At 41.5% G+C, this 230,686-nt stretch carries 202 protein-coding genes and 2 tRNA genes (2 of these 204 running past the window's edge); 83 read left to right on the top strand and 121 right to left on the bottom strand.

Going from position 1 to position 230,686, the window contains the following annotated elements:
- The 4 genes in view from tsaB to rpmH are tightly spaced (at most 49 nt apart) and all read right to left on the bottom strand, a layout consistent with a single transcriptional unit that may run on beyond the window.
- On the bottom strand, positions 1 to 79 hold the 5' end (the start) of the coding sequence (gene tsaB / locus DFQ04_RS11430; protein ID WP_133555901.1) for a tRNA (adenosine(37)-N6)-threonylcarbamoyltransferase complex dimerization subunit type 1 TsaB. Its footprint begins 611 nt before the window's first position; only the first 79 of its 690 coding nucleotides appear in the window; its start codon is at positions 77 to 79; the stop codon falls past the left edge of the window.
- A 1-nt stretch (position 80) separates the two neighbouring features.
- A complete protein-coding gene (locus DFQ04_RS11425) occupies positions 81 to 1,742 on the bottom strand; it encodes a S41 family peptidase (protein ID WP_133555899.1) in 1,662 nt (553 codons plus the stop codon).
- On the bottom strand, positions 1,739 to 2,119 hold the full coding sequence (gene rnpA / locus DFQ04_RS11420; RefSeq protein WP_133555897.1) for a ribonuclease P protein component: 381 nt from the start codon (positions 2,117 to 2,119) through the stop codon (positions 1,739 to 1,741). Before rnpA ends, DFQ04_RS11425 begins: the two co-directional genes overlap by 4 nt.
- Before the next feature lie 49 nt (positions 2,120 to 2,168).
- Complete coding sequence (gene rpmH / locus DFQ04_RS11415; RefSeq protein WP_082792274.1) at positions 2,169 to 2,327, bottom strand: 50S ribosomal protein L34; 159 nt, start codon at positions 2,325 to 2,327, stop codon at positions 2,169 to 2,171.
- Between the two features lie 137 nt (positions 2,328 to 2,464).
- On the opposite strand from rpmH, the gene DFQ04_RS11410 reads away from it, so the two are divergent.
- Positions 2,465 to 4,108 (top strand): M61 family metallopeptidase, encoded by a 1,644-nt coding sequence (locus DFQ04_RS11410; protein WP_133555895.1) that lies wholly within the window; start codon positions 2,465 to 2,467, stop codon positions 4,106 to 4,108.
- Positions 4,109 to 4,145: 37 nt separating this feature from the next.
- On the opposite strand, the gene DFQ04_RS11405 is transcribed toward DFQ04_RS11410, so the two are convergent.
- From DFQ04_RS11405 to rimO, 11 genes are all read right to left on the bottom strand, one after another.
- The gene (locus tag DFQ04_RS11405) at positions 4,146 to 4,874 is read right to left on the bottom strand and encodes a peptidase, M16 family protein (protein ID WP_243739669.1); all 729 of its coding nucleotides are present in this window, start codon (positions 4,872 to 4,874) and stop codon (positions 4,146 to 4,148) included.
- Between the two features lie 61 nt (positions 4,875 to 4,935).
- The gene (locus DFQ04_RS11400) at positions 4,936 to 6,981 is read right to left on the bottom strand and encodes a M16 family metallopeptidase (RefSeq protein ID WP_133555893.1); all 2,046 of its coding nucleotides are present in this window, start codon (positions 6,979 to 6,981) and stop codon (positions 4,936 to 4,938) included.
- A gap of 27 nt (positions 6,982 to 7,008) precedes the next feature.
- Positions 7,009 to 8,340: a M16 family metallopeptidase gene (locus tag DFQ04_RS11395; RefSeq protein ID WP_133555891.1), complete on the bottom strand. Its 1,332-nt coding sequence runs from the start codon at positions 8,338 to 8,340 to the stop codon at positions 7,009 to 7,011.
- A 196-nt stretch (positions 8,341 to 8,536) separates the two neighbouring features.
- Entirely contained in the window at positions 8,537 to 9,532 is a 996-nt protein-coding gene (locus DFQ04_RS11390; protein ID WP_133555890.1) for an adenosine kinase, read from the bottom strand.
- 188 nt (positions 9,533 to 9,720) lie between these two features.
- Positions 9,721 to 10,884: a hypothetical protein gene (locus tag DFQ04_RS11385; RefSeq protein ID WP_133555888.1), complete on the bottom strand. Its 1,164-nt coding sequence runs from the start codon at positions 10,882 to 10,884 to the stop codon at positions 9,721 to 9,723.
- Between the two features lie 120 nt (positions 10,885 to 11,004).
- Positions 11,005 to 12,207 (bottom strand): toxin-antitoxin system YwqK family antitoxin, encoded by a 1,203-nt coding sequence (locus DFQ04_RS11380; protein ID WP_133555886.1) that lies wholly within the window; start codon positions 12,205 to 12,207, stop codon positions 11,005 to 11,007.
- Positions 12,208 to 12,311: 104 nt separating this feature from the next.
- A complete protein-coding gene (locus DFQ04_RS11375; RefSeq protein WP_133555884.1) occupies positions 12,312 to 13,562 on the bottom strand; it encodes a toxin-antitoxin system YwqK family antitoxin in 1,251 nt (416 codons plus the stop codon).
- A gap of 140 nt (positions 13,563 to 13,702) precedes the next feature.
- Positions 13,703 to 13,918: a hypothetical protein gene (locus tag DFQ04_RS11370; RefSeq protein ID WP_133555882.1), complete on the bottom strand. Its 216-nt coding sequence runs from the start codon at positions 13,916 to 13,918 to the stop codon at positions 13,703 to 13,705.
- Entirely contained in the window at positions 13,911 to 14,165 is a 255-nt protein-coding gene (locus DFQ04_RS11365; RefSeq protein ID WP_208110525.1) for a type II toxin-antitoxin system RelE family toxin, read from the bottom strand. Before DFQ04_RS11365 ends, DFQ04_RS11370 begins: the two co-directional genes overlap by 8 nt.
- On the bottom strand, positions 14,165 to 14,374 hold the full coding sequence (locus tag DFQ04_RS11360) for a hypothetical protein (protein ID WP_133555878.1): 210 nt from the start codon (positions 14,372 to 14,374) through the stop codon (positions 14,165 to 14,167). The genes DFQ04_RS11365 and DFQ04_RS11360 overlap by 1 nt, the downstream gene beginning before the upstream one ends.
- 95 nt (positions 14,375 to 14,469) lie before the next feature.
- Positions 14,470 to 15,783, bottom strand: coding sequence for a 30S ribosomal protein S12 methylthiotransferase RimO (gene rimO / locus DFQ04_RS11355; RefSeq protein ID WP_133555876.1), 1,314 nt, complete (start codon positions 15,781 to 15,783; stop codon positions 14,470 to 14,472).
- 395 nt (positions 15,784 to 16,178) lie between these two features.
- On the opposite strand from rimO, the gene DFQ04_RS11350 reads away from it, so the two are divergent.
- From DFQ04_RS11350 to DFQ04_RS11340, 3 genes are all read left to right on the top strand, one after another.
- A complete protein-coding gene (locus tag DFQ04_RS11350) occupies positions 16,179 to 18,182 on the top strand; it encodes an alpha-ketoacid dehydrogenase subunit alpha/beta (RefSeq protein WP_133555873.1) in 2,004 nt (667 codons plus the stop codon).
- A 67-nt stretch (positions 18,183 to 18,249) separates the two neighbouring features.
- The gene (locus DFQ04_RS11345) at positions 18,250 to 19,611 is read left to right on the top strand and encodes a DUF5723 family protein (protein ID WP_133555871.1); all 1,362 of its coding nucleotides are present in this window, start codon (positions 18,250 to 18,252) and stop codon (positions 19,609 to 19,611) included.
- The gene (locus tag DFQ04_RS11340) at positions 19,608 to 20,105 is read left to right on the top strand and encodes a GNAT family N-acetyltransferase (protein ID WP_133555869.1); all 498 of its coding nucleotides are present in this window, start codon (positions 19,608 to 19,610) and stop codon (positions 20,103 to 20,105) included. The genes DFQ04_RS11345 and DFQ04_RS11340 overlap by 4 nt, the downstream gene beginning before the upstream one ends.
- Before the next feature lie 15 nt (positions 20,106 to 20,120).
- On the opposite strand, the gene DFQ04_RS11335 is transcribed toward DFQ04_RS11340, so the two are convergent.
- Entirely contained in the window at positions 20,121 to 20,945 is an 825-nt protein-coding gene (locus DFQ04_RS11335) for a tRNA pseudouridine synthase A (RefSeq protein ID WP_133555867.1), read from the bottom strand.
- Positions 20,946 to 20,985: 40 nt separating this feature from the next.
- On the opposite strand from DFQ04_RS11335, the gene DFQ04_RS11330 reads away from it, so the two are divergent.
- Positions 20,986 to 21,558 carry a hypothetical protein gene (locus DFQ04_RS11330; protein WP_133555865.1) on the top strand — a complete coding sequence of 191 codons (573 nt, stop codon included), beginning with the start codon at positions 20,986 to 20,988 and terminating at the stop codon, positions 21,556 to 21,558.
- Positions 21,559 to 21,633: 75 nt separating this feature from the next.
- The gene (locus DFQ04_RS11325) at positions 21,634 to 22,161 is read left to right on the top strand and encodes a hypothetical protein (protein WP_133555863.1); all 528 of its coding nucleotides are present in this window, start codon (positions 21,634 to 21,636) and stop codon (positions 22,159 to 22,161) included.
- Positions 22,162 to 22,273: 112 nt separating this feature from the next.
- On the opposite strand, the gene leuB is transcribed toward DFQ04_RS11325, so the two are convergent.
- The 9 genes from leuB to ilvD form a co-directional block, all read right to left on the bottom strand.
- Positions 22,274 to 23,341 carry a 3-isopropylmalate dehydrogenase gene (leuB, locus tag DFQ04_RS11320; protein WP_133555861.1) on the bottom strand — a complete coding sequence of 356 codons (1,068 nt, stop codon included), beginning with the start codon at positions 23,339 to 23,341 and terminating at the stop codon, positions 22,274 to 22,276.
- Positions 23,310 to 24,896 carry an alpha-isopropylmalate synthase regulatory domain-containing protein gene (locus DFQ04_RS11315; RefSeq protein WP_133555859.1) on the bottom strand — a complete coding sequence of 529 codons (1,587 nt, stop codon included), beginning with the start codon at positions 24,894 to 24,896 and terminating at the stop codon, positions 23,310 to 23,312. Before DFQ04_RS11315 ends, leuB begins: the two co-directional genes overlap by 32 nt.
- Before the next feature lie 9 nt (positions 24,897 to 24,905).
- Positions 24,906 to 25,496 (bottom strand): 3-isopropylmalate dehydratase small subunit, encoded by a 591-nt coding sequence (gene leuD / locus DFQ04_RS11310; protein WP_133555857.1) that lies wholly within the window; start codon positions 25,494 to 25,496, stop codon positions 24,906 to 24,908.
- A 34-nt stretch (positions 25,497 to 25,530) separates the two neighbouring features.
- A complete protein-coding gene (leuC, locus tag DFQ04_RS11305) occupies positions 25,531 to 26,937 on the bottom strand; it encodes a 3-isopropylmalate dehydratase large subunit (protein ID WP_133555855.1) in 1,407 nt (468 codons plus the stop codon).
- Between the two features lie 2 nt (positions 26,938 to 26,939).
- Entirely contained in the window at positions 26,940 to 28,448 is a 1,509-nt protein-coding gene (locus tag DFQ04_RS11300; RefSeq protein ID WP_133555853.1) for a 2-isopropylmalate synthase, read from the bottom strand.
- A 19-nt stretch (positions 28,449 to 28,467) separates the two neighbouring features.
- Positions 28,468 to 29,511, bottom strand: coding sequence for a ketol-acid reductoisomerase (gene ilvC, locus DFQ04_RS11295; RefSeq protein ID WP_133555851.1), 1,044 nt, complete (start codon positions 29,509 to 29,511; stop codon positions 28,468 to 28,470).
- Between the two features lie 135 nt (positions 29,512 to 29,646).
- Complete coding sequence (gene ilvN, locus DFQ04_RS11290) at positions 29,647 to 30,147, bottom strand: acetolactate synthase small subunit (protein ID WP_133555849.1); 501 nt, start codon at positions 30,145 to 30,147, stop codon at positions 29,647 to 29,649.
- A 10-nt stretch (positions 30,148 to 30,157) separates the two neighbouring features.
- A complete protein-coding gene (gene ilvB / locus DFQ04_RS11285) occupies positions 30,158 to 31,840 on the bottom strand; it encodes a biosynthetic-type acetolactate synthase large subunit (RefSeq protein WP_133555951.1) in 1,683 nt (560 codons plus the stop codon).
- 13 nt (positions 31,841 to 31,853) lie between these two features.
- The gene (gene ilvD / locus DFQ04_RS11280; protein ID WP_133555847.1) at positions 31,854 to 33,542 is read right to left on the bottom strand and encodes a dihydroxy-acid dehydratase; all 1,689 of its coding nucleotides are present in this window, start codon (positions 33,540 to 33,542) and stop codon (positions 31,854 to 31,856) included.
- Positions 33,543 to 34,067: 525 nt separating this feature from the next.
- Here ilvD and ispE point away from each other — a divergent pair.
- Positions 34,068 to 34,874 carry a 4-(cytidine 5'-diphospho)-2-C-methyl-D-erythritol kinase gene (ispE, locus tag DFQ04_RS11275; protein WP_133555845.1) on the top strand — a complete coding sequence of 269 codons (807 nt, stop codon included), beginning with the start codon at positions 34,068 to 34,070 and terminating at the stop codon, positions 34,872 to 34,874.
- A 1-nt stretch (position 34,875) separates the two neighbouring features.
- Here the strand turns inward: ispE and DFQ04_RS11270 are convergent, their stop codons facing one another.
- Genes DFQ04_RS11270 through tgt form a run of 3 tightly spaced genes read right to left on the bottom strand, consistent with a single transcriptional unit; the run spans position 34,876 to position 37,997 of the window.
- A complete protein-coding gene (locus DFQ04_RS11270; protein WP_133555843.1) occupies positions 34,876 to 35,790 on the bottom strand; it encodes a DMT family transporter in 915 nt (304 codons plus the stop codon).
- A complete protein-coding gene (locus DFQ04_RS11265) occupies positions 35,791 to 36,864 on the bottom strand; it encodes an LptF/LptG family permease (protein WP_133555841.1) in 1,074 nt (357 codons plus the stop codon).
- Positions 36,865 to 36,866: 2 nt separating this feature from the next.
- On the bottom strand, positions 36,867 to 37,997 hold the full coding sequence (tgt, locus tag DFQ04_RS11260) for a tRNA guanosine(34) transglycosylase Tgt (RefSeq protein WP_133555839.1): 1,131 nt from the start codon (positions 37,995 to 37,997) through the stop codon (positions 36,867 to 36,869).
- 120 nt (positions 37,998 to 38,117) lie between these two features.
- On the opposite strand from tgt, the gene DFQ04_RS11255 reads away from it, so the two are divergent.
- From DFQ04_RS11255 to selD, 10 genes are all read left to right on the top strand, one after another.
- Positions 38,118 to 39,257, top strand: a complete 1,140-nt coding sequence (locus DFQ04_RS11255) for a glycosyltransferase (RefSeq protein WP_133555837.1) — start codon at positions 38,118 to 38,120, stop codon at positions 39,255 to 39,257.
- Positions 39,248 to 39,859: an RNA polymerase sigma factor gene (locus tag DFQ04_RS11250; protein WP_133555835.1), complete on the top strand. Its 612-nt coding sequence runs from the start codon at positions 39,248 to 39,250 to the stop codon at positions 39,857 to 39,859. Before DFQ04_RS11255 ends, DFQ04_RS11250 begins: the two co-directional genes overlap by 10 nt.
- Positions 39,859 to 40,503, top strand: a complete 645-nt coding sequence (rsmG, locus tag DFQ04_RS11245; RefSeq protein ID WP_133555832.1) for a 16S rRNA (guanine(527)-N(7))-methyltransferase RsmG — start codon at positions 39,859 to 39,861, stop codon at positions 40,501 to 40,503. The genes DFQ04_RS11250 and rsmG overlap by 1 nt, the downstream gene beginning before the upstream one ends.
- A gap of 552 nt (positions 40,504 to 41,055) precedes the next feature.
- On the top strand, positions 41,056 to 43,872 hold the full coding sequence (locus DFQ04_RS11240; protein ID WP_133555830.1) for a TonB-dependent receptor: 2,817 nt from the start codon (positions 41,056 to 41,058) through the stop codon (positions 43,870 to 43,872).
- A gap of 28 nt (positions 43,873 to 43,900) precedes the next feature.
- A complete protein-coding gene (locus DFQ04_RS11235; RefSeq protein ID WP_133555829.1) occupies positions 43,901 to 44,641 on the top strand; it encodes a GLPGLI family protein in 741 nt (246 codons plus the stop codon).
- Positions 44,642 to 44,867: 226 nt separating this feature from the next.
- On the top strand, positions 44,868 to 46,034 hold the full coding sequence (locus DFQ04_RS11230; RefSeq protein ID WP_133555827.1) for an ATP-binding protein: 1,167 nt from the start codon (positions 44,868 to 44,870) through the stop codon (positions 46,032 to 46,034).
- Positions 46,035 to 46,238: 204 nt separating this feature from the next.
- A complete protein-coding gene (gene dnaE, locus DFQ04_RS11225; protein ID WP_133555825.1) occupies positions 46,239 to 50,528 on the top strand; it encodes a DNA polymerase III subunit alpha in 4,290 nt (1,429 codons plus the stop codon).
- 125 nt (positions 50,529 to 50,653) lie between these two features.
- Positions 50,654 to 50,974, top strand: coding sequence for a thioredoxin (trxA, locus tag DFQ04_RS11220; RefSeq protein WP_133555823.1), 321 nt, complete (start codon positions 50,654 to 50,656; stop codon positions 50,972 to 50,974).
- Positions 50,975 to 51,044: 70 nt separating this feature from the next.
- Positions 51,045 to 52,082: a tRNA 2-selenouridine(34) synthase MnmH gene (gene mnmH, locus DFQ04_RS11215; RefSeq protein WP_133555821.1), complete on the top strand. Its 1,038-nt coding sequence runs from the start codon at positions 51,045 to 51,047 to the stop codon at positions 52,080 to 52,082.
- On the top strand, positions 52,072 to 53,112 hold the full coding sequence (gene selD, locus DFQ04_RS11210) for a selenide, water dikinase SelD (RefSeq protein WP_133555819.1): 1,041 nt from the start codon (positions 52,072 to 52,074) through the stop codon (positions 53,110 to 53,112). Before mnmH ends, selD begins: the two co-directional genes overlap by 11 nt.
- Here selD and DFQ04_RS11205 read toward each other — a convergent pair.
- From DFQ04_RS11205 to cmk, 9 genes are all read right to left on the bottom strand, one after another.
- Positions 53,109 to 53,666 carry a DUF502 domain-containing protein gene (locus tag DFQ04_RS11205; RefSeq protein WP_133555817.1) on the bottom strand — a complete coding sequence of 186 codons (558 nt, stop codon included), beginning with the start codon at positions 53,664 to 53,666 and terminating at the stop codon, positions 53,109 to 53,111. The two genes, selD and DFQ04_RS11205, sit on opposite strands and share 4 nt — an antisense overlap.
- Positions 53,667 to 53,733: 67 nt before the next feature.
- Entirely contained in the window at positions 53,734 to 54,360 is a 627-nt protein-coding gene (locus DFQ04_RS11200; protein WP_133555815.1) for a 3-keto-disaccharide hydrolase, read from the bottom strand.
- A 123-nt stretch (positions 54,361 to 54,483) separates the two neighbouring features.
- Complete coding sequence (gene nqrE, locus DFQ04_RS11195) at positions 54,484 to 55,095, bottom strand: NADH:ubiquinone reductase (Na(+)-transporting) subunit E (RefSeq protein WP_133555813.1); 612 nt, start codon at positions 55,093 to 55,095, stop codon at positions 54,484 to 54,486.
- A 12-nt stretch (positions 55,096 to 55,107) separates the two neighbouring features.
- Positions 55,108 to 55,788 (bottom strand): NADH:ubiquinone reductase (Na(+)-transporting) subunit D, encoded by a 681-nt coding sequence (locus DFQ04_RS11190; RefSeq protein WP_133555811.1) that lies wholly within the window; start codon positions 55,786 to 55,788, stop codon positions 55,108 to 55,110.
- 29 nt (positions 55,789 to 55,817) lie between these two features.
- On the bottom strand, positions 55,818 to 56,567 hold the full coding sequence (gene nqrC / locus DFQ04_RS11185) for an NADH:ubiquinone reductase (Na(+)-transporting) subunit C (RefSeq protein ID WP_133555809.1): 750 nt from the start codon (positions 56,565 to 56,567) through the stop codon (positions 55,818 to 55,820).
- A complete protein-coding gene (locus DFQ04_RS11180) occupies positions 56,554 to 57,753 on the bottom strand; it encodes an NADH:ubiquinone reductase (Na(+)-transporting) subunit B (protein ID WP_133555807.1) in 1,200 nt (399 codons plus the stop codon). Before DFQ04_RS11180 ends, nqrC begins: the two co-directional genes overlap by 14 nt.
- 3 nt (positions 57,754 to 57,756) lie before the next feature.
- Positions 57,757 to 59,106 carry a Na(+)-translocating NADH-quinone reductase subunit A gene (locus tag DFQ04_RS11175; protein ID WP_133555805.1) on the bottom strand — a complete coding sequence of 450 codons (1,350 nt, stop codon included), beginning with the start codon at positions 59,104 to 59,106 and terminating at the stop codon, positions 57,757 to 57,759.
- Positions 59,107 to 59,239: 133 nt separating this feature from the next.
- Complete coding sequence (locus DFQ04_RS11170) at positions 59,240 to 60,136, bottom strand: 4-hydroxy-3-methylbut-2-enyl diphosphate reductase (protein WP_133555949.1); 897 nt, start codon at positions 60,134 to 60,136, stop codon at positions 59,240 to 59,242.
- Entirely contained in the window at positions 60,120 to 60,824 is a 705-nt protein-coding gene (gene cmk, locus DFQ04_RS11165) for a (d)CMP kinase (RefSeq protein ID WP_133555803.1), read from the bottom strand. Before cmk ends, DFQ04_RS11170 begins: the two co-directional genes overlap by 17 nt.
- 132 nt (positions 60,825 to 60,956) lie before the next feature.
- Here cmk and ade point away from each other — a divergent pair, with 132 nt between their 5' ends.
- Positions 60,957 to 62,579, top strand: coding sequence for an adenine deaminase (gene ade / locus DFQ04_RS11160; RefSeq protein WP_133555801.1), 1,623 nt, complete (start codon positions 60,957 to 60,959; stop codon positions 62,577 to 62,579).
- A 42-nt stretch (positions 62,580 to 62,621) separates the two neighbouring features.
- On the opposite strand, the gene DFQ04_RS11155 is transcribed toward ade, so the two are convergent.
- From DFQ04_RS11155 to DFQ04_RS11105, 11 genes are all read right to left on the bottom strand, one after another.
- Positions 62,622 to 64,202 carry a peptide chain release factor 3 gene (locus tag DFQ04_RS11155; RefSeq protein ID WP_133555799.1) on the bottom strand — a complete coding sequence of 527 codons (1,581 nt, stop codon included), beginning with the start codon at positions 64,200 to 64,202 and terminating at the stop codon, positions 62,622 to 62,624.
- Between the two features lie 171 nt (positions 64,203 to 64,373).
- Entirely contained in the window at positions 64,374 to 65,609 is a 1,236-nt protein-coding gene (locus tag DFQ04_RS11150) for a sensor histidine kinase (protein ID WP_133555797.1), read from the bottom strand.
- Positions 65,610 to 65,827: 218 nt separating this feature from the next.
- Entirely contained in the window at positions 65,828 to 67,138 is a 1,311-nt protein-coding gene (locus DFQ04_RS11145) for an ABC transporter permease (RefSeq protein ID WP_133555795.1), read from the bottom strand.
- Complete coding sequence (locus tag DFQ04_RS11140; protein ID WP_133555793.1) at positions 67,131 to 68,024, bottom strand: ABC transporter ATP-binding protein; 894 nt, start codon at positions 68,022 to 68,024, stop codon at positions 67,131 to 67,133. Before DFQ04_RS11140 ends, DFQ04_RS11145 begins: the two co-directional genes overlap by 8 nt.
- A gap of 6 nt (positions 68,025 to 68,030) precedes the next feature.
- Positions 68,031 to 68,915 (bottom strand): hypothetical protein, encoded by an 885-nt coding sequence (locus tag DFQ04_RS11135; protein ID WP_243739668.1) that lies wholly within the window; start codon positions 68,913 to 68,915, stop codon positions 68,031 to 68,033.
- A gap of 78 nt (positions 68,916 to 68,993) precedes the next feature.
- Complete coding sequence (gene dnaJ / locus DFQ04_RS11130; protein WP_133555791.1) at positions 68,994 to 70,097, bottom strand: molecular chaperone DnaJ; 1,104 nt, start codon at positions 70,095 to 70,097, stop codon at positions 68,994 to 68,996.
- Positions 70,098 to 70,104: 7 nt separating this feature from the next.
- Positions 70,105 to 70,671: a nucleotide exchange factor GrpE gene (locus DFQ04_RS11125; protein ID WP_133555944.1), complete on the bottom strand. Its 567-nt coding sequence runs from the start codon at positions 70,669 to 70,671 to the stop codon at positions 70,105 to 70,107.
- A gap of 77 nt (positions 70,672 to 70,748) precedes the next feature.
- Positions 70,749 to 71,741: a GTPase ObgE gene (gene obgE, locus DFQ04_RS11120; RefSeq protein WP_133555789.1), complete on the bottom strand. Its 993-nt coding sequence runs from the start codon at positions 71,739 to 71,741 to the stop codon at positions 70,749 to 70,751.
- 76 nt (positions 71,742 to 71,817) lie between these two features.
- Positions 71,818 to 72,390, bottom strand: coding sequence for an adenylate kinase (locus DFQ04_RS11115; protein ID WP_133555787.1), 573 nt, complete (start codon positions 72,388 to 72,390; stop codon positions 71,818 to 71,820).
- Positions 72,391 to 72,406: 16 nt separating this feature from the next.
- Positions 72,407 to 72,946, bottom strand: coding sequence for a hypoxanthine phosphoribosyltransferase (gene hpt / locus DFQ04_RS11110; protein ID WP_133555785.1), 540 nt, complete (start codon positions 72,944 to 72,946; stop codon positions 72,407 to 72,409).
- Between the two features lie 2 nt (positions 72,947 to 72,948).
- Complete coding sequence (locus DFQ04_RS11105) at positions 72,949 to 73,839, bottom strand: M20/M25/M40 family metallo-hydrolase (RefSeq protein WP_243739667.1); 891 nt, start codon at positions 73,837 to 73,839, stop codon at positions 72,949 to 72,951.
- A gap of 198 nt (positions 73,840 to 74,037) precedes the next feature.
- Between DFQ04_RS11105 and DFQ04_RS11100 the strand changes: the two genes are divergently transcribed.
- The 5 genes from DFQ04_RS11100 to DFQ04_RS11080 all read left to right on the top strand — a co-directional run bounded on the left by DFQ04_RS11100 (position 74,038) and on the right by DFQ04_RS11080 (position 78,806).
- Positions 74,038 to 75,315 carry an OmpA family protein gene (locus DFQ04_RS11100; RefSeq protein ID WP_133555781.1) on the top strand — a complete coding sequence of 426 codons (1,278 nt, stop codon included), beginning with the start codon at positions 74,038 to 74,040 and terminating at the stop codon, positions 75,313 to 75,315.
- Between the two features lie 112 nt (positions 75,316 to 75,427).
- Positions 75,428 to 76,717, top strand: a complete 1,290-nt coding sequence (locus tag DFQ04_RS11095) for an OmpA family protein (RefSeq protein ID WP_133555779.1) — start codon at positions 75,428 to 75,430, stop codon at positions 76,715 to 76,717.
- Between the two features lie 50 nt (positions 76,718 to 76,767).
- Positions 76,768 to 77,406 (top strand): uracil phosphoribosyltransferase, encoded by a 639-nt coding sequence (gene upp / locus DFQ04_RS11090; RefSeq protein WP_133555777.1) that lies wholly within the window; start codon positions 76,768 to 76,770, stop codon positions 77,404 to 77,406.
- Between the two features lie 3 nt (positions 77,407 to 77,409).
- A complete protein-coding gene (locus tag DFQ04_RS11085; RefSeq protein ID WP_133555775.1) occupies positions 77,410 to 78,351 on the top strand; it encodes a calcium/sodium antiporter in 942 nt (313 codons plus the stop codon).
- Positions 78,348 to 78,806 carry a hypothetical protein gene (locus tag DFQ04_RS11080; RefSeq protein WP_133555773.1) on the top strand — a complete coding sequence of 153 codons (459 nt, stop codon included), beginning with the start codon at positions 78,348 to 78,350 and terminating at the stop codon, positions 78,804 to 78,806. Before DFQ04_RS11085 ends, DFQ04_RS11080 begins: the two co-directional genes overlap by 4 nt.
- Here the strand turns inward: DFQ04_RS11080 and sdaAA are convergent.
- Entirely contained in the window at positions 78,795 to 79,703 is a 909-nt protein-coding gene (gene sdaAA / locus DFQ04_RS11075; RefSeq protein ID WP_133555771.1) for an L-serine ammonia-lyase, iron-sulfur-dependent, subunit alpha, read from the bottom strand. The two genes, DFQ04_RS11080 and sdaAA, sit on opposite strands and share 12 nt — an antisense overlap.
- A 44-nt stretch (positions 79,704 to 79,747) precedes the next feature.
- Positions 79,748 to 80,152, bottom strand: a complete 405-nt coding sequence (locus DFQ04_RS11070; protein ID WP_133555768.1) for an OsmC family protein — start codon at positions 80,150 to 80,152, stop codon at positions 79,748 to 79,750.
- 70 nt (positions 80,153 to 80,222) lie between these two features.
- Here DFQ04_RS11070 and DFQ04_RS11065 point away from each other — a divergent pair, with 70 nt between their 5' ends.
- Together DFQ04_RS11065 and lipA are read left to right on the top strand one after the other, a co-directional pair.
- Positions 80,223 to 80,951 carry a hypothetical protein gene (locus tag DFQ04_RS11065; protein ID WP_133555766.1) on the top strand — a complete coding sequence of 243 codons (729 nt, stop codon included), beginning with the start codon at positions 80,223 to 80,225 and terminating at the stop codon, positions 80,949 to 80,951.
- A 54-nt stretch (positions 80,952 to 81,005) separates the two neighbouring features.
- Entirely contained in the window at positions 81,006 to 81,884 is an 879-nt protein-coding gene (gene lipA / locus DFQ04_RS11060) for a lipoyl synthase (protein WP_133555764.1), read from the top strand.
- 73 nt (positions 81,885 to 81,957) lie between these two features.
- On the opposite strand, the gene gcvP is transcribed toward lipA, so the two are convergent.
- Positions 81,958 to 84,852: an aminomethyl-transferring glycine dehydrogenase gene (gene gcvP, locus DFQ04_RS11055; RefSeq protein WP_133555762.1), complete on the bottom strand. Its 2,895-nt coding sequence runs from the start codon at positions 84,850 to 84,852 to the stop codon at positions 81,958 to 81,960.
- A gap of 192 nt (positions 84,853 to 85,044) precedes the next feature.
- Between gcvP and DFQ04_RS11050 the strand changes: the two genes are divergently transcribed.
- Positions 85,045 to 86,541, top strand: a complete 1,497-nt coding sequence (locus DFQ04_RS11050) for a M28 family metallopeptidase (RefSeq protein WP_133555760.1) — start codon at positions 85,045 to 85,047, stop codon at positions 86,539 to 86,541.
- Positions 86,542 to 86,573: 32 nt separating this feature from the next.
- Here DFQ04_RS11050 and DFQ04_RS11045 read toward each other — a convergent pair whose 3' ends face one another.
- Positions 86,574 to 87,932, bottom strand: coding sequence for a DEAD/DEAH box helicase (locus DFQ04_RS11045; RefSeq protein WP_133555758.1), 1,359 nt, complete (start codon positions 87,930 to 87,932; stop codon positions 86,574 to 86,576).
- Positions 87,933 to 87,979: 47 nt separating this feature from the next.
- Here DFQ04_RS11045 and DFQ04_RS11040 point away from each other — a divergent pair, with 47 nt between their 5' ends.
- The 6 genes from DFQ04_RS11040 (at position 87,980) to DFQ04_RS11020 (ending at position 94,240) form a co-directional block, all read left to right on the top strand.
- Positions 87,980 to 89,323 (top strand): dihydroorotase, encoded by a 1,344-nt coding sequence (locus DFQ04_RS11040; protein ID WP_133555756.1) that lies wholly within the window; start codon positions 87,980 to 87,982, stop codon positions 89,321 to 89,323.
- A 78-nt stretch (positions 89,324 to 89,401) separates the two neighbouring features.
- A tRNA-His gene (locus DFQ04_RS11035) sits at positions 89,402 to 89,477 on the top strand.
- A gap of 91 nt (positions 89,478 to 89,568) precedes the next feature.
- Positions 89,569 to 89,709 (top strand): hypothetical protein, encoded by a 141-nt coding sequence (locus DFQ04_RS18350; RefSeq protein WP_166637304.1) that lies wholly within the window; start codon positions 89,569 to 89,571, stop codon positions 89,707 to 89,709.
- 106 nt (positions 89,710 to 89,815) lie between these two features.
- On the top strand, positions 89,816 to 91,732 hold the full coding sequence (locus DFQ04_RS11030; RefSeq protein ID WP_133555754.1) for an amylo-alpha-1,6-glucosidase: 1,917 nt from the start codon (positions 89,816 to 89,818) through the stop codon (positions 91,730 to 91,732).
- Between the two features lie 10 nt (positions 91,733 to 91,742).
- Positions 91,743 to 93,032: a glycosyltransferase family 4 protein gene (locus DFQ04_RS11025; protein ID WP_133555752.1), complete on the top strand. Its 1,290-nt coding sequence runs from the start codon at positions 91,743 to 91,745 to the stop codon at positions 93,030 to 93,032.
- Positions 93,029 to 94,240, top strand: a complete 1,212-nt coding sequence (locus tag DFQ04_RS11020; RefSeq protein WP_133555750.1) for a glycoside hydrolase family 57 protein — start codon at positions 93,029 to 93,031, stop codon at positions 94,238 to 94,240. Before DFQ04_RS11025 ends, DFQ04_RS11020 begins: the two co-directional genes overlap by 4 nt.
- 48 nt (positions 94,241 to 94,288) lie before the next feature.
- Here DFQ04_RS11020 and DFQ04_RS11015 read toward each other — a convergent pair whose 3' ends face one another.
- The 5 genes from DFQ04_RS11015 to DFQ04_RS10995 all read right to left on the bottom strand — a co-directional run bounded on the left by DFQ04_RS11015 (position 94,289) and on the right by DFQ04_RS10995 (position 99,843).
- On the bottom strand, positions 94,289 to 96,181 hold the full coding sequence (locus DFQ04_RS11015; protein WP_133555748.1) for an outer membrane protein assembly factor BamB family protein: 1,893 nt from the start codon (positions 96,179 to 96,181) through the stop codon (positions 94,289 to 94,291).
- Positions 96,182 to 96,305: 124 nt separating this feature from the next.
- The gene (panB, locus tag DFQ04_RS11010; protein ID WP_133555745.1) at positions 96,306 to 97,127 is read right to left on the bottom strand and encodes a 3-methyl-2-oxobutanoate hydroxymethyltransferase; all 822 of its coding nucleotides are present in this window, start codon (positions 97,125 to 97,127) and stop codon (positions 96,306 to 96,308) included.
- 1 nt (position 97,128) lies between these two features.
- A complete protein-coding gene (locus DFQ04_RS11005) occupies positions 97,129 to 97,620 on the bottom strand; it encodes a phosphoribosyltransferase family protein (RefSeq protein WP_133555743.1) in 492 nt (163 codons plus the stop codon).
- Between the two features lie 55 nt (positions 97,621 to 97,675).
- Positions 97,676 to 98,599 carry a ribosome small subunit-dependent GTPase A gene (gene rsgA, locus DFQ04_RS11000; RefSeq protein WP_133555741.1) on the bottom strand — a complete coding sequence of 308 codons (924 nt, stop codon included), beginning with the start codon at positions 98,597 to 98,599 and terminating at the stop codon, positions 97,676 to 97,678.
- Positions 98,596 to 99,843: a 3-deoxy-D-manno-octulosonic acid transferase gene (locus DFQ04_RS10995; protein ID WP_133555739.1), complete on the bottom strand. Its 1,248-nt coding sequence runs from the start codon at positions 99,841 to 99,843 to the stop codon at positions 98,596 to 98,598. The genes rsgA and DFQ04_RS10995 overlap by 4 nt, the downstream gene beginning before the upstream one ends.
- A 179-nt stretch (positions 99,844 to 100,022) precedes the next feature.
- Between DFQ04_RS10995 and DFQ04_RS10990 the strand changes: the two genes are divergently transcribed.
- From DFQ04_RS10990 to DFQ04_RS10980, 3 genes are read left to right on the top strand one after another with little or no spacing between them, the layout of a single operon-like run.
- On the top strand, positions 100,023 to 100,508 hold the full coding sequence (locus DFQ04_RS10990; RefSeq protein ID WP_133555737.1) for a low molecular weight protein-tyrosine-phosphatase: 486 nt from the start codon (positions 100,023 to 100,025) through the stop codon (positions 100,506 to 100,508).
- A complete protein-coding gene (locus DFQ04_RS10985; RefSeq protein WP_133555735.1) occupies positions 100,501 to 101,373 on the top strand; it encodes a fructosamine kinase family protein in 873 nt (290 codons plus the stop codon). The genes DFQ04_RS10990 and DFQ04_RS10985 overlap by 8 nt, the downstream gene beginning before the upstream one ends.
- Positions 101,345 to 101,890 carry a GNAT family N-acetyltransferase gene (locus tag DFQ04_RS10980; protein WP_208110524.1) on the top strand — a complete coding sequence of 182 codons (546 nt, stop codon included), beginning with the start codon at positions 101,345 to 101,347 and terminating at the stop codon, positions 101,888 to 101,890. Before DFQ04_RS10985 ends, DFQ04_RS10980 begins: the two co-directional genes overlap by 29 nt.
- Here DFQ04_RS10980 and DFQ04_RS10975 read toward each other — a convergent pair.
- Both DFQ04_RS10975 and DFQ04_RS10970 read right to left on the bottom strand, forming a co-directional pair.
- Positions 101,887 to 102,990 carry a Gfo/Idh/MocA family protein gene (locus DFQ04_RS10975; RefSeq protein WP_133555733.1) on the bottom strand — a complete coding sequence of 368 codons (1,104 nt, stop codon included), beginning with the start codon at positions 102,988 to 102,990 and terminating at the stop codon, positions 101,887 to 101,889. The genes DFQ04_RS10980 and DFQ04_RS10975 overlap by 4 nt on opposite strands.
- 65 nt (positions 102,991 to 103,055) lie before the next feature.
- Positions 103,056 to 104,324 carry an aspartate kinase gene (locus DFQ04_RS10970; protein ID WP_133555731.1) on the bottom strand — a complete coding sequence of 423 codons (1,269 nt, stop codon included), beginning with the start codon at positions 104,322 to 104,324 and terminating at the stop codon, positions 103,056 to 103,058.
- A gap of 56 nt (positions 104,325 to 104,380) precedes the next feature.
- On the opposite strand from DFQ04_RS10970, the gene fbp reads away from it, so the two are divergent.
- The 3 genes from fbp (at position 104,381) to DFQ04_RS10955 (ending at position 107,945) form a co-directional block, all read left to right on the top strand.
- The gene (fbp, locus tag DFQ04_RS10965) at positions 104,381 to 105,427 is read left to right on the top strand and encodes a class 1 fructose-bisphosphatase (RefSeq protein WP_133555729.1); all 1,047 of its coding nucleotides are present in this window, start codon (positions 104,381 to 104,383) and stop codon (positions 105,425 to 105,427) included.
- A 62-nt stretch (positions 105,428 to 105,489) separates the two neighbouring features.
- Positions 105,490 to 106,650 (top strand): PQQ-dependent sugar dehydrogenase, encoded by a 1,161-nt coding sequence (locus tag DFQ04_RS10960; protein ID WP_133555727.1) that lies wholly within the window; start codon positions 105,490 to 105,492, stop codon positions 106,648 to 106,650.
- Positions 106,651 to 106,781: 131 nt separating this feature from the next.
- A complete protein-coding gene (locus tag DFQ04_RS10955; protein ID WP_133555725.1) occupies positions 106,782 to 107,945 on the top strand; it encodes a PQQ-dependent sugar dehydrogenase in 1,164 nt (387 codons plus the stop codon).
- Between the two features lie 21 nt (positions 107,946 to 107,966).
- On the opposite strand, the gene DFQ04_RS10950 is transcribed toward DFQ04_RS10955, so the two are convergent.
- The 3 genes from DFQ04_RS10950 to DFQ04_RS10940 all read right to left on the bottom strand — a co-directional run bounded on the left by DFQ04_RS10950 (position 107,967) and on the right by DFQ04_RS10940 (position 111,259).
- Positions 107,967 to 109,025 carry an NAD(P)H-dependent glycerol-3-phosphate dehydrogenase gene (locus DFQ04_RS10950; RefSeq protein WP_133555723.1) on the bottom strand — a complete coding sequence of 353 codons (1,059 nt, stop codon included), beginning with the start codon at positions 109,023 to 109,025 and terminating at the stop codon, positions 107,967 to 107,969.
- Entirely contained in the window at positions 109,003 to 110,700 is a 1,698-nt protein-coding gene (locus DFQ04_RS10945; protein ID WP_133555721.1) for a 1-acyl-sn-glycerol-3-phosphate acyltransferase, read from the bottom strand. Before DFQ04_RS10945 ends, DFQ04_RS10950 begins: the two co-directional genes overlap by 23 nt.
- Positions 110,701 to 110,779: 79 nt before the next feature.
- Positions 110,780 to 111,259, bottom strand: coding sequence for a DUF4199 domain-containing protein (locus DFQ04_RS10940; RefSeq protein ID WP_133555719.1), 480 nt, complete (start codon positions 111,257 to 111,259; stop codon positions 110,780 to 110,782).
- 150 nt (positions 111,260 to 111,409) lie between these two features.
- On the opposite strand from DFQ04_RS10940, the gene DFQ04_RS10935 reads away from it, so the two are divergent.
- Positions 111,410 to 112,384 carry a polyprenyl synthetase family protein gene (locus tag DFQ04_RS10935; RefSeq protein ID WP_133555717.1) on the top strand — a complete coding sequence of 325 codons (975 nt, stop codon included), beginning with the start codon at positions 111,410 to 111,412 and terminating at the stop codon, positions 112,382 to 112,384.
- An 84-nt stretch (positions 112,385 to 112,468) separates the two neighbouring features.
- Here the strand turns inward: DFQ04_RS10935 and DFQ04_RS10930 are convergent, their stop codons facing one another.
- Complete coding sequence (locus tag DFQ04_RS10930) at positions 112,469 to 113,548, bottom strand: glycoside hydrolase family 43 protein (RefSeq protein WP_133555714.1); 1,080 nt, start codon at positions 113,546 to 113,548, stop codon at positions 112,469 to 112,471.
- Between the two features lie 137 nt (positions 113,549 to 113,685).
- Between DFQ04_RS10930 and DFQ04_RS10925 the strand changes: the two genes are divergently transcribed.
- The gene (locus DFQ04_RS10925) at positions 113,686 to 114,639 is read left to right on the top strand and encodes a Fic family protein (RefSeq protein ID WP_133555712.1); all 954 of its coding nucleotides are present in this window, start codon (positions 113,686 to 113,688) and stop codon (positions 114,637 to 114,639) included.
- Positions 114,640 to 115,055: 416 nt separating this feature from the next.
- Positions 115,056 to 116,036, top strand: coding sequence for a hypothetical protein (locus tag DFQ04_RS10920; protein ID WP_133555710.1), 981 nt, complete (start codon positions 115,056 to 115,058; stop codon positions 116,034 to 116,036).
- On the opposite strand, the gene thrC is transcribed toward DFQ04_RS10920, so the two are convergent.
- The 3 genes from thrC to thrA are packed head-to-tail and all read right to left on the bottom strand — an operon-like array spanning position 116,002 to position 120,695.
- Complete coding sequence (gene thrC, locus DFQ04_RS10915) at positions 116,002 to 117,306, bottom strand: threonine synthase (RefSeq protein ID WP_133555708.1); 1,305 nt, start codon at positions 117,304 to 117,306, stop codon at positions 116,002 to 116,004. The genes DFQ04_RS10920 and thrC overlap by 35 nt on opposite strands.
- Positions 117,307 to 117,309: 3 nt before the next feature.
- Positions 117,310 to 118,245, bottom strand: coding sequence for a homoserine kinase (locus tag DFQ04_RS10910; RefSeq protein ID WP_133555706.1), 936 nt, complete (start codon positions 118,243 to 118,245; stop codon positions 117,310 to 117,312).
- Positions 118,245 to 120,695, bottom strand: coding sequence for a bifunctional aspartate kinase/homoserine dehydrogenase I (gene thrA, locus DFQ04_RS10905; protein ID WP_133555704.1), 2,451 nt, complete (start codon positions 120,693 to 120,695; stop codon positions 118,245 to 118,247). The genes DFQ04_RS10910 and thrA overlap by 1 nt, the downstream gene beginning before the upstream one ends.
- Before the next feature lie 410 nt (positions 120,696 to 121,105).
- On the opposite strand from thrA, the gene DFQ04_RS10900 reads away from it, so the two are divergent.
- Complete coding sequence (locus DFQ04_RS10900; protein WP_133555702.1) at positions 121,106 to 121,528, top strand: META domain-containing protein; 423 nt, start codon at positions 121,106 to 121,108, stop codon at positions 121,526 to 121,528.
- 6 nt (positions 121,529 to 121,534) lie between these two features.
- Here DFQ04_RS10900 and DFQ04_RS10895 read toward each other — a convergent pair whose 3' ends face one another.
- The 3 genes from DFQ04_RS10895 to DFQ04_RS10885 are packed head-to-tail and all read right to left on the bottom strand — an operon-like array spanning position 121,535 to position 123,137.
- A complete protein-coding gene (locus DFQ04_RS10895; protein WP_133555700.1) occupies positions 121,535 to 121,990 on the bottom strand; it encodes a hypothetical protein in 456 nt (151 codons plus the stop codon).
- Positions 121,991 to 121,998: 8 nt separating this feature from the next.
- Positions 121,999 to 122,457 carry a nuclear transport factor 2 family protein gene (locus tag DFQ04_RS10890; protein ID WP_133555698.1) on the bottom strand — a complete coding sequence of 153 codons (459 nt, stop codon included), beginning with the start codon at positions 122,455 to 122,457 and terminating at the stop codon, positions 121,999 to 122,001.
- Between the two features lie 2 nt (positions 122,458 to 122,459).
- Positions 122,460 to 123,137, bottom strand: a complete 678-nt coding sequence (locus DFQ04_RS10885) for an SDR family NAD(P)-dependent oxidoreductase (protein ID WP_133555696.1) — start codon at positions 123,135 to 123,137, stop codon at positions 122,460 to 122,462.
- 56 nt (positions 123,138 to 123,193) lie between these two features.
- Here DFQ04_RS10885 and DFQ04_RS10880 point away from each other — a divergent pair, with 56 nt between their 5' ends.
- Entirely contained in the window at positions 123,194 to 124,087 is an 894-nt protein-coding gene (locus DFQ04_RS10880; RefSeq protein WP_133555694.1) for a mechanosensitive ion channel family protein, read from the top strand.
- The gene (locus DFQ04_RS10875; protein ID WP_133555692.1) at positions 124,068 to 124,406 is read left to right on the top strand and encodes an MGMT family protein; all 339 of its coding nucleotides are present in this window, start codon (positions 124,068 to 124,070) and stop codon (positions 124,404 to 124,406) included. The genes DFQ04_RS10880 and DFQ04_RS10875 overlap by 20 nt, the downstream gene beginning before the upstream one ends.
- Here the strand turns inward: DFQ04_RS10875 and DFQ04_RS10870 are convergent.
- Positions 124,403 to 125,848: a sodium:solute symporter gene (locus DFQ04_RS10870; protein ID WP_133555690.1), complete on the bottom strand. Its 1,446-nt coding sequence runs from the start codon at positions 125,846 to 125,848 to the stop codon at positions 124,403 to 124,405. The two genes, DFQ04_RS10875 and DFQ04_RS10870, sit on opposite strands and share 4 nt — an antisense overlap.
- 52 nt (positions 125,849 to 125,900) lie before the next feature.
- On the opposite strand from DFQ04_RS10870, the gene DFQ04_RS10865 reads away from it, so the two are divergent.
- From DFQ04_RS10865 to DFQ04_RS10855, 3 genes are all read left to right on the top strand, one after another.
- Positions 125,901 to 126,194 (top strand): ATP-dependent Clp protease adaptor ClpS, encoded by a 294-nt coding sequence (locus DFQ04_RS10865; RefSeq protein WP_133555688.1) that lies wholly within the window; start codon positions 125,901 to 125,903, stop codon positions 126,192 to 126,194.
- An 11-nt stretch (positions 126,195 to 126,205) separates the two neighbouring features.
- Positions 126,206 to 126,814 carry a recombination mediator RecR gene (gene recR, locus DFQ04_RS10860; protein WP_133555686.1) on the top strand — a complete coding sequence of 203 codons (609 nt, stop codon included), beginning with the start codon at positions 126,206 to 126,208 and terminating at the stop codon, positions 126,812 to 126,814.
- Between the two features lie 106 nt (positions 126,815 to 126,920).
- Positions 126,921 to 126,997, top strand: a tRNA-Ala gene (locus DFQ04_RS10855).
- Positions 126,998 to 127,179: 182 nt separating this feature from the next.
- Here the strand turns inward: DFQ04_RS10855 and DFQ04_RS10850 are convergent.
- Positions 127,180 to 127,842: a YbjQ family protein gene (locus DFQ04_RS10850; protein WP_133555683.1), complete on the bottom strand. Its 663-nt coding sequence runs from the start codon at positions 127,840 to 127,842 to the stop codon at positions 127,180 to 127,182.
- A gap of 194 nt (positions 127,843 to 128,036) precedes the next feature.
- Between DFQ04_RS10850 and DFQ04_RS10845 the strand changes: the two genes are divergently transcribed.
- Entirely contained in the window at positions 128,037 to 128,450 is a 414-nt protein-coding gene (locus DFQ04_RS10845) for a hypothetical protein (protein ID WP_133555681.1), read from the top strand.
- Here the strand turns inward: DFQ04_RS10845 and DFQ04_RS10840 are convergent.
- Together DFQ04_RS10840 and DFQ04_RS10835 are read right to left on the bottom strand one after the other, a co-directional pair.
- Positions 128,445 to 129,122 carry a DUF2461 domain-containing protein gene (locus DFQ04_RS10840; protein ID WP_133555679.1) on the bottom strand — a complete coding sequence of 226 codons (678 nt, stop codon included), beginning with the start codon at positions 129,120 to 129,122 and terminating at the stop codon, positions 128,445 to 128,447. The genes DFQ04_RS10845 and DFQ04_RS10840 overlap by 6 nt on opposite strands.
- Positions 129,123 to 129,209: 87 nt before the next feature.
- A complete protein-coding gene (locus DFQ04_RS10835) occupies positions 129,210 to 130,505 on the bottom strand; it encodes a UDP-N-acetylmuramoyl-tripeptide--D-alanyl-D-alanine ligase (RefSeq protein WP_133555677.1) in 1,296 nt (431 codons plus the stop codon).
- 93 nt (positions 130,506 to 130,598) lie between these two features.
- Here DFQ04_RS10835 and DFQ04_RS10830 point away from each other — a divergent pair, with 93 nt between their 5' ends.
- A complete protein-coding gene (locus DFQ04_RS10830) occupies positions 130,599 to 132,683 on the top strand; it encodes a T9SS type A sorting domain-containing protein (RefSeq protein WP_133555675.1) in 2,085 nt (694 codons plus the stop codon).
- A gap of 25 nt (positions 132,684 to 132,708) precedes the next feature.
- Here the strand turns inward: DFQ04_RS10830 and DFQ04_RS10825 are convergent, their stop codons facing one another.
- Together DFQ04_RS10825 and DFQ04_RS10820 are read right to left on the bottom strand one after the other, a co-directional pair.
- Positions 132,709 to 133,008, bottom strand: coding sequence for a type II toxin-antitoxin system RelE/ParE family toxin (locus DFQ04_RS10825; protein WP_133555673.1), 300 nt, complete (start codon positions 133,006 to 133,008; stop codon positions 132,709 to 132,711).
- Positions 133,001 to 133,249 (bottom strand): type II toxin-antitoxin system ParD family antitoxin, encoded by a 249-nt coding sequence (locus tag DFQ04_RS10820; protein WP_133555671.1) that lies wholly within the window; start codon positions 133,247 to 133,249, stop codon positions 133,001 to 133,003. The genes DFQ04_RS10825 and DFQ04_RS10820 overlap by 8 nt, the downstream gene beginning before the upstream one ends.
- Positions 133,250 to 133,390: 141 nt before the next feature.
- Here DFQ04_RS10820 and DFQ04_RS10815 point away from each other — a divergent pair, with 141 nt between their 5' ends.
- Together DFQ04_RS10815 and DFQ04_RS10810 are read left to right on the top strand one after the other, a co-directional pair.
- Entirely contained in the window at positions 133,391 to 135,097 is a 1,707-nt protein-coding gene (locus tag DFQ04_RS10815) for an amidohydrolase (RefSeq protein ID WP_133555669.1), read from the top strand.
- A 203-nt stretch (positions 135,098 to 135,300) separates the two neighbouring features.
- Positions 135,301 to 136,158 carry a hypothetical protein gene (locus DFQ04_RS10810; RefSeq protein ID WP_133555668.1) on the top strand — a complete coding sequence of 286 codons (858 nt, stop codon included), beginning with the start codon at positions 135,301 to 135,303 and terminating at the stop codon, positions 136,156 to 136,158.
- A 95-nt stretch (positions 136,159 to 136,253) separates the two neighbouring features.
- Here DFQ04_RS10810 and DFQ04_RS10805 read toward each other — a convergent pair whose 3' ends face one another.
- Positions 136,254 to 137,255 (bottom strand): PD40 domain-containing protein, encoded by a 1,002-nt coding sequence (locus tag DFQ04_RS10805; RefSeq protein ID WP_133555666.1) that lies wholly within the window; start codon positions 137,253 to 137,255, stop codon positions 136,254 to 136,256.
- Between the two features lie 143 nt (positions 137,256 to 137,398).
- Here DFQ04_RS10805 and DFQ04_RS10800 point away from each other — a divergent pair, with 143 nt between their 5' ends.
- Positions 137,399 to 140,323, top strand: a complete 2,925-nt coding sequence (locus DFQ04_RS10800; RefSeq protein WP_133555664.1) for an alpha/beta hydrolase family protein — start codon at positions 137,399 to 137,401, stop codon at positions 140,321 to 140,323.
- A 153-nt stretch (positions 140,324 to 140,476) separates the two neighbouring features.
- Complete coding sequence (locus DFQ04_RS10795) at positions 140,477 to 142,627, top strand: cation:proton antiporter (RefSeq protein ID WP_133555662.1); 2,151 nt, start codon at positions 140,477 to 140,479, stop codon at positions 142,625 to 142,627.
- Between the two features lie 3 nt (positions 142,628 to 142,630).
- Here DFQ04_RS10795 and DFQ04_RS10790 read toward each other — a convergent pair whose 3' ends face one another.
- Positions 142,631 to 143,206, bottom strand: a complete 576-nt coding sequence (locus DFQ04_RS10790; protein WP_133555660.1) for a DsrE family protein — start codon at positions 143,204 to 143,206, stop codon at positions 142,631 to 142,633.
- A gap of 176 nt (positions 143,207 to 143,382) precedes the next feature.
- Here DFQ04_RS10790 and DFQ04_RS10785 point away from each other — a divergent pair, with 176 nt between their 5' ends.
- The 5 genes from DFQ04_RS10785 (at position 143,383) to DFQ04_RS10765 (ending at position 150,602) form a co-directional block, all read left to right on the top strand.
- Positions 143,383 to 144,339 carry a calcium/sodium antiporter gene (locus DFQ04_RS10785; RefSeq protein ID WP_133555658.1) on the top strand — a complete coding sequence of 319 codons (957 nt, stop codon included), beginning with the start codon at positions 143,383 to 143,385 and terminating at the stop codon, positions 144,337 to 144,339.
- A 64-nt stretch (positions 144,340 to 144,403) separates the two neighbouring features.
- Positions 144,404 to 145,051, top strand: coding sequence for a hypothetical protein (locus DFQ04_RS10780; protein ID WP_133555656.1), 648 nt, complete (start codon positions 144,404 to 144,406; stop codon positions 145,049 to 145,051).
- A gap of 145 nt (positions 145,052 to 145,196) precedes the next feature.
- Positions 145,197 to 147,581, top strand: a complete 2,385-nt coding sequence (locus DFQ04_RS10775) for an outer membrane beta-barrel family protein (protein WP_133555654.1) — start codon at positions 145,197 to 145,199, stop codon at positions 147,579 to 147,581.
- 45 nt (positions 147,582 to 147,626) lie between these two features.
- The gene (locus DFQ04_RS10770; RefSeq protein ID WP_133555652.1) at positions 147,627 to 149,807 is read left to right on the top strand and encodes a DUF5916 domain-containing protein; all 2,181 of its coding nucleotides are present in this window, start codon (positions 147,627 to 147,629) and stop codon (positions 149,805 to 149,807) included.
- Between the two features lie 72 nt (positions 149,808 to 149,879).
- Entirely contained in the window at positions 149,880 to 150,602 is a 723-nt protein-coding gene (locus tag DFQ04_RS10765) for a carboxypeptidase-like regulatory domain-containing protein (protein ID WP_133555650.1), read from the top strand.
- Here the strand turns inward: DFQ04_RS10765 and DFQ04_RS10760 are convergent, their stop codons facing one another.
- From DFQ04_RS10760 to DFQ04_RS10750, 3 genes are all read right to left on the bottom strand, one after another.
- Positions 150,603 to 151,175 (bottom strand): pyridoxamine 5'-phosphate oxidase family protein, encoded by a 573-nt coding sequence (locus DFQ04_RS10760; RefSeq protein WP_133555648.1) that lies wholly within the window; start codon positions 151,173 to 151,175, stop codon positions 150,603 to 150,605. It abuts the gene before it with no gap.
- A gap of 104 nt (positions 151,176 to 151,279) precedes the next feature.
- Complete coding sequence (gene clpB / locus DFQ04_RS10755; protein ID WP_133555646.1) at positions 151,280 to 153,898, bottom strand: ATP-dependent chaperone ClpB; 2,619 nt, start codon at positions 153,896 to 153,898, stop codon at positions 151,280 to 151,282.
- Between the two features lie 189 nt (positions 153,899 to 154,087).
- Positions 154,088 to 155,536, bottom strand: coding sequence for a c-type cytochrome domain-containing protein (locus DFQ04_RS10750; RefSeq protein ID WP_133555644.1), 1,449 nt, complete (start codon positions 155,534 to 155,536; stop codon positions 154,088 to 154,090).
- 140 nt (positions 155,537 to 155,676) lie between these two features.
- On the opposite strand from DFQ04_RS10750, the gene DFQ04_RS10745 reads away from it, so the two are divergent.
- On the top strand, positions 155,677 to 157,197 hold the full coding sequence (locus DFQ04_RS10745; protein WP_166637303.1) for an FG-GAP repeat domain-containing protein: 1,521 nt from the start codon (positions 155,677 to 155,679) through the stop codon (positions 157,195 to 157,197).
- Between the two features lie 5 nt (positions 157,198 to 157,202).
- On the opposite strand, the gene DFQ04_RS10740 is transcribed toward DFQ04_RS10745, so the two are convergent.
- The 4 genes from DFQ04_RS10740 to DFQ04_RS10725 all read right to left on the bottom strand — a co-directional run bounded on the left by DFQ04_RS10740 (position 157,203) and on the right by DFQ04_RS10725 (position 164,005).
- Positions 157,203 to 158,615, bottom strand: a complete 1,413-nt coding sequence (locus DFQ04_RS10740; RefSeq protein WP_133555640.1) for a DUF1501 domain-containing protein — start codon at positions 158,613 to 158,615, stop codon at positions 157,203 to 157,205.
- A gap of 2 nt (positions 158,616 to 158,617) precedes the next feature.
- Positions 158,618 to 161,959, bottom strand: coding sequence for a DUF1553 domain-containing protein (locus DFQ04_RS10735; protein ID WP_243739666.1), 3,342 nt, complete (start codon positions 161,957 to 161,959; stop codon positions 158,618 to 158,620).
- Positions 161,960 to 162,204: 245 nt separating this feature from the next.
- Positions 162,205 to 162,708 (bottom strand): hypothetical protein, encoded by a 504-nt coding sequence (locus DFQ04_RS10730; protein ID WP_133555638.1) that lies wholly within the window; start codon positions 162,706 to 162,708, stop codon positions 162,205 to 162,207.
- A gap of 46 nt (positions 162,709 to 162,754) precedes the next feature.
- Positions 162,755 to 164,005, bottom strand: coding sequence for a dipeptidase (locus DFQ04_RS10725; protein WP_133555636.1), 1,251 nt, complete (start codon positions 164,003 to 164,005; stop codon positions 162,755 to 162,757).
- 166 nt (positions 164,006 to 164,171) lie between these two features.
- On the opposite strand from DFQ04_RS10725, the gene DFQ04_RS10720 reads away from it, so the two are divergent.
- From DFQ04_RS10720 to DFQ04_RS10695, 6 genes are all read left to right on the top strand, one after another.
- Complete coding sequence (locus tag DFQ04_RS10720; protein ID WP_243739665.1) at positions 164,172 to 165,896, top strand: hypothetical protein; 1,725 nt, start codon at positions 164,172 to 164,174, stop codon at positions 165,894 to 165,896.
- Positions 165,897 to 165,904: 8 nt separating this feature from the next.
- Positions 165,905 to 166,783: an SMP-30/gluconolactonase/LRE family protein gene (locus DFQ04_RS10715; RefSeq protein ID WP_133555634.1), complete on the top strand. Its 879-nt coding sequence runs from the start codon at positions 165,905 to 165,907 to the stop codon at positions 166,781 to 166,783.
- A 187-nt stretch (positions 166,784 to 166,970) separates the two neighbouring features.
- The gene (locus DFQ04_RS10710) at positions 166,971 to 167,969 is read left to right on the top strand and encodes an acyl-ACP desaturase (protein ID WP_133555632.1); all 999 of its coding nucleotides are present in this window, start codon (positions 166,971 to 166,973) and stop codon (positions 167,967 to 167,969) included.
- 67 nt (positions 167,970 to 168,036) lie between these two features.
- Positions 168,037 to 169,332, top strand: a complete 1,296-nt coding sequence (locus DFQ04_RS10705; protein WP_133555630.1) for a Zn-dependent hydrolase — start codon at positions 168,037 to 168,039, stop codon at positions 169,330 to 169,332.
- 24 nt (positions 169,333 to 169,356) lie between these two features.
- Positions 169,357 to 170,886, top strand: coding sequence for a carbon-nitrogen hydrolase family protein (locus tag DFQ04_RS10700; protein ID WP_133555628.1), 1,530 nt, complete (start codon positions 169,357 to 169,359; stop codon positions 170,884 to 170,886).
- A 14-nt stretch (positions 170,887 to 170,900) separates the two neighbouring features.
- Entirely contained in the window at positions 170,901 to 171,755 is an 855-nt protein-coding gene (locus DFQ04_RS10695) for a pirin family protein (protein WP_133555625.1), read from the top strand.
- On the opposite strand, the gene DFQ04_RS10690 is transcribed toward DFQ04_RS10695, so the two are convergent.
- The 15 genes from DFQ04_RS10690 to bshC all read right to left on the bottom strand — a co-directional run bounded on the left by DFQ04_RS10690 (position 171,756) and on the right by bshC (position 190,921).
- Positions 171,756 to 172,073 (bottom strand): TFIIB-type zinc ribbon-containing protein, encoded by a 318-nt coding sequence (locus DFQ04_RS10690; protein ID WP_133555623.1) that lies wholly within the window; start codon positions 172,071 to 172,073, stop codon positions 171,756 to 171,758.
- On the bottom strand, positions 172,074 to 172,607 hold the full coding sequence (locus DFQ04_RS10685) for a DUF2589 domain-containing protein (RefSeq protein WP_133555621.1): 534 nt from the start codon (positions 172,605 to 172,607) through the stop codon (positions 172,074 to 172,076).
- A gap of 11 nt (positions 172,608 to 172,618) precedes the next feature.
- The gene (locus tag DFQ04_RS10680; protein WP_133555619.1) at positions 172,619 to 173,779 is read right to left on the bottom strand and encodes a hypothetical protein; all 1,161 of its coding nucleotides are present in this window, start codon (positions 173,777 to 173,779) and stop codon (positions 172,619 to 172,621) included.
- A gap of 37 nt (positions 173,780 to 173,816) precedes the next feature.
- Positions 173,817 to 174,461: a DUF2589 domain-containing protein gene (locus tag DFQ04_RS10675; RefSeq protein ID WP_133555617.1), complete on the bottom strand. Its 645-nt coding sequence runs from the start codon at positions 174,459 to 174,461 to the stop codon at positions 173,817 to 173,819.
- 178 nt (positions 174,462 to 174,639) lie between these two features.
- Entirely contained in the window at positions 174,640 to 175,413 is a 774-nt protein-coding gene (locus DFQ04_RS10670) for a Rossmann-like and DUF2520 domain-containing protein (RefSeq protein ID WP_133555615.1), read from the bottom strand.
- Between the two features lie 86 nt (positions 175,414 to 175,499).
- Entirely contained in the window at positions 175,500 to 176,897 is a 1,398-nt protein-coding gene (gene lpdA, locus DFQ04_RS10665; RefSeq protein ID WP_133555614.1) for a dihydrolipoyl dehydrogenase, read from the bottom strand.
- Between the two features lie 51 nt (positions 176,898 to 176,948).
- A complete protein-coding gene (locus DFQ04_RS10660; RefSeq protein ID WP_394345581.1) occupies positions 176,949 to 177,257 on the bottom strand; it encodes a four helix bundle protein in 309 nt (102 codons plus the stop codon).
- 152 nt (positions 177,258 to 177,409) lie between these two features.
- The gene (odhB, locus tag DFQ04_RS10655; protein ID WP_133555613.1) at positions 177,410 to 178,924 is read right to left on the bottom strand and encodes a 2-oxoglutarate dehydrogenase complex dihydrolipoyllysine-residue succinyltransferase; all 1,515 of its coding nucleotides are present in this window, start codon (positions 178,922 to 178,924) and stop codon (positions 177,410 to 177,412) included.
- Positions 178,925 to 179,018: 94 nt separating this feature from the next.
- On the bottom strand, positions 179,019 to 181,811 hold the full coding sequence (locus DFQ04_RS10650) for a 2-oxoglutarate dehydrogenase E1 component (RefSeq protein ID WP_133555612.1): 2,793 nt from the start codon (positions 181,809 to 181,811) through the stop codon (positions 179,019 to 179,021).
- A 141-nt stretch (positions 181,812 to 181,952) separates the two neighbouring features.
- A complete protein-coding gene (locus DFQ04_RS10645) occupies positions 181,953 to 182,882 on the bottom strand; it encodes a hypothetical protein (protein ID WP_133555610.1) in 930 nt (309 codons plus the stop codon).
- A 19-nt stretch (positions 182,883 to 182,901) separates the two neighbouring features.
- Complete coding sequence (locus DFQ04_RS10640) at positions 182,902 to 184,557, bottom strand: SusD/RagB family nutrient-binding outer membrane lipoprotein (protein WP_133555608.1); 1,656 nt, start codon at positions 184,555 to 184,557, stop codon at positions 182,902 to 182,904.
- Between the two features lie 19 nt (positions 184,558 to 184,576).
- Positions 184,577 to 187,816, bottom strand: a complete 3,240-nt coding sequence (locus DFQ04_RS10635; RefSeq protein WP_133555606.1) for a SusC/RagA family TonB-linked outer membrane protein — start codon at positions 187,814 to 187,816, stop codon at positions 184,577 to 184,579.
- Positions 187,817 to 188,262: 446 nt separating this feature from the next.
- Entirely contained in the window at positions 188,263 to 188,769 is a 507-nt protein-coding gene (locus tag DFQ04_RS10630) for a hypothetical protein (protein WP_133555604.1), read from the bottom strand.
- Positions 188,766 to 189,362 (bottom strand): 5-formyltetrahydrofolate cyclo-ligase, encoded by a 597-nt coding sequence (locus DFQ04_RS10625; RefSeq protein WP_133555602.1) that lies wholly within the window; start codon positions 189,360 to 189,362, stop codon positions 188,766 to 188,768. Before DFQ04_RS10625 ends, DFQ04_RS10630 begins: the two co-directional genes overlap by 4 nt.
- Positions 189,359 to 190,921 (bottom strand): bacillithiol biosynthesis cysteine-adding enzyme BshC, encoded by a 1,563-nt coding sequence (gene bshC, locus DFQ04_RS10620; RefSeq protein WP_133555600.1) that lies wholly within the window; start codon positions 190,919 to 190,921, stop codon positions 189,359 to 189,361. The genes DFQ04_RS10625 and bshC overlap by 4 nt, the downstream gene beginning before the upstream one ends.
- A 192-nt stretch (positions 190,922 to 191,113) precedes the next feature.
- On the opposite strand from bshC, the gene DFQ04_RS10615 reads away from it, so the two are divergent.
- From DFQ04_RS10615 to DFQ04_RS10600, 4 genes are all read left to right on the top strand, one after another.
- Complete coding sequence (locus tag DFQ04_RS10615; protein WP_133555598.1) at positions 191,114 to 192,355, top strand: M16 family metallopeptidase; 1,242 nt, start codon at positions 191,114 to 191,116, stop codon at positions 192,353 to 192,355.
- Positions 192,352 to 192,834, top strand: coding sequence for a 2-C-methyl-D-erythritol 2,4-cyclodiphosphate synthase (ispF, locus tag DFQ04_RS10610; RefSeq protein WP_133555596.1), 483 nt, complete (start codon positions 192,352 to 192,354; stop codon positions 192,832 to 192,834). Before DFQ04_RS10615 ends, ispF begins: the two co-directional genes overlap by 4 nt.
- The gene (gene mnmD, locus DFQ04_RS10605; RefSeq protein ID WP_133555594.1) at positions 192,831 to 193,523 is read left to right on the top strand and encodes a tRNA (5-methylaminomethyl-2-thiouridine)(34)-methyltransferase MnmD; all 693 of its coding nucleotides are present in this window, start codon (positions 192,831 to 192,833) and stop codon (positions 193,521 to 193,523) included. Before ispF ends, mnmD begins: the two co-directional genes overlap by 4 nt.
- Positions 193,524 to 193,589: 66 nt before the next feature.
- Positions 193,590 to 194,054, top strand: a complete 465-nt coding sequence (locus tag DFQ04_RS10600) for a Clp protease ClpB (RefSeq protein WP_243739664.1) — start codon at positions 193,590 to 193,592, stop codon at positions 194,052 to 194,054.
- A 36-nt stretch (positions 194,055 to 194,090) separates the two neighbouring features.
- Here DFQ04_RS10600 and DFQ04_RS10595 read toward each other — a convergent pair whose 3' ends face one another.
- From DFQ04_RS10595 to DFQ04_RS10575, 5 genes are all read right to left on the bottom strand, one after another.
- A complete protein-coding gene (locus DFQ04_RS10595; protein ID WP_133555592.1) occupies positions 194,091 to 194,750 on the bottom strand; it encodes a phosphatidylserine decarboxylase family protein in 660 nt (219 codons plus the stop codon).
- A gap of 75 nt (positions 194,751 to 194,825) precedes the next feature.
- The gene (locus DFQ04_RS10590) at positions 194,826 to 196,103 is read right to left on the bottom strand and encodes a Glu/Leu/Phe/Val family dehydrogenase (RefSeq protein ID WP_133555590.1); all 1,278 of its coding nucleotides are present in this window, start codon (positions 196,101 to 196,103) and stop codon (positions 194,826 to 194,828) included.
- A 70-nt stretch (positions 196,104 to 196,173) separates the two neighbouring features.
- Positions 196,174 to 197,013 carry a phosphatidate cytidylyltransferase gene (locus DFQ04_RS10585; RefSeq protein ID WP_133555588.1) on the bottom strand — a complete coding sequence of 280 codons (840 nt, stop codon included), beginning with the start codon at positions 197,011 to 197,013 and terminating at the stop codon, positions 196,174 to 196,176.
- Complete coding sequence (locus tag DFQ04_RS10580; RefSeq protein ID WP_133555586.1) at positions 196,997 to 197,203, bottom strand: putative signal transducing protein; 207 nt, start codon at positions 197,201 to 197,203, stop codon at positions 196,997 to 196,999. Before DFQ04_RS10580 ends, DFQ04_RS10585 begins: the two co-directional genes overlap by 17 nt.
- Positions 197,178 to 198,131, bottom strand: a complete 954-nt coding sequence (locus DFQ04_RS10575; protein WP_133555584.1) for a CPBP family intramembrane glutamic endopeptidase — start codon at positions 198,129 to 198,131, stop codon at positions 197,178 to 197,180. Before DFQ04_RS10575 ends, DFQ04_RS10580 begins: the two co-directional genes overlap by 26 nt.
- 38 nt (positions 198,132 to 198,169) lie before the next feature.
- Between DFQ04_RS10575 and dusB the strand changes: the two genes are divergently transcribed.
- Together dusB and DFQ04_RS10565 are read left to right on the top strand one after the other, a co-directional pair.
- Positions 198,170 to 199,168 (top strand): tRNA dihydrouridine synthase DusB, encoded by a 999-nt coding sequence (gene dusB / locus DFQ04_RS10570; protein ID WP_133555582.1) that lies wholly within the window; start codon positions 198,170 to 198,172, stop codon positions 199,166 to 199,168.
- 96 nt (positions 199,169 to 199,264) lie between these two features.
- The gene (locus DFQ04_RS10565) at positions 199,265 to 200,161 is read left to right on the top strand and encodes a DMT family transporter (RefSeq protein WP_133555580.1); all 897 of its coding nucleotides are present in this window, start codon (positions 199,265 to 199,267) and stop codon (positions 200,159 to 200,161) included.
- A 13-nt stretch (positions 200,162 to 200,174) separates the two neighbouring features.
- Here DFQ04_RS10565 and DFQ04_RS10560 read toward each other — a convergent pair whose 3' ends face one another.
- The 7 genes from DFQ04_RS10560 to DFQ04_RS10530 all read right to left on the bottom strand — a co-directional run bounded on the left by DFQ04_RS10560 (position 200,175) and on the right by DFQ04_RS10530 (position 205,992).
- Positions 200,175 to 201,071 (bottom strand): M23 family metallopeptidase, encoded by an 897-nt coding sequence (locus DFQ04_RS10560; RefSeq protein WP_133555578.1) that lies wholly within the window; start codon positions 201,069 to 201,071, stop codon positions 200,175 to 200,177.
- Between the two features lie 57 nt (positions 201,072 to 201,128).
- Positions 201,129 to 202,205: a DUF3810 domain-containing protein gene (locus DFQ04_RS10555; protein ID WP_133555576.1), complete on the bottom strand. Its 1,077-nt coding sequence runs from the start codon at positions 202,203 to 202,205 to the stop codon at positions 201,129 to 201,131.
- A 6-nt stretch (positions 202,206 to 202,211) separates the two neighbouring features.
- Positions 202,212 to 202,793, bottom strand: coding sequence for a NifU family protein (locus DFQ04_RS10550; protein ID WP_133555574.1), 582 nt, complete (start codon positions 202,791 to 202,793; stop codon positions 202,212 to 202,214).
- A 96-nt stretch (positions 202,794 to 202,889) separates the two neighbouring features.
- Positions 202,890 to 203,633 carry a ThuA domain-containing protein gene (locus DFQ04_RS10545; protein ID WP_133555572.1) on the bottom strand — a complete coding sequence of 248 codons (744 nt, stop codon included), beginning with the start codon at positions 203,631 to 203,633 and terminating at the stop codon, positions 202,890 to 202,892.
- A gap of 50 nt (positions 203,634 to 203,683) precedes the next feature.
- Positions 203,684 to 204,430 carry a M15 family metallopeptidase gene (locus DFQ04_RS10540; protein ID WP_133555570.1) on the bottom strand — a complete coding sequence of 249 codons (747 nt, stop codon included), beginning with the start codon at positions 204,428 to 204,430 and terminating at the stop codon, positions 203,684 to 203,686.
- Positions 204,427 to 205,191: an SDR family NAD(P)-dependent oxidoreductase gene (locus DFQ04_RS10535; protein WP_133555568.1), complete on the bottom strand. Its 765-nt coding sequence runs from the start codon at positions 205,189 to 205,191 to the stop codon at positions 204,427 to 204,429. Before DFQ04_RS10535 ends, DFQ04_RS10540 begins: the two co-directional genes overlap by 4 nt.
- A 135-nt stretch (positions 205,192 to 205,326) precedes the next feature.
- Positions 205,327 to 205,992 (bottom strand): heme exporter protein CcmB, encoded by a 666-nt coding sequence (locus tag DFQ04_RS10530; RefSeq protein ID WP_133555566.1) that lies wholly within the window; start codon positions 205,990 to 205,992, stop codon positions 205,327 to 205,329.
- A 363-nt stretch (positions 205,993 to 206,355) separates the two neighbouring features.
- Here DFQ04_RS10530 and DFQ04_RS10525 point away from each other — a divergent pair, with 363 nt between their 5' ends.
- From DFQ04_RS10525 to DFQ04_RS10515, 3 genes are read left to right on the top strand one after another with little or no spacing between them, the layout of a single operon-like run.
- Positions 206,356 to 207,147, top strand: coding sequence for a sterol desaturase family protein (locus tag DFQ04_RS10525; protein ID WP_243739663.1), 792 nt, complete (start codon positions 206,356 to 206,358; stop codon positions 207,145 to 207,147).
- A gap of 28 nt (positions 207,148 to 207,175) precedes the next feature.
- Complete coding sequence (locus DFQ04_RS10520; protein WP_133555564.1) at positions 207,176 to 209,296, top strand: outer membrane protein assembly factor BamB family protein; 2,121 nt, start codon at positions 207,176 to 207,178, stop codon at positions 209,294 to 209,296.
- 24 nt (positions 209,297 to 209,320) lie between these two features.
- Positions 209,321 to 210,370: an SMP-30/gluconolactonase/LRE family protein gene (locus tag DFQ04_RS10515; RefSeq protein ID WP_133555561.1), complete on the top strand. Its 1,050-nt coding sequence runs from the start codon at positions 209,321 to 209,323 to the stop codon at positions 210,368 to 210,370.
- On the opposite strand, the gene DFQ04_RS10510 is transcribed toward DFQ04_RS10515, so the two are convergent.
- Positions 210,367 to 211,227 (bottom strand): AraC family transcriptional regulator, encoded by an 861-nt coding sequence (locus DFQ04_RS10510; RefSeq protein WP_133555559.1) that lies wholly within the window; start codon positions 211,225 to 211,227, stop codon positions 210,367 to 210,369. The genes DFQ04_RS10515 and DFQ04_RS10510 overlap by 4 nt on opposite strands.
- 176 nt (positions 211,228 to 211,403) lie before the next feature.
- On the opposite strand from DFQ04_RS10510, the gene DFQ04_RS10505 reads away from it, so the two are divergent.
- The 4 genes from DFQ04_RS10505 to DFQ04_RS10490 all read left to right on the top strand — a co-directional run bounded on the left by DFQ04_RS10505 (position 211,404) and on the right by DFQ04_RS10490 (position 216,355).
- The gene (locus DFQ04_RS10505; RefSeq protein WP_133555557.1) at positions 211,404 to 212,294 is read left to right on the top strand and encodes a dihydrodipicolinate synthase family protein; all 891 of its coding nucleotides are present in this window, start codon (positions 211,404 to 211,406) and stop codon (positions 212,292 to 212,294) included.
- Between the two features lie 129 nt (positions 212,295 to 212,423).
- Positions 212,424 to 213,869 (top strand): aldehyde dehydrogenase (NADP(+)), encoded by a 1,446-nt coding sequence (locus DFQ04_RS10500; RefSeq protein WP_133555555.1) that lies wholly within the window; start codon positions 212,424 to 212,426, stop codon positions 213,867 to 213,869.
- Positions 213,870 to 214,014: 145 nt separating this feature from the next.
- Positions 214,015 to 215,019, top strand: a complete 1,005-nt coding sequence (locus DFQ04_RS10495) for a 4-hydroxyproline epimerase (protein WP_133555553.1) — start codon at positions 214,015 to 214,017, stop codon at positions 215,017 to 215,019.
- Between the two features lie 88 nt (positions 215,020 to 215,107).
- Positions 215,108 to 216,355: an NAD(P)/FAD-dependent oxidoreductase gene (locus tag DFQ04_RS10490; protein ID WP_133555551.1), complete on the top strand. Its 1,248-nt coding sequence runs from the start codon at positions 215,108 to 215,110 to the stop codon at positions 216,353 to 216,355.
- A gap of 73 nt (positions 216,356 to 216,428) precedes the next feature.
- Here DFQ04_RS10490 and DFQ04_RS10485 read toward each other — a convergent pair whose 3' ends face one another.
- Complete coding sequence (locus tag DFQ04_RS10485) at positions 216,429 to 216,959, bottom strand: DinB family protein (protein WP_133555549.1); 531 nt, start codon at positions 216,957 to 216,959, stop codon at positions 216,429 to 216,431.
- Positions 216,960 to 217,036: 77 nt separating this feature from the next.
- Here DFQ04_RS10485 and gldD point away from each other — a divergent pair, with 77 nt between their 5' ends.
- Positions 217,037 to 217,612 carry a gliding motility lipoprotein GldD gene (gene gldD / locus DFQ04_RS10480; RefSeq protein WP_133555547.1) on the top strand — a complete coding sequence of 192 codons (576 nt, stop codon included), beginning with the start codon at positions 217,037 to 217,039 and terminating at the stop codon, positions 217,610 to 217,612.
- Between the two features lie 96 nt (positions 217,613 to 217,708).
- On the opposite strand, the gene DFQ04_RS10475 is transcribed toward gldD, so the two are convergent.
- Positions 217,709 to 219,484: a sodium:solute symporter family protein gene (locus DFQ04_RS10475; protein WP_133555545.1), complete on the bottom strand. Its 1,776-nt coding sequence runs from the start codon at positions 219,482 to 219,484 to the stop codon at positions 217,709 to 217,711.
- Between the two features lie 160 nt (positions 219,485 to 219,644).
- On the opposite strand from DFQ04_RS10475, the gene DFQ04_RS10470 reads away from it, so the two are divergent.
- Both DFQ04_RS10470 and recG read left to right on the top strand, forming a co-directional pair.
- The gene (locus DFQ04_RS10470) at positions 219,645 to 220,712 is read left to right on the top strand and encodes a phosphotransferase enzyme family protein (protein WP_133555543.1); all 1,068 of its coding nucleotides are present in this window, start codon (positions 219,645 to 219,647) and stop codon (positions 220,710 to 220,712) included.
- 81 nt (positions 220,713 to 220,793) lie between these two features.
- Complete coding sequence (gene recG / locus DFQ04_RS10465; RefSeq protein ID WP_133555541.1) at positions 220,794 to 222,887, top strand: ATP-dependent DNA helicase RecG; 2,094 nt, start codon at positions 220,794 to 220,796, stop codon at positions 222,885 to 222,887.
- Positions 222,888 to 223,035: 148 nt separating this feature from the next.
- On the opposite strand, the gene DFQ04_RS10460 is transcribed toward recG, so the two are convergent.
- From DFQ04_RS10460 to pdhA, 5 genes are all read right to left on the bottom strand, one after another.
- A complete protein-coding gene (locus DFQ04_RS10460; RefSeq protein WP_133555539.1) occupies positions 223,036 to 223,368 on the bottom strand; it encodes a DUF6787 family protein in 333 nt (110 codons plus the stop codon).
- A gap of 83 nt (positions 223,369 to 223,451) precedes the next feature.
- Entirely contained in the window at positions 223,452 to 224,771 is a 1,320-nt protein-coding gene (locus tag DFQ04_RS10455) for an aspartate kinase (protein WP_133555537.1), read from the bottom strand.
- Positions 224,772 to 224,798: 27 nt separating this feature from the next.
- Positions 224,799 to 225,275, bottom strand: coding sequence for a 6,7-dimethyl-8-ribityllumazine synthase (ribH, locus tag DFQ04_RS10450; RefSeq protein WP_133555535.1), 477 nt, complete (start codon positions 225,273 to 225,275; stop codon positions 224,799 to 224,801).
- Positions 225,276 to 225,361: 86 nt separating this feature from the next.
- Positions 225,362 to 226,066: a tetratricopeptide repeat protein gene (locus DFQ04_RS10445; RefSeq protein ID WP_133555533.1), complete on the bottom strand. Its 705-nt coding sequence runs from the start codon at positions 226,064 to 226,066 to the stop codon at positions 225,362 to 225,364.
- Positions 226,067 to 226,177: 111 nt separating this feature from the next.
- Positions 226,178 to 227,197: a pyruvate dehydrogenase (acetyl-transferring) E1 component subunit alpha gene (gene pdhA, locus DFQ04_RS10440; protein ID WP_133555531.1), complete on the bottom strand. Its 1,020-nt coding sequence runs from the start codon at positions 227,195 to 227,197 to the stop codon at positions 226,178 to 226,180.
- A 90-nt stretch (positions 227,198 to 227,287) separates the two neighbouring features.
- On the opposite strand from pdhA, the gene recF reads away from it, so the two are divergent.
- Positions 227,288 to 228,388, top strand: coding sequence for a DNA replication/repair protein RecF (recF, locus tag DFQ04_RS10435; protein ID WP_133555529.1), 1,101 nt, complete (start codon positions 227,288 to 227,290; stop codon positions 228,386 to 228,388).
- A gap of 25 nt (positions 228,389 to 228,413) precedes the next feature.
- On the opposite strand, the gene DFQ04_RS10430 is transcribed toward recF, so the two are convergent.
- Together DFQ04_RS10430 and DFQ04_RS10425 are read right to left on the bottom strand one after the other, a co-directional pair.
- Positions 228,414 to 228,992: a hypothetical protein gene (locus DFQ04_RS10430; protein WP_133555527.1), complete on the bottom strand. Its 579-nt coding sequence runs from the start codon at positions 228,990 to 228,992 to the stop codon at positions 228,414 to 228,416.
- Positions 228,993 to 229,168: 176 nt separating this feature from the next.
- Positions 229,169 to 230,074 (bottom strand): nucleotidyltransferase family protein, encoded by a 906-nt coding sequence (locus DFQ04_RS10425; protein ID WP_133555525.1) that lies wholly within the window; start codon positions 230,072 to 230,074, stop codon positions 229,169 to 229,171.
- Positions 230,075 to 230,348: 274 nt separating this feature from the next.
- Here DFQ04_RS10425 and DFQ04_RS10420 point away from each other — a divergent pair, with 274 nt between their 5' ends.
- Positions 230,349 to 230,686, top strand: the 5' portion of a protein-coding gene (locus DFQ04_RS10420; RefSeq protein WP_133555523.1) for a P-II family nitrogen regulator. It continues 1 nt past the right edge of the window; the window shows 338 of its 339 coding nt (coding positions 1-338); its start codon is at positions 230,349 to 230,351; its stop codon straddles the right edge of the window (only 2 of its three bases are visible, at positions 230,685 to 230,686).

Genomic DNA, 230,686 nt, shown 5'->3' with positions numbered 1-230,686 from the left:
GCGCAATTAACTCCCCTGAATTATGGATTGCTACCGAACAAACAGAAGTAGAGGTCTCTATGGAAAGAATTATGGCCATATTATTTCACAGAGGCTGTCAAAGTCTGTGTGATTTTGGATGGATTATTTAGATAACTTTTGGCCAACTCAACAGCAGGATCTTCATCTAATCCAGCTTCAATCATTCCCTCTTGAAAATAATACCGAGAAACAATTTCCTCGCTTAGGATTTTTTTGATCTCAGGTTTGTAGGTTTCCAAATCCGATTCCTTGCTATGATTAACCTTGGTTTTTATTGCTTCCAACTGGGATTTGATCTCTTCGAAATACGGCTCCTTTTCTACATACTTTTCCAAATCCTTCACAGATTTTTCAGTGTAGGTAGTATAGTCATAGTCTTTTCCAACCAGAAACTTTTTAAAATCCTCATAATCCTGATCCGATATCGCAAAAGTCATAGGATTGGAAATTGCGGGATGCTTATAGAAATATTGAGTAGCAAAATCAAAAACATGATTGCCTGCCACTAAAGTATAGGAAATAGGAGCATAGGTAACCTCTTCCACTTTTTCATCAGGCTCGATTCCAGCGCCATCTAAAACAGTCCTTCCATTGGCAGTCTTAAATGCCTTTCTCAATGAATCCGGAACTGTGGTCACAGCTCCATTCTCTCGGGTTTGCGCATAATCAATAGCCTGAATACATCTTCCGCTTGGGATGTAATATTTAGCTGTAGTTATTTTCGCCTGTGCATTATAGGTCAAAGGAATGGTTGTTTGAACCAAACCTTTTCCAAATGACTTTCTTCCCACCAAAACAGCTCGATCATAATCCTGCAAAGCACCAGCAACAATTTCAGCTGCTGAAGCACTTCTTTCGTTAATCAAAACAACCAAAGGAATTTCCTTATCCACAGGAGTTTTGGTAGTCTTATAAGTATAATTGACATTTTGAAGCTTACCTATAGTCTTTACTACTTCTTTCCCTTTAGGGATAAAAAGGTTGACAATTTCCACCGCCTCATTAAGCAATCCTCCTGGATTGTCTCTCAGGTCCAAAATCAAACTTTCCGCTCCTTGGGATTTCAAGGCAAGCAAAGCATTTCTTACCTCCACAGAAGCATTGGTCGTGAAATCACTTAATTTAATGTATCCCGTTTTCTCGTCGATTTTTCCATAAAAAGGAACATTCTTCAAAGTGATTTTCTTCCGGATCAAGGAAAAAGATAAGGTGTCCTGATCTCTCTTCACGACAACTTTCAAAGGAGTATTAGCGGGACCTTTGAGTAATTCTGAAACTTCAGAGGTGGGCTTACCTACCACATCCACTGAATCAATTTTTAAAATATAGTCTGCAATCTTTAGCCCTGAAGATTGAGCAGGGAAACCAGTGTAAGGCATCAAAATCATATTCCCTTCACCTCGGTTTCCGATAAGTGCCCCAATACCGGCGTATTCTCCTGTAGTCAAAACCCTAAAATCATCCGATTCCTCCTCAGGGATGTATTCAGTGTAAGGATCCAATTCCTCCAGCATCGCATTGATCCCGATGGTAACCAACTGGTCTGGATCAATCTCGTCCACATAATAGGAATCCAATTCCCGAATGAGGGTGGCGAATATGTCAATATTCTTTGCGAGAGCGAAAAGCTTGTCGTTTTTAACTTGAAATGCCAGCCCCCCAAGCATCAGCAAAAGTGCCAAAGGAATAAAAACAATAGGTTTTTTGATTTTTTGAATCATGGTTTAGTGATTTTTTCAGGATGATCCTGAGCGATTTTTGAGAGAATCTGAATCATTTTAGGCTCGATATCTCCAAATGACATTTCTGGTTTACCAACAAATATAAAGCCGATCAACATCCCATCTGAATCCAGTATTTGCTTGTGAATTCTGTAAGCTTCTCTCACCCTTCTTTTGATGTAATTTCTCCCAGCCGCTTTTTTTATTTTCTTTTTGGAAACGGAAATCAATACCTGATTGGTTTGTCCCGCAAGCTCAATTTTTCTTAATAGAAGAACTTTGAATGGGTACAAAAAAAAAGAGGAACCTTCGTTAAAAAGTTCCTTGATTAGTTTGTCGGCGTGAAGCCGTTCAGATTTTGTAAGCCGATAATTCATCGCAAGGACTGTACTCGTATGTGAACATACGAAAATCAGTGCAAAAGAATTACTTCTTCAATGTCTTTTCGTCAGACACAGTTAGCTTATGTCTGCCTTTTGCTCTTCTGGCTCTCAATACTCTTCTACCATTTGCAGTAGCCATTCTTTCTCTGAAGCCATGCTTATTTTTTCTTTTTCTGCGAGAAGGCTGGAATGTTCTTTTCATGATCGAATATCTTTATCTATTTGCTCCCTTGACTGTCCAGATTGAGTTTCACCCCAAAAAGGACTGCAAAGATATGGACCATTTTCTTAAATACAAATCTGACTTCTACATTTGTTTAGCAATCTAGGCTTAAAATCATGATTCATTACCACATTACCTGCCCAAACCCTGAATCTCAATTCATTCATATTCAATTGGAATTGGAAAACCAGGAGCTAGATCCTTTAAAGCTCCAACTTCCCTCATGGAGAGCCGGCAGGTATCAATTGGCAAATTATGCCCAAAATATCAGAGGATTCAAGGTTTTTGACACAGCTGGAAACCTTATTCCCTTTCAGAAAAAAAGTAAAGACCTCTGGCAGATTATTGGTTCTGGAAAACTTCTCGTGAATTATGAGTATTGGGCAGGAAAAATGGATGCAGGTAGCGCTTGGGTTGATGATGAGCAAGTGTACTTTAATTTAGTCAACTGCTGTTTCGAAGTTTTAGGCCAAAGCTCCGAGGAAATCTTGGTGACTCTGGAGCTCCCGGAATTTCCAGATCAGATAAGCACATTAATTCCTGTTTCCAAAAGTTCCTGGAAAGCTGCCGATTTCCAAATGCTTGCTGATTCCACCATTTTGGCTTCAAAAAAACTTATCCATTGGAATTACAGGGCTGGTGATTCTGATTTTCACATTTGGATCCAAGGAGAAGTTCATTTTGAAAAAGGGAAATTTATTAGCGCTTTCGAAGCTTTCTCGAAAAAATTAATCCAAGACTTCGGAGAATTCCCAGAACCTGAATATCATTTTATTTTCCAACTCCTCCCTTACCCACATTATCATGGAGTTGAGCATAGAAGAGGGACAGTGATCACTTTTGGCCCGGCTGAAAAACTAGCTGAACCAGAGGAAATGGAGGAGCTTTTGGGAGTGAGCTGCCACGAGCTATACCATGCTTGGAATGTCTGTAGAATCCGTCCCAAAGAACTTTTGCCCTATGATTTTTCCAAAGAAACCTATACTGAAGCTGGCCTAATTCTCGAGGGAGTAACGACATATTTGGGTGATATGTATCTCTTGAAGTCTGGGGTTTATAAGTTAGAAACCTACCTCAAGCACCTGGCGAAAGTCATCCAGCGAGAAGCAGATAATTTCGGATGGAAAAATTATTCTATCCTTGAATCCTCTTTTGACCTTTGGCTGGATGGATATGTACCTGGCATACCGGATAGAAAAGTGAATATCTACACTAGGGGAGCCATTCTTGCCATGGGGTTAGATGCAATCCTCATCAATTCAAGGAGTTCTCTTCGTGTAGTTATGAGAAGAATGTGGGAACGATTTGGAAAGCCCAATTTGGGATATACCTTTTCGGATTTTCAAGAAATCATTGCTGAAGAGGCAGGAAGTCGGAAATTGATTGAAGACTTTTTCGAAAGGTTCGTGTCAGGGCATAAGGATTATTTTGGTGAATTCAAAAGGCTCCTTAATTCATTGGGAATTCAATGGAATGAAGATTTTGATCAAAACCCTCTTCTTCATGAATTTGGAGTAAGGATTAATGAGCTAAAACAAATTACCCAAATCCATCCTGAATCTGACGCCTATAAAAAGCTGATGAAAGGGGATGTGATTTTGGAAGAAAATATTGAAGAAGAAAAAAAGGCAGCACTAAAAATCAACCGAATGGGACGAGTCATTTCAGTAAACCTTGATTCTTCAAAAGGACTTTTCTTTCCGAAGATCTCCCTTTCTTGTCCACAAATTTTGGAATCCACAAAAAACTGGATGAGCTAAAAAAACCTCCAAGAAATCTTGGAGGCCGGACTCTTTTTTATTGAAAATCCGAGTCAGTCAAGGATTGATTGAATTTTAAGGAAGTGATCTTAGCTTCCAAAGCCACTGGCAGCATAGGGTTTTTAATACTAAGCATCATTGGAAATAAAATCCCGTCCTGCTCTTGATAGTCAGAATAGGTAATCTCACCCGTGGCATCGCTACTCGTCTTGTGTTTGAGACCTGTCGATTTGGAGTAATATTCCTTGGTGATCATTCCATTTGGCAGGGTGATTTGTAGCCCAACTACTTCCTGGCCGTCCATGACAGATTCTCCCAATGAGCTCAATTGATACCCTAATTCAGAATAATGCGCTTCTGGGAAAACATAAGTTTGTGCTTTGAGCATAGCCACCATTTCCTCCGGAAGCTCCTGAACTTGACCCATAGCCACTACCTGCGCTTTTCCATTGACCAGTAAAGTCTTCTGCATGACATTTCCAGAAACCGCAGTAGACTGCATCATTCGCTGATTTTCTGCATCAGAAATTGACTTGATCTCAATGGATTGACCTTGGAAATTAGCCAAAGCCGTCATGGATACATTTTTGATTTTAGCTAGTTTTTCCTCTCCTCCAATTGCTTGAAGGTATTTTGCCAAGATCTCTTCGGGGTCATTTTCATCTACTACTTGCTCATAAGTAGGCTTAGAATTTGGCAAGAAAGCAGTCTCTGGTAAAGAACCGACTGCCAAAGAAGAGGCTAGAATTAATGTTGTGATTTTCATAGGATTGTTTTTTAAAAAAAGAAAAATCCCACAAGCAAGCTTGTGGGATTAGGTTTATAAATTATTTCACATCTGCATCTGCAACCGGAACATTAAGCTCCATTGAAGTCACTTTAGCTTCCAAAGGAACCGGAATCATGGGAGATTTGATGGTCCAAGTCATTGGTAAAAGAACTCCATTTTTTTCCTGATAATCCGAATAGAAAGTATCGCCGGAAGCTGGATTCTCATACTTGATTTTCAAACCAGATTCCTGAGCATAATAGTTGGTCAATTTTGCTCCGCTAGGTGCAGCAATGATCACCTTGTATGCCGGAGTTCCGTCCACATCTTTCAATCCATCCAAAGTCAGGGTATACCCATTTGCCTCATATACAGCTTCAGGGAACAAATGAGAGTTCAATTTAGCTTCAGCAAGTTGTGCCTCGTTCATTTCGATAGTTTGACCTTGAGCGCTTACAGATCCCTTTCCATCAGCCAAGGTTGTTTTCTGCATCACATTTCCAGCTACAGAAGTTTTCTGACCATAGCGACCATTCTCAGCATCATAGACGAAAGCGATATTCAGAGCTGTCCCCATTACATTGGCATCCATGGAAATCTTGGCAGTTTTGATAGCTGCAACTTTTTCTTTTCCTCCCAATGCCTTTAGGTAATTTTCGATTACCATTTCAGCAGTCATATCTGCATCGGCTTCCAACTGCTTTGCTGGAGAACCCATGTTATCGTATTCGATCACCTCTCCAAACTGGGCTAATTTCTCCTTGATTTCGGCGCCGTTACCAACAGTGGTAATCACGAATTTGTCAGGTTCGATCAATCTCTTGGCTGTGGCATTGATGTCTGCAACAGTAAGTGCATTTAGCTTTTGAAGATAACTAGCGTAGTAATCTTTAGGCAGTTTATATCGCTCAGTATTCAAAGCGAAGTTGGCAACTGTTGAAGGCTGCTCCAGAGATCTACCAAAGCTTCCTGACAATTCGGCTTTTGCCTTCGCCAATTCCTCCTCAGTCACTCCATTTTCTACCAAATTTTGGATCTCGTAGATGAATTCATAAACAGCTGAATCAGTCACCTCGGTACGTACAGAAGCATTGGCAGAAATAGTAGCTACCAACTTATCTGATCCAATAGAAGAATAGGCACCATAAGTGTATCCTTTATCCTCACGAAGATTCATAAATAGTCTGGAAGCTGATCCTCCACCCAAAATCTGGTTCAATACACGGCTGGAGATATAATCCTGATCACCGATTTTCATTTGAACCGGTTGAGTTACGTTGATTACAGACTGAACAGAAGAACTTCTATCCACCAAGGCAATTGCTCTCTTGGAAGCACGCTGAGGAACTGGATAGGTAAACTTTGGAACTTCACCAGTTTTCCAGTTGCCAAAATATTGGTTGACCACCTTCTCAGCTTCTGCCTTAGTCATGTCACCGACGATTGCCAAATAAGCAATATTTGGTTTGAAGTAGGTTTGGTAGTATTTCTTTACGTCATCGACGGTGATATTATTGATAGTCTTTTCGCTTTCAATCTCACCGTAAGGATGATTTTTTCCGAAAACTACAGAGGCAGAAAGTCTACTGGAAATCGCATTTGGATTGTCCTTGCTTTGAGCAAGTCCAGTCAAGGACTGCTTCTTGAGTTTATCCAATTCCTCCTGTGGGAAAACAGGATTATACAGCACATCCGCCATTAGTTCCAGGATTTTGTCCTGGTGCTTTTTCAGAGAAGAAGCAAACATTGAAGTTGAGGAAGCACTCAAGCTACCACCGATGAAGTCAATTTCTTGATCCAATTGATCTTTGCTACGGTTGGCAGTTCCCCCCATCATCATTTCTCCCACGAAATTTGTCATCCCTGCTTTATCCCCTTCGAGAATTGGATCTCTTTCCAAAACAAGAGTAAAAGAGACTCTGGGAAGTTTGGTGTTGTTTACCACAAACACTTTCAACCCATTGGGAAGTGTGAAGGTCTCCGCTTCCTTGATTTTGATTTCAGGAGCTGGACCAGATGCTGGCAATTTGCTTCGATCTACCTGAGCCATCAAGTCCAAAGCGACGAAAAGCGTCAATACAAAAGATATTGCTAATTTTTTCATTTCAATTCAATTGATAAGGTGAAACAATTATTCAGTAGCTGGTTGAGCGGATTTAGGAAGGTAATAAAGAACCACTCTTCCATTAAGGTTGAGATATTCTTTTGCTACTCGCTGCAAATCTGCTTTGGTTACCTTGGAATAATTATCCATTACCTGATTGATGTAATTGGTATCTCCAAAAATCACGTGAGCTTCCGCCAAATTTTCTGCGATTCCTGCCACGGTTGAGTTTCCGCTCACAATAGCATTTTCCATTTGGTTTTTCAGCTTGGTAAATTCCTCATCAGTGATGCCCTGATCCTGAACTTGCTTAATCAATTTGTCCACCTCGGATTCCAAATCTTTTGGCTCCACACCCATATTGGTGATTCCATACATGATGAAAATCCCACCATCCTCAAGCTCCAAAGGAATAGCCGCAATCACCAATGCCTTCTGCTGCTTGTCTACCAATTCCTTAGTCATCAGAGAAGAATTACCACCTGTCAAATAGGTAGAAAGCATAGATAATGCGTAGCTATCCGGATGATTTCTTGGAGGCAAGTTATAAGCTTGGATCACTGCAGGGATTTGGATATTGTCATAAATCACATCACGAACCTCAGCAGTTTTCTTAGGTTCGGTGATATTGGGACGATAGATTTCCTTCTTTCCCATCGGGATTTCAGAGAAATACTTTCGAACCATCGCCTCAGTTCCCGCATAGTCAATATCCCCAGCAATGGTCAAAGTGGCATTGTTAGGAACATAGAAATCCTTGTAAAATTGAGCGAATTCATCAATTGTCGCAGCATTTAGGTGATCCATTGAGCCGATTGGTGCCCATCTGTATGGATGCTCAGAGTACGCCCTTACCAAAGTCTCTGGAAGAATTGTTCCATATGGTTGGTTTTCGTAGCGCTGTCTTCTTTCTTCTTTTACCACTTCCCGCTGAGTTTCTACCCCAGTTAGATCCACTTTGGAATGAAGCATTCGCTCACTTTCCATGTAAAGCGCCAACTCCAATTCGTTAGAAGGAAGCAGTTCGTAGTAATAAGTGATATCGTTAGAGGTGTAAGCATTTAGTGTTCCTCCACGACTTTGGATGATATTCATGTATTGGCCACGGTCAATATTTTCCGAGCCTTCAAACATCAAGTGTTCAAAAAAATGGGCAAAGCCCGTACGCTCCGGGTTTTCATTTTTTGAACCTACATGGTACAATACCGAGGTTACCACGATTGGGGTGGTATTATCCTGGTGCAAGATCACATGCAATCCATTATCCAAGGTGAATTCCTTGAATTCAATTTTGTTTTGAGCTGAGGCGGTCAAGGTGAGCATCCCTAGCGCCAGGCCCATCAGGGTAGTTTTTTTCATAATAAAAAGATTGGATATAACTTCTCGTTGGAATATTACTGATTTAATTAATTTTTTGTTTTGCGAAATAAACATTATCACCGGAAAAGGAAGACAAAAATCTAAGTTTTTAGGGAATTTTCACTTGAAAATCCACCATTGCAGAAAAATCAGGACAAACGAAGAGGCTGCCCCAAAAGGACAGCCTCAAAATTCTTTAGGGATTTAATCTAGCCAAAATTTCTTTGGCTTCATGCCATTTTAATCTAGGTCCAAACTGACTTACAATTTTTGAACTCGCCATGGAGGCAAGCTTCCCACTTGATGCATAAGAATGCCCATTGGTGATTCCATATAAAAATGCACCTGCGAACATATCCCCAGCTCCATTGCTATCAATTGCTGTGGTTTTGTAGGGTTCGATATCAATAAAGGTATCACCATCAAAAATCATTGCTCCGTTTTTACCCATAGTAATCACGAAGTGCTTCGCCACTTTTTTCATCTCTTCACGGGCCTCAGCTAGTGTACTTTTCCCGGTAAATAGCATGGCCTCTTCTTCATTCGCGAATAATAAATCCACGCTAGCACCTATCACTTCATCAAATGGTTCCCGGAAATATTTTACCATTGCCGGATCAGAAAAGGTCAAAGCTACTTTTACATCATTTTCCTCAGCCAACTTCTTCGCATGCTTCATGGCAGCTTTTCCATTTTCGGAAGTAATCAAATAGCCCTCAATAAACAAGTATTTAGAATCTTTGATAGCAGAATCGTGGATGTCTTTGATAGAGAAATTTTGGGTGATGCCTAGATAGGTGTTCATGGTTCGCTCAGAATCTTCAGTCACCATCACCAGGCACTTTCCTGTCACTCCATTTTCCAAACTGTCGGCAGTCAGGGCAATATCCACCCCGGAATCATTTAAATCCTTCATATAAAACTGACCTAGTTCGTCATTGGCAACTCGAAAACAATAGAAAGACTTTCCGCCGAACTGACTTACTGCCACGACTGAATTCGCTGCAGATCCCCCAGCTTGCTTTTTAGCTTCTTTGTGATTGATCGCACCCATCAAGTGGTTTTGACGATCTTCATCTACTAGGGTCATCAATCCCTTTTCCACTCCATTATCAGTAAAAAACTGATCCGTTACCTTAAACTCAATATCTACCAAGGCATTACCAATGCCAGTCACGTCGTATTTTTTCATTTTTTATTTTGTATTGGAAAATTTTAAAATTGAAATATTGGAAAATTAGAAGATTGGGTTGGAGAAAACTTTTTACTTCATCATTCCATATTCGGCGTTGGATATTCGATTTTAAACCTCTATAAATCAATTATTTAATTCAATGTTCGAAGTTCAAAAAGGCCTCGTAAATCGTAAATCTAAATTCGTCAATCGAAAATCGGATGTCTCTGGAAAGGCTTTTCTCTATCGAATAAGTACCGATAAGTATGATGTGTTTTATAAATAGTGGCCAGAAGCTGTTCACAAACCCGCATCATCTTTGGATTAAAATCTCCAATCCAGTTCATTTCGATGGTTTTGTAAGGAAAATCTGGCTTACCGCTCATCTTGTCATAACTGATAATCATTGCGCTTTCCACTCCTTTTCCTTGATGCTCAGGAACTACTCCAAAGACTAGCCCAAGCATTTTATTTGGTGGAAAAAAGGTCTTATACCAAAGGAATTTCAGTTTTCCGATCAAATCCATTTTCCCATTGACATGCTTGAAAATTTGATTGATCTCAGGAATCTGTATGAAAAATCCCACGGGCTCTCCTTTATAAAAGGCAAAGTAAATCAGCCTAGGATCGATGATAGGTTTCATTTTCCCAAACATAAGCTGAGCTTCTTTTAAGGCAATTGATTTCCCCATGTGGCGAGCCCAAGCCTTATTGTAAACTGTCATAAAGTACTCGGGAGCTTTTTCCTGAAGCTCTTTTCCCTTGATGTATCGGAAGGAATAATCAGGATTGGCCATGATGACATTAGCTCGCTGGATCATTTTTTCATCGAAACCCAACTCCTGCACCGGGCGCATATACGTGTATTGCTTGAAATACAGTTGGAAGCCATATTCCTCAAAGAATTTCTGGTAATACCCAAAATTCCAGGGCATGTTGTAGTTAGGCTCAGAAAATCCATCCACCAAAAGCCCCCACCACTTGTCTCGCTCCCCAAAATTGATCGGACCATCCATGGCTTCCATGCCTTCACTTTGAAGCCATTCCTTTGCCACATCAAATAATTTGAAAGCCGCCTCTTGGTTATTGATACATTCAAAAAATCCCACTCCTCCTGTGGGTTGCTTTTCCTTCATCTTGGGGTTGATAAAGGCAGCAATCCTTCCAATAGTTTGCCCCTTTTCATCCTGAAGTAACCATCGCTTGGCTTTCGCTCCATTTCGAAAAAGTTTATTCGTTTCAGGGTGAAAAAGCCCTTCAATATCCGCATCCAGCGGACGAATCCAGTTCTTTTCGTTTTTATACAGACGAACTGCCATCTCGATAAATTCTTTTTGATGGGCAGGCGTGGTGACTTCGATTAGCTTCATTCGGCGGGATTTAGATCGGCTAAATTAGTCCAAGTCGCTTAAAGCGCAAAAAATGCAATCTACCTTCCTCAATTCCTTTAAGGCAGGAATCAATCTCTGGGGTTCATTTGATTAGGATTGTCAATATCCCCTATTTTGAAAGGTGTATATATTCCAACCTTGACCGAAGATTCCTGTTCCTTGCTCACCATTTGAAATTGTTCCAAAAATTTCATTACTATTTCTTTTTCTTTTTGGTCTAGCTGGTCCGGAAGAAATAGCTATGGGAGAGGATTCCTTGTAATATACTTGTTGATCAAGCAGGTCACCCTCGTAGCTATAAAAACTCCAACTACCCACTCGGTCTGTTCCTTCTAAATTCCCAGAGGCAGAAACTCGATCTGATTCAGGAAAATAGAAATACCAAAGCCCATCGGCTATTCCCTTGGAGATCTTTCCTCTTGCTAGAATATTTCCTTGTTTATCATAAAAATAGCGTTGCCCATTTCCATTTTTGACTTTGCTTTTATCTTCAATTGAATCAGGAATTTGAAACTTCCCAACCGAAACCAACCTTCCTTCTTCATAAAATTCACCTTGCAAAAATTCTCCCTCTAAGTCGGTCAATTGCCACTCGCCTTCTCTTAAACCGTTTTGATAGGTACCCTTGTGATAAAAGCCGGGTAAAATTTCCAATTTCTCCACCCATTCCCCAACTGGAATTCCATCTACATATTGCCCCTGTGTTTTTAAAATTGAGTCAGGCAAATAAAAGGCAAAAGGCCCATCTAATTCTCCTTTTTTGAAGTTCCCTTCCCATTGCAAATCTCCGTCAGAATAAAAACCAAACCCTTTCCCTTCAATTAATCCATCACTGTAGGTCAGCGTGGAAATAATTTGCCCTGACTCAGAGTACTCCAGCCATTCTCCTTCTTTTTTTCCTTCCAAAACCTTCCCCTTCAAATGCAATTCCCCTCCCGGATAAAACTCTCCAAAATCCCCATCCAGAACTCCCTCTTTAAGGCTGGCAACTACTTTTGGTTTCCCATTTGGATAATTTTCAAGAAATGGGCCATTGGGGATACCTTTTTCAAATTGTATAATAAACAGAGGAAATTCCTGATTAAAGTTCTTTTTAAAATCCAGTGGGTCGGCTGGCTCTAAACTAGCGATTGGATTAGGGTCGGCTGTGGATTTGGAATAAACTTTCCACTCCCCAGTTTTCTCTCCTTCTGAAAGTATTCCAACTCCAACAACATTCGTATTTCCAAAATAAAAGTAGGAAAGCTGTTCTGCACCCGGAGACTGAAAGAAAAGTAATACTCCCAAAATAATATTTACCATGGCCTCATTTTTAAAAACTTACATTTCCCAATTAGACTATAAATTAAAAAATAACCTGAAAATGAACTAACCAGACTCTTAAGCACTCCTATCCGATTTACAACTTAACGTAAGAACTGCCCCATACTACTAATATTCCCCTGCATGGATTCAAACCTATTAAACATTTGGGAGGAATTCAGATGGGTAGTCCGATAGTTATTGGATGTATTATTTCCTTTGGTCATATAAGTATCTTGTTTGGGGAAATATTGGATTTGCTCTTTCACATCCCCATTGTAGGTGTAAAAATTCCAGTTTCCAATACGATCTGAGCCTTGCAATCTTCCGGCTGCAGAGACCCGATCTGATTCAGGGAAATAGAAATACCAAAGCCCATTTTTCTTTCCTTTTACGATCTTTCCCCTGGCTAGTATATTTCCTTTTTCATCATAGAAATACCGTTGTCCTTTCCCGTTTTTGACTTTACTTTTATCTTCAATTGGATTTGGAGTTTGAAACTCCCCAACCGAAAGCAACTTTCCTTCTTGATAATATTCAGTTTGTAAATATTCCCCCTCTGAATTGGTCAATTGCCATTCTCCCTCTTTAAAACCATTCTTATAGGTTCCTTTTCTATAAAACCCAGGTAATATTTCCAGTTTTTCTATCCATTCACCCACAGGAATTCCATTGGCATATTGCCCTTTTGTTTTTAAGGTAGAATCAGGTAACAAATAGATATAGGTTCCGTCTAATTCGCCATTTTTGAAATTTCCCTCCCATTCCAAATTTCCATCATCATAGTAGCCAATTCCTTTTCCTTCTGCTGATCCTTTTCTATAGGTCATGGAGGAAATTATTTTCCCGGACTCCGTAAACTCTTGCCACTCCCCTTCTTTTTTTCCATCCAAGACTTTCCCTCTTAGGCGCAATTCTCCTCCCTCATAAAATTCCCCAAATTCTCCCTCAAATACTCCATCCTTTAGATTGGCAATGACTTTTGGCTTACCATTTGGGTAGTTTTCCAAAAAAGGGCCATTAGGGATCCCCTTTTCGAAGTGAAGGATAAACGAGGGGAATTCCTGGTTAAATTTTTTGTAAAATTCTTCAGGATCGGCCTGCTCCAAACTGTTTTTGGGATATGGATCAGGGTTAGTTTTGGAGTAAACTTTCCACTCCCCAGTTTTCGTACCATCCGAAATTAATCCTAATCCAATGACATTGGTGTTGCCAAAATAGAAGTAAGCGGAATCCAAAGCTTGAGTAGGAGAAAACACTGAAAGCAGTATGAAAACAAGGGTAAACATCAGAAAAATTGTTTGGTTGGCCACAAAATACAAAAGCCTGGGTAGAATTAAAACCCAGGCTTTCATCAGTTTATCGTTTTTTCATCAGTCTTCGACAGTCGCATACAAATCAAACTCCGCCGCACCGGTGATTCTATAACTGTCCTGGTTCTCCAGAAGCAGGATCATATTCTAATATTAATACTCTTTTCGGAACAGCAGAAAATCTAAAACCAAATCCAAATGATTAATTCCCTTCCCACCATAATCACTCCCCAAACCATCAATGCATAGATAAATGCATTTCTTTTAAATTTCCATTTAAAATTAAACTTGTGAAATCCCACCTTATCAGGTATTATGACGCGTCGATAATCATAATATCCCCATCCAAAAAGAGTCAATCCTATTAGGATTTTAAAAAATACAGAAAGATCATTCATATATTTCTCTTCTATGCCCAATTGCAATAACCTCAATGGATAAAATGCTATCCTCTATTTCATAAATAATTCGGTAATCCGATACTCGAATTCGATAGGCGTCTCTGCCTTTCAACTTTTTATATCCTATGGGTCTGGGATTTTCTACCAAATTATAAATAGCCTCTTTCAAGCTTGAAAAATAGGGTTCAGGAATCTTAGCTAGAGATTTAATTGCAGATTTTTTAATGGCAATTTGATAAGCCATTATTTTTCTTTTCGGAGAGTTTCAATCAAGTCAAAAGCCTCATCAATTGGTAAAGATGTTTCGTCAGATTTCTTTACCTGATCATAAAGCTTTACATCCTCCAATTCTTCGATCTTTCCAACCAAATCTTCAAACTCTTTGACAGAAATCACCACGGATATCTTATTCCCTGCTTGGTCTGTGATGTATTTTGGATTGATTGTCAGCATGATGAAAGATAGTGATATTGTCAGACAAATTTAAAAACGATTCTCCCAACTTTGAGTTTCGCTCTCTACCACAACCATAATCTGGACCATTATTCTTACCCGGCTACATCTCCATACAAATCAAACTCCGTTGCATCGGTGATTTTTGCCTGGACGAAATCCCCTACTCGGCAATAATACTTGGATGCATCAATAAGCACTTCATTGTCTACTTCTACTGAGTCGAATTCGGTTCGGCCCACAAAATGCCCTCCTTCTTTTTTATCAATCAGCACTTTATAAGTCTTGCCAATTTTCTCCTGATTGAGGTCGTAGCTGATTTGCTCCTGCACTTCCATCAGGTGATTGGCTCGATCCTGCTTTTCTTCCTGAGAAAGTTTGTCTTCCATGGAGAATGCATGGGTGTTTTCCTCATGGGAATAGGTAAACACGCCCAATCGCTCAAATTTCATTCGCTCCACAAAATCCACCATCTCCTGAAATTCTTTTTCTCCCTCACCTGGATGTCCCGCGATCAGCGTGGTACGAATCGCAATCTCTGGAATCATATCCCGAATGCTATGGATTAGCTCCTCTTGCTTCTCCCGGGTAGTTCCTCTTCGCATGGCCTTCAGCACATCCGTGGAACCATGCTGCAAAGGAATATCCAAGTATTTACAAATATTCGGACGATCTTTCATCACTTGGATCACGTCCATCGGAAAGCCAGTCGGATAGGCATAATGTAAGCGAATCCAATCGATCCCTTCCACATCCGCCAATCGATCCATCAATTCTGCCAGATTTCTCTTTTTGTATAAATCCAACCCATAATAAGTCGAATCCTGAGCAATCAACAACAGTTCCTTGGTGCCATTTGCAGCCTTATGCTGAGCTTCTTTGACCAATTCTTCAATCGGTCTTGAAATATGCCCTCCACGCATCAAAGGAATGGCACAAAAAGAACAAGGTCGGTCGCAACCCTCGGAAATCTTCATGTAGGCATAGTGCGCCGAGTGCGTTAGCAGTCGCTCTCCCACCAGCTCATGCTTGTAGTCTGCCTTGAATTTTTTCAATATCGCAGGCAAATCCCTAGTTCCAAAAAATGCATCAACTTGGGGAATTTCCTTTTCCAAATCGTCCTTGTAACGCTGAGAAAGACAACCAGTCACATATACTTTATCCACCAAGCCTTGCTCTTTGGCATCCACATATTGGAGAATAGTATCAATCGACTCCTGCTTAGCATTGTCGATGAATCCGCAGGTATTGATGATGATAATATTGTTGTCATCTGAGTTGGACTCGTGGCTGGCGTTGATTCCATTTCCTTTCAATTGGGTCAAAAGGACTTCCGAATCCACCAGGTTTTTAGAGCAACCCATGGTGATGATATTGACTTTGTCTTTCTTTAATGTTCTCGCTTTCACAGAATTCGCTTCAATTTGGGAGGGCAAAGGTAGGTAAAAAACCGCTTCACGGTTTTTTTATTGAAAAATTGGAAGATTAGAAGATTGAAAAATTGCTTGTTCCCCAACCCTTTCTTTTAAAATTGAACAATTGACTTCGCCTAATTTTCAAATATTCCAATTTTCAAATTTTTCAATTTCTCCCACTTAACACATTGGTAAAACAACCTTAACGCTGTGCTTCGTATTGGGGAAAATCCTTTACCTAATTTCGTGCCGTACAGCAAATACTTTTTAACTCCTTGCATTTACTTTTTGCCCCGATGTGAATCGGGGCGCTATGCAAGGGAGGCCTTTTGAAATATTCTTGGTCGATTTCATTCCTTAACTTACCTTAGTTTCGAAATTCGACCTACATGGAAATCACATCCCAAAACGCCCAAAAATTAACTTTTGATAGAAAAAATTACTCGGACAAGACACTTTTAGCACTTTACAAATCCCTGATTACACCGCGAAGGATAGAGGAGAAAATGCTGATCTTATTGCGGCAAGGAAGAATCAGCAAATGGTTTAGTGGATGGGGACAAGAGGCAATTTCGATTGGAGCGGTAAATGCCTTGGCTAAGGATGAGTTTATCCTTCCCATGCACCGGAATTTGGGAATCTTTACGGGTAGAAATATGCCTTTGGAACGACTATTTGCCCAGTTCCAGGGAAAAGCCTCTGGCTTCACTAAAGGAAGAGATCGATCTTTTCATTTTGGCTCCATAGAGCATCACATCGTTGGAATGATTTCCCACCTCGGCCCTCAATTAGCTATAGCTGATGGGATCGCTCTGGCACATAAACTTTCGAAGGAAGAAAAAGTAACCTTGGTTTTCTCAGGCGATGGAGCCAGCTCCGAAGGAGATTTTCACGAGGGTCTAAATGTAGCGGCAGTTTGGAAGCTACCGGTAATTTTCGTGGTGGAGCATAATGGATATGGGCTTTCGACCCCAAGCGAAGAACAGTTTGCATTCAAATATTTCACAGAAAAAGGGCCAGGCTACGGCATGGAGGCTTTTCGGGTTCAGGGAAATAATGTCTTGGATGTGTATGACACTATCCTAAAATTAGCCGAGGATATTCGGAAAAACCCAAGGCCTGTTTTAGTCGAGGCAATCACTTTCAGAATGAGGGGACACGAGGAAGCCTCCGGTACCAAGTATGTTCCAAAAGAACTTATGGAAGAATGGAGCAAACTTGATCCTGTGGAGACCTACGAATCCTATTTGGAGTCTATCGACGTGTTGAATGAAAAGACAAAAGAATCGCTCAACAAAGAAGTTAAAAAGGCCATCAATGACGCTTTGGAGATTGCCTTTGCTGAAGAGCCTATCCAAGCTAATCTAGAGAAAGAGCTCGCTGACGTATATGCTCCTTTTTCTCAGGAAGTCATCGAGCCCAAAGGTCCTTCCACCGAAAAACGTTTTATAGACGCCATCAGTGACGGACTCCGGGAGTCCATGGAAAAATATCCGAATCTTATTCTGATGGGCCAGGATATCGGGGAATATGGTGGGGTATTTAAAATCACGGATGGATTCAAAGCAAAATTTGGAGGCGATCGAGTGAGAAATACTCCTCTCTGCGAAAGTGCCATCATCGGGGCTGGACTCGGGCTCTCTATCAAGGGTTACAAAGCCATGGTGGAAATGCAATTCGCAGACTTTGTCAGTGTTGGATTCAACCAAATTGTAAACAATCTGGCTAAAATCCATTACCGCTGGGGACAAAATGCCGACGTGGTAGTTCGCATGCCAACCGGCGCAGGTACTGCTGCCGGCCCGTTCCATTCCCAGTCCAATGAGGCTTGGTTTTTCCATACACCTGGACTAAAGATTGTTTATCCCTCCAATCCCCACGATGCGAAAGGCTTACTAAATGCCGCCTTGGAAGACCCTAACCCATACCTCTATTTCGAGCACAAACTGCTCTATCGATCCATTTCGGGGCCAGTTCCAGACAGCTACTATACCGTGGAAATTGGGAAAGCTGCTTTAGCTAAAGAAGGAACCCAAGTCTCGATCATCACCTATGGGGTGGGCGTTCATTGGGCTATTAAGGCTGTGGAAGAATTAGGGATTTCTGCTGATATTTTGGACTTAAGAACTCTTTTGCCTTGGGATCAGGAAGCAGTTGCTGCGTCCGTGAAAAAGACAGGAAAAGTAATTTTCCTGCATGAGGATACGCTTACCGGTGGAATTGGCGCTGAAATCTGCGCCTGGATTTCAGAGCATTGCTTCAGATGGCTAGATGCCCCGGTGATGCGAGAAGGAAGTTTGGATACCCCAGTTCCATTTGCACCTAATTTGGAAAAGCAGTTTTTGCCGGAGGTGAGATTTAAGTCGAAATTGAAAGAACTGATAGATTTCTGAGGAAAGAAATACAAATATCTCTATGAAAAATGGGAGACAAGTTGGAAATTGATGGAAAGGCGTTTTTATGAACTTGTCAAAACATCTCATTCTTTTCTGTGCATTTCTAATGTGTTTGAATCCACTACGAAATGCATATTCACAAACTATTATAGGCGGGCAAATTGATAATCGTGCCGGAATAAAAGGACTTACACTAAACCCTGCCAACGTCATCAATCCTAGGCTGAAGGCAGAATTCAACCTAATTACCACAAGTGCTTATATCGGTAATGATTACATCGCCCTTAGCTTGAAAGATCTGGACAAAATAGTTGACTTTTCCAGTCTTCAAAAAAATGTAGGAATCAACCCAAAACCGGACAACAACTTTGTCGGAAACCTGGATATCCTTGGCCCAGGATTTCAAATCAATCTTGACTCCAGAAACAGTTTAGCTGTTACAACCCGTGTTAGAACTTTTTTCAATTTGAATAACATAGGTGGGGAATTCTTCCAAACCATAATCGGAGAAGAAGATACAGAAAGCTATACCTTAGTTATGGAGGATGTTTCTGGGGTTGCTCAGGTATGGGGAGAACTTGGACTCACTTATGGAAGGGTTCTAATGGAAAAGAACAATTTATCCCTCCGTAGCGGAGTTACTTTAAAATATCTTGCCGGTGCAGGGGGCATGGTAGGTTCAAGTGATTTATTGGGAGGTGTCTATCTGGAAACCCCAAATACCCTAACCACAAGAGGAGATCTTAACTTTGGCTATTCAAGTGAATTTCGGTCAGGCGGTTCTGCTTTTGAAAAAATAAGACCGGGGTTTGGAATGGATTTGGGGTTAATTTTTGAATTGCAAAATCAGTCCAAAAATGAATATACCGATGGATATAAATTTAAAGCGGGAATTTCAGTACTTGATATCGGCAGTATAAAGTACACTGATTTCGAAAATTGGAACTATGACATGGACAACAGTGTCGATTTAGACTCGGTGGACCCAAATAATATAGGCGATTTTTTAGAAGAGAATTATTCAGGAGAAAAACTGGATCCCAACACCACCCTAGCCATGCCTACCTCTCTTCAAATCTTTGCTGATTATTCAATAAGCAATCGATTCTATCTTTCTGCTTTAGGGTCATTTTCTTTGCGAGAAATGGGAAAAATCCCTGCGAGTCAAGTAATAAACAGTATCGTAATTACTCCAAGAATTGAAACTGGATGGCTAAGCGTTTATAGCCCCATAAGCTACCGCCAATATGAGAAGTCAATTTCTTGGGGTGTTGGTTTAAGGATTGGACCTGCTACGATAGGATCGGCGTCCATCCTTTCCAGTCTCTTATCCAAAAATTCTAGAAGTGCTGACGCTTATTTTGGAATTCAGATTCCTATTTACCACAAAGGAGTTAAAAGAAACCGAGTAGATTCCTCGCAATGATACAACTCAAAACCGCCGTTCTTGAAGATCTAGTCAAGGTCCAGTCCATCGCCCACCGAACTTGGCCTTCTACCTTTGCAAATATTCTAAGTCCAGAACAGATTAAATACATGCTCGATTGGATGTATAATTTGAAAATGCTGGAATCTCAGTTTGAAAAAGGACATATATTTTTACTGGCTGAGGAAGACGGAAATGAACTGGGTTTCGCAGGATTTGAATTGAATTATGCTGAGAGACCTAAGGCCAAACTGCATAAAATTTATCTATTGCCGGAAGCTCAGGGTAAAGGCGTAGGAAAAGCCCTGATCTTAGAACTTGCTGAACGGAGCAGAAATTCCGGACAAAAAAGTCTCTTGCTAAACGTCAACAAATACAACCAGAAAGCCATTGAATTTTACCAAAGATTAGGATTCAAAGAAATCTACAAGGAGGTCATTGACATTGGCAATGGGTACGTGATGGATGATGTGGTTATGGAACTTACCCTTTGAATCCACTTTCCCAAACTATATTTCCTCCAAAACGGTCTCCCAAAGAACCAGTCCATTTGCTGAAGCTGTGGGAATAGGATCCCAAGAAGCATAGGGATTTTCGAGCCTTTCTTCAATCTGATTAGGAGAAAAATACCAAACAGCATGAACCATCTTTCTCACCTGATGGTACAAAAAACCTGTTCCGGTTACCTCAAAACAATATCTCTTTTCTGGAGAAAATTCAGAAGGGAACAATTCCGATTCATAAACTTTTGCGGAAAGAACCTCTCTTTCAAAATCTGTCTTGTTTCCTGAAACCTTGCAAAAGGCCTTGAAATCATGCTTCCCTTCAAAAAGAGAGGCATTCTCATTCATTTTTTCAAGGGAATTAATCTGATGGACCGAAGTGAAATAAGACGAGGCAAAGGGGTGGAACACCTCAGAATCGGAGAAAAAATAGCGATAAGTCTTCTGTCTTACTGATTGAATCAAATTAAACTCTCTGGAAATCTCTTGGACGCAATTTAGCCTGATTTCTCCTCCCAAATTCAAGTTCAAAGCAGACAAAAGAGCTTCGAAATCCACCTTTTCCTTTAGAAAAACCTGAAGAAAACCAGCCCGACAACTCACCCCGGAGTCTGTCCGACTAGAACCCAAAAGTCGAAAATCCTCATGCCCCAAAACAAAACGAAATACACGTTCCAGTTTCCCTTCGATGGTTGGCTGGCCTTGTTGCTTTGCCCAGCCTTTAAATCTGGCGCCGAAATAACTGATCGAGAATAGGTAAGAATATGGTCGGGTGAGCAAGGCTTTAAAATCTCTATTGGCTCCCAAAGAGCAGTCTCCTTGGTAGGCCAAGTTTATTTACGTAAATTGAAGAAACCCAAAATTACTCACTATGAAATCATTTCTTAGCTTTTTACTGGTTTTGGTAGGTTTTTCTGCCTCTGCCCAAACTCAACCTTCCAAGGATATTCAACTCAAAATGGCCGTTTTGGCAGCTCCAGAGGATCAAAGAGCAGGTGCGACAGTCTATGCTTTTGACGGAACTCTTCTTCGCAAAGGAAGCAATCAAACCATTTGTCTTGGAGATGATCCGAGTCGGGAAGGCTTGAGCGTATCTTGCTACCACAGTAGCGCGCAACCATTCATGGCTAGAGGCTGGGTCTTGAGAAAAGAAGGGAAAAATGCCCAAGAGATTTTTGACATCCGAGAATCCGAAGCTAAGTCAGGCAAATTGAAACTTCCGGATCAGGGGAGTTTGCTGAATGCCTTGGTCGCTGACGAGAAGGATGTCAATTGGTCAACTGGAGAAGTGAAAAGCTCTTACACCAGATCTGTGGTTTACATCCCTTGGGCGACTGCTGAAAGTACAGGCCTTCCACTTAAGCCCGCAGCTCCAGGACTTCCTTGGATTATGGATCCCGGAACCCACCGTGCACATATCATGATCAATCCAACGAGGAATTAATAATAGAACTCCCACTTTTCTAATTACTTTAATTCTTATCATTCAATACACCTCAAATTGTCTCTGTGGAATTTTATGAAAAGACATATTCTTCTATCATTCTTTTTACTTGCTTCAACCATATCATTTGCTTCCGATTGCCTAAGGATAAGGAACTTAAAAAAGGCCCAAAAAGAAGAATTTCTTGACAGCGATCTGATTTTTATTGGTAAAACAATCTCTATTAATCTCGATGGCTCTTATGAACTTGAGGTAATTGAAATTCTAAAAGGAACCTTAGCTGCTTCTACGGTACTTGGAGGTATTCATGATAAACTATTCGGAATGACACCTTTTGAAATTGGAGAAACCTGGCTGGTTTATACAATTAAAAATCAAGACGGAACAGTAACAATTCCAAATTGCGGTCTTTCAAGAAGTACAAGGTTTCCGTTTTATTATGGTTCACCTTATTTACCACCACCTCCCCCACCTTTAGAGTTTTCTCTTCCAATTTTTGAATTAGAAATAATCTGGCTTAAAAATCAAAAAAGAGCCTTGAAGGAATTGCAACGAGAAGTTGAAAGAATAAGAAAATGGGTAAAAAGGGACAAAGAAGTTTAAGATGTTCGTTTTTGAATTATAAAAATGGAAATCCTTAAACCTGAAGCATTCCTCTAAACTAAAAAAACCACCCCATTGCTGAGGTGGTCTCTGGATATATCTAAAGGAAATTTTATCCCAAAATTTTCGCAGCCAACCAATCTCCAACTTCGGAGGTTTTGTAGGCTTTTCCTCCATCTGCAATATCTTCAGTCACATATCCTTCAGCAAGCGAAAGATTTACTACATCCGAAATCGCCTGGGCTTCTTCCTTCAAACCGAATGCATAATCAAACATCATGGCAGCTGATAGCACGGTAGCCAAAGGATTTGCAATGTCTTTTCCCGCGGCCTGAGGATAAGATCCGTGAATCGGTTCGAAAAGCTTCACTTTTGAACCCAAAGAAGCTGAAGGCATTAAGCCCATGGAACCGGAAATTACGGAAGCCTCATCTGTCAAGATATCTCCGAAAAGGTTTTCAGTGATCAAGACGTCATAAGCTTTTGGCCATTGGATCAGTCGCATGGCAACAGCATCCACGAATTCGTATTCTACTTTCACATCTGGGTATTCAGGAGCCAATTCCTGTACGGTTTCTCTCCACAGTCTGGAGGTAGCCATGACGTTAGCCTTGTCTACACAGGTGAGCAATTTTCTTCTACCCTGGGCTGCTTCAAAGCCCATTCTAGCCAAGCGGACAATTTCTTCTTTGCTATACACATTGGTATCAAAGGCTTTGGTGCCTTGCTCATTTCTCCCCCGCGGCTCTCCAAAATAAATCCCTCCTGTCAGCTCCCGGAAGAATACAAAATCAACTCCATCCACTCGGTCCAATTTCAAAGGAGACTTATGTACCAAAGAAGGGAATGTAAATGTCGGTCTCACGTTGGCAAACAAGCCCAACTTCTGGCGCATTCTCAATAAACCTTGCTCAGGACGAACTTTAGCTTTGGGATCATTATCGTATTTTGGATCTCCAATTGCACCAAAAAGGACCGCATCAGAAGCAGCACAGATTTCATGAGTAGCATCTGGATAAGGATCGCCAGTTGCATCAATCGCACAGGCGCCTACAAGACCTTCTTTGTATGAAATTTTATGACCAAACTTTTTGCCTATAGCATTGACAACTTTTACAGCTTGTGCTACGACTTCGGGACCGATGCCATCACCCGGCAACAGTGCGATATTGATTTCCATAGTAGGTGGATTCTTCTTTTTCGGGGTTATACTTAATCGTTTCGATGATATTCAACATTTTTTCGGTAGCCATCATCGCAGAAACCGTTTGGTCTGGATCGAGACCTTTGGTTTTGAAAATTTTACCATAATCCCAAGTAATGACCGTCTCTACAAATGCGTCGGTCTTTCCTCCGGGAGGGATGGATACATGATAATCTGTCAGTTTGGGAAGTTCCCTTCCCATGGTTTTATAGATTTTTTTTAGGGCTCTCATAAATGAATCGTACTGACCGTCTCCGGTGGCACTTTCATCATAGAATTTCCCATGGATTCTCATTCTCAACTGGACCGTTGGTTTGAGGCCTTTGGAATGAGTCATGTGATAGCCTTCAATACTGATATTCTTGGAAATTGAGTTGTTTTGAAGGACATCAGAAATAATGTAAGGTAAGTCTTCTGTAGTTACACGCTCCTTTTTATCTCCCAATTCGATGATTCTTTGGGTGACTTTGGCGAGTTCTTCCTTTTCCAGAGAAATCCCAAGTTCCTCCAAATTCTTCAGGATATTGGCTTTTCCGGAAGTCTTTCCTAGAGCATATTTCCGCTGACGCCCAAATCGCTCGGGCATCAAATCATTGAAATACAAATTCTTTTTATTGTCTCCGTCTGCGTGGATTCCCGCAGTTTGGGTAAATACATTTTCCCCGACAACAGGTTTGTTGGCAGGAATATGCTGACCTGAAAACTGCTCCACTAACTTTGAAACCCGGAAGATCTTTTGCTCTTGCACGCTTATTTCAAGATCTGTAAAGTCCTTGATGATTGCCACAACAGATTCCAATGGCGCATTTCCTGCTCTTTCTCCCAAACCATTGACTGTGGTATGAACACCTGAAGCCCCATGAAGTAATGCTTCCATCACGTTTGCTACAGAAAGATCGTAATCATTATGGGCATGAAAGTCAAAATGAATATTTGGGAAGCGAGCTACAATGACATCGAAAAACTGGCTCACCTCATCTGGAGATAAAAGGCCCAAGGTATCCGGGAGCATAATCCTTTTGACCGGCTGAGTGGTAAGAAAGGCTATCAAGCTCATGGTATACTCGAAGGAATTTCTCATTCCGTTGGACCAGTCTTCGAGGTAGACATTCACATCCACCCCTTTTTCTTGGGCATATGCAATACTCTCTTGAATAGCCTTGAAGTGCTGTTCCGGAGTTTTCTTAAGCTGATGGGTTAAGTGGTTGAGAGAACCTTTGGTTAAGAGGTTCATTACTTTGGCGCCTGCTTCTAAGATCCAATCCACTGAAACAGGAGTATCAACAAACCCTAAAACCTCAACCCGATCCAAGTAATCCTTCTGAGCTGCCCACTGGGTGATCTTTTGAACTCCATCAAGTTCCCCTTCAGAAACTCTTGCCGAGGCCACTTCAATACGATCTACCTTGAGTTCTTCCAGAAGAAGTTTGGCAATCTGTAATTTTTCAGAAGGCAAAAAAGAAACACCTGAGGTCTGTTCTCCATCCCTCAATGTGGTGTCCATGATTTCTATTTTCCTATTTGCCTTCATTTTCTCTTTTTATCTGGAAGCCGCAAATACATCAATTTCACTCGACATACTCAATAGGTAATCGATGTCGTCAAAGCCATTTTGCATATTGCTTTTCTTGTATTCGTTGATATCGAAAGACTCAGACTCTCCAGTCGAAAGCAAGGTGATTTTTTGCTCAGGTAGATTTATTTCGATTTCAGTTTTCGGATCAGCAGTAATTGCAGCAAATAATTTATCCGCGAATTCAGGAGAAACAGTTACTGGAAGCACACCAATATTGAGGCAGTTATTTTTGAAGATATCTGCGAAAAAGCTGGAAACTACACAGCGAAAGCCATAATCATAGATCGCCCAAACTGCATGCTCCCGGCTGGAACCTGAACCAAAGTTTTTGCCAGCAACCAAGATTTTTCCTGAGTAGGTGGAATCATTCAGGACAAATTCTTTTTTAGGATTGCCTTCGACATCATATCTCCAATCACGGAAAAGATTATCCCCAAATCCCTCTCTTTCAGTCGCCTTTAAGAAACGGGCAGGTATGATTTGATCAGTATCTACGTTTTCGGTAGGTAAGGGAACTGCCGTATCAATCAGAACGGTAAATTTATCGTAAGCCATTTTTTTCGAATTGTAAAATTGAAAGATTGAAAAATTAATTTTCGAATACTTCCCTAGGGTCGGTAATTCTTCCTGTAACAGCAACTGCTGCCACCGTCAATGGAGAAGCAAGCATGGTTCTAGCTCCCGGACCTTGACGGCCTTCGAAGTTTCTATTGGAAGTAGAAACAGCATATTTCCCCGCAGGAATCTTATCGTCATTCATAGCAAGACAAGCAGAACAGCCTGGCTGTCGAAGTTCAAAACCTGCTTCTTCAAGGATTTTTACCAATCCTTCTTCGTGAGCCATTTTCTCAACCTCTCTTGATCCAGGAACAATCCAGGCAGTTATGTTATCCGCCTTTTTCTTTCCCTTTACAAATTCAGCTACAGCACGGATATCCTCTATTCTTCCGTTGGTACAAGAACCTACGAAGACATAATCCACTAGCTTTCCTTTAACTGGCTCGCCTGGCTGAAATCCCATGTAGTCCAAAGACTTCAGGTAAGTGGTCTTATTGGATCCTTCCATCCCTTCTGTAGTTGGGATTCTGTCCTTGACCTTGATTCCCATACCTGGATTGGTACCATAAGTGATCATCGGCTCAATATCCGCTGCGTCAAATTGATACTCCTTATCAAAGGTCGCTCCCTCGTCGGTTTTAAGAGTTTTCCAGTAGGCAACTGCTTTTTCCCAATCCTCACCTTTTGGTGTGTACTGTCGTCCTTTTAGGTAATTGAAAGTGGTTTCATCAGGAGCGATCAAGCCGCCACGAGCTCCCATTTCAATAGACATATTGCAAATGGTCATTCTAGCTTCCATAGAAAGATTTCTAATGGCAGATCCTGCATATTCCACAAAGTAACCAGTTGCACCAGCTGCTGAAATTTTAGAAATAATGTAGAGAATGATGTCTTTGGAAGTGACTCCTTTGCCGAGCTCTCCCTCCACAGAAATCCTCATTTTCTTTGGTTTGGACTGCATAATGCACTGGGTCGCCAAAACCATTTCTACCTCGGAAGTACCGATTCCAAAGGCAATTGCCCCGAAGGCTCCGTGGGTAGAGGTATGTGAATCTCCACATACAATGGTCATTCCAGGCTGAGTTACGCCAAGTTCCGGACCAATTACGTGAACAATTCCATGATGGGCAGAACCCAAGTCATGCAATTCGATCCCGTACTTTTTGCAGTTTTCCCGAAGTTTTTCAACCTGCATTCTGCTCAGCTTATCCTTGATTGTTTGATCTTGGTCTACTGTAGGTACGTTGTGATCAGGAGTTGCAATGGTTCGGTAAGGATATTTCACTGAGATTCCACGCTTTTCCAGGTTCAAGAAAGCTACTGGAGAAGTTACCTCATGGATAAAATGCTTATCGATGAAGAATACATCCGGGCCTGCAGGGACGTGGCGTACCACGTGAGAATCCCAGATTTTATCAAATAATGTTGTCTTTTCCATAATTAGGCAGTCACGTATTCTTTGACTGGTATTTTGTTTAATGCGTCCACAAAGGCTTGAGCGGATGCAAGTACGATATCTTTATTGGAGGCAAATCCATAATAAGGCTTGTCAGATTTGATCAGTCTCATATGAACCTTAGCCACATCATCACTTCCGTGGGTGATTGCCTGAATTAGAAATTCTTCTAAATCCACCTGAGGTTTTACTATTTTTTCTATGGCTTTCAAGACTGCATCTACAGGACCTACTCCTGATGAAGAAGCTTCATGAATATCATTTCCGATTTTTAGCTTCACGTAGCCATTCACAGATCCATTGGAAGAGTAACTGATATTTTCAAGCTCGATGAAATTGGATTCATCCATGTACTTTCCAACCAGCTCAAGCAAATCCTTTCTTCCGATATCTCTTTTAGAATCTGCCAAAACCAAGAAGGCTTCGTAAACTTCCCGTAATTCTTCCCCTTCTAGTTCAACGCCCAAAGCATCCAAATGGTGCTTCAAGGCTGCTCTTCCAGAACGGGCAGTCAAAACGATTGATGATTCCTCTACTCCTACTTCTTTTGGATCAATGATCTCGTAGTTTTCTCTATGCTTCAAAACCCCATCCTGATGGATTCCTGAAGAATGCGCGAAAGCATTTCTTCCCACGATAGCCTTATTCGGCTGAACAGGCATGTTCATCAGTTTGGAAACCAAACGGCTGGTTTGATAGATTCTCTGAGTAACAATATCCGTATGAACAGGAATGGATTTATGGCATTTGATAGCCATCACCACCTCTTCCATTGATGTGTTACCTGCTCTTTCTCCAATTCCGTTGATAGTAACTTCTACTTGTCTGGCTCCATTCTGAACACCTGCGATGGTATTTGCAGTAGCCATTCCTAGATCATTGTGACAATGGGTAGCAATAATCGCCTTGTCAATGTTTGGTACATTGTTTTTTAAACTGGCGATAATCGCTCCGTATTGTTCTGGCAAAGTATATCCAGTAGTATCCGGAATATTGACTACAGTTGCCCCAGCTTTTATGACCTCCTCGATGATCTTACATAGGAAATCTGGCTCTGATCGACCAGCATCTTCCGCATAGAATTCCACGTCATCAACAAACCGCTTTGCAAACTTCACCGCAGCAACACCCCGACGGATAATGTCCTCCGGAGTGCTCCGAAGTTTATATTGAATATGGTAAGGAGAAACCCCAATTCCGGTATGAATTCGGCCCTTTTTCGCATACTTGAGTGCAGCAGCAGCTACTTCTATATCTTTTTCAACAGCACGAGAAAGCGCACAAATGATAGGATTTGAAACAGCCTTGGAAATTTCCTGAACGGAATTGAAATCCCCTGGACTGGAGATTGGAAAACCAGCTTCAATAATATCCACACCAAGGGCTTCTAAGGCCTGAGCTACGATGATCTTTTCCTGGGTATTTAGCTGACACCCGGGCACTTGTTCCCCATCACGCAGGGTTGTATCGAAAATCCACAGCTTGTCACTCATAATCTTTGGGGTTTGGGTTTTAATTATTCTCTGGTCTCAACTGACGGACGACCGCACCGGCCTGCCACATTTCAGACTCTCTTAATTCTTTCAATTCAGCCTCAAGCTTTTCTCTGTAATCTGGCTTGGAGTTGGAATCAATTGATTTTTGAGCCTCTTTTCCAGATTTAACAGATTCATAAAGCGCTTCAAAAACTGGCTTGGTAGCATCACGGAAAGGCTTCCACCAATCCAAAGCTCCTCTTTGTGCAGTGGTGGAACAGTTAGCATACATCCAATCCATACCGTTTTCAGCTACCAATGGCATCAACGATTGAGTCAATTCCTCCACAGTTTCATTGAATGCTTCAGATGGTGTATGACCGTTGGATCTCAATACTTCATATTGAGCAGCAAAGATTCCTTGGATAGCTCCCATCAAAGTCCCTCTTTCACCTGTCAAATCGGAAGTAACTTCTCTATAAAAATCTGTTTCAAACAGGTATCCTGAACCTACACCAATTCCCAAAGCAACCACTCGGTCCTTAGCTTTTCCAGTTGCATCTTGGTAGATGGCATAAGATGAATTCAATCCTCGTCCTTCAACAAACATTCTTCTCAAAGAAGTACCTGAACCTTTTGGAGCAACCAAGATCACATCCACATCTGCTGGAGGAATAATTCCGGTTTTATCCTTGTATGTCACCCCAAATCCATGAGAGAAATACAATGCTTTTCCTGGGGTAAGGTGCTTCTTAACTGTTGGCCAAAGACTGATTTGTCCAGCGTCAGAAAGCAAAAATTGAATGATTGTACCTTTTTGACAGGCTTCTTCAATTTCAAACAGGGTCTCTCCTGGAACCCAACCATCTGCAATGGCCTTGTCCCAAGTTTTGGAGCCACTTCTCTGGCCCACGATCACGTTGAACCCATTGTCCTTCAGGTTTAATGCCTGACCTGGACCTTGCACGCCGTAGCCAATGACAGCAATTACTTCGTCTTTTAGAACTTCTCTTGCTTTTTCCAAAGGAAATTCTTCCCTGGTAACTACGTTTTCTTCAACGTTTCCAAATTTCAATTTCATAAGTCTATAGTTTGATTTTTAAAGGCCTTATGGAATCTCGCCATAATTGCGGTCAGCCTAAACGCTGAAACACTCCGACCGGCTCGATTTCATAGTATTGGATAATTTAACAGTTTGATTTTTAATAGGTTGAGATTATTTCACAAAAGAGTCAATGGTCAGCATTCGCTTTGCCACTGCGACTCTTCCGGATCTGGCAAATTCCAATAGGCCATAGCCTTTAAGAATTTCCAAAAGCTCTTGGGTCTTTTCTTTGTGTCCTGTCAGTTCCAGAACAATAAAATCCGGCTCTGCTGCAATGATTTTGGCATTGTGCTCACGGATGATCTTCTCCAATCCTGAATCCAAACGGGAAACAGGAATCTTATATAAAGCCAATTCCTGGTAAACCACGGCAGTATCTTCATGATAGAATGCCTTGATCACATCGATGATTTTTTCGATCTGGTTTACCAACTGAATGACTGTGTCCTCATTTACGGTGACTTCAATGGTAATCCGATGAATGCCTTGTAGGCGGCTTTCAGAGGCGGTAAGCGCATCGATATTGATACCTCTTCGGGTAAAAATGATCGTAATGCGATTGAGAATTCCGATGAAATTCTCAGTGATAACGAATATGGTATATCGCTTCATAGGTTGGAGATTAGCTTAGTCTTACCTCTTCTACCGAACATCCGGTAGCAATCATTGGAAATACATTGTCCTCTTTTTCGACCACGACCTCTAAGAAGAATGGGCCATCATGAATCAGCATATCCTCGACTGCCTCCTTGAGGTCAGCGCGGTCGGAAACTTTTTGGGCTTTGATTCCATAGGCGTCTGCTAGCTTGACAAAGTCTGGGTTATCCAGCTCGGTAAAAGAATAGCGCTTGTCAAAGAACATCTGCTGCCACTGTCTCACCATTCCCAAGTAATTGTTGTTTAGAAGGACAATTTTTACCGGGGCTTTAGTTTGCATAATGGTACCCAATTCCTGAATGGTCATTTGGATTCCACCATCCCCAACTACACAGATTACCTGTCTGGAATAGTCATACAATTGTGCTCCAAGTGCAGCCGGAAGGGCAAAACCCATAGTCCCCAATCCACCTGAAGTGATCTGGGTTCTTGGTTTTTTATAGTTGAAATATCTCCAAGCTATCATCTGATGCTGTCCCACATCGGTGACCAAAACTGCATCATCCGCCTTGTACTGATTGATTTGGTGAATCACCTCACCCATAGTCAAGCCAGTTTTAGTTGGTGTGATGTCATGTTGCACCACGGAGGATCTTTCAAGTTCCTCTAGCTCTCTGAATTTTGCCATCCATTCCGGATGGGATTTTGCCTGAATGGCTTCAGTAATCATGGATAAACTCTCTCTACAATCTCCCTGCACTGCCACATGGGCCCTTACATTTTTATTGATTTCTGCTGGGTCAAGTTCCAAATGGATTACTTTGGCCTGCTTGGCGTAACGTTTTAAATCACCTGTTACCCGGTCATCAAATCTCATCCCAACAGCTATCAATACATCGCATTGATTCGTCAATAAATTGGGAGCATAGTTCCCGTGCATACCAAGCTTTCCCACATAATTAGGGTGCTCTTGAGGTAATGCTCCTGATCCTAAAAGCGTAGATGCTGCCGGAATTCCTGATTTGTCCAAGAAAAATTTCAGCTCAGATTCGGCTTTCCCCAAAACAACTCCTTGCCCAAATAAGAGATAAGGTCTTTCGGCCTTATTTATCAATTCAGCAGCTTCCTGGATTATTGTTTTCTCAATGGGGTGGTGGGTTTTATAGGATCTAAAACCAAGACAAGGAGAGTAATTGAATTCACCAAAATCAACTTGGGCATTTTTGGTAATATCAATCAAAACTGGTCCCGGTCTGCCGGATCGTGCTATGTAAAATCCTTTTGCAATGGCAGGAGCTATTTCCTCCACAGTTCGGACTTGAATGTTCCATTTGGTTCCAGGCATGGAAATACCCACCACATCTGTTTCTTGAAACGCATCGGTTCCCAACAAATGCGCAGCAACCTGACCTGTAATACAAACCAATGGAGTACTGTCTATCTGGGCATCTGCCAAACCTGTGATCAAGTTAGTGGCACCAGGACCTGAGGTAGCCAGACAAACACCAACTCTTCCAGAAACTCTGGCATAGCCTTGGGCGGCATGAATAGCACCCTGCTCGTGCCGGGTCAGCACATGCTTGATCTGCTCATGATAGTCATAAAGCGCATCATAAACCGGCATGATTGCTCCTCCGGGGTACCCGAAGATCAGATCGGCCTGTTCAGCGATCAGTGAGCGTACGACAATGTCGGCTCCTCTCATCATGTCCTTCATAGGCTTAGAATTTATCAGTTACGCAACCTTCAGAAGCGGTTGCCACAAGTTTATTGTATTTTTTTAGCGTGCCTTGAAGGCCCTCGATAGACTTTGGAGACCATGACTTCTTTCGATTTGCAAATTCTTCCTCATCTACCTCCACACTCAAATGTTGCTTATCGGTATCAATGGTGATCATATCCCCATTTTTGATAAGTCCAATTGGACCACCACACCAAGCCTCGGGAGTTACGTGACCCACAACGAATCCATGGGTGCCTCCAGAAAATCTGCCATCCGTGATCAAGGCCACATCAGCGCCTAAACCAGCACCAATAATCATAGAAGTTGGCTTCAGCATTTCCGGCATTCCTGGCGCACCTTTAGGCCCCACATTTCGGATGACTACTACGTCCCCGGCTTTGACTTGATGGTCACGAATCGCATCATTTGCTTCCTTTTCAGAATCAAAAACCACCGCTGGTCCAGTGAATAAACGACCTTCTTTACCGGTGATTTTAGCTACTGCTCCTTCTGGAGCCAGATTTCCGGAGAGGATACACAGGTGTCCTGTTTCTTTTATCGGGGATTCAATTGGGTGAATCACATTCACTTTTGAAGGAACAATTGCCTGCACATTTTCGAGATTTTCAGCGACTGTCTTTCCGGTTACTGTCATACAGTCACCGTGGAGATAGCCTTTTTCAAGAAAATATTTCATGAAAGCAGGCAATCCTCCTTGCTCATGAAGATCCTCCATCAGGAATTTTCCTGAAGGTTTGAAATCCCCAATCATTGGAGTTTTGCTGTTGAGTTCCTTAAAATCCTGAAGGGTAAAATCTACTCCAGCCGTACGGGCAATCGCCAAAATATGAAGAACCGCATTGGTACTTCCTCCAAGTGCAATGGCGACTCTTACCGCATTTTCGATACTCTTTCGGGTTACGATATCCTTTGGTTTCAAATCTTTTTCCAAAAGAATCTTGATGTATTGATTTACCTCCTTGCATTCTTGACGCTTTTCAGGGGAATTTGCAGGATAGGAAGCTGAGTAAGGTAAAGACATCCCCATCGCTTCAATAGCTGAGGACATGGTATTTGCAGTATACATTCCTCCGCAGGCACCGGCACCAGGACAGGCATTTCGGATTACTCCGTCATAATCTTCTTCAGAGATAGTGCCTTGGATCTTTTTACCAAAAGCCTCAAATGCAGAAACTATATTTAGCTTCTCTCCTTTGTAATGACCTGAAGCAATCGTACCTCCATAGACCATAATTGAAGGTCTATTGATCCGCAGCATTCCGATAATTGCTCCAGGCATATTTTTATCGCAACCCGCAACGGCGACGCAAGCATCAAAAGAGTGACCCAAAATGAAAGATTCAATGGAGTCAGCAATGATCTCTCTGGAAACCAAGGAATAACGCATCCCTAAAGTCCCCATGGATGTTCCATCAGAAATCCCAATGGTATTAAAAATCAAACCGGTCAGATCTTGGTCCTGAGAAGACGCTTTGATCAAACCGGCAAAGTCATTGAGGTGCATATTGCAGGGATTACTTTCATAGCCACAACTCGCTATCCCTACAAAAGGCTGTTTCATTTTTTTATCTGACATTCCTGTCGCATACAGCATAGCCATACCGGCAGGATGCTCGGGATTATCACTTATTTCCCAACTGTACTTCTTTAGCTTATTCAGGGTCATAGGTTTGAAATAAAAAAGTGCCTCATGTGGGTGAGGCACTTTAGATTTTATATGCTGATTTATAATGGTCTAGTGCCTCACTTCGTAAATCCGATGAGAATAATAAAGCTTAGCAAGATGACCAGTGGATACATATCGTTTGTTGAGATTTGATGCTAGGTTGTCGAATCACATGACAATATTAAAACCCAAAACCGAGACTTACAATATTTAATTTGTCCCATACAGTTAAGGGCAAACTTTAATGATTGAAATAATTAATTTATGTAAAATATCCTATTGATTTCACGACATTTTCAGAATCAATTATTCGAAAATCTGCTGTTTTGAGATTGCTTCCGAAATTTTGTACTGAATTCAAGGGAATTCAAAATTTTTGAAAAAAAATTCTCTTTTATTTAAGGAAAAAATCCTTATGCTATCAAAAAATTAAAAAATACCCGATTCAATAGCGATTTAGCAAATGAATCTTTGGCAATTTTTCTGCATTAAAATTCAGTTATTTTTGCCCAAACCCAAAAAACGATGATCTGCTTTCCCAACGCCAAAATCAATCTGGGACTTCATATTACTTCCAAAAGAAAAGATGGATATCATGAAATCGAAACATGCATGGTCCCCATTCCTTTATATGATGCCTTGGAGATGATGGTTGATAAAAAATCAACTTGGACTTCTTCGGGTTTTGCGATTCCTGGTGAGCCCAAGGACAATCTAATTTTAAAGGCGGAGAAACTTCTTCGAAAAGATTTTTCAGGCCTACCCAACCTGTCTATCCATTTGCATAAAAATATCCCCATGGGAGCAGGATTGGGCGGAGGATCGGCTGATGGGGCTTTTGCGCTTACCTTAATGAATAATCTTTTTGACCTTCACTTAGATAATTTCTTCTTAGAGGAATATGCTGCAGAATTGGGAAGTGATTGCGCTTTCTTCATTGAAAATACCCCAAAAATTGCAAGAGGAAGAGGAGAAGTATTGAGTCCGATTGATCTTGATTTAAAAGGTGTTCATTTAGTCCTGATCAATCCCGGAATTCATATTGGGACAAAAGAAGCTTACGCAGGTGTGACACCAGCTTTGCCGAAAGTTGATTTGGAAGAAGTATTGCTTGATAGAAGCAGATGGAAAACCGAACTGGTCAATGATTTTGAAGCCAGTATTTTCAAAAATCATCCTGAGATCAAAAACATCAAAGATCAACTGTATGATTCAGGGGCTTTTTATGCGGCTATGTCAGGATCAGGTTCTAGTGTATTTGGTCTATTCCCTGAGAAAGCAGTGCCTTTTACTTGGAATGAACAATACTTCGTCTTCGAAGCTGAGCTATAAGCTAGTTGATTCCATGAAAAACTTTTTTCCTTCTGTTCCAGTAGTTTAAAGCAGGATAAATCAAAACGGAAATTAAAATGATCAAAGTCCCCAAATAAAACTGGGGAGTCATTTTCTCTTTTTCCCCAAAAACAATAACTGCTAAGACGATACCATAAACTGGTTCTAGGTTAATTGTCAAATTAATTGAGAAAACGGGTAATCGCTTCATTAATTCCACCGAGGCTGAAAAAGCATAAACAGTACATACCCCGCTCAAAATCAAAATCCAAACCCAGTCCATTCCCTTCCAAGCCCATTGGATGGGTTCACCATCTGTCAAAAAATGAGAAGATATCGGCATGAAAATTAAGGCAAATAAGGCAGCCGCTGCCATTTCATAAAATGTGATCTGATAGGGAGAATGCTTTAAGGTTAATCTTCCATTAAGAACCGAAAATAACGCGGCTAAAAACGCCGCCGCCAATGCCATACTTAATCCCAGCCAATACCCTGTTTCGAATTGGAAAATCACCAATAGTCCCGAAATCACCAATAGCCCCAGGGCGACTTCATACCATTTGATTTTTGATCTGTTTACCAAAGGTTCTAAGAAGGCAGTCCAAAGGGAAGTCGTTGCCATTCCAGCCAAACAAACGGAGGCAGTCGAAACCCTTGCCGACCAAAAAAACAAAATCCAGTGAAGAGAAATCAAAACTCCGACGGAAGCAATTTTTAATAGTTCTCGTGGGGTTACTGAAAGGGTTTGCTTTCGAAAATAAACTATGAGACCAACCCCAAATGCCGCAATCAGGGTTCGATAAAACACCAGCTCCAGTGAAGGTAAACTAATCAGAAGACCCAAGATTGCGGTGATTCCCCAGATCATGACAATGAAGTGAAGATGGAGGTAATCTTTTAAGTCGGTGGACCTCATTTATCTGGGGACAGTTTTGTACAACACAAGGCCTGTTGCTGCAAAAATGATATTTGGCAGCCAAACCGCTAAAATTGGGTAAGAAGAACCCGCTTCTGCAAAAGTCCTCGAAAGAATAAACAAAAGGATATATACAAAGGCCAATAGAAATCCCATTGCGATCTGAAATCCAGAACCGCCTCTGGTTTTTCTTGCTGACATGATAACTCCAATAAATGTCAAAATCACCGCTGCAAAGGGTGACATAAATCGCACATACCTCTCAATTTTGTAGTAACTGACATTGTCAGCTCCCCTACTTTCCAAAATCTTGATTTGCCGGCTTAATTCTGGAAGCTTGAGCGTTTCATGATGATTTTCTGGAAGGTCAAAATCATTGGGTGTAATGGATAAAACCGTATCTAGTTCTGTTCCTACGGAAAAATCTTCTCCGTCCTCCCTTAAAACGCGTAATCTCCAATTTTCTAGCCTCCATGCATTTTTTGTGGTATCCCAAAGAATTCTATCAGCCGAAAGTTTGGAGATAAGCTGTCCGTCTCGGATTTCCTCCAAAGTAAACTGATAGCCTGTGCTCGCGGTCCTGTAAAACCTGCTCAGATAGGCTAGCGTATTCGGCGCAACTTGAATATGAATATTGGGATCTGTAGCAGATCTGCCCGTTTCAAGATATTTGATTTTAAATTCCGTAACTCCGGCGGTAGCCCCAGGCAAAATCCAACCATTCATGAGGAAGCTAACTCCTCCAATCATGGCAGCGGCAAATAAAAAGGGTCTTAAAAGTCGAACGAAACTCACCCCCGAACTCAAAATCGCGATGATTTCAGTTCTTCCAGCCATTTTGGAAGTAATGAAAATGACCGCAATAAAAACGGTTATGGGAGTTAGGAGATTATTCAGGTACAATCCATAATTCCCCATGTAACGGATAATATCCAAAGTGGGCACCTGATTTCGGATGTAGGTGTCGTTTTTCTCGGTGAAGTCCAATACCAATACAATAAGGATCAGCATGACCACCACAAAAAAGTAGGTTTTCAGAAATTCCTTAATGATCAGCTTGTCGAGAATCTTCATTCTTACAGTCTAGTACTTACTTTTTTAACCATCTGATCTTTCCAAACGCCAAAATCACCCAGAAGGATATGCTCTCTAGCCTGGCCAACAAGCCAAAGGTAAAATGCAAGGTTATGAATACTGGCAATTTGAGCTGCCAAGATCTCCTTAGAAATGGTCAAATGTCTCAAATAGGCTTTGGAATAAAAGGAACTGGCATAATTGCCAATTGCAGGATCAATAGGAGAAAAATCCTCCTTCCATTTTTCATTTCTGATATTGATGATTCCTTCAGAAGTAAAAAGCATTCCATTTCTGGCATTTCGGGTAGGCATGACGCAATCAAACATATCTACGCCCAAAGCAATGCATTCCAAAATATTCGCAGGAGTGCCGACTCCCATCAAGTACCTTGGTTTTTCTGTAGGTAAAATATCTGTAACCAACTCTGTCATCTCATACATCATTTCAGCTGGTTCCCCGACAGAAAGTCCCCCGATCGCATTTCCTTCTCGATTTCTGGAAGCAATAAATTCCGCACTCTGAACCCTCAAATCCTTGTAGACTGAGCCCTGAACAATTGGAAATAAGGTCTGCCGATACCCGTATTTTCCTTCCGTAGAATCAAAACGATCAATGCATCTATCCAGCCAGCGATGAGTCATTTCCATGGACTTTCTTGCGTAGCCATATTCACAAGGGTATGGCGTGCACTCGTCAAAAGCCATAATGATATCCGCTCCTATTGTTCGCTGAATATCCATTACTCCTTCCGGAGAAAAAATATGCTTTGATCCGTCAATATGAGATTTGAAGGTTACCCCCTCCTCATTGATTTTTCGGGTGCCCGCTAAAGAAAACACTTGATAGCCTCCAGAATCTGTCAGGATTGGACGATCCCAACCATTAAATTGATGCAATCCACCAGCCTTTTCCAAGACATCCAGTCCTGGCCTTAAATAAAGATGGTAGGTGTTTCCCAAAATAATCTGGGCTTTGATATCCTCTTTTAGTTCACGTTGATGAACTGCCTTTACGGTACCGGCAGTGCCCACTGGCATAAAAATCGGAGTTTGGATGGTACCGTGGTCCGTTTCTACTCTTCCAACCCGGGCTTTGGTCTGTAAATCTTTTTTCTCTAGAGTAAACTTCATGACTTTCAAGCGTCCCAGGGGGACATCCTGCATATTGACTGGTTCAGCCTGCAAAAATATCCACTTATTCCTAAATGACTTGCTCAAATTGATTTTATATTTGCCCAGCAAAATCGACCTATGGGCCTATTTTTACTTTGGTTATTATTCGGCATCGGCATTGTCATTCAGGGGGTTTACCTTTTGGTGATTTTTGGGCGAACAGCTTGGTTTAAATCTTCCTCTAAATCCCATTCTTCGGAAAATTCTCCCGAAGGGGTTACTGTTTTGGTGGCTGCCCACAATGAATTTCAAAACCTTAAAACTCTCATTCCCAAACTTTTCGAGCAGGATTATCCGAAATATGACGTGATGATCGTCAACGACAGGAGTACTGACCGAACGAAAAGATTGCTGGAAGAGATGATGGAAAAATATCCCCGTCTGAGGTCAGTAACTGTCAAATATACCCCGAATCATGTCACGGCGAAAAAATTTGCTTTGACACTTGGTATCAAAGTGGCCAAAAATGACGTCATCCTTTTAACTGATGCAGACTGTATTCCTTCTTCTGATCAGTGGATCAGAAAAATGACGGCTCCAGTCAGGGAAGAAGGAAAAACATTCTCCATCGGCTTTTCCGGATATCAGGAGAAATCTGGAATTCTAAATCGATGGATTCAATTTGAAACTTTATTGACGGCCTTATTTTACCTTTCTTTTGGATTATGGAAAGCTCCTTTTATGGGAGTTGGTAGAAATCTTTGCTATCGAAAAAGCTTCTTCATGGAAGCTAAAGCATTTAAAGGTTTCTGGCATTTGGAAGGTGGGGATGATGATTTGTTTGTGAACACCTATGCCACAGGAAAGAACACAGGAATGGTTATCGATCCTGAAGCAACCACGACTTCCATCCCAAAGGAAACTTGGAAGGAGTATCTAGTCCAAAAAAAGAGGCATCTTCATGCCGGAAAATATTACAGAGGAGAGGACAAACAGAAAATCGGTTTGTATTCACTTTCCCATGCTTTGTTTTGGATCGGAGGAATTGGACTCCTGTTTTATTTCGGCTTTGGCAAGCAATGGGAACATTTTCTGGCTGTTTGCGGTATTATTGTTCTAAGGTCTTTACTGATTTGGAGCATTTTCCGATCTGCATCAGTGAAAACTCAAGGCAATGCAGTCTCGTCCAATGCACCGGTTAATGATTTCTTTTACCTCGTGTATTTTTGGGTTTTGGGCACTGTGTCTCATCAGGCAAAAGACATCAAATGGAAATAAACAACAGAGGTTTTTCAAATAAGGCGCTAGAGGATTTTGACCTTATTGACCAGGCTGTTCTTGAAAAAGATCAGTCGGCCTATGCTACCCTGATGAAGCGGTACAAAAAGGCGGTTTATTTCATGATTTTGAAGATGATCCGGGATGCAGATGATGCAGAGGATCTCACGATGGAAGCTTTTGCTAAGGCGTTCCGTAATCTTCACAGATTCAAAAAAGACTACACCTTCTCTACTTGGCTTTTCAGAATTGCCACAAATAATACCATCGATTTTATCCGAAAGAAAAAACTCAAGACCATGAGTTTGAATAATACGCTTTCGGATGATAGCGGAAATTCTGTCAATATCGATGTAGAAGACGATGACAACAATCCTCAGGATGAATTCATCAGGTCTCAACGGATCGAAATGGTCAGGGTCTTCGTGGACAAGCTTCCGCCTAAATACAGAAAACTGGTTCAGCTTCGCTATTTTGATGAGCTTTCTTATGAGGAAATTGCCCAAGAACTGGATAAACCACTAGGCACAGTAAAGGCGCAATTGCACCGTTCTCGGGAGCTTTTGTATGAAATTGCCTCAGGAAAAGAAAAACATATCTGATGAATTCCGGCACCCAGTTGATTTTAACCTATTTCCCCAATCTGACGGAAAAGCAAATCCAACAATTTGACCGTTTGCAGGAGCTTTATGAAGATTGGAATTCCAAAATCAATGTGATCAGCCGTAAGGATATGGAACATTTCTATGTACACCATGTCCTTCATTCCTTGGGAATAGCCAAAGTAATGGGATTCCAACCTGGCACTAAAGTTCTGGATATCGGGACTGGTGGAGGATTTCCGGGGATTCCTTTAGCAATACTTTTCCCGGATACCCATTTTCATTTGGTGGATTCCATCGGCAAAAAAATTACCGTAGTCAAAGAAGTTGCCAAAGCCCTAAAGCTTAGCAATGTAGAAGCTCAGCAAGCCCGAGCGGAAACCTTGGTGAGGAAATATGACTTCGTGATCAGCCGGGCAGTGACCCGAATGATCAATTTTTATCCTTGGGTGAAAGGAAAAATCAAACGGGAAGATTTTAACGAATTCCAAAACGGAATTCTTTATCTCAAAGGTGGAGATGTGGATGAGGAGATGGAAGAATTGGATAAGTCTTATGTAACCTACCACCTGAGTGACTATTTCAAGGAAGACTTTTTCGAGACCAAAAAGGTCGTTTATATGCCTTGGGAGGACAAGCGATAAAAAAAATTCAATCTGATGTTCCTCAATTAAACAATCAGCCTAATTACCATTGATTTTTTGTTCCAAGAAAGAAAACCGAAGCTCACTTCCATTGAACCTCAGTTTATCTTTTATGCCGATTATCCTTTTCAAAAAGCGAGCATTCATTTAATGATAAAATAATAATTCCACCTTCCGACAGTTCATTTTTACAGGTCAATATTGAAATTAATTTCACTGTTAAAACAAAATTTTAGTCATTAAACTTTTTTTAACAATTAGTCAATCTATTTTTATTAAATAATTACTATACTAGCAGTTGTAAAATGCTATTCAGTTCCCCAATTAGGTGATGCTTATTTTTTAGTAAAAAGCAAAACCAGGACGAATAGAATTTAGGTCAACCAAGGGTTGAAAAAGTAAAGAGCACGCATTTTAAACTTAACTGTTTTCATAAAACGTCCATTTAATCCTGGGCAAATCATCTTGCAAAGATGAGTTGGTTCCGATTTTAACATGGAGTCTCGTTTTAGTGATTGATTTTATTGTTGAAAATTATACCACTTAGAAAAAATGAAGTTTCTCCTTTCCTTCCTCCTTCTGCTTGCCTTCACTTTTACATTGCAAGCCCAATCAAAACTTACTATTCGGGGAACCGTCAAAGACACCACCGATGTCCCTCTCGACTACACCTCCGTACTTCTTCTCAGTCCAAAAGACTCTGCTTTAGTCGCTTATACTTTGACTAATAAAAACGGAGAGTACATTTTCAAAAACGTAGATCGCCAACCCCTGCTTATCAAAGCCACCTACATGGGCTACATACCCTTCCAAAAAGAACTGATATTCAAAGAAACAGATGAATTGGAAGTGGAAGAAATTCGCTTAACTCCCATCCTACAGGAACTTTACGAAGTAGTGGTGAAAGCCGCTAAAGCGCCTTTAATGATGAGAGGAGACACGCTCGAGTATGATGCCAGCAAATTTAAAGTGCCGCCCGGAGCGACCTTGGAAGATCTACTTCGAAAGCTGCCGGGGATACAAATCGATGCGGATGGAAATATTGTAGCCCAAGGCCAACAAGTTCAGAAAGTAACTGTCGATGGGAGAAGATTTTTTGGAGGAAATACAAAAATGGCTACCCAAAATCTGAATGCAGAGTCAATAAGCAAGCTTCAGCTATACGACGATAAGTCTGAACAGGCCAAGCTCACGGGTGTAGAGGATGGAGTGAAAGAAAAAACCCTGAACGTTGAGCTAAAGGAGGAGGCCAAAAAAGGAGGTTTCGGAAAGATTTCAGCGGCCGGAGGGACAGACGAGAGATGGGCATCCAATGCGTCTTACAACAAGTTTGACAAAACGGACCAATTTTCAATCATCGGCTATGGCAATAATGTCAACCAAACAGGTTTGAGCTGGGATGATTTGGAGGAGTTTAGAGGGAGCAGTGCATTCCAATTTGGGGATACTGGAGATTTCGGTTTTAATGGAAGTGGAGGAGTAACATTCATTTCTTTTTCAGGAGGCGATAGTGAGGATTCCTTCGAAATCCCTTTCAACAACCTAAGCTCAGGTTTTTCCAATAACCAAGCTTTCGGGGTCAATTTTAACCACCTTAAGGACAAAAAGGATTTCAGCGGCAATTACTTCTATAGCCGAAGTGACCAAATCATAGAGAGCTTCAATAGCAGAACCACCTTTCTTGAGGACAATTCATCCTTCACCTCCACCGACCAAAGTAGGCAAAACAACGTGGCAGGTCACCATCGGGCAAATCTTCGCTTTCAAAACGAGCTTGACAGCGCCAACACGCTAACCATCAATGCCAAGGGTAGACTAAGTTCACTTACTACCTCATTGGTGAGTTTTCAAGAGCTGATTCGTAGTAGTACCGAACAAAGCCAAATGGTGCGAAATAACCAATCAAATAAATGGTCTGGCGCCTTCCAAGGAACTGCAATCTTTAGACATAAATTCGAAAAGAGCGGAAGAAACTTTGCTGCCAGTATCAGTAATACTTACACCAATGCGGACCAAGATGGTATACAAAAAGCCGTTGCGGATCTCACTACTTCTACCGACCCCAATTCCTTTTTCAGAGATTTGGACCAGGTGAATCAGGCATTGAACACATCCAACCTGATCAAATCGAGCTTGCTTTTTGTCGAACCTATCAAAAAAATCTTTTTTTGGGAAACGTTTTACAATTTTAGCCAATCAAGGAGCGAAACGGATCGAAAAGTTTTCGATGTGGAATCAAGTGACACCCAAGAATTGAATCCTGATCTTAGCCGATTCTTTGACAACATAATTACCTACAATAGGATAGGCTCAAGTATCCGGTATGCCAACAAAGGTTCTAACCTAAGTGTGGGCATAGCAGCCTCCAACTACAAATTGAACGGTCAGTTTTCAGTGGTAGAGGGAAGTGAAATTCTAGGCACGGTGGACAAAAATTACCTCAATTTCACTCCTAATGTATCCTTCTGGAAAACTATGAAGGGCAACAAACGCATCAATGCAAGCTATTCCATGGGCGTCACCCCACCGAATATTACCGATTTACAACCCTACAAGGACATTTCTAACCCATTATATATTCGAGAAGGAAACCCCGATCTACAACCTGAAGTAACCCATACTCTAAATGCCGGGTACAACATGTACGATCCTGCTACTTTTATAAATTTCTATTTTTCATTGAATTCAACTTTCTATCAGAGCCAGGTGGTTCAAAATCAAACGATTGACCCCGAAACCTTTGTCACTACCTATAAGGCAGGAAATGTGTCAGGTGGACAGCGTTATTTTACCTATATAGGTTTTGGATTTCCTATTGTGAAGACCAAGATTAACGCATACCTAACTGCAAATCCATCTTATACCAAGAGCCTCGCCCTGATCAATTCCATCGAAACAGAGACCAATACCTTTAGCCATAACCTTGGGTTAAATTTGGACTTGAACCCGACGGAATGGCTCAACCTATACGCCGGTACATCATTCCGTCTGAGCAAAACCAAGTATGAACAAAATCCCTCTCAGAACCAGGACATTGTAAATTTGAGTGCTTATACGAATATGAATATCAAGCTTCCCAAAAACTTCTACTTTGATATGAAATTCAACTATAATCGATTTGAAAACGAAAGTTTTGGATTTAATCAAGAGGTGCCTATCCTAAATGCATTTATCTATAAACTTCTCGGCGAGGCTAAAAAATGGGAAGTCAGGCTCTCTGCGTATGACATCTTCAAACAAAATCAAACGATCAGTCAGTTTGCAGGTCAAAACTTCGTTTCGACAGGACGAATTGAAACCTTGTCAAGATATTTCTTACTCGGAGTGACCTACAATATGCGGGGAGTTGAAGTAAAGAGAAACAGATAATTTAAACTAGCAGCCAACTTTTACAACCATGAAATCAATTCTCAAGACCATTGCGCTTTTACTGATTACCACAGGACTAAAAGCCCAAAATGTGGTGGGCGAGGTAGAATACCGCTACAAAATTTTTTATGACAAAATCTATTCAAGCCTCCCCTACCTTACCGAGCAGGAAAGAGACAGAATTCTACTCACGTGGGGAAATCCGGAAGGCTACAGCACCCGAATGAAGCTCCAGTTTTGGCCGGAAAAAAGTCTCTACACCTACGGTGAACCTTATGAAGTACGTAGCTACTCCTGGCAGGTAGAAGACTATTTTATTGAAAACAATCTTCAAGATCAGACTTACCTGAAATACATGGATCAAATGGGAAAAACCTATTTAGTCCGTGACAGCCTAAATTCTCCTAAATGGAGAATCATGAACGAAATACGAGATATTCTCGGGCATATGTGCATGAAAGCAGTGAGTGAAGACACCATCAGAGGACAAAAGGTCACAGCTTGGTTCGCCTCCGACATTCCAGTTCCGATTGGTCCCGAGGAATTATTCGGACTTCCGGGTTTAATTTTAGCCTATGACATTAACGACGGAATGCTTATCGTAGAGGCGGAGAAAATTATTTTTGGAGAACCGGCAGAAGTCATCACACTGCCAAAAAAAATGAAAGGCAGAGAGGTATCAGGTACTGAATATCAAGACTTAGTCAAGAAGTTTATCCAGACTTCAATCGAAAGTAAGCAAGCTTGGATGTGGGATTTAAGGTATTGAGAAAGTATGAAGTATGCACATTATTGTGCATTCAGTGACTTCTATAATAGCCCGATTGAAACCTATTTCGGGTTTATACATTTGAATTAGCTGATTCTTTGATTTTTTACCATAGAATTTCAAGACCTACTTCCTTATTCAAAACCTGTACAATTTCAAAATAAACTCTGTACAATTTCAAAATAACTCTTGTACAATTTCAAAATAGAGTGTTTATTTGTAGCCGATGAATGTAATTAATCGACACATTTACAAGGCAATACGGGAATATCAAAGTAAATACCCGATACTAGCGGTAACCGGACCAAGGCAGTCAGGAAAGACTACCTTGCTTAAGACACTTTTTCCTGATTACCGATACATCAGTTTGGAAAATCCAGATGCCCGTGACTTTGCGCTCAGAGACCCGAATGGCTTCTTAGCAGAGTACAACGATCAGATGATCTTTGATGAAGTGCAGCAGGCCCCCGCACTATTTTCTTACCTCCAAACTTTGGTGGACAGCCGGCCAGACCGAATGGGTAGCTTTATCCTTTCAGGCTCTCAAAACTTCCACTTGATGAAGCGAATCACCCAAAGTTTGGCAGGTCGGGTAGCGCTGTTCAAACTTTTTCCATTGGACCTTCAAGAATTGAAAGACGCCAATCTACTGTCCGAAGACCCTTTGGAGCAGCTAATCCATGGATTTTACCCGGCTCTCTATGACCGGAAGATCGCTCCATCGGTATTTTACTCCAACTATGTGCAAACCTATGTGAATCGGGATGTCACTGAGCTCCTGACGGTGAAGAATTTGAGACAGTTTCAGAATTTTCTGAGCCTGTGTGCATCACATGCGGGCCAGCTTCTGAACCTGACTGCATTGGCCAATGAAACCGGAATCAGCCAGCCGACTGCAAAATCTTGGCTTTCTGCGCTCGAGTCCAGCTACATAACATTTCAGCTTTACCCTTTTCATAAGAATTTCAGTAAGCGGGTAGTCAAAACTCCCAAGCTGTACTTTTATGACACGGGGTTATTAGCTTTTCTCCTAAAAATCAAAAGCAGGGAGGCCCTCCTTACCCATCCGATAAAAGGGGCCTTGTTTGAAAACATGATCATCGCTGAATTTCACAAACAGATGCATCATCAGTATCGAGACGAAAGCCCTTGGTTTTGGAGAGATAATCATGGAGACGAAGTAGACTTGCTTATAGATCAGGGGTTAAGCTTGGATGTGTATGAGATCAAAGCGACTGAGACGATCCTCACGGAGCATTTCAAGGGTTTGGAAAAGTTTAGGCATATCTCAGATATTCCTTTGACTGCAAAAGGCTTAATCTACGCTGGAGACCTCAACCAAAAACGATCTCACGGAAAGGTGATTTGTTGGAAGGATTTTCCTGAATTTTAAATAAGAAACACATTAAATAAGCTGGGTCATCACACCTAAAAGAAATTACCAACTAAAATCAGGTTAGATTAAAGTGATACCTGTTCAAATTTCTTTAAAGATTTAATTACCAAAGTCTTTGTTTTTACTCTTTGACAATTCCCGCCAATCGGTTTTTTGGTAGGTCTGAATGTCCTATTTTGAAACCTCATTTGCTGAAGAAGTATGTATATCATTTTTGATACCGAGACTACAGGTTTACCCAGAGATTACAATGCCCCTATGTCCGATGTGGACAACTGGCCCAGGCTGGTTCAGATCGCCTGGCAACTCCATGACGCTAAGGGTAAACTGATTTCCAATCACAATTACATCATCCGTCCGGAAGGGTTCACTATTCCTTACAACGCGGAAAAAGTCCACGGCATTTCTACCAAAAGAGCTTTGTCCGAAGGACATGACCTGAAAGAAATCCTACAGATTTTCCGGGAGGATGTGGTTCAGGCTAAATTTCTGGTTGGCCACAATATCGGTTTTGATATCAATGTAGTAGGTTCGGAATATTTGAGATCGGAATTAGTCATGCCAATGGAAGGTATGGCCGAGTTGGATACCAAAGATATTTCCACAGATTTTTGTGCGATTCCCGGGGGAAAAGGAGGAAAATTCAAATGGCCTACACTTACCGAATTGCATCAAAAACTTTTTGGAGTAGGCTTTGAAGATGCACACGATGCAGCTTATGACGTGGATGCTACGGCACGATGCTTTTTTGGCTTGATCACCCAGAGAGTTTTAAAACCCGAACCTGGAGTTTTACTTGAGGAAGTGATTTATGAGGCGCCCAAATTGGCGGAGGCAAATTTTGCCCAAGCCAAGGACACTCAAAAAGCTGCTGCAAAAGACATCCTCAAGCAAGCCGGAAAAGCTGATATTTCTGATTTAGCAGATGTACCTTTTACTCACTTGCACGTCCACACGCAGTATTCAGTACTTCAAGCTACATCTGAAATCCCAACCCTAGTTGCTCGAGCCAAGGCGCTTGGAATGTCTGCCATTTCCTTGACCGATCATGGCAATATGATGGGGGCTTTTCATTTTGTGAAAGAAGCCATGGCAAAAGAACTCAAACCTATTTTAGGCTGCGAGTTTAACCTTTGTCGGGATCGAAGAAATAAGGCAAACAAGGACGATGGCTTTCAGACTGTTTTGTTGGCGAAAAATAAGGCAGGCTATCACAATCTGGCCAAACTTGCCTCCTATGCCAATATTGAGGGCTTTTACTATGTCCCTAGAATTGACAAGGAAGTATTGGTTCAATACAAGGAAAATCTAATCGCAACTACGGGAGGACTTTGGGGGGAGATTCCCTACTTAATTCTAAACGTGGGAGAGACACAAGCCGAGGAGGCTTTCCTCTGGTGGAAAGAGCAATTTGGAGAGGACTTTTATGTAGAACTTAATCGCCACGGAATCCCTGAGGAGGAGAAGGTGAATGAAGTCCTTTTGGAATTTGCCCGGAAGTATGATGTGAAATACTTCGCTGCGAATAACACCTATTACAATGACAAAGGTGACGCCAATGCCCACGATATTTTGCTTTGTGTGAAAGATGGGGAATTGGTAGAAAAGCCTAAAAAATACATAGGCAAAAGAGGAAGAGAGTTCCGCTATGGTTTTCCAAATGAGGAGTTTTATCTCAAGAGTCAGGATGAAATGAAAAAGCTGTTCGCGGACCTCCCTGAAGCCATTATTTGTACCCAAGAGATAGTCGATAAAATCGAAGCCTATAAGTTGGCAAGAGAGGTTCTTTTGCCAAAGTTTGATATCCCAGAAGAATTCAAGCATCCAGAAGATGATACAGATGGAGGAAAACGAGGAGAAAATGCCTACCTGAGGTTCCTGACCTATGAGGGAGCAAAAAAGCGGTACAAAGAAATCACGCCTGAAATTCAGGAGCGCTTGGATTTTGAGTTGACCACCATTGAAAAAACAGGATATCCGGGTTATTTCTTGATCGTTCAAGATTTTACCCGAGCAGCTAGAGACATGGGCGTTTCAGTGGGGCCTGGAAGAGGGTCTGCTGCTGGATCTGCAGTGGCATATTGTATCGGTATCACCAATGTAGACCCCATTGAATATGACCTCCTATTTGAGAGATTCTTGAATCCTGACCGGGTGTCCTTACCCGATATTGATATTGATTTTGATGATGAGGGAAGGCAGAATGTCATCGATTATGTGATCAAGAAATACGGTTCAAACCAAGTCGCTCAAATCATTACTTATGGCACCATGGCTGCAAAATCTGCCATTCGGGATACAGCCAGAGTCTTGAATTTACCCTTAGCTGACGCAGGTCGATTGGCGAATTTGGTTCCAGACATTAAACTCAAAACACTTTTTGATTTGGCTAAAAATCGTCCTGCACTTCAGGATAAACTGAAGGGTCAAGGCGAATTGATTCAAAAGGCAGAGGAGCTTTTACGAATTGCCCAAGGGCATGATGAATTGGCCAAAACGGTAAATCAAGCCGCTGTATTGGAAGGGTCTGTACGAAATACCGGGATCCATGCCTGTGGGGTAATCATTACTCCTGACGACATTACCAATTTTGTACCGGTGGCATTAGCGAAGGATTCGGACATGGTATGCACTCAGTTTGACAACTCCGTGGTGGAATCAGCCGGCTTGTTGAAAATGGACTTTTTGGGGCTTAAAACCCTAACCTTGATTAAAGACGCCATCAAAATCGTCAAAGAAAGACATGGAATTCAGTTGGATGCAGATGTCTTTCCCATTGATGATGAAAAAACTTACGAGCTATTCCAAAGGGGCGAGACTGTCGGGATATTCCAGTACGAAAGCCCCGGAATGCAGAAATACATGCGTGACCTCAAGCCGACTGTTTTTGCGGATTTGATTGCGATGAATGCGCTTTATCGACCTGGTCCTTTAGCTTACATTCCTTCTTTTATCAAACGAAAGCATGGGCAAGAACCCATCACGTATGACTTGGAGGACATGAAGGACTATCTGGAGGAGACCTATGGAATCACTGTCTACCAGGAACAGGTAATGCTTTTGTCCCAAAAACTTGCCGGCTTTACCAAAGGTGAAGCTGACGTGTTGCGTAAGGCTATGGGGAAAAAGCAAAAGGACGTTTTGGACAAAATGAAGCCAAAATTTGTGGAGCAGGCTTCAGCCAAAGGCCACGATCCGAAGAAATTGGAGAAGATTTGGACGGACTGGGAAGCTTTTGCGTCCTACGCTTTTAACAAATCCCACTCTACCTGTTATGCCTGGATCGCTTACCAAACAGCCTATTTAAAAGCGCATTATCCTGCCGAATACATGGCTTCAGTTTTGAGCAACAACATGAATGACATCACTCAGGTGACCTTTTTCATGGAAGAATGTAAGCGGATGGGAATCCCGGTTTTAGGTCCGGATGTCAATGAATCCAAAGGTGGATTTACCGTAAATGCTGCTGGAGAAATTCGTTTTGGTATGGCTGCCATCAAAGGAGCCGGAGCAGCAGCTGTGGAAGAAATAATTTTGGAACGAGATAAAAACGGTCCTTATAAAAACATCTTTGAATTTGCGAAGCGAGTCAATTCCAGGGCTTTGAATAAAAAAACCATGGAAGCCTTAGCCATGGCAGGTAGCTTTGATTGCTTTAAGGAGCATCACCGGAGACAATATTTGGAAGCTCCTGAAGGAGATATTTCACTTATCGAAAAGGCTACTAAATATGCCCAAAGAGTGCAGCAAGAAGAAGAAAGTGCTCAGGTTAGCCTTTTTGGAGGGGGAGGAAATGTTGATATCCCTTATCCTTCTGTGCCTCCAATGGAGCCATTTTCCCAGATCCAACAATTGAATATTGAAAAAGAGGTGGTGGGACTTTTCATCTCCGGCCATCCTTTGGATCAATACAAACTTGAAATTGATTCCTTCACCAATACACCTTTGACAGCCCTCTCCGATCTGGATAGTTTGAAAGGAAAAAATGAGTTGAAAATGGCTGGATCAGTTTCTTCTTTTGCCCACAGAACCACCAAAACAGGAAAGCCTTTTGGAACCTTATCTTTGGAAGACTACCACGGCTCGTATACTTTTTTCCTTTTTGGAGAAGACTATATCAAGTTCAAACAGTACTTCATGACAGGCTGGTTTTTATTCCTTACCGGAAGGGTGGAACAGAAAAAATGGGGGAATGAGAACGAAGTCGAATTGAAGATCTCTTCTATCAGCCTTCTCAGTGAAATAAGAGGTAAGCTCGTCAAAGGGCTTCGGGTAAGCATTGATTTGGACGACCTTTCTTTGGAATTGATGGAAAAGTTGGAGAAAATGACCGATAAATATAAAGGTGACGCCAAGCTCTACATTCACGTGATTGATAAGAAGGAGAACATTTCCCTGGAATTATTTTCCAAAAAGTTCTCCATAGATCCCTGCACAGAAATGATCGTTGAGCTGAATGCGATACCTGAAGTAATCTATAAAGTTGTGTAAATGGAAGGATATAGTTCTTTTCTATGCCTGATTGATAATTATTTAATCTCCTCAGGAACTTATTACCCTACAAACCACTTTTGCTGATATATTTGAAATTCTGAATCTAATAACACGACAATACAATGGGAAAAGCAATTGAAATAACTGATGCCAACTTTGAAGAGATCATCTCTGGAGATAAGCCTGTTTTGGTAGACTTTTGGGCAGAATGGTGTGGACCATGTAAAATGATCGGTCCAGTAGTAGAACAAATGGCATCTGAATATGACGGAAAAGCTATCATCGGTAAAGTAGATGTAGACTCTAATCCATCTGTGGCACAAGCCTTCGGAATCCGTTCTATTCCAACACTATTATTCTTCAAAGGAGGACAAATCGTAGATAAGCAAGTAGGAGCTGTTCCTAAAGCTGTCCTTTCACAGAAACTTGACGCACAACTTTAATTCTTAATTACAATTGAAGTAGATAGCCGTAAAGAAAGTCTTTACGGCTTTTTTTATCTTCATGCTGAAAATGGCAGAGCAACTCATCACATTAGAATCTTTTTGGACTTTACGGGAAAAAATGCCCCTAATCGACGCTAGAAGCGAAGGAGAGTTTACTCAAAGTCACATCCCAGGAGCATTTAATCTCCCGATACTAAACAATCAGGAACGAGTCCTTGTCGGCACGCTGTATAAAGAAAAGGGATCAGAGCAAGCTACCTTGAAAGGTTTTGAATTAGTGGGTCCAAGGTTTCATCAAATCCAAAAGCAAGCAATACAGAGCTTTCCGGACAGGAAGGTGATTTTGTATTGCTGGAGAGGAGGCATGCGAAGTCAAATTTTATCCTGGCTTTTGTCTATGGTGGGTTTTGAAGTTCTCCGATTAAAGGGAGGTTATAAAACTTATCGAACCTTTACTTTTGAAGAAGTTAGAAAAGAGCTAAGTCTTTTGGTTTTGGGAGGAAAGACAGGTTCTGCCAAAACGCTTTTATTGAATAAACTCAAGGAAAAAGGAGAGCAAGTAGTCGATTTGGAGGGCCTAGCCAATCATCGAGGCTCCTCATTTGGATCGATTGGACTTCCGGAACAACCAAGTGTTGAGCAGTTTGAAAATCTACTTGCAGAAGAAATTCGACTCCTAGATCCCAAAAAACCGCTTTGGGTAGAAAATGAAAGTAGAAAGATTGGCCGGGTAATTCTTCCGGACCGCTTTTTTGAACAAATGATTTCGAGTCCCCTAATTGATATCCAAAAATCCGATGAGGAAAGAATCCAACATATCGAAAGCGAATATGGGATTTTGCCAAAAGAGGATTTGATCAAAGCAGTGAAGCGTCTGCAAAAAAAATTAGGAGGCTTGAGAACTCAAGAAGCTATCGAAGATATTGAAGCTGGAAATCACGCTTCATGGATCAGGAACCTTTTGCTTTATTATGACAAAACCTATGATTTTGATTTGCATAGGCATGATTCCTCAAAAACTCAAACTTTAGACCTTACAGGTCAAAACCTAGATTCCCAAATTCAGCTTTTATTACAAGCCAAAAACCAATTCTATGGAAACTAACCCAATCAAGTTGACAGAATGGAGCGAAGGATCCGGTTGCGGATGCAAAATTGCACCAGCTATTTTGGATCAGATACTTTCTTCAAGTGGCTCTTTTTCACAGATTGACCCAAACCTGCTTGTAGGCAATTCTCAAAAAGATGACGCAGCAGTTTACCAGGTTTCTGAAGATTTGGCAGTAATCAATACCGTAGATTTCTTCACACCGATTGTGGATGATCCCTTTGATTTTGGACGAATTTCCGCAGCAAACGCCATTTCGGATATTTATGCAATGGGAGGAAAACCCATTTTTGCGAATGCTATCCTGAGCTGGCCGGTGGAAAAAATCTCCCCTGAGTTAGCCGCCAAGGTCTTGGAAGGGGCAAAACATATCTGCAAACAGGCAGGAATAGAACTCGCCGGAGGACATTCTATAGCAGCCAAGGATCCGATTTTTGGACTTTCGGTAAACGGGGTCATCCATCCCAGAAAAATCAAAACCAACAAAGGCGCAAAAGTTGGAGATCATATTTTTCTCACCAAACCACTTGGAATCGGGGTTTTGGCAACCGCATTAAAGCGACAAAAAATCCAAGACAAGAACTATCTGAATTTGCTTGATACTTCCCTCAAATTGAATTCAATTGGGAGTATCCTTGGAAATCACGAGGAAGTGCATGCCATGACCGACGTGACGGGATTTGGACTTTTAGGACATTTGATAGAAATAGCGGAGGGATCTGGACTATCAGCAGAAATTGAAATTGAAAAGCTCCCATTAATTGAAGGTATCCAGGACTACATCAATCAGTTTATTTTCCCGGATAATACCTACCGCAACTGGAATGCATTCAACACCAAAACCAAAGGAGTGGTAGGCATGGATCTGGTGAAGCTTTGTGATCCCCAGACTAGCGGAGGGTTATTAATAGCTGTAGCTCCTGAAAATCAAGCTTGGTTTGAATCAACCATGAAAAGCGAAAAACAGGTTTTTTGGGAAATCGGGAAATTCGTTCCAAAAAAAGAGCACGTAGTAGCAGTGGTTTAATGCTCCAGAGGAGAGACACCGCCAGAAACCATAAACTTCATCACATCTGAACTTTTTATGCCTTTCAGCGGCCTTACCTTTTCCTTCTTTACCAAAAAGACATTTCCTGAGACATTGTAGCTATGGGGAAAATACACCGCAACTAAGTTTTCTTCCCCAATGATGCTCAAATCTTCCTGGGTGATGAATCCCAATCGGGACATAGAATCAGAAATCTCTACAATAACCGGGGAACTGAATTTTTTCTTTTCCCCCACAAAAGCTCCCATCAAATCCTTGATGGAGGTATAAAGAAGGTTTACCAGTGGGATTTTGAAAACTCCACGTTCGAACCACTCGAAAAATGGTTTGGTAAAGAATAAGCTCGCCAAATAGCCAATGAAGGTAATCAATCCCAAAACCATCAGGATTCCAATTCCAGGGAAAGGGACAGGAATTAGATTATCCAGAAAAATAAAGATGGCATAGATGACATAAATAGTGACGGATAAGGGAGTCAGGAAAAGTAGTCCTCTAAAGAAATAAGAAATTATTCTACGGTAGGTAAAAGCCATAATTCAACCTTGGCAAAAAAAATGCCCAATCGTCAGAAAGGGCATTTTATTGTAGTATCCTGAATTTTTAATTCAAAATTTTCACTTTGACACTTTTGTAGTAGATCACACTTTCAGGATCATGCGCTTGCAAGGCAATTGTTCCATGACTCAATTTTTTCACTCCTAAATCTCCCCCACGCTTTTCGTCCTTCGATTCATCATATTCATTGATGGTCTTTCCATTCACCTTTACAGTGATTTTACTTCCCTCCACGATCACATGCTCAGTATACCATTCTCCATCTTGAACATAAACTTCTCTGACATCCTGGAAAGAATACACACTTCCGGTTTTTCTCCAATCACCATGACTTTGATTCACCTGGATTTCATATCCTACATTTGGCCAACCTGTATCCTGATATTCGGTATGTATAAAAATACCAGAATTGGCTTTGGGCATAGTTTTAAGCTCAACCATCAATTCAAAGTTTTTGAAATCATGATTTCCAACTGGCCCCATGTAGAAGGCATGTCCTCTTGGACCAGCCACCTTGATCACTCCGTCCTCCACACTAAATGATCCGGGATTTTCTGAAACCTTCCAGCCGTCAAGATTTTTACCATTGAACAGCTCTATCCATTCCCCAGTTTGGGAATATCCTGAGAAACAAATTAGGAGTAACAAAAACAGGGTGCAGGTCTTTTTCATAGCAGTGGAAATTGATAAGTAATGAATCAAGATAAAGACAAAAGAGGAAATCGAAAATACCGCTAAAAACAAAAAAGCTCTGAAGACGAACTCCAGAGCTTTAATTTATAAGTGAGTTACTTTTTACAAGTCAATACCCATGAAAGACATGAAGGCAATTCCCATAAGTCCTGTCAAAAGCATGGTAATACCCAAACCTTTCAACCCATTTGGAACTGCTGAATATTTCAATTTTTCTCTGATGGCTGCCAAAGCAACAATCGCTAGCATAAATCCTGTTCCGGAACCAAAGCCGTAAACTGCAGATTCAGCAAACGTATAATCTCTTTGAGCCATGAATAGAGAGCCCCCCAAAATTGCACAGTTTACAGCGATCAATGGAAGGAAAATACCCAACTGACCATAAAGAGCAGGAGCAAATTTCTCAACAACCATTTCCACCAATTGTACCATTGCAGCGATAATCGCAATGAACATGATGAATCTCAAGAAAGATAGATCGATGGTAGCAAGATCAGCGCTAGCCCAAGTCAAAGCACCTTCTTTTAGTACAAATTCATTAAGCAACCAGTTTACCGGAGTAGTCACAGAAAGTACGAATACTACTGCTGCTCCAAGTCCAAGGGCTGTACTTACTTTTTTGGAAACCGCCAAAAAGGAACACATTCCAAGGAAGTAAGCGAAAATCATATTGTCGATAAAGATCGACCGAATACCTAAGCTAATTAATTCCATTTCTATTCCTTTTTAGTGTTCTACGTAACCAGTTTTAGTGCGCTGCACCCAAATAATCAAACCTAAGATGATGAAAGCTCCTACAGGAGTAACCATCAAACCGTTGGTAGCAAGCTTGAAGTCTGGGCCAAAAAGACCAGAGATGGTATCGAATACTGGGATTCCAAATACTGAACCTGAACCCCATAGCTCTCTGAAGAAAGCCACAGTAAGGATGATCCAAGAATATCCTAGAGCAGAACCCAAACCATCCAATACAGAATCGTAAGGTTTATTTCCCAAAGCAAATGCTTCCAATCTACCCATTACGATACAGTTGGTAATGATCAATCCGATGAATACGGAAAGCTCTTTATACATATCGTAAGCGAATGCTTTCAATACTTCACTCACCAAGGTTACCAAGGTCGCAACGACAGCAAGCTGTACGATGATACGAACTCGAGTAGGGATCGTGTTTCTCATCAAAGAAATCACGAAGTTGGACATGGCCACAACGAAGATTACCGAGATGGCCATAACCAAAGTAGGCTTCATCTGGGTAGTTACCGCAAGTGCAGAACAAATCCCCAATACTTGGATAGTGATTGGGTTATCATCAACCAAAGGATCAGTAACCAGTTTTTTTCTACGCTTAGAGAATAGAGCCTCTGCTGGCTTTTTCTCTATCGCTTTTGCTGTTTCAGTACTCATGTTTTATTAATTCTTGAGTTGAAGATTTGTTAAAGTCCGGCAACTGCCTGGCTTGAAGATTTAGCTTTAATGTAAGCTTCGTAGTGACCTAGGTAGGCTTTCAACATATTGTTGACACCTGTACCTGTGATGGTAGCACCAGACATTCCATCTACTTTATGCTCGTCTGAGGAATAATCTTTGCCTTCACCTTTTTGCATTTGAACAGCTACTAGTTCACCGGATTCATCGAAAATTTTCTTTCCAATATATCTTTCCTGAACTCCGCCTTCGGTAATTCTAGCTCCCAATCCTGGAGTTTCGCCAGCGTGAGCAAGTGTAATACCTCCGATGGTATTCATATCTGTTTCAATGGCGATATAGCCCCAGATCGCATCCCAAAGTCCAGCCCCATAAAGAGGGAAAATATAGGATTCAACAGCATCAGGATTTCCTTCAGCATGGAACATAAAAACCGGATATTGTCTCTGATCAGCTGGTCTTTTGTAATCCTTTGCGATTTCGACTTTTTCAGCTTCCACCCCAGAGATTTCTTTTCCAGTAATATCAACTACTGTAGAAGAAATTCTTTTTCCGTAAAATTCATTTACCTGCTCAGGTGACATCGCATCGATCTCTTCTGCGCTGATCACAGCTCCAAGGATTTGCTTCTTTTTATCCAAAGCAATAGCCTCTTGCTGCATTGGACCCAATACTTGGGCCGTACCTGAAAGCAGTAGACCAAGAATAATGGTCAATACTGCAGAGAAAACGATAATGTATGTATTAGACTGTTGCACGTTGTAACCTCCTTGTTTTATTCGCTTTTACTACATAATAGTCAATCAATGGAGCCATGACGTTCATGAAAAGAACAGCTAGCATAATCCCTTCCGGGTAAGCTGGATTGGTAACACGGATCACAACCGTGAAGACACCAATCATGATACCATATATCCATTTCCCTAGTTCAGTTTGAGCGGCAGATACCGGGTCTGTTGCCATAAATACCACCCCAAATGCTAGACCACCCATCACCAAATGATAATGTGCAGGCATAGCCATGTATTCGTTGACAGCAAGGGCATTCATTACTAGACCCATTACGTAAGCTCCGCCAAATCCTCCAACGATAATCTTCCAGCTAGCCACTCCAGTAGCCACTAGGATTACCGCACCGACTAAAGCCATCAATGTAGATGTTTCGCCGATTGAACCTGGGATCCATCCCATGAACATATTCATAAAGCTGAAATCAGCTCCAAATGCTGAGTTATGAGAAGCTAATGCTTCGACGGCTGGCTTGCCTTCTACGCCTGCATTGTAAGCAACTGCCAATGCAGTAGCTCCTGAGAATCCATCTACAGCAGTCTTATCTCCAAGGTAAGTCCAAACCTGATCACCAGAAATTTGAGCTGGATAAGCGAAATACAAGAATGCTCTAGCAGTCATGGCTACGTTGAGGATATTCATTCCTGTACCACCGAATACTTCTTTACCAATTACCACTGCGAAGATGGTTGCCAAAGCGACCTGCCATAATGGAATGTATGGAGGCATAACCAAGGCAATCAACATTCCGGTTACCAAGTATCCTTCTGAAATTGGGTGATTACGAATCACACAGAATGTGAATTCAGTCAACAAACCCACTGCATAGGATACAATCAGAATAGGAAGCACAGAAATGGCTCCGAAAATAGCTTTATCAACAAATCCGGCTTCTTCACCAGTGGCCAAGAAATGCTGATGTCCAATATTCAAAATACCAAACAACAAAGCTGGAATCATAGCGATCACTACAGTGATCATAACTCGCTTCAAGTCTGTAGCATCCTTGATCTGGGCTCCTTTCGCCTTTGTGGTCAAGTCTGGTGCGAAAGCAATTGTTCTATGCCCTTCGTAAAGTGTATGGAACTTCTCCCATTTGCCTCCCTTTTCAAAGTTTGGCTTTATTGAATCGAAAAGATTTTGTAATGCCTTCATATCTTAACTGTACATTAATAATTCAATCCCGTGTCTTACCAACTCCTGTAGTTCATTTTTAGAAGGATCCACAAATTCGCAAAGAGCGACATCCTCTTCGACAAGCTCATAAAGACCCAAAGCTTCCATCTCATCAAAGTCCTCTGCATGAATAGCCTTGAACAAATATGTTGGAAGAATATCCATTGGAAGTACTTTCTCAAATACTCCAGAAACTACGAAAGGTCTTTCTTCACCGTGTGTATTGGTATCTACTTTAAATTCTCCTTTGTTCAAGAAAGAAAGCATACCAATCGCTTTATGGAAGCTCAACTTAGAACTACTTGGCTTCAACCAACCCAAAAATTCTTCATAATCACCCTCAGGGATTACAGTGATTTGGTTGGGGTAAAAACCTAAATAACCATCAAGGTTAATTTTTTCTCCTGTAAGAACATTTCCTGAAATCACTCGGACATTGCCAGAATTAAGATTTCCTTTTACAAAAGTGGAAACGTTAGCTCCTACATAAGTCTTCACATATCCAGTTTTGGTCAATTCGGAACCTGTTAAGGCAATCAGCTTAGAAGCGTCATAAACACCTTCCAAAACAGCCTTACCAATCTGAACAATCCCAAAAGGACTTACTGTCCAAGCGAGATCTCCTTTATTGATTGGATCCAGATGATGAATTTGAACTCCGACGTTTCCAGCAGGGTGAGGACCAGAAAACTGGTTTACCTGAGCATTTTTTACTCCAGAGTAAACTGCAGGAACTGGCTTAGAACCATCCACATTCAGATGAACTTTACCAGAAGTCAATTTGGCTAAAGCATCAATCCCAGCCTGGAAGTATTTTTCTTCTCCTTGAAGAGTAAATCCATAATCAGGAGCCAGCGGGTTGGTATCAAATCCAGATACGAAAATAGCCTTTGGAGTATCCTGCGGATTGGCTACGATACCATAAGGTCTTTGGATAATATTTGGCCAAACTCCAGTAGATGCCAATTTCGCAGCAATCTCTTCTCTGGACTGGTTCAGGTCAATTTTACCAAAATTTTCATGGGATACTGTAGAATCAGCTAAAATCTTGATCTCAAGAAGCTTTCTTTTCTCGCCTCTCTTGACTTCGACAATTTCACCGGATACCGGAGCTGCGTAGATTACCTGATCTAAGGCTTTGTCGATCAGGATGGGAGTACCGGCTTTGACGGTATCTCCTTCGTTCACAAGGACTTTGGGACGTTGAATTCCCGGAAAGTCCGTTGGCTTAATGGCGAAGGTCTGAGCTCCAGCGAAATTGGCAAGCTCCAAAGGAGCCTTTCCAACTAGCTTCAGGTCGAATCCCTTCCTAAGCTTCACTATTTTAGACATATCTGTTTTTGAACTAGGTGCGTTTTGAAAAACGCCCCAAATCTAAAGAAAAACCTTTTGAAATGGAGCCAAAGTCACATTAATTGTTCGAACTTTTGATTAAGCGTACAGGCGGCGAAAATCGGAAATAAACTTAAGCTTCCAATATATTTTCTTCTAAAGCCTCCACATGGGACTTTACCTGCTCCATTAACCACATAGGGGTAGATGTAGCTCCGCAAATTCCCACTTTATCACTAGGAGTAAACCAGTCAGGATTTACTTCTGTTTCGTTTTCTATGAAATAACTTCTAGGATTTTCTGAAAGACAAACCTGATAAAGAGCTTTCCCATTTGAGCTTTTTTTGCCAGACACAAACAGAATTACATCATTTTCTTGGGCAAAGCGCATTAGCTGAGGCTCTCTGTTAGAGACCTGACGGCAAATAGAATCATTTGCATTGAAATCAATTTCCTCGATTTCTCCCTTTGCGGCTTTAATTTTTGACTCTATTTTTTCAGAAAGCTCATAAAAGCCCTTGGTACTTTTGGTAGTTTGGCTAAATAAAGTCACCGGGCGTCGGTAATCTATCTTTTCCAAATCAGCCTCTTCCATTACCACGATTGCTTTTTCTAAGGTTTGTCCAGTCAGACCAATTACTTCCGCATGACCTTTTTTACCATAAATGACAATTTGGCCATTTTCTCTCTCCATCTTGTCAAAGGCAGTTTTTACTCTATGCTGCAACTTTAAAACCACAGGGCAGGAAGCATCAATCAGCTCGATATTATTTTCGATAGCCATTTTATAGGTCTCAGGTGGCTCTCCATGAGCTCTGATCAAAACCTTACAGTTACTTAACTCCTGGAGTTTTTCCCGATCAATCACCACAAGACCTTTATCCCTTAGGCGTTTCACTTCCATATCGTTATGCACGATGTCACCTAGGCAATACAATTGATCACTGTTTTCCATCTCGTCCTCTGCCATCTTGATGGCAAATTCAACTCCAAAGCAGTATCCTGAATTTTTATCAATGGTTACCTGCATAATCTTTTTCTTTTTCAATGATTTCTTTAGCCAGATCCACAATCTGCTGCACTTGCTCTTCAAAGGTCAGGTTGCTGGTATCAATTTCTACTGCATCAGGCATTTTGGTCAAAGGGCTTTCAGCTCGGGAAGAATCAATTCTATCTCTTTCAGAAAGGTTGGTTTTGATCTCTTCCATGTCTATCATATCCCCTTTTTCCAATAACTCTTGTTGTCTCCTGGCAGCTCGAGTTTCTAGGTCAGCAGTCATAAAAACCTTCAATTCAGCATCTGGAAAAACTACTGAACCAATGTCTCTTCCATCCATGACTACTCCTTTTTTCTTACCTAAACGCTGCTGCTGAGACACCAATTCTTTCCGAATTTCCTTTACAGTAGCGATCTCGCTTACCTTCTCAGAAACTCTCATAGTCCGGATTTCATCTTCAACGTTCAAGCCATTGAGGTAAGTCTCTTGTTTTTGAGAATCAGGATTTATTTGGAAAGAGATTTCTAAGGTTTTAAGGCCCTTTTCCACATCATGAGGAACGGAAGGAGAAAGGTAATGATTCAAAAAATGAAGGGTAGCCGCCCGATACATTGCCCCAGAATCGATGTAGGTAAATCCCAAAGCCTTGGCAACTGCTTTCGCTGTCGAACTTTTCCCGCAACCTGAATATCCATCTATGGCGATGACGATTTTGCCCATTAAAAAAACCTGTCTTGGTTTAGCTATTAATTTTGGGCAAATATAGTAGTTTTAATCCAAACCTATCCCCGAAATGGAAAAGGCTTTGCTCTTATTCAAGGCTGAAAACCATTGATTTTTGAATTAAAAACCATGAAAATCCAAGGAAATCTAGTAGACATCCCTGCTAGAGAAATTTATACCGCAGAGATTGAAGTCCTAGAAGGTAAAATCAAAGAAATCCAAAGAATTAAGGAAAATCCAAACCTACCTTTTCTCTTGCCTGGTTTCATTGATGCCCATGTACATGTAGAATCTTCCATGCTTGTTCCCTCCGAATTTGCAAGATTGGCCGTAGTCCATGGAACCGTGGCAACTATTTCCGACCCTCACGAAATCGCGAATGTTTGCGGGATGGAAGGTGTGGAATACATGATTGCAAATGGAAAGCAGGTTCCCTTCCATTTTTTCTTCGGAGCCCCATCCTGTGTACCTGCCACGCCTTTTGAAACAGCAGGAGCAGAGCTTGATGCAGATAACATTGAGAATCTTATGAGCCGTCCTGAAATCCATTACCTCGCCGAAATGATGAATTGGCCAGGTACCGTAAATCGGGATCCTTTGGTCATGGAAAAAATCAGGATTTCCCAAAAGTATGGCAAACCCATAGACGGACATGCTCCTGGTCTAAAGGGAGAACTAGCTGAAAAATATGTCAGTGCTGGGCCAAGTACGGATCATGAGTGTTTTACTTATGAGGAGGCATTTGGCAAAATCAAACTAGGGATGAAGATTTCCATTCGGGAAGGTTCTGCCGCTAAAAACTTTGAAGCTTTAATCGACCTGATCGATGATTATCCGGAGATGATTATGTTTTGTTCAGATGATAAGCATCCAGACAATTTGGCCATTGGGCATATCAATGAATTGGTGGCGAGGGCTATAACCAAAGGCAAAGATTTATTCGATGTATTGCGGGCTGCCTGTCTAAATCCAATTTCCCATTATTCTTTGCCTGTCGGGAAACTTCAAAAGGATGATTCGGCTGATTTTATTTTAGTCAAGGACTTGAAAAAGTTTGAAGTCATCGCCACTTATATTAAAGGACAAAAAGTAGCTGAAACCGGAAAGACACTGATTACTCGAATCAAAAATGAGGTCATCAATAATTTCCACACCTCACTCAAAAAACCCGAAGACTTTCAAGTCAAAGCAAAAGGAACCAAGGTAAGGGTGATTGAAGCGCTAGACGGTCAATTGATTACTCCGGGAATTGAAGGTGATATTTTAATCAAAAATGGATTTGCAGAATCCAATCCTGAAAAGGACATCCTGAAAATCACTGTAGTCAACCGGTACCAGGAAGCACCTCCTGCAGTGGCCTTTATCAAAAACTTCGGGCTGAAAACTGGAGCGATTGCCTCCTCAGTAGGTCACGACTCACACAATATCATTGCCGTGGGCGTAGACGATGAGTCTATCTGCAGAGCTGTTAATTTGATTATTGAAGCAAAAGGCGGGGTGTCGGCGGTCTCGGGAGATAAAGAACAAATCCTACCTCTTCCAGTAGGAGGAATCATGTCTGATGAGGATGGATATAAAGTTGCCGAAGCCTATACCCGAATTGACCGAATGGCCAAGGAAATGGGATCCAAGTTGAACTCTCCATTTATGACTCTGAGTTTTATGGCCCTATTGGTAATTCCTGATTTAAAGCTAAGTGACAAGGGCTTGTTTAATGGGCAAAAGTTTGAGTTTTGTGATGTATTTATCTAAAAAGAAAAACCCTCCAAATTTTATTAACTGGAGGGTTTTTGCTTAAAACTCAGATGTAAAATAAAATTCAATCTCTGGGTAATTATCCTGGACCATTTGCAGCCAGGATTTTGACTCTGCCATAAAGACCAGTTTGTCATCCTTGTCTCTGGCGATATACCTGCTTTTTGAGCGGACAAACTCATCTAATTGCTTTTTATCCTTGCTGCTAATCCAGCAAGCTTTATACAAGTTCATCGGATGAAACTCCACCGTCGCATTGTATTCATTTTTTAGGCGGAATTGAATTACCTCAAATTGAAGTTGCCCCACTGTACCCACAACCTTCCTAGATCCCATATCGAAAGTGAACAACTGAGCGACCCCTTCTTCCATCAACTGCTTGAGTCCTTTTTCAAGCTGTTTGGTTTTCATGGCGTCCTTATTGATTACCTCTCGGAAAATCTCAGGTGAAAAACTTGGAATACCAGTGAAAATCATGTTTTCTCCTTCAGTCAAGGTATCACCGATTTTCAAATTTCCTGTATCGTAAAGGCCGACAATATCTCCTGGGAAAGCCTCATCTATGATTTCTTTGTCTTGAGCCATAAACTGAGTCACATTGGAAAAGCGAAGTGGCTTCGGTCCACGGACATGGTTGTAAGGCTTGTTCCGCTCAAATTTACCTGAGCAGATTCGTAAAAAGGCAATCCGGTTCCGGTGATTAGGATCCATGTTAGCATGGATCTTAAAGACGAAACCAGAAAATTTAGACTCATCAGGTTTTACCTCACGGGTATCAGTTTCTCTGCTTTTTGGAGCTGGTGCGATCTTAATAAACGTGTCCAGCATCTCATTTACCCCAAAATTATTCACCGCTGACCCAAAAAACACTGGAGCTACCTTCCCTTCCAAATAGTCTTTGATATCAAAATCCGGATATACTCCTTCTATCAATTCTACATCTTCCCGAAGTTGGTTGGCATTTGTTGTCCCAATTAATTTCTCCAATTCAGGGTCTTCTAAATTTTCAAAAACCTGACGATCATCGCTCAGTTTTCTCTGGGATGGTGTGAAAAGATTTAGCTTCTGGTCGTAAAGGTTGTAAACCCCTTTAAAGCCCTTTCCCATCCCGATGGGCCAGGAAAGCGGACGAACTTTGATATTTAACTTTTCTTCCACCTCGTCCAACAAATCATAAGGATCTCTACCCTCACGGTCAAGTTTATTGATAAAGCAGATTACTGGTGTATTTCTCATCCGGCAGACTTCCATCAACTTTTCTGTCTGGATCTCAACCCCCTTCACGCAGTCAATTACCATAATTACTGAATCGACAGCGGTTAGAGTCCTATAGGTATCTTCCGCAAAATCCTGGTGACCAGGGGTATCCAAAAGGTTGATTTTGGTGTCCTTGTATTCAAAACCCATTACAGAGGTAGCAACAGAGATACCTCTTTGCTTTTCGATTTCCATCCAGTCGGATTTGGTGGCCGTATCGATTTTGTTGGATTTGACAGCTCCGGCTGTTTGGATTGCCCCTCCAAAAAGGAGTAATTTTTCAGTCAAAGTCGTCTTTCCAGCATCTGGGTGGGCAATGATGGCAAAGGTCCTTCTCTTTTTGATCTCTTCGGTCAAACTCATGGGTAGTAAAATTCAGGGGGCAAAGGTAAGGAAAATGGATTTACGATGTTCGAATTAAGACTTACGACATTTTGAAGAACCTCACCCCAATTTTTAAAGGTCCAAACTTGAGGGCAAAAAGTTGAAGTCCGGATTTATGTCGTAAATCGTCTATCTGAACTCGTAAATCTATTAATATTCCAAAATCCCCTCAGTAATAAACTGAGAAGCGTCTTCCAGATTTCCCAAAAGCATAATTCGGAATGTAGTCCCTTTTCCTACTTCGGAACTTTTCACAAAAATCTTCCCTCCATGATACCCTTCTACAATCCGTTTGGCTAAAGTAAGTCCTAAGCCCCAGCCTCTTTGACGAGTTGAAAATCCCGGGTTAAATACCTTTTTGAAGTTTCTTTTTTCAATCCCTTTTCCTGTATCGCTGATATCAACGATTACATATTTATCACTGTCCTGAATGATTTCGATAGTGATTTTTCCAATGCCTTTCATTGCATCCACTGCATTCTTGCAGATATTTTCCACCACCCACTCAAACAAGGGTTTATTCATCATGGCGTCCAAATCTTTGGAATCGGCATTGATAGACATCTCCACTTTAGTAGAAATTCTTGGGCGCAGGTAATTGATGGTCTCCTCGATCACTTCGTAAAGATTTTCGGCCTGGATGACGGGCTTGCTTCCAATGCTGCTAAATCGCTCAGTAACCATCCTCAGCTTGACCACATCCTTATCCATTTCTGTAATGATCTCTTTGTTTTCCTCCCACACCGGAGAATTTCTCAAATAATCAATCCAGGCCATCAAAGAAGCGATCGGGGTCCCTAGTTGATGCGCAGTTTCTTTGGTCAAACCCGCCCAAACCCGATTTTGCTCGGCAATTTTACTTTGGTTGAAAAGCGCGTAGGCCAAAACTCCAAAAAGAATAATAACTGCGAGCTGGATGTAGGGATAGTACCTCAGATTGGTCAACAACTCCGAGTTTCGATAAAAAACCCGGATATCTGCTTCCCGGAGATAAATAGGCTCATATTCCTCTTCCATCTCCAAAAGCTCTTTTTCCAAAGTCTTGGTAGAATCAGGCTGGTTAGCATTTTTTTTGAATTTGATATTCCTGAATTCGATAGGAGTTCCTTCCGAATCCACCATGATGATGGGAATGGAATAATTCTGCTGAATGATTTCCTGATTGATAAAGGTCAGATTTTCGGAGGTAGTGGCAGCATATTCCAAAGCACTGGAAAGCAATTCAATTTGCCTCTGCTCCCGCTCTTTCAATTCCTCAACCAATAGATTGGTGTACCAAATCGATCCCGAACCAATTAAAATGGAGACCAAAAAAACCAGCCATTTGACCTGTTTTTTGTTTTGGTAAAAATCAATCGAAGTAAGATCCTGAAATCGGTTTTTCATTGGGGACTATAAGCGTATTAGAATTATAAACTCCCAAGAGCTGAAGAAAGTATTTCCAAGTTAGGAGAATTACTTTTTCACAATTAGAGTCCATATCCAGGTATTGCTGATTGAAAAATTAACCAGATTTCTGAGAAATACCCATGAGCCCAAGGAATTTCTCCTTTTTGCCACAAGTAAGTTGAAAATATTGGGCTTAATCTAATCTCCCGAGTAGCCTATTGACTGGCCTTAACCCATTTCCAAAGGATTTTGTAAGTCGGCTTAGTTCCATGCATAAGAATCCCGATCCGGTAAATTTTACCTGCTAACCAAGTGGTAAACAAAAATCCAGCAATCAGAAGTCCCATAGATAAAGCCAATTCCCAAAAAGGAACTCCATAACTTATCCTGCCCATCATGGCGATCGGAGAAGTCAATGGAATGACAGAAAGCCAAAAAGAAGTGGTGCTATTGGGGTCTTGCAACACAAATACAAAAAGCCCCATGTACGAAACAATCAAGGGAATGGTAATAGGAAACATAAACTGCTGTGCATCAGAAGGAGCATCAACCGCCGATCCAATGGCTGCGAATAAAGAACCATAAAGCAAATACCCACCAAGAAAATAGAAAATGAAGCTAGTGACTAATGCAAAAAAGTCAATCCCATCAATGACCATTAAGATCCTGGACAATTCTCCCGCATCTGGGGCAGCTTGTGCAAATTCAGGATTGGCCATTTCCATGGCTTGTTGCTGTGGCATTTGCATTCCCAAAACACCGATCACAATGGAAGAGAGAGAGCCTATGAGAAATACCCAAATCAAAAACTGAGTCAAGCCTACAGCACCGATTCCCACAATTTTTCCCATCATCAGTTGGAAAGGACGCAAAGAAGAAACCAAGATCTCTACGATTCGACTTGATTTTTCCTCGATTACTCCCTGCATGATCTGGTTGCCATAGATGAAAATGAAAAGGTAAATGAGAATCCCAGAAACAAAACCCAATGCATAGTTCACCGTGGCGTCATTAACTTTCTCCTCTCCTTCATCTCCCAAAGTCACCGATTGGATATCGATAGAAGTACGAATATCCTTTAAAACCTGAGGGTCAATTCCCTTTTCGTAAAGTCGCTGATCCTCTATTTTCCGCTTCAAAGCTCCCTCTAAGTACCCCATCAGATTCATGTTGGGATTATCTATGGAGTAAAATTGGATGCCTTTGGGATTGGTCAAGTCCATTTTTGGGATGTAAAGGAAGCCATAACGTTCCCCTTCCTGAACCATCTTTTTTGCTTCCTCAGCATCTTTTATCGAAGAAGTAAAAGCATATTGTTCGGAGCTCTCCATGAAAAAAAGATTGGTCTCATCAATTACCTCAATGATCCGAAGGGATTGATTTTCCTTTTCTTGAACTGCAATCCACACAAAAATCCCCATAATGGCTGGGAAAATCAGCGGTGTCAAAAGGGTGGCAATCAAAAACGACTTCTTTTTAACCCGAGCCAAATACTCCCGCTGAATTACTAATAAGATCTTATGCATTTGCGGTTGCTTTTACTTGCTGAATAAAAATTTCCTCCATAGTAGGGATTCTTTCTCTGAAAGAGACCACTTCCCCATACTCCATCATTTCTGAAAGCAATTGATTAGGTGATTTCCCCGCCAAAGGCAAAGAAATTTCATAGAAGTCGCCTTCTTGCTTTGGGGTCCATTCCTGAGGCAATGGATTATTGATAGAGGTCAAAGTAATCTCAAAAACCTCTGGTCTGAATTGGGATTTAATCTCTCGAATAGTACCATCAAGAATTTTTCGAGATCGGTTGATCATTGCCACCTGGTCGCAAAGCAATTCGACTGACTCCATCCTGTGCGTACTCAGAATCACCGTGGTACCATTGGATTTTAATTCCAGAATTTCATTTTTTATGATTTCCGCATTGACTGGATCAAAACCGGAAAATGGCTCATCTAAAATTAAAATTGAAGGCTGATGGATTACTGTGGAAATGAACTGTACTTTTTGAGCCATTCCTTTGGATAGATCTTCGATCTTTTTGTCTCGCCAAGAATAAATATCCAGTTTATCCAACCAGGCTTTTACCTTGGATTTGGCTTCATTTTGATCAAGACCTTTTAATCTGGCGAAATAAATGAGCTGGTCCCATACTTTCATCTTTTTATAAAGTCCCCTCTCCTCTGGCAAGTATCCAATCTTTCGAATATCATCTGCTGAAAGGACTTTTCCAGCGATTTTTACAGTTCCGCTATCTTGCTCGATAATCTGGTTAATGATTCGGATTAGGGTTGTTTTCCCTGCACCATTAGGACCTAACAGGCCAAAAATAATTCCTGTTGGAACAAAAAGACTGACATCGGTTAGCGCCCGGTGATTTTCGTATGATTTATTTAAATTCTCTATTTCCAGCATAAAAGCTTATTCAACGGTGACCGAGCCTACCCCTACATCTATTATCAAATCCAGCAATTTGGGGTTAGAAGATCGGTAGCCCTTACTCACATAAACTCCCTTTTCTGTTGACTTCAAATATTTTGGCATTGAAGTCCGGCACATGGGAGTAGTTCTCATCTTGATTCGGACAGGGACGTCTTCAGGAGGCAAGACCAAATGGACACTACCCACACTTACAGCAGAAATTACCTGACAAGCTTGCGGCAATCCATCAGAGAAATTTAGATCAATTTTCCCATAATCCACCTCAAAAATCATCTGCTTGGCATTGGTAAAATTGGCTCTGTCTATTTCCAAAGTACCCATGCTTAAGGTAACTAAAAGGGTGTCCATAGCTACAGAATTCGGAGAATTTTGACTGTAAAAAATACTGACATCAGAACTGGCACTTCGGACGATTAATTTGGAAACCGGGATTTGGCTTAGGTCCATTTCCGACTTTCCCATTCCCAAAGAAAAATTCAGCGCATACAAATAATTCGAGCTGAGACCTACATCCCAAGTGTGGTCGTATCCATCTCCTGAGAAAAAAAGCTTGGAGGTTATACTTTTCCCGAGATTATCGGATTCAATGTTTTTATGCACCAAAGAAGCAGATAAAACTCCTTTAGATACAGATTGGCTGAACTCGGGAAGAATATTGGATTGCGCTAGATGGCCATGGATATAAATGGGATCCTGGACCACATTCCTTTTTAAATTGACATAGCTTTTGTAGGAAGAGAAATCAAGATTGACCATCTCGAAGCCCTTCTTTTCTGTGACTTTGTATTCTTTTACAAATTGCGCCTGACTAGAATTAAGCCCCAGAAGGATCCAAGTGAAAAGCAGACACAGTTTTTTCAGCATAGGGATAGGGTACGAGGCACTTTGGAAAAGGTTTTAAAAATATAAAAAAAGCCAGATTTGCATCTGGCTTCAACATTTTTAGAAAAATTCTTTCATTTTATCGAAGAAAGTCTTTTCCTGACGTCCTGGGTTAGGTTTGAAGTTTTCTGAATCCTTCATTCCTTCCAAAGCAATTCTTTCTTCTCTGGAAAGCTGGGTTGGAGTCCATACATTGACCATGATCAATTGGTCTCCCCTGCTATATCCATTGATATCCTTAATCCCCTTACCCTTTAAGCGAAGCATTTTTCCGCTTTGAGTTCCTGGATCTATTTTGATTTTTACTTTTCCATCTATAGTTGGAACTTCTACAGAATCACCAAGGGCTGCCTGAATGAAAGAAACATACAGATCATAGATCACATTATTTCCCTCTCTTTGGAAGACATTTTCTTCTGCTTCCTCTATCACAATCAGCAAATCACCGGGAATACCCCCGGGAATTTCATTTCCTTTTCCAGACATGCTTAGCTGCATACCGTCTGCAACTCCACCTGGGATATTGATTGTAATTACTTCTTCTTTGATGATAAGTCCTCGGGAATCTGCCTCAGCTGGCTTTTTATCCACTATCTGACCAGATCCACCACAAACGGCACAAGTAGAAGCCGAGACCATTTGGCCCAGCATGGTATTTACCACCTTTTTGATCTGTCCGGTTCCTTGGCAAGTAGAACAAGACTTAAAGCTAACCCCAGGAGCTACCACATGACGCTTCACTTTGATTTTCTTCTCAACTCCATTGGCAATTTCCTGGAGATTTAACTTGAGTTTTACTCTAAGATTTGTACCCTTTTTTGTTCGTCGGCCACCGCCTCCTCCAAAGAAAGACCCAAATCCTCCACCTCCGAAAATATCACCGAACTGGGAGAAAATATCTTCCATATTCATCCCAGCTCCGCCATATCCGCCATTTCCACCCAATCCCTGATGGCCAAATTGGTCATAGCGGGCTTTTTTATCCGGATTGCTAAGAACTTCATAAGCCTCTGCGGCCTCCTTGAATTTTTCTTCAGCTTCAGGATTGTCAGGATTTTTATCTGGGTGGTACTGAATCGCTAATTTTCGATAAGCCTTTTTGATCTCATCTGCGCTAGCGGATTTGGATACCCCTAATACCTCGTAATAGTCTCTTTTTGCCATAATTTTATTAAGCTCCGGTTACCACCTTAGCATATCTCACCACTTTGTCACCCAAGGTGTAGCCCTTTTCGACTACATCGATTACTGCACCTTTCATTTCTTCACTTGGGGCAGGAATCTGGGTGATTGCCTCTTGGGTATCCGCATCGAAAGGCTTTCCTACCAAATCATCCATGGCTTTCAGGCCTTTGGACTCTAAAATTCTTACCAGCTTGTGAAATATCAATTGGCTGCCTTCTTTGATTTTGGCAACTTCAGTTTCATTTTCTGCGGCCTTGAAAGCTCTTTCAAAGTCATCTACAACAGGAATAAGATCCTTCAAAACCTCTTCAGAAGCTGTCTTGATCAGGTCAATTCTTTCCTTGGCAGTTCTTTTTCTAAAATTTTCAAAATCGGAGTACAACCTTAGGTACTTATCTTTTAAATCTGCCACTTCAGCTTCCAATTTTGAATCTTGATTTTCTGCCTGAGACTCATTGGTTTCAGAGTTTGCTTCTTTTTGTGCATTTTCTTCAACCATTTGTCCTTCAGCTTTTTGATTGATTTCCTGTTCTACTTGTTCTTTATTTTCCATAAATAGTTGAGCAATAGTCGGTCTTTGGGTGGCTACAATGACTTTGCCAGAGAATGAATCCTGCCAAAGTGACACTTTTAGGCATGAAGTGCCTGCCAGATCAAATCTTTTAATTTATCAAGATTATACTGACTCACTGAGGAAATGAAGACATAAGGAATTCCTTTTGGTATTTCCAGCTCCATTTCTTTCATGAGTTCCTCATCAAGCATGTCTGCCTTTGAGATCGCCAGAATTCTTTTTTTATCCAGAAGCTCAGGATTGTATTTCTCCAATTCCCCGAGAAGAATTTTGTATTGTTTTTTGATGTCAGGAGCATCGGCAGGAATCAAAAAAAGCAGAATCGAATTCCTCTCAATATGCCTCAAAAATCGAATTCCAAGCCCTCTACCTTCGGCAGCCCCTTCAATAATTCCGGGAATATCAGCCATGACAAAAGACCTGTCATCCCGATAGCTCACTACTCCGAGATTGGGAACTAAAGTAGTAAATGGGTAGTCTCCGATTTCAGGTCTAGCAGCAGAAATAGAGGATAATAAAGTGGATTTCCCTGCATTTGGGAATCCAACCAAACCAACATCTGCCAGTAGCTTAAGCTCCAAAATAATCCACTCTTCAATTCCGTCTTCCCCTGGTTGAGCATAATGAGGAGCCTGGTTAGTGGCAGTTTTAAAATGATCGTTTCCTAATCCTCCGCGACCACCTCGGGTAAGAATTACTTCTTGCCCATCTTCGGTGATTTCAAATCGCTTTTCTCCAGTCTCTGCATCTTTGGCTACTGTTCCCAAAGGAACTTCAAGGATTACATCTTTTCCATCGGCACCTGTTCTTCGTCCTCCTTCGCCTCCTTTTCCTGCCTCTGCAATTACATGTTTTTTATATTTCAAATGAAGTAAAGTCCAAACTTGGGTTGTCCCTCTCAGAATAATGTGACCTCCTCTTCCTCCGTCTCCACCGTCAGGCCCACCCTTTGGGACGTGCTTTTCTCGTCGAAAATGAACCGAACCGGCACCACCTGCACCTGATCTGGAACAAAACTTTACGTAATCAATGAAATTGGAATCTGCCATAAGCGTAGAAAGAAAAAGGCTAAGCCCGAGAGCCTAGCCAAGTCTTGGAATTGCAAAATTAAGGAATCGCTGGGAATCAGTAGCTATCCACTACATTGGAGATCAAGGAAAAAATCTCTTCGATCTCACCTACTCCGTTAATTTTCTGAAGTTTACCCTGCTTTTCATAATATTCCGCCACAGGGAATGTTTCTGCTAGGTAAACTTTAATTCTTGTATTTATTTTTTCTTCATCTTGGTCATCTACCCGACCTGAAGTTTTTCCTCTTTCCTTGATTCTTTCTTTCAAAACCAACTCAGGAACATCCAAGGCTATCATACCGGAGATTTTCATTCCGTTTTTTTCCAGCATGGTATCCAAAGCTTCAGCTTGGGCTGTTGTTCTCGGAAATCCATCGAAAATAAAACCTTTGCTACTGATTGTAGAATTGATTTTATCCTCAACCATCCCGATAACCACTTCATCAGGTACTAAGTGGCCTTCATTCATATACTTCTTGGCAAGATTTCCAAGGTCAGTACCTTCTCCAAGATGTTTTCTAAACAAATCTCCAGTTGACAAATGCGTCAAACCGTATTTGGAGATTAATTTTTCACTCTGCGTGCCTTTCCCTGCTCCTGGAGGGCCAAAAAGAACAATATTCAGCATTTTCGAATTCTGGAATTTAAGTAATACTTAGCTGATAGATATCCTTGAGATTTCTTCCCAATCCATCATAATCAAGGCCGTAACCGACGACAAATTTATTCGGAATTTCAAAACCCACATAATCTAGAGGATAATTAAAGCGGAAAGCTTCCTTTTTAAAGAGCAAAGTGGCGATGGCGATTTTCTTTGGTTTTTGCTTTTCCAGCTCCTCAACCAAATATTTCATGCTAATTCCAGTATCTACAATGTCCTCCACAATAATTACTGAGCAATCCTTCAAATCTATGTTTAATCCCAAAATCGATTTGACTTTTCCTGTAGTCTCTATTCCCGAATAAGAGGAAATTCTTAAAAATTCACAGGTTACATGAAGATCAATTTCTCTGGCAAGGTCCGCCATCACGATAAAAGAACCATTTAAGACTCCAAGCAAAATGACTTTTTCACCTACAAAGTCATTGGAAATTTCCTTTCCTAATTCTGCTATTCTTGCTCTTATCCGATCAGCCGTCAAGTATGGTTCAAATACTTTATCGTGGATTTTTATTTTTTGCATGTTTAAAGCTCTTTCATTAAATATTGATACATCTGGATCATTGAGTCCAAATCTTTTAAAGAGACCTTTTCATCAGGAGTGTGCACATTATCTTCAGGCGCACCAATAAAGCACCAGTCAATTGCATAAGGAGAAAATTGGACCTCTCTCCCATCACTTCCTCCATGGGCTTCTACCTCTAATTGAAAGGGAATTCCCGATTTTTGAGCAAGATTAATAATCCGGTCGAGAAATTTTTTCCTTGGGATAAACTTATCACGAATTGAGATCACCACACCTTCATGATGGTGAACCCCGTCTGTGATCCAGGTAATATCTGAAATCAGTGCATTTTTAACTGGACCGGTTTCTTGGATAAATTTTAAAAGAAAAGGCATGCTTCCACCACCATGCTCTTCATACGTGGAAAAAACCACCCAACAATTTTCTAAAGTTTCACAAAGTTCTAAGGCAGTAAATATCCCGAGTCGATTGTCCAGATAGGCCGCTTGGATAAATTCTGAATCCATTCGAATATTTTGTTCGAAAGAAAGTCTTGTTCCTCTTTCAATTCCTCTTGGGAAATCATGAAATATTCCTTCCTCATCCCCAAGTAATGAACAGCGTATTTCTCCAAATTTATCTCTTCCAGTTAACTTAACATCTGGAATTATCTCTGGGCCTCCAATTGGAATTAGCTGATTGTCATACCTTACCATAAATCCAATGGTATCCATATGAGCAAAAACTGCTGTTGTAGGATTACCAAATTTTAAAAGAATACAATCGTGAAATTTTTCTCCAGAATAAATTTCTGGTGTAACAATCCAGTTCTTCTTCCGTTGATTGATGGATTCTAATATGAATTTACTAACAGATTCTTCATCTCCAGATACGCTCTGAATTTTAAGCATATCAAACAAAAAATTCCAATTTGGCATTAATTATGTGTATTAAATTAAACTTATATTCAAAAAAACACTTATTTATTTGGGATTCTCAATTGGTAATAAAATTATTCATCTAAATTTGCAGTAAGTTAAAAGTTTATAAATTTGCTTTCTCATCCATCAATCACTAAATAAAATAAACTGGAACAAAAATTTTTTCTCATGAAAAAACTAATACTATCTACTATTATGGCTGGAGCTTTGGCAGTAGCTGCCAACGCCCAAGACTTCAACAAGTGGTCCATTGAATTTGGCGGAGGTTTTAACAAGCCAATGGCACCATTGACCGGAGGTTATCTTTCTCCAACACTCAACTTGGGTCATGTTGAGTTCGGCGCTCGTTACATGTTTAACGAGAAGTTCGGTTTAAAACTTGATTATGGATTTGGAACTGTAAAAGAAGTTAAAGACGAAAGTCCTGAATTCAGAACTAAGTACAATCGATTAAACCTTCAGGGTGTTGCTAACATCGGCAGAATCATGAACTTCGAATCATTCACTAGAAGATTTGGATTATTGCTTCATGGTGGTGCTGGTATTGGAGTGGTAAATCCAGAAGAAAACAGATTCAATGATTTTACTGACAATGTATATACCTTAATCTTTGGTATTACGCCTCAATTCAAAATCAGCGAAAAAGTTGCTTTAGTAGGTGACATTTCAACTGTGTTGAATGGTCGTCAAACTGTTACTTGGGATGGAGCCACCTTTATCTATCCTGATATTAACAACGGTTTCTATGGTGCTAACGGCACTTGGTGGTCTGGAACCTTAGGATTGAATATTTACCTAGGTAAAGCAGAACAACATGCTGATTGGTACATTGCTGCTGACAAGTATGCTACTAAAGAAGAGTTGGCTACTCAAATCAACGGTATCAAAGATATGTTGAAGGATTCTGACGGTGATGGAGTTCCAGATTATTTGGATAAAGAACCAAATACACCTGCTGGAGCAAGAGTTAATGCTGCTGGTACTACTCTTGATTCTGATGGTGACGGCACCCCAGACCATCTTGATAAGTGTCCATTCCTTCCTGGTCCTGCATCTACAAATGGATGCCCAGTTGAAGAGGTTAGAGAAGAGGTTGACTTCTTGAAAAAAGCTATCAATGACGGATATGTGAACGTTTATTATGCATTCGATAGCGATAAGCCACTAGGGTATTCTGTAAGTGCTGCTCAATACGTATCTAATTTCCTTAAGAGAAATCCTGGAGTTAAAGTTGAAGTAAAAGGATATGCTGATGAACTAGGTCCAGAAGACTATAACATCAAATTGTCTGAGAGAAGAGCTCAAGCTGTATATGATCTTTTGGTTGCCTCAGGAATTGATGCTTCCAGACTTTCTTACAAAGGATATGGAGAAGATACTAGCGTAGACAAATCATCTGCTGATGCTCGCCAAATGGCAAGAAGAGCTAGCTTCGAAATTAAATAATCAGATATTATTCTGATCAAAGCCCGATCATATGATCGGGCTTTTTTCGTTTATAGGTTAACATTTCAAAGAATTGCTAACTTTGACCTGTCATCCTTAATCATCTTTATAAATGAAACAGTTAATTCTTTTAATACTCCTTCAAGGGGTAACGGTTGGTCTATTTGCTCAAAAAGAATTTAATCAATGGTCAATTGAATTAAATGGAGGATTTAATAAATCCATGGGTCCTTTAACTGGGAACTACTATTCCCCAACTCTCAATATTGGACATTTTGATATCGCTGGTCGTTATATGTTCAATGAATATTTTGGAATAAAAGGAGATGCTGGACTAGGTAGCTTTCGAGAAACAAAAGGGAAAAGCCCAGAATTCACAACAAACTATTTAAGAGCGGATCTTCAGATGGTTTGGAATTTGGGTAGAGTAATGAATTTTGAAAACCTAAATCGTCGTATAGGACTTCTTGGACACTTTGGTGCAGGTTTTGGAAGAATGAGTTTCGAACAAACCGTTTTTAATCAAGAGTCAGACTACGTATATAATATTATAACAGGAATTACTGGTCAATACAAGATCAGTTCAAGGGTGGCTCTTGCAGGGGACATCACCTATATTCACAACGGAAGACAAACTTATACTTTTGATGGGAATAGCTTTAATGCTCCAATACAGCCCAACCCACCAGCAAATCCATTTGTACATGCCCCTGGAGGATGGTGGACAGGAACTCTTGGGTTACATTTCTATCTAGGAAAGCAAGAAGAACACGCTGATTGGTATATAGCAGCTGATAAATATGCTACTAAAGAAGAATTAGCAAGCGAAATCAATAGCATCAAAGACCTTCTGAAGGATTCAGATGGGGATGGTGTTTCTGACTATCTGGATAAAGAACCTAATACTCCGGCTGGAGCCCACGTCTCTTTTAATGGCACCACATTAGACTCTGATAATGATGGTTTAGCAGACCATCTTGACAAATGTCCTTTCCTTCCTGGTCCAAGCGCAAATGGCGGATGTCCAATTGAAGAAATCACTGAACAAGCAGATTACTTAAAAAAGGCAATCCAAGATGGCTATGTAAATGCCTACTTTGCATTCGACAGCGCAAGTCCTCAAAGCTATTCAATGAATTCAATTTCTTATGTGGCTAATTTCTTAAAGAAAAATCCAGGAATAGACCTTGAAATTAAAGGCTACGCAGACGAGCTTGGAGAGGAAAATTATAACATCAAACTCTCTGAAAAACGAGCAAAATCAGTTTACGATATTTTGATTGCCTCTGGAATTGATTCTTCCCGACTTAGTTATAAAGGATATGGAGAAGACACAAGCGTAGATAAAAAATCTGCAGATGCCCGTCAAATGGCTAGAAGAGTCAGCTTTGAAATCAAATAACTTAAAAAATGCCCGGCTAACACACCGGGCATTTTTTATATCTTAGCTCCATGTTTGTATTAACCGAAAATCCAAGCGTTGCTAATAAATTCCTAGCTGAATTAAGAGATGTTCAAATTCAAAAGGATTCACTTAGGTTTAGAAAAAACTTAGAAAGGTTAGGCGAAATTATGGCCTATGAAGTTTCGAAATCCTTCGAATTTTCTCCTAAAGATGTAAAGACTCCTTTGGAAACTACCAAAGTATTATTACCTAAAGAAAAGCCTGTAATTTTTGTAATCTTAAGAGCTTCACTTCCTTTCTACCAAGGATTTTTAAATTTTTTCGACAATGCTGAAAGTGGATTTATAGGTGCATTTCGTGAAGAGGGAGAAACCATTAAAATCAATTTAGGATATCACGCATCTCCATCACTGGAAGGTAAAATCGTAATCTTGGCAGACCCCATGCTTGCCACTGGCAAATCTTTCATGGAATCTATCACAACCCTTTTACAACATGGAACACCAAAAATCATCCACATTGCCTGTGTAATTGCTGCCCCTGAAGGGATTCAATACATTCAAGAGCATTTGAAAATCCCCTATCAACTATGGATAGGAGCAATTGATGAAAAACTAAATGCCGATTCCTATATAGTTCCCGGATTAGGAGATGCTGGGGATTTGGCTTTCGGACAAAAACTTTGAGTAATGACCCCTTATTTATTTCTATTTGTTGGATTAGCAATCCTTCTTCTCGGTGGTAAGTTTTTGGTTGATGGAGCCTCATCTATTGCCTTGAAATTGGGAATGAGCTCAGGATTAATTGGATTAACTGTTGTCGCTTTCGGAACGTCGGCCCCTGAATTACTGGTGAGCTTAAATGCTGCCTTGAAGGGAAATAGCGACATTTCTATAGGAAATGTTGTTGGGTCAAACATCGCCAATATTGCTCTGGTATTGGGTATTTCTGGGCTTTTTTACCCAATCTTAATTAGAAGGGAACATTTACGATTTGATTATTCCCTGATGGTGATTGTCACCATCGCATTTTATCTACTTAGCTTGAATAATGAAATCGGATTGTGGAAAGGAATTTTATTATTTGGAGGATTCATTGTTTTTAATGCCTATCTATTCAGAAATCTAGGTCAGGGGATCAAGGAAGAAAAAGAAGTAGTTTTGGAAGACTTGGAAGAGGTTAAGGATTACTCTTGGCTCGTCTCAATTGCCTTATTTTTTGGAGGGATTGTAGGCCTTTATTTTGGTTCCGAACTCCTGGTAGAAAATGCCGTCTTAATTTCCAGAGAATTTGGGGTCTCCGAACGGGTAATTGGAATTACTATCATCGCGATAGGAACGAGCTTACCCGAATTGATAACTTCCATTTTGGCAGCATTATCTAAAAGAACTGACTTGGCTTTAGGAAATATTCTTGGTAGCAATATCATGAATATCTTATCCATAATTGGGCTGACGGCAATCGTGAAACCAATCAGCGTTTCGGATGAATTTTTGCAATCGGACTACCTCTGGATGATTGGATTTTCACTGATCCTATTCCCTCTGATGCGAACAAAAATGAAAATCTCCTTTTTTGAGGGATCCATTCTTTTGGCGGGATATGCGGCCTATCTATTCTTTCTCTTATGAGTGAGTCGCTGATTACCTTTTTTGGAATCTATTTTCTCAGCCTTTTCAAATTTATTGCAGGACCTGTTTTTGGTTATGCCGCTGGTTTTCCTGTTTGGAAAATGGTTTTAGTAACCGTTTCAGGAATGATGACCAGCGTCTTACTTTTCACTTTGATTGGAACAGAAATAAAAAAATTGGTTGAAAGAAAATGGTTGAAAAACCGACCAGTATTTACCAAACGCTCAAGGAACATTGTCAAAATCTGGCATAAATACGGAGAAATTGGAATTGCTTTTTTGACTCCTTTAGTACTTACCCCAATTGGAGGCACATTAGTTTTAGTCTCTTTTGGGACAAAAAAGAGAAGGATTTACTTTCACATGCTTTGGAGCGGCCTATTTTGGGCTTTTGTCTTTAGCCTGACCATCGACAAAATTCTTTCCATCCCCTTCTTTGAAAAATTAATCGGGTAGTGTTTCGTCAGGCAAAATTTCAATATCCTGAATCAAAACTTTTTTAGAAATCTCCTGTCCGGTCAAAGTAGCAGCTAATCCACCCATGGCAGTTTCCTTATATCGGCTTTCCATGGATGCTCCAATTTCACCCATAGCTTCCACGCATTCATCGACCGGGATGACTGCACTTACATTGGCCAATGCAATTTGCGCTGAACTGAATGCAATCGCTGCGGCACTGGCATTTCTGACCACACAAGGAACTTCTACCAAGCCAGCAACCGGATCACAAACTAAGCCGAGCATACATTGAATCGTGATAGCTACGGCATTAAAAACCTGATCAATTGTACCTCCTAGGCAATATACGATAGCTCCAGCAGCCATGGCCGCAGCCGAGCCCGTCTCGGCTTGGCATCCACCAACAGCACCGGCTAAACTTGCCTTTTCTTCAATAATCAAGGCAATGCCAGCTCCAACCAAAAGTCCCTCAACAATCTTTTCATCAGACAACTGATGAATTTCCTGAAGCGTAACCATAGTTCCCGGCAAAATTCCAGAAGCTCCAGCTGTCGGAGCTGCAACCACCCTTCCCATGCAGGAATTGACTTCCTTTGCGGACAATGCCCGAGAAATAAGTTTTTGAAATTCGGGAGAAAGAACCGAAAGCGGATGATTGAAAACTTTTTTTGCCCCGTTGTTGATCATTCCAGAACGGGAAGTCATGTCCTCCTTCAATCCTGTGATGACAGCATCTTTCATCACCCCATATGCCTGAAGCAAGCCTGAATAAATCAATTCTCGTGAAGAATTCTTTTGCTCGATTTCGTACTGAATCACTGTCTCGGGCAAGGACTGATTCTTCTCCTCACAGTATTTTTTCCAGCCTTTAAAGCTCTCGAATAGGAAGCACATGGGTATTTGGGTTTAGACTCTTTAGTTCTGCAAAGATACTCTTTTCAAAAATTGAAATTGATAGTTTGCGTAATAGCAGGATCAAGACTTAGGGCCACAGGACAAGTTCTAGCGGCATTTTTTAGCTTTTGAATCATCACAGGATCGGAAACTGGATTTGCCCAATGGAAATCAATGATAATTTCTTGAATCTTTCTTGGACCGGATTGCATGACCTTAGTTACTTCCCAAGTCAGCCCACCCAAATCTACCCCATCACGGGCAGCTACAATTCCCATAATAGTAACCATACAGCTACCTAAAGCTGATGCGACCAAATCGGTAGGCGAAAACATTTCCCCTTTACCGTTATTATCCACAGGAGCATCTGTCAATAACTGGGTACCTGATTGAATGTGCTCTGATTGGGTTCTTAAATTCCCTAAATACGAACTTTTTATAGTGGGCATAAACTCTTACTTTTAAAATTCAGTTAAATACTTTGAACCAAAAATAGGGCAATATTTTCGACCAATTCGAATGGGCAAGCTGAAATTACTTCTACCGCTTTTCTTACTTTTTATAGTTTCTCCATCTTTTGCTCAGCGAGATGATGTAGGAAACTATGAATACGACAAGGAATATCTCTTTGGCCTGAATAAAAACACTAATGGAGGACTTATAGGTGGAATCGTATTCAAAGCAGGTACCAGAATTACTGACGAACAGTTTGCATTTTGGGGAATAGAGCTTTCGAACGTAAAAAATCCAAAGGAAGCCCGATATAATACGGTTTTAGGAAATAGCTACATTTTCGGAAAATCCAATTACCTCTACGCCATCAGACCTCAATATGGTAGAGAAGTTGTCCTTTTCAAAAAAGCTCCAAACCAAGGAGTTCAGGTTTCTGCTTTAGCTGCTTTTGGACCATCACTTGGTTTGATTGCCCCCTATTATATTGAGTATGCCGTCAATAGACTTGAAACAGTAACCGAGCAATACGATCCTGAAATCCATCAAAGCCGATTTAACATCCTCGGAACAGGACGTCTTTTTCAAGGATTGGGACAATCGGAGCTGGCCATAGGAGCTCATGTCAAAGCTGCCATGATGTTTGAATTCGGTGTTTTTCGCAGCAGTGCCACCGGGTTGGAACTTGGCTATATGCTCGAGGGTTATAACAAAGAAATCCCGCTAATGCCTACCACTGAAAACAAGCAATTGTTTCAGTCTGTCTACTTTACCTTTTTCTACGGATTTAGAAAGTAGAGTTAATTGGGTTTTTAAGATGACCTGAATACCTTTGTACCAAATCTTACCGTGATGATTGAATTACCTGTAATTTCCGAGGAGGCTACTAAAAGAAAAAAGCCTGATTGGCTTAGAGTAAAGCTTCCTGTAGGAAAGGAATATGCCAAAGTAAGAAAATTAGTAGATCAGCATAAGCTGCATACCATCTGCGAAAGTGGCAATTGCCCCAATATGGGAGAATGCTGGGGTGCAGGTACAGCGACTTTTATGATCTTGGGAAATGTATGTACCAGATCTTGTTCTTTTTGCGCAGTAGCTACTGGACGCCCTAATGAGTACGATGCAGACGAGCCAAGACGAGTAGCTGAAGCGATCAAGTTAATGGGTGTAAAGCATGCCGTGATCACTTCTGTCAACCGGGATGAACTTAAGGATAGAGGAGCCGAAATTTGGTATCAAACTGTAGTTCAGACCAAGGAACTTTCTCCTGAAACAACCATTGAAACTCTGATTCCAGATGTGAAAGCAAATTGGGATGCACTTTATAGAATGATTGAGGGAGGACAGGAAGTGGTTTCACATAACATGGAAACAGTGGGAAGACTTTATAGAATGGTCAGACCTCAAGCCAAATATGACCGCTCATTAGAGCAGATCCGTTTGACAAAGGAATACGGCAAGAGAACCAAGACAGGAATCATGCTTGGTCTTGGAGAAACCAAAGAAGAAGTTTACAAAGCAATGGATGACTTGGCAGCTAATGGTTGCGATATCCTGACTTTGGGACAATACCTTCAGCCTACCAAAATGCACATCGAAGTCGCTGAATTTATCCATCCTGATCTTTTTGCACACTACAAAGAAGAAGGGTTGAGAAGAGGATTGAAATATGTGGAATCAGGTCCTTTGGTAAGGTCATCTTACCATGCCGAACGCCATGTTCATGTTTAAAATTCAATTTTAAAAAAGATATAAAACAAAAGAGGCTCCTTTTCAGGAGCCTCTTTTGTTAAGGATCAAATTCTTACGCCAATTCTTCTTTGGCATATTCCTCTACTGGAATACAGCTACAAACTAGATTTCTGTCTCCATAAGCAGAATCAATTCTTCTGACACTTGGCCAAAACTTATTCTCTTTCACATAGCTCAATGGGAATACCGCTTTTTCTCTAGAATAAGGCATATTCCATTCTCCAGTCAAAACCAGAGCGGCGGTATGTGGAGCATTTTTCAATACGTTATTTTCCTTGTCAGACTTTCCTTCTTCAATTTCCTGAATTTCTTCTCGGATTGAAATCAAAGCATCACAGAATTTATCCAATTCAGATTTTGTCTCAGACTCGGTTGGCTCAATCATCAGCGTACCAGCAACTGGGAAAGAAACTGTAGGAGCATGGAATCCATAATCCATCAATCGCTTTGCAATATCCTCTACTTCTACACCCACCTCTTTGAAGGCTCTACAATCCACAATCATCTCGTGAGCTGCACGACCTTTTGAACCTGTGTAAAGAATTGGATAATAACCAGTCAGTCTTTCCTTGATGTAATTGGCATTAAGAATAGCCATTTTGGTTGCGTTGGTAAGACCATCTCCGCCCATCATAGCGATGTATGCATAGGAGATAGGCAAAATACTCGCTGATCCGTAAGGAGCAGAAGAAATAGAAGAAACTGCTTGCTCTCCTCCTGTTTTCACAATTGGATTACCAGGAAGAAAAGGAGCCAAATGACTAGCTACACAGATTGGGCCCATTCCAGGACCTCCACCACCGTGAGGGATACAGAAAGTCTTGTGCAAATTCAGGTGACAAACGTCCGCGCCAATTAGACCAGGAGAGGTTAATCCCACCTGAGCATTCATATTTGCGCCATCCATATATACTTGACCTCCATACTGATGGATAATCGCACAGATTTCTTTGATACCTTCTTCAAATACTCCGTGAGTAGATGGATAGGTTACCATCAAACAAGAAAGATCATTAGCATGCTCTTCAGCTCGCAACTTTAGATCTTCAATGTCGATATTTCCCTTTTCATCACACTTCACCAAAACCACTTTCATTCCAGCCATAACAGCAGAAGCTGGGTTAGTTCCGTGAGCAGAAGTTGGAATCAAAGCCACATTTCTATGTGCTTCTCCTCTACTCATGTGATAAGCACGGATCACCATCAAACCTGCATATTCTCCTTGAGCTCCTGAATTTGGCTGAAGGGATGTATCTGCAAAACCGGTGATTTCAGTTAACCATGTTCTCAGATTGGTGAAAAGCTCTTGGTATCCCAAAGTCTGATCCATAGGAGCAAATGGGTGTAATTGTCCAAATTCTGGCCAAGTCACAGGAATCATTTCTGCAGTGGCATTCAGCTTCATGGTACAAGACCCCAAAGAGATCATGGAGTGCACCAAGGAAAGGTCTTTGCTTTCCAATCGCTTGATGTAGCGAAGCATTTCATGCTCTGAATGGTAGCTATTGAAAACTGGATGAGTCAAGTAGTCGGACTTTCTCTTTAATCCTTCTGGTAGTTCTAATTCCAAATTTTGAACTAGGCTGTCAAGATCTGCAGACATATGCTTGCCCTCTTCAGTAGCGAAAAGATTTACAATAGTCTTGACTTCTTCCAAGGTTTTTGTCTCATCGAAAGAGATATAAATCGAGTCTGACTCATATCTAAAGTTCATCTCAGCGGCCAGAGCCAATCCTTTTACTCGTTCTCTTGATACTTCATTCATTTTGATTTGAATGGTGTCGAAGAAAGTTTGATCTACCACATTGAGACCTACTTTTTTCAAAGCCTGAGCGGTAAGTTTTGCCAAGCCATGAGTTCTTAAAGCAATATTCTTAAGGCCTTGAGGACCGTGATAAACTGCGTAGAAACTTGACATTACTGCCAAAAGAACCTGAGCAGTACAAATATTTGAAGTCGCTTTTTCTCTCTTGATATGCTGCTCTCTGGTTTGCAGAGCCATTCGATAAGCTTTGTTTCCGGCTCTATCTACAGAAACACCAATAATTCTTCCAGGAATCTGTCTTTTGAATTCCTCTTTAGTTGCAAAAAATCCTGCATGAGGTCCTCCATAACCCATAGGAACGCCAAATCTTTGTGCAGAACCTACAACAACATCTGCTCCCATTTCTCCCGGAGAAGTTAATAGCGTCAAAGCAAGAAGATCTGAGGCAAAAGCTGTATGAACTTTATTCTCCTTCGCCGCAGCAACTAGAGCTGAATAATCAGAAACAGCTCCATCTGAATTAGGATATTGGATAAAAACCCCGTAAAGCTCAGGATCAGTCAGGTCCAAGGCAGAAAGAGAATCAAACACCAATTCGATTCCGATTGGCTCGGCCCGGGTGATCAAAAGGCTTTTGGTTTGAGGGAAAATTTTCTCGTCTACGAAAAACTTATTAGCGTTCTTTTTTTCTCTTGGCTTTACCGCATGTAGCATGGCCATAGCCTCTGCCGCAGCTGTTCCTTCGTCAAGAAGGGAAGCGTTTGCGAGTTCCATGCCTGTCAATTCCATCACCACAGTTTGGAAATTGATCAAAGCTTCTAATCTACCCTGAGCGATTTCAGCCTGGTATGGAGTGTAAGCAGTATACCATCCTGGATTCTCCAAAACGTTTCTCAAAACCACGCCTGGAACGATGGTATCGTAATACCCCATACCAATGAAGGACTTGAAAACCTTGTTTTTCGAAGCCAACTTTTTAAAATCAGCCAAAAACTCTGATTCAAGTTTCGCCTTTGGGAGATCCAAAGGTCTGGTGTTTTGGATGGATTCTGGAACGGTCTGGTTGATTAATTCCTCAAGGGAAGAGGCACCGATTTTCTCCAACATTTCTGCGATTTCCGCCTCAGTCGGGCCATTGTGTCTGCTCTCAAACTTGACAGCATTGGAAAGATTGATCTTCATAAAGAACGCTTAGAAATATTCTATTTGGGTTTGGAAACTTCCTGATTTTATGGGCGCAAAGGTACAATTTCTAGAGGGAAAAAGCCCCCCACATTTTGGAAATATTTAGGGTATAACTCTCAGAAGTGATAAGCGGTTTTTTTGGAGCTCATTTTTTTATCTAGTTTAGGGCACTTAAAACCGTATAACTTTATGAGAAAAGGATTAATACTGAGCGGCGCGCTTGCTTTGGGATTGGCTTTTCCCTCTTTGGCCCAAAACCCAATGCAGGTAAAATACGCCAATACCATCACCGCTGATGATTTAAAAGAATACCTTACCTACTTGGCTTCTGACGAAATGAGGGGTAGAGATACCGGCTCGGAAGAAGGAAAAATAGCTGCTAACTACTTGGCTGATTTTTACAAAGGGCTAGGATTTACAGGACCAGTGGATGGTAGTTATTTTCAATCCGTTCCTTTGGTCAGTGTACAATTTTCCAAGGTTACTCTTCAAGTTGGAAAAAATAAATTGGTAGAAAACCAGGACTTTGTTTTTACCGGAGACGGAGACATGGCTAAAGCTGCCAAAACTGACCTGGTTTTCTTAGGCCTAGTGACTGACGAAAACTTGGCCAAAGTGGATGTTAAAGGCAAATTGGTTGGACTATGGGCTGTAGGACAGCGAAGCAACGATCTGATCACTAAAGTGATGGATGCTGGAGCTGCCGGGATCGTGCTTGTGAGCATGGAAGGTCAAGCTAATTTTGATCGAATTGCCAACAGATATAAATCTTTGGCAGGAAGAGGAAGGATTGGTTTTGATCAGGAAACCAAGCAAAGACCAGTTTTTACTGTCAGCTCTGATAAAATGGCAGCGCTTTTCGGAACTCCTGTAGAAACCCTTAAAGAAGCAGCTAAGTCTTCCCCAGAAACTATTGCTTCCCAAAAAGCAAATTTTCAGGTTGTGAAATCAAAGACTCCTGTTGAGGCATTCAACGTAATGGGTTTCTTGGAAGGAACCGACAAGAAAGAGGAAGTTTTGGTAATTTCTTCTCATTACGATCACGTGGGAGTGAGTTCCACTGGAGAAGTATTCAATGGAGCAGATGACGATGGCTCTGGAACAGTTTCCGTAATGGAAATTGCTCAGGCTTTTGCAACTGCTGCCAAAGAAGGTAACAGACCAAGAAGAAGCGTTTTGTTCCTAAATGTAACAGGTGAAGAAAAAGGCCTTTTGGGTTCACAATACTATTCTGAACACCCCATCTTCCCAATCGCAAATACCGTCACCAATATCAACATTGACATGGTAGGTCGGGTAGACTACGAATACCAAAATGCTGAAAACAAGGATTATGTCTATGTAATTGGTTCAGAAATGCTTTCTTCTCACTTGAAGAAAATCAATGAATACAACAACATTACCTATACGAATCTGATCTTGGATTACCGCTACGATGCAGAAGACGATCCGAACAGATTCTACTACAGATCAGATCATTACAACTTTGCAAAATTCAACATTCCTGTAATTTTCTTCTTCAATGGTGTTCATGACGATTATCACCAAGTGACAGACACTGTGGACAAAATCGAATTCCCATTGATGCAAAAAAGAGCGCAGTTGATTTTCCATACTGCTTGGGATTTGGCAAACAGAGAGCAAAGAACTCCTGTTGACGGCACAAACACCCGAGGCGAACGATAAAATGAGAGAGGCTCCAAATTGGAGCCTCTTTTTTATTTCCCTTTATTTTTCTGATTCTTAGTCTTGAGCTGATTTCTGTTCGGTTTTTTGCCGTGTTTTTTGGCTCTGACTTTTTCTCCTTTACCGATATTCTGCTTTGGCTTTTCTCTTTTCTCATGAAAAGCACCCTTGTAATCTGGATTGTCTCTTTGCTTGAGTCTATCTAATTCTCTGGCATAACCTTGCTTTTCCTCAAAAGGTGTGACTGGAACATCCACTGAATCTGGAATAGGCAATTCCTCAACTTTCATCCGAATTAGTTCTTCGATTCGCTCAAAATGGTAAGCCTCGGCAGGATTGATGAACGTAATAGCTTTCCCTTCTTTTTCCGCTCTACCTGTACGCCCGATCCGATGAACATAATCCTCATAGATTAGAGGAACATCAAAATTTATCACATGCGAAACCATCGTCACATCAAGGCCTCTTGAAGCCACATCCGTCGCAACCAACAATCGGACATCACCCGCCTTGAAGTCTTCCATGGAATTAATTCGGGTATTCTGCCCCTTATTGGCATGGATGACTCTGATTTCTCCAAATCCTTTTCTTTCCAGAAATGAAAAAACCGATTCGGCATTTTTGCGGCTTCGGGTGAAAATGATTGCACGTCGGATTTCTTCCTGCTCCAGCAAATGAGCAAGCAAATTGATTTTGGTTTTGATGTTTGGTACCAAATATTTCACCTGCTCAATCGTCTCTGCTGTAGTGGCAGAAGGAGCGATTTCCACTCGCTCTGGGAATTCCAGAAATTCGGTTGAAAGGTTTTCGACCCTTCCTGAAAAAGTCGCAGAGAAAAGAAGGTTTTGTCTTTTGCTGGGAATGACTTCCAAAATAGCCCGGATCTGAGGCATAAAGCCCATATCCATCATTTTATCCGCCTCATCCAAAACCATAGTTTTGATTTCCTTCGGGAAAATGACACCCTTACGGTAGATATCCATAAACCTTCCTGGGGTGGAAATAACTATATCGACCCCAGCCTCGATATGCTCGATTTGCGTTTTTGGGCCAATCCCTCCGTACAAACTGACAATTCTGAGGTCAGTATATTTCCCCAACTCTTTGGCAACTTCCTCGATCTGCATGACAAGCTCCCGAGTAGGAGCCAAGATCAAAGCTCTAGGATGAACACCTTGAGCATATTTCACCTTCATCAAAATCGGCAAAACATAAGCGGCAGTTTTCCCGGTACCCGTTTGAGCAATTCCCAAGACATCATGCCCTGTCAAAGCCAAAGGAATAGCTTTCTCTTGGATAGGTGTTGGAGTGGTATAACCGGATTCTGAAATCGCGCTGAGCAATTGTTTATTTAACTTAAATGCATCAAACCCTAGGGTATCATTGCTCATGATTGTTAATTTTGAAACGAGTGTAGAAATCCTTAAAAGAGAAAAAGATGAAAAGTATCCTGATCACTGGTGCAAATATAGTCAATGAAGGCCGGATTACTCGGGAAGACGTTTTGGTACGAAATGGACGTATCGCAAAAATCGGTTCTGACCTGAGTAATGAAGTAGCTGATCAAACCATTAATGCGACTGGGAAATATTTATTTCCGGGCGTCATTGATGACCAGGTACATTTTCGTGAACCAGGATTAACACATAAGGGAGAAATCTATACCGAGGCAAAAGCCGGAGTTGCAGGTGGAACCACCTCCTATATGGAAATGCCCAATACTGTCCCTCAGGCTGTAACCTTGGATCTTTTGGAAGAAAAATACCAACGGGCTGAGGAGGTTTCATTAGCCAATTATTCATTCTTTTTTGGAGCGACAAATGATAACCTAAACGAAATTCTCAAGCTTGATTTAAGTAAAGTTTGCGGACTAAAAATCTTTCAAGGCTCCTCCACAGGTAATATGGTGGTTGATAATATCGAATCCCTTGAAGGTATTTTTAGAGAATACAAGGGCTTGATTGCCATTCACAGCGAAAATGACCACATCATCGCAGCTAATTTCGCTGAATATAAAGCGAAATACGGAGAAGATATTCCTGTAAAATTCCATCCTAAAATCAGATCTGAAGAGGCTTGCTTTGACGCTTCCAGTCGGGCAGTTGCCATGGCAAAGAAATATGGAACCCGATTGCACATCTTGCACATCAGCACGGCAAAGGAGCTTCAGCTTTTTGACAACACCATTCCTTTGGAAGAGAAAAAGGTAACTTCCGAAGCTTGTATTCACCATCTCTGGTTTTCGGAAGAAGATTACGAAACGAAGGGAAACTTGATTAAATGGAATCCAGCGGTGAAAACTGCCAATGACAAGGCCCAAATCTTTCAGGCTGTTTTGGATGGGAGAATTGATGTGATTGCCACCGATCACGCCCCGCATACTTTGGAGGAAAAGGCATTGCCCTACACCAAAGCTCCTTCGGGAGGTCCTTTAATCCAACATAGCTTAGTTGCTATGCTGGACTTTTATCATCAAGGAAAAATCAGTCTTGAAATGATAGCTCAAAAAATGGCACATAACGTGGCCAGATTATTCCGAATTGAAGAAAGAGGATTTATCCGCGAAGGCTATTTCGCAGATCTGGTTTTGGTGGATTTAGATTCTCCTTGGACTGTTTCCAAGGAAAATATTCTGGCCAAATGCGGATGGTCTCCATTTGAAGGACATACATTCAAGTCAAAAGTGACACATACGATCGTTTCCGGACATTTAGCGTACGCTGAAGGGAAATTCGACGAAGGCAAAAAAGGAGAAAGATTAACTTTTTTCACAAATAAATAGACTCCACCTTGCGCTGAACACCCGATCTGCTTACTTTTGCAAACCAATTGAGGGAATGCCTCAAGAAGTAGCTAATATGGTGATTGTAGCTCAGCTGGTTAGAGCGCTGGTTTGTGGCACCAGAGGTCGCCGGTTCGAACCCGGTCTTTCACCCAAACCCCTCAATTTGAGGGGTTTTGTCGTATAAAAGGGAGTTGTTTTGGCACAAGTTTTGACAACTTCAGATCAAACTAAACCAATTAGAGATGTTTACTTTGTTCAAATCCTCACCAAAATTCCCGGTGGTAAAGCCGGTGAATATCGTTCAGGTAAAAAACTATTTCATGAAATTTGAGGAATCGCTCAAGATTTTTGAGGAAATCCAAAAAGAGAGTTTACACTCCTGAAACAAGAATTTTAGCAAAGGTTATGGTGACATAACCTTTATTTTTTTGTCTTTAATTTTTCTTGTCAGATCAAAACTCTATTTTTAAAAATTACAATTTTTCCACTATGAGTTATATCCATTTCGATAAAACCCAATTAATCAACCTAAATTATTCTCTTGACAGGGAAATAATTCGAACAAACCGTTCGGGGACCTACACCAGCACTACTATTATTGGTTGTAATACCCGAAAATACCACGGTTTGTTGGTGGTTCCTCAGCCCCAGATTGATTCCCAAAATCATGTCATGCTGTCTACTGTCCACGAAACAGTAATCCAGCACGGAGCGAGTTTTAATTTGGGAATCAGCAAATTCCCGGGAAATTATTCTCCGAGAGGGCACAAATATTTGGAGGACTTTGATTCGGAACCTATACCCAAACTTACTTACCGAGTGGGTGGTGTTTTGCTCCAAAAGGAACTCATTTTGGACACCAACCGAGACCGGGTGATGATCCGATATACCCTTTTGGAAGCTCATTCACCGACAAAAATTAGAATTCAGCCATTTTTGGCTTTCCGAGGCTATCATCAATTGATAAAAGCAAATGAGGATATTCATAAAGAGTTTGAAAAAGTGCCATGCGGCGCAAAATTCAGACTTTATCCTCAGTATGACCCTTTATTCCTTCAGCTTTCCAAGAAGGGAGAATTCGTTTCTAAACCTGATTGGTATTACAACATAGAGTATATCCAAGAAAGAGAAAGAGGGTATGATTATCAAGAAGACCTCTTCGTGCCTGGATATTTTGAATTTGATATCGCCAAAGGGGAATCTGTAATCTTTTCTGCAGGACTAACCGAGGCAGATCCAAAAACCAGGCAAAATGCATTTCAAAAAGAAATTGCAAGAAGAATCCCTCGAAACAACTTCGAAAATTGCTTACGAAATTCTGCAACCCAATTTATCCGAAGAAGGGATGGGGATGTAAGAATTATCGCTGGATACCCTTGGTTTGGATGGTGGGGAAGAGATACTTTCATTGCGGCTCCTGGACTTACCCTTTCTGCCGGTGACAATGAAACATTCCTTGAAATCATGGATACCATGTCCAAGGATCTTAAAGGGCCTCTTTTCCCGAATATCGGTAGCGGAGATTATACCAATATGACCTCAATGGATGCACCATTGTGGTTCTTCTGGTCATTACAGCAATACATCGTCTACACAGGAGACAGTAAAACGGTAAAAAATCGATACCTCGGCAAGCTTAGAGGCATCATCGAAGGCTATAAATCCGGAACAGAATTCAATATCCACATGATGGAAAATGGACTGATCTGGGGAGGACAAGAGGATGTTGCATTAACTTGGATGGATGCCATTACCCCTGATGGACCTGTCACTCCTAGAAGAGGATGTCCAGTGGAAATCCAGGCGCTTTGGTACAATGCCTTGTGCTTCTATCATGAATTAAGTGGAGATGCTGAATATTTGGCCTTAGCCAATAGAGTTAAAGAATCCTTTGAAAGAGAATTTTGGTCATGGGACTATGAGTATTTGGCGGATGTAGTTGATGGAGAAGAAAAGGATTGGTCAATCCGACCAAATATGGTTTTTGCCACTTCCCTTCCTTACACCATGCTTAGCGAAGAAAAGAATGATATGATTTTGGAAATCGTCAAATCCAAATTATTGACTTCAAGAGGATTACGTTCCTTATCTCCAGATGATCCAGGCTACAAAGGATATTATTTCGGAAATCAAATCAGCCGAGATAATGCCTATCATAATGGAACCGTTTGGGCATGGCCTTTAGGACATTTTGTAGAAGGATACCTTAAGCTACATGGAAAAGCGGCTAAGAATTTCATTCAAAAAATCATCAAAGGGTTTGATGGAGTAATGACCCAATATGGAATCGGAACCGTAGCTGAAATTTATGATGGAGATCCTCCGCATAGACCAAAAGGCTCGATTTCCCAAGCTTGGAGTGTAGCCGAATTGTTGCGAATGATGGACTTAGTAAAGAGAACTTAACCAAGTTTTTATGAGAGTTTTGATGTTTGGGTGGGAATTCCCCCCGCATATTTCCGGAGGATTAGGTACAGCTTGCTATGGATTGGTGAAGGGAATGAACCATCACAATCAGGAAGTTATTTTTGTAGTACCAAAGCTTTGGGGTGATGAGGAAGAACTGGCAGATTTTGTCAATGCCAGCGATGTGACGATCAATTACCGAGAGAAAAAATTCAAAAATATCTGGAAAAACCTGACCTACCTTGAAGTCAGTAGTTTCCTAGTACCTTACCTCGGCCCTGAGGAATACCAAAAATTCACCGATTACGCCATCCACGATCGAACCGATGTGGACGAAAGCATCTTTACCAATAAATACCAATTCAGCGGTAAGTACGGGAAGAACCTCATGGAGGAAGTCTCCCGCTATGCATTGGTTGGAGCACAGATTGCCAAAGACCGAAAGGATTTTGACATCATCCATGCGCACGATTGGTTAGCCTTTCCTGCTGGAATCGCGGCTAAAGAAATGAGTGGAAAACCTCTTGTGGTGCATGTGCATGCGACGGAATTTGATAGATCGGGTGAAAGTGTCAATCAGCCTGTCTATGATATTGAGCGAGCCGGTATGGAAGCTGCAGATCATGTAGTGGCTGTAAGTCAATTGACTCGAAATATCATTATCAAGAAATACGGGATTCCGGCACATAAAGTATCTGTCTTGCACAATGCCGTACTGGATGCAAGTATTATCAAGTCAGAATACGAAAAGAAAGTCCCTGAAAAAATCGTGACTTTCTTGGGTAGAATTACCTTCCAAAAGGGGCCTGAATATTTTGTCGAAGCTGCGAAAAAAGTAATCGACAGAGATCCAAACGTGCGATTTGTGATGGCAGGATCCGGTGACCTGCTCAACAGGATGATTGAACGGGTCGCGGAATTACGGATGGCATCCAGGTTTCATTTTACCGGATTTCTCAAAGGGGACGACGTAGATCATATGTATGCCATCAGTGATGTCTATGTCATGCCATCAGTTTCAGAACCTTTTGGAATAGCACCCCTGGAAGCGGTTCGCCACAATACCCCAGTGATTATTTCCAAACAATCGGGAGTAGCTGAAGTCTTGATGAATGCCATCAAAGTGGACTTTTGGGATGTGGACGCCATGGCAGATGCCATTTTCGCTTTGCTTCATTATGAGGGAATTTCCAGGATGTTCAAGGAACTCGGAAGTGAAGAACTTAAAAAACTCAAGTGGGAGCATGTCGCTGCCAAATTAATTACTGTTTACGAAAAAACTTTAGCCCAACAATCATGAGAACCATCTGCTTTTATTTTCAGGTGCATCAGCCTTTTAGACTAAAGCCCTACCGCTTTTTTGACATCGGGGAAGACCACTATTACTGGGATGATTTTCTAAACAGAAATGTTATCCGAAAGGCAGCACAGCGATGCTATTTGCCTATGAATGCCCTTTTGATGGATTTAATCCACCAATACAAGGGAAAGTTCAAAGTCGCTTTTTCGATTTCTGGAACCTTCTTGGACCAAATGGAAGCCTACGCTCCTGACGTATTAGAAAGCTTTCAAAAGTTGGTTGCAACTGGTCAAGTAGAGTTATTGAATGAAACTTACACGCACTCTTTAGCTGCACTGAAAAGCAAAGAAGAGTTTAATGGGCTAGTTAAAAAGCATCAGGATCGAATCAAGGAACTGTTCAATGGCTATACTCCAAAGGTCTTCCGTAACACAGAGCTGATATATTCAGATTCCATTGGAGCCATGGTTGCAGAATTAGGCTATAAAGGAATTCTTACCGAAGGTGCCAAGCACATCTTGGGATGGAAAAGTCCCAATTACGTTTACAGCAATTCTCAGGATACGAACCTTAAAGTACTGCTGAAAAACTTCAGATTGTCGGATGACATTGCTTTCCGATTCAGTAATAAAACCTGGGCTGATTATCCTTTGACCACAGACAAGTTTGTGGCTTGGTTAAATGCCATTCCAAAAGAAGAGCAAGTCGTGAATTTATTCATGGATTACGAAACCTTCGGTGAGCACCAGTGGGCTGATACAGGAATTTTCGAATTCATGCGTCATCTTCCGGAAGCGATCTTCAAACATTCCAATTTCTCGTTCTCCACTCCTTCCGAGGTAGTAGATCAAGTGCCTGCAGTGGGTAAAATCCATGTTCCTATTCCTATCTCATGGGCTGACGAAGAAAGAGATTTGACAGCCTGGTTAGGAAATGACCTACAAGACGAGGCGTTTGACCGACTTTATGAAATGGAAAAACAAGTGAAAGGAATTAAAGATCCTGAAATCCAACGCGATTGGGGATACTTGCAGACCTCCGATCATTTCTATTACATGTGTACCAAATTTTTCTCAGACGGCTCTGTACATCAGTACTTCAGTCCTTATGACACGCCTTACGATGCTTTTATCAATTACATGAATGTCCTCAGTGACTTCATGCTCCGAGTGAAGGAAGCCAAACCTGAGAAAAAGTCTAAAGCATAAAAAAATCCCGGCAGTTTGCCGGGATTTTTCATTTCTATTCAATTTTCATCAGAAGGTGTAGCCAAACACATCTTTCTTAGAAGGCTTGTAGAAGATCATCCCGTTTTCAGGATCAGAATCAAATACTGGCTCCTTGTCATTCAAGACAATTTTTCCGACTTCCTTACCGCTAATTTTATCCACTTTTACCAAACCTACTCCCTCTCCAACATCAGTTAGAATAAAACTGTAAACACCTCTGTGCTTGGTAGCTTTGAATCTTTGGTTGGCTACTTGGCCAAAAGCACCGGACATATCTTCGAAAAATTCTCTTTGCGTTCCGTATTGCTTGCTAATGGATGAAGGAGCAAAGGCAGATCCTTGAGTCAATCCTTGCTGATAAGCTGCAGCGGAGGCCATGGCTACCATGGCTACTTGCATAGTCCTCATGGCAATTCTTCCTGCCAAAGATATCTTAGGAGAAGCCCAATGGTCTTGATAAAGCACATTCCCATTAGCGTCGAAGCCCATCATATTTTGGCTTGAGGAAAGGACAAAATTAGAGCCTGTGAATTCCAAGTTGTCTGGAGTTTCCTTTTCGTTAAACTCAACTTTGTTGATGATCACTTTTTTCTGTCCAGTAGCTAGATTGACATGGTAAACTTTCTCATCACTATAGAAAATTTCTTGATCTAACGATGGCTTCGCCCTCAAAACAGGACCTTTGATCATGTCCTTTCCGTCCCAAACTGGCTTTCCATCAAATCCGAATAAGCCCACACTTCCCTCTTCATCCATGTACATGATTCCTGCTCCGGTCAATTGGTCAATACGGATACCCTTGATCTTTTGAGACCATTTTTCCTCTCCAGTGTTTTTATCCAATACGGTCAAGTATTTGTCTTTTTCTCCAACTGCAATTCCGTAGTCTTTCCCTAGATCAACCACAATCCCTGAAAGCTTTTTAGCTGTCCATTTGGTATTTCCTGTCTCAGCTTCCATAAGAGTGAAGTTTTTCTCGTCTGCTACGATTACTCCAAAGTTTTCAGCAGTAAGGACAGGAGCATCTTTGGAAGCCAATGGCTTTTCCCAAATTACCTTGCCATCAGAAAGGCTCACTGCACTGACCACTCCCTGATTTCCTTTTTTCTGATAAAAGTATCCTTCGGTCAAGTGGATGTTTGCATCAAATGCCTCGAAATTGTTTTTCTTCTCCGCCACCTCAAATTTCCACATGGGCTGACCTGTTTTTGCATTGATTTTGGCTGCAGTCTTTTCTCCAATAAAGAGTAAGTTATTGTCAGGAGTGATGACAGGCAAAAATTTTGAAGATACCTCATCTGACTCCCAAGCCAATCCTCCAGACTCAATGTTGTAAAGTTTGGTCTTTTGCATAAATGGAGCTCCTTTTTGAGTGAGGTCCTCCCAAGAAGCGGTGATGATGATCGACTTTAGCTCAGGAAGGTAGTCGGACCCATCATAATTAAATGTGGCCTGTTCTGGACCAATAATTTTTACGACAGGCATGCCTGCAGACCTTGGATCCAAAACCAATTCGCCGGTTCGGATATTGATCACCACAAAGTTTTTGACAAGGATATTATCCGTGTATTTAACTATTGCATAGTCTGAAACCCGAGGATCCTCATTATCTTCCAAAACTCTGATCAGATCGGCTGTGTAGCCTACCTTTTTGCCATCGGGTCCTTTGAGTGCCTTTGCAGAATTGTATAGGTCTTCGTTTGACCATAGTAGCTTCCCGGTAGCAGCGTCTACTCCGTGAAGTCCCCAGTCCGAGCTTCCCACCAACAAGATTTTGTTGGGTGTGTGCTTGGTCCATTCAACTCCCTTTTCCAAACTCAATTTCCATTGAGGCTCTTGGGAAAAGGCCTTGGTTCCAAAACCTATTGCAAACGCAAAGGCAAGGAACAGTAATCGGGTGGTTTTGTTTAGCTTTTTCATCGTTAAAAGAATTTTGATCAAAGCTATCTCTTGCACCAACACCAAGGAATACGGCAATTGACGTATATAAATGCAAAAAGCACCCAAATCAGGGTGCTTTGAAGATTTATTCAGGAAAAATGGATCAGTAACTCTCTTTTTCTGAAGGGAAATCCTTTCGCTTCACATCGCTGATGTATTGCTGGAAAGCATCCATCATCACACTTTGAAGGTCCGCATATTGCCTTAAAAATCGCGGTTTAAACTCTTGGGTAATTCCAAGCATATCATGCATCACCAAAACCTGACCATCCACATGAGGGCCTGCCCCAATTCCGATAACAGGAATGGAAACTGACTCCGCAACCTTCTTAGCCAGTGAGGCTGGAATTTTTTCCAGAACTATGGCAAAGCATCCACACTGTTCCAAAATCTTGGCGTCCTCCAGAAGTTTATTGGCTTCTGCTTCTTCTTTTGCCCGAACAGTATAAGTTCCAAATTTATAAATTGACTGAGGGGTCAGACCCAAATGTCCCATCACTGGAACTCCTGCACTAAGAATCCTACTCACGGATTCTTTGATTTCAGATCCTCCTTCTACTTTTACCGCATGAGCACCAGATTCTTTCATGATCCGGATTGCTGAGCGCAAAGCTTCAGAGCTATTCCCCTGATAGTTACCAAAAGGAATATCCACTACGATAAATGATCTCTTTACCGCCCTCACCACCGCAGAAGCATGGTAAATCATCTGGTCAAGAGTAATCGGAAGGGTGGTCTCGTGGCCTGCCATTACATTGGAGGCAGAGTCTCCCACCAAAATGATATCCATGCCCGCTGCATCCACGATTTTGGCCATGCTATAATCATAGGCAGTCAACATGGATATTTTTTCCCCTCTTTGCTTCATTTCTTGAAGCGTATGGGTGGTAATTCTTTTTACAGTAGCGGAGGAATGAACAGACATATTAATCCAAATGAACTGAGTATTGATTTTCAGAAAAATCTACCCGAATGTGCTCACTAAGTGTGGTAGCTAATTCGTATCCGGTATAATCGGGACGTACTGGAAACAAACCATGACTTCTATTCACCAAAACTGCGATTTCCATTTTTTGAATTTCATGTTCCAAAAATGGCTTCATCGCATAAACCAAAGTCTTTCCGGTGTTCAGTACATCATCCACCAAAATGATGGTTTTCCCACTTAAATGAATTGAGGTTGAAAGCTCCACTTCCGAATTGGAAACAGCCTTTTTATCCAACAACACCTCAACTTCTTCGACCGGAATCGGAGAAATGGCTCTTACCTCATCTGCCAAAAGTTTAGCAAGGGTAGTTCCCATTCCAGAAATGCCAGCAAAAACTACTCCTGCAGCATTCAAATTCCTCTCGTAGATTTCAAAAGCCATGCGGGAGATTTTCTGCCCGATTTGTTTATGATTGAGTACTTCGCTCATTGGGATGATTTTCAAAAAGGAAAATTAGGCCAATTTGGAATGGGATCAAAGCCGATCAGCGATGGGTATCCTCTTCTTCCAAAATATTCACATAGCTCCGGTATCGGTAAGGATGGATATAGCCTTCCTCAAGTTTCTTAAGAACTATACACCCAGGCTCATTGGTATGCGTGCAATTATTGTATTTGCATTGACCTAGATATTCTCGCATTTCCGGGAAATAGTGAGACAGTTCGTTTTCCTCAATATCCAAGATTCCGAATTCCTTGATCCCCGGTGTGTCAATCAAATCTCCCCCTTCAGCCAAGAAAAACATTTCTGCAAAAGTGGTAGTATGCACCCCTTTGGCGCTATAACCGGAAATTTCTTTAGTCTCTTGACTGGCTTCAGGAATGAGTGCATTGAGCAAGGTAGACTTTCCAACTCCGGAATGGCCTGAAATCAAACTCGACTTGCCTTGAATGAAAGGCAAGAACTTCTCCTTTAAATCTTTGTCTTTAAGAGCGGATACCTCTAGAACAGTATAGCCTAAGGGCTCATAAATTTCATGAATATCTTGGAGCCACTCTTCCTCCTCTTCCCCATCCAGTTGGTCCATTTTGTTAACCACCAAAATCGCTGGAATTCGAAAGCTTTCCGTACTAACCAAAAACCGATCAATAAATCCCAAGGAAGTTCTCGGCTTCTTCATGGTGATGACCAAAATGGCCTGATCCAAATTGCTTGCGATAATGTGGGAAAAATGCTGCTTTCGGGTGGACTTTCGGATCACATAGTTTTCCCTTGGCAAAATCTCGGAAATCACGGCAGTCTCTTGTCCCGCCTCTTTTTCCAATTCCACCCAATCCCCAACAGCAATTGGATTGGTCAGTTTCAAATCCTCCTGCTTGAATTTTCCTTTGAGCCTGGCAGATAGTATTCTATCCTCAGATTTGACGATATACCAGCTCCCGGTGGACTTGATGACTCTTCCTTTCATGATTCTTTCGGATGGGATAGTATGTGCGATATTATTCTATCAGCAGCACCCAAGTTCGATTTTACCCATTTTTGGGCAGAAGATGCAGATTTTTCATAAAAATCATCTTGGTTCAACTTCTCAAAAATTCCCTGCAATTCCTGTGCATTCGAAACCTCGAACCCACATCCTTCTTTTTGGCTCTGAACTGATTCAGGAAATTTGCCAAGCTTTTTGACTTTCCCGAAAATCACTGGAATTCCAAAACCCAGGGGTTCTAAAATATTATGTAGCCCTTTTCCAAAAGCTCCTCCCACATAAGCGATTTTGGCAAACTGATACAATGAAGAAAGCATCCCAATGTTATCAATAAACAATACCGGATTCTTTTCTGTAGAATTCCATTCCGAATATTTTTTGGATTCAAGCTCAATCTGATCAGCCCATTTTTTCATGGGTGATGGATCCAAGTCATGTGGAGCGATGATCCATTTATAGCCAGAATTAGAATTGATCAAGGGAATCAATAAGCTCATATCCTCATCCCATGCAGAACCAACCACAATCGTTGGCTGATTATTTACCCATTCCTCAATATCCTTGAGCTCTTTGGGAGCATTAGCCGTAGCCGATACCCGATCAAAACGGGTGTCACCTGCGCGTAAAGCATGCGTGATTCCATACCTTTTCAAAAGGGAAATGCTTTCCTCATTTTGGGTAAAAATCCAATTCAAATCGGAAAGTATTTTTCTAAAAAACCCTCCATACCAGGCAAAATAAATCTGATTTGGTCTAAAAGACGCAGCAATCAGGTAGGTAGGAATATTCCTTCTTTTCAAAGCTTGGATGTGGAAAAACCAGAGATCGTACTTTACAAAAAATGCAAGTTCTGGCCGCAGAATCTCCACGAACTCCTCTGCCCAGCTCTTCTTATCCAACGGGAGATAGGTGATAAAATCTACATTTGGTTGTGGCTTTTTGATTGCAGGATCATAGCCAGAAGGGCTAAAAAAACTTACTACAATCAAATATTCTGGCTTTGCCTCTTTCCATTTGGCTATCAGTGGCTTGGCCTGCTCATATTCGCCCAAGGAAGCGACATGAACCCAAACTAATCTGCCTGGATGATCATTTCTAAACTTTGCTAAGGACTGAAATAATCCTTCCCTTCCCTTCAAAAAGTGCATGATTTTAGGAGAGATCAAGGCTAAGGCATTCAAAATCCCCGGCAAAACCCAAAAAAAAGCCTGATACAGTAATTTCATCTTTCAAAAGTAGGCAATACCTGAGATTTCCACATTTTTTTCAACCTTTGGCCTTTCATTTTCCCCATGAAATAATTTTTGCCCAAAAATCAATTTCATTCCATGCAATTGGTCTGAAAATTAATTAGATTCAAAGCCCAACTTTTCCGAAAGTTAACCCAGTACTGTATTAATTGATTATGATTAAAGTTTTATTCGTTTGTCTTGGTAATATCTGTAGGTCCCCTTTGGCCGAAGCTATTTTCAATCATAAGATTAAAAACTTGGGATTGGAAGGTAAGTTCAAATGTGATAGTGCAGGCACTTCTGATTTTCACATCGGCGAACTGCCCGATGAGAGAACCCTTAAGTGTGCCTCCAAGTATGGCTTGAAAATCAATCACAGAGGCCGACAAGTCAATCGAACCGATTTTAGGGATTTTGATTACATCTTGGCAATGGATGACCACAATCTCAGAAGCCTCAATAATCTAAAAGTCAGGTTTAATTTTCAGGAAAAAGAAATTCATTTGATGCGGGATTTCGTATCGGATTGGCAGGGAATGTCTGTTCCTGATCCTTATTATGGTGGTGAAGAAGGGTTTGAGGAAATTTATCAGATTTTGGATGAGGCAATTGATAGTTTCTTGCATAAAATAAAAGTCACTCATCAACTCTATGCTTGACCAACGCGAGATTTACGAGCAGATACTTTTTAATGCTTTGGGACCATTTACCCAACTCAAATCTGCAAGTTTGATCGCCGCTGGGAATCATAATCAAGGCGTAAAATTAGATACATCAGAGGGTTCCTTTTTCCTCAAATTAAACTTTGACCATGAGCGTGATATTTTGGTCAAAGAGGCTGAAGGCCTTAAAAAACTCAAAAATTCTACTTTTCTGAAGGTCCCTAAAACCTTTGATCATGGACGAGTAGAGGATTACAACTACTTGCTTTCTGAATTTATCCCCAGTTCCCGGCAGCACTTGGATTATTGGGAAGACTTGGGATTGGGATTAGCTAACCTTCACCTAAATTCCTTTTCTCATTTTGGCTTAGAGTCTGATAATTTCATCGCCTCTCTGCATCAAAAAAACCATCCTTTCGACAATTGGCTAGATTTCTTTATTGAACAAAGGCTCGAGCCCATGTTGGGGAAGGCTTACTTTGATCGATTGATTCCCCTGGATTTTTTGAAAAATTTCCAGGCTATTTACCCCAAGCTCGACTCTCTTTTCCCAAAAGAAAAACCGGCACTTTTACATGGAGACCTTTGGTCAGGAAATGTGATTTGCGATAGAGAAGGGAAACCCTGTTTAATAGATCCAGCGATCTATTATGGGCATAGAGAAATGGATTTGGCCTTTAGCCGCCTTTTTGGTGGATTTGATTCCAGATTTTATGAGGCTTACGAGTCCGTCCTACCCTTAGAACCCGGTTTTGAAAGCAGAATCGGAGTTTACAATTTGTATCCGCTCTTAGTCCATTTAAATCTTTTTGGGACAGCCTACCTTCCCGGTATTGAAAAAATTCTACAGCGCTTTCAATAATATGGAGTTTCTCATTCGTCCTTATCGAGAAACTGATGCTGAGGCCGTGAGGAACATCATCAATGACTCCATCTTAAACACTTTTCATAACTATGATTACGACCCCAAAACCTTGGAGGAAGTGAAACAGCTTTTTCAGGAAAAAGAAAAGGCGGGTCATCCGATTTTGATCGGAGAATCGGAAAATGAAGTTTGTGGGTACGCTACCTATGGCATGTTCAGAGCCAAGCCAGGCTATAGAAAGACAATCGAACATTCCATCTACCTGACCAAAAAAGCACAAGGCAAAGGTTTGGGAATGGAATTGATGAAAAGATTGATTGACTTGGCCCAAAGTCAGGGATACCATGCGATGATCGCCGGAATGGACTCCAAAAACTTGGGTAGTTACCACTTCCATCAGCGATTAGGCTTTATCGAAGTAGCCAGAATTCCAGAGGTCGCCATCAAATTCAATCAATGGCAAACCCTGGTCTTTATGCAATTAATTCTCACTCCGAATCAAAGTCCGGTTTAGCCAAGCATCACTTTTTCACCGATTTTTGCAGCTTTATAAATTGCGTCCACAATTACCATATCCTTCAGTCCTTCTTCTCCATCCACAGGAATTATTGGTTTTTTTCCGTCCAGAATAATGGCCGCCATTTCATCCATTTGTGTAGTTTGATGGGTAATGTGTTCCGCCTCGATTGGACCTTGATTAGTCCAAGCCTTAATCGGACCATAACCGGTTGAGGGCTGCATTTCCGCAAAACCTTTGGTTCCATTAAGGAAAAATTTATCCAAATTATTCAGCGAGTAGGTAGAAAGACAAGATGCGACTGCTCCTGAAGGGAAGCCCATTTGGAAGGTGATCGTCTCATCCACGCCTTCTTTAAATTTGACAGGATCAGTTTTCACTTCCTGAGCGGTAACCCAAATTGGTTCTTCATCAAGCATATATCGAGATCCATTGACAGAGTAAATTCCTATATCCATCATGGATCCCCCGCCTGCCAGCTCCCGGTTAAGTCTCCATTGGGTAGGGTCACCAATACTAAATCCACTCAAACCCTGAAAAAATAAAGTCTTTCCAAAAGCCCCTTCTCTTTGTCTTTTGACTACTTCAAGAGTTTTTGCTTCAAAATGCATCCGATACCCAATCAATAAATGAACCCCTGCAGCTTTGCATGCATCGACCATTTCTTTGCCTTCCACAGCATTTAATGCCATCGGTTTCTCACAAATCACATGCTTTCCAGCTTTTGCTACTCGGATAGAATAAGGCTTATGCAAGGAATTTGGAGTAATTACATAGACAGCATCGATGTCTGGATTATCCTTGATCTGGTCAAAATTCTCGTAGTTGTAGCAGTTTTTGGCAGGAATACCATACTTCTGCTGCCAAGCTTCCACTTTTGAACGAGTTCCGCTGATGACGCCAACCAATTTGGCCCTTTTGCAATCCTTCATCGCCTCAGCCACTCTGGTGCCATAGCTTCCCAGCCCCATGATGGCTACACGAAGCACTTGGTCATTTTTGATTTCATTAGTCTTTCCAAAAGAATTGGCAAGAGGAAGTGAAATAGCAAGGGTAGATAATCCTGCTTTTTGAAGAAATTCTCTGCGAGAGGCCATAGGTTGTTCAGGTTTTTGGTTAAGTCTTTGAATATAAAAACTTAAGCCTTCTGAATCATTCCTATTCAGGATTTTCTTCTCACCGCCTGAAAGGTATTTCGGGTGGCTTGTTCCAAAAGAACTTCATATCCTTCTTGCAAAGTGGAAATTTCATCCATCCTCGGATGCAAAACTGTCAGCAATTCCAGTCCCTCATTATACCTGATTTCAAATTGATCCTTAAGCTTGTCGAGCAAGTTTTCTAATTTGAAAAGTTGGCTATCAATCACCAAGGAAACAGAAATCGCAGAAAGCTGGAGCATGTTTACCCTCAACTTTAAGGATTTAAGTTGCTCATAAATAGTATGGATATGCTGCTCCTCTATAAAAGTAAAATCTGTCACTTTAAAACTGACCAGGATTTGATCTCTTTTTAAAACAATGGTCGGAATGGAGTGAACGGGGGCATTCTCATGAATTTTGGTACCTGAGGCCTCCGGATCCAAAAAGGATTTCACAAACAAGGGAATCCCTGCATTAGCCAAAGGCTTGATTGTCTTGGGATGGATTACTGACGCTCCAAAATAGGTCATCTCAGCCGCCTCCCTATAGCCTAGCTCTTCAAACTTTTTGGTATTGGGAAAAATTTTCGGATCGGCGTTTAATACCCCAGGGACATCCTTCCAAATGGTAACCGAACCCGCATCCAAACTTGTAGACAATATTGCAGCTGTAAAATCAGAGCCCTCTCGTCCCAAAGTGGTGGTTCTTTTCTTATCGTCAGAACCTATAAACCCCTGAGTTAAAATCGGGAAATTTTCCAACATCGGCTTCCAAATAGATTGACAGGATTTTCTGGTTTTGGCCCAGTCGATTTTTGCAAATCGAAAATCTGAATTGGTATGAATTACCTCTCTGGCATCTTGCCATAAAACAATCAATCCCTGATGACAAAGAAATTCGGCTACAATTTTTGAAGATATCAGCTCCCCAAAACTTACTATTCGGTCATAAAATTCATCGTAATTTTCTCTGGTCAAAGTTCTTTCCAAGTCCTTGTTAAGCTGGAAAAACAAATTGTCCAATTGAGCGAAAACCGTGTGATTTTCGGGGAATAATTCTTTACAAATCTGAAAATGAAAATCTTTTATTTTTGCACTATTCTCAGAAAAGTCTTTATTGGAAATTTTGAGCGAAAGAATCTCCTCAAGGGAATTAGTGATTTTTCCCATGGCCGAAACCACGATTACCATTGAATTTCGCAATCGATTACGGAGAATTTCAGTCAAATTTCTTACTGCAGTCGAATCTTTTACTGAAGCCCCTCCAAATTTGTAAATCAATGTTTTTGCCATAGAATATTTTACCTAATTTTCAGGTATATAAACCCAAGTATTGTACTTTTCTTAGAATGAAAATTTTACCTTATCAGCCAGATCAATCGAATCTGGCCTATTCGGTCGGAATGACCCTAGACCGATTTATTAAATTCAAACAACAAGACTTCCCATTTGCTTCCGGAGAACTTTCCCAATTGCTTAGGGATATCGCACTTGCTGCGAAGATAGTCAATCGTGAAACCAACCGAGCAGGCCTTGCAAATATTGGCGGAGCCTTTGGTCAGACCAATGTCCAAGGCGAGGAGCAGCAGAAATTGGATGTCATCGCCAATATCAGATTTATGCGCGCTCTAAGTAAAGGAGGCGAAGTTTGTGCCATAGTTTCTGAAGAAGAAGATTCTGTCATAGACCTCCAAAACAGCTCTGGAAAATACGTGGTCGCCATTGACCCCTTGGATGGAAGCTCAAATATTGATGTGAATATCAGCATTGGGACAATATTTTCCATCTATAGAAGAAAAACACCTGTAGGAAGCCCCATTCAGGAAATAGACATCATGCAACCTGGAAACCAGCAGGTGGCTGCCGGATATGTGCTTTATGGATCCTCCACTATGCTGGTCTATACCACGGGCTGCGGAGTCAATGGATTTACTTACGAAAATAGCTTAGGAGAATTCTTTCTTTCTCATCCTGAGATGAAAGCACCAAAGGACGGAATGATTTATTCCATCAACGAAGGGCTTCAATTGGAATGGGAACCAGAGATTTTTTCCTACATCCAATCCTGCAAAGAGCGAAAACTTCAATCACGATATATTGGAAGCTTGGTCGCTGACTTTCATAGAAATCTTTTAAAAGGGGGCGTTTACCTTTATCCCTCTACATTAAAAAATCCAAGCGGAAAGTTGAGGCTTCTTTACGAAGCTAATGCCTTGGCCATGATTATAGAACAGGCTGGTGGAAAAGCCACGGATGGAAACCAACGAATTTTGGATATCCAGCCTCATTCCCTTCATCAGCGAACACCATTAATTATTGGCTCTGAAAAAATGGTCAACGAGGTGATTTCTATGAAAACTAATTCGAGCCTAACTTCTAAGGCTTTTAACCATTGACAAAATAAGATTCTGAGTTTGGTAGATATCCTGTATCTTCGGACCTGTTAAAAGACATACCTATGGCCAAATACAAATTTTATTTACCGATAGCACTAGTAGCAGGTTCCGCCCTGCTTTGGTCCTCCTGTGGTCCAAATGAACCAGTTGCAGAACCTATAGATGAGACATTTGCCACCCAGACGGACAAATTGCTAATCAAGGTTGATACCCTTTACTCTGAATTTGAAAATCCTTGGGGCATGACTTGGCTTCCAGATGGAAGAATGCTAGTCACCGAAAGAAAAGGGGAAATCCTAATCTTCAAAGATGATAAATACACCGGTGAAAAAGTTCAGGGACTTCCTGCGGTACATGCAGTAAACCAAGCCGGACTTTTGGATATCGCTGTCCATCCAAAATATGCCGAAAACGGATGGATTTATATTGCTTACGCGAAGCATTTCGAAGATTCCACTGGTGCCACTACGATCATGCGATTCAAGCTCGACGGAAATAATGCCGTAAATCAGGAAGACCTGATTACAGCCGGACCATCTTGGAAAGGTGGACGTCATTTCGGTTCTCGAATTGTTTTTGACAACGATGGGTATATGTACTTCTCCAATGGAGATAAAGGAAACATTCCTATGAATGCCCAAAACCTGAACAATGCCCATGGAAAAATCCATAGAGTAAATGACGACGGTACTATCCCTTCTGACAATCCATTTACCGATTCTTTGGGAAATGTTTCTTCAATCTGGACTTATGGCAATAGAAATCCACAAGGCTTGATTTATGACAAAGCCAATAATCGATTGTGGGAAGTAGAACATGGCCCAATGGGTGGTGATGAGCTAAACCTAATCGAAAAGGGTAAAAATTACGGATGGCCTGTGATCACTTATGGTCAAAACTATGATGGAACCCCAATCACAGAAATTACAGAAAAAGAAGGTATGGAGCAGCCCGTTCATTATTGGGTGCCATCCATCGCAACTTGTGGAATGACCATCGTGACTTCTGATAAATACCCAACTTGGAAAGGAAATATCCTAATTGGAGCTTTGGCAAAACAACACATCGCCAGAGTAGAGTTGAATGGAACCTCTTATGTGGGTGAAGAAAAACTACTTCAGGATATCGGCAGAGTAAGAACTGTGGCTGAAAGCCCAGATGGATACATTTACGCCATCACTGAAGCAACTGGTTTATTGATTAAGCTTCTACCAATTCGATAATCAGGATTTATCAAATCAAAAAAAGCCTTTTGGGATCTCCGAAAGGCTTTTTTTGTGCTTTCGGAGTCCATTATTCAAACTAGATCCTCATTTACCTCGTTATTGAGATAAGAAATTTTCTATTGAACGATATGAGGCGATCTATTTCTTTCTTCTTGCTTTTCTTTTGCATTGGCACAATCTCTTTTTCCTCCGGATGCTCTTCCACAGATTCAGAAGCTCAGCCGGAACCACTTCCTGACCTAAATTTCACCACCAAGACTGAAAAATTAACTGTCAAGATTGACACCCTTTACACTGGATTTCAAAATCCTTGGGGAATGACCTGGATAAATGACGGCAAAATGCTGGTCACCGAGCGAAAGGGGGAAATCTTGATTTTTAAGGATGATAAATACACCGGAGAAAAAGTCACTGGACTTCCTTCTTTTTATGTCAATGGTCAAGCTGGACTTTTGGATATTACAGTTCATCCCAATTATTCCCAAAACGGCTGGATCTACATTGCCTATGCAAAACCAGTGGGAAATGGTGGCGCGACTACGATTGCTAGATTCAAATTGAATGGAAATGCTGTCACTGGCTTTGAGGATTTAATCGTCACCACTCCTGCCTGGAATGGGGGAACACACTACGGAAGTCGAATAGTATTTGACAATCAAAATTATCTCTATTTCAGCAATGGAGAGCGGGGAAGTCAAGACAATGCTCAAGATCTAAAAAACTCTCACGGGAAAATCCATAGAATCCATGACGATGGCAGAATTCCTTCTGACAATCCTTTTGTCACGACTCCTGGAGCCATTCCTTCAATTTGGACTTATGGAAACCGAAACCCGCAGGGGTTATATTTTGACAAGGCGAATAATCGGCTTTGGGAAGTGGAGCACGGACCAAGAGGTGGAGATGAATTGAATATTTTGGAAAAAGGGAAAAATTATGGCTGGCCGGTCATCACCTATGGGATCAACTACAACGGAACACCAATCACCAACATTACCGAAAAGGAAGGGATGGAGCAGCCGGTGAAATATTGGACCCCATCCATTGCAACCTGTGGTATGACCATGATCACTTCTGATATTTATCCGGCATGGAAAGGAAATATTCTGGTGGCTGCCTTGGCAGGCACTCACATTGCCAGAGTGGAAATGAAGGGGAACAAAGCTACTGGAGAAGAAAAGCTATTTCAAGGAATAGGTAGAGTCAGGCAGGTTTCACAAAGTCCTTCAGGACATATCTATGCGATTACTGAAGGCACAGGGCTTTTGGTGAAATTATTTCCTTCTAACTAGGGATTAACTGAATGGAGATAATCAGACAAAATCGACATCCACACTAAAAGGAAACTTCATCAAAAACTGAAGTGCTTCGCCTATCGGTAAATCTTCAAAAAGCACCCGATGCAAACTTTCGGTAATTGGAGCACGAATCCCTGCGGATTTGATAAATGCATCAATAATCCTTACAGTATTGATACCTTCAGCAACTTCCTCCATGCTTCCCAAAATCTGATCCAAGGTCTCTCCTTTTGCTAGGCGGAATCCAACTGTAAAGTTTCTTGAGTCAACCGAATTACAAGTAGTAACCAAGTCTCCTACCCCGGCAAGTCCAATTACAGACTGAACACTTCCTCCAAGAGCTTTGCTTAAATGAACCATTTCCACCATACCTCGGGAAATGAGCAGTCCTTTGGCATTTTCACCTAATCCTAATCCGGCTAAAGCCCCTGCTGCAATCGCGATTATATTTTTCAACACCCCACTCAATTCCACGCCTACAATATCAGAGTTACCATACACCTGGAATTTCTCAGAACGCAGCAATTGCTGACCTTCTAAAATCACCTCGTTGTATTTGCTTGCTACCACTGTCGCTGCTGGTTGGCCGAGGCTCAATTCTTTGGAAATGTTAGGTCCTGCAAGGCATCCCACACGGACAGCTACTGTTTCCTGAAGGATCACTTCGCTCATGGTGAGAATCTGACTTCGCCGAAGTTTCTTGACCGTTTCTATGCTCTCTCCTTCTGGAAGATTTAAAGTCAATCCCTTTGTCCCATGAATGATCACATGATACGGATAGAGGAAAGGAGCAAAATTCCTCACCACCTCCATAAAAGCCGATGACGGAATCATGAAAAATAAAATATCACAAGCTTTGCACAACTCTTCAGGAGAACTTGTTGCCTGAATTGCTGGATTAAATTCTCTTCCTGCAGCAGTCTTCTGAGAATTGATTTCCTCTACAATCTCCTCCTTTCGGGCATAGACCATTACCTGGTTCTTTTCTGCCAGCATGTTGGCGATAGCTGCTCCAAAGCTACCAACCCCAACCACACCAATTAATTTCGGCTTAGAAGAGTTTCTCGAGGGCATATCCGTGCAATCTGTTATGATAAAAATAAAGTAAACTCATATCCTCAGTGACAATATTACCTTGCTTATCCTTGATCAAAGGACGCTTTGCATGATACATCCCCACGTTATCCAATCCATGGTTGATTATTTCATCCATAGGTCTGTTCATATGTGGAGCGACATCGATCAATCCTTGGTTTTTCATTTCAAGAATTTTATCATACACCATCTGGCAGGCAGATTTGAACTCTTCATATGGCAAAACAATATCCTCCTCAGGAAGTCTAATCAAATCAAACAAGTCGAGCTTGGTGTTTTTTGCCTTGATCATTTCAAAAGCCACAAAGGCTACCAAATGAGAACTGAAGACGCGATTGATTTTATGAAATTCTTCCACAATTCTCTTTCCGAGCATTTGGGTATATTCTTCCTCACGCTGTGCATCCACGGTGATTTTGCCATCAGAGATAAAATAGTCGCGGGTATCGATGACCCTACCTCTTTTGTCCAGACTATTTCCATCCTGATCGACATAGTTACCTAACACATCCAGAGCCCGACCGATGGAGACTGAAATGTCCGAACCCTTAGTAAAGAACTTGACCAAGAATTTGGAAATCTTGTATGAAGTAGAAAACTCATCATTCTCCTTGTAGTATCGCTCCTGTCCGGTGATACTGAGGTAATCTTGAATCAATCCCGGAGCCTCCAGTACAAAGTGATAATTGATCGTTACGGGTACGATGAAAATCTTTCCTGAAATGTCCTGAATCCCATTTTGATAGTTGGCTCGCTGTGCTTCAATGGCTGTGCTAAGGAGTCCAAGTTTCAATTTAGACTCAATCATCCCACTTCTTGATCGTGTTCCACCCGGGAAAAACAAGCTATGACAGCCAAACTGAATTGCTTCTTTGGAATAAGTTTTCAGAGTCTCCAGGTACATCAGGTTTTTCTTCCTTCTATCCACCTTGTACGCTCCTAGCGCATTCATGAAGTATGCGAAAATGGAAATATTGAAAAGATTCAAACCAGCTCCATAAATAAATGGAGGCATACCCAAAACCGAAATAATCCAACCGATCAGAATACTATCCAAATTGGAAAAATGAGTCGGAACCATGACAATGGTTCCTTTGGTAGCCAGATCCCGAATCTGGTCTGTTTGACCCGTAATCTGGATTTTGTCCTGAAGGGTATATTGATTACTGAATATGGATTTAAAGCCTTTAACCCTTGCCGCATTCAACAATCTGGAAAACCCAAAAGTGACTACGCTACGGGTAAACTTGTAGTGTGAAGTCTTGAAATTTGAGGCAATTTCTTCCGCGTATCTCGAAGTTATTTTACCCAAAACCTCCTTGTAGGCCTCTAGCTTTTTGGTTTTAGTCAGGCTAGATTCCGTACTCAGGTGAAGAAGGGAATTTTTAACATCGCTCCAGAATTCACGCTCATCGTCAGGGTCTACAGCCCAAGGATTTTGCTTGATTCTGAGCTTTTCACGATAGAGAGTGGTTTCCAATTCCTCTTTTAAAATGTCAGGATTATTACCCGTAAGCTGAAGAATCTTACTCTCGGCTGTTTCAGAGACTTTTTTGACAAATTCCTTTCGCTCTCTCGCGAGTTTAACCACAGGCCATTCATCCTTTTTGGGAAGGATGGGTTCGTACCGGTGTTTGATATATTGCTCTTCCAAGTGCGTAGTTTGGTTCAAAAGGCCTCAAAGATAAAGAAATTGCCCCTTTCTCAAGATGCAATATAACATTGGTTTCCAATCAGGATTTTGAACGGGTAAAGATGGCTACCACAGCGGAGGTGATCAAGCCCATAAACGCAGCTCCTCCCACAGCCTGAACCATATAACTGTTCAGGTTGAAATTAGACTCAGCAGCTTCCTGAGTGAGAGTCCCACTACTGACCGCATAGGCTATTGCATTAGAAAAATAATCAGGAGAAATGAATTCACTAGTTATGTACTGGCTAAGCGGACTCAGGATGACCACTACCAAAGTGATGACCAAACCAGAAATAAATCCCTGTAAGTAGTTCATCTTTTCTTGGTAATAGTTTCTCTTTTTATCCAGCAAAGCCAAAACATAAATTGCAATGGCAATTGGTGCATAAAACATGGAATAAGTAGCATGTTTGTCTATATGGACATCGTGCCAACCCATGGATTTCTCAAAAATCATCCAGATCAAGCCAGAGACGACAAAGAGAACTCCCCATTTAAGTTCAATTCTGATTTTTTTCATAGTGCTGGGAATTAGGAGGGTGTAAGTGCTCTTTCCAAATTACGAAAAAGAACCAAACGATTCTTCCCAAAGCGTGTTTCAATACAAAAGCTACTAAAGATTCCCTTGCTGAAGCGGGAAAGGGTATTATTTTTACGGCACTATTCCCCAATGAAAAACGACCTTAAACAGATTCAAGTCCCTATTGAAGCCGAAATGGCTGTCTTTGAAGGCAAATTCAGGGACTTCATGAAGAGCAAGGTCAAACTCCTTGATCACATCACCAATTACATTGTCAAGCGGAAAGGGAAGCAAATGCGTCCCATGTTCGTTTTTTTATCCGCTGGTGTATTTGGTCAAATCAACGAATCTACCCATCGAGGAGCTGCGCTGATTGAGCTTTTGCATACTGCAAGTCTTGTCCATGATGATGTGGTGGACGATGCGAATTACCGAAGAGGATTTTTCTCGGTAAATGCCCTTTGGAAAAATAAGATTGCTGTTTTGGTTGGGGATTATCTCCTTTCCAGGGGATTGCTACTTAGCGTGGAGCATAATGACTTCCACCTTCTCCGAATCGTCTCCAATGCGGTAAAAGAAATGTCCGAAGGAGAACTTCTTCAGAGCTATAAAGCCAGAAAATTGGACGTGGATGAGGAAGTCTATTATGAAATCATCCGTCAAAAAACTGCAAGTTTGATTGCTGCATGCTGTGCAGTAGGAATCGCGAGCGTCAATGAAAATGCAGAGCAAATTGAAAAAATGCGGCTTTTCGGAGAAAAAGTAGGAATTGCCTTCCAAATCAAGGATGACCTTTTTGACTATGGAGAAGATGAAATCGGAAAACCCGTTGGCATCGATATCAAGGAGAAGAAAATGACTTTGCCTTTAATCTATGCCTTGAGAAATTCGGATTGGCTCACCAAACGTAAAATTATTTACCTGATTCGTAATCGCTCTGAGGACAAAAAGGCTGTAAATGAAGTAATTGACTTCGTCAAAAAAAGCGGGGGACTCGACTATGCGAAAAGCAAAATGAACGAGTATTACCTCCAAGCACTAGAAATCCTCAAAGAATTTCCCGATTCAGAATACAAAGAGTCCTTACGAGACTTGGTGAGCTATACCATCGAAAGAAAAAAATAAACTTCGACTTCGGTCAAACTGAGCGCAGGAGACCAATTACTCAGTCACACTGAGCGAAGTCGAAGTGTTGGGCTAAGCCATTTTCTAGTTCAAAGACTTAATGGTTTGAATTTTCCCATCCGGAAGATGAGTCAGCTCCGCCATTTTTATATTTCTCAATTGAGTCTTGCCTGAAAGCTGGGTGTCGTGATAGAATAAATACCACTTTCCTTCAAATTCCACGATAGAATGATGGTTAGTCCAGCCTTGCACCGGCTCAAGTACATTTCCCTGATAGGTAAAAGGCCCATAAGGTGAATCACCGATGGCATAAGCTATAAAATGTGTGTCTCCCGTAGAATAGGAAAGGTAATATTTACCATTATACTGGTGCATCCAAGCCGCCTCAAAGAACCTTCTGGAATTGTCTCCTGCCTTAATCGGCTCCCCATTCTCATCTAAAATCAAGAGTTCACGTGGGCTTTCTGCTAACTCAGTCATAGAACCAGAAAGCTTGGCTATGTAAGGCATCAGTGCTTTTTGATCAGGTGCAGGAATTCCATCGGTTGGTCCTTTTCTACCTTCTACCAGTTTTTGATTCTCATACCATTGCAGCTGACCTCCCCATATTCCTCCCCAAAGCAAGTAATAGTCTCCCCCATCCTGAAATGCTGAAGGGTCCATACTGAAAGTTCCTTTGATAGGCTGAGGCTCAGGGATAAAAGGGCCTTCAGGTCGATCAGAAACCGCTACTCCAATCTTAAAAAGGTCTTGTTTGTCTTTTGCCGGGAAGTAGAGGTAGTATTTTCCATTTTTTTCGGCAGCATCAGGCGCCCAAAGTTGTCTTCCAGCCCATGGAATATCTTCCAATTTTAGTGCGACTCCATGATCGGTAACTGGTGCCCCAGGCTTTTCCATAGAAAAGACATGGTAATCTTTCATGTCAAAATGAGAGCCCATGTCATCTTCAGTTACTTCCGATTCAATATCATGGGATGGATAGATGTAAATCTTTCCTCCAAAAACATGTGCTGAAGGGTCAGCTGTATAGATATGCTCCACTAGTGGTGAATGAGCGAAAATCGGTCCCTGTTCTGCATCAACCTCAGTTTCTGTAGTTCCTTTTGGCTGGGAACAAGCGGCTAAAAGCAGAAATAAGCTTAGGAATCGGGTTGAAGATTTCATGGTAAGAATAGGTTTGAATGGGTTTGAGTTTGAAGTTGAAAATAGTAAATGGAAAAGGCTTTAGAAAAACCTACGGGAAAACATTATCAAATTTTTCCAAAAGAATTTACATTTGATAGTATCAAATGATACTATCAATGAAGCCTCCCTATGATATCACTCCTGAGATTTTGAAATGGGTAAGCTCCATTTCCGAGAAAATAGGCGAGGCAAATGCGCTTTTTCTAAGCAAACCTTCTCCACAACTCCGAAAGCAAAATCAGATCAAAACCATCCATTCCTCTCTTCAAATCGAAGGAAATACCTTAAGTGAGGATCAGATTACGGCACTTCTAGAAGACAAACGGGTCATTGGGCCGAAAAAAGATATTTTGGAAGTGTTCAACGCAGTTTCTATTTATGAAAAATTGGATTCGCTGAAATCTATTTCGGAAAAATCCTTCCTTTCCGCCCACGCCACTTTAATGAACGGATTGATCGAACATCCCGGAAAATATAGAACTCGAGGAGTGGGAGTGGTCAAGGGTTCGCAAGTGACACATCTGGCACCACCTGCTGAGAATGTACCTGGACTAATGAAAGATCTTTTCCGCTTCCTGAAAAATGACCAAGAACTTGTCCTGATTAAAAGTTGTGTCTTTCACTACGAAATGGAATTCATTCATCCTTTTTTGGACGGAAATGGACGGATGGGAAGGCTTTGGCAGACGGTAATTCTAAAGGAAAAGTATCCTGTCTTCGAATCTTTACCTTTTGAAACATTGATTAACAGAACTCAATCGGAGTATTACGAGGCTCTCGCGCTGAGTGACAAAATGGGGAATTCGACCGTATTCATCGAGTACATGCTGCGAATTCTCGATGCTGCACTCGAAGACCTGCTTCGAGTCAAAGGAATAACCATCAATCCGGAGGATCGAATGACCTACTTTCTATCTTTGGGAAAAAGCCAGTTCACTCGAAAAGACTACATGGAAGTGTTTAAGACCATTTCCACAGCCACAGCAAGTCGAGATTTGAAGAAAGCTGTAGAAAATGGAGTTCTTAAAGCTGAGGGAGTTAGGAATCAGACGTGGTATTCAATAGGTTAAAATTCAAACAAAAAAGAAATGAGTTGCTATTTTAAAAATTTCTCCTACAAAGACATACTCACTGTTTTAATGTCAAGTCTGATTTCGATTTCAATAATCTTAAGCCTTCAATTAGAAGTCACCAAAAGCAATCTGTTTTTAACTATTCTATTAACTTTTTTTATTCCAGTTTCTACTATGCACATTGTCTATTGGCAGGATCATCAGAAGGAAAACAACTCTCTCGGAAGAATTTTACAAGATCTCCTATTTATCTTAGTAACTTTTTTATTGCTTTTCATTTTATTTAAAATTAATAACATATTCTATAAAATCGGGAGTGGAAAAAACCTGATTACTGTTTTATTTATTTGTGTATTTGTCTCAGAGATTGTATACAGTGTTTCTATCAAATTTTTACTAAGGCTGATTAAAAAATGAAAAGTAAAATAAAAATTATCACAGCCATAATACTGTTAATTTACGTATCAATTCTTTCTATATATAAAAATGATAGAAAAGAGCAAGCTCTTTACAGATATAAAATCATTACTGACTCGACAGATCTAGCACCAGAGGACTTTTTGAGAGTTGCTGAAATCTGGACTAAGTCGTCAGCTAGAATTAGAACCCAAATCACACTAATTCAAGAAAATGACTCACTTGTTGCACGAGCTTATATTGATCGTCATAATTCATGGTTGAAAAAAGATCATAATATTGACGGAGCCCTTTTTACTCATGAATTATACCATGCCCGATTAGCTCAAGCAATAGCAAAAGATCTGAGCAAGAAAATCGATTTTTATGGTTATGATAAAAAAACGTCCTTTTCCAAACTAGAACTCTATCAGAAAAAACTAAACTACTTACAAGGAAAATATGATTCAGAATCCAATCACAGCAGAAACAAATTAATGCAGGCTTATTGGGAATATAAGATTGATTCGTTATATAATTTAGGCCAACATTACAACATTTCTGAAGAAGTTTCAGTATTCTTCCCCACTCCTCCAAAAGTTCAAGTTTGGCAATTCCCTGACGACACTTTGTATGGTAAAAACTCTATTGTAAATAAATTAGAATTTACCATCCTTAAGTTGAATCCAATTAAAATGGACTCTACCTACTTAATAAACTATTTTGAAAATATAATTTTCACAGAAAATAGCAAATACAATACAATTTATTTGGAACCAGAAACATCAAAATCGATTTTATTTGGTTATTCAAAAGACACGGTGAACAAAATTGAAACCCATAATAACATTTTGGTTGATTCTCAACTTAATTTTTATTTGGCAAGGTACGTCTTTCCGTATTTCGAAGACCAAGACAGTACGCTAATAAAAGTTGGAGAAAGATTTTTCGACTCAATCAAATTCAAGTCTGATTCAAACCCTCCAAAAACCCCTTAAATTCGGCAAAGCTTTGTCCCATCGGGATAACTTTTTTCTCACCTTCCATAAAGGCTGCCAATCGATCCGGTAACACCAATTTTTCTCCCAAAGCATCTTCAACCACATCCCGGAACTTACCAGGATGGGCGGTCTCCAGAAATACTCCGACATAACCGGAATTTTCAGCCATAAAATCTTTCAAACCCAAATACCCCACTGCCCCATGCGGATCGAGGGTATAGCCCAAAGGCTGCAATGATTGAATCGCCTCGACAGTCTGAGCGTCGGTATAGAAATAGCCTTTGACATTTTCCCGAAACAGCTCTTCATCACCGTCATACAGCGCCTGAAGCCTTGGAAAATTGCTCGGATTGCCTACGTCCATGGAGTTGGAAACTGTAGGCACTGATGGTTTGGCTTGGAAAGGAAATCCATGCAAATACTCGGGCACAACCTTATTGACATTGGTAGCAGCTACGAAGCGGTCGATCGGTAAGCCCATTCGTTGAGCCAAAATCCCCGCTCCGATATTTCCAAAATTCCCACTTGGAACGGCAAAAACGACCTTCTTTCCATCTCTTGGAAGTCTTGAAAAAGCATAGAAATAGTATAAACACTGAGGAATCCAGCGAGCAATGTTAATCGAATTGGCAGAGGTCAGAAGCAATTTTTGATTCAAATCAGGATCCAAAAAGGCCTGCTTCACCAGCCTCTGACAATCGTCAAAAACCCCATCCACTTCCAAAGCGGTGATATTTTGACCTAAAGTGGTAAACTGCTTTTCCTGTAGAGGACTCACCTTTCCTTTCGGAAAAAGAATAATCACTTCAACACCATCGACACCCAAAAAACCATTAGCTACAGCACTTCCAGTATCTCCAGAAGTAGCTACTAATACCCGAACTTTCTTTTCAGAACTGGTTTGAAGCATGCTCATCAATTTGGAGCAAAACCTAGCCCCAAAGTCTTTGAAGGCCAAGGTTGGCCCATGAAAAAGTTCCAAACTGTAAACTGCATACTCGACCTTTACCAATGGCGCATCAAAAGTCAAAGTATGATCTACTAATTCATGAATTTGTTCCCGACTTAAATCCTCCGAAAACAAGGCCCCGATCACGGCATACCCGATTTCCCTGAAACTCATTTCCGACATCTTCTCGATAAGTTCCTGAGGCAAAACAGGAATTCGCTCCGGCATGTACAATCCATTGTCAGGAGCCAAACCTTTGATCACAGCCTCTGCCAGGGAAACTTTATGGTTGGGGTTATTTGTGCTATAGTACTGCATAACTCAATTCTCTTCGATGACAAAAGCTCCCTGGGTATTAATCGCCGAATGGTAAGCATCGACTCCAAGACCTATCGAATCATATACCTGTTGGGCCGCATCGATTATAGTTTGGACTGTTTCTTTTCCTTTGGAAAGGGCAAAAAGAGTTGGTCCTGAACCAGAAATACCCATACCCAAAGCACCTGCTGATTTTACGGCCTCCTTGACTTCATAAAAGCCAGGAATCAAAGTCGCACGATACGGCTCCGCGATAACATCACGAAGCGACCTTCCAATCAGATCAAAATCTTCCTGAAATAATCCTGCAACCAACCCAGCCACATTTCCGGATTGGATGGTGGAATGTTTTAAAGAAACCGTATCCCTTAAAACAGATCGGGAATCAGCAGTTTTCAATTCAAAATGGGGATGGAGCAAGGTACAAAACAGGCCTTCTGGCACATGAAGCTTAATTACATCCAAGGGATGGTAATCCCGGATCAAAACGAAGCCTCCCAATAAACTTGGAGCGACATTATCCGCATGCCCGGCACCACAAGCAACTTTTTCCGCTTGCATGGCAAATGGAAGCAGTTGTTTTTTCTCAAAAGGTTCACCCAAAAGTCTGTTGGCCGCGACCAAAGCCGCAACTGCACTCGCAGCGCTGGAACCCATTCCTGAACCTAAGGGAAGCCCTTTTTTTAGATAAATTTCAAGTCCAACTTCCTTTCCAAGTTCATCCAGCATGGCTTGAATGGCCACTGCACAGGTATTTTTTTCTACTTCATAGGGAAGTCTGCCCTCATCTCCTTCAATAGACACCACCACTAGCCCGGGTTGATTTCTGTCCCGAACTTCAACCTGATCTCCCATAGCATCAATAGCAAATCCCAGGATATCAAATCCGCAGGAAACATTGGCTACAGTCGCCGGTGCAAAAGCTTTGACCGAGTTCATTATTCCCGAGTATAGTTACCGATTCTGATTACGTCAGCGAAAACCCCCGCAGCCGTCACATCTGCTCCCGCACCCGGACCACGGATAATCATAGGTCGGTCCAAATATCTATCGGTAGTTAAAAGAATCATGTTATCGGATCCCTTAAGGGAAGAGAAAGGATGGGATTCAGGAAGAGATTTCAAGCCCACTTTGGCTTTTCCATCTTCAAGAGTCGCCATAAAGCGCAGCTTTTCTCCTTTCGCCTTGGCATCGGCCAAAAGCTTGGCAAAATCAGCGTCGTGGCCCTTTAGCTTTTCAAAGAATTCATCAACCGACTTGGCATGCTGGCAATCTCCCGGCACCATGCTTTGGATAGAAATGTCATCAAATTCCAGTTCCTGCTCAGCTTCCCGACCGAGAATTAGGATTTTTCTGGCCACATCCATTCCACTCAAATCATCTCGTGGATCGGGTTCGGTATATCCTTTCTCTTTGGCAAGTTTGACCACTTCTGAAAACGGTGCTCCATTTTCCAATTCAGAAAAAATGAAATTCATTGAGCCACTTAGTACGGCTTCAATACGAATCACCTTGTCCCCGGAAAGCATTAAATCCTGAAGGGTATTGATTACCGGAAGTCCTGCTGCCACGTTTGTTTCGTACAAAAACTTTACGCCTCGACGCTTGGCAATCTTTTTTAGCGATCTATAATTCTCCAAGGAAGAAGAGTTCGCCTTTTTATTAGGAGTTACAATCGCAACCTTGGCCTCCAATATCCTTCCGTAGGTATCTGCTACTTCCTGACTGGCGGTGCAATCCACAAAAACTGAGTTGGAGAAGTTCATCTCCTCCATTTTGGAAATGAATTGATCCAAATCTACCGCCTGGTCTGTTTCACTTAGGACATAAGGTGTTTTGAGATCAAACCCATCTTCATGGAATGCCATGTACCTGCTATTAGCTAATCCATGAACTTGGATGTCCAGCTCGTTATTTTTCAACAATTTATGCTGCTGATGAGCGATCATTTTCATCAAAGCTTTTCCGATAAGCCCTGTTCCCACCAAGAAAACGTGAAGAACTTTGTTTTCAGAAAGGAAAAAAGCTTCGTGTAGGGCGTTGAGAGCTTTTTGAAGATCGGCCTGAGGAATTACTGCCGAAATATTCAGTTCCGAACTTCCCTGAGCAATTGCGGCTACGTTTACATTGTTTCGGCCCAAAGCCCGAAACATTCTTCCTGAGGCCCCTGGGTTTTGCTTCATGTTTTCCCCAACCACAGCTATGGTTGATAGCCCATGCAATAGAAAAACATGGTCCATTTCACCGGATTTAATTTCGTAGAAAAACTCTTTTTCAATCGCCTCCTTGGCTAGATAAGATTCCTGAGTTTTGATAGCCAAACAGATACTATGCTCTGAGGAAGCCTGAGAAATCAACACAATATTGACTTTGGCTTCAGCTAAAGCTTTAAAAACTCGACTTACTGTAGCTCCGCCTTCGATCAATCCAGCACCTTGCACTGTTACGATAGAAATATTAGACATGGAACTGATCCCCTTGATCAGAGCGCCATGGCTTACTTCCCCGTTGATTAGGGTACCCGGATTTTCAGGCTCAAAGGTATTTTTGATGTAGATCGGGATGTTTTTCTTCATCGCCGGCTGCATGGTAGCCGGGAAAATCACCTTTGCCCCGAAGTGCGACAATTCCATCGCCTCATTATAACTCAATTGAGGGATGGTAAATGCGGTGTAGACCAACTTAGGATCTGAGGTCAAAACACCGGAAACGTCAGTCCAGATTTCCAGATCCTCCGCATCCAAAGCCCCTGCAAAAATTGCAGCAGTATAGTCTGAACCAGAACGCCCAAGGGTGGTAGTTTCACCTTTTGCTGTGGAGGCTATAAATCCTGTGATAACCTTCACACCTTCATTTTTAGAAAAGAAGTCACGGATTAATTCATTGGTCACTTCATAGTCCACTCGTGCCTGCCCAAAGCGATCGTTGGTTCGGATGACCTCTCTGGCATCCACAAATTGGGTTTTGATGCCTTTTCCAGACATAGCCTCAGCCAAAATGAATGCTGACAATCGCTCCCCAAAGCTGGCTACATAATCCAGCGTTCTGGCAGAATTCTCTTTTATCAGAAAAATCCCATGAAAAAGATCCTCCAATTCTTTAAATCTGACCTTCACGTAGGTCATCACCGAAGAATGGTGTTGCACAGTAATTAGCTGCCTCACAATATCTAGGTGCTTTTCTTCCAAGGTTTGCAATAAATCCCTGTATGCCTGATCTCCTTCTCGAGCCAATCTGGCAATTGTCAGAAGACTTTCCGTCACTCCTCCAAAAGCTGAAAAAACAACTGCAACTTCGTGGAATTTGAGTTTTTCTTGGATTATGGCAAAAACCTTACGGATGTTTTCGGGATTCGCTACGGAGGAACCTCCAAACTTGATGATTTTCATAAAATGTAAAAGAAATAGATTGCTGGGAACTTAGATTTGGCCAAAACAGGCCTGATGGGGCGAGGTACTCAAAGATCATAACGGGTCACCCCGTGATCGTGGTGGTCATCATTCCGGTGGTAGTATAAAAAAAAGCAGCAACCATCCCCTTCATAAAGGAGAAGCTCAAAAAAACATAAGCTTTAGCTGCTAACACCATTTCGGTTTGTTTGACTGGACAATCTTAAGGCAAAAAATGGGATTACCCAAATAAATCAACAGAGAATTGCCTAATATTTTGAAAATCTCTTAGAATAACCTCGAAAATTTTATGTTTTTAGAAATTAACAAAATCTACTTGCATAATTTCTAATCTGAAAATCAAGGAAGCCGTGGATTTTGGTTAACTTCATATAGATAATTATCCATCTATGAAAAATATCAAATTACTTTATTTCGCCCTGTTGATTCTGCTTTTTAGCGGATGTAGCAGCTCTTCCCAGCTAAATCCCATCACCTTGTTGACAGGGAATCCTTGGGCACTTTCCAGCATGATGGGTGGGAGCTTAGACCTCAGTAAATTCCCCTCGGGAATTCCAACTTTAAATTTTTTGGATGGAGGTAAACTAGCCGGATTTGCCGGCTGCAATAACTTCTCCGGCGGGTTTTCTATGGAAAACTCCGGACTTCAACTAGATCCGGGAGCCATGACTAGAATGGCGTGCCCCGGAACTGGAGAAGATGAATTTATGGACGCTTTGGTAAAAGTGAAAAATTTTAAGGTCACAAAAGACAAGCTCACCTTGTTGGATGGTGCTAACGAACTGATGAGCTTTGTCCCAAAAAAGGATTAAATCGCCTTAAAACAACTCTTCGATCATTTGCATTTTCCCTCTGAAATTGACCTGATCTTTCTTTTTCTTTCCGACCAAAAGTTCGCCTAATGGGGAGTTTTTGCTTAAAAGAAAAACTTTGGACCCGTCGACTGCTATCTGGCCAATGCTTACCGCCAGTAAAAACCAGTCGTTCCCCAACTTCACTAAAGCTCCTTCTTGAACAGTTGGAGGAGTTTCCTTAATGGTATTCAGTCGATAAATCTCCTCAAGATCAAATTTGCATTGATTGATCTGTTTTTCGATGGAATTCAAATCCTGAGTGATCATTTCCCGGCTGGTTTCGTACTTGTCTCCAGCACTATTTTTTTCCTCTTCGAGAATACTTTCAATGATATTTTTCCGCTCTTCAGCGAGCAATTTTTCCTTTTGTTTCAGCTGGTCTATAGCAGTTTGGTAAACCTTAGCCTTCAATTCTTTCATAAAACCTATTATTCGCAGTTTTCTTTTCTTCGGGTATCGATGATGTATACAATTTTCCAGCCCTCGGCCATTTTTACCAGCTGAAAGGAATTCACCCCACAATGGCTGAAATTCCCATTTACATAGAATTTATAAGGTGTCCAGGCAGCAGCCATAGTGCCATCCACCTTGATTTGATAGTCCAGAATTCGCTCATCCAACTGGGTTTCAGCAGGAGTGGAGGAAATCCGGGTGACAAAATCAGCTACTGCATTACTCCCTACTGTACTTCCCTCTGGTTTTGCCAAAACAGTTTGCATCAACGCATCCGGAGAAAATACAGAAGCTACCTGATCAGCATTTTTTGCCCTCATTCCATCGAATAAACTTCGAATTACCAATTCTACTGCTTGTTCCTCCGTCTGAGCAAAAGCACCAAAATTGATCAGCAAGGCAGATAAGGCTGCAAATAAAATTCTTTTTTTCATGATCAGACTCCTCCGTAAAGTTTAAAGGTCATATTTCTCAAGGATGGGGTATTGACGGCGTAATGCATCGCCTCGGCAATTTCAGCAGGATTTACCCACTTCCCAAAATCCGAGTCAGGCATACTTTCTCTATTGGCAGGCGTATCGATAATACTCGGAACAAAGATATGACTCCGGATATCTGTCCCTTTGATTTCTTCAGCCAATATTTCTGCAAGCGAGATCACCAATTTTTTACTCAAGGCATACGCGATTGAACTTGTGGCGTCTTTCAGTTGGAGTGCAGGCCTTGCACCTACGAAAAGAAAGGTCCCTTTTTGTTGTTTTTTCATCAAAGGCAAAAATCCCTGAACCATCTGAAAAGCGCTGAAAAAATTCAATTGGATCATTTTGCTCATGTCCTTTTGGGTGGTTTTTTCAAGATTACCCATGGCAAATCCTCCCACAATCATCGCAATCGCATCTAAATCCCCGTATTGCATTTCGTATTCCTTCACAAACTCGGTCACTGATTTTTCATCAGTCACATCTACTTCGTAGCTATCATCTGCCTCCTCCGAAACTTCATCTGCATCAGGTCTCAAAAGGGCAATCACTCGATATCCCTCACGCTTAAATTTTTCTACTACCGCACTTCCTAAGGCTCCGGCTGCGCCTGTCACAATAATATTTCTACTCATCTGTCCGTCTTTTCAGTCCTATATTTGCTAAAATTAGCCCTAATTTTTCGATTGGCATGAATCATCTAAAAACCAGTATCCGAATCAAGGAAAATGTAAGAAGGAGAAACTTCATCATAAAACTAGTCCTATTGATCATTTTGGAGGTTTTTTATGCAGGAAAAACCGTAGTCGAACCCTTCTTAGAACAGTATGAATTATTAGGCCATGTCCTTAGAGCCTTAATTTTTCTACTAAGCACCAACCTGATTATTTCCTTGGGAAGGATCATTACCCTGAGGATTTATCTAAGGCAGCGAGAAGATTCAAAAGTTCAACCCAACTTCATGATTGGTATTGATCGGATAGCAACCCTATTGAATGTAATCGGCATTTTGATCTCGCTGATGCTGGCTTTTGGAATCAGACCATTGGAATTTTTGACCAGTATCACCATCGTTGCTGCAGCTATAGCTCTTTTAACCAAGGAATACATTACCAATATTGTCAATGGCCTGATCATGATGTTTTCCGATCAATTGGAGATCGGAGACAAAATCCAAATCGGAAAGCACACCGGATTTATTAGGGATATTACCTTAATCAACTTGGTGTTAAAAAATGATTCAGGAGAAATCATCCTAATCCCGAATACCCTTGCCCTTACTTCAGATGTGGTGAATTATTCGAAAAACAATACGCATCAAGTGATTTTGGATGCTGAAATTTCTTCCAAAATCGATCTCAAATTGAATGACTTGGAAGCTCAACTGACTAAGCTTTTGGAAAAATATCCTGAAGTGGTCTACAAAGAGGGCGCCCAGCTAAATATCTTGGAAAGAAAGGCGGATTCACTTTTGGTTCGATTCCAATTCCCGATCAAAACCCACGAAAAATCTACAGAAATCCAGGTAAAAAAAGATTTGTCCCAAGCCTTACTCGACTTGAATCATGAGCCAAGAAAAGACTAATTACTTTGATTTGGTATACCAAGTCGTGAGAGAAATCCCGAAGGGAAGAGTAACCAGCTATGGCACAATTGCCAATTATTTGGGATTAAAAAGTGGAGCAAGGATGGTGGGATATGCCATGAACGCCGCCCACACCATGCCTGATGTTCCTGCTCAGCGAGTGGTCAATAGACAGGGAATTCTCACCGGAAAGCATCATTTCGAGACCCCTACCAAAATGCAGGAGCTTTTGGAAGCGGAGGGAGTTCGGGTGGAAAATGACAAGGTCATAGATTTTGAAAAAATCTTTTGGGACCCGGAGAAGGAACTGGGTTTTTAATCTTTTTTCCTAAAAAGATAGAGTCCCAAAAACATCAAAGCCCCATTCAAAATCAAGGCCTCAAAGCCGAATTTGTATCCCAAAAGCCATTTTTCAGAGTTTTGACTAATGACATAAGTGGTAACTGGGGCCAAAACTGCAATTAAGGGAGTGAACTGATCCTTTACTTTTAACTTGGTAAATAACCCAAAAGAATAAAGTCCCAAAAGTGGCCCATAGGTATAGCCTGCTATAATAAAGACTGAATTGATCACACTTTGATCATTGAGCCAGTAAAAAGCCAAAATGAGAACGAACATCAACAGGGTAAAAGCTATGTGTACTTTTTTACGGATAGCCACTCTGTGCTCAGGAGCATACTTTTTCTCAATCTGGAGAAAGTCTATGCAAAAAGATGTGGTCAAGGCTGTTAAAGTTGAATCTGCACTGGAATAGGCCGCAGCTGTGATCCCTAAAACAAAAACAATTCCTGCAAAAGCTGAGAAATGTTGGGTTGCCAGCAATGGGAACAACTCATCGCTTCGGGTTGGAAGTTGAACTCCTTTGGTTTCGGCATACAGGTAAAGCATAACCCCAAGGGAAAGAAACAACAGGTTTACAATCACCAGAATTACGGTAAACCAAAACATATTTTTCTGTGCGTCTCCAATCGTACGGCAAGTCAGATTTTTTTGCATCATGTCCTGATCCAATCCGGTCATGACAATGGTGATGAATGCACCAGAAACGAACTGTTTAAAGAAGTTTGTCCCAGCTTTCCAATCCCAGTTAAAGATCTCTGACCTTGGATCACTGGCCACCGAACTGATGTACTCGCCAAGACTTTTTATCCCCAAATCTTTTCCTATCAGGAAAATGGTGATCACTACAGCTAAGAGCATAAAAAGTGTCTGGAGCGTATCGGTCCAAACTACCGTCTTAATCCCTCCCCTATGGGTGTAAAGCCAAATCAGTCCCACGGTGATCAATACCGAGATCCAAAACGGAATTCCCAAAGGATCAAAAAGAATAAGTTGTAAAACACTTGCCACCAAATAGACCCTAAGCGAAGAACCTAATGCCCTGGAAAGTATAAAAAAGAAAGCCCCTGTTTTATAAGACCAAAACCCGAAGCGATCTTCCAAATAGGAATAAATCGAAACCAGATTTAGGCGATAATAAAGGGGCAGGAGAACTTTTGCTATGGTGAAATAACCCAAGGTATAGCCCAAAACAACTTGGAAATAATAGAAGTTAGTATTGCCGACTTCCCCAGGAACTGAGATAAATGTAACCCCGGAGAGAGATGCCCCAATCATCCCGAAAGCGACTAAGAACCAGGGAGATTGTCTGTCTCCTGTAAAAAAAGTATCCACGGTAATTTTGCGGGAGGTAAACCAAGAAATCAAAAAAAGTAAAAGAAAATAGGCCGAAATGACCAACAAAACGATTTGGGTATTCATAAAGCAGGGATATAAGCCTCGCTAAGTTGTCCAATATTCTTAATTTTGCAAAATGAACAGATTTGGCTACCCACTACCTGAAATTGAGGAAGTAGAAATCCTGCTGGAAGACCTGTTAGATGAAGAGGCCTTTGACTTGGTCGTGTTCAACGACGATGTGAATACTTTTGAGCACGTGATCAATGTACTGATCAAGGTGTGCAAGCATAGTCCCGAGCAAGCTGAACAATGCACCTTGATTATCCATTATAAAGGAAAATGCTCTGTAAAAAAAGGCTCTCGATCTGAATTAAAGCCTCTTTGCGAGGCAATCCTAGAAGAAGGTATTCAAGCTGCTATAGTGTAAATCCCATTTCCTTGAACTTCCCCTCCAAACTTATTGAAGACGCAGTAACTGAAATTTCCAGACTCCCGGGTATTGGAAAAAAAACTGCACTCCGACTTGCCTTACATTTGCTAAAGCAGAATGAAGCCGTGACTGAAGCTTTGGCATTGGCAATCACTAGGATGCGCAAAGAAATCTCGTATTGCCAAACCTGCCATAATATTTCAGATCAGGAAGTTTGCAGCATTTGTCAAAGCCATAGAAGAGACCGTAGTATCATCTGCGTAGTTGAGGACATTCGGGATGTTTTGGCAATTGAAAATACCAATCAATTTTCTGGCTTATATCATGTTTTAGGTGGAGTAATTTCACCGATACAAGGAATTGGACCTGACGATTTGAAAATCGAAAGCTTGATCTTCAGAATAGGAACAGGAGAAGCCAAAGAGGTTATTTTGGCCCTTTCTGCTACTATGGAGGGAGACACTACATCCTTTTATTTGAGTAAAAGACTGAAGGACTCAGGGGTTAAGGTAAGCACCATTGCTAGAGGAATTCCTGTGGGAGGGGAATTGGAGTTTACAGATGAAGTGACCTTGGGAAGAAGTATACTTACCCGAATAAATTACTCTCAGGATTAAAGAAATATTTGCGGGCAAACATTCCCGTTCTATATTTGCACACCAATTCGGGGGATTAGCTCATCCACGATAGCTATCGGGAGGCTAGAGCTTCTGAATGATAAATGGGGGATTAGCTCAGTTGGCTAGAGCGCTACACTGGCAGTGTAGAGGTCATCGGTTCGAATCCGTTATCCTCCACCAAAAGCTTCACAGAAATGTGGAGCTTTTTTCTTTTTAAGTTTTTATTGGATTTGCTCAGCAAGCAAAAAAGCTTCACGAATAAATTCAGAAAGGTGATCGGTTCGTCCCGATAGCTATCGTGGACCATTATCCTCCACTTTAAAGGCTTGCAGATTTTGCAAGCCTTTATTTTTTACCTGGGGCTAAGAAACAAAATGATAAAGAGTCTCTTTGTCTACATCTATTTTGGCCAAAACTTCTAATCTCTCCTTGGCTTGGGAAAGTTTAGAATAGCCTTCTAAGTCGTAATTAATTTCTTTGGCATTTTTGATTTTGATAGCTGTACCTGCCATACAAACCATCAGCATGCCCTTCCCTGAACCTACTTCAGAATAATCGATATCAGTTCCAATAATCGCATGTGCACCCATTAAAAGCGCCTTGGTTCTAAGCTGATTCATGCAATTTTCTTCACCTTTTTTGATTTTATCATTAAAAGTGTTGGATTCCTTTCCGAAAAAATCCGTCCAGCTTGCAGTGATTTCAGAAACCAATCCCGTACCGATTACAGATTGGGAAGTTACCATCCCTACCACCTCATAATCCCAATGAAGAGGTTGGTGTATACTCAAGATGGGCAAATTCGAAAACCCTTTTTCCAAAAGGTCCTTGGTGGACTTCAATTCTTTCTCAAAATTTGATTTCGCTTGAAGGAGCTGATCATCGATACAATTGGAACAATAAGATTCAGCTCGGTTATTAGTAAAGGCATGAATAAAGGCAACAGGGTTGCCTGTAATTTCACCCTTACCTTTCAAAAATCCAGTCTTGATTTGGTGGTTGCAGTTTTTACAATGGAGGCTCATAGTGCTTCTTTGGGTTTAAAGTTGAAGACACTTCAAGGTAAATTTTTTAACTGCAAAAAACACTTCATTTGACTGCATCCAGCTACTTATGTGACAAAAGTCACAACGTCTTAACCCTTACCCCAAATGCTTTGAGTAGCCGAACCCCAGTTAAAATCTATTTGCTATTTTTAGATCAAGAACTTCTCTGATCTATGAAAAAATTACTTTTTATCTCCTTGATCTCTATTTTAAGTTCATGTGCCTGCGAGCCTGAGCAAATTGCGCACTTTGCTTTCCAAGGAATGGAAGCCATGATGGGAGAAGGGTTTATGCCCTCAGATGAAATCAGGGCCTTGGGGAATTTTCAGGAAATGAATGTGGGCTTGAATAAATCCAGTGAGACGGGTTCCACCATTTTTCTAAAGCTTGGAAATGGAGACCCTAAAATTTTATCCAGTCAACGGGAGATTCTAGCAAGAAAGTGTGCTGAACTCTATCTCAGAGATTTTGAAAATGCAAAAGAATACGACCAAATTACCGTTCAATTCATCCAAACTGACCCTCAAAATCCTGAAAATGTAGCCATGGAAGAGTATGAATTCCAGGTTAGTGACTTTGATTTATAAAATCCCTGATCCGTCCTCCACATCTTCGATTGCCCGGGAGAGAAAATCATTAAAGGGCTTCATTCTTTTAAAACCATCAAAAGCAAAAGTCAAAAATGCTCCCGATTCAACGGCCTTATCCGAAATGGGATGAGAAACCGTAAAGCTTTTTAGCCGCAAATATTCGATATAAGGATGGTCTGCCTCGTATTCTCTAGGACTGGTTTTCAGCTTTTCTCCCTCGATTCCTTTGAATAATTTTTTGAACTCAGGGTCATTTTCAATCTGTTCCAACTCCTTCCCGCTGTAATCAATTTCCTTTCGGATTTTCTTTAGCGTATCCGCTTCAGGCATCCAAATCCCCCCTGCCAAAAAGGAATTTCCCGGCTGAACCTGCAAATAATATCCAGGACCTGGGGACTTCTTCCCTTTTGGGGAAAAGTAAGCTCCGAAATTGGTCTTATAAGGATCTTTATTGTTTGAGAAACGAATGTCTCGATTCTGTCTGAAAACACAATCCTTGGGTTTGTAGGCAGAAAGCTCAGGTTCTATTTCACTCAATTCCTTTAGCAAAATCCCTACATCCTCCAGAAACCCCTCTCGTGTCTCCAAATACCATTTTTTATTGGCGTCCATCCATTCTTTGTGGTTGTTTTGAGCCAAGGCAGAAAGAAATTCAAGATAGGGACGCATAATATATGGAGTTTAAAGTGGGAAGTTTAAAGTTATTGAAAGTCAGTTGAATCTCTTTTTATCTAACTATTCCAAAAGAAGTCTAGTTTAAATAAAATCGACCAAGGTCTCCAACTTCATTCCTCTACTACCCTTAATTAGGATCAAATAATCCTCGAGCTTACTGTCTTCTAGCCAGTTTCTAAATGAAAATGGATCAGGGAAATACAGGGCTTTGGGAGCTTTTTCCAGAGCTGAAACGATTAATTTTCCGGTAAAGCAAACTTTATCGATGGGATATTCACTGACGATTTCTCCAAGTCTTCTATGCTCAGCTTCGGCATGCTCTCCTAGCTCAAACATATCTCCAAGGATGATCATTTTATGCTTTTTGCCTTGCATCACCCCAAATGTTCGAATGGCGGCTTCCATGCTCGATGGATTGGCATTGTACGCATCCAGGATGATCAGATTGCTGCGCTTTTCCATTAACTGAGAGCGCATATTCTCAGGTTTGTAACCGACAATTCCTGCTACAGCTTTTTCCATTGGAACTCCAAAAAATTTCCCGATGGTCAAAGCATTGGCAATATTCCCAAAGTTGTATGCCCCAATGAGGGAAGTAAGATGCTCTCCCTCTACTCCTTCTACTGAGAATTTCACAAAGGGATCAGCTCCAAGAAAATTCACCTCACAAAAATCCCCCTTGGCCGGGTACAGGACTGGATTCTCAAAGCGCTTGATCATATTGGAAAGGATGGGGTCCTGGGTATTGATGAAGACGGTCCCTCCATTTGCTCTGAGATGCTGGTAGAGTTCTGTTTTGGTTTTTAAGACGCCTTCAGGACCACCCATACCTTCTAAATGGGCCTTGCCGATATTGGTGATAAACCCATGCGTAGGCTCTGCAATAGCGCAAAGCTCTTTAATGTCCCCTTGCTTGTTGGCCCCCATTTCAATGATCGCGATCTCGTGCTCAGGCTTGATACGGAGCAAAGTCAAGGGCACTCCGATATGGTTGTTGAGGTTACCTGTGGTGGCTAGGGTATTGAACTTTTGCTTCAAAACGGCATTCAAAAGCTCCTTTGAAGTAGTTTTCCCATTGGAACCTGTCAGACCAATTACTGGAATAACGAATTTTCTTCGATGATAAGTAGATATCTGCTGAAGGGTACTCAAGACATCTTCGCAGATAAAATACCGCTCGTCATCCTCGACAAAATACTTCGCTTCATCAATTACCACCGCAGAGGCTCCCATTTCCAAGGCTTTTGCCGCAAATTCATTTGCGTTGAAATTGGGTCCTTTCAGGGCAAAAAAGAGATTTCCTTGATCGATTTTTCGAGTATCAGTGCTCACTCCTGTGCTTTGGAGGAAGAGTTGGTAGAGGATATCCAGATTCATCTTTGGGTAAAATTTCTTCCCAAAATAACGCAATCCTTTACATCTTTGGGGAGAGAGTTTCGTTTTATTTTGAAGTTTCAGCTTCGCAAAGTCATGCAAAAACCCCTTGCCTTCATTTTTCTTTTTCTTTTCCAAAATGCCCTGGCCCAGACGGTTTTTGAAATAGACGAAAGCAAATCCATCCAGGTAAATGGACAGTCGCTCTCCTCTGGTTTTTCTTTGGGAATCAACTCCGCTCAAATCCAGACTTTAGACCTCACCGGTGATGGAAATGAGGAGTGGGTAATCTGGGATATCAACTCCAGACAACTTCAGATTTTTGAAAAAAGCGGGGAGAATTTCAAGCTCAGACCAGAACTCAGCTATTTCTTTCCAACCGATATCAGTGGTTTTTTGGTCTTGGCAGATTTTGATCGAGATGGCAAAAAGGACTTGTTTACCTCCACTCCTCTTGGGATAAGAGCCTATAAAAACACCTCAAACGGGACTCAGATTTCCTGGACTTTGGCCCAAAATTTTCTGAAGCTTGATGGCGCGAATAATATCCCAGCAAACAACCTGGACACCCCTCTCTTACAGGATTTGGATGTAGACGGGGATTTGGATCTGGTGATTTTCAACTTTGCCCAAGGGGACTATTTGGAGTTTTATCGAAATACCTCGATAGAGAGAAAGGGAATTCCAGATATTGACGGATTTGCTTTCCCTATCAGACATTGGGGGAATTTTGAATTCTGCGGCTGCGGAACATTTTCTTGGGGACAAACCTGCGATGGAAGACCTTTGGAATCAGGTGGCAGGACTCAGGAAAATGCAAGAATCCAACATGCGGGAGGGCATAGTATTTTATATCAGGATTTTACGGGAGATGGAGTTCCTGATTTGCTCTTGGGTCGTGATGAGTGTAATACACTTTACTTTCTTCCCAATAAAGGGACTTCCAGCAGTCCTCGATTCGATTCCTTATCCAATGATTTACCTGGATTCGGGACATTGCCGGTTTTCCCAAGATTCCATACTGCCCAAACGATTGGGAATGATTTGATGGTCAGTTTAAACACGAATGAAACGGCAGCTCCATTTCGTATAGATTTCGCCAGTTCAGTGGTCAAAATGGAGAAAAGCACTGGCTCCATCAGTCCATTTCTTCAAAATCAACTCTTCGATTTGGGTGAAAATACCCGACCCTATTTTAAGGGGAATGTCTTTTCCGGAGAACTCTGGCTCACTGCAAATAGCAAAAAGGGCGAAAATGTAGTCGGTCAAGCATATCGATTGAGCTATAGCGGAAATCAATTTGAGGTGTTGAATTCCGATTATTTAAACCTGTCCTCACTCAACTTACTTGATCTCCAACTGATAGAATACGGAAGTGTAAAAAATCAATCCTATTTCCTTGTCTCGGGAGTTCGAACTGTGAATGGGGTTCCTTCCCAGGTTTTGCTTCGAAATCAAGGAGAAAACTGGACAGATTATGCACTCGCTGGTTTATCGCCGCGGGTAGGAGATCAGCTGACTTTTTTCCCTTACCAAGGCAAAGATCACCTACTCATCGCTGCTCAAAACGGGAGTTTAACCTTGTATGAAGTGGATTTGGAAGCCAAAACTGTCAGTTTGAAGTCCACCAATTTCCTCGGATTTCAGGACAATCCTGCGAACAGGAATCTAAGCATAGCGGTGAGAATTCAGGAAAAACCGGATTTATATGCTGTAGATCAGACTGGTAGGGTTTTTCTTATTCAAGATTTTATGAATGCAGAAGTCCGAGAAGAAGTCCTGATCAAAATCGGAAATCAAAATCTTCCTCCCCGACTGGGGCGAAATACTTGGATCTCGGTAGTCAATTCCGGTTTCGATAAAAATGTAGACCTGATCTTGGGTACTCGAGGCGGAGGACTAACTTATCTAAGTTCAGATAAATCGGATTCATCCAATGACGGTGAGTTGTTAGTTAAAGTCTATCCTAACCCTAGCTCCGGGCCAGTAAAGGTAATTTCAAACACAGCCGCCAAAGGCAGACTGATTTCCTCTTTGGGACAGATTCTATTGGATGAAATCAACATCCCAGCTAACCGAGAAATTGAAATCCAAACTCAAACCTTGAATCCGGGGATTTACTTTTTGCAACTGGAAACCGATGATCGAAAGGTGGTGGTGAAGAAGGTATTAGTAAGGTGACTTCTTTTTACCGCTGATTTGTGGCTCAATCCTGAATTCTTCTTTTCAAATCCATCCTGGAGTGCAGAATCCGGATTACCTCAATGGAGGATGGGTTCAATTTTCTATAAAAAATCAAATGCTCCCCGGACTTAAATCCAAAAATTTCCTGACTGATTTCGGGATACTGCTTTCCTAAGAACTGATTCTCAGCCACATTTTTGCAATCCTCTAAAAGCTGCCAATAGTAATTATCCGCTTGTTGTTCTGACCAAGTTTCAAATGTGTATTCCCAAATTGCGGATAAATCATCAATGGCTTTTTGGGACAAAAAATAACTAGCCATTCCTTTTTTTGGCTTTCAGTGATTCTAGATGCTTCTCAGGATCAAAGTCTTTAACAATCCCGCTTTCAATCCCTTCCTGAACCGCATTTTTTAAGGCTAACAATTTATTTTCTTCTTCCTCCAATAGCCGGAGCCCTGCTCGGATCACTTCACTGGCGCTTGAATATCTTCCTTCAGATACTTTGCTATCCACAAACTCCTCAAAGTAATCGCCTAAAGAAACTGAAGTATTGCGTCCCATAAATTTTCTTTTTTCTAAAATTACCAAAAACTGGTACTCAATAAAACTTTTCAATAACCTGATTTATTGAATCCCCCTTTGAATAATCTCATTTGCCCCTATCCATTAAAAACTCTAGCTTCGGAAAAGAATTATAAATCCATGAAGAACTTATACTTATTCCTTTTTCTGGCCCTTTTCGCTTGGGCCTGTACCTCCGGCCCCGAAAATCCAGCTGACTCGGTTTACCTAAATGGGGTCATCTACACCGTCGACGAATCCAATCCAAAAGTCGAAGCCGTGGCTGTAAAAGACGGTTTGATCCTGGCTGTGGGTACTTCCGAAGAAATTCAAGCCTATGTGGGTGAGTCTACTGAAGTAATCGACCTGCAAGGAAAAACTATGACTCCTGGCTTTATCGAATCCCATGGACACCTGATGGGTATCGGCTACAACAAGTTGGAGATCGACTTAATGGGCGTCAAAACCTACGATGAACTCATCCAAAAAGTAGCAGAAGCCGCCGCTAATGCAAAGCCTGGCGATTGGATTACCGGTCGGGGTTGGCATCAGGACAAGTGGATTCAGATGCCCGACAAAACCGTCAAAGGCTTTCAAACGCACGAATCCCTCAGCGCAGTCACCCCAAACAACCCGGTTTACTTAGCCCATGCTTCCGGTCACGCTTCTTTTGTCAACCAAAAGGCCATGGAGCTTGCAGGAATCAATCCTTTACGAAGCGAAAAACCTACTCAAGAGGTAGAGGGCGGAGAAGTTCTTCGTGACGAATTGGGAAATCCTACCGGAATTTTGGTGGAAAGAGCTTCCAGCTTGGTCGCTAAACTCATCCCAGAAACCACCCCTGAGAAAAACGAGGAAGCGCTTCGATTGGCTTTGCAAGAATTGGCAGAAAAAGGCATCACATCCTTCCACGATGCGGGTTCTGGTCAAGAGGTCATTGACTTGGTGACTAAATTCAAAAACGAAGGAAAATTAACTTCCCGCCTATACATCATGCTCACTGGTCGTCAGCCTGAGCTTTTAGAAGAGTGGTACAAAAAAGGTCCAATGATCGATCCTGATCATTTTGTGACGGTTCGATCCATTAAACTGAATTGCGATGGGGCTTTGGGACCTTGGGGAGCTTGGCTGCTGGAAGATTATTCTGATAAGCCGGGACATCGTGGCCATGAGACTTTGCCTATGTCAGTGGTCAGTGAGGTTTCTGAAAAAGCCCTGCCACTTGGCTTCCAGGTTTGTTCACATGCCATCGGAGACCGCGCCAATCAGGAGATTTTGGATCGGTACGAAATGGCTTTTGCCAAATATCCTGATACCAAAGACCATCGTTTCCGTATCGAGCATGCCCAGCATATCCATCCGGATGATATTCCAAGATTTGGTCAGTTGGGAGTGATTGCAGCCATGCAGGCCATTCATTTGAGTTCAGATCGTCCTTGGGCAATCAATCGTCTAGGAGAAAAGCGAATCATCGACGGCGCCTATGTATGGCAAAAACTGATGCAGACTGGAGCGGTAGTCACTAATGGAACCGATGCTCCCGTGGAACCTGTAGATGCCATTCCTTCCTTTTATGCTTCTGTCACACGGAAAACCCTGCAAGGACTTCCGGAGGGAGGCTATGAAGCCGATCAGAAAATGACCCGAGAGCAGGCCTTGAAATCCTATACCTTGGACGGAGCCTATGCTGAGTTTGAAGAAAATTTCAAAGGATCGATCCAAGTGGGAAAAGCAGCTGATTTCACCGTTTTCGACAAAAACATCATGGAAATCCCGGAAGATGAGATTCTGCAAACACAGGTGGCCATGACCGTGGTTGGAGGAAAAGTAGTGTTTAGGAAGCAGTAAGCCAGTGATCAGTATTCAGTCTCAATAGGCAGAATTTAGAAAGTCGTAAACAGTTGAGCTAGACCTTCCATGTTTTAAAACCTGGAAGGTTTTTTTAAATCTGGAGATGAACAAAAAAGGATTTTTAAAAAATCTCCTATTAAATAACTTTCATTTAAGTTGTTCGTTTACGATTTAAGTAGTTGAAAATTGAAATCAGCCTTATGGAAAACAAATTTTTGAGATCGATCCTAGTCCTATTTTTTTTGGCACCTATGAATGTGGCTTTTGCACAAACTACCCCAAACTCTCCCTCCTATTTTTCGGGAAGTTATTCACAGCAACCCATAATCTCTTTCAAAGAGGGCTTTTTCAACAAAACCACCTACTTCCTTGATGGAGAGAAATCAAGTCCCAAACAGGTTGCTGCCTTGCTCAATTCAGTACAAAATGAAGACTTTAAGTTCGAGGGGTACCAGCGAAAAAAGAATTGGGGAAATGGCATCCGTCTCTCAGGGATAGCCATCACGATTGGCTCCATTGCCTATTTATTTACAAATGAAATTACCCCGGCCAACGTCCGTCCATGGTTTTGTGCTTCTTTTGGAGGAGGGGTTTTACAAAGCACGGGAAACATTCTCGTCGGGGATTCTGAGCGTAGAATCCAAAGCACCATCAACGATTTCAATGCCTATCATTATTCAGGAGGTGAGGAGGTGTTTCTCAGTATGGACGAAAGTGCAGGGTTTTTTGGGTCAAAAATCGACATCTACGAAGGCCCTATGAAGCTGGACAAAAGTCAAGTAATGTCTCGTATGCAATCGAAGCCAGAGGTTCGAGAATTGTATGACAAAATCTTCAGCAGACAAAAAGTAAGCACCGTAGCTCAGGTAGCCAATACAGCTGTTCAATTTGGAATCATATTTTTTGCCTTAGCTTCCGAACCTCAATCTTCGGCTCTAAATAAGACCTTAATCCCATTGACCATGACAGGAATTGGGTTGAATATATTTTCTGGTGCCTACGATCGAAAGACAAGAAATCTTACAAGAGAAGCTCTTTTACTTTACAATTATGAATAGACTTTGGGGTGAAAAATTAGCCTCTACTAGCAGTTAAGCCTTACCTGATTCTTTGAAGATTAATGGGAAATTGCTAAACTAAAATTACCCTCTTCTCAAAACTTCGGAATCCCCACAAAATACAGATCAAATCCTCCCATCCCACCGGGACGATTGGAGGAGAAGATCATCAGGCGATTGCTGAAGTCGATGGCATCGGAAACCACCGGGCGATATTCGTCAAATTCCGAATTGATTTTTGGGCCAAAATTTACCGGTTCAGACCAGCCACTGCCGGTTTTTTGGGAATAATACAAATCGTATCCTCCATAGCCTCCAGGCCGATCTGATGAAAAGACCAAAATATCTCCATAAACAAAAGGCATATGCTCATTGGCAGTAGTATTTAGGCTCAGTTTTCGCAAAGTCTTAGTCTCCATTGTTAGCAAAAATTGAAGTACACTTTGAGAAGAGGGAATATCGGCTTCATAAATATCAAAGTGTCCTTCTTGGTCTGAGGTAAACAAAAGCAGTTCCGGTCTACCTTTAGAATTAGTCTCTGCCCCTTTTAAAAATTCCTTCCCATAAAAACTGGGATACATTTCACTTCCAGAATTTCCCATAATTCTAAATTTAGGAGCAATTCGCCCTTTAAAATCCACTTTTTCTGGCTCAACATGAATGGAATAAACCCCATTTTCTTCCCGGCTATAAAGTAATATTTGTCCCGAAGAGCTTTCTATAAAGCTGTATGGGCCTTTTTCATTTGAAGAAGATTCAGTTCTTCTGACCATATCTCGAAAGGAATCAAATTTGGGATCAAACAAGGTATTGGAAGAATTAAAGGTCAATAGTCCTTCCGACTTGTCCCAGTTGAAGTCAATAAAGGCAACAGTCAAGTTGAAATCTCGAGTTTGAGCATTAGACCGGTTGGTTGAAAAGACCAATGGGACCTGATGAGTAATGAAAGGAATATCAGAATTGATATCGTCATAGGGAGAGTTGATTTCCCGAAGATTAACTGGTTCTTCAGGAAACTGCCCATTTTTAAATTTTGGTGCACATCCCAAAGAGAAACCAAAAACTAAGCAAAGAATTAAGGCGGAATAGGATTTCATAAAAAGATCATTTAAAACTTAGGTGAAGAAAAAAAAATCTACTTAAAAATCAACAGTATTGCAACTATTTTTACCGCTATACATATTTTGATATTGGTTGAAGAAAAAACCACTATTTTCCAATCCCAATAAAACTTTACCCCATGAGAAAACAAATACTCTTTCTTTGGTTATTCGCTTTTTCAATAACCTTTGCGATTGCCCAGAACCAAAAACCCATGTCCTGGAAAGACGTTGCCACCTGGAAATCCATACCCAATGGAGGCTTTAAACTTTCCCCCGACGGACAATGGATGGCCTATGTACTCACCGGCCTGGAAGCTGACGGAGAATTAATTCTCCAAAAAGTGGCCGACACCACTTCCAAAAAGTCTTTCCCCATCGGAAATGCCAACTTCCCTAGCTTTGAATTCAGCGAAAACAGCCAATGGATTGCTTTCCGAGAGTACCCTAAGTTTTCTGAAAAGAAGGCCAATGAAAAAGCCAAAGGAAAACCTTTGAAGGAGAAAGTTCACTTGATCAAATTGGGAACCGAGGACAAAAAGACCTTTGAAGGTATAGGTGGATTTAGCTTCAATTCCGAGGCATCTACCCATCTCTTGATCAATTTACCAAAGGAGGGAAATGGAGATGCAAAGGGATCTGATTTGCTGATTCATAACTTGACCACCGGGAAATCCCAAAACTTGGGCAACGTTCGCGAGCATGCTGTCAACAAAGCGGGAACTCATCTTGCTTACACCGTGGATGCTGCCAATTCCCAGGGAAATGGCCTTTACCTGCTTAATCTTTCCAATAATTCCATCCAGGTTTTAGATACTGATGAAGCGGGCTATCAGAGTCTGAATTGGACTGAAAAAGGCGATGCTTTTGCTGCCCTTAAAATGAAGAAGGATAAAAAGTACAAGCAGGATTTGGGAACTATAGTAGGCGTGAAAAATCTCGGCAACCCTCAAGTCACGCTTTATGAAGCTGCGAAAGATTCCACAGGTTTTGACCAGAAATATACCATCAGTCCTAACCGTCGTCCGATGTGGTCGGAGGATTTGACCCGTCTTTTCTACGGTATTCATCCTTTGGTTTTAGCTGAAAAGGAAACGCCTAAAAAGGAGGTGGATGCAGATTCGGTAAAGGCTGCTGAAACCGAGCAACTGACTAAAATCATGGCAGACACCACGATAAAATCTCTTTCAGATTTACAAAAAGCCATAGCAAAACTGAACACAGGAAAAGTCGATGATAAAAAAGCCAACGATGCCAAAAAGCCCGAAATGACAATCTGGCATTGGAATGATGACCGTCTCCAAAGCCGTCAGCAGGTCATGGAAAACATGGACAAAAACTACAGTTTCTGGGCCATGTATGATGTCTCTGCCAAAAAGCACATCGCACTTCAGGACAGCAGCATGCGGGATTTGAATATTTTACCTCATGAACTTTATGCTTTGGGCTCAGACCAGCAAACCTATGAATTGGACATCAATCTGGATGGGCAGCAATACCGCGATTACTACATCGTGGATTTAAAGACAGGAGAAAAAACTCAACTTTTCGAGAAATTTTACCAGCCTTCTTTTGGCTCCATACCTCGCCCATCTACCGATGGAAAAAAGTTGCTTTATGGAAAAGATGGTCATTTCTATGTATATGACATCGCTACAAAATCGCATAGCAACATCACGGAAAAGCTTCCGGTAACTTTTGTCAATGTGGAAGACGATCACAATGTGGAAAAACCCATGGTCAGCCCCTGGGGATGGAGCAGCGACAGCCAATACGTCTTGTTAAATGACGGTTGGGATATCTGGCAAGTACCGATGAACGCCAAGGAATCTCCAATCAATTTGACCCAAAATGGAAGGGCCTCCAAAATCAAATACCAATACCGATTCAATCTGAATCCTGACGAAAAAGGAATTGACCTAACTAAAACAGTTTATGTCAGAACCTATGGAGAGCGTACTAAGAAAAGTGGAATTGCGACACTTTCTCCTGCCAAAAAGGGTGGGTTGATGGCTGGCGCAAAATCCTTGATTTGGGAAGATGCTGCAATTATGGATTTGGATAAAGCCGAGAAAGCTTCCGTTTACACATTCACCAAAGAAAAATTCAACGAGCCTACTCAAGTTTACCTAACTGATGCCAATCTGTCCAATCCCAAGCAACTCACCCAAAATGCACCGAATGCCAGTAAATTTGCTTGGTCCTCAGGTGTGAAGCTGATCGATTATGTAACTGCCAAAGGTGATTCTTTGCAGGCTGCACTTTTCTTGCCGGCAGGCTATGTGGAAGGACAAAAGTATCCAACGGTGGTTTACTACTACGAGAAGCTTTCCCAAACCCTTCACAACTGGTCCAACCCTAGCTATAGCGGTACAGGCTGGAATCCTAACCTGTACACCAGCAATGGCTACGCAGTCTTGATTCCGGATATTGTTTACAAACTGGATGATCCGGGAATGTCAGCCGTTTGGGCCGTGCTACCAGCGGTGGATGCTGCTATCAAAACAGGAGTGATTGACGAGAAAAATATGGGACTCCATGGACACAGCTGGGGTGGCTACCAAACTTCCTTCCTGATCACCCAGACCCCTCGATTCAAAGCCGCTGCAGCAGGAGCTCCTTTAACCAATATGATTTCCATGTATGATTTGATTTATTGGAATTCTGGAAGTGGTAATATGTCCATTTTCGAGGCATCACAGGGAAGATTCCGGGGAGGACCGTGGGAAAATTGGGAGGCTTACGAGCGGAATAGCCCGATTTACCATGTGAAAAATGTACAAACCCCCCTTTTACTTTTGCACAATGACAAAGACGGAGCGGTGGACTTTACACAAGGTGTGGAATATTACAACGCACTTCGCAGATTGAAGAAGCCCGTGATTATGGTTCAATACCTAGGTGAAAACCATGGTTTGGGCAAAACAGAAAACAGAAAAGACTATGCCGTCAGAATGATGGAATTCTTTGATCACCATTTGAAGGGCCAAGCTGCTCCAGATTGGATGAGTAAAGGAGTACCAAGACTTCAATTGGGAGAGCATTTAGAAGAAAGAGCCTTCTGAAACCTGAAGTTTGAATTTTAAAATCTAGAATCCCTCAGCTTAGGCTGGGGGATTTTTTTTTGAAAAAGCCCATCTTATTTGAGCGAAAAGAGTAAGTATCTTTGAAAAGAATCGGATAGCTCGTCCGATTTCATTAAGCCTAATACATCCCCTATGATCAGCCTTCTTGGAATGCTAGAATTTGATCTTCCGATTACCCATCAGGGGATGAAATTCTTTTTGATTTTGCTGATCATCCTTTTGGCACCTATGGTACTGAATAGGCTGAGAATCCCTCCGCTTTTGGGGTTGATTATCGCAGGCGCCGTAATTGGTCCCAAGGGACTAGAATTGATGGAAAGGGATAGTGGAATTTTACTATCCGGAACAGCAGGCTTGCTTTACATCATGTTCTTGGCTGGCCTGGAAATCGACCTGGATGAATTCCGCAAAAACAGCCGTAAAAGTTTCATTTTTGGGATGTATACTTTTTGGATTCCCATGATTTTGGGAACAGGCGCAGGACTATTCCTTTTCGAGTTTAGCATGAGTTCATCCATACTCCTAGCCAGTATGTTTGCTTCCCATACCCTGATTGCTTACCCCATTATTTCCAAACTTGGAGTCGCAAAAAATAGGGTGGTGACAGTCACCGTAGGGGGTACCTTGATCACAGATACATTGGCTTTGCTGATACTCGCAGTGATCGTTGGCATGGCCCAAGGAGAAGTGAATTTGGCTTTCTGGGTCAAAATGGCTGTTTCACTTGTGGTATTCGCTGTGCTGGTGTTGATCTTATTGCCCAAGTTTGGAGATTGGTTTCTCAAGAAAAATGAGGATAAAGTCACCCAATACATTTTCGTTTTGGCCTTGGTTTTTTTGGGGGCTTTGCTGGCTGAACTTGCCGGAATGGAAGGCATCATCGGAGCCTTTTTAGTCGGGTTGGCACTCAGTCCAATCATCCCAAGAACCTCTCCCTTGATGAATAGGATCGAGTTCGTCGGTAATGCGATTTTCATCCCTTTCTTTCTAATCAGCGTGGGAATGCTTGTAGATTTTCGGGTATTCATCAGTGATCGGGAAACCATTTTTGTGGCAACGGTAATGACTATAGTTGCCACTACCGCAAAGTATTTGGCTGCTTTGGCTGCACAGAAATCATTCGGCTATTCCATTGCTGAGAGAAGAATCATTTTTGGCCTAAGTAACGCTCAGGCTGCTGCAACTTTAGCGGCGGTTTTGGTTGGGTACAATACGGTTTTGGGGACAAATGAATTAGGGGAACCCATTCGCTTGCTTTCTGAATCTGTCTTGAACGGGACCATAGTCATGATCTTGGTGACCTGTACCATTGCCACACTTGAAGCCCAAAAAGGAGCACAAAAACTGATTCTATCCGAAGCAGGTCTCTCGGAAAGCTCCACTAAAGAATGGCCAGAAAAATTCCTCATCCCTATCCGAAATGAAGAAACGGCGGAGGAGCTACTCTCCCTTTCTGTTTTCCTGAAATCCTCAAGAAAAGAGAGCTCTCTTTACGGATTGAGCATTCTACATCCCGAAAATCAGGAACAGGATGCCGAGGTCAAAGCCCAAAAGACCCTGAATAAAGCGAGTATTATAGCTTCTGCGACGGATAATTTTCTGATTGAACTGCTCCGCTATGATTCGGATGTGGTGCATGGCATAGCCAGTGTCGTTCATGAAAATAAAATCACCGACCTGATTCTCGGTCTTCATATTCAGCAGAATTTGAACGATTCTTTTCTGGGAAAAATGACCAATTCTCTTTTGGAAAAGGTCAATGCGACGACCTATATCTACAAGCCCCATCAGCCTTTTTCATCCCACAAAAGGCATTTGGTATTGATTCCACCCCGGGCTGAGGAAGAATTAGGCTTTCCGTTTTGGTTGAAAAAGATCTGGAACATTGCCAAGAATTCCGGGCGGAGAATGATCTTTTATGTCAATGAGGACACCAAAGCGTTTCTTTTAAAAATCCTTGAAAACAACCCAATTCGGGCAGATTTCAGACCTTTCCCAAGTTGGGATGATCCCGGCAATTTGAATATCCTCCTCAAACCGGATGATAACCTTATCATGGTTTTGAGCAGAAGGGGAAATCCTTCCTACCACCCCAACATGGATTTGGTGCCTGAACTGGTGCAAACCTGGCTCAAGGACCATAGTTTTGTTTTGGTTTTCCCAAATCCCTTGGACGCAAGAACTATTCAGTCTCACGACTTTTTGCACAGCAATTTGGCAGGTCCCAGAAGTAGATTTGAATTGATTCGAGCTGGGATTTCTAGACTTTTTCCCGGAAAATAGAAATCAATCTCCGCTTACATCCAAATAGCTGTACCCTTTTTGATCGAGGGTAATGAAAGCATATTTCGCAGACATTGCCTGAGAAACCATAGGTGTGATTTGGTCTTTGGAATAGTTCCAAAAGGTCATGCTTTGGGCACAGACATAAAACTCCACTCCAACTTCCTTAAGCTTTGCTAAGGCCGGGAGATTGGGATTCGGAATACCATATTTCTTTTGGTACTCCTCATCGGTAAATATTGCAGGAGTGATCCCGCCATGAAATACCCCGGCAATTTTTAGCTTTTCTTTCGGTACCCCATTCGCGATTCCCAGATTATAGGTTCGGGCTACTTCTAAAATAATCGGATGAATCGCAGTGGAATCTTTCACTCTTCCATAGAGGTCGATGGCCACCTGATATTCCAAGGTCGGATCATAAGGTAAAGCTGGATTTTCAACTGGAATCACCCCAACCCAAGGATGAAAATCAAGGACTGGGTAGGTCATTTTATCTTTGATATGGGGAGGCATATCTCCCTGGGCAAAAGCTTGAATTCCCGAAAAAAGAATAATGGCAAAAGAAAGGATCAATTTCATAGCAAATGAGGTTTAGGTAAGTCTGGAAATTAGCTTTTTTTCCTTGTTTTTCAACTTTTTAAGGATTTCTAAAAGCCAAAAAATATTTTTTCAAGGGCAAGAAAAACAGCTATTTTTTCCATTTACATTTGAAGAATTTATCCACTAAAAAATCTTACTCTTATCCCATTTTGGCTATGTTTCTTCAGATCATTTTATTGATTGTAGGCTTGGTTCTTTTAGTCAAAGGAGCCGATTGGTTGGTTGACGGAGCGTCGGTTTTAGCAAAGAAAAAAAATGTCTCCGACCTGGCTATCGGATTGACCATTGTGGCTTTTGGAACTTCCGCTCCCGAACTTGTAGTAAATGCTGTTGCAGCTTCAGGCAACTACCCTGATATCGTTTTTGGCAACATCATCGGTTCGAATAACTTCAACTTGTTTATCATTTTGGGGCTTTCAGGCTTGATTATTCCTTTGTCTGTTCAGTCAAGTACGGTCTGGAAAGAAATTCCCTTTTCCCTTTTTGCAGCCATTGGCTTATTCTTTTTAGCCAATAATTATTTCCTCACCGAGTCCCGAGAATTGTCCAGATGGGATGCCGCCATCTTATTGGTATTGTTTGGAGCCTTCCTTTACTATGTGGCGACTCAACTAAAATCCGAACCCTCTTCAGATACTCAGGAAGTCAAAAACTATTCTACCGCCAAAATCTGGGGATTGATCATTATCGGCTTGGCAGGACTCGTGGGTGGGGGAAAACTGGTGGTAGATAATGCCGTTGCCATGGCCCAATCTCTTGGAGTAAGCGAAAAAATCATTGGACTGACCATCGTAGCAGCAGGAACCTCACTTCCCGAACTGGCAACCTCTGTAGTGGCTGCAATGCGGAAAAATGCAGATATCGCCATTGGAAATATTATCGGCTCCAATATTTTCAACATATTCCTGATCCTCGGGGTAAGCGGGTTGATTCGACCATTGGAATACAATGTCTCCTTTGACACCGACCTTTACATACTCATGGGAGGAACCATCTTTTTATTCTTCGCCATGTTTACAGGTAAACGACACAAATTGGACCGTTGGGAGGCCTTCTTATTACTTTCCACCTATTTGTTATACACAGGTTATCTGGTCGGACTAGAATCTTAATATAAATTTAGTTGTTAGTTTCAATTGAGTTAGATACTTTAGTTTCTAACTCAATTGCTATTTTATGCTCAGACTATTTTTCAGTCTTTCGCTGGCTCTCATAGCCTCAGTTGGCTTTGCGCAGGTGGGGCTTTTTTCAAAAAATGACTTGCAAATAAAGATCTCGCCGCTTGCACTTTTCGAACCCGAAACGATCGTCATTCAAGGCGGAATCGAATATTTCTGGAGTGGAAAAGTAAGTACGCAAAGCGAGATTGGAATCAATGGAGGCCTTTTTGGAATGGAAGCTGGAAGAGGAAGTAATGAAAATTTTGCCTTTTTCAGATCTCGAAATGAAATCAAGGTCCATCTAAAAAAAGGGTATGTCGCCGCAGAATTATTCTATGTTCAAAAAAACTTTGAACGGTTAAATGATGGCTATTTCAACGGGGAATTGGGAATAGGATATGAACGCGCTGCCATCGATTTCAAAGTAATTGGACATGGTTTGAAAATTGGCTGGGAAAAGTTTGTGTCCAAAAATATTGTGATTGATCGTTACCTCGGGGTGGGATTTCGGCACAGAAATAATCAAGTAGAAGTTTTAGAAGGGGGAACACCAGGCTTTCCTGTAGAAAGCGGATCCTTTACCGGAGACCGATACCGTTACCTTGGCTGGTCTACTGTACCCAACCTTACCCTTGGATTGAAAATTGGGATAATGACCAAATAGATCCTTACTATTCATCCAATTGGTAGAATGAAATTTTGCCAAGTCAAGAAAATAAACCACTGATATAATTTCAGCAAAGCTCTTCTAAATGGCTGATTATCTTGTGATCTAGAATACAGAAAATCTCTGTATACAGCACAAACCTATGAAGCCCAAGTACCTGTTTTTCCTTTTGATTTCAGCTTTTTTGCTGAATTCTCACCTCACTCTTTCTCAACAAGGCCGGGGAAAAGTCCGTGGACTGGTTCAGGACAAGTCCAATTCCTCCCCATTACCTTTTGCTACAATCGGAATTTACTCGGAAAAAGACAGCCTCATCGGAGGAGGAATATCCGATGAAAACGGGAAATTTTCAGTAGACCTGCCTTTTGGGAAATTTTATGGCTTAGTAGAATTTATGGGCTATGAGGCCATGAAAACAGAAGTCTTCCTCCTTTCCAGAGAAAATTCAAACTTGGATTTAGGCTCCCTATCCCTCACAACTTCTGCAGAAAATCTCGATGAGGTGGTAGTTCAGGGTGAAAAAACTATCATGGAGCTTTCCTTGGACAAAAGGATTTTTAATGTCGGGAAGGATTTAGCCAATACCGGTGGAACTGCATCGGACATTTTGATGAATCTGCCTTCGGTTGCGGTTGACCCCGAAGGAAATGTACGACTGAGAGGCTCCAGCAATGTGAGAATTTTGATTGATGGAAAACCATCCGGATTGGTGAGTTTCAAAGGATCCTCAGGACTCCGACAACTCCCCGCCAATATGGTCGATCGAGTAGAAGTAATCACTAATCCCTCAGCTAGATATGAGGCAGAAGGGATGGCCGGAGTGATCAATATTATTTTGAAAAAAGACTCTAAGCAGGGATTCAACGGCTCATTCGAAGTAATTGGAGGCTACCCCAAAAATCTTGGGTTTACGGCCAACCTGAATTACCGGAAAAACCGAATCAACTGGTTTATCAATTATGGCTTGGCTACTCGACGACAGCCTGGAAGAAGCGAATTGTATCAGGAAGTTTATAATGAGGACGGTACTACCTCGATCCTTTTGCAAAACAATGTTTTAGATCTAAAAACCCTAAACAACAACCTCCGCGGAGGATTGGATTACTTTTTCAATGAGAACAGTGTACTTACCTTATCCTACCTATGGAGGAGAAGTGATGCGCATCGAATTCTGGATATCCGCTATGAGGATTACCTGAACACTACCAGTGATTTTCTTGGATATTCTCTTCGGAGACAAGATGAAACCGAAGACGAACCCAATAAAGAAGCCATAATAAGCTATAAAAGAAGATTTGAGCAAAAAGGGCATGAGTTGAATGCTTCGTTTACCTACCTGAATTACTGGGAGAGATCGGATCAGATTTATACGGAATTTCAGTTTACTCCTGAGGAAAAACCCATACCAGAAAATGATTTGGTTCAAACTTCCTTGAATGATGAATTCGAAAATCAATACCTGCTTCAAGTGGATTATGTCAAACCTTTTTCCAACAAAGGAAAACTTGAGACAGGCTTAAGAACCAGCTTCCGAGAAATGAAAAACGATTACCTGGTTCAGGAAAAAAATGAGTCGGGAGATTTTGTCACCATTCCTGGCTTGGACAATGTTTTCCTTTACGATGAAAATATTCTGGCAGCTTACGGAATTGTTGGAAACGAAAGCGGGAAATGGAGCTATCAAGCGGGACTTCGAGCAGAGCACACCGATGTCAATACCATCTTGGTAGAAACGAAAGAAGAAAATCCCAGAAAATACACCAACCTTTTCCCCAGTGCTCATTTGACCTTTAATCTGACCGAGGAAAATGCTTTTCAGCTTAGCTATAGCCGAAGGATCCGAAGACCTGTTTACAACGACTTGAGTCCTTATGTCACCTTCTCCGATCAGCGAAATTTCTTCAGCGGAAATCCTGACCTGAATCCTGAGTATACAGATGCCTTTGAATTGGGACATATCAAGTACTTTGAAAAAGCTACGCTCTTTTCAACTGTCTATTTCAGAAATACAGTAGACAAAATCGAGCGAATCCGTCAGGTAAATGAGGATGGCTTTTCTGTGACCTTACCCTACAATTTAACCGGGGAAAAATCTTATGGCGTTGAATTTAGCGGGGATTATAAAGTCAATTCCTGGTGGAAGCTGGACTTCAATGCCAACTTCTTCCATGCCCGAATCAATGCAAGCAACATCGGACAATTGGAAATCAGGACTACTTATTCCTGGCTTTTCCGCCAAACTTCCCGATTTACCTTTGGAAAAGGTTGGGATCTTCAACTGAGAGCCAATTACGATGCGAAGCAAAAAACTGCTCAGGGAATCCGAAAGGGGATATTCTTTATGGATTTCTCCGCGAGTAAACGAATCCTCCAAGACAGAGGCAGCTTGATCCTGAACATCACCGATGTGCTCAATTCAAGAATCAGCAGATCCATCATCGAGGGAGAAAACTTCTACACGGATATAGAATCTCAAATGGTCCGTCGGCAGACAAACCTTACCTTTGCTTACCGCCTAAAACAATAATCGCCCTTACCCTAACCCCTTGCTGATTCAGCAAACCCAGTATTCATGCGTATCTCTTTGCTTTCAATTCTTCTGCTGATTGGAATTTTTCTTGAAATTTCAGCTCAAAAAATCAATGCAGAATACCGTTTGAACATTAGAAAAGCCAGTTCCCCGATTTTAATCGATGGGGTTATGGATGAGAAAGCTTGGGAAGATGCCGAAGTCGCGACTGATTTTTTCATGATCACGCCGATGGATACCAGTTTTGCACGAGTCAAAACTGATGTAAGAATGAGCTATGATGAAGAACATCTCTACCTCATTGTGATCAATCATCATGCAGTGGAAGGTCCTTATATGGTGGAGTCTTTGAGAAGGGATTTCAGCTTTGGGAAAAATGACAATTTCTTGCTGTTCATGGATCCCTTTGATGATCAAACCAACGGGTTTTCCTTTGGTGCAAATGCTGTGGGAGCCCAGTGGGACGGAATTATGTCCAATGGAAATCAAATGGATCTAAGCTGGGACAATAAATGGACGTCTAAAGTCAAGAACTACGAAGACAAATGGATTTTTGAAGCGGCGATACCTTTCAAATCCATTCGTTACAAAAAAGGGATTACTGAGTGGGGAATTAACTTTTCAAGACTCGACCTAAAAACCACAGAAAAATCAGGTTGGGCACCAGTTCCTAGGCAATTCCCCTCCTCCACTTTGGCTTATACGGGTATTCTGGCTTGGGACAATCCTCCGCCCCAAGCAGGTCCAAATGTCTCTGTAATTCCTTATGTCTTGGGAGGAGTTTCCAAAGACTTTGAAAATGGAGGCGATCCGAGCTACAGAAGAGAAATCGGCATGGATGCCAAAATCGGCTTGACCTCTTCACTCAATTTGGACCTAACGGTAAATCCTGATTTCTCTCAAGTGGAGGTAGATCGACAGGTTACCAATTTAGATCGGTTTGAACTGTTCTTTCCTGAGCGTAGACAATTCTTCCTGGAAAATGGAGACCTCTTTGCCAACTTTGGCTACTCGACCATTCGACCTTTTTTCTCTAGAAGAATAGGACTAAATGCTCCCATACAATTCGGAGCAAGAGTCAGCGGAAAAATCAATAAAGATTGGAGAATTGGAGCAATGACCATGCAGACCGGAGAGGTAGAAGAAGACGCACTTCCCTCCCAGAACTTCACGGTCATGTCTGTACAAAGACAGGTGGGAGCCAGGTCCAATATTTCTGCAATTTTTGTCAATAAGCAATCCCTTCACTACGATCCAGAGGCCGTCGAAGAGGAAAAGCCGATTTATTCTGAATTCAACCGAAATCTAGGTTTGGAGTACAACCTGCTTTCCAGAAATAATCTCTGGACCGGGAAAGCAATGGTTTTAAAGAGTTTTGGACCGGACAACCAGTCAAATGGATTTGTCCACGCAGCCAACCTAAAATACGCTAGTGGAAACCTGACCTGGAATTGGCAACATGAATATGTATCCAATGACTATACTGCCGAAGTGGGTTTTGTTCCTAGAAGAGGGTATTACAAAATCAGCCCTCAGGTAGGCTATCGCTGGTTTCCAAAAAGTGCCAAAATCCTCAGTCATGGACCTGATGGCAGTTTGACTCTTTTCTACAATACCAAAGGGGTGCAAACGGATAATAATTCCTATATCTCCTATAATGTGCGCTTCAGGAGCCAGAGCAATTTTACCACATATATAACATACGACTTCATCAAGCTCCAAAGGCCATTTGACCCGACTAATTCTGGAAAAGAAAAGCTACCGGAAGGAACCGATAATTATGCTTTTGGATGGAGAACAGAATATACCTCCAAACCTCAAAGCATTTTTACCTATGGATTTTCAACAAGAATTGGTGGGTACTACGCTAATGGAAATCTGTATACTTTCACAGGAGACTTGGGATATAGATTTCAGCCTTATGTCAGCCTAGCCCTAAGTAGTACCTACAATCAGATTCAACTTCCTGAGCCTTGGGGAAACACAGACTACTGGCTCGTCGGACCACGAATTGATGTGACGCTTACCAATACTGTCTTCCTAACCACATTCGTCCAATACAACGAGCAGATCAAAAACATCAACCTGAATACCCGATTTCAGTGGAGATTTGCCCCTGCCTCTGATCTTTTCTTAGTCTACACAGACAATTATCTGCCCGAACCATTCAATGTCAAGAATAGATCTCTGGTATTGAAGTTTACTTATTGGTGGAATATTTAATGAAGTTGAGAAAATCCATTAGGGTTTAACTAATAGATTTGTAGCCCAACTGATATTTTTTTATTTTAGGATATGACTCAAATTAGAATTCCATCTCCCTGTTCCCAAAACCCTAAAAACTTCACCCCAAGTAATCTTGGAGGATTTTGTCAGGCTTGCCAGAAGGAGGTAGTGGATTTTCGAAAGATGAATCAACAGGAAGTATTGGAATTCATTACTGAAAACCCAAGTAAGAGTTGCGGGATTTTTAAAAAATCTCAGGTTTTCGATCTATCCGAACCCCAGAAAACAAAGAAGCTTGGACTTTTTTGGATAGTTACTGCCCTTGGAATCCTAGGATTTAGTCTTCCTTCCTCCGGAGTAAATCAGGGATTTTTGGATCCCACTAAGACAGAAATTTCTTTAGAAAATTACTTTCCAAAAAAGGGGTCTAGTATTAGTAAAGTCTTAAAAGGTCGAGTATTCTCTGGTGAGGACAAACAGGCACTTCCCACCACGACTATCCTTATTAAGGGTACTACCATTGGAGTCCATACAAACCTGAAAGGAGAATTTGAATTGGTCATCCCAGATTCTATAGCCAAAAATAGAATCACGCTACTTATTTCTTTTGTCGGATACCAAACGGAATTGAAAAAGGTTAATTTGAAGAAAGACAACCCCAATTTGGGAGATATATTTCTTAAAGAACACGATAGTGTCTTAGGTCCCTATGGTTTGATTACTCCCAAAAAGTCCTTCTGGGGACAATTAATTTCCTATTTTAAAAATCAGGGAAATCAGAACTCAGCCTGATTAGGGAACCAACCATGTACCTTTCCAGTCCTTTCCCTCTTTAGAAAATCTAAGCCGTAGATGTGTCAATCCATTTAACTGTAAGACTTCTAGAGTTTGTGGAATAAACTTCAAAACCGTGAAATTCTGATCATCGATAGCATCAGGCCAGTCCCAGGCTTGCTCGGGATTTTCGATTTCTTTTCCGGGAGGTAAAATAGAAGCATAAGCCTTTTGGGCTTCGCCTTGCACTCGCTTCCAAAGGTCTTTTGCTAATTCATCTTGATGGTGAATTTCAGTTTCTGACTGAATCCGAATCTGAACCCGTTTTTGAGGATGATAGAAATGAAGGGCAACTTTGGGGTTTTCCTCAAGGGATTTGATTTTCTCTGATCTTGAATCGGTGAAAATGTAAAAATTGAGGTCCTGATCCACTTTTCTCAAAACCACCGTTCTTACTTCCGGAAATTCTTCTCCCATAGTCCCCAAATTCAGGTATCGAAAGGGATGTTTGGGATCAAGCGCTCCTCGATAAAGCTCATGAGCTAGGGTGTCCCAGATTTCAGAAATGGTATTTTTGGAATCAATCAGCATACACTTCTCTAACCGAATTTCATCTCACCTGTTTTAAAAAAACAAAACCCCTGAAGCCAAAAGACTTCAGGGGTTTACTCAACTTAAAATTTTTGAGAGTTGATTTAAACCTCTATGGTATCCACATTTTTGAAATAAACCTGCTTTTCAGCATCCAAATCCACCAAAACTGCAGAGTCACTTTTGATATATCCTGAGAGAATTTGCTTGGAAAGCTCATTCAAAATCAGTCGCTGCATAGTTCGCTTCAAAGGTCTGGCCCCAAACTGAGGATCAAACCCGACCTTGCCCAAATAATCGAGAACTTCCGGAGTGGCTTCAATTTCAATATTAGCCTCAGCCAATCGCTTTTGAATCTCTCTCCACTGAATATCCACAATTTTTCTGGTCACAGCTTTGGTCAAAGGTTCAAACATGATCACCTCGTCTATTCTGTTGAGAAATTCTGGTCGAACAGATTTTTTCAACAAATCATAGACTTCTGATTTAGTCTTTTCCATCACCTCATCCTTGTTCCAGTCTTCCATCTCGGCAAATCGCTCCTGAATCAGGTGAGAGCCGATATTGGTAGTCAGGATAATGATGGTGTTTTTGAAGTTGGCGATTCGACCTTTGTTGTCGGTTAATCGTCCATCATCCAAAACCTGAAGCAGGATATTAAAGACATCTGGGTGAGCCTTTTCGATTTCGTCCAATAAAACCACAGAATATGGTCTTCTTCGAACGGCTTCAGTCAATTGTCCACCTTCATCATACCCGACATAGCCTGGAGGCGCTCCCACCAATCGGCTTACGGAATGCCTTTCTTGGTACTCAGACATATCGATTCTGACCATGGCATTCTCGTCATTGAAGAGATATTCGGCCAAAGCCTTTGCCAATTCGGTCTTACCAACCCCGGTAGTACCCATGAAGATAAAACTACCAATCGGGCGCTTGGGATCTTGAAGTCCTGCTCGGCTTCTTCTTACCGCATCAGAAAGTGCTGAAATAGCCTCTTTTTGTCCGGCTACCCGCTTTCCTAATTCATCTTCCAAGTGAAGTAATTTTTCACGTTCGGATTGAATCATTTTACTCAAAGGAATTCCTGTCCATTTGGATACCACTGCTGCGATATCTTCCTGATCGACTTCTTCTTTGAGCAAAGGAGAACCTGCCTGCATTTCCGCCAATTGAGATTTGAAGGATTCCAATTTCTTTTCCGCCTCCACAATTTTCCCGTATCGAATCTCGGCTACTTTGCCAAAATCCCCGGCTCGCTCAGCTTGTTCGGCCTCCAGCTTAAGCTTTTCAATACTCTCTTTCTCCCGCTGAATGCCCATGATGACTGCTTTTTCGCTTTCCCATTTAGCCTTCACGGATTGCCTTTTTTCGGATAATTCCGCGATTTCTTTACTAAGCACCACTTCCTTATCCTTATTATTTTCTCTTCGAATCGCTTCCCTTTCGATTTCCAACTGCATGATCCGACGGTTGAGTTCGTCAAGCTCCTGAGGTAGAGAGTCAATCTCCATTCTCAATTTAGCTGCAGCCTCATCCATCAAGTCAATTGCTTTGTCTGGAAGAAATCGATCAGAAATGTAACGCTGAGAAAGCTCAACCGCAGCAATAACCGCGTCATCCTTGATTCTCACCCCGTGGTGCAATTCGTATTTATCCTTAATCCCTCGAAGAATGGAAATGGCATCAGCCGCATCCGGCTCATCCACAATTACAGCCTGAAAACGTCTTTCCAAGGCTTTATCCTTTTCGATATACTTTTGGTATTCCTTCAAGGTGGTAGCTCCGATAGCATGCAATTCCCCTCTGGCCAAAGCTGGCTTGAGCAAGTTTGCGGCATCCATAGCTCCCTCTCCTCCGCCTCCGGCTCCGATCAGGGTATGGATCTCATCAATGAAGAGAATAATCTCTCCATCAGAGTCGGTCACTTCCTTAATCACAGCCTTCAAACGCTCCTCAAATTCCCCTTTGTATTTGGCACCTGCTACCAAAAGTCCCATATCCAAAGAAATTAAGGTCTTGGATTTAAGATTTTCGGGTACGTCACCCGAAACGATTCGCTGGGCAAGTCCCTCCACAATGGCTGTTTTTCCCACCCCTGGTTCACCCAAAAGGATAGGGTTATTTTTTGTCCGTCTTGCCAAAATCTGCAACACGCGCCTGATCTCTTCATCTCGTCCTATTACTGGGTCTATTTTCCCTTTTTTGGCGAGTTCATTTAGATTTTTGGAATACTTTTCCAAAGCTCTGTATTTGCTTTCTGCGTTGGGATCGGTCACTTTATTTCCTTTTCTTAGTTCCTTGATTGCTTCAATCAAAGGCTTTTCAGAAAGCCCCTGATCTTTGAGTAGTTGGGAGGTTGAATCACTTCCCGCTAAAATTGCCAAAAGCAAATGCTCTATGGCAACATATTCATCACCAAAGGTTTTTAGATGGTCTTTTGCCTTGGTCAAAACCTGATTTGCAGCATTGGAAAGATAGGGTTGCTGATTTCCCCCACTTACTTTGGGGAGTTTTTCCAGCTGCCCATCAAGCTTCTGTGTGATCAATTGCTTATTGACTCCTAATTTTTTGAAGAGGAAATCAGTGACATTTTCGTCCTCAGAGAAAATCCCTTTCAGCAAATGAGCAGTCTCAATATTCGGCTGGCCAGAGGCCATTGCCAACTCAGCGGCTTTTTGTATGGCCTCCTGAGATTTGATAGTAAATTGCTTGAAATCCATGTCGATTGTTAGTGGTTTAGTAGTCTGATCTCCATGGATCAAAAGCTTCGCCAAGGCGTTTTTTAAGCCAAAATGGCCGATAAATCAGTTCAAAAATGAAGAAAATGGAATTTTTGACAGGGAAATTCTCTTAAAGTCTAATTTTAGCCAAGCAGGAATGAGGCAATAGAATGATACTAAGCACCTGGCCTATTTGGTAGGCTTTTCTGATTCTTTGGCTGTAATAGCTACACCCATATCAATAAGTAATCCCGGGTGTTCCTTGATAAGTGAATCCACGACTTCTTGGCTTACTTTGGTATTCCAGAGATAGATTCTTTTTAAACTTTTGGGGGTAAGTAAAATTTTCAATCCTGAATCACCAACCGAAGTATTGTAAAGATTGATAGATTCCAAATGCTCCAGTTTACCTAAAGGAATCATTGCCTTATCGGTGATGGAGTTGTTATCCAATACTAATCGAGTGAGGTTAGAGAATTGGTCAAAAGAAGAAAGCCAAGAATCCTCAATTCCACTTTCCCCGAGATCCAACCAGGTGATTTGTCCTTGAATTGCTTGAAGCGAAGTGATGTTTTCCTGAGTCAGTTTTCCCTTTGCTACTACTTCCAGCAAATTATTCTCTTCTGATATCGCTTCTACCTTAAATCCATTTTCTCGAATTGAGTTTAGAACCTCCTCAGTCACCGGATCAACTTTTACTTTTTCGTAATACGGCTTTTTCTGAGTCGAAACCTGATAAGCCTCCTGAATCAGCAATTTGATATTTTCCGGGATCTCATCACTCGTGACAGAAAGGTCCAGAGGCATTCCGTTTTCAATCCAAAAGCTAAGTAAGGTTATTTCAGAAAAGGATAAAGGATCTCCCTTCGGAGGCATGTATTTTCGACTCGATGGATCCAAAGTAACCCGAGTAAATAACTCGCTCAAATGAGGACTACCTTTCTCGAAAACCGATCCATTATCTCCCCCCAGCTGCATAGCTTCAAAACTGCTCAAATCCAAGCCACCCTTTTTCTCGCTCTCATTATGGCAACTTGCACACTTTTGAGTAATAGCCGGAATGAGAATATGTTGAAAAACCAATGTTGAATCAGGGTCGGAAGGCATCGGAGATTTTGAATTTTCTCCTTCCCCATTTGTGATCAAATTTTTCAAGAATTCTGGAGCATATTCAACAAGATAGTTTTCCCCATGAGTTAGCGTACCTCCCAAATGCCCTGTGACAGAAATGAGTAAAACCAAGCTTCCCAAAATCAACCCTATCCTTTTTTTCTCTTTTTGAAGGTGAATTGAATTCGTTTCTGGACTTTCATGTCTCAAAACTTTTCCCACGAAATAGAGTGCACCAAATGAACCCAAAGCAACTGCAATTCCCATCCATCGATGCCAAAACAGAGTTTGCTCCGGATATCCTCCTTCCTCAGCTAATAAGAACCCAATGATCACTGAAAACAAAGCACTTATGGCTCCGAGAGTTAGGATAATAGGAAGCGCTTTAATTAGAAAATTATACTTTTTGAAATATGATAACAGAAAAAAAGCTGCGCCTAAAATCAAAAATCCTATGGGAAGGTGAACTATAAGGGAATGAAATCGACCAAAAAATAAAGTCGAATCTGACTGCAAAAGAATATTCATAAATGCATTTTGGACTTTATTAAAGTTAACATTTGTAACTTAGAAATATCCAAACACTATTCTATTATTTCATATTTATTCAAAATATTATTCCAGTGATCTTTTTTAATTCAAAATACAAAAGCCTCCCTCTTGTCCTTTTGGCACTACTTTTTTCTTGTTCAGGAGAAAAAATTGAGAACCAGGAAAACAACACCGATTCGTTTTTATGGATTGATGAAACGGAAAAATATTTGCCCCAAACAGCTGAATGGACCAATCGTGTAGAGGCTGCCGACCTTAATGGGGATCAGCTCATAGATTTAATTTTTGCCAATGGAGGAGATTATTCAGAACCCGGAACTCTGGAATCGAGTCGGGTTTTTCTGAACCAAGGTCCAAATCAAGCTTTCAAGGAAGTGACGAATGAAATTTTCGGAGAAAGTAAATTCTATGCAAGGGTAATTAAGGTTAGAGACCTCAATCAAGATGGATTTCCTGATATAGTGGTTGGAAATACTTTTCAAAATCAATCTGAAATCTATTTAGGTGAAGGAAATGGGAAATTTAAAAGGGCCACGGAGACCCACTTTCCTAAGATTTTGGCAAGCGTGGGAGATTTAGAATTCGGAGATGTGGATGATGATGGGGATTTGGATATCATACTGGCAAATTGGGGACCAGGCTCAAACATGGAAAATAACGGAGGTCGAACCTTACTTTGGCTTAATGATGGAAATGCGGTTTTCACAGATGTCACTTCATCTCAGATGCCTGAAAAATTGATTCAGTTTTCCTGGGATCTGGAGTTTTTGGATTTTGATAATGATTTTGACCTTGACATTGTGGTTTCCTGTAAAATGTGCGGCACAAGCAGGTTATTTATGAATGATGGGAAGGGGAATTTTAAGGATGTGAGAAGATTTCCTGCCTATACCAATAATTATGAATTTGAGCCCATGGACGTAAATGGAGATGGGTTTCTAGATCTTGTGACTGTAAATGATGGAGAAATTGTAGGCGGAAACTCTTGGTCCAGACGAGAGCATCTTTTCTTAAATGATAGTGCCAAAAGATTTATTGACGTCTCCTCCGCAAATTGGCCAGACCAAGAAAACATAGGAGAAGATGACAACAACGTGGTTTTCTTGGATTTTGACTCGGATGGTGATCCAGATTTTTTATTGAGCTCACTCACCGGAGAGGATAGGTTGCTAATCAATGATGGGAAGGGGAATTTTTCTCTAAGACAGTCTATTTTGTCAGGAGACCCAACACCTCATACACTTTCCTTGGTATTAGCAGATCTAGATAATGATCAAAGGATGGATATCATTATGGGGCAGGGAGAAGGTGAGGAAATAATTGAAGAAAGAATTTTTATGGGGAAAAATATCCCAAGAGATACAGCCAAACCAATTATTTCCCATTACAAAGTAGATAAAGTCGGGTCAGATGAAATAGCAATCAAAGCTAGAATTCACGATAACAAAAGTCCCTCGATGCCTCAAGATTGGCAATCCGTATATGTATTAATTGGGGAAAACCAGTGGCCAATGTCATGGTATGGGGAATATCTTTGGAAAGTCAGAATTCCACAAAAAGATATTTCAAAGGAAATAAGTCTTTGCTCCATCGATGCTGCAGGAAATCAAACCTGCATTTCAATTCAAGTTGAATGAGCTTTTTAACTCAAGACTCCTTTGACTACATGGCCTTCCACATCGGTTAGTCTAAACCTTCTTCCCTGGAACTTGTAAGTTAGCCTCTCGTGATCCAAACCCATTAAGTATAACAAGGTGGCGTTTAAATCATGAACATGAACGGGGTTTTCCACTACATGATATCCAAACTCATCCGTTTGTCCGTAAGTCAAGCCTCGCCTCACTCCAGCTCCGGCCAATAGCATGGTATAGGCATCAGGATGGTGATCCCTACCAAAATTTTCAGCTGTTAATTGTCCTTGTGAAAAGCAGGTCCTACCAAACTCCCCGCCCCAAACGACTAACGTATCCTCTAATAAACCTCTTTGTTTGAGGTCCATGATTAGGGCTGCACTAGCTTGATCGGTCTCTTTTGCACGCTTTCCAATTTGTTTGGGCAAATTATTATGATGATCCCAGCCTCCATGATAAACCTGGATAAACTTGACTCCCCGCTCAGCCAATCTTCTGGCCAGAAGACAATTACTTGCAAAAGTTCCTGGCTTCTTGCTATCCTCACCGTATTGCTCATAGATGTAATCTGGCTCTCCCTTGGTATCCATTACTTCAGGAACTGAAGTCTGCATTCGGAAAGCCATTTCATATTGGGCCATTTTTGCCTTTATTGCCGGATCTTCCCAAAAATCAAAGGCTCCTTCCTGCATCTTTTTCAAATAAGCTAATTGCTCTTTTCGGGCCTCTTCGGTTACCCCAGGAGGGTTATTAAGAAAAAGAACAGGATCTTTTCCTCCTCTAAAACGGACACCTTGGTGCTCTGCCGGTAAAAATGCACTGGAATATAGACCAGCGAATCCACCCTCTAGACCTTCAGTTTTCAATACAATAAAGGCAGGTAGATTTTCATTATCCGATCCTAATCCATAGCTGATCCATGAACCAAAAGATGGTCTTCCTGGTAGTTCAGACCCAGTATTGGTAAACATCTGGGCAGGTTCGTGCTGCACAGAGGCAGTGTACATGGACTGGATTTTACACAATTCGTCGGTGATTTTGGACATATGTGGCATCAAATCACTCATCCACATACCACTGGAGCCATGCTGTTTAAAATTCCAGCGTGTCCCAACCATTGGCAAAGAGTTCTGTGTTGAAACTGTCCCAGTCACTCGATCGCCTAAAACACTTGATGGAAGATTTTGTCCATTTCGTTTGATCAGTTGAGGTTTATAATCAAAAAGATCTAGCTGAGACGGAGCTCCTGCCATGTACAAGTAAATGATTCGCTTAGCTTTTGGGACAAAGTGTGGCTTGTTACCCAAAGCAAAAAGTGAGCTTGGATTCAACAAAGAGGCAAGAGATACCGCTCCAATCCCGAGCGTGGTCTTGGTCAAAAACTCTCTCCTTGTCAAAGGCAAATGAATGTGATCGTGTCCCATAATTACCTTTTCATATATGTTTCGTCAAAATTTAAAATTGAGTTCGCCACAACGGTAAGTGCAGCGGTTTGGATTTTATCCAAGCTCTTATCTCGAGGGATTTCCCCTACTGCCAATAAAGAATCAGCCAAATTGGGATTCTCTTTAAATTGACTAATGGCACTCTGATAGTGGTCTTTTAGAATCGTCAAAAGCTGGGGACTTGGAGTCAAACCTGTGCTTAGCCTGAAACTCAAGGTCAGCTGTTCTTCCAGAGTAGTTTTTTCTTTTAATACCCGCTCTGAAAGACATCTCGAAGCCTCCACAAATTGAGGGTCATTTAACAAATTCAGGGCCTGCAAAGGAGTATTGGTATTCACTCTTCTGGTAATGCAGATTTCCCGATTTCCTGCATCGAAGGTTGTCATGAATGGGTCTGGAGAAAACCGTCGGGTAAATGTGTATAAACTTCTTCGGTGCAAGTTTGCTCCGCTGTCTGGCTTGTACTTGTGAAGTTGATAAGAAAAATCCCCCAGTTCCTCCCACAATCCCTCAGGTTGGTAAGGCTTCGTACTTGGCCCTCCTAATTTTGTCTTTAAAATCCCACTTGAGGCCAAAGCATTATCCCGTATAATTTCAGCTGGCAACCTGTAACTGCTCGCTCTGGCATAATACCGGTTATCCGGATCTGCTTCATATTTTTCCTTATCTGTAAATGAGGATTGTCTATAGGTAGCTGACATGACCATCAGTTTGAGCATTTTTCTCAGGTCCCAACCGCTATCGATAAATTCACCAGCCAGCCAATCCAATAATTCAGGATGTGAAGGCAAGTCGCCCTGAATCCCAAAATCACCTGAGGTTTTGACTATTCCCGTACCAAAAACCATTTGCCAATACCTATTGATAAGAACCCTAGAAGTCAAAGGATTGTCTTCATTGACCAGCCACATGGCCAGTCCAAGCCTGTTTTTTGGATATTCTTCAGGAAATGGTAAAACATTTTGTGGAGTACTTGGCTCCACCTCCTCCAAATATTGATTGTAAACTCCCCTACTCAAAAGATATGTTTTTCTTGGGCTTGGCAAGTCTTCCATAACCATTACCTCTTGGGTATTAGAAACCAAGGAGGTTCTTTCCTTGCGCAATGTCAGGAGTTTTTTCTCCAATAGGATGGCTTCTGGATTCAGGGATTTATTGTATTCGGAAGAGAGGTTTGAAGAAATGGGTGCCGGTAGTTGATTTGCTACAACTGCCATCTCCAATTGAGTAAGCTTTCGGTCAAAGACCCTAAGCTCATCCATCATTCCCTTGAAAATCCCAGGATCAAAACTGAATTCCCTGAAACTCTTTCCAAGTCTTAGGGGTATGGTGTCAACTTTTGCAGTGTAATTATCAATAGGGAGAATGCTCCTTGCTAAATCATTAAATGAAGTCTTTGTTTTTTGAGCTTGCCCGTTTATAAAAATAATTACTCCCTCGGCCTTCAGACTTCCATCATAGGTGAAGCCAACTTGGGTCCATTTTTCTTGAGGAACGGATGTTTCGGTGATTACTTCAATGTATTCATCCGGAAGTCTGTGAATCAATCGGAGAGATAAGTGATTTCCTGAATCCAAGGCAAACTCCCAACCCCGATAATGCCCTCCAAAATCTTGACTATTCCCCACCAAAGTCTTTATGTGTTTAGCTTCCTCCTTTATGGGGTTGATCCAAAGACTTATACTCAAAGGATCATAATTTTCAATTAATCCAACCTTGTTCAGGCTTACATAATCATAATCGTCATCAAAGAGTAATCCCCTTCCTTTCTGTCCATCCACCAAACTAATCCCTAAGGTAGCCTCGGAAATTTTGTTTTTATCTAGAATTAAGACTTCTTCAAATTCTGGCTTTTTGGCTTTTTTCAGGGAGTCTATTTTGGCTTTTTCTTTAGCTGATTTCAGCTTGTATTCGGCTGCCATTTCTTCCGCAAAGGGATTTCTTTCTTTTTTCTTTCGCTTAATCTTTTCAAATGATTCAAAAGGAAAGTATCCAACCTGACCGTTTACTTTTTGATTGGCTGAAAGGTCCTTGACATAGTCCTTTATTTGAGAAACTTGCACTTTATCCAACAAGTCCTCATTTACTTGAATAAGACGATTTAATGAATCCAGTTGCCTTTTTTTATTTTCTTCAAAAAGGAGAAGAGTTGGAGCTCGATTAAGGTCTGTCGGCCCCAATCCAAATTCATCAACACTGTTAAAAAATGCGGAAAGCTGAAAGAAATTCTTCTGGCTGATCGGATCGAACTTATGGTCATGGCATCGTGCACAGCCCACAGTCAAACCAAGGAAGGCTGTACCCGTGGTTGCCGTTCTTTCAGCAACATATTCTACTCTGTATTCCTCGTTTATTGACCCTGCTGAAGCTTCCATGGGATTAAGTCGATAAAATGCTGTTGCTAGCTTATCCTGGACGGAAGGGTTGGGTAATAAATCCCCCGCTACCTGTTTGGTAATGAAATCAGAGTAGGGAATATTTCGTCGGAAAGCATCAATTACCCAATCTCGATATGGCCACATCTCTCGATACCCATCAAATGACACCCCATGAGAATCTGCATATCGAGCTACATCTAGCCATTCCATAGTCAATCTTTCAGCATGGGCTGGGCTTTTCAGCAATCGATCAACAACTTTTTCGTAAGCATTTGGTGAATTGTCTTTTAAAAACGCATCGATTTCTTCAATGGTTGGCGGCAGGCCAGTTAAGTCTATGGTTACTCTCCGAATTAACCGCTCTTTATCCGCTTCTGGGTTAGGAGAAAGCCCTTGCCTTACAAGCTCGGCTTGAATAAAATTATCAATTGGGTTCACGGATTTCCAGTCCTTTGGAGCATCAGGAACCTCAGGTTTTTCCACCTTTAAAAAAGACCAGTGAGGCTTCCAAGTAGAGCCCTGCTCAATCCATTTGACAATCAAGGCAATTTCTCTTGGGGTGAGTGAAAGATTGGATTCAGGCGGAGGCATGATGTATTCCGGATCCTCACTAACCAACCTATGGTAAACTTCACTTTTAGAGAGACTGCCTTTTACAAATGCGTAATTACCGGAAGCCAATTTGGAAAATGCCTCCTCCTCGATATCCAAACGGAGATTTGCTTTTCGAGAACCTTCATCAGGTCCATGACAGGAATAGCATCGATCTGCTAAAATTGGCTTGACATGGAAATTGTAATCAACCTGATCTGGAAGCAAGGCATATTCTACCTCCACTTGTTCTGGCATTTCGGGTTTGCAGGAAACCCAAATCAAGCTTCCCATAAAAAAAAGTAGACCCGGTACAATTGGGGATTTAAACAAAGAAAAAGCAAAAGTTCTCATTAGGATTTTGGGTAAAAGTCCAATAAGATACTTAAAAAAATTCAATTTCTTATTTTGTATTAAGCAAAGCCAAATGCCTTAGCCCAAAAAATAAGGAAATGATTTTCAATGATTTATTTTTTAAAATTCTTAAAAACACGATTTCCGAGTTTGGATATAGCGACTTGCTTTTGGAATTGAACAAAATCTTTATTCACAAAAAAAGCCCTGCTTTTTTGCAGGGCTTATCCAATATAAATTCTAGATTATTTTCCTCCTTTTAAAAGATCTTTTGCTGAGGGTGCTCTCTTGTTACCTCCATGATCTGGCTGAATAAATGTATGAAAAAACATTCTTAGGAAATATTTATCCTGTGTTTGAAAGATTTGAGTCATCCCATCAGAAATAGAATATAAGGATTCTTGGTCTTGATTTTCCAACCAGTCCTGATCTAATGCTCTGTAAATTCTTGAAATTGGAACATAAGTGCCATCTGACTTCTGAATTGAAACTGGAGCAACTAACTTTCCGTCTTTTACATTAGCCTTAGCCATATAACACTCACTTTTCCCTTGGTTAATTACAACCAGAACAGTCTCATGCTCACCATCAGGAACCTCTAATGCTCCTCTTTCATGAAAACTGATATAATAATCCAAATAACATCCTTGAATACCTGAGGCAAAAATACTCTCTGCTCCTTGGCTTTGTGAGAAGGAATGGAAGGTAACTAGCAAGAATGAAGTAATTGCTAAAAGAGACTTTATCATTTGATCATTTTTTTGTCGAGTAAAAATAATTCAATTTTTCGATTTACTACTTCTCCATTTCTGAATATTCCTCCACTGCCCTCCAAACCCTGAATACATTCTTATAGCAGATCTTTTCAATGTCTTCTTTGGAATACCCTCTCTTCAATAGTTCAGCAATCAAATTTGGATACATAGAAACATCCTTTAAGCCAGTTGGCAGAGAATCCCCCACGCCGTCAAAATCTGACCCCAAGCCCACGTAGTCAATCCCTACCAGATTTTTCACATGGTCAATGTGATCTGCCACGCGTTGAACTGTCGGGAAAGGGTTATTCTTCTCAGAATATTCCTGGATATAGGCTTGGGCTGCAGAATCTCTTCTGCTCAAATTATTCTCTGCAAGCCAATTCACGATATGCTCTCTTACCTTAGTAGCGCCAGCAGCATAGGCAGAATCAATAAAAGTTCCCCCAAAATTAATCATCATCACTCCTCCATTCTTGGCCATAGCTTGGATCAGCTCATCACTCATGTTTCTTTCAAAACCCGGAGTAAATTTTCTAACTGAGGAGTGGGATGCAATCACAGGAACTTTGGTGATAGCCAAGGCATCCCGGAAGGTATTATCTGACACGTGACTCAAATCCACCATAATCCCCACTCGGTTCATTTCAGCCACGACTTGTTTTCCAAATTCACTTAATCCTCCATGTGTACCCGTAGTATCGTAACTGGCATCGCCAATCAAATTATCCGTGCCATGGGTTAGGGTAATGTACCTGATTCCTCTTTTATGAAAATACTCCACATTGGCCAGGTCATCCTCTATTCCTGCTCCATTTTCCATTCCCATAGGCAGAGAAATCAAGCCCTTGGAAAAGTTAGCCTCAATATCTGCTGTACTATAGGCCATAGCAAACTTATCTGGAAAGGTAGCTGCAAGGCGCTCGGTCATTAGAATCAGTGAATCCGCCAAAGCCTTTGAAGCCCCTGGTGTTTTTTGATTTCCAGCTGGAATATAGATTGACATAAAAGGAGCATCTAAGCCTCCCTCCTTCGATCTTGGATAGTCAAAATTCCCATCGGGAGTTCTCACCGAAACATCTAAAATTTCTCTTTGGAGCGTAAAGCCGCCGACTTTCATTCGGTATGGTAGATCCACGTGTCCATCTACCATGATCGTGGACTGAGCAATTTCGGTAGCTGCTTTAAGCCGCTCCTCATCACTCATTTGGGTATAATCAATTGTTTCTTCCTTTTCTGAAGCACAGGCAAAGACTGCCGAAAGCGCAAAAAGCATCACTATTTTTTTCATCGGGTTGGGGTTTAAAGTGAAAGATAAAGTCTTTTTCTCTGGATGAAAAAAAATATCCATGGACGGAAAAAGCTGAGAAAATCAAAAACTGCGGGCTTTATTTCAACCAAATTCACCATAATTCCTCAGGCTTTGGGTAAATTGAGGGAATATAAAGCCAGCAACTATGATGAAGTCACTAATCCCTTTTTTATTTGTCCTACTGCTTTGGGCCTGTCAATCTAACCAGCCAGGAAGCATAGAAATCAGCATAGACCCGGTACTTCAAGAAGAATTATCCGATGGTAGATTGCTCCTGATTTTCTCCAAAAATATGGAAACTGAACCCCGGTTCGGCATCAATGACAATGTGGAAACCAATCAGGTTTTCGGAATGGACTTTGAAAACTATGAAGCAGGAAGCACCCTCGTTTTTGACCCCTCCAGCTTTGGATATCCGATTGATAGTTTGGTCAATTTACCAGAGGGCACCTACAATGTGCAGGCCTTTATTCAGAAGCATGAAACCTTTGTCCGGTCAGATGGACATACAGTAAAACTCCCGATGGATCAAGGAGAAGGTCGTCAATGGGCCAGAGCGCCAAAAAACATCTATTCCCTACCTCAAAAAATTGAATGGAAAAAAGATCAGGGAATTTCTCTCACCATTGATAAGATTATCCCTCCAGTCGAAGAGCCTGCTGATACGGAGTATATCAAGCATATCAAGATCAAATCTGAAAAGCTCAGCGCATTTTGGGGAAGAGATATGTATCTAGGAGCCCATGTATTGTTGCCAGAGGGATTTGAGGAAAATCCAAATCAGTATTATCCACTCATGATATACCATGGGCATTTCCCAAGTGATTTTGGTGGATTCAGAACTTCCCCTCCAGACCCCAACCTTCCTACTGACGATTACAGTGCAAGATTTGGGATCTATGGCTATGCTAAAATCCAGCAACAAGAAGCCTATGATTTCTACCAAAAGTGGATTTCACCAGATTTTAAGCGATTCATTATCATTGAAATCCAGCATGCCAACCCTTATTACGACGATAGCTATGCGGTGAATTCCGCGAATCTGGGTCCTTATGGGGATGCGATTACTTATGAACTTATTCCCCATATCGAAAAGGAATTCAGAGGGATCGGAGAAGGATGGGCTAGATTTTTATATGGAGGCTCAACTGGTGGCTGGGAGGCCTTAGCTGTTCAGGTATTTTATCCTGATGAATACAATGGTTGTTTTGCGGCTTGCCCAGACCCGATAGATTTTCGGGCCTTTACCTCTGTGAATATTTATGAGGACAAAAACGCCTATTTTAAAGAAGGAGAATTCAGAAAGACTCTGCGTCCAGGCCATAGGAATTATTTGGGACATATCGATGCCATGGTCAGGGATATGAATCATCGGGAACTGGCAATCGGTGGAGATAAATCCCGATCAGGAGATCAGTTTGACATCTGGCAGGCTGTTTATTCCCCTTCTGGGGAAGACGGATACCCCAAACCCATCTGGGATAAATATTCAGGGGAAATTGATTCTGAGGTCGCCGCTTATTGGAAAGAAAATTTCGACCTGAGCTACATAATGGAGCGGGATTGGGAAACTTTAGGGAAAAAGCTGGAAGGTAAAATCCACATTTATTGCGGAGACATGGACAACTATTACCTCAATAATGCGGTTTACCTCACGGAAGAATTCTTAGAAGGCACTGGCAATCCTTACTATGACGGTGAAGTAGCTTATGGAGATCGGGCAGAACATTGCTGGAATGGAGATCCAACTCAACCAAACTACATCTCTAGACTTCGATACAATACGATGTATTTGGATGAAATTGAGGATAGATTTGCAAAATCAGCCCCTTCCAACTTTAACATGAAAAATTGGACTATTACTAAATAATACAAACTATGAAAACCAACCTCAAATTTGCACTACTAGGTTTATCAGCTACTCTCGTTTTCTCTCAATGTGCTCCTCAAAAAACTGAGGAAGTGGTAGAAGAAGTAGCGGAAGTAAAAACCCCAAGTTTAACCCTGTTATGGGAAACCGCGGATTCCTTGATGACCAACGAATCTGTTTTGTTTGATGACGCCACTGGGACCATTTATGTTTCAAATATTGAAGGCCAAGATCCACTTGGAAAAGACGGCAAAGGCTCCATTGGAATTATTTCAAAGGATGGGAAAATCATTAATGCCTCATGGGTAAGCGGCCTTAATGCGCCAAAAGGGATGGCTATTTCGAATGGTAAACTGTATGTCACAGACATTGATGAATTCGTGGAAATTGATATCGCTACTGCAAAAATCTCCAACAAATGGAAAGTAGAAGGAGCTCAATTCCTAAATGATGTTGCCGCCCACGAGGGTAAGGTTTATTTCACGGACATGAATACCGGTAAAGTTCACGCTTATGCTGATGGCGGAATAACTACTATCTCTGAAGGAAATGAGTCAATCAATGGCATCGCCGTGAGCACTGACGGAACAATTCTCGGATTGGACGCTTCTGGCTTGAAAAAGTGGAATGCCGATGGAACCACCACCCTAATCAATTCCGCTGTGACTGGTGGTGACGGCCTGATTATTCTAGGAGATGGAAATTTTGTGGCTTCAAGATGGCAGGGAGAAATTTGGTTCGCCAATGACTCTACCCAAACCTTAATGCTAGATACCAAGGCTATCGAATCCAATACAGCGGATATCGGATACAATGCTGCCGAAAAAATCGTCTACGTACCCACCTTTTTTAAAAACAAGGTGGCTGCTTACAAGCTAGATTATTAATTCAAAAGATCATGAAGAAAAAGCCTCCTCTCGGAGGCTTTTCTATTTCTACAGATTTTGACCTTTCATGGAAACCCAAACCCGAAAAAGAGTTTTTCTGGCACTAATGCGCGGAATTGTCAGTACATTTAAGAATTAATTACAAACAATTCCCAGGAGTAACCCATCTGGTCAAATCCATTTCTCAATGAAGTCAGGTGAAATTAATTACGAATTAGAAAAGAACATGGAGGTCATCTCTCAATTAGATGACTTGGTAGGGCATGCAGTAGATAATGTACTTGTGGATCCAGACGAGTGCTGGCAGCCTTCTGATTTTCTTCCGGATTTTAGAAATCCAGAAGTTTTTGAAGAAGTAAAACTTCTACAAAAACGTGCAGAGGGGATCCCTGACACTGTTCTAACCTCCTTGGTAGGCAACATGATTACGGAAGAGGCTCTTCCATCCTATCAAACCTATTTCAACCTTTTAGAAGGAATCAATGACGAAAGAAGCTTGCTTTCTCCTTCAGGATGGGTGAGATGGTCCAAGGCTTGGACCGCGGAGGAAAACAGACACGGCGATTTATTGAACAAATACCTTTACCTGACAGGAAGGGTGGATATGGCTGCAGTAGAACGCACCATTCACCGCCTAATTTCTAACGGTTTTGATCCAAAATCTGAATCTGATCCTTATCAGGCGATGATTTATACCTCTTTCCAAGAAAGAGCAACCAAAATTTCCCATGTAAATACCGGAAAATTGGCAGACAAGGCAGGGGATCATGTACTTTCCAAAATTTGCAAAACCATCGCCGGTGACGAAGCTCGTCACGAGAAAGCCTATAAGTCATTTATGTCAAGAATCTTCGAAATTGATCCAAATGGAGCAATTATGGCATTTGATAAAATGATGAGAAAGCAAATCGTCATGCCTGCGGTTTTGATGGGAGAAGGAGGAAATAGACCAAATCTTTACAAAGATTTCTCTGAAATCACCCAAAAAGTCGGAATCTACACCGGTTGGGATTATGCTAGAATTATTCAACATTTGGTTGAAATCTGGAAAATTGAAGCCCTGACAGGCCTCAATGATATGGCTGCAAAAGCCCAGGACTATTTATCCAATTTGGCAGATCGATACATGAGACTTGCCGACCGGATGAAAGCTCCGGACGAAGTAAAACTCGCCTGGTTAAAATAAGACCTTCCAGTCCCTCCAAAAGAGGGACTTTTTTTGTAACTATAAGCAATCATCTTACCCTTGAAAAATGAATAAAATCATTCCTTCTATTCTTTTCTCTATTTTCTCCCTCACGACCCTTTCAGCCCAAGAAATCAAAATCAACCCTGATCGTTTGCATCAATCCTTAATTACCTTGGCAACTTTTGGAAAAAATGCTCAAGGAGGATCTGACCGCGTTGCCTATTCGAAATACGATATGGAAGCAAGAGAATATGTGAAAGGCCTAATGGAAGAGGCAGGCATGGAGGTAAGTGTGGATTTTGCGGGAAATATCATCGGAAGAAAACAAGGTAGAAATCCCAATCTAAAACCAATCGCATTTGGCTCCCACATTGATGAGGTTCCAAACGGAGGAGATTACGATGGCCCCGTCGGGTCTATGAGTGCGATAGAGGTGGTAAAAACCCTAAGCGAAAGAAGGCTTTTCACAGACCATCCTTTGGAGGTTATCATTTTTCCCAATGAGGAAGGTGGCGTGATTGGAAGTCGTGCCCTGGTCGGCTCCCTGAGCAAAGATGCACTTCAGGTGACCAGTTCAAGCGGATTAACTCAATATGAAGGCATTAAACTACTTGGCGGAAATCCTGACCGGATTCAAGAGGTGAAAAGAAATCCCGGCGACCTTACAGCATTCTTGGAGCTTCATATCGAGCAAGGAGGAAATTTAGACCGCGAAAATCTGGACATTGGCGTCGTAGAGGGAATTGTAGCCATCGAATGGTGGGAATTTACTTTCAAAGGAAAAGCCAACCATGCGGGTACAACACCTATGAATATGCGAAACGATCCGATGCTTCCAGCGGCAAGTTTTATTTTGGCAGTAAACGAAACTGTAAAAAGCTATGAGGGAAGACAGGTGGGAACTGTGGGAAAAATTCAGGCTTTTCCGGGAGCTGGGAATGTAATTCCGGGAGAGGTTAAACTCAACCTAGAGTTGCGGGATTTGTCTTCGGAGAAAATATGGATGATATACCAAGCCTTAGAAAAAAAGGCGAAAGAACTGGCTTCTGCATCCCAGACCGAGATTTCCATTCAACATATCGATGTAGCCAGTACTCCGGCAATTGCGGATTCAAAGATTAGGGAAGTAATTAAGACAGAGGCAGAAAAATTGGGATTCAGCACCAAAAGTCTCCCAAGCGGAGCAGGGCATGATGCCCAAGAAATGGCAAGGATTGCACCCATGGGGATGATTTTTATTCCCAGTAAAAATGGAATCAGTCATGCCCCGGAAGAATTCTCTTCCAAACAAGACATTGCTAATGGCGCTAACGTGCTCCTAGGAACGATTTTGGCCCTAGATCGCTTGTATACTAAGTAATCAACCTAACCAACCAATATTTTTATGAGTGAGATTAAGATAGATTCTATCCATTTAGAATACCTAAAACTATCCGATTACCAAGAATTAAAAGAGGCGATGATTTCCTCCTACAGAAGCATGCCGGATGCTTATTGGAAGGAATCCCATATTGATACGCTAATTTCCAAATTCCCTGAAGGGCAAGTTGCACTTAAGGTTAACGGCCAATTGGCAGGATGTGCTTTGTCTATTATTGTCCATGAAGACAAACTGGAAGGTGAACATACCTACTTAGATATTACCGAGAATTTCACCTTTGATTCCCATTCCAATGAAGGCGATTTGCTGTACGGAATTGATGTTTTTATCAAACCGGAATTTCGTGGATTAAGGCTGGGAAGAAGATTGTATGACTATAGAAAAGAACTTTGTGAAAAATTAAATCTCAAAGGGATAGTTTTTGGAGGCAGGATACCCAATTATCATCGCTATGCAGAGGAGTTTACTCCGAAGGAATATTTGGAGCAGGTTCGCCAAAAGAAAATCTACGATCCGGTTCTCAACTTCCAATTGGCCAATGATTTTCATCCAGCAAGAATTCTAACCAACTATCTCCAGGGAGATAAAGCCTCTGGTGAGTTTGCTGTGATGCTGGAATGGAACAATGTGTATTATCAAAAACCCACCAAAAAGGCCTTATCGACAAAGTCAATTGTAAGACTTGGATTGGTTCAATGGCAAATGAGACTTTATGAAAATCTGGATGAGCTGATGCAGCAGGCAGAGTATTTTATTGACGCTGTTTCGGGGTATCGTTCTGATTTTGCGCTGTTCCCGGAGCTTTTCAATGCTCCACTGATGGCTGAATTTAATCATCTCTCTGAAGCTGATGCCGTGAGGGGATTGGCAAAATACACCGATGAAATCCGAGACCGGTTTGCTCGCCTTTCAATCTCCTACAACATCAACATCATCACAGGCTCTATGCCTAAGATCATTAATGGGAAGTTGTACAACGTGGGATACCTTTGCAAAAGAGACGGAACTGTTGAGCAATACGAGAAACTGCACATTACCCCTCTTGAATCCCGAGTTTGGGGAATGCAAGGAGGTAATCAACTTCGGGCATTTGACACGGATTGCGGGAAAATTGGGGTATTGATTTGCTATGACGCTGAATTTCCGGAATTGTCAAGAATTTTGGCCGAGCAGGGTATGGATATTCTATTTATCCCATTCCTGACAGATACACAAAATGGGTATTCAAGGGTGAGACATTGTGCAATGGCCCGAGCAATTGAAAATGAATGCTATGTAGCCATGTCGGGTAGCGTGGGAAATCTACCTAAGGTACACAACATGGATATGCAATATGCCCAATCTATGGTGATTACACCTTGTGATTTTCCTTTCCCTAGTAACGGAATCAAAGCTGAAGCCACACCGAATACCGAGATGACCTTAATTGCTGATGTGGATCTTTCACTTTTGCGCGAACTAAATGAATTTGGAAGTGTTAGAAATTTGAAGGATCGCAGAAAAGATCTATTCGAATTGAGAAAAAAAGACTAACCTCATCACCAAAAATGAAGTCCATCAAGAGAATTCACAAGGCTGAATATAGACCCATTGCAGACCTGGTAACCTATAGTCCACTACCAACAAGAAGCTTACAGCAGATTGATCCATTTATATTTTTGAATCATCACGGATTTCAGACCTATCCTGAGCATAATCATGGGCTACCCTTTGGCCCCCATCCACATCGAGGGATGGAGACCATCACCTTTATCCTTGAAGGAGACATTATGCACAAGGATTCCTCCGGACATGAGTCGGTGATCGGACCGGGTGGTGTGCAATACATGACCGCTGGAAGGGGATTAATCCACGCGGAAGTATCCAGCTCACAATTCAAAAAGAAGGGCGGGGATCTCGAAATTCTTCAGCTTTGGCTGAATCTTCCAGCTTCTAAAAAAATGGTTGCTCCTCAATATGTGGGGCTCCAGAAAGAGGAAATTCCAAGCTTTGAATTGGATGGAGAGAAAGTCAAAGTTCAGCAACTCTTTGGTGAAAGTCATGGAACCAAAGGAGCGTTTCTGGGACAGTTTCCTTTGAATATGGGGACATATTACCTAGAAAAAGGAGGAAAAATTGAGGTTGAAATCCCTGAAGAAGAAAATGTATTCTTCTACATTGTAAGAGGCGAACTCAAGGTAAATGGGGAGGAAATCAGGTTCAGAAATCTGGTAGAATTCTCAAATTCCGGAAGCAAAATTTCTGTTGAAGCTCTTGAAGATTCCGTTCTAATCCTGGGATTTGCAAAACCATTTAATGAACCAATGGTAGCTCAAGGTCCATTTGTAATGAATACCCAAAAGCAGATTTACGAAGCCTATGAAGATTATCAGGCTGGTAAGTTTGGAAGTTGGAAAGGCTGATTAATATCCGGAATTCTCCTTAACTCGTGAGGCTTCATCCAAGCCAGATTGCAATTTTCGTAAAGAATCTATTGCAGATTGGGACTTTTCCACATCGATCATTAGTTCCAATCCGCAATTAGGACACATCACAGGATCCAAGTTTACCAGATTTTGGATACTTACCACTAAACGGGTGGAACATTCCGGACAGTTTAATCCAGGCTGCCTGGAAATTTCCACTGCGGGCGTCGGTTCTACAGAAGCTTTTTGAGGTTGAGTTGAAGGACTGCCAAACCACGATAAAAACCAGCTTTTTAAATTCTGAAACCAGCTCATCTATTCTTTCTTTGCGTTATCCAAAATCGAAATCAACTGGACCATTCCTATGGTAGGTTCGGCTTGGGCCAATTTGATTTTCACATTCATATTTCCGGTAATCGAATTCCCTGTAGCGGGAGAAGTTCCACTAGGCTTTTTCGCAAAGAGACCTTTCAATCGAAGCGGTTTATCTAAAGCGAAAGCTTTTGTAGACGAACTCTGCCCACCCCCACTGGAATTTTGATCAGGTTGAGTCAGGGCGATATCCAATTCAATTTCAGCTTCAGCTACCCGTAAAGTCGGAATAGGTACAATTGTCAAAAGCGGTACTGTGATAGAAGCCATCTGAGAAGTACCATCGGCATTTACTCGATTATAGGTAAATGAGATATTCTTAATTGAGCCAAAATCTGGATCAGCAGCATCTGTTTCCTTGGTAAATCCCACTTCCTTAATAAAATCAGCTGTGGCTCTGGCTGCAATGGCCTCAGCCTGAATCACTGCCGCCATGGGAGCTCCAAGTAGGTCGGAAATAAATTTTGGTGATATCATAGTCAAAAAGATTAAATAATGGATTGTTGACCCTCATCATCCAGTAACGTAAAATCATTTCCGGTAAGGGTGAATTTGATTGTAGCCATATTTTCAGGCTTAAGCTGCTTGAGTTTATCGGCTTCCACGGCAATTTTTAGCGTGGTAATTTTATTTTCATCTAAAATTTTGGATACCGCCAATTCCAATTCAGGAAGCTTCTTCTTGATTACCGCATCTGAAATCTGCTTCAGGGTCAAATCTTCCTTCAAATTAGCTGCAGGTTCTGGAGCAGTCGGACGATTAGCACCGCCGACACCGGATAAACTCGGTCTTCCTGAAACCCAAGTAGGCACTGTGCGGATTGGAGCATTCAGGACTACATTTTTTTCCTTAAATGCATTTTCAAAAAACACTTTAGGTTGGACTGCTCCTACTTTCTGACTTTCAATCTCTATGGAAAATTCCTGATTCCCTGCTTTAAGTTTTGCCAAGTCAAGTTTGGATGCAACATCTCTTTTTGCTTCTACTACTTCGATTTTCTTGGCAGATATTGCAGAAGTCAAGACTTTGGCATCTGAAAGAGCTTCTCTATCGGTAGCATAGACCTTATTTATTGAAAAATCAACTTTCCCATTAGTATCCAATCCGACAATTTGATAATTACCGGAATCAGTGGGAATAATTCCAATAGATTCAGATTTGTAAACTACCGGGAAAAAATCAGCAGTTGACTTTATCATAGAGTCTTCTGCAAGACGAATCGACTTCCCAGGGTCTTCTTCCAATCGGTTTAACTTCGAAAGAGATTCTTTCAGAACATTTGAAAGATTTACCTCCCAAGAGGAGGAAGGATAATCAGATCCCAATTTTTTATAGATCTCGGTGGATTGAGTGACTTTTGCCACCTCTGACCGGATCTCCTTAGCAATTTGACCTGAAAAGGAGTCCATTAAGGCAGTCAGCCTTTGTTGGGACTGACTGCTTTGAACAGGCTTCTCTTCTACTGCTTCAATTGCGTATTTCAGCTCAATTTCAAGGTTTTGAATCCCGATTTTTGGTACAGGGAAATACCTTAAGATATCATCGGCTGCATAGCTTTGGGCAAGATTCCTTGAGGATTCATCAGCCTTGGACTTAGCCTCATTGATATCGCTTAGTAAAGACGCAATGATTTGATTCAACTGGCTCATAGCGGGTTGATTAAGTAGAAAAAAGAAAAAACATTAATTAAGAACCACCGGCAGCTGGTTTCTCGAGAATTGCGGATTCCATAATATTAAGAACCTTAGCTAATCCCGCAGGCATTTCATCCTGAACAGCTTTTACCTGAATATCAATAGTATATTGAGTTGAGGTATTCACCTTGTTGCTGGTACTGCTACTCCAATTATTCTTGGTAGATATTTTAGCATTTAGGTTAAACTTCACCGGAGACAAAAATCCACCTGCCTTAAAATTCATAGAGGTATCCGTGGCCACACTGCCGCTACTAGCACTAGCACTTTTGTATTCCTGCTGTTCTGTGATATTTGCGGTAAACTGAATGGTCATTTCCTCAATACGGATGTAAGGAATTGGAACGATGGTCAAAATCGGTACCGTCAAGGAAACTTCCTCTTCTCCAGGCTCATTTGAATTGGTACTTCCACCGGCAGTTTTTCTTTTATACTTAAAGGTGACGTTTCTAACATCTCCCATATCCTCGTCCTGATTCCCATCTTGTTCTTCAGGCGCAGACTTAAAGCCAACTTCCTTAATAAAGTTGACCGTGGACTTTGCCGCCAAAGCTTGAGCTTGAATTGCGGCGATCATTGGTCCTCCTATAATTCTCCCGAATGGCAAGGACCGTAGGGTTCGATTTACATAACTCATAATGAAAATTGTTTATAGTGTAAAGAAAAATGAATTTCAAAAAGACGAACTAAATCCTAAGCTGGATTTTGAATCACAACGTATTGAATATAAACACTTTAAAATAAAATAGAAAGTATAATAGAAAAAAATTATGCAATTTTTTCTTTACTAAAGCATATTTAATAGGAGGAAAAAATTAAGAGTCAATGATGTCTTGGGAGATTAGTCTATAGATTTCTGCGAGCTCCTCATTGTAATTTAAAAATCTGTGGTGGTCCTCCAAAGTTTCATAATCCTCACGAATTGCAGGTCCGGTCTGCGCTTTCTTTGCCCCGAGTTGAAGACTTTTGGAAATCGTTTCGATGATTAGAGGCTTGAGCATTTCAAAGTCTAAACCTTGTCGACGCATGATTTCCTCAGCAATTCGAATCATGTGGTTTGTAAAATTACTCGCGAAAACTGCCGCCACGTGAATTGCCTTTCTATCTTTTGACCTGACAGTATAAATCATCGGGGAAAGACTTTTTGCTAGCTTTTTAAGCTTTTGTAAAGTCTCTTCATCTTCAGACTCCAAGAGAAAGGGAACCTCATCCATTTCCATTTTCTTGCCTTTGGTAAAAGATTGCAAGGGATAAAAAATCCCCGTATAGCTTGCTGAGCTATATCCCAAAATATCCAATGGCACGGCACCTGAAGTATGGACTAGAATACTTCCTTCAGGCAAAATGACTTCGTCAGCAACTTCCGAAATGGCCGAATCCTTTATGGCCAAAATGAAAATCTGCGCTTTACTCTCGGAAAAATCAAGATCATCCGTCGGGTCGGTAGCATAAAGCCTTTCCGTGATCTCCTTTGCTTTTCTAATATCCCTGGAATAAACTTCGGTGATTTCATGACCAGCATCTTCTAAGGCTGGTGCAAGATTCCAGGCTACATTCCCAGCTCCCAAAATGGCGATTTTGAACTTCATAAGGGAAATAAACCAATTTTAAAGAAAAGAAAAAGCCACTCTTAGTATCTAAGAGTAGCTTTGGAAAATTATTCGTTTTTTCAGAATCAAATATGAAGCGCTCGATTATCTGTCGCCGCCAAGCAAGCTTCCTTAAATGCCTCCGTGTAGGTTGGGTGCGCATGGGACATTCTTGCAATATCCTCAGCTGAGGCCCTGTATTCCATAGCTACAACTGCCTCAGCAATCATATCTGCAGTTCGAGGACCAATCATATGAACGCCTAAGATTTCGTCAGTTTCAGCATCTGCCAATACTTTTACCAATCCATCCGTATCCATAGAAGCTCTGGCTCGGCCAGACGCCATAAATGGAAACTTTCCAGCTTTATACTTGATTCCTTTTTCCTTCAATTGCTCTTCGGTATATCCTACTGATGCCACTTCTGGCCAAGTATATACTACTCCGGGAATCAAATTGTAATTGATATGTGGTTTTTGACCAGCAAGAGTTTCAGCTACAAAAACCCCTTCCTCCTCAGCTTTGTGGGCAAGCATGGCACCTTTAACTACGTCACCTATCGCATAAATATGAGAAACTGAAGTCTGCAAATGATCATTTACTTCGATTTGCCCTCGATCGGTAAGCTTTACACCAGCTGCTTCGGCATTTAGTCCGTCTGTATACGGTCTTCTTCCGATAGAAACTAATACATAGTCTCCTTTGATCTCTACCACTTCTCCTTTACCATTGTCCGCTTTTACAGAGACCTCCTTACCAGTATTTTCAACGGAGGTCACTTTATGCTTGAGGTAAAACTCAAAACCGATTTTTTTCAATGACTTCTGCAACTCCTTGCCCATGGTACGATCCATAGTAGGAATAATAGAATCCATGAACTCAATCACAGAAACTTTGGAACCAAGGCGTGCATAAACAGAACCCAATTCCAAACCGATTACCCCACCGCCAATAACTACCAGGTGCTTTGGAATTTCCTTCAATTTCAAAGCTTCAGTAGAGGTGATGATTCTATCCTTATCCAATTTGATAAATGGCAAGGAAGAAGGCTTAGAACCTGTAGCGATAATGATATTTTTCCCATGAATCTCAGAAGAGGTTCCGTCCTCTTTAGAAACCTTAATAGTATGCGCATCGACGAAAGAACCCAATCCTTGGTGAACATCAATTTTGTTCTTCTTCATCAAGAATTGAATTCCATCCACATTTTGCTTTACCACATCATCCTTTCTGGAGATCATTTGGCCAAGATTCACCTTAAGGTTCTTTAGCTCGATGCCGTGAGTACTGAAGGTATGAGCGGCATTATGGTAATGCTCTGAGGAATCTAACAAAGCCTTAGAAGGAATACATCCCACATTTAGGCAAGTTCCTCCAAGGGTTGAATATTTCTCAATAATTGCGGTTTTCATTCCCAATTGGGCGCATCGAATAGCTGCCACATACCCTCCAGGACCAGAACCTATTACTATGACGTCGTACATTTTATTTGCTTTGTACCAGGTACCAAGTACAATGTACCAAGTATCCGGAAGTTAAACATTTAGACTTTTTTTAAGCTTGGCAACCATATTCTGGATATGTTCAAGTTGCATTTCAAGCCTTTGATAGTCTTCATTGGAAATGAAGTTCAACCGATTTGAGATTATCAATTGAGTATCTAATTCAAATGAAGAACCTTGGGCAATTCCCAAGAAATTATTGAACTCTTTCGAAGTATTTCTCCCTGCTCCTTCCGCAATATTCGAAGGGATTGAAATCACACTTCTATTTATTTGACTTATTAATCCAAATTTTTCCTCCTTAGGAAGCTTTTCGGTTAGTTGATAAACCTCAACTGCCAAGTCAATGGACTTTTGCCAAACAAGTAATTCTTAGTAGCGATTCATAAGAAAAGGATTTAGGTTAAAAATAGTCTCCTCAAATTAACCCAATTCTTCCTTATTCACTATATATCAATACTTTGTACATAGTACTTGGCACTTCGTACAAAGTATTATACTCCAAACAACAACCTGGTCGGATCTTCAAGCAATTGCTTCACTCTTACCAGAAAACTAACAGATTCTCTACCATCGATAATTCTGTGATCATAGGAAAGTGCCACATACATCATCGGACGTATAACCACTTGTCCATTTTCAGCAACTGGTCTTTCGACAATATTGTGCATACCTAAAATCGCAGACTGAGGAGCATTGATAATCGGAGTTGACATCATGGAACCAAATACTCCACCATTGGTGATGGTAAATGTTCCACCAGTCATCTCTTCAATCGAAAGCTTATTGTCTCTTGCTTTTCCAGCCAATCTTACAATTTCCTTTTCAATTTGATCAAAACTCATGTTTTCGGCATTTCTTATTACAGGAACTACTAATCCCTTTGGTGCAGAAACAGCAATTGAAATATCACAGAAATCATTGTAAACGATCTCATTTCCGTCAATCATGGCATTGACAGCAGGCCATTCTTGAAGGGCCACACAAACTGCCTTGGTAAAAAAGGACATAAATCCTAATCCTACTCCATGCTTCTCTTTGAATTGATCTTTGAACTTAGACCGAAGATCCATGATAGGTTTCATGTTCACCTCATTAAATGTGGTCAACATGGCAGTTTCATTTTTCACCGCTACCAAGCGACGAGAAACAGTCTTTCTTAGTGAAGACATTTTTTCTCTTCTCACATTTCTGGAGCCAGGAACAATTGGTGCTGCTTCGGCAGCCTTAGGAGCTGGTGCTGGGGCATTTTGCGGAGCTGGTGCTGGTTTTTGAGCGCTGATTGCATCTTCTTTTGTGATTCTACCATCCTTGCCACTACCTGAAACAGCTGAAGCAGAGATTCCTTTTTCTGCTAAAATTTTTGAAGCCGCAGGAGAGGCGTGTCCAGAAGCATAGTTAGAAGATCCTGAAGCAGGAGCAGCAGCTGGAGATTCAGTTTTTGCAGGTGCTTCAGAAGCTGGAGCGGCATCTGTAACTTCAATTTTACAGATTAAGCCGCCTATTTCTAGCACATCACCTTCTTTAGCCACATGTCTCAAGATCCCTGTAGCTTCTGCAGGCAGTTCAAAAGTTGCCTTATCGGAATCAACTTCTGCAATGATTTCATCCAAGGTTACAAAATCTCCATCCTTCTTAATCCAATTGGCTAGAGTAACTTCAGTGATTGATTCTCCAACCGTTGGAACAATCATGTCTTTCACCTCTCCAGTAGAAGCAGGTTTAGCTGAAGGTGCAGAAGGTTTACTTTCTGCTGCTGGTTTTTCTGCGGTAGCAGATTCTTCAATGACACAGATCAATCCCCCGATTTCCACTGTATCACCTTCTTGAGCTTTGATTCTCAAAATTCCAGCAGCCTCAGATGGAAACTCAAAAGTGGCTTTATCGGATTCTAATTCGCAAAGGACTTCGTCCAACTGAACTAGATCTCCGTCTTTTTTAAACCATTGCCCTACAGTTACTTCTGAAATAGATTCGCCTACTGTAGGTACTCTCATTTCTTTGCTCATGGTCTTACTATTTTCCCTTTCTAAACCAAAGGATGGTGATGATGAATATTTTATTGAATAAAGTTTTCAGCTAGGTTGCTGATAAACAGAATTGTTAGAGTTTTAGTGCTTTGGAAACAATAGCCTTTTGTTCTTCAACATGGACTTTGTTATAACCCGTAGCAGGAGAAGCACTAGACTTTCTTGCGATGATATCCATTGGTATTTCCTTGTATAACAATCTCAACAAGTAATTCCAGTAGCCCATATTTTCAGGTTCTTCCTGTACCCAAACCACTTCTGCTCCTTTATATTTAGCCAACTCCGCCAGGATCTGGTTTTTAGGAAGAGGATGAAGTTGTTCAACTCTTACAATCGCTATATTCTTGATTTTATCCTTTTCTCGAGCCTCTTCCAAGTCATAATAAACTTTACCAGTACAAAGGATTACTCGTTTTACATCCTTGGCGTTGACAGTAGTGTCCGGAAGAACTTCCCTAAAATGCCCTGAAGTAAATTCAGACAATGGGGACACAACCTTTGGATGTCTTAGAAGAGATTTTGGAGACATCACGACGCAAGGCTTCCTGAATTCCCAAGTCAATTGTCTTCTAAGAAGATGGAAGAAATTGGACGGCTCAGTAATGTTTGCTACTACCATATTGTATTCCGCAGAAAGCTGGAGGAAGCGCTCAGGTCTGGCATTGGAATGCTCTGGGCCTTGTCCTTCGTATCCATGAGGCAAAAGCATAACGATACCGTTCATTTTTTGCCATTTGGATTCTCCTGAAGAGATGAATTGGTCAATCATGGTTTGTGCACCATTGGCAAAGTCACCGAATTGACCTTCCCAAATAGTCAATGAATTTGGATTTGCCATTGCGTATCCATATTCAAAGCCCAATACTGCATATTCAGAAAGAAGAGAATTGTAAATATGGAATTGCCCCTTTCTTTCCTTCATTTCCTTGAGGGAATTATAAGGTTTGTTGGAATTTGCATCATGAATTACAGCATGTCTGTGAGAGAAGGTTCCTCTTTGCACGTCCTGTCCAGTAATTCTAACTGTTTTCCCTTCCAAAAGTAAAGAGCCATAAGCCAAAAGCTCAGCTGCAGCCCAGTTCAGTTCCTTTGATTCAAAGAACATATCTCGTCTTTGCTTCATCTGAACTTCTATTTGCTTAATAGGCTTAAATCCTTTTGGAATCGTAGTAAGCGCCTCAGCCACAATTTCAATTGAATCTGCTGCAATTGCGGTCTCAGGAGATTTTTCAAAATCTTCCGGCTTTGATCTCCTCAAATTAGCCCATTCAGTTTCAAACTTAGTGGCTTGATAAGGCAAAGGTTTTTCCTTCACCATGTTTAATCTATCCTGTAGCAATTGACGGAATTCTTCATCCATTTGGGAAGCAATCTTCGCATCGATATCTCCTCTTTCAGTCAATCGCTTGACATAGATTTCCCTTGGGTTAGGGTGCTTGGAAATGATATTATACAACTCCGGCTGAGTGAATTTAGGCTCGTCAGATTCGTTGTGACCATGTCTTCTATAGCAAACCATATCCACGAAAATGTCTTTGCTGAATTTCTGACGGAACTCAGCAGCAAGCTTAGCAGCAAAAACCACAGCTTCGGCGTTATCTCCGTTAACGTGGATCACTGGAGCATCAATGATTTTAGCAACATCAGTACAATAGATAGACGTCCTGGCATCATCAAAATCGGTTGTAAATCCAACTTGATTATTGATCACAAAATGGATTGTACCACCAGTATTATAGCCTTTGAGACCAGCCATCTGGGTTACTTCGTAAACAATTCCCTGTCCGGCAACTGCAGCATCGCCATGGATCAGGATTGGTAAAGCCTTGGTAGCATTACCTTTATGAACATGATCGATTTTAGCTCTAATAAATCCTTCAACAACCGGATTCACTGCCTCCAAGTGAGACGGATTTGGAGCTAATTTTAGATGAACTTTATTCCCTTGCGGAGTAATAACATCAGAAGAGTAGCCCATGTGATATTTCACATCGCCATCACCCATAGTAAGGTCAGGCTTTGCAGTACCTTCAAACTCAGAAAAAATCTGCTCATAAGTTTTACCCATAATGTTTGCCAAAACATTAAGTCGACCTCTATGAGCCATTCCAATCATAACTTCCTCCACCCCATTAGAAGCAGAAGTTGAAATCACTGCATCAAGAAAAGGAATAGTACTTTCCCCACCTTCAAGGGAAAAGCGTTTTTGTCCTAAATACTTGGTGTGCAAAAAGTTCTCAAATACTACTGCCTGATTTAGCTTGAAAAGGATTCTCTTTTTCTCCTCATGAGAAGGATTAAAGGCTAAAGCTTCTTTTTCAACTTTGGTCTTAAACCAATCCAACATTTCAGGATCTCTGATATAGAGATACTCAAAGCCCATTGGACCCTCATAAATAGTTTTCAGCGCAGAAATGATGTCGGAAAGCTTTGCATTACCAATCCCGATTTCATTGCCAGCCTGAAATACCGTATCCATATCTTCAGCACCAAGGCCAAAGTTTTCTGGATCAATTAATGCTTTTCGATCTCTTCTTTCTCTAACTGGGTTGGTTTTTGACCTTAAATGAGCTCTGGAACGATGAGCATGGATCAAAGCACGAACTTTAATCTCTTTTGGCAGCTGCTCCATATCCATGATGGTACCCGGAGTGGCCAAAGCTCCATTTTTAGGAGCAGCTTTTGAAGCTAAAGCTGCTGTTCCATTTCCATTTTCTTCTTGCCCATAGTTCGCTAGAGCAAAATCAAACCCATCAAAAAACTCTTTCCAACTTGGGTCTATTGAAGCAGGATCATTTTTGTAAGATGCATAAAGCTCATCCAGATAGGAAACATGAGCATTTGCAATGAAGGTAAACTTATCCATGTCGTTTATTTGAGAAGTTGACAAATCTAAGCCCAAATGTTTGGAATAAAAAACCGCTTATTTGCTTTTCCAAATATATATTTTAAGAAATAAAAAAAGCAGTGCCTGAGACACTGCTTTTATATAGAAATTTAAATCTAATTACTTAAGTGCTGGCCAAGGCTTACCGGCGTTTGACTTAACAGCCACAGTACCAAACTCACCGTAAGTATTAACCCATTCGAAAGTCAATACCTGAGGAGTTGCACTAAGTACAGTCATAGAATAGCTATCACCATACTTATCTGTACCTGTCATGGTAAGTCTACCACAAGCATCATTGATTCTCACGTTACCGCTACCCCATGTATCAGGATAGCAAGCCTGCCAAGATCCAAATGTACCATCAGAAACAGTGTAAGAAACACCATTTGACTGCTTGGTCCAAGTAGTACTTCCAGAGAAGACCTTACCGCAGAAAGTCTCCAAATGATCGAAAGTATAAGTTCCACCCAAATCAGATGGACAAACTACGTTCACTGGATATTGGAAAGGAGAAGCATAGAATGGAGCACCTGCTACGTTAGTCGTAACGTTATCAGAGCTGAATCTTCTACCGAATTTGTCATTCAAAACAAGTCTGAATTCAAAGACGTCGCCTCCATCAATATCTGCATTAGTCAAACCTACAGCTTTAATTGCTTCCGCAGCTGTAACCTCAAAAGAAGTTCTCAAGAATCTTGATTGATCATTTGGCTTAAAGTCAGCAGACTGAAGAGTTTTAACAAGAACATCCTGAGCTGGAGTGTATTTCAAACCGACTCCTGGAATCAATCTTCTATGACGAACACGGATTTCAACTGTTTGAACAGTTGCTCCATCTTCCTTATCTACAGCTTCCAAGGTCAAAGCAAACTTAGAGCTTGCAAGATCGAAGAAGTTGAATGTCGTACTAGTTCTGGCAATCGTTCTTAAGTAAGCACCGTTGTCAAATGTGGTATATGGAACGTTTGGTTCAATCGTATCACGACAAGAGCTTAGAAAGACAAGAGCCATTGCGAACAAGCCGAAACTATATTTTAGCATTTTCATGTTTTCTAATTTTTTTTGGTTAATAAATCCAAGGTGATGCAGGATTATTATCCCAGAACACTTGTTGCGCTAGATCTGCTTTCTGACTTGCATTTAGGTTCGTCACAGTGTAGTTGTTCGGATACAAGAAAGATCTAATGAATGGTCCTGGTCTTTCTTCCAAAGCAGGCTGCATTTTAGCAGGCTTGCCAGTTCTTCTATACAAATTGAAAGACTCTTTTCCATTACCATACAAAGCCAACCAATATTCAGTTGCGATTACATTAAGCTTAGCATCATTGTTAGCAGCTGCAGTATAGCGAGCATCAACAAACGCTAGGTAATTGTCTCTTGATCTATTGAATTGATCAGTTGGATCGAAAGCAGTAATTACTGAAGCCTCAGCAGTAGTCAACGCAGTAGCTCTAACAAAGTCGATCTGCTTTTTGATACCAGAAAGCATCAAAGCTTTTGGATCGCCAGTTGTACCAAGAGTTAGGGCAGCTTCAGCCAACATAAAGTCTACATAAGCAGCCAACATGATTGGGTGAATACCTTGACCTCTACCACCCAACTGTGGGTTGTTAACTGGAGCAGCTGAGTTATTATCAAATCTACCACCTGAAGGATAAACTCCATAGGCAGTTCTTGCCAAACCATCTGGTGGAATACCATCTGGGTCCAAATGATCTCTACCCCAATACCCTTTATTACCGGCAGGATTACAGTAAGGGAATCCTCCAACCAAATAATGAGGGGGTGGAATTTGAGAAATACACTCTTGCTCATCAACGTTAGTAGTATTGCTCAATCTTTGACGATACATGTAATATCTCACGCGTGGATCATCAAAACCTTTCTCTACAGTCAAATGATGCATAAAGAAAGTAGACTGATAATCACCACCACCTGAAGTATACTGACCAGCAAATTTAGGATGACGAGAATCTGGGTCAGCATTGGTAGTACCAAATCTGAAAACAAAGTCATCACCATTACCTAACATGTTGTTAGCAGCAATCAAAGCATTAATTCCAGTTCTAGAACCAGCCGGATCGATCAAACGCTTTGTCAAGAAGTATCTCAACTTTAAGGTGTTAACCAATTTTACCCAACGGGTATAGTTTCTAGCATAGAAATAATCATTTGGAGTACCTGCAGCACCAGTTGCAGTAAAGTGAGTTGTAGCCTCATCCAACAATTTAAATGCTGCTTCATAGATAGCGGCATCATCATCCACATTAGGATTAAAGTTAGCAGCATCCAATGCTTCAGAATAAGGGACATCACCGAAAGTATCTACCAAATCAAATAAAACCATTGCTTTGATGGTCTTCGCGATACCCAAATGTCTCTGGAGATTAGCCTTTTCTGCGAGAGGAGTTAAAAACTCGATATCAGCCAAAATCCCCGCATAAGCAGTAGACCAAGTACCATTAGTTGCTGGTGCTGTATACGCCAATTCATACAAGGCAGAACCTTGGTTGATTTGACGAGTCAATCTTGCACCGTCGTCAGAAATACCATACCACAATCCTTGATATCCCAACTGAATACTGTTCAGCAAGAAATCAGGGTTAGCAGTTGAAGCGTTAACCGCATTTGGGTTTTCCAACAACTCATCCAATTTTTCTTCACAAGACGTGGCGAAAAGCATGGTTGATGCTAGTGTCACGCTATATATAAATCTTTTCATTGTCATTTCTGGTTTAGGGTTAGAAAGTAAGAGTTAACGTTCCACCCAATCTTCTTGAGCTAGGACCAGTTACGAAATCAAATCCGAGTCCGTTACCTACACCAGTTCCCAACACGTCCACATCAAAATTCATGTTTGGAGGGAAGTTAACTGCCAAAAACCACAAGTTTGTACCACTTACAGCAAATGAAGCTCTCTTGAAAGGAGTCTTTGCCATCAATGTGCTTGGTAGCTGGTAAGCCAAAGAAACTTCTCTCAATCTCCACATAGAACCATCAAATACGTTTGGCTCATCAGTCGCTCCCTGATATCCAGAGAAGAAGTAATCCGCCGCAGTGATTTGCTGATCGTTAGGAATGTAGTTAGGAGAACCATCTGCCTTGGTACCATCTTGTCTTACACCTGGCATGATAAAGGTCAATTCTCTATCAGCTACTGGATCTTTTGTTACACCTCTAGCTAGAGTAGCAGTTACAGTATTAGAGAATACTGCTCCTTTATGTCTGTACTCCAACATGAAATTGAACGTAAATCCTTTGTAAGTGAAATTGTTGATCCAAGAACCAGTCCACTGAGGGTTAGGATCTCCAAGCTCAACCAAGTCTGCAGCAGCTTTGTGCACACCGTTAGAAAGGATGATAGGCTGTCCTGTTTCTGGATCTCTGTCAAAACCAGTACCCTTGATGATGTTGAACGGTCTACCTGGAATGGCGAAGTTACCCAAGGTTGTAAAACCAGCAACTACGATCTCTTCCAAACCACCACCAAGCTCAATTACTTCGGTTCTGTACTTAGACCAGTTGATAGTAGAATTCCACTCAAAGCCTGAAGCAGTAGAAACAGGAGTTACAGTAGCTTGCAATTCTGCACCTCTAGTTCTGATCTTACCAATGTTGGTAGTAGTTGAGGTAAATCCGGTTGATGGGTCAATAGGAGCAGAAGTGATCAAATCTCTAGTGTTTTTCTCATACAAGGAAAGATCAAATCTCAACTTGTTGTTAAACATTACAGCTTCAACACCAAATTCCAATTCACCATGAAGCTCTGGCTTCAAGTTTGGATTACCCAATACGTTAGAAACTGAGTGAGTCTGAGTTACACCGTTTCTATCGAATGCTCTAGCAGACTGAGCCAATACATTTCTTGTTCTGTATGGTGAAGGATAACCTGCTGATGTACCATAACCCAATCTCAACTTCAAGTCATTAACAGTAGAAGAATTCCAGTCAAATGCAGTAGTAGGAATGAAAGAGATGGAAGCTCCTGGATAAAGGATACTTCTGTTTTCAGCTTCTACGGTTGAAGTCCAGTCATTTCTAGCTGACAAGTTCAAGAACAAGTAATCAGAGTAATCTAAAGTAATGTTACCATACACACCATATCTTCTTTCTTCAGAACCGAAAGTCATGGTTCCACCTGAATAGGCATCGTTAGAAGATGAATTAGAGAAGTTAGAGTGACGGAACAATCCGAAAGCCAATTGACCTTGTGAAGAAACACCGTTTTGATCATAAACATCATAACGGGAGTTACCACCAATCAAAGCACTCATACCGAATTTCTCAGAGAATTCTTTCTTCCAATTCAAGATCAAGTCCTGGTTCCAAATGGTATTGGTGATATTGATTGTTCTGTAATAACCGTTAGTTGTTGCCAAAGAAGAAGAAGGTCCCCCTTTGTTGTAACGAAGCTCCTGAAGTTCAGTATAGGTATCCAAACCTAATCTGTAAGTAATAGAGAAGTTATCGTTGATATCGTAATTCAAAGAAGTTGAATTGAAGAAACGCTGAACGTCAGAAGAGTTCACGTAATTTCTAACCAACCAGTTAGGGTTTACAATATCGTTACCACCTCTATAGTATACAGAGCTCTTATCGATTGGATTCTCAAATGGCAAACCACCCAAATCCACAGATCTTGGAGTATACAATACGTGAGCAAATACAGAAGGAATACCACCGCTAGGTCCAGATCCAAATGATGCGTTAACTGGAGGAGAAACCAAATCAGTGATAGCAAATGTGAATGAAGAATTCACAGAAAGCTTATCTGAAATTGCAGAGTTTACACCCAAACCGAAGTTATACTTGTTCAATTCGTTTCCAGGAACAAAACCTTGATCGTCAGTGTAGCCAAAGCTTGCGTTGAAACCAGTTCTGTCAGAACCACCAGAAATCTGAACAGAAGTATTGGAAACAATACCAGTTCTAAAGAAGATCTCAGAAGGATCAGCATAAGCCTTGTATTCATACTGTACTGGAGTTCCACCTACAATACCATCAACCCAGAATTCTGGGAATGCATTTCTTACAGAAGCAACAGAAGAGGATGCGTAAGGATGGTTCACAGTTCTGCCTTCATCCATTCTTGGACCGAAGTTGGAGAAGAAGAATCCTGGAGCTTGCTGGAAACCATTACCATAAATCTGTCCATAAGTAGGCAATGAAGCCGCTTCGTTAGTAAATACAGACTGGTTGATAGTTACTTCAGCTGCTTTTCTCTTAGATGCACCAGACTTGGTTGTAATCAAGATTACACCATTTCTACCCTGGTCACCATAAAGAACTGTTGCTGAAAGACCTTTCAATACGGACATACTTTCGATGTTGTTTGGATCGATATCCAAGAATCGAGAAGAAGTGGTTGCACCACCAGTTGTAAATCCGTTTGCGTTGTTAGTGCTAGTGTTGAAAGGAACACCGTCTACTACGAACAATGGCTGGTTAGAACCGGTAGCTGAGGAATAACCTCTGATTACCATGTTGGTACCTGAACCAGACATACCGTTTGTTGAGGTAATGTTCACACCTGGAACCTTGCCCTGCAACACCCTTGCAACGTCAGCTTCTGGACGGTTTTCCAGCTGCTCGTTATCCACTGAGGTTACTGCGTAACCCAGCGCTTTCTTCTCTCTCTCAATACCGATCGCAGTAACAACAACTTCATTAAGTTGTGCTGCGTCAGTCGTAAGAGTGACATTGACTACGGTACGATTGCCAATTGCTTCTTCAGCGGACTTAAGTCCTACGAAGGAGAAAATTAGAACATCTGAACCCGCTGGTACATTAATGGAGTAATTACCATCCAAATCGGTGGTAGTACCCACTGTTGTACCTTTCACGAGAACAGTTGCCCCTGGCAACCCTAATCCGTCTTCCTCGGAAATTACCTTGCCGGTAATTACCCGTTGTTGCGCCGACACCTCATAACTGAGGGCCATGGTGAAAAGCGCAACAACAAAGAGTAAAGCTTTTCTCATAAGGTATTTAGTTTAGTTGATCTGTAAAGAAAATTTATTCTGGCAAATTTTCAAAAGCGGTAAAAAATTAGTTTCAATGGGGGGAAAAGCTAATTATTTGGTCTTGGTTAGTTTTGTTAACAAATATTAACTGGATGCAGATGATTTTTTAACATTAGCGAAACAATATTCTGGAAAATCGAAAAAAAGTGAAGAATAAAAAAAATTTCAAAATTGAAAAAAAACTTAAAAACTCCCATAAAATTGGAATTTTGGAAGTTTTTTAATAGAAAATCACTGTTTTTATATTAAAACCACTATAATATTTTGAAAAAATTAAAATTGTCAGTTTCATGACTCGATATTTTCAAAAAAACAAAATATTTGGCCTATAAAAATTAATATTACCCCTATTTTTTTGCTGAAAATGAAAAAACCGGTTAATTTTTTAACCGGTTTTGCAATTTTTAGAATGAATATCTTAATGTAAAGGATGCTTCATCCCACCAAAGATTTGTAAAGTCTACAAAATTATAAGCAGGCTTCCAATCAAAACTTAAATAGAGATTAGTATTATAAAAATTATATTCTAAACCTGTTATTAAATCTATACCATACGCTTTATAATCTTCTGTTCCCTTATACACCCACGGTGGTTCAGCTTTGGGTTCTTTCCAAATCCCATAATGGACGCCTCCTCCCATATACCACTCCAATCCTCGGAATTCTCTCACATCAATGTGGTATTCATATAATAAAACGGCATTCCAACCTTTCCATCGGTTAAATGCCATCAATTCCAGTGCAGAATGATCGGTAACAAAATGCTTGACAGATCCACCCAAAGAAGTACCCGCTCTTACCCCTACCATGGTATTGTAATCCCGAAAGCTATATTGAGCTTGGGCTGTGCTATAAAAAAATCCTAAACCAAAAATGAAGCTTAGAACTAAGTTTCTTCCTATTCTTTTCAATTTGAAGCCATTTGTTTGGAAAAAGAAAAAACTTTTTCGGGAGTAATGCAATAATCCAAAGGCACATCATGCGCTTCTGGTTCAATTTTCTCCTCAGGAGGGAAAAAACTCAAGCCTATTTTAATCACTCCTGAATCAAGTTTGCTCAAAAAAGAATCATAGTAACCTTTACCAAAACCCACCCTATTCCCTAGCGGGTCGTAAGCCAAAAGGGGGACAAAAACCAATTGAACTTTGGTTGGAGAGACTTTAATCGACTCCTGTGGGACAGGGATACCCCATTCATCCAAGAAAAACTCTGCCTGTTTTGGAAGTTTCAAAGTTTCTAAAGCAGTTTCTTCCTTATTCGTTTGGGAAGTGTAGAGAACCTTATCCATTTCTTCCAGAGATTCCTTTATATAGAAGGTGTTTACCTCATTGAATCGATCCATGGGAAAGAAAAGGTGGAAATGATTCAGCTCGGGATGATCGGAAAGCCATTCCAAAAATCGATGGTTTATGTCCCTTGACATTTCCTGGACTTTTTCACTTGAAAGTCCTTTTCTCAGCTGTCGATATTCAGATCGAAGCTCTGCTTTGGTTTTTGCTTTCATTTTGATTTTAAAACAATCATTTCAAATGTCAGTGGATCGAATACTTCCAGCAATTCAGAAATCAGGGATGGATTGCCAAGGTAAAACTGCATCATATTGACAGATCTTTCCTGAGGTGATCCTCCCGGCGCAACAGCTTCGAAAATATATCTCGCTCTTTCTAAATCTACTTCCTGTCTTCTCTCTTCAGCCTTTCTCAACTTTGCAGACATTTGGTCCAGAATTTTCAAACTCCTGACTTTACCAGCTTCGAAGGCCATTTCCAAACTCTTCTCCAGTGAGGATGCCTCTTTTCCTTTCTTTTCAAATAGTCCTGCGACAGCTTCTTTCTCCACCTTTAGGCTGAAATCAACAGATGCATGATCTCGGACATATTCCTTTTTCCAGGAATCAAATTCTCCGAACACATCCTCAACACCGAAATTCATTTGATCCATTTTCTTCTGGGTCAAAGAATCCAAAATCAAGGCAAAATTTCTCGGCAAAAGAATTGGAAAAGGAGCTTCAAAATGAGCAAAGACCTCCTTGAGCTGAAGCCAATAAACTACCTCCGCAGGACCTCCCAAATACGCCAGATTGGGAAGGATCATTTCCTGATATAGCGGCCTCAACACCACATTTGGGCTAAATCGCTCGGGATAGGATTGAACAAGAGTTTTGATTTCTTCTTCAGAAAAAGAAATGTCAGTATTCAAAACCTGAAATCCTGAGGAAGTCCTTTCAATTCTTTCCCGAATACCTTTATCCAAATAGAACAAATTGATCTCCCTTGGGAAAATCTGGCTCTTGTACCCAAGGCTTTCCAACTTATCTGAGGCTTCGGTTGCTTTTTTATAAGGAGTATGCGCAAATAAATCTTCAAGAATCACCTTACTGAAAAGCGATTTCAGTTGAGCATCATTACCATCTACTACCACCAATCCCTGCTCTCCAAACAGCCCATGGACATATTTTCTGACAGCCTCTGCCAGGGTCTTACTTGAAGTGTAGGCTTTTTTAAATACCTCTGGAGCAAAATGAACCTCTTTCAGGAATTCCTGAAAGCTCGAGTCCAACTTAAAATCTCCAACTGCTCCTGTTTGATCAGATTTCCATTGGTATTTCTTTCCGTCAAGTTTGAAATAATTGATTTCATCAAAATCGTGATCCTCCGTAGCCATCCAATACACCGGCACAAAATGATATTCAGGATAGGCCGCCTTTAGCTTTTTAGCCAAATTGATGGTAGAAACAATCTTATAGATGAAATATAAAGGGCCTGTAAAAAGATTCAGCTGATGCCCGGTAATGACCGTAAAGGTTTTTCCATCAAGTAGCGACTGGATGTTGCCAGAAACTTCTTCTCCTTGTTCTATTCCCTGATACTGCTTGATTAAAGCTTCATGTAATACGTTTCGTCTTTCTTGTGGAAACTTTTTGGCAGAAATCGCATCTCCAAAACTCTCCAACTTGGGTAAATGGGAATAAAAAGGCTTCAGACATTCTTTACCTTCAATATAATCCAAAAAAAATCCTGAAAACTGACCTGTTTTTCTAAGCGCTACAGTTTGTTTTTCCATCGAATTGGGTGAAGTAGGTTTGGGATTGCTAACTTAGCACTCCCATCCAAAGTTCGCTTTTTTTTATAAAGATTTGGACATCTTACATTAGTGGCAAAAGTTATGGCCTTTTTCTCCCTTTCCAAAAACACTTGGGGTATCCATACGCTTATTTTCTCTGAACCATTTCAATTTAAACAGGATTAATCTAGCATGATTCCCTACCAAAGGCATTTTCTGGACAACGGGCTGGAAGTAATTATTCATGAAGACCATACCAGCAAAATCGCTGTTTTCAACCTTTTATATAAGGTGGGATCAAGGTTTGAAAAAACCGGAAAAACCGGCCTTGCACACTTTTTCGAGCATTTGATGTTTGGCAGCTCTGCCAATGTACCTGAATTTGATCGTGCATTGGAGCGGGCCGGTGGATCCTGCAATGCCTTCACCAGCCCCGATATCACCAATTATTACATGACCTTGCCCTCATCCAATCTGGAAACAGCTTTCTGGCTGGAATCTGATCGGATGCTGCAGCTAACCCTTACGGAAAAAACCGTAGAAACCCAGCGCAAGGTGGTGATAGAGGAATACAAACAGCGCTACCTCAATCAGCCTTATGGAGACATTTGGCATCATCTCCGAAATCTTGCCTTTGATGTCCATCCCTATCGATGGCCGACTATCGGGGAAAATCTTGCTGATATTGAAGGTTATGTCCACGAGGATATTTGGGAATTTTACAAAAGGCATTACCATCCGGGGAATGCTATTTTGGTAGTGGCTGGAAATGTGAACCCTAAGGAGGTGATGAATTTGGCGGAAAAGTGGTTTGGACCAATCCCTCGAGGGAAAGTGACCAATGATATTATTCCTAGCGAGCCTGTTCAACGTGGTAGAAAGGAAAAAGTCTTGGAAAGAAAAGTGCCTACACACGCTCTTTATAAAGCATTCAAAATGCCTGCAAGGGGCCAGGAAGGATATCTTGAAGCAGACCTAATTTCAGATTTATTGGGCTTTGGGAAATCATCTATTTTGGAGAAAAGACTGGTGAGAGGAGGGAATGATTTTGCTTCCATTGGCGCATACATTACTGGTTCGGTCGATCCGGGATTATTGGTTTTTTCGGGAAAAATGTCCGAAGGAATCACCGCAAGCCATGCTGAAGCCTCCTTAAATGAAGTGATTCAGGAGTTTTTAAGCTTGGAAATTTCTGAAAACCAACTTCAAAAAATAAAAAACCAAAGTGAGGCAATGAAGTCCTACGAATCCATCCAGCTTCTTAACAGAGCGATGAATTTGGCCTATTTTGCCCATCTGGGTAATCCTGACTTATATTGGGAGGAATTTGAAAAGAAGTCCAAAATTAGACCTGAGCAAATTAATAATTGGGCTAACAAACTACTCCAAGAAAGCCAGGCCTCAGTAATTCATTATCAATCGATACCCTCATGACCCCGTTTAGAATAGGATTTGGATACGATGTCCATCAACTCAAAGAAGGCTATGACTTTTGGCTAGGTGGAATCAAAGTAGACCATAGCAAAGGTGCAGTAGGGCATTCTGATGCCGATGTCCTTATCCATGTCATTTGCGATGCCTTACTTGGAGCGGCAAACATGAGGAATATCGGATATCATTTTTCTGACAAGGACCCGAAATTCAAAGGAATTGACAGCAAAATCCTGTTGAAGGAAGTCATGAAAATGATTCGGGAAGCAGGCTATGAAGTAGGAAACCTGGATTCCACAGTTTGCCTTCAACTCCCAAAGCTTAACCCACATATTCCTGCTATGAAAAACTGCCTAGCTGAGGTGATGAATGTGGCTGAAGATGCTATTTCCATCAAAGCAACCACATCAGAATGGCTGGGATTTGTTGGAAGAGAAGAAGGAGTATCGGCTTATTGTACCGCCTTGATTTATAAAGTATGACTGATAAGCTAAAAATTATCACTACGGAGGACGGCTCGCATTCCTTATACCACGAGGAGCTGCAGGAAACCTACCATAGCTTTCATGGAGCTTATCGGGAATCCATCCATGTCTTTATGATTTATGGGTTGGACTCTTGGTTGGCGAGAAATCCCAGAAAATACCCGATTCGGATTTTTGAGGTAGGTTTTGGTACAGGCCTAAATGCCTGGCTAGCCTTGGTTTGGGCAGAGCAAAACCAGATTCCGGTTTTGTACCATACAATAGAGCCTTTTCCATTGGCTGAGGAAATTTATTCTCAGCTCAATTACATTGACCAAAATGACGGGATTTGGCATTTCCATAAATATTTCAAAGCCTTGCATGAGGCACCTTGGAATGAGGGAGGGCCAGTCTCTGAATACTTCAATTTCAAAAAAGATCAAGTTTCACTTCAGGAAGCCCAGCTATACCCCTGTGACGTGGTCTTTTTTGATGCTTTTGCTCCGAAAAAGCAACCCGAACTTTGGGATATTGAGCAACTCGGAAAGGTCTATAATTCCATGCGTCCCGGCGGATTATTCACCACCTACTCTGCTTCAGGTCAATTAAAAAGAGATCTAAAATCCTTGGGATTGGAAGTCGAAAATCCTCCTGGTCCTCCGGGGAAAAAAGAGATGACCCGAGGCTGGAAGCCCATTGATCAATAAATCATTTTAGCCAATTAGAGTATAAATTGGCTTGCGTTTTGCCAAAGTCAGCATAAATAATCCTTTATGCTGACTTTTATTTTTACCCTATGGATGGCCTTCTGGCAATCTTCAACTATAGAAACCGCCAAGCTGGAAAAGCTCGTGCAAGAGCGTCAGGTTCTCCATCAACAATGGCAAAATTCCGAGTCCAAAAAATCCGGGATTTTTGGCAATCGCACCAAAAAAGACATGATCGAAACCAATGAATGGCTGGAGCGAATCCTTGCCAAGGACAACCAAATCATTGAAGAATTGAAATTTTCCGGTCAGGTTAAAACTGAGATGATTGGACAGGAAAAGGATGATTACAAAACCATCACACAAAGTCTAGAAAGAGATGTTCAGGTTTTAAAAAAGGCTTTGGCAGAAAAAGACAAAGAAATAGAAAATAAACTCGATGAAAGAAGAGTATTTGAGTGGGCTAGTTTTATCTTATTTATCAGCACCATAGCTCTGGGATTATGGATCTACAGACTGAAAAAATCATAAAAAAGGCCTTCTGATAATCAGAAGGCCTTTTTTAGTTTATTTTAATCTTGCTATCGGAGTTCTAGCTCCTTTGGTCACCTGATCCATGTGACAAAGAATCTCAGCATCCAAAGGCAAATACATATCTACTCGAGACCCAAACTTAATGAATCCAAATTCCCCACCTTGCTCCAGTTGAGAACCTGCTTTCACATACCATTTGATTCTTCGAGCCAAAGCTCCTGCAATCTGCCGAACCATGATTTTATTCCCCCTTGTGTCTTTGATGACCATAGAGGTCCGCTCATTTTCTGTGCTTGATTTGGGATGCCATGCCACCAAGTACTTTCCTGGATGATAGTGAAAATATTCTACCTCTCCTTTGACTGGAGACCTATTCACATGAACATTGATTGGAGACATGAAAATGGAAACCTGCTTTCTTTTTTCCTTTAAGTATTCATCTTCAAATGCCTCCTCGATCACGACCACTTTTCCATCTGCTGGCGCAAAAACGACTCCCTCTTCATTTGGCAAAGGGAATATTGGATTTCTGAAAAACTGAAGAATGATAAGGTAAAAAACTACACTGAAGATGATCACTACATTTCCAGCAAGACGAGCCTCTGGAAAATAATAATAAATCAGATAATTGATGGCTACTAGAATGATCATCAGCCAAAACAAAAGAACTCTTCCTTCTCGATGTATGGTCATTTTTTTAGAGTTAAAAAGGCGTGAGAAATAGCTCCCCCACGCCTCAAAGTTAAAACTTTTGCCTTAAAACTGGACTTAGAATCCGCCTCGGAAGGTATAGGTCTTAGCCACTTTATCGATTGCCACAATGTAAGCAGCGATTCTCATCGGAACATTATACTTTTTAGAAGCCTCGTAAACATGCTCGAATGCATCTTTCATGATTCGGTCAGATCTTCTGTTTACTCGGTCAGCAGTCCACTTGTAGCCCAGACGGTTTTGTACCCATTCGAAATAGGAAACAGTAACTCCACCTGCATTAGCCAAAATATCAGGAACAGCCATAATGCCTTTTTCATTGATAATGGCATCTGCCTTAGCGGAGGTAGGGCCATTGGCACCTTCTACGATCAATTTAGCTTGGATTTTATCTGCATTTGCTGCAGTAATTACGTCTTCCAAAGCAGCTGGCACTAGGACGTCTACCTTTAGAGTCAACAAGTCCATTGGATCCTCCATTTTGTCTCCGCCTTTGAAATCTTCCAAAGTGCCGTTATGGGCTTCCTTATGCTTAATTGCCTCTTCTATGTTGATGCCTTTCTCATTGTAGAATGCTCCGGTATGGTCAGAAATTGCTACAATTTTCAACCCTCTTTCTTCCAAAAGTTGAGCTGCCCAGCTTCCCACATTACCAAAACCCTGAACCGCACAAGTAGCTTGGAAAGGATTGATTTTTAATTTTTGCATTGCTGCTAAGGCAGTAACCATAACGCCTCGACCGGTGGCCTCAGTTCTTCCCAAAGATCCACCCAAAACCAATGGTTTTCCGGTAACTACCGCTGGGATGGTCATCCCATGAGCTTTGGAATATTCGTCCATCAACCAAGCCATTTCTCTTGGGCCTGTTCCCATATCCGGCGCAGGGATATCCTTATCCGGACCAAAAACGTCGATCATAGCCATGGTATAGGCTCTCATCAGACGCTCGATTTCTCCTTTGGACATTTCTCTAGGGTTGCATCGAACACCGCCTTTACCACCACCATAAGGAATGTCTACTACAGCACATTTCCAGGTCATCCAGGCAGCAAGAGCTCTTACTTCATCCAAATGCACATCTGGAGCAAATCGAATCCCCCCTTTAGCAGGGCCAAGGATATTCGAATGGATCACTCGAATCCCTTCAAAAACCTGGATTTTTCCATTGTCCATGGTGATTGGAAGAGAAACGATCACTTGTTTGGCAGGATTTTTCAATACGTTGTACACCTCATCTGAGAGCCCGAGTTTCTCGGCAGCGATATTGAATCTTTCCATCATTGACTCCAAAGGATTTTCTTTATCCTTAATTGGGGCCGGTTCAATGTAAGCCATATTGGGTTTTTTTTAATAAAGCGAAATGCGATACAAACTTAAGAGGTTTTTCAGACAGCTAGGCCTAGAATTAGAAGATTTTCAAAAAAGCAGTAATAAAAGGGGCCGAAAGTAACAATCCGTCAAAACGGTCCATAAATCCTCCGTGTCCTGGCAGTCCATTTCCAGAATCTTTGATCTCAATGGATCTTTTGAAAAGAGACTCAATCAAGTCTCCATAGGTACCTGCGATGATGATGATTCCAGCAATCACCAACCATTTCCAGTCCGCAATGACGTGGAAGTACTGAGAAATAACGAAAGCAACAGCGATGGCAGAAAATGCCCCACCAAGAAAGCCTTCCCAGGATTTCTTAGGAGATACCCGCTCAAATAATTTGGTCTTGCCAAACCTAGTTCCTGCAAAATACGCCCCCGTATCACTAGCCCATAGAATCAAAAGACTTCCTATGAGGATTTCAAAATGATAAACCTGGTCCACAGAAAACACAGCAAGATTGAGCAGAGAAAAAGGAACGGCCACATAGACTATTCCTAAATAAGTATACGCTACTCCGGTAAATGGCTTTTTATCTGTCTTTTTATAGAGCTTAATAAAAAAAGTAAGGGAAAGGATGGGGAAAATTAAAAAGAGGTACTCATTGGAAAGTCGTTCTTTTTCAATCATAAAAGTCAGCACATAGATCATCAGCCCGAGAAGTGTACCAAAGCTTTTGAGAGGAAGCATGCCATCCAGACCGGAAAGCTTATAAAATTCCATCTGGGAGAAAGCCAGAATCACCCCAAAAATCACAAAATAGGTCCAATCGGAATAAATGGCTCCCAAAACCACCACCAAGCCTCCAACTACTGCAGTAATTGCCCTTTGGCCCAGATTGCTGTAGTTGTTTATATTAAAACGAGATCTCATTTTGAATTAATTGCATGGCATCCAGGGTCTTTTCATGAGGCACTAGCACCTCATAGGTTCCATAGAGTTTGTAAACCGTTTCTTTTTTATTCATCACCACGGCAGGAATTCCCTTTTCTTCCAAAACTCCCTTCACGATCTCTGCCCTAATTTGATTTTGATCTTCAAACACTTTGATCCAATTGTCCATTCGTAGGCTGGTTGACTTTTTTAAAGTAAAGGAATCCAACTATAAGAAGCAAAAGTCCAAACAAGGCTGCCGGATAGGAAACCGTATCCGTAGACTCCAAATCAAACTCTATCAAGCCTTGATTTGAAAAATAAACCAAAAGAACCGTAAAGCTATTATTGACGATGTGGGCTAAAATCGGATACCATAAACTCCCGGAATAGTGATACATGTATCCAAAAAGTGCTCCCAAAAAGACTCTCGGAACAAAGCCGTAAAACTGCACATGGATGGCTGAAAAAATAATCGCAGTCACCCAAATCCCCCAATGCGGAGAATTCAGATAAGATTGCATTTTAGGCTGAACTAAACCTCGGAAGAACATTTCCTCTCCAATTCCAGCAAAAACTCCAATTACCAAAATCCCGGTTAAGAGCTCAGGGATAGTTTGGAAATCAGTCAGGAACTTGGTCAATTCCATCAGCTGGAGCTCCATTTCTTTCATCCAAATTTCTAGTGAAGCCATGGACTCCGGAAGGTCTAATTGCGCATTCCAATAGATCAGAAGCCCATTGAATAGCATTCCCCCAAGGGTAATTCCCAAAACGATAAGTAAATATTTTGCCTGAAACCTTTGATTTTGGATGTCCCAATGAAGATCCGCTTTATCTATAAATCGGGTGATGATCCAAGCCGAAGCCCAAAAGCCAATTCCAGATCCAATGCCTTGGACAAAAAGCATGGCCATTCTACCATTTGGGACATCATAGTTGCCGGTCATTAGACCCAAAACGTCCTCCAAAGAGACATTAAACAGTACAGGAACAAAAGCTAAGGCAAAGGCTTGAAGCAGAATCAGGACCCCAAATGTGACTAACACTGTGACTACCAGGGATAAAAGCCAGCTCTTGCGTTTGGCTATTTCTGCTTGGGTTTCGTAAATCTCCATATTTGGGCTAAATTTACGCCCAAATTTAGAATTGAGAAGTGGTTAAGATTGGAAATATAGAATTAGGAGAGTTTCCGCTGCTCCTGGCTCCCATGGAAGACGTGAGTGATCCTCCCTTCAGGGCAGTCTGCAAACAAAACGGAGCAGACCTCATGTACACTGAATTCATCAGCTCGGAGGGCTTAATCCGGGATGCGGCAAAAAGCGTCCAAAAGCTTGATATCTTCGATTATGAGCGTCCTATTGGAATCCAGATTTTCGGTAACGAAATCGAATCTATGCGGGAAGCAGCAGCCATTGCTGAAGAGGCTGGTCCGGATATTTTGGATATCAATTACGGCTGCCCTGTGCATAAAGTAGCCTGCAAAGGCGCCGGTGCAGGAATTCTCCTGGATATTGACAAAATGGTGGAAATGACCGCTGAAATCGTAAAGCGGGTAAATATTCCTGTGACCGTGAAAACCCGTTTGGGCTGGAGTCACGACACTATCCGAATCGTAGAGGTAGCAGAAAGACTTCAGGACATTGGAATTCAGGCAATTTCCATCCATGCCCGTACCCGTCAGCAGATGTACAAAGGCGAAGCGGATTGGTCTTGGCTAAATCTTGTAAAGGATAATCCTAGACTTCATATTCCTGTTTTTGGAAATGGAGACATTGACTCTCCCGAAAAGGCTGCTGAATACAAAGCAAAGTACAATGTGGATGGAATGATGATAGGAAGAGCTTCGATTGGCTATCCTTGGATATTTAATGAAATCAAGCATTTTCTTGCAACAGGAGAAAAACTTCAAGGTCCAGACCTAAACGAAAGATTGGCTGTTGCTAAAAAGCATCTTGACTTTTCAATCGAATGGAAAGGAGAAAAACAGGGGATTTTGGAAATGCGAAGGCACTACACAAACTATTTCAGAGGAATGCCAAATTTCAAACAATACAGAACTGAAATGGTAACCGCAGATACTTATGAGCAGGTTTGCGAAATCCTGAACCAAGTTTCGGAAGTCTACTCGGACTATGAATTTCAACCCCAATAATTACCGGACCTCAGAAAATATCCTTCTGAGGTCTTTTTTTTGAACTCTTTCTTATCACTATTTATTTCCTTTGCAGGCGAAACCACCAACTCTTCCATGAGTACCCATACTTCCGAAAACAGCCTTAAAAATTGGGCTTTACTGGTAATTCTCACACTCATCTGGGGAAGTTCATTCATCTTGATCAAAAGAGGGCTTGAAGTATTCACTCCAGGGGAAGTTGGCGCTTATAGAATGGTGGCAGCGGCATCTTTGCTCCTTCCTCTTTCCCTGCCAAGAGTAAAACACCTGAGTAAAACCCAGGTGAAAAATCTGATTCTCGCGGGTTTATTGGGAAGTTTTATCCCCGCTTTTCTCTTCCCCATGGCTCAAACCCAGTTGAGCAGTTCCTTGACTGGAGTACTCAATGCGCTGACTCCACTTTTTGTGGTTTTAGTGGGAGCCACTTTTTTCAATACAAGAATCACCCAAAGAAATGCCTTTGGATTAGTCATAGCCTTTATTGGAGTGATAATCTTGGTAGCCTATAAAGAAGGCGGTGGCTGGGAGTCTCTTACAGGAATCAATGCCTATGGACTTTTTGTGATTGCAGCTTGTATCTGTTACGCTTTCAATCTGCACGTCATCAAAACCCGATTCACCAAATTGAAATCCATTGAAATTTCATCCATTTCTCTTTTGATGATTTTGCCTTTGGCCTTGCTTTATCTTTTTGCTGGAACCCAATTCTCCTACAAACTCGTCACCCATCCGGATGCTTGGGAAGCATTGGGTTATGTGACCATTTTGGGAATGGTTGGTACCGCGACTGCTCTGATTCTTTTCAATATTATGGTGAAAAGCGCCAGTCCGTTTTTTGCTAGTTTGGTGACCTATACCATCCCCATCGTAGCTATCATGTGGGGAGTATTAGATGGAGAAGTCCTACTTTTTGGACATTATCTAGGAATTGCGGCAGTTATTTTAGGCGTTTGGGTGGGGAACAGGAAATAACAGCAATCCAACCTCATTTTCCTTCCTGATAGGATTTCAATTCCTTTTTACTCATTTCCATCGTAATGATTTCCTCAGGGTGCTCTGTGGAAAAAGTGACATATTGCTTGATTTCCAGATTGCCTTTGTCACTCGCAAATAAGACCGGAAAAGGCTGATAAGTCAATCGGTCATTATCCTTGACAGTTCGGATATTGATCATTCGGACATGTGGACCTTGGGAGTAATTTTCTCCTCCCGATTCGGCAAGAATATCCCCTGGTAGCACCTGCTGCCCAACTTTCACCTTTTCAGATCCTGCTTTCAGTACGGTCAGTTTGGTAAATGTTCCATCTTCATGGTAGATTTCAATGTAGTTTTCTTCCCTTGCGAAACTTAGATTTTTCCCATCCACTATAGCATCCATTTTCATCTCTGACACAATTCCTTTTCTCGGTGCCACGATTTGGGTAGGCTGATCAAACATAAATGAAACTCCCACATAAGAACCCTTGGCAGATTCATCACCCACCGTCGCTGCTAATGGATTGTTTAGGACCGCTTTGACTACTACCCCCTCCGACACAGGCACGAGGTACACGGGATCAATTTTGGATTTTGCATACACATTGCCTTTGGCATAAGAAAACGAATATCGATAGCTCGTACCCTGCCCTGCTAGTGTAGGTCTTAGCGTTGCTACTTTCGTCCTACCGGGACTGGCAACTGCCATTGTATTTCCTCCTGCAGGGGTGGTCATATTTTGCAATTGAGAAAAATTCAGTATTACTGAATAGGGAATCTCCTTTGGATTGTTAGCGTAAAAGTTAACATTGTTATCCTTGTCCCGCTCTGTTTCAATAGTAATTTGAGCCTCAAGGGTTTGATTGGCAAAAAAGAAAAGGAGAAGTAAATGAGTGAATCGAATCATTTGATTAAGGTTTTAAAAGGACTTAAAACTAACAACCTAAATCAAAAACCCAAATAACTAATCCTCCAAATTCATTCGTTTTCTCCACGCATAGGCCAACATTGGCAATTGCTGGTAGGAATTCACTCCGGCTTTTACCCCCTGAGATTTCAAGAAAATATCATTGGACTTTCTGCTCAATTCAATCGAAAAAGGTTGAATCGCCTCCGAAGCGGCTCTGATTGAATTCAGATCATTTCTCACGCCAGGGTTTAAAGTTTTTACCCAAACTTTGTACTCATCAGGAGCCATCCTGTAAAAATCCCGCATTTGGTATTGCAGTAATCTCAGTTGACCTGAGTACTTCAAAAGCGGATCGTCAGAATTCGTGCAAATTACCCATGCGATAAAATTAGCCTCGCCTTCATCGGTTACGCCATAACTATGCGCCATTTCATGGGCAATGGTAAAGGGTTGCTCCAAAGGGTGCAAGGTGGGGTCGATGTAGCTTTCCCCCGTAAAAGGAAAATAGATCCCCAAAATCCCCATTTTCCGCATAAATCCCGGAGGAGGAAACTGCTTGGTGCGTGGCTTTCCGGTAAAATTCAAGCCCAGGATATCCAGATTCTCGCCCATATTCGCCCGAACCAGACTTTCCAATTCAGGATAATTCAAAATTGCACCGATGGCAGAAGTATCAGCCGTAACTTGATTTCTTGCCTGTACCACCAGACGATTCGTAATGCCTACTTCCCACTTGAGTTGGGCCAAATTCAGAGCCTTTGGTTTTAGCGCTAATTGTTGAAATATGGGAGTCCTCTGGTAATTATAGCCCCAGAGAATTAAAAAGAAAAAAACCAAAGCTCCGATTCCATTGGATAAAGCCTGGGTAGTATAAAGCCCTTTGGAAAGCAAACCCGTCTTTTGTCTAAAACGCTGGATAAAAATCAGCAGAATCAAAAAAACAATAAAAATGAAAATATAAACGCTGGGGAAGGGCAAATTCCCCAGCGTCAAGTCGATTACATTTCTGATTCCCGGAAAGAACTTTCTAGAATATAATTCATCAGTCGCTTCCGGATATTGAAGAGCAAAATACCTGATAACCAAGGCCAATATTCCCAGAAAAGCCCAAGACCAGTCTCTTTTGCCCATATAAGTTTAAATACCTTCAGCTTGAACTTCCTTCACCTCCGGGAGCATTCGGGTAAGCAGATTTTGGATCCCTGCTTTTAGCGTGACTGTACTGGAAGGACAGCCGGAGCAAGATCCCTGAAGCAATACCTTAACGATCCCATCCTGAAAAGAATGAAAAACGATGGCTCCTCCATCCTGCTCCACAGCAGGTCGGATATATTCATCCAGAATTCCTTTGATCTTCTTGACCACTTCAGAATCATTTTCATCAAATAGAGGATCCTTGTCAAAATTAGCCTGAACCGCTTTTTGGCCGGACTCCAAATATTGTCTGATATGGTCACGAATGATGGTTTGGATTTCAGGCCATTCCACTTCCTCGGATTTGGTTACGGTCACAAAATTGGAAGCTATAAAAACGCGTTGAACGGCTGAAAAATTAAATAGCTCCTTTGCCAACTGGCTATTTTGGGCACTTTCGGCATCAGGAAAATCGAAACTCACTCCTTCATCCACCAACATAAAATTAGCGACAAACTTCAATGAATTCGGATTTGGATTCGCCTCCATATACAGATGTACCGGGCGAGCTTGAGCTTTCAGCATGTGATTTTTGATTTGGTTGTAAAGAAAAACCAAAAAAGGCTTCAGAAGTTCCGAAGCCTTATCTTTTTCCTGATTTTTAGGTGATTTAACTTAAAATCATTTTGGAAGTTTTCCTTTGGCTGCATACCAGATGCCTCCGTGAACATGCTGGAGAAATGCTTCATTCTTCCAAGCTGACTCCACATGTCCCAAAGCAGTGTAGAATACCCGACCTCCATCAAACTCGTGGTACCAAGCCATTGGGTGATTAGCTCCCATAGGTTTAGCCGGTTCATAGGTAGTTTCATCTGCGTTGATCAAGACCTTGATCGCTGGATTGATCTCACGGAATTCGTACAATTCGTCAAACCAAAGCCAGTTGTCAGGCAAATGCCAGGTGGAAGGATGGCTTTTGTCTTTCACTTGCAGTCTTAAAGTTTGCTGTCTTGGGTGGGCTAAGAAATAGGCTCCGATCATTTTATTGTACCATGGCCATTCGTATTCGGTATCCGTGGCAGAGTGAATCCCTACTACTCCTTTACCACTTTGGACATATTTCTGGAATGCAGCTTTTTGAGCTTCATTTAAAATGGTGCCAGTGGTACTTAGTAAAACGACCACGTCGTATTTAGCGAGATTTTCATCGGTGAACTGGTTGGCATCCTCGGTCACATAGACCCCGAATCCTTGTTCCTGTCCAAGTTTTTTGACAGCAGCTACGCCTTCAGGAATAGATTGATGACGGAATCCGGCAGTTTTCGAAAATACCAAAACCCGGTATTGGGCTCCTCCCTGGGAGAACACAGAAAACGAAATACCGATGAGCAGTGCCAGCGTCAGAAGTTTCGATTTGATTTGCATAGGTTAATGGGTTTAAGTTGAATACTTGTAAGATAAAGAATCAGAAAGACTTATTGGATTAACTCAAATTTTTCTCCCGCTTCTTTTCTCGAAAATGCATTGAAATGCCACCATTCGCTACCGATTCCTGTAAATCCTGCCCCTTTCATCACTTTTCTGAGAATTTCACGGTTGGCGACCTGTGCTCGGGTGATCTTACCTTCAGCAAGCATTTGGATTTCACGGTCGGGATAGGCAGGGTAACCAAAGTAATCATAGGCAGTACCCATATCCAGAGGTTTTCCTGATTCTTCATCAAAAATCGTCAAATCCACTGCTACCCCATAGTTATGGAGTCCTCCGATTTTAGGGTCTGCCACATAAAGCGGTTTGATGCTATCAGGCTTATCCAAACTATCCCATAAAATCTGCTGAACACTCAATGGACGTACTCCATCGTAAATCAGCAAAGTCAAATTGGGATGGGTTTTCTTTAATTCTTCCTGAGCTTTTTTGACTCTTTCTGCTACCTCAGGCTGCAAATAGCAGCGGGTTAAATCTCCATAGACATCTTTCCCAAAAAAATTATCTTCTGTAGAATACTTTAATTCCACCTTGATCGAGGGATCTACGACTTGGATATCAATCAGCCCTTGAGATTGAAGTTTTTCCTCCAACTCTGGAATTGCTATTTTCTCCTTTTCTTCTGAAATGGGGCTAATCTCTTCTCTTTGCTTTTCTGAGAATATTTCCTGGTCACTTTTCGGAGAAGAGCAAGCAAGGATTGTCAGAAGATAGAAAAAGGGAAATTTTCTCACTGGGGAAGGTTTTTCTTGACCAAAGTTGCAGATGCTTGAGCAGTCGGAAGTACTACAATATCAGCCAAAACCACATGAGGAGGCCTGTTAACCACAAACTCCACGATATCGGCAATGTCCTGAGCGACTAAGGGCTCATAACCCTGATAAATTGTCTCCGCTCGCTTTTCATCACCCTTGAATCTGACCAGAGAAAATTCTGTTTCCACCAATCCCGGATGAATCCCGATCACCTTGATGCCAAAAGGATTCAGGTCTATTCGCATGCCTTTGGTGATGGCATCCACGGCATGCTTGGATCCGCAGTAGACATTTCCGTTGGGGTAAACCTCTTTACCGGCGATTGAACCGATATTGATGATTATCCCTGACATTCTTTCGGTCATTCCTGAAATAATCGCTTTGGAAACGTAAAGCAATCCTTTCACATTGATATCCATCATGGCATCCCAGTCATCCAAACTGCCTGTTTGAATTGGATCCATTCCATGGGCATTACCGGCATTATTTACCAAGACATCAACTGCAGACCAACTTTTAGGCAGGTTGCCTAAAATCTCTCCAACTTTTTCTCGGTCCCTCACATCAAAAACCAAAGGCAAAAAGCGAACATGGGAAGGAAGTTCTTTCGCCAATTCATCCAGTCGATCTTTTCTTCTTCCGGTCGCAATGATGTCATACCCCATTTTTGCAAGAGTGATTGCTGAGGCTTTTCCAATACCTGAAGTAGCTCCGGTGATTAAGGCTATTTTATTTTCCATAGCCTAAATATAAAATTGAAAGATTGGAAAATTAGAAATTTTAAAAAAGTGATAAGGTGATGAACTTGAAAAGTTGGAAAGACTTTAAGACTTGACTTTCCTTCATAAATCAAAAATCTCAAATCATAAATCCCCTCAGCTTCTCCACAAATAAGGGAAAAGGATATAGGCCGTAGCGGCTACGATAGCATTGATCGCCAAAAGGCTTAGCAACTTGTCCGCACTTACGCTCCAATCCAGCCCATCCAAGGCATTTTTTGAAATCCTAATAGCCATCAGCAAAATCGGGATAATCACAGGAAAACTAAGAATCGCCATCAAGGTGGCATTATTGCCTGCTTTCGAAGCAATCCCGCTTACCATAGTCAAACTGGCTGAAAAGCCCACAGCTCCTAGAACAAGATTTAAAAGAAAAAGACTCTGGTCCTGGACGGGATTTCCCAAAATGACAGAAAATACCCCATAGCCTAAAAGAGCCAAAATGAGCGTCAATCCGGTATTGTAAAAAATCTTGGAGAGGATAATTGACTCAGGTGAGGCGATCATGTAGTAATACAATTGCCTTCCCTGATGCTCTTGAATAAAACTTTTTGCCACTGCATTGACTGCAGAAAACAAAATAATAATCCAATACAAGGCATTCCAAGTGGAGATAGAAAGGTTACCCATTTTAGCACCAACACTCAAATAGGTTATGAAAACAGCCGAAACCACATAAAGTAAAATCCCATTAAGAGCATACTTTTGACGCCATTCCAGAGTGATTTCCTTTCGGATCAAAACCGAGATTTCTTTCCACATGGCTCAAAGTAAATACTTTTTTAGCCACGAAGACTCAAAGGCACCCAAGGAATTTCCGAAGGCATTTATTTCTCACAGATGTCACAGATAACCAAAGATGAATTTTATATCTGTGGACATTCGTTGAATTTGCAGGAGCCAAACTTCGAGCGATATCATTCCTAGACCTAAAACCTTTCCAATCTTTAATACCATCATTAATCCTATGAAAAGGATATTATTTTTTAATTCACAGATGTCACTGACCACCACTAATAAACTTTTTTTCTGTGTTCATCTGTGGAATCTGTGAGCGTGTCCCATCCTGATCTTTTGATTGGAAAGGATTCTCTGATTAACTTGAAACTCTTCAATTCCAAGAATATGATTTGGGACGATTTCTTTATTCGATGGACCAGGATTGCCGGGAATGTGACTTTTCGTTACTTCCTGATAGCAGGTACTGTCTTTTTCCTCTTCTATTTCATTTTAAATGGAATTATGGCCAGCAGAAAGATGCAGGCTAAATTTCCCAAGCTCAAGGATTACTCCCGAGACATTTCCTATTCACTAATCACCATTCTGATTTTTGCCACTACTGCTGCAGTGGTTTTTGTGCTTTTATCTCCCTATACCCTCTACTACCGAGATGTGGAAAAATACGGCTGGACCTATTTTTACCTCAGTTTCCCCTTGATGTTTTTGATTCATGATGCCTATTTCTATTGGGCACATCGAGTCATGCATCATCCCAAGCTTTTTAAATTAATTCACAAAGTCCATCACAAATCCACTAACCCATCCCCGTGGACGGCTTATGCTTTCCACCCTCTTGAAGCCATCGTTGAAGCGGGGATTATTTTGGTTTTGGGTTTTGTTTTGCCTGTTCACCAAGCAGCATTTGGTCTGTTCATGCTCTTTCAGTTTTCCTACAATGTATATGGGCATCTGGGCTATGAACTTTACCCCAAAAACTTTCATCGAACCCGGATAGGGAAATGGATCAATACCGGCACGGCCCACAACCTCCACCATCAATATTTCCACGGAAATTATGGGCTTTATACGCTGATTTGGGATCGCTTATTTGGAACTCTTCGGGAGGATTATGAGAAAAAATTTGACCAAGTCACCCAATCCAAACCCATAAAATCCCCTGAAAAATATCTGGCCTGAATCCAACTCCTGTTTAAAAATTGCCCAAATGACCCTCAAGAAAACCCTTGTTGCTTTAATATGCCTTTTGGCTTTTTCCTGCACTGAAAAAGCCCCTGAAATTGACTTCACCGACTGGTCGCAGTACGGAGGACCGGAAGATGGTTCGAGATATTCGGCTTTAACCCAAATCAACAAGGAAAATGTAGCTCAACTCCAGGTCGCCTGGACTTATCATACCGGAGATGCTACGGAGCGCAGCCAGATTCAATGTCAACCCATTGTTAAAAACGGAGTGCTTTTTGGAACGACACCAAAATTGAATGTATTCGCCTTGGATGCAGGTACTGGGGAGGAACTTTGGCGTTTTGATCCTTTCGAGATATTGGGTGGGGAAAATTCCTGGGCAGGTACCAATCGGGGGGTCAGCTATTGGGAATCTGGAGAGGACCAGCGGATTCTTTTTACTGCCGGAAATTGGTTAATGGCTTTGAATGCCCAAACCGGGGAGCCCATTTCGGATTTTGGGGATCAGGGAAAAGTTGACCTTAGAAAAGATCTGGACACGGATTTGGAGGATTTTCTGATTGTTTCCAATTCCCCAGGGGTAGTTTACCAAGATTTTTTGATCATGGGAATGCGACTTTCCGAAGGTCTGGATGCTGCACCTGGTCATATCCGGGCCTACAATATTCGAACAGGCAAGCGGGAATGGATCTTCCATACCATTCCTCAGGAAGGAGAATTTGGCCACGAAACCTGGGATTCCAAGTACATCTCCCAAATCGGAGGAGCCAATAACTGGGCGGGGATGACAGTTGATCAAGCCAGAGGAATTGTATTTGTCCCGACGGGTTCTGCGACTTATGATTTTTGGGGAGGATACCGAAATGGAGATAATCTTTTTGCCAATTCCTTGGTCGCCTTAGATGCAAAAACCGGAAAGCGAATCTGGCATTTCCAAGCCGTTCATCATGACGTCTGGGACCGGGATTTCCCAGCCAATCCCAATCTGATCCGAATCCAAAAAGATGGGAAATGGATCGATGCAGTAGCTCAAATTTCAAAGCAGGGTATGACTTATGTTTTTGAGCGGGAAACAGGAAAACCCATTTGGCCAATCCCAGAAACTCCAGTTACGAAAAGCGTGATGCCGGGAGAAATCAGCTCCAAAACCCAGCCGATTCCAAGCCTACCTGAGCCATTTATGAACATGGTTTTTGAAGACAAAGACGTACTCAATCTCAAACCAGAATGGGAAGCAGACATTCGGAATCAGCTTCAAAATGCTATCATCGGAGACACCTGGGCTCCCCCACATCCCGAAAAACCCATTGTGCTTTTTCCAGGAATGGACGGAGGCGGAGAATGGGGTGGAGCTTCTTTTGATCCAGAAACCCAAACTCTTTATGTCAATGCCAATCAAATCCCCTGGTTGATTGAGATGACTCCAAATGCAAGCTTCGGAAATGTGGGTCAATCCATTTACACCAATTACTGCGGAAACTGCCACGGGTTGGATCGAAAAGGAAATCCTCCAGCACTTCCTAGTTTGCTGGGCCTTAAAGAAAAATATACCGCTGATTCCCTGGATCAATTGCTACGCAAAGGTCGAGGCGCTATGCCTGCGTTTGCACACATTTCCAGTGAGGAACGAGGGGTATTAATAGATTACTTGCTCGGCAAAGCAGATTTAGGAGATAAAAAGGAAATGGAAGCCGAAAGCGCTAAACTTTACCCTCGATACTACATGAAAGGCTACAAGCGGCTTACTACAAAGGATGGGCTTTACGGTTCCAATCCTCCTTGGGGTTTGCTAACTGCCTTAGACATGAATACCGGAAAGAAAAAATGGCAAATCCCATTGGGATCAATTGATTCATTGGCAGCCCAAGGATTCGAAAATACCGGGATTGAGAATTATGGTGGCCCAGTCGCGACAGCTGGCGGGATCTTATTCATCGCCGCAACCAAGGATGAAAAAATCAGAGCCTTTGATAAGGAAACTGGAGAATTACTGTGGGAAGCCAAGCTCCCTGCAGCTGGCCATGCTACCCCAGCTGTCTATGAGAAAAACGGAAAACAGTTTCTAGTCATAGCCTGTGGGGGAGGAAAAGGCACTAAAAGTGGGGATGCTTATGTGGCATTTGCACTCCCTGATTCCAAGTAATTTTAATTGACAAATCCATTCCAAATGAAAAAATTCCTGCTTTTCCTCGCTTTCCTAATCCTCTTCATTGTGGGATTTTTTGGATATACCTTTTATAGCACCGGCTACTTTCGGGAGGTAAATGCAGTGAATAATTTTGGACCCACCTATGCCGAATTAGAGCTGCCGGGTGTGGAAGATATGGCACTAGCCCGTGCTGATAGCTTGGTGATTCTTTCCGTGGACGACCGTGCCAAAAGAAGACAGGGGGAATCCGGACTTCACGGATTGTATCTCATCGATTTAAAAGAGGAAAAACTTCAGGCTTTAGAACTTACAAAAGACCTTCCTTTTCCTCTTTTCCCGCATGGGATAAGCATTTATCCTTTGGATTCTGGGACCTACAGGCTGATGGTCATCAACCATGTCGATGGGAAACATTCTGTGGAATCCTTTCTCCTATCCGGAAAAACACTTCAACATATCGAAACCATTACCGGGCCGGAATTGATGAGCCCCAATGATTTGGTCTTGGTAAGTCCAGAGGCCTTTTACTATTCCAATGATCATGGAAGTAAATCTTCTCTGGGGATTTTTGCTGAAAACTATCTAGGCGCAAAGTTGGCCAACGTGGGTTATTATGATGGTGAATCATTTCGGATCGTAGCTGAGGATCTTGCCTACCCGAACGGTTTGGCTTACGACAAAAATCAGGATTTGCTTTATGTGGCCAGCTCCCGGGGTTTTCTTGTAAGAGTTTTTTCAGTGACTGAGGATGGTTCTTTGGAAAAACTTGAGGACATAAAAACCCAGACTGGAGTAGATAATATAGAGTTGGATGAAAATGAAAAGCTCTGGATAGGCTGCCATCCGAATTTGATTACTTTTGCTGCCTATGCTTCCGGTAAAAAGGAAATTTCGCCTTCAGAGATTATCACCATTGATTACCAAAAAGGTCAAGCTCCTCAACAAGAAATAATCTGGACTGATCCGGGTTCACAAATGTCAGCTTCCTCAGTGGCTTTGCCATTTGGAGATTTTCTCTTTTTGGGAAATGTGATGGATGAGAAAATGCTGATTCTGAAGAAAAACTAACCTCGAAATTCTCTTGGAGTCTTTCCGGATAGATTCTTAAAACTTCGGTTGAAATAGGAAAGGTTATCGTACCCAACCCTATAGGCAATTTCTGTAATAGACAAATCCGTTTCCTGAAGAAGTTTTTGGGCTTCATTGATCCGAAGCTGCTGAAGGTATTGAGTAAATGTCTTTCGGGTTCTCAATTTGAAAAAGCGGCAAAAGGCTTCCTTGCTCAAATTTGCCAAAGAAGCTGTTTGCTCCAGAGTAATCTTTTGAAAGCGATTTTCAAGCATAAACTGCATGACCTGGTCCATTCGAGAACCATCTTTTTCCGAAAGTCCCCGATTTAAATTCATCCTATTAAGGGGGATCAATTCTTCTTGTGCATTCTCTACAATAGTCAATAAGTGAATGGCAAGCTGAAACCTGTACAATCCACTGCTCTTCTTAAAATCACCGATTATTTCCACCACAGCTTCCTGAGCTTTTCCCACCAACTGAAAACATAGCCCGGAGTATTCCCGAAATTTTTTCAGGCTTTGCAAATCCTCCAATTCGCCCAATGCCTTTCCCAAGGAATCAAAGTCAAAGAAAACTGTATTCCCTTCTGACCTGAGATTCTGATCCGAATCGAAGTATTCCGGATCGCTTCGAAATACATGAGGAGCATTTTCACCAAGAAAAAAAACATCCCCGGGCTGAAATCTTCCGACATAATCTCCACTAAGAAACTGCCCTTTCCCTTCTAAAATCACCGTCATCTGCAATTGAGGATGCTGGTGGAGCTTGTCATAAAAATGCTTTCCACGGTCTTCCTGATAGCGAACAAACTCGCGCTGGGATTTGGGAACTTGAAAGGAAATTACCTTGGCCATAACTCTCAATTGATATGAAATTAAGAGTATTCAAATCAAAAAGTTATCATTTTGGTCAATATTGTATCAAAAAGGATTAATTCAGTAAAAGACTTTCCTTCAAAGGCCACTTACTTTTGATATCCTAATTGAAATGAATATTTAATCCCCAATCCATTGGGCTAAAACAACATACTATGAACTGGAAAGGCGTATTCCCCGCGGTCACAACCAAATTTCACGCAGACGGAAGTCTGGATATGGATCTTTTTTTCAAGAACCTGGACTTCCAATTGGAAAGTGGAGTTCACGGGATCATTCTTGGTGGCACTTTGGGAGAAAGCTCAGTGCTTTCTCAGGAAGAAAAAATCACCCTTACTTCAGAAACAGTAAAATACATCAATGGACGAGTGCCGGTGATTTTGAATATCGCAGAGGGTGCTACTCAAGATGCGCTTTTCTGGGCTAAAAAAGCCGAAGAATTGGGAGCATCAGGATTGATGATTTTGCCTCCGATGCGCTATGCGGCAGATGCAAGAGAAGTGGTGACTTATTTCAAAACCGTCGCCAACTCCACCAAACTCCCCATGATGATCTACAACAATCCGGTAGATTATAAGACCTTGGTTACTATAGACATGTTTGCTGAGCTTGCCGATTGCCCAAATATCCAAGCCATCAAAGAATCCACTCGAGACATCTCCAATGTCACCCGAATGATCAACCGATTTGGTAACCGATTCCAATTGCTTTGTGGGGTAGATACTCTGGCTTTGGAAGAATTGCTGATGGGAGCTGTAGGATGGGTTGCAGGTCTGGTTTGTGCTTTTCCAAAGGAAACCGTCGCCATTTTCAACTTGGTACAAGAAGGTAAAATCGAAGAAGCTAGAGAAATCTACCGATGGTTCCTTCCGCTTTTGGAACTCGACATTCATCCAAAACTAGTGCAATACATCAAGTTGGCAGAGCAACATTGCGGTGTAGGTTCAGAGCATGTGAGGGCACCAAGATTGACTTTAATCGGAGAAGAAAGGGTAAGAATTGAGAAAATAATTACTGAGGGAATCAAAAACCGACCAAAGATTTAAATCTGAAATACTTTAGAAATTTGTCCTGATTATCATCAGGACGAAATATATTGAAATAGAATTCCATGCTATTTCACCCCGATATATCGGGGGGTTTTCAATTGTATTTCCACCTTATTTCAAAAACCCATGAACTTCGATTCTATTTTCAATGCAGCTCAAGAAGCTTTCCTTTTTTACAAAAACCTGTCTGGAAAGGAGAAGGGGGAGTTTTTAGAAACACTGGCAGAAATTCTCGAATCCCACCGCCCTGAAATTGTGCCTTTGGCGGTAAAGGAATCCAATCTTCCAGAAGGAAGAATCAACGGTGAACTGGGAAGAACAACCGGACAAATCAAGCTTTTCGCCAATTTGGTCAAGGAAGGTTCTTGGATAGAAGCGACTATTGATCCTGCAATGCCTGATCGTACTCCACTTCCAAGGGCGGATATCCGTAGGATGCTGACTCCTATAGGTCCAGTGGTCGTATTCGGTGCAAGTAATTTTCCTCTGGCATTCTCAACCGCAGGTGGAGACACCATTTCGGCCCTTGCCTCTGGCTGCCCGGTAATTTACAAAGCCCATCCTGCCCACCCTGAAACGTCAAAAAAAGTGGCTGAATGCATCCATGAAGCCATTTTAAAGTGTGGCCTTCCTTCAGCCCTATTTACTCACGTAGAGGGAGGAATAACAGAAGGACAGGCCTTGGTCAAGCATCCGCAGGCAAAGGCAGTGGCCTTTACTGGTTCGCATGCAGGTGGAAAAGCACTTTTTGATCTGGCAAACCAACGAGAGGAACCCATTCCTGTTTATGCCGAAATGGGTTCCGTGAATCCTATTTTCTGTTTTCCTAAGAAATTGGAACAAAACCTGGACGGACTAGCCAAAGCATTTGTCTCTTCCCTGACTTTAGGGGTAGGACAGTTTTGTACCAACCCGGGATTGATTTTCGTGCCGGAATCTCAGGCGAAAGCTTTTGAAAATGCGATTTCTGCTGAATTAAAAGACATTGCCTCCGCCCCTATGCTTCATCCTGGAATTGCCCAAGCCTACTATGACTCCATCCAGTTTTTGGAGTCCCGGGAAGAACTTCGCTGGGTAAAAGTGGCCGATCCGAAGCACCTGATCAATGGCAGTACAGCCTTGGCAGAAATCAAAGCTTCAGATTGGTTATCTGACCATATATTCCAAAAAGAGGTTTTCGGAGCATTTGCCATGATGGTGGTTTATCAAAGTCAGGAAGAATTGGAAGAAATCGCCAAACACCTTCATGGTCAGCTTACCATTACCGTATGGGCGGATGAAGAGGAATTGAAAAATCAGCTTTTCCTAATCAATCTTTTGGAAGAAAAATGCGGTAGGCTCTTGTTTAAAGGAGTACCGACAGGAGTGGAAGTAGGATATGCCATGCAGCATGGAGGCCCTTATCCTTCTACCACAGCTCCAAACAGCACTTCGGTAGGAGCCCATGCGATCAAGCGTTTTGCCAGACCAATTGCTTTTCAGGATATGCCTCAGGAATTGCTTCCTGATGCTTTGAAAGAAGGTAATCCATTGGGAATTTGGAGATTGGTTAACGGGGAATACAGACAGTGAAATACATTGAAATAAGATAGAAATAGGTCCCGCAAGCGGGACGGAATAAGGAAACATCTCTTATTTCACTGAGCGTGGCGAAGTCTATTTCTAGGGTATTTCAATGTATTTCAGATGAAGAAATAATTAGAAACTTGAAATAAAAATGTCCTCAAGACACACATTCTCCTGCATAGACGCACACACTTGCGGCAATCCCGTCCGAGTAGTTTCAGGTGGAGTTCCTTTTCTAAAAGGGAATAATATGCTAGAAAAGCGCCAGTATTTTCTGGAAAATCTGGATTGGATTCGTACCGGATTAATGTTTGAACCGAGAGGTCACGACATGATGTCCGGGTCCATGCTTTTCCCTCCTCACAATCCTGAAAATGACTTTGCTGTCCTTTTCATCGAGACCTCAGGATGTCTACCCATGTGCGGACATGGCACTATTGGAACCATTACCATTGCCATTGAGGAGGGTTTGATCCATCCTAAAACCCCGGGATTTCTAAGAATGGAAGCTCCGGCAGGTTTGGTTTTGGTAGAATATAAGCAGGAAGGCAAAAAGGTAAAATCCGTCAAGCTGACTAATGTTAAAAGCTATCTGGCAGCTGAAAATCTGGAAATTGAAATTGAGGAATTGGGCAAACTGACCGTAGATGTAGCTTATGGTGGAAACTTTTACTGCATCATTGATCCTCAGGAAAACTTCCCAGGATTAGAGCATTTCAAAGCCGAGCAACTCATTTCAATGGCCAGAAACCTTCGCTCGAAGATGAATGAGAAATATGATTTCGTTCATCCAGAACACGATCGAATCCGTGGACTTTCCCATGTGATGTGGACCGGAAAAACTATCGAAGAAAACAGCACGGCAAGAAATGCTGTTTTCTACGGGGACAAAGCTATCGATCGCTCACCTTGCGGAACAGGAACTTCAGCCCGAATGGCTCAATGGTTTGCCAAAGGTTGGCTAAAGCCGGGAGATGAATTTGTCCATGAAAGCTTTATTGGGTCCAAGTTTATCGGAAGAATCGAAGAAGTCACTGAAATTGCAGGAAAGCCAGCCATAGTCCCAAGCATTGAAGGCTGGGCCAAAGTATATGGCTACAATACCATCATTCTGGACGACGATGATCCCTACGTGCACGGATTTCAGGTGATTTAAAAAGACATTAGAAATTAGACACAAAGATCAAGAATTGGTGGAAGCAAAAATTTCTTGATCCAGTAGTCTTACTACTTGATACTATTTCATGAAACCAACAATCATTATCGGAGGGGGAGTCGTTGGACTTTTCACTGCCTATTTCCTTCAAAAGGAAGGTGTGGAAGTAACGGTTATCGACCAAAGCGATTTAAATCAAAATTGCTCCACAGGAAATGCCGGGATGATCACACCCAGTCACATCATTCCGCTAGCTGCACCGGGTATGATTTCCAAAGGAATGGCGTGGATGTTTTCTTCCAAAAGCCCCTTTTACATTCATCCCCGCTTGGATTATAAACTGCTGCGTTGGTGCATGCTTTTTTTCAAAGCCACTTCTCAAAGTCAGGTAGATCGAAGTATTCCTTATTTGAATCAAATCACCCTATTCAGCAAATCACTTTTTCAGGAATTTGAAGCTGAGCATCCAGATTCTTCAGTCTTCCTTTCCAAAAAAGGCTTGGTGATGATTTACCAAACTGAAGCAGTAGAAAAGGAAGAAATTGAACTGGCGCATTTGGCCAGACAATTTGGTTTGGAAGCAGAGATTCTAAATTCCAAGGAGGTTCAAGCTCTTGAGCCAAACCTAGAGGTGAAATCTAGAGGTGGAATATTTTTCCCCGGAGATTCACACCTAGATCCTGCAGGTCTTTTTAACTATCTGAAGAAATATTTGACCGAAAAGGGAGTAAAAATACTTCCCAATACCCAAGTTCTTGGATTCGAAAAGTCCTCCAATAAAATCGAGGCAGTATTGACTGATAAAGGAAAACTCGAGGGAGGAAAGGTAATCCTCGCAGCAGGAGCATGGTCTGCAGAGTTGGCTAAGCAACTTGGGTTTTCCCTTCCTTTAATGGGAGGCAAAGGCTATAGCTTCATTCAAGAAAACCAGCCTGCAATTCAATTACCAACCATTCTTACAGAGCGGAAAGTGGCGGTGAGTCCTTATGGAGACTATATCCGTTTTGGAGGCACTTTGGAAGTGGCGGGAACGAATCAAAAAATCAATATGAACCGGGTAAAAGGGATTTTTGAATCCATCAATCAATATTACCCTGACTTCAAAGCAAATTTCCCTGATGAAAAAGATATCTGGAAAGGGCTACGTCCCTGTTCCCCGGACGGGCTTCCCTATATAGGTTATGCTCCGGGTTATGAAAATGTCTTGGTGGGATCGGGCCATGCCATGCTGGGAGTGACTATGGGGCCTGCCACAGGTAAATTGCTTACGGAACTTCATCAGAAAAAGCCCTCATCCATTGAAATCAAGGGATTTGAGGTAAGTAGATACAATTGACCTATTCTTAATTGCTATAAAATAAAAAAGCAGCAGAATTATCTGCTGCTTTTTTGCTTTCTATGGACTCAAATTAGAATCCAACAAATGCCGGTGGCTCCACTCCATTGGCTCTCAAATAAGCAATGGCTGATCCTCTGTGGTGTGTACTGTGGTCCATTAGCAAGGCTTCGATCTGACGTCGGGAAACCATATTTCCAAAAACCTCGATCTTTTCTGCCTCATCTGTAGCGCTCAAGCCTTTCATAGCGGCAGCTCCATAATCATAAGAAGCAGCGACGTATTCAGTAAGCTGAGCTCGTGTAGCAGTAGCAAGATCGATGGATGGAGCATCAGCAGATCCTTTCAAAAACCCTTGTGAAATCCCAACAATTGCACTGGCAATGTGATGGATTTGCTCCTTAAAAGACATCGCTCCCGGGTCTGTTTTGTAATCCATCCCAGAATCAGGCATTTTAGCCAATACATCCAAAGTAAATTGCTTGCTATTAGCCCATTTGGACATAAACTCTTCCTTCGTAGTTTGGGCCTGTGCCAGGGTTCCTACTACCATCAATACCGCAGAAAATATAGCGGTCAAAGTAACTTTAATTCCATTTTTCATCGTTGAAAAGAGTTTGGTGTAAGGTTAAAGTTCCACTATTCCCATTTGAAATCAAATGGAAAACCTAATTTTGATCCATGAAGAAATTACTCCCATTTCTGATTTTGGCTTTAGCACTTGCCTCTTGCGAAAAAAACTGGCTGCCTAAACCTCCCGGCTACAACCGAATTGATTTACCTTCTCACAGTTATATTCCTCTGGAAAATGGCTATCCCTATAATCTGGAACTATCCAAATACAGTCTGGTGGAACCAGATTCCTTTAACTTATCAGAGAAGACCTGGATCAACTTGAATTACAAGGATTTTGGAGCAAAGGTCCATTTGACTTATAAGAAAATTGGAAGTGAGGCTGAATTCCGAACATTATCCAATGATGCTTTCAAACTGACAGCAAAGCATCAAATCAAGGCTTATGGTATAGAAGAAGGAGTTTTAATCACTCCAAATGGGTATTCGGCTGTGGTAGCCGAGCTTACCGGGGAAGTTCCTACGCAGTTTCAGTTTTTTGTAACCGATTCCACCAATCATTTTCTGAGAGGGGCCTTGTACTTTAACACCGCCATGAAAAATGACTCACTTGCTCCTGTAATCGAATACATCAAAATTGACATGACTCATCTAATGAACTCAGTGAAATTTGTAGATCAATGAGTTTTAAAAATTCACCTTGAGAATGATACATTCTCTCAAAAAAGAAAACTCCTGCTCGATTAAATCAAGCAGGAGTTTTTTATGAAATGGGAAATATCAATGAATTTTTTTCCAGGCTCTAATAATAACAATAGCACCAACTATCGAAATAACGGCAGCTATTACACCCGGTAGTACATTTCCATAAATAAAAAATCCAGTTGAAAATAAAGCTGCATAAACCATGAAAGTACCTGTGATCATCAATCCTACTTCTGTGCCCAACTGTCCTTTTTCCTGCTTTTCGGAAGGGTAACGGTCCAAAACTTTCTTCCAGCCCATTGACGCTGGGGTAACTTTTCGATAAAAATTTAACAAAACCTCGTCCTTTTCAGGTTGTGTAAAGAACGTCACCAAAAGCCATCCAACTGTGGTAATGGAAACTGAGTAAATCAATTTCAAATAGGACTGGTCAGCAGCGATTTCAATTAGCCCGATTTTAGGATTTATGACTTCAAAGAAAATTGCCACCACAAAGGAAATTGCCATGGCTGAAATTTCTGTGTAGGCATTGATTCTCCACCAGAACCAGCGAAGAATGAAAATCAAGCCTGTTCCGGCACCGATTTGCAATAAAATCTGAAATGCATCCAAGGCGGAAGACAGTGCCAAAGCTAATAGGGCTGAAAGGAGCATTAAGACCACTGTGGAAATTCTTCCAACTGCCACCAACTGCTTGTCAGACGCATCAGGCTTTACAAAGCGTAGATAAAAATCATTCACCACATAGCTGGAGCCCCAGTTTAAGTGTGTGGAAAGGGTAGACATCACTGCCGCTATCAAGGATGCCAAAACAATTCCAATTAACCCAGTTGGAAGGAAAGTCAACATCGCTGAATAAGCCAAGTCATCTCCAAGTTTATCAATCGGGATTTGAGGAAATGCTTGCTGCAAGTCCGCGATAGTTGGAAATATCACCAGAGAACCTAAGGCTACAATGATCCAAGGCCAAGGACGCAGTGCATAATGGGCTACGTTAAAAAACAAAGTGGCGCCAATGGCATTTTTCTCATCTTTTGCAGAAAGCATCCGCTGGGCGATATAGCCGCCCCCTCCTGGTTCAGCACCTGGATACCAAGTTGCCCACCATTGGATGGCGATAGGCAAAATGAAAATCGGGATATAAACGTTTGGATCAGAAAAATCCGGAAGGAAGTCAAGTTTGGTAGAAACTACATCATGGGATAGAAGTCCTTGTAAAGAACCGATTTCTGGAAGGTCCAGAACATAATACGCAGCTCCAAAAGAACCAATGATGGCAATGAAAAACTGAAAAAAGTCAGTCAACAACACCCCTTTCAAACCTCCCAAGGAACTATAAATTACCGTTACAACAGAAGCAATCAGCAAGGTTTGAATGGGAGTAAGCCCAAGCATAACTCCGCCTATTTTGATGGCTGCAAGGGATACCGTGGCCATAATTACCACATTAAAGAATACCCCCAAATAAATGGCCCGGAAAGCCCTCAGAAATGCTGCACCTTTTCCGGAGTACCTTAATTCGTAAAACTCTAAATCCGTAGTGACCTCGGATCTTCTCCAGAGCTTAGCATAAACGAACACAGTCAACATGCCTGTCAACAAAAACGCCCACCAGGCCCAGTTCCCTGCCACACCATTCTTCCGGACTATGTCGGTAACGAGATTTGGTGTATCAGCAGAAAATGTGGTGGCGACCATGGACACACCCAAAAGCCACCAAGGCATGTTTCTTCCAGAAAGGAAAAACTCTTTGGCTGAACTTCCTGCGGATTTGGCGGAAAATAATCCTATCAATAAGGAAATAAGAAAGAAGGCAGCGATTATGCCCCAATCTAAAGCGGTTACATTCATAGGGTTTGGTATTAATTGGCAATCAATTAACGAAAATTTTTTCTTAACTCTGAAAGTCTTTTTTAATATTTTTGAAAAATAACAAGCAAAACTGTCCACAAAGGCCAAGTTGATGGACGCTATTCAATTTTTCACCTATTTTCTTCCTTAAATTCGCTCAATGAATCACCAGCTTGACTCCAGAATTTGTGAGTATTATCCTTTTCTGAAAAGAGATGAATTAAGCATCACCCCATTTGGAGAAGGCTTGATCCATGAAACTTTGCTGGTGGAATCTCCAAAAGGCAAATGGATTCTACAAGGTTTTAATGAAAAAGTCTTCAATTATCCAGACAGGATTGACCATAACCTTGGCTTGCTTTATCAGCAAGCAGAAAAAAAGAAGCTTCCTTTCACTCTTCCTCTTCCTTTATTGAACAGGGATAGAAGTGGGCTTTCTGAAATCAATGGACTTAAGTATAGACTTTTTGAGTTTGTCGCCGGGAAAACCCTCCAGCAAATTGAACAAATCGAGCAGGCTTATATCGCTGCTTTAGCCTATGGAGAATTTGCCTCCTGGGCTAAGGACATCCCAGCCCAATCCATGCAAGAGACCATTCCCCATTTTCATCGATTGGATCTCCGTTTTGAAAAATTGATCGAGGTATCCTCATCGAAAGGAAACTTGGAAAAGGAGGAAGTAGAAATTCTTGATTTTTACTTCAGCCAAAAACCCCTGGTAGATTGGTACCAAAAGCAACTTAAGCTTCTCCCCCTCCGAGTCGTCCATAACGACACCAAAATCAACAATGTGATCTTCTCCGAAGACTTGAAAAGAGTTTCTGCTGTGATTGATTTGGATACCTTGATGGGAGGATACTTATTATATGATTTTGGAGATTTGGTGCGTACAGTAGCCTGTAGCCTGACTGAAACATCAACCCAATGGGATGCTATTCACCTGATTCCTGAAATCTTTTCCAAACTCCTTCAGGGCTACTGGGAGGGAATCGAAACCTTCGCTAGCAAGGAAGAGGCAGAATCCTTAATCCTCGGCGGAGAAGTGATGACCATGATAATGGGCTTGAGATTTTTTACCGATCATCTTCAAGGAAATATTTATTATCGGGTGAGCTATCCAGAGCAAAATTTCCACCGGGCAAAAAATCAAATGATTTTCCTGAAAAGCCAGCAAAGTCAGCGGGAAGCTCTCAGGGAGATTTGGAAAGAAATCGTTCAAAAGGATTAGGAGATTTCCGACAATTGTCTGCAAACTCTTGGGTTTTGAAGCCCACTGACCTTAATTTGCCTAAACCCAAAATCAGTTCACTTGTCAGGCATTTTTGATACCCGAATCGAATTCCTCAAAGGCGTCGGCCCTCAGAAGGCTGAACTCCTAAACAAGGAGCTGAATATTTTTACCTATGGGGATTTGCTGCAGCATTATCCTTTCCGGTACGAAGACAGAACCAAGTTTTTCAAAATCCGAGAGCTTACCGAAGAACAGGAAAATGTTCAGGTAATCGCCCGAATCAAGTCAGTAGAATTGGTTGGGACAGGAGGGAAAAAACGACTGGTAGCCCATGTTTTTGATGAAACCGGAGAAATGGAAATGACCTGGTTTAAGGGAATTCAATGGGTTCAGAAAAAGCTGCCTGCCGGGGCGGTTTATATTTTTTTCGGAAAACCTGCCCAATACGGAAGAAAATGGAGTATTGCGCATCCGGAGATGGAACCCATCACAGCTGCCAATGAAAAAAGAAATCATTTCCAGCCGGTTTATTCCACTACAGAAAAGCTAAGGGCCAGATTTTTGGATTCAAAGGGAATTTCAAAAATTCTGGAGCAACTGCTACCTCTTGTTTATTCCCAAATTCCGGAGACGCTTTCCCCAGAAATCATGCATCAGTACCAGCTTTTGGGAAAGCAGGAAGCGATTCGTCAAATCCACTTTCCGACTTCTCCGGAGCTTTTAAACCGGGCAAGAAAGCGGCTTAAGTTTGAAGAATTTTTCTACCTCCAGCTCCGCCTCTTGATGCTGAAGGTGGCTAGAACGGAAAAATTCAGGGGGCAGGCCTTGGGGAATACAGATTTGTTGACCGATTTCTACAAAAATCATATCCCTTTTGAGCTAACTAACGCCCAAAAACGGGTGATCAGGGAGTCTTTTGCTGACATGAAATCGGGGAAGCAAATGAACCGCCTAATCCAAGGGGATGTGGGAAGTGGAAAAACTATGGTGGCATTTATTTGCATGCTGATTGCAATTAGTTCAGGCGCTCAGGCCTGCCTGATGGCACCTACAGAAATCCTAGCCAACCAGCATTACGAAGGACTGAAAGAGTATGCCGAAATGATGGGGCTGAAAATTGCCTTATTGACGGGATCCACCAAAAAGTCTGACCGAAAAGTCATCCATACCGACTTACTTTCCGGAGAATTAAAAATCCTAATCGGAACCCATGCTCTTTTAGAAGATGTGGTTCAATTTCGGAATTTGGGCTTGGCTATAGTCGATGAGCAGCATCGCTTTGGCGTAGCCCAACGAGCAAAGTTGTGGGCAAAAAATGAGGAATTTATGCCCCATGTTTTGGTCATGACCGCTACGCCGATTCCAAGGACTTTGGCGATGACACTATATGGAGATCTGGATGTGTCTGTCATTGATGAATTGCCAGCAGGAAGAAAGCCTATCCAGACGGTCCATCGATATGACAAGGATCGCTTGAAGGTTTTCGGATTTATCAATCAGGAAATCCAAAAAGGCCGTCAGGTTTACATCGTCTATCCCCTGATCGAAGAATCTGAAACATTGAATTTGAAAAACCTGATGGATGGGTACGAAAGCATTGCCCGAGCTTTTCCCCAATACCATCTGAGCATTGTCCATGGAGGAATGAAGGCTGAGGATAAAGACTTGGAAATGCAGCGATTTGTGAAAGGACAAACTCAAATCATGGTTGCAACGACTGTGATTGAGGTTGGAGTGAATGTGCCGAATGCATCCGTGATGATCATTGAAAATGCGGAGCGATTTGGGCTTTCACAGCTACACCAGTTGCGCGGTCGTGTGGGGAGAGGTGCCGAGCAAAGCTATTGCGTACTGATGAGTAAATACGAACTCAGCAAGGACTCGAGAATTCGATTGGAAACCATGGTGCGCACCAATGATGGATTTGAAATAGCCGATGTGGATCTAAGACTGCGTGGCCCTGGGGACTTGATGGGAACTCAGCAAAGTGGGGTGACGGATTTGTTGATTGCAGATTTAAGCAAGGATGCTCCATTGCTAACCTTGGCCAGAGATGCTGCCCAGCAACTTTTATTCAATGATCCGGAACTAGCTCGACCAGAGCATTCTTCAATTTTACGTCAGGTAAAGCAACAGAAAAAGACTGCGGTGAATTGGAGCAGGATAAGTTGATTGACGATTTCAGATTTACGATTTACGACATCAAAAGGAAGTCCTAATCCTTTCTCTACAATCAACTTTTTGGAGCCAGGACTGAAGGCCAATTACATCTCGCAAATCAAAAATCGTAATTCTTAAATTTCAACAAAACACGATAGGGTCAATTTCCCTTCTTCCCAAAAAGCTTTCCAATTCTTCGGAAAATCTGTTTTTCCTTTTCCCAAAAGAAGTTGAACTGACCAAAAATAAACCCATAGATCAGCAAAAAAATCTGGTACAATGGTAAAACTAGTAAGAGATACAAAAGGGTATTCAAAAAGCCTTGCCCCCCACCTCGCTCAACTCCAAAGAAATTTAAAATCGGATTTTTGATGAAAAGGATGGTAAATCCCGTGCAGGCAAAAACGACCAGTACCATGACCACCTGAAAAATCGATTCCAATTTCCATTTGCTCTGGAGTCGCTGAAGGAAGCCCGGTTTTTCGTTTTGCATGCCCAAAAGTAAGAAGAAAGATTCTAATGAAAAGAGCCGGACTTCCCCGGCTCCAGTTAGATTCAATTTAAAGTTTCAATTATTTACCAGGTAAATACACCTTCGTTGAGGTTTTTTAGCGCCTGCACTTTGTATTGCGCCTCCACCAAAATAGATACGTTATGGCGGCTACCTCCATAAGAAACCATTCGAACAGGAATATCAACCAAAGAATCCATCACTGATTTGATCGCGCCTTTGGTCTCAGAAACCATATTGCCCACAATACAGATGATGGTTTGGTTCTGATCCACCTCTACAGTACCGAGAGTCTGCAATTCGGCCAATATCTGATCCAAATGAGCCAGGTCATCTATCGTCACAGAAACAGCCACTTCAGAAGTGGTAATCATATCTATCGGGGTTTTGTATTTTTCAAAAACCTCGAAAATTCTTCTTAAGAAACCATAAGCCAAAAGCATTCGGCTGGATTTGATCTTGATAGCTGTAATTCCATCTTTTGCGGCGATAGCCTTTACACCGGTAGTTGGAACCTCAGCTTTGATCAAAGTTCCAGCAGCACTTGGCTCCATGGTATTGAGCAGTCTTACAGGCACATTATATAGCTGGGCTGGCCAGATGGAGGCTGGATGAAGGATCTTCGCCCCAAAATAGGCTAATTCGGCTGCTTCATCGAAGGACAATTCTGCGATAGGACGGGTTCGGTCCACGATTCTTGGATCGTTGTTATGCATTCCATCGATGTCAGTCCAAATTTCGCAAACTGAAGCATGAATGGCGGCAGCAACCAAAGAAGCAGTATAGTCACTTCCCCCACGCTTCAAATTATCTACCTCGTTTCTGTGGTTTTTACAGATATAGCCTTGGGTGATGAAAAGTCTCTCTCCTTCATGTTGAGCCAAAATTGCTTTCAATTTTTCGGAAATTTTACCCAATTCCGGCTCTGAATTTTCATCAATGCTCATGAAATCCAAAGCAGGAAGAAACACCGCAGGAATCTCCAATTCGCCCAAAAGGGTATAAAACAGCTTGGTGGAAAGTAATTCTCCCTGAGCCAAAATATCCCGGTTGATCGCCTCATTGAAGGAGATTTTCAAGAGAATATTCAAAAACTCAAAATGCTCTTTGATGATTTCCTCAGCCTTCGCTCTTGCTTCATTGGTCTGAAGAAGGGCAGGATAAAAGGCCAGATAATGGGCATGAAGCGCATCAATTCTTTCCTTGGCCAATTCCTTGTTTCCTGCAGCTAGGGCTTCACCAATGCTCACCAAGGCATTGGTCGTACCGGAAAGTGCCGAAAGCACGACAATAGTTGGTTCATCTCCACGAGTGATCAGGTCTTTTACCTGATGCATTCGCTCAGGACGGCCCACAGAGGTACCGCCAAATTTCATGATTTTCATAGAGGTAGAATATATAGGTTTGATTTGTTAAAACCCAAGCATTTTGATCGCGGTGATAGCAGCCTCGTCCCCTTTGTTGCCGTGCTTTCCTCCAGCTCGGTCAAGGGCTTGCTGTTGGTTATTGGGAGTCAAAACTCCAAAAATCACCGGTTTGTTAAATTTCAAAGAGACATTCGTAATTCCATGCGCGACCGCATCACAGATAAAATCAAAATGACGAGTCTCTCCCTGAATCACACAACCCAAGCAGATCACTGCGTCAATTTTTTCATCCTGAGCGCACCACTGGGCTCCTAAAGAAAGCTCAAATGAACCGGGTACATTCTTACGGATGATATTTTCCTTTTTTGCTCCATGCTGGATTAGCGTTTGGTATGCGCCGGAGTAAAGCGCCTCGGTAACATCTTCATTCCATTCGGACACCACGATTGCAAACTTTCGGGAACTAATATCCTGAATGTTTTTGGAGCTGTATTCACTTAGGCTTTTGTTTGCAGTTGCCATTGATTTTGTGTTTTTGAAAAGGATTTAAAACAAAAAAAGAGCAAGACCCGGGGCCTTACTCTTCTAGTATGCATACAAAGGAAGCATTACTTAGCGGCAAGGCCTTCTAAGCGAGCTTTATGTTTTCGTGCAGCAGAATACTCGAATGACTCGTAGTATTTCTCCTCAATTTCTGTGTAGGTAGCGATTGCATCGGCAATTTTTCCAGACTCTTCTTGAGCTACTGCCAACTTAGCCAAATACTTTGGTGTAGTGTATTTGTTTTCGTTGGTACGGGCCGCTTTGGTATAGCTGGAAATAGCTGCATCGATATTAGCTAGTTCCAAATTCGCATCTCCGATTAAAGAATACGCTTTGGCCTGAACCAAATAATCGTCAGAAGAAAAATCTTCCAAATGCTCCAATGCCTCGGCAAATTTCTTTTCAGAAAGATAAATTGAACCGATATAGAAGTTAGCCAAATTAGCCGCGTCAGTTCTAGGATAATCTTCTACAATAGAAAGAAGGCCTTTGTTGATACCGTCACCGTTCAAGGCAAAATCAATGCTGTCCTGCTCATAGAAATATACCGCCTGGAACATTTCTTCCTGAGCTTTCTCGTTTTGATTGGCGGTATTGATCTGGAAGAATAAGATTCCTCCTATCAAAATCACTGCAGCTGCTAAAACTCCAGCTAATATTTTGCTATTCTTTTTCAAAAAAGCCTCACCTCTGCCGATTTGCTCTGCAATGACTTCTGGATTTTCCAAAAGTTCATTTTCGTGTGCTTTTTTAGATTGCTTAGTTGCCATTGTTACTCGATTTTCGGTCGCAAATATACGGTTTTTATCAAATTCACAAGCCCAAACAAAAAAGCCATGAAGTAAGAAAGACTTCATGGCTTTCGAGGGAGCTTTTTGAATTTATTCCATCACGAAAGGATAGTCTTCCTGAACATATACGGCCTTGAAGGCATCCATTCCATCAGGCCAAGGAGATTCTTCAGCAAATTTCACTGCTTCATCTACCTGCTTTTTTACTTTTTTAACCACAGCTTCGATCTCTTCCTCAGACATTAATTTATTGTCACGGATAGTTTTTAAAACCTGCTCGATCGGGTCACGCTGCTTGTATTCTTCCACTTCCTCCTTGGTTCTGTACTTTTGAGGGTCAGACATGGAGTGGCCTTTGTATCTATAGGTTCTGAATTCCAACAAAGTTGGTCCATCACCTCTTCTTGCTCTTTCTGCTGCTTCTGCCACTGCTTCATGAACAGCTTCCACGTCCATTCCATCTACTGGGAAAGAAGGCATATCGTATCCCTCACCAATTTGGTACAATTCAGTGACATTGGAAGTTCTAGCTACAGAAGTACCCATAGCATAGCCATTGTTTTCAATGACGAAAATGACTGGAGTCTTATAAAGCATTGCTAAATTAAATGCTTCGTGCACAGCACCCTGACGAACAGCACCATCACCCATGTAGCAAATTGCTAAATTTTTGGTGCCCATGTATTTTTCGGCAAAGCCTATTCCAAGACCCATAGGTACCTGAGCGCCTACAATTCCATGACCTCCGAAGAAATGTCTTTCCTTATCGAAAATGTGCATGGAACCACCTTTTCCTTTGGTTGTACCGGTAGCTTTTCCAAAAAGTTCAGCCATTACAGCACCCGGATCGGTTCCCAATCCCAGTGGATGCGCATGGCATCTGTAGGCAGTAATCCACTTATCGTCTTTTGTCAAAGCGGAAATAGATCCCGAAGCGCAAGCCTCTTGACCAATATATAGGTGACAGAATCCTCTGATTTTTTGCTGACCATACAATTGCCCGGCTTTTTCCTCAAACCTTCTCATCAAGAGCATGCTTTCATACCAGTAAGCATAGGTTTCTTTGGAATATTTTACTTTGGACTTAGTCGCTGCAGTTTTCTTTGCCATATCGTGCTAATCAAAATATGCTATTTTAGGCCCCAAATATAGCAATCCCGACCTAAAAATCAGGCCACCGCTAAAATAATTCCCGATCCCATGCTTCTGGAGTCCATTGATTTAATCCAGTTTAAAAACCATCTCAAAACCAATCTCAGGTTTAGTCCGGGGATTAATTGTATCGTAGGGCTCAATGGTAGCGGGAAAACGAATATTCTGGATGCTATCCACTATTTGTCCCTGACCAAAAGTGCGGTTCAAAGCAGCGATACCTTAAACATTTCTCACGACTTGGACTTTTTTTCCATCATTGGAAAGTTTCAGGTGGAAAATAAACCATTGGAAGTTCGCTGTTCTTTTGAGGCTGGGAAAAAGAAGCAGATTTTTCAAAATGGAAGCCCTCTTCCCAAAACCTCGGACCATGTAGGAATGATCCCTTTGGTTCTTATTGCCCCGGATGACACGGAATTAATCAAAGGCGGAAGCGAGGGAAGAAGGAAATTTTTTGACGGACTTTTATCCCAACTGGACCATGGATATTTGGATCAATTGATCCGATACCATCATTACCTGAAGCAGAGAAATGCCCTGCTCAAGCAATTTGCGGATACAGGAGGACGAGACCTTACCTTGCTAGGGAGTTATGATCAGGAGTTGATCCGGCTCAGTGTGGAGTTAGCTCAAAAAAGGAAGTTGTTATTGGATGAAATGGCCCCAGTACTCCAAGAATATTACAAAAAGATTTCCTCTGGACTAGAGCAGGTCTCGGTCAATTATGAGACTGAAGCTCTACGCCCTGATTTTGGAGCGTATTTCCATAGCCTTCGGCAAAAGGATCTGATTACCAAAAACAGCAATGCCGGTATTCATAAAGATGATTTCGATTTTCAGATAGGAGGACATCCCATTCGAAAAATCGGGAGCCAGGGACAACAGAAATCTTTCATAATAGCCTTAAAACTTGCTCAATTTGAAATTTTCGAAAAATCGAGAGGGGAAAAGCCACTACTTCTCTTGGATGATATTTTCGACAAGCTGGATGACGAGAGAATCGCCAAATTGATGGAATTGGTTTCTCAGGGGAATTTCGGTCAGATTTTCTTGACCGATGCCAGACCAGAACGATCCAAAACTATCCTAGCTGGCTTAGAATCGGAAGTATTCTATTTTGAGGTGGAAAAAGGTGTGGTCAAAAAGTAAAAAAGAGGCCGAAGCCTCTTTTATCCTATTTCAAACGATATCCAAGATTGAACTCAAAATTGATCGGAAATATACCTCCTGTACCTGTCAAATCGAAGTAATAGATGGGGCCTAAACTTCCCAAAACTGTCCACTTCTCATAAACCTTCTTAAATCCCCAGGTCGGCCCCACTGCCATGCTGTAATTTTCGTTGGTCCGCACATTCCCGGCAATTCTCGGCCCGTAAAATAGGTATCTCAACGCAATGAAATTCCGGCTTCTCCGACCATTCTCAGCAATCTTCCGGATATTATAATAACTTCTTGCCTGAACATCCAAAAAGGGAGCGAGCTGACCCTGAAAACCATTTTCACCATATTCAGTATTCAATTCTGGATAAGAACCATTATAACCTATACCCAAATTTAGTTCAATGGTCTTATTTGTACCAATCGGATTTTCCCAAACAATTCCTGGATTGATTAGGTTAAGCCGAAGCTCTTTTTCAGTTTGACCAAAAGAGGAATAGTTTAGTAAAAAAGCAAAACCTCCAACCAGAATGATCTTTTTACCTATACTGGAAAGAGAGCTTAAAGCGAGATAATCGAAAATCTGTTTTAACACTTTATTGAACTGTGCACTCAAAAAAATAATTGGGAATTGGGAATTGGGAATTGGGAATTCTCATAAAATTTTAAATTTTCCGCCAAATCTAAAATCGTTAAAAACCGTCTGCAATACCCAATATTGGGTATTTTCAGTACTTTTTTGACAAAAAAAGAGGCCGAAGCCTCTTTCTATTATTTCCACAAATCTGCCGGATATTCTCCTTCCTGATGAAGCTTTTTCAGTGCCTCTATCACTACCGGCCGATCCTCGGTATAGGTTACCCCAAACCAGGTTTTGCCTCCAGCAAGGATTTCAAAAGCAGCTTTGCCTTCTTGAATCAGGTTATTGGCAACTGTTGGGATATAGAATTCTGATTTCAAATTTTCTCGATTGGCTGGAAGGAATTTATTCCACATCTCCTCGATGTCCACAAATACATCCGGATGGAATCCCCAGAAGTTCATACTGACGGGCGTATTTTCGGCGATTTCCAAGACTTCTCCCTCACCACGGCTGACGATTTTATCCCCTTCTCTGGAGATGGAGGTTCTTTCCACCATGCCGATCAACTGACCTTTGGAATTGGTCTCACAGACTCCACGGCTAACGGTTCCATTTTCAGAAAGTACGTTTTGAATCGCATAGCCTACCATGGCATGTAGATCTGGCTTTACCTCCTTAGAAAGGAATTTTCCCAATACCTCAAAGGCTTCTTTCCCATAGAAATCATCCGCATTGATCACGGCAAATGGCTCTTGGATGGCATCTTTGGCACAAAGCACGGCATGGGCAGTTCCGTAAGGCTTGGTTCTTCCCCCTTGCTTCAAATGATCCGGAACAAAACTATCCAAAGACTGGATCACCCAATCCACTTCGATTTTTCCTTCGAGCTTGGGCAGAAACTTCTCCTTAGCCACTTCCAAAATTTCCTGACGGACAATGAATACTACTTTTCCGAATCCAGCCCGAATCGCATCAAAAATTGAATATTCTAATATGGTCTCCCCGTTTGGGCCAAAACCGTCAATCTGCTTATTTCCTCCATATCTGCTGCCCATTCCGGCTGCAAGCACAAGAAGTGTTGGTTTATTAGTCATGTATATCTCTTGGTAAAAAACGCTGGCAAAATTAGTTTTTTATCTGCTTTGACCAAACTGGACTTAATTCAAGCCTTAAGTTTCATTTTTACCCAATTTTGATCAGAAATCGATTGATTTTATTTAATCGGGATAAAAAACAACCCATGATCCAATATTTCTTGTGTAAATTTTTTCAATACCGGTTATTTTTTAACCCTATTTTTGATTTTGTTTTAAAAAATATCTTACTTTCATGCCATTATCTCAAAAAACCATTTAACCTATTAACAAAATGAAAAAAATTGAAGCGATCATTCGGACTTCCCGTTTTGATCAAATCCATACCTGTGTTTCAAAGCTTGGAGTGAAATTTCTCTCCTTCTATGAAATCAAAGGGATGGGATTTGAGCATGCCCGACAAGAAATGTATCGAGGCGTGGCCTATGAACCGGCTTACATTCCCAGAACCAAATTGGAAATAGTAGTTCCGGATGATTTATCGGAAGCAGTAATCAAATGCATCCTTTCCGAGGGAAAAACCGGAGAAGTCGGCGACGGAAAAATTTTCGTTTACGATGTCCTCGAAGCTTACCGAATCCGAAACAACGACACCGGAGAAGCTGCCCTTTA

This window comes from Algoriphagus boseongensis (assembly GCF_004362805.1).
Taxonomy (GTDB): domain Bacteria; phylum Bacteroidota; class Bacteroidia; order Cytophagales; family Cyclobacteriaceae; genus Algoriphagus; species Algoriphagus boseongensis.
Note: the sequence above shows the minus strand (reverse complement) of the source record. Positions and strands in the feature narration are given on the sequence as shown.

What these genes read in the sequence shown, in the direction of transcription:
- DFQ04_RS10470 (WP_133555543.1), top strand. Translation starts at nt 219,645, where the DNA reads ATGAATCACCAGCTTGACTCCAGAATTTGTGAGTATTATCCTTTTCTG.
- selD (WP_133555819.1), top strand. Translation starts at nt 52,072, where the DNA reads ATGGAAACTAACCCAATCAAGTTGACAGAATGGAGCGAAGGATCCGGT.
- nqrE (WP_133555813.1), bottom strand. Translation starts at nt 55,095, where the DNA reads ATGGAATTAATTAGCTTAGGTATTCGGTCGATCTTTATCGACAATATG.
- trxA (WP_133555823.1), top strand. Translation starts at nt 50,654, where the DNA reads ATGGGAAAAGCAATTGAAATAACTGATGCCAACTTTGAAGAGATCATC.
- rnpA (WP_133555897.1), bottom strand. Translation starts at nt 2,119, where the DNA reads ATGAATTATCGGCTTACAAAATCTGAACGGCTTCACGCCGACAAACTA.
- lipA (WP_133555764.1), top strand. Translation starts at nt 81,006, where the DNA reads ATGATTGAATTACCTGTAATTTCCGAGGAGGCTACTAAAAGAAAAAAG.
- DFQ04_RS11070 (WP_133555768.1), bottom strand. Translation starts at nt 80,152, where the DNA reads ATGCCCACTATAAAAAGTTCGTATTTAGGGAATTTAAGAACCCAATCA.
- DFQ04_RS10765 (WP_133555650.1), top strand. Translation starts at nt 149,880, where the DNA reads ATGACTCAAATTAGAATTCCATCTCCCTGTTCCCAAAACCCTAAAAAC.
- ilvD (WP_133555847.1), bottom strand. Translation starts at nt 33,542, where the DNA reads ATGACCCTGAATAAGCTAAAGAAGTACAGTTGGGAAATAAGTGATAAT.
- DFQ04_RS10590 (WP_133555590.1), bottom strand. Translation starts at nt 196,103, where the DNA reads ATGGCTTACATTGAACCGGCCCCAATTAAGGATAAAGAAAATCCTTTG.
- obgE (WP_133555789.1), bottom strand. Translation starts at nt 71,741, where the DNA reads ATGGCAGATTCCAATTTCATTGATTACGTAAAGTTTTGTTCCAGATCA.
- DFQ04_RS10975 (WP_133555733.1), bottom strand. Translation starts at nt 102,990, where the DNA reads ATGGCCTCTCGCAGAGAATTTCTTCAAAAAGCAGGATTATCTACCCTT.
- DFQ04_RS10560 (WP_133555578.1), bottom strand. Translation starts at nt 201,071, where the DNA reads ATGATTCGATTCACTCATTTACTTCTCCTTTTCTTTTTTGCCAATCAA.
- DFQ04_RS10840 (WP_133555679.1), bottom strand. Translation starts at nt 129,122, where the DNA reads ATGCGTCCCTATCTTGAATTTCTTTCTGCCTTGGCTCAAAACAACCAC.
- DFQ04_RS11135 (WP_243739668.1), bottom strand. Translation starts at nt 68,915, where the DNA reads ATGCTGAAAAAACTGTGTCTGCTTTTCACTTGGATCCTTCTGGGGCTT.
- sdaAA (WP_133555771.1), bottom strand. Translation starts at nt 79,703, where the DNA reads ATGTGCTTCCTATTCGAGAGCTTTAAAGGCTGGAAAAAATACTGTGAG.
- gldD (WP_133555547.1), top strand. Translation starts at nt 217,037, where the DNA reads ATGAAGAAATTACTCCCATTTCTGATTTTGGCTTTAGCACTTGCCTCT.
- tgt (WP_133555839.1), bottom strand. Translation starts at nt 37,997, where the DNA reads ATGAAGTTTACTCTAGAGAAAAAAGATTTACAGACCAAAGCCCGGGTT.
- DFQ04_RS11180 (WP_133555807.1), bottom strand. Translation starts at nt 57,753, where the DNA reads ATGAAGGCATTACAAAATCTTTTCGATTCAATAAAGCCAAACTTTGAA.
- DFQ04_RS10510 (WP_133555559.1), bottom strand. Translation starts at nt 211,227, where the DNA reads ATGGCCAAGGTAATTTCCTTTCAAGTTCCCAAATCCCAGCGCGAGTTT.
- DFQ04_RS10460 (WP_133555539.1), bottom strand. Translation starts at nt 223,368, where the DNA reads ATGCAAAACGAAAAACCGGGCTTCCTTCAGCGACTCCAGAGCAAATGG.
- bshC (WP_133555600.1), bottom strand. Translation starts at nt 190,921, where the DNA reads ATGGAAAAACAAACTGTAGCGCTTAGAAAAACAGGTCAGTTTTCAGGA.
- DFQ04_RS10645 (WP_133555610.1), bottom strand. Translation starts at nt 182,882, where the DNA reads ATGAAAATGCTAAAATATAGTTTCGGCTTGTTCGCAATGGCTCTTGTC.
- DFQ04_RS11240 (WP_133555830.1), top strand. Translation starts at nt 41,056, where the DNA reads ATGAAGTTTCTCCTTTCCTTCCTCCTTCTGCTTGCCTTCACTTTTACA.
- DFQ04_RS10505 (WP_133555557.1), top strand. Translation starts at nt 211,404, where the DNA reads ATGAACTGGAAAGGCGTATTCCCCGCGGTCACAACCAAATTTCACGCA.
- DFQ04_RS10805 (WP_133555666.1), bottom strand. Translation starts at nt 137,255, where the DNA reads ATGAAATCCTATTCCGCCTTAATTCTTTGCTTAGTTTTTGGTTTCTCT.
- DFQ04_RS11115 (WP_133555787.1), bottom strand. Translation starts at nt 72,390, where the DNA reads ATGCTGAATATTGTTCTTTTTGGCCCTCCAGGAGCAGGGAAAGGCACG.
- DFQ04_RS10770 (WP_133555652.1), top strand. Translation starts at nt 147,627, where the DNA reads ATGCGTATCTCTTTGCTTTCAATTCTTCTGCTGATTGGAATTTTTCTT.
- DFQ04_RS11230 (WP_133555827.1), top strand. Translation starts at nt 44,868, where the DNA reads ATGAATGTAATTAATCGACACATTTACAAGGCAATACGGGAATATCAA.
- DFQ04_RS10865 (WP_133555688.1), top strand. Translation starts at nt 125,901, where the DNA reads ATGAACAGATTTGGCTACCCACTACCTGAAATTGAGGAAGTAGAAATC.
- DFQ04_RS10520 (WP_133555564.1), top strand. Translation starts at nt 207,176, where the DNA reads ATGACCCTCAAGAAAACCCTTGTTGCTTTAATATGCCTTTTGGCTTTT.
- DFQ04_RS10970 (WP_133555731.1), bottom strand. Translation starts at nt 104,324, where the DNA reads ATGGCAAAAACATTGATTTACAAATTTGGAGGGGCTTCAGTAAAAGAT.
- DFQ04_RS10885 (WP_133555696.1), bottom strand. Translation starts at nt 123,137, where the DNA reads ATGAGTAGAAATATTATTGTGACAGGCGCAGCCGGAGCCTTAGGAAGT.
- DFQ04_RS10580 (WP_133555586.1), bottom strand. Translation starts at nt 197,203, where the DNA reads ATGGACAATTGGATCAAAGTGTTTGAAGATCAAAATCAAATTAGGGCA.
- DFQ04_RS10445 (WP_133555533.1), bottom strand. Translation starts at nt 226,066, where the DNA reads ATGGCAACTAAGCAATCTAAAAAAGCACACGAAAATGAACTTTTGGAA.
- DFQ04_RS11345 (WP_133555871.1), top strand. Translation starts at nt 18,250, where the DNA reads ATGAACTTGTCAAAACATCTCATTCTTTTCTGTGCATTTCTAATGTGT.
- DFQ04_RS11175 (WP_133555805.1), bottom strand. Translation starts at nt 59,106, where the DNA reads ATGTCTAAAATAGTGAAGCTTAGGAAGGGATTCGACCTGAAGCTAGTT.
- ilvN (WP_133555849.1), bottom strand. Translation starts at nt 30,147, where the DNA reads ATGAAGCGATATACCATATTCGTTATCACTGAGAATTTCATCGGAATT.
- DFQ04_RS10760 (WP_133555648.1), bottom strand. Translation starts at nt 151,175, where the DNA reads ATGCTGATTGATTCCAAAAATACCATTTCTGAAATCTGGGACACCCTA.
- DFQ04_RS11125 (WP_133555944.1), bottom strand. Translation starts at nt 70,671, where the DNA reads ATGGAAAATAAAGAACAAGTAGAACAGGAAATCAATCAAAAAGCTGAA.
- DFQ04_RS11270 (WP_133555843.1), bottom strand. Translation starts at nt 35,790, where the DNA reads ATGAGGTCCACCGACTTAAAAGATTACCTCCATCTTCACTTCATTGTC.
- DFQ04_RS11205 (WP_133555817.1), bottom strand. Translation starts at nt 53,666, where the DNA reads ATGGCTTTTACCTACCGTAGAATAATTTCTTATTTCTTTAGAGGACTA.
- recF (WP_133555529.1), top strand. Translation starts at nt 227,288, where the DNA reads ATGCTTCTGGAGTCCATTGATTTAATCCAGTTTAAAAACCATCTCAAA.
- DFQ04_RS10545 (WP_133555572.1), bottom strand. Translation starts at nt 203,633, where the DNA reads ATGCAAATCAAATCGAAACTTCTGACGCTGGCACTGCTCATCGGTATT.
- DFQ04_RS11095 (WP_133555779.1), top strand. Translation starts at nt 75,428, where the DNA reads ATGAAACAGTTAATTCTTTTAATACTCCTTCAAGGGGTAACGGTTGGT.
- DFQ04_RS10925 (WP_133555712.1), top strand. Translation starts at nt 113,686, where the DNA reads ATGAAGCCTCCCTATGATATCACTCCTGAGATTTTGAAATGGGTAAGC.
- mnmD (WP_133555594.1), top strand. Translation starts at nt 192,831, where the DNA reads ATGACTGATAAGCTAAAAATTATCACTACGGAGGACGGCTCGCATTCC.
- DFQ04_RS10830 (WP_133555675.1), top strand. Translation starts at nt 130,599, where the DNA reads ATGCAAAAACCCCTTGCCTTCATTTTTCTTTTTCTTTTCCAAAATGCC.
- mnmH (WP_133555821.1), top strand. Translation starts at nt 51,045, where the DNA reads ATGGCAGAGCAACTCATCACATTAGAATCTTTTTGGACTTTACGGGAA.
- rsmG (WP_133555832.1), top strand. Translation starts at nt 39,859, where the DNA reads ATGAATTCCGGCACCCAGTTGATTTTAACCTATTTCCCCAATCTGACG.
- ilvC (WP_133555851.1), bottom strand. Translation starts at nt 29,511, where the DNA reads ATGAAATTGAAATTTGGAAACGTTGAAGAAAACGTAGTTACCAGGGAA.
- DFQ04_RS11410 (WP_133555895.1), top strand. Translation starts at nt 2,465, where the DNA reads ATGATTCATTACCACATTACCTGCCCAAACCCTGAATCTCAATTCATT.
- DFQ04_RS10485 (WP_133555549.1), bottom strand. Translation starts at nt 216,959, where the DNA reads ATGAAAAATGGAATTAAAGTTACTTTGACCGCTATATTTTCTGCGGTA.
- DFQ04_RS10985 (WP_133555735.1), top strand. Translation starts at nt 100,501, where the DNA reads ATGCTTGACCAACGCGAGATTTACGAGCAGATACTTTTTAATGCTTTG.
- DFQ04_RS10775 (WP_133555654.1), top strand. Translation starts at nt 145,197, where the DNA reads ATGAAGCCCAAGTACCTGTTTTTCCTTTTGATTTCAGCTTTTTTGCTG.
- pdhA (WP_133555531.1), bottom strand. Translation starts at nt 227,197, where the DNA reads ATGGCAAAGAAAACTGCAGCGACTAAGTCCAAAGTAAAATATTCCAAA.
- DFQ04_RS10940 (WP_133555719.1), bottom strand. Translation starts at nt 111,259, where the DNA reads ATGAAAAAAATCAGAATTGAACTTAAATGGGGAGTTCTCTTTGTCGTC.
- DFQ04_RS10535 (WP_133555568.1), bottom strand. Translation starts at nt 205,191, where the DNA reads ATGGAAAATAAAATAGCCTTAATCACCGGAGCTACTTCAGGTATTGGA.
- DFQ04_RS11385 (WP_133555888.1), bottom strand. Translation starts at nt 10,884, where the DNA reads ATGAAGCTAATCGAAGTCACCACGCCTGCCCATCAAAAAGAATTTATC.
- DFQ04_RS10810 (WP_133555668.1), top strand. Translation starts at nt 135,301, where the DNA reads ATGGAAAACAAATTTTTGAGATCGATCCTAGTCCTATTTTTTTTGGCA.
- DFQ04_RS10785 (WP_133555658.1), top strand. Translation starts at nt 143,383, where the DNA reads ATGTTTCTTCAGATCATTTTATTGATTGTAGGCTTGGTTCTTTTAGTC.
- DFQ04_RS10575 (WP_133555584.1), bottom strand. Translation starts at nt 198,131, where the DNA reads ATGGAGATTTACGAAACCCAAGCAGAAATAGCCAAACGCAAGAGCTGG.
- DFQ04_RS11190 (WP_133555811.1), bottom strand. Translation starts at nt 55,788, where the DNA reads ATGAGTACTGAAACAGCAAAAGCGATAGAGAAAAAGCCAGCAGAGGCT.
- DFQ04_RS10495 (WP_133555553.1), top strand. Translation starts at nt 214,015, where the DNA reads ATGTCCTCAAGACACACATTCTCCTGCATAGACGCACACACTTGCGGC.
- DFQ04_RS10880 (WP_133555694.1), top strand. Translation starts at nt 123,194, where the DNA reads ATGAATCATCTAAAAACCAGTATCCGAATCAAGGAAAATGTAAGAAGG.
- DFQ04_RS11405 (WP_243739669.1), bottom strand. Translation starts at nt 4,874, where the DNA reads ATGAAAATCACAACATTAATTCTAGCCTCTTCTTTGGCAGTCGGTTCT.
- DFQ04_RS10990 (WP_133555737.1), top strand. Translation starts at nt 100,023, where the DNA reads ATGATTAAAGTTTTATTCGTTTGTCTTGGTAATATCTGTAGGTCCCCT.
- fbp (WP_133555729.1), top strand. Translation starts at nt 104,381, where the DNA reads ATGAAAATTTTACCTTATCAGCCAGATCAATCGAATCTGGCCTATTCG.
- DFQ04_RS11300 (WP_133555853.1), bottom strand. Translation starts at nt 28,448, where the DNA reads ATGAGTGACAAGCTGTGGATTTTCGATACAACCCTGCGTGATGGGGAA.
- DFQ04_RS10960 (WP_133555727.1), top strand. Translation starts at nt 105,490, where the DNA reads ATGGCCAAATACAAATTTTATTTACCGATAGCACTAGTAGCAGGTTCC.
- DFQ04_RS10835 (WP_133555677.1), bottom strand. Translation starts at nt 130,505, where the DNA reads ATGAATCTGGATATCCTCTACCAACTCTTCCTCCAAAGCACAGGAGTG.
- DFQ04_RS10500 (WP_133555555.1), top strand. Translation starts at nt 212,424, where the DNA reads ATGAACTTCGATTCTATTTTCAATGCAGCTCAAGAAGCTTTCCTTTTT.
- DFQ04_RS10555 (WP_133555576.1), bottom strand. Translation starts at nt 202,205, where the DNA reads ATGGGCAAAAGAGACTGGTCTTGGGCTTTTCTGGGAATATTGGCCTTG.
- DFQ04_RS11050 (WP_133555760.1), top strand. Translation starts at nt 85,045, where the DNA reads ATGAGAAAAGGATTAATACTGAGCGGCGCGCTTGCTTTGGGATTGGCT.
- DFQ04_RS10685 (WP_133555621.1), bottom strand. Translation starts at nt 172,607, where the DNA reads ATGATATCACCAAAATTTATTTCCGACCTACTTGGAGCTCCCATGGCG.
- DFQ04_RS10530 (WP_133555566.1), bottom strand. Translation starts at nt 205,992, where the DNA reads ATGTGGAAAGAAATCTCGGTTTTGATCCGAAAGGAAATCACTCTGGAA.
- DFQ04_RS10720 (WP_243739665.1), top strand. Translation starts at nt 164,172, where the DNA reads ATGATGAAGTCACTAATCCCTTTTTTATTTGTCCTACTGCTTTGGGCC.
- DFQ04_RS11155 (WP_133555799.1), bottom strand. Translation starts at nt 64,202, where the DNA reads ATGAGTTTGACCGAAGAGATCAAAAAGAGAAGGACCTTTGCCATCATT.
- lpdA (WP_133555614.1), bottom strand. Translation starts at nt 176,897, where the DNA reads ATGTACGACGTCATAGTAATAGGTTCTGGTCCTGGAGGGTATGTGGCA.
- DFQ04_RS10525 (WP_243739663.1), top strand. Translation starts at nt 206,356, where the DNA reads ATGATTTGGGACGATTTCTTTATTCGATGGACCAGGATTGCCGGGAAT.
- gcvP (WP_133555762.1), bottom strand. Translation starts at nt 84,852, where the DNA reads ATGAAGATCAATCTTTCCAATGCTGTCAAGTTTGAGAGCAGACACAAT.
- DFQ04_RS10955 (WP_133555725.1), top strand. Translation starts at nt 106,782, where the DNA reads ATGAGGCGATCTATTTCTTTCTTCTTGCTTTTCTTTTGCATTGGCACA.
- DFQ04_RS11105 (WP_243739667.1), bottom strand. Translation starts at nt 73,839, where the DNA reads ATGCTTAAAATTCAGAGCGTATCTGGAGATGAAGAATCTGTTAGTAAA.
- panB (WP_133555745.1), bottom strand. Translation starts at nt 97,127, where the DNA reads ATGTCTGTTCATTCCTCCGCTACTGTAAAAAGAATTACCACCCATACG.
- upp (WP_133555777.1), top strand. Translation starts at nt 76,768, where the DNA reads ATGTTTGTATTAACCGAAAATCCAAGCGTTGCTAATAAATTCCTAGCT.
- leuB (WP_133555861.1), bottom strand. Translation starts at nt 23,341, where the DNA reads ATGGAAATCAATATCGCACTGTTGCCGGGTGATGGCATCGGTCCCGAA.
- DFQ04_RS10635 (WP_133555606.1), bottom strand. Translation starts at nt 187,816, where the DNA reads ATGAGAAAAGCTTTACTCTTTGTTGTTGCGCTTTTCACCATGGCCCTC.
- DFQ04_RS11340 (WP_133555869.1), top strand. Translation starts at nt 19,608, where the DNA reads ATGATACAACTCAAAACCGCCGTTCTTGAAGATCTAGTCAAGGTCCAG.
- DFQ04_RS10800 (WP_133555664.1), top strand. Translation starts at nt 137,399, where the DNA reads ATGAGAAAACAAATACTCTTTCTTTGGTTATTCGCTTTTTCAATAACC.
- dnaJ (WP_133555791.1), bottom strand. Translation starts at nt 70,097, where the DNA reads ATGGCAAAAAGAGACTATTACGAGGTATTAGGGGTATCCAAATCCGCT.
- DFQ04_RS10910 (WP_133555706.1), bottom strand. Translation starts at nt 118,245, where the DNA reads ATGAACTCGGTCAAAGCTTTTGCACCGGCGACTGTAGCCAATGTTTCC.
- DFQ04_RS10670 (WP_133555615.1), bottom strand. Translation starts at nt 175,413, where the DNA reads ATGAAGTTCAAAATCGCCATTTTGGGAGCTGGGAATGTAGCCTGGAAT.
- dnaE (WP_133555825.1), top strand. Translation starts at nt 46,239, where the DNA reads ATGTATATCATTTTTGATACCGAGACTACAGGTTTACCCAGAGATTAC.
- DFQ04_RS10715 (WP_133555634.1), top strand. Translation starts at nt 165,905, where the DNA reads ATGAAAACCAACCTCAAATTTGCACTACTAGGTTTATCAGCTACTCTC.
- DFQ04_RS10695 (WP_133555625.1), top strand. Translation starts at nt 170,901, where the DNA reads ATGAAGTCCATCAAGAGAATTCACAAGGCTGAATATAGACCCATTGCA.
- DFQ04_RS10550 (WP_133555574.1), bottom strand. Translation starts at nt 202,793, where the DNA reads ATGCTGAAAGCTCAAGCTCGCCCGGTACATCTGTATATGGAGGCGAAT.
- DFQ04_RS11020 (WP_133555750.1), top strand. Translation starts at nt 93,029, where the DNA reads ATGAGAACCATCTGCTTTTATTTTCAGGTGCATCAGCCTTTTAGACTA.
- DFQ04_RS10585 (WP_133555588.1), bottom strand. Translation starts at nt 197,013, where the DNA reads ATGAGATCTCGTTTTAATATAAACAACTACAGCAATCTGGGCCAAAGG.
- hpt (WP_133555785.1), bottom strand. Translation starts at nt 72,946, where the DNA reads ATGCAAAAAATAAAAATCCACGATAAAGTATTTGAACCATACTTGACG.
- DFQ04_RS10680 (WP_133555619.1), bottom strand. Translation starts at nt 173,779, where the DNA reads ATGAGCCAGTTGAATCAAATCATTGCGTCTTTACTAAGCGATATCAAT.
- DFQ04_RS10920 (WP_133555710.1), top strand. Translation starts at nt 115,056, where the DNA reads ATGAAAAGTAAAATAAAAATTATCACAGCCATAATACTGTTAATTTAC.
- DFQ04_RS11400 (WP_133555893.1), bottom strand. Translation starts at nt 6,981, where the DNA reads ATGAAAAAATTAGCAATATCTTTTGTATTGACGCTTTTCGTCGCTTTG.
- DFQ04_RS10750 (WP_133555644.1), bottom strand. Translation starts at nt 155,536, where the DNA reads ATGAATATTCTTTTGCAGTCAGATTCGACTTTATTTTTTGGTCGATTT.
- DFQ04_RS11350 (WP_133555873.1), top strand. Translation starts at nt 16,179, where the DNA reads ATGGAAATCACATCCCAAAACGCCCAAAAATTAACTTTTGATAGAAAA.
- DFQ04_RS10850 (WP_133555683.1), bottom strand. Translation starts at nt 127,842, where the DNA reads ATGAGCCTCCATTGTAAAAACTGCAACCACCAAATCAAGACTGGATTT.
- DFQ04_RS10740 (WP_133555640.1), bottom strand. Translation starts at nt 158,615, where the DNA reads ATGGGACACGATCACATTCATTTGCCTTTGACAAGGAGAGAGTTTTTG.
- DFQ04_RS10735 (WP_243739666.1), bottom strand. Translation starts at nt 161,959, where the DNA reads ATGAGAACTTTTGCTTTTTCTTTGTTTAAATCCCCAATTGTACCGGGT.
- DFQ04_RS11425 (WP_133555899.1), bottom strand. Translation starts at nt 1,742, where the DNA reads ATGATTCAAAAAATCAAAAAACCTATTGTTTTTATTCCTTTGGCACTT.
- DFQ04_RS11315 (WP_133555859.1), bottom strand. Translation starts at nt 24,896, where the DNA reads ATGAAGGCAAATAGGAAAATAGAAATCATGGACACCACATTGAGGGAT.
- DFQ04_RS11085 (WP_133555775.1), top strand. Translation starts at nt 77,410, where the DNA reads ATGACCCCTTATTTATTTCTATTTGTTGGATTAGCAATCCTTCTTCTC.
- DFQ04_RS10795 (WP_133555662.1), top strand. Translation starts at nt 140,477, where the DNA reads ATGATCAGCCTTCTTGGAATGCTAGAATTTGATCTTCCGATTACCCAT.
- DFQ04_RS10730 (WP_133555638.1), bottom strand. Translation starts at nt 162,708, where the DNA reads ATGATAAAGTCTCTTTTAGCAATTACTTCATTCTTGCTAGTTACCTTC.
- rpmH (WP_082792274.1), bottom strand. Translation starts at nt 2,327, where the DNA reads ATGAAAAGAACATTCCAGCCTTCTCGCAGAAAAAGAAAAAATAAGCAT.
- DFQ04_RS10705 (WP_133555630.1), top strand. Translation starts at nt 168,037, where the DNA reads ATGAATAAAATCATTCCTTCTATTCTTTTCTCTATTTTCTCCCTCACG.
- DFQ04_RS11200 (WP_133555815.1), bottom strand. Translation starts at nt 54,360, where the DNA reads ATGAAAAAGACCTGCACCCTGTTTTTGTTACTCCTAATTTGTTTCTCA.
- DFQ04_RS10815 (WP_133555669.1), top strand. Translation starts at nt 133,391, where the DNA reads ATGAAGAACTTATACTTATTCCTTTTTCTGGCCCTTTTCGCTTGGGCC.
- DFQ04_RS11360 (WP_133555878.1), bottom strand. Translation starts at nt 14,374, where the DNA reads ATGCTGACAATCAATCCAAAATACATCACAGACCAAGCAGGGAATAAG.
- DFQ04_RS11330 (WP_133555865.1), top strand. Translation starts at nt 20,986, where the DNA reads ATGAAATCATTTCTTAGCTTTTTACTGGTTTTGGTAGGTTTTTCTGCC.
- DFQ04_RS11390 (WP_133555890.1), bottom strand. Translation starts at nt 9,532, where the DNA reads ATGAAAAAATACGACGTGACTGGCATTGGTAATGCCTTGGTAGATATT.
- DFQ04_RS11255 (WP_133555837.1), top strand. Translation starts at nt 38,118, where the DNA reads ATGGGCCTATTTTTACTTTGGTTATTATTCGGCATCGGCATTGTCATT.
- DFQ04_RS10675 (WP_133555617.1), bottom strand. Translation starts at nt 174,461, where the DNA reads ATGAGTTATGTAAATCGAACCCTACGGTCCTTGCCATTCGGGAGAATT.
- DFQ04_RS11370 (WP_133555882.1), bottom strand. Translation starts at nt 13,918, where the DNA reads ATGAATGATCTTTCTGTATTTTTTAAAATCCTAATAGGATTGACTCTT.
- DFQ04_RS11380 (WP_133555886.1), bottom strand. Translation starts at nt 12,207, where the DNA reads ATGGTAAATATTATTTTGGGAGTATTACTTTTCTTTCAGTCTCCGGGT.
- DFQ04_RS11170 (WP_133555949.1), bottom strand. Translation starts at nt 60,136, where the DNA reads ATGCAGGTAACCATTGATAAAAATTCAGGATACTGCTTTGGAGTTGAA.
- DFQ04_RS10600 (WP_243739664.1), top strand. Translation starts at nt 193,590, where the DNA reads ATGCTGACTTTTATTTTTACCCTATGGATGGCCTTCTGGCAATCTTCA.
- DFQ04_RS10870 (WP_133555690.1), bottom strand. Translation starts at nt 125,848, where the DNA reads ATGAATACCCAAATCGTTTTGTTGGTCATTTCGGCCTATTTTCTTTTA.
- DFQ04_RS10455 (WP_133555537.1), bottom strand. Translation starts at nt 224,771, where the DNA reads ATGAAAATCATGAAATTTGGCGGTACCTCTGTGGGCCGTCCTGAGCGA.
- leuD (WP_133555857.1), bottom strand. Translation starts at nt 25,496, where the DNA reads ATGGCTTACGATAAATTTACCGTTCTGATTGATACGGCAGTTCCCTTA.
- DFQ04_RS10900 (WP_133555702.1), top strand. Translation starts at nt 121,106, where the DNA reads ATGAAAAATATCAAATTACTTTATTTCGCCCTGTTGATTCTGCTTTTT.
- DFQ04_RS11100 (WP_133555781.1), top strand. Translation starts at nt 74,038, where the DNA reads ATGAAAAAACTAATACTATCTACTATTATGGCTGGAGCTTTGGCAGTA.
- leuC (WP_133555855.1), bottom strand. Translation starts at nt 26,937, where the DNA reads ATGGAAAAGACAACATTATTTGATAAAATCTGGGATTCTCACGTGGTA.
- DFQ04_RS11250 (WP_133555835.1), top strand. Translation starts at nt 39,248, where the DNA reads ATGGAAATAAACAACAGAGGTTTTTCAAATAAGGCGCTAGAGGATTTT.
- DFQ04_RS10950 (WP_133555723.1), bottom strand. Translation starts at nt 109,025, where the DNA reads ATGCCCTCGAGAAACTCTTCTAAGCCGAAATTAATTGGTGTGGTTGGG.
- DFQ04_RS10640 (WP_133555608.1), bottom strand. Translation starts at nt 184,557, where the DNA reads ATGAAAAGATTTATATATAGCGTGACACTAGCATCAACCATGCTTTTC.
- DFQ04_RS10475 (WP_133555545.1), bottom strand. Translation starts at nt 219,484, where the DNA reads ATGAATGTAACCGCTTTAGATTGGGGCATAATCGCTGCCTTCTTTCTT.
- ispE (WP_133555845.1), top strand. Translation starts at nt 34,068, where the DNA reads ATGATCTGCTTTCCCAACGCCAAAATCAATCTGGGACTTCATATTACT.
- DFQ04_RS10615 (WP_133555598.1), top strand. Translation starts at nt 191,114, where the DNA reads ATGATTCCCTACCAAAGGCATTTTCTGGACAACGGGCTGGAAGTAATT.
- DFQ04_RS11015 (WP_133555748.1), bottom strand. Translation starts at nt 96,181, where the DNA reads ATGAAAAAGCTAAACAAAACCACCCGATTACTGTTCCTTGCCTTTGCG.
- thrA (WP_133555704.1), bottom strand. Translation starts at nt 120,695, where the DNA reads ATGAAAATCATCAAGTTTGGAGGTTCCTCCGTAGCGAATCCCGAAAAC.
- DFQ04_RS10515 (WP_133555561.1), top strand. Translation starts at nt 209,321, where the DNA reads ATGAAAAAATTCCTGCTTTTCCTCGCTTTCCTAATCCTCTTCATTGTG.
- DFQ04_RS10790 (WP_133555660.1), bottom strand. Translation starts at nt 143,206, where the DNA reads ATGAAATTGATCCTTTCTTTTGCCATTATTCTTTTTTCGGGAATTCAA.
- DFQ04_RS10625 (WP_133555602.1), bottom strand. Translation starts at nt 189,362, where the DNA reads ATGAAAGCAAAAACCAAAGCAGAGCTTCGATCTGAATATCGACAGCTG.
- DFQ04_RS10690 (WP_133555623.1), bottom strand. Translation starts at nt 172,073, where the DNA reads ATGAGCTGGTTTCAGAATTTAAAAAGCTGGTTTTTATCGTGGTTTGGC.
- DFQ04_RS10595 (WP_133555592.1), bottom strand. Translation starts at nt 194,750, where the DNA reads ATGACCATACATCGAGAAGGAAGAGTTCTTTTGTTTTGGCTGATGATC.
- DFQ04_RS11005 (WP_133555743.1), bottom strand. Translation starts at nt 97,620, where the DNA reads ATGAGCGAAGTACTCAATCATAAACAAATCGGGCAGAAAATCTCCCGC.
- DFQ04_RS10565 (WP_133555580.1), top strand. Translation starts at nt 199,265, where the DNA reads ATGAGTACCCATACTTCCGAAAACAGCCTTAAAAATTGGGCTTTACTG.
- DFQ04_RS11325 (WP_133555863.1), top strand. Translation starts at nt 21,634, where the DNA reads ATGAAAAGACATATTCTTCTATCATTCTTTTTACTTGCTTCAACCATA.
- ilvB (WP_133555951.1), bottom strand. Translation starts at nt 31,840, where the DNA reads ATGATGAGAGGAGCCGACATTGTCGTACGCTCACTGATCGCTGAACAG.
- DFQ04_RS10890 (WP_133555698.1), bottom strand. Translation starts at nt 122,457, where the DNA reads ATGAAAAAAAGAATTTTATTTGCAGCCTTATCTGCCTTGCTGATCAAT.
- rsgA (WP_133555741.1), bottom strand. Translation starts at nt 98,599, where the DNA reads ATGAAAGGAAGAGTCATCAAGTCCACCGGGAGCTGGTATATCGTCAAA.
- DFQ04_RS10725 (WP_133555636.1), bottom strand. Translation starts at nt 164,005, where the DNA reads ATGAAAAAAATAGTGATGCTTTTTGCGCTTTCGGCAGTCTTTGCCTGT.
- cmk (WP_133555803.1), bottom strand. Translation starts at nt 60,824, where the DNA reads ATGGGCAAAATCGTCATCGCCATAGATGGATATTCAGGTTGCGGGAAA.
- DFQ04_RS10820 (WP_133555671.1), bottom strand. Translation starts at nt 133,249, where the DNA reads ATGGGACGCAATACTTCAGTTTCTTTAGGCGATTACTTTGAGGAGTTT.
- DFQ04_RS11365 (WP_208110525.1), bottom strand. Translation starts at nt 14,165, where the DNA reads ATGGCTTATCAAATTGCCATTAAAAAATCTGCAATTAAATCTCTAGCT.
- DFQ04_RS11265 (WP_133555841.1), bottom strand. Translation starts at nt 36,864, where the DNA reads ATGAAGATTCTCGACAAGCTGATCATTAAGGAATTTCTGAAAACCTAC.
- DFQ04_RS18350 (WP_166637304.1), top strand. Translation starts at nt 89,569, where the DNA reads ATGTTTACTTTGTTCAAATCCTCACCAAAATTCCCGGTGGTAAAGCCG.
- DFQ04_RS11030 (WP_133555754.1), top strand. Translation starts at nt 89,816, where the DNA reads ATGAGTTATATCCATTTCGATAAAACCCAATTAATCAACCTAAATTAT.
- DFQ04_RS11040 (WP_133555756.1), top strand. Translation starts at nt 87,980, where the DNA reads ATGAAAAGTATCCTGATCACTGGTGCAAATATAGTCAATGAAGGCCGG.
- DFQ04_RS10930 (WP_133555714.1), bottom strand. Translation starts at nt 113,548, where the DNA reads ATGAAATCTTCAACCCGATTCCTAAGCTTATTTCTGCTTTTAGCCGCT.
- DFQ04_RS11025 (WP_133555752.1), top strand. Translation starts at nt 91,743, where the DNA reads ATGAGAGTTTTGATGTTTGGGTGGGAATTCCCCCCGCATATTTCCGGA.
- DFQ04_RS11145 (WP_133555795.1), bottom strand. Translation starts at nt 67,138, where the DNA reads ATGCATAAGATCTTATTAGTAATTCAGCGGGAGTATTTGGCTCGGGTT.
- DFQ04_RS10935 (WP_133555717.1), top strand. Translation starts at nt 111,410, where the DNA reads ATGAAAAACGACCTTAAACAGATTCAAGTCCCTATTGAAGCCGAAATG.
- DFQ04_RS10895 (WP_133555700.1), bottom strand. Translation starts at nt 121,990, where the DNA reads ATGAAAGAATTGAAGGCTAAGGTTTACCAAACTGCTATAGACCAGCTG.
- DFQ04_RS11140 (WP_133555793.1), bottom strand. Translation starts at nt 68,024, where the DNA reads ATGCTGGAAATAGAGAATTTAAATAAATCATACGAAAATCACCGGGCG.
- DFQ04_RS11045 (WP_133555758.1), bottom strand. Translation starts at nt 87,932, where the DNA reads ATGAGCAATGATACCCTAGGGTTTGATGCATTTAAGTTAAATAAACAA.
- DFQ04_RS10710 (WP_133555632.1), top strand. Translation starts at nt 166,971, where the DNA reads ATGAAGTCAGGTGAAATTAATTACGAATTAGAAAAGAACATGGAGGTC.
- odhB (WP_133555613.1), bottom strand. Translation starts at nt 178,924, where the DNA reads ATGAGCAAAGAAATGAGAGTACCTACAGTAGGCGAATCTATTTCAGAA.
- DFQ04_RS10845 (WP_133555681.1), top strand. Translation starts at nt 128,037, where the DNA reads ATGAAAAAATTACTTTTTATCTCCTTGATCTCTATTTTAAGTTCATGT.
- DFQ04_RS10650 (WP_133555612.1), bottom strand. Translation starts at nt 181,811, where the DNA reads ATGGATAAGTTTACCTTCATTGCAAATGCTCATGTTTCCTATCTGGAT.
- ispF (WP_133555596.1), top strand. Translation starts at nt 192,352, where the DNA reads ATGACCCCGTTTAGAATAGGATTTGGATACGATGTCCATCAACTCAAA.
- ade (WP_133555801.1), top strand. Translation starts at nt 60,957, where the DNA reads ATGAAAATCCAAGGAAATCTAGTAGACATCCCTGCTAGAGAAATTTAT.
- DFQ04_RS11080 (WP_133555773.1), top strand. Translation starts at nt 78,348, where the DNA reads ATGAGTGAGTCGCTGATTACCTTTTTTGGAATCTATTTTCTCAGCCTT.
- DFQ04_RS11235 (WP_133555829.1), top strand. Translation starts at nt 43,901, where the DNA reads ATGAAATCAATTCTCAAGACCATTGCGCTTTTACTGATTACCACAGGA.
- DFQ04_RS10995 (WP_133555739.1), bottom strand. Translation starts at nt 99,843, where the DNA reads ATGAAATTACTGTATCAGGCTTTTTTTTGGGTTTTGCCGGGGATTTTG.
- DFQ04_RS10875 (WP_133555692.1), top strand. Translation starts at nt 124,068, where the DNA reads ATGAGCCAAGAAAAGACTAATTACTTTGATTTGGTATACCAAGTCGTG.
- DFQ04_RS11395 (WP_133555891.1), bottom strand. Translation starts at nt 8,340, where the DNA reads ATGAAAAAAACTACCCTGATGGGCCTGGCGCTAGGGATGCTCACCTTG.
- ribH (WP_133555535.1), bottom strand. Translation starts at nt 225,275, where the DNA reads ATGGCAACTGCAAACAAAAGCCTAAGTGAATACAGCTCCAAAAACATT.
- clpB (WP_133555646.1), bottom strand. Translation starts at nt 153,898, where the DNA reads ATGGATTTCAAGCAATTTACTATCAAATCTCAGGAGGCCATACAAAAA.
- thrC (WP_133555708.1), bottom strand. Translation starts at nt 117,306, where the DNA reads ATGCAGTACTATAGCACAAATAACCCCAACCATAAAGTTTCCCTGGCA.
- DFQ04_RS11150 (WP_133555797.1), bottom strand. Translation starts at nt 65,609, where the DNA reads ATGAAAAACCGATTTCAGGATCTTACTTCGATTGATTTTTACCAAAAC.
- DFQ04_RS11375 (WP_133555884.1), bottom strand. Translation starts at nt 13,562, where the DNA reads ATGAAAGCCTGGGTTTTAATTCTACCCAGGCTTTTGTATTTTGTGGCC.
- DFQ04_RS10825 (WP_133555673.1), bottom strand. Translation starts at nt 133,008, where the DNA reads ATGGCTAGTTATTTTTTGTCCCAAAAAGCCATTGATGATTTATCCGCA.
- DFQ04_RS10425 (WP_133555525.1), bottom strand. Translation starts at nt 230,074, where the DNA reads ATGACTAATAAACCAACACTTCTTGTGCTTGCAGCCGGAATGGGCAGC.
- DFQ04_RS10780 (WP_133555656.1), top strand. Translation starts at nt 144,404, where the DNA reads ATGCTCAGACTATTTTTCAGTCTTTCGCTGGCTCTCATAGCCTCAGTT.
- DFQ04_RS10700 (WP_133555628.1), top strand. Translation starts at nt 169,357, where the DNA reads ATGAGTGAGATTAAGATAGATTCTATCCATTTAGAATACCTAAAACTA.
- DFQ04_RS11065 (WP_133555766.1), top strand. Translation starts at nt 80,223, where the DNA reads ATGGGCAAGCTGAAATTACTTCTACCGCTTTTCTTACTTTTTATAGTT.
- DFQ04_RS10490 (WP_133555551.1), top strand. Translation starts at nt 215,108, where the DNA reads ATGAAACCAACAATCATTATCGGAGGGGGAGTCGTTGGACTTTTCACT.